General features: G+C 54.4%; 209 protein-coding genes, 1 rRNA gene, 2 pseudogenes and 2 riboswitches. Of the genes and pseudogenes, 188 read left to right on the plus strand and 24 right to left on the minus strand.

Annotation, left to right across the window (positions count from 1 at the left end; all coding sequences use genetic code 11):
* Positions 1–166: 166 nt before the first annotated feature.
* From rrf to DQG13_RS06910, 3 genes are all read left to right on the plus strand, one after another.
* Positions 167–283: ribosomal RNA gene (gene rrf / locus DQG13_RS06900) — 5S ribosomal RNA — on the plus strand.
* Between the two features lie 557 nt (positions 284–840).
* Positions 841–1,140 (plus strand): hypothetical protein, encoded by a 300-nt coding sequence (locus DQG13_RS06905; RefSeq protein ID WP_113019023.1) that lies wholly within the window; start codon positions 841–843, stop codon positions 1,138–1,140.
* Positions 1,062–1,583 (plus strand): alpha-amylase family protein, encoded by a 522-nt coding sequence (locus tag DQG13_RS06910; RefSeq protein WP_146767116.1) that lies wholly within the window; start codon positions 1,062–1,064, stop codon positions 1,581–1,583. Before DQG13_RS06905 ends, DQG13_RS06910 begins: the two co-directional genes overlap by 79 nt.
* Positions 1,584–1,724: 141 nt before the next feature.
* Here DQG13_RS06910 and DQG13_RS06915 read toward each other — a convergent pair whose 3' ends face one another.
* From DQG13_RS06915 to DQG13_RS06935, 4 genes are all read right to left on the minus strand, one after another.
* On the minus strand, positions 1,725–4,109 hold the full coding sequence (locus DQG13_RS06915) for a phosphoketolase family protein (RefSeq protein ID WP_113019025.1): 2,385 nt from the start codon (positions 4,107–4,109) through the stop codon (positions 1,725–1,727).
* Positions 4,110–4,898: 789 nt separating this feature from the next.
* Entirely contained in the window at positions 4,899–5,624 is a 726-nt protein-coding gene (locus DQG13_RS06925; RefSeq protein ID WP_113019027.1) for a GntR family transcriptional regulator, read from the minus strand.
* Positions 5,625–5,745: 121 nt separating this feature from the next.
* Positions 5,746–7,686, minus strand: coding sequence for an NAD(+) synthase (locus DQG13_RS06930; protein ID WP_113019028.1), 1,941 nt, complete (start codon positions 7,684–7,686; stop codon positions 5,746–5,748).
* A 192-nt stretch (positions 7,687–7,878) separates the two neighbouring features.
* A complete protein-coding gene (locus DQG13_RS06935; RefSeq protein ID WP_113019029.1) occupies positions 7,879–9,351 on the minus strand; it encodes a DHA2 family efflux MFS transporter permease subunit in 1,473 nt (490 codons plus the stop codon).
* Positions 9,352–9,551: 200 nt separating this feature from the next.
* On the opposite strand from DQG13_RS06935, the gene DQG13_RS06940 reads away from it, so the two are divergent.
* Positions 9,552–10,217, plus strand: a complete 666-nt coding sequence (locus DQG13_RS06940) for a TetR/AcrR family transcriptional regulator (RefSeq protein ID WP_113019030.1) — start codon at positions 9,552–9,554, stop codon at positions 10,215–10,217.
* Position 10,218: 1 nt separating this feature from the next.
* On the opposite strand, the gene DQG13_RS06945 is transcribed toward DQG13_RS06940, so the two are convergent.
* The gene (locus tag DQG13_RS06945) at positions 10,219–11,460 is read right to left on the minus strand and encodes an MFS transporter (RefSeq protein ID WP_258525501.1); all 1,242 of its coding nucleotides are present in this window, start codon (positions 11,458–11,460) and stop codon (positions 10,219–10,221) included.
* A gap of 597 nt (positions 11,461–12,057) precedes the next feature.
* Here DQG13_RS06945 and DQG13_RS06955 point away from each other — a divergent pair.
* The 15 genes from DQG13_RS06955 to DQG13_RS07025 all read left to right on the plus strand — a co-directional run bounded on the left by DQG13_RS06955 (position 12,058) and on the right by DQG13_RS07025 (position 22,932).
* On the plus strand, positions 12,058–12,408 hold the full coding sequence (locus DQG13_RS06955; RefSeq protein ID WP_220094336.1) for a putative DNA-binding protein: 351 nt from the start codon (positions 12,058–12,060) through the stop codon (positions 12,406–12,408).
* A 213-nt stretch (positions 12,409–12,621) separates the two neighbouring features.
* Positions 12,622–13,989 carry a signal recognition particle protein gene (gene ffh, locus DQG13_RS06960; RefSeq protein WP_113019034.1) on the plus strand — a complete coding sequence of 456 codons (1,368 nt, stop codon included), beginning with the start codon at positions 12,622–12,624 and terminating at the stop codon, positions 13,987–13,989.
* 40 nt (positions 13,990–14,029) lie between these two features.
* Entirely contained in the window at positions 14,030–14,302 is a 273-nt protein-coding gene (rpsP, locus tag DQG13_RS06965; protein WP_113019035.1) for a 30S ribosomal protein S16, read from the plus strand.
* A 23-nt stretch (positions 14,303–14,325) separates the two neighbouring features.
* Complete coding sequence (locus DQG13_RS06970; RefSeq protein WP_113019036.1) at positions 14,326–14,556, plus strand: KH domain-containing protein; 231 nt, start codon at positions 14,326–14,328, stop codon at positions 14,554–14,556.
* A 159-nt stretch (positions 14,557–14,715) separates the two neighbouring features.
* On the plus strand, positions 14,716–15,237 hold the full coding sequence (rimM, locus tag DQG13_RS06975; protein WP_113019231.1) for a ribosome maturation factor RimM: 522 nt from the start codon (positions 14,716–14,718) through the stop codon (positions 15,235–15,237).
* Entirely contained in the window at positions 15,234–16,091 is an 858-nt protein-coding gene (gene trmD / locus DQG13_RS06980; protein WP_113019037.1) for a tRNA (guanosine(37)-N1)-methyltransferase TrmD, read from the plus strand. Before rimM ends, trmD begins: the two co-directional genes overlap by 4 nt.
* A gap of 202 nt (positions 16,092–16,293) precedes the next feature.
* Positions 16,294–16,638: a 50S ribosomal protein L19 gene (gene rplS, locus DQG13_RS06985; protein WP_113019038.1), complete on the plus strand. Its 345-nt coding sequence runs from the start codon at positions 16,294–16,296 to the stop codon at positions 16,636–16,638.
* Positions 16,639–16,716: 78 nt separating this feature from the next.
* Positions 16,717–17,301: a signal peptidase I gene (lepB, locus tag DQG13_RS06990; RefSeq protein ID WP_113019039.1), complete on the plus strand. Its 585-nt coding sequence runs from the start codon at positions 16,717–16,719 to the stop codon at positions 17,299–17,301.
* Between the two features lie 22 nt (positions 17,302–17,323).
* A complete protein-coding gene (gene ylqF / locus DQG13_RS06995) occupies positions 17,324–18,199 on the plus strand; it encodes a ribosome biogenesis GTPase YlqF (protein ID WP_113019040.1) in 876 nt (291 codons plus the stop codon).
* An 8-nt stretch (positions 18,200–18,207) separates the two neighbouring features.
* Positions 18,208–18,687 (plus strand): hypothetical protein, encoded by a 480-nt coding sequence (locus tag DQG13_RS07000; RefSeq protein ID WP_113019041.1) that lies wholly within the window; start codon positions 18,208–18,210, stop codon positions 18,685–18,687.
* 296 nt (positions 18,688–18,983) lie between these two features.
* Positions 18,984–19,592 (plus strand): ribonuclease HII, encoded by a 609-nt coding sequence (locus tag DQG13_RS07005; RefSeq protein ID WP_113019042.1) that lies wholly within the window; start codon positions 18,984–18,986, stop codon positions 19,590–19,592.
* 158 nt (positions 19,593–19,750) lie between these two features.
* A complete protein-coding gene (locus tag DQG13_RS07010) occupies positions 19,751–21,511 on the plus strand; it encodes a hypothetical protein (protein WP_113019043.1) in 1,761 nt (586 codons plus the stop codon).
* On the plus strand, positions 21,508–21,816 hold the full coding sequence (locus tag DQG13_RS07015; RefSeq protein ID WP_113019044.1) for an EscU/YscU/HrcU family type III secretion system export apparatus switch protein: 309 nt from the start codon (positions 21,508–21,510) through the stop codon (positions 21,814–21,816). Before DQG13_RS07010 ends, DQG13_RS07015 begins: the two co-directional genes overlap by 4 nt.
* Positions 21,813–22,238 carry a YraN family protein gene (locus tag DQG13_RS07020; RefSeq protein WP_113019045.1) on the plus strand — a complete coding sequence of 142 codons (426 nt, stop codon included), beginning with the start codon at positions 21,813–21,815 and terminating at the stop codon, positions 22,236–22,238. The genes DQG13_RS07015 and DQG13_RS07020 overlap by 4 nt, the downstream gene beginning before the upstream one ends.
* 103 nt (positions 22,239–22,341) lie before the next feature.
* On the plus strand, positions 22,342–22,932 hold the full coding sequence (locus tag DQG13_RS07025) for an AAA family ATPase (RefSeq protein ID WP_113019046.1): 591 nt from the start codon (positions 22,342–22,344) through the stop codon (positions 22,930–22,932).
* Positions 22,933–23,051: 119 nt separating this feature from the next.
* Here DQG13_RS07025 and DQG13_RS07030 read toward each other — a convergent pair whose 3' ends face one another.
* The 3 genes from DQG13_RS07030 to DQG13_RS07035 form a co-directional block, all read right to left on the minus strand.
* Positions 23,052–24,611 (minus strand): YifB family Mg chelatase-like AAA ATPase, encoded by a 1,560-nt coding sequence (locus tag DQG13_RS07030; protein ID WP_113019047.1) that lies wholly within the window; start codon positions 24,609–24,611, stop codon positions 23,052–23,054.
* Between the two features lie 93 nt (positions 24,612–24,704).
* The gene (locus DQG13_RS30520) at positions 24,705–24,914 is read right to left on the minus strand and encodes a hypothetical protein (RefSeq protein WP_146767117.1); all 210 of its coding nucleotides are present in this window, start codon (positions 24,912–24,914) and stop codon (positions 24,705–24,707) included.
* A gap of 214 nt (positions 24,915–25,128) precedes the next feature.
* Positions 25,129–26,085: an AraC family transcriptional regulator gene (locus tag DQG13_RS07035; protein WP_113019048.1), complete on the minus strand. Its 957-nt coding sequence runs from the start codon at positions 26,083–26,085 to the stop codon at positions 25,129–25,131.
* A gap of 275 nt (positions 26,086–26,360) precedes the next feature.
* Between DQG13_RS07035 and DQG13_RS07040 the strand changes: the two genes are divergently transcribed.
* From DQG13_RS07040 to garR, 3 genes are read left to right on the plus strand one after another with little or no spacing between them, the layout of a single operon-like run.
* Positions 26,361–27,359: a sugar phosphate isomerase/epimerase family protein gene (locus DQG13_RS07040; RefSeq protein WP_181592641.1), complete on the plus strand. Its 999-nt coding sequence runs from the start codon at positions 26,361–26,363 to the stop codon at positions 27,357–27,359.
* 2 nt (positions 27,360–27,361) lie between these two features.
* Complete coding sequence (dapA, locus tag DQG13_RS07045) at positions 27,362–28,264, plus strand: 4-hydroxy-tetrahydrodipicolinate synthase (protein ID WP_113019050.1); 903 nt, start codon at positions 27,362–27,364, stop codon at positions 28,262–28,264.
* Positions 28,265–28,294: 30 nt separating this feature from the next.
* Complete coding sequence (gene garR, locus DQG13_RS07050; RefSeq protein WP_113019051.1) at positions 28,295–29,188, plus strand: 2-hydroxy-3-oxopropionate reductase; 894 nt, start codon at positions 28,295–28,297, stop codon at positions 29,186–29,188.
* 101 nt (positions 29,189–29,289) lie between these two features.
* Here garR and DQG13_RS31435 read toward each other — a convergent pair whose 3' ends face one another.
* The gene (locus tag DQG13_RS31435) at positions 29,290–29,424 is read right to left on the minus strand and encodes a hypothetical protein (RefSeq protein ID WP_258525503.1); all 135 of its coding nucleotides are present in this window, start codon (positions 29,422–29,424) and stop codon (positions 29,290–29,292) included.
* A gap of 231 nt (positions 29,425–29,655) precedes the next feature.
* Positions 29,656–29,742, plus strand: a riboswitch (cyclic di-GMP riboswitch).
* A gap of 69 nt (positions 29,743–29,811) precedes the next feature.
* Between DQG13_RS31435 and DQG13_RS07055 the strand changes: the two genes are divergently transcribed.
* The 3 genes from DQG13_RS07055 to DQG13_RS07065 are packed head-to-tail and all read left to right on the plus strand — an operon-like array spanning position 29,812 to position 36,090.
* A complete protein-coding gene (locus tag DQG13_RS07055) occupies positions 29,812–31,593 on the plus strand; it encodes a methyl-accepting chemotaxis protein (RefSeq protein WP_258525504.1) in 1,782 nt (593 codons plus the stop codon).
* A gap of 25 nt (positions 31,594–31,618) precedes the next feature.
* Positions 31,619–35,383, plus strand: a complete 3,765-nt coding sequence (locus DQG13_RS07060) for a non-ribosomal peptide synthetase family protein (RefSeq protein WP_113019053.1) — start codon at positions 31,619–31,621, stop codon at positions 35,381–35,383.
* The gene (locus DQG13_RS07065) at positions 35,380–36,090 is read left to right on the plus strand and encodes a 4'-phosphopantetheinyl transferase family protein (protein WP_113019054.1); all 711 of its coding nucleotides are present in this window, start codon (positions 35,380–35,382) and stop codon (positions 36,088–36,090) included. The genes DQG13_RS07060 and DQG13_RS07065 overlap by 4 nt, the downstream gene beginning before the upstream one ends.
* Before the next feature lie 30 nt (positions 36,091–36,120).
* On the opposite strand, the gene arsC is transcribed toward DQG13_RS07065, so the two are convergent.
* Genes arsC through DQG13_RS07080 form a run of 3 tightly spaced genes read right to left on the minus strand, consistent with a single transcriptional unit; the run spans position 36,121 to position 37,945 of the window.
* Positions 36,121–36,540: an arsenate reductase (thioredoxin) gene (arsC, locus tag DQG13_RS07070; RefSeq protein ID WP_113019055.1), complete on the minus strand. Its 420-nt coding sequence runs from the start codon at positions 36,538–36,540 to the stop codon at positions 36,121–36,123.
* 30 nt (positions 36,541–36,570) lie between these two features.
* Positions 36,571–37,632 carry an ACR3 family arsenite efflux transporter gene (arsB, locus tag DQG13_RS07075; protein WP_113019056.1) on the minus strand — a complete coding sequence of 354 codons (1,062 nt, stop codon included), beginning with the start codon at positions 37,630–37,632 and terminating at the stop codon, positions 36,571–36,573.
* Positions 37,625–37,945 carry an ArsR/SmtB family transcription factor gene (locus tag DQG13_RS07080; protein WP_113019057.1) on the minus strand — a complete coding sequence of 107 codons (321 nt, stop codon included), beginning with the start codon at positions 37,943–37,945 and terminating at the stop codon, positions 37,625–37,627. Before DQG13_RS07080 ends, arsB begins: the two co-directional genes overlap by 8 nt.
* A 186-nt stretch (positions 37,946–38,131) precedes the next feature.
* Between DQG13_RS07080 and DQG13_RS07085 the strand changes: the two genes are divergently transcribed.
* The 8 genes from DQG13_RS07085 to DQG13_RS07120 all read left to right on the plus strand — a co-directional run bounded on the left by DQG13_RS07085 (position 38,132) and on the right by DQG13_RS07120 (position 53,591).
* A complete protein-coding gene (locus DQG13_RS07085; RefSeq protein ID WP_113019058.1) occupies positions 38,132–40,459 on the plus strand; it encodes a helix-turn-helix domain-containing protein in 2,328 nt (775 codons plus the stop codon).
* A gap of 292 nt (positions 40,460–40,751) precedes the next feature.
* Complete coding sequence (locus DQG13_RS07090; protein ID WP_113019059.1) at positions 40,752–41,723, plus strand: ABC transporter permease; 972 nt, start codon at positions 40,752–40,754, stop codon at positions 41,721–41,723.
* A 2-nt stretch (positions 41,724–41,725) separates the two neighbouring features.
* Positions 41,726–42,613: a carbohydrate ABC transporter permease gene (locus DQG13_RS07095; protein WP_113019060.1), complete on the plus strand. Its 888-nt coding sequence runs from the start codon at positions 41,726–41,728 to the stop codon at positions 42,611–42,613.
* A 68-nt stretch (positions 42,614–42,681) separates the two neighbouring features.
* Entirely contained in the window at positions 42,682–44,274 is a 1,593-nt protein-coding gene (locus DQG13_RS07100; RefSeq protein ID WP_113019061.1) for an extracellular solute-binding protein, read from the plus strand.
* Positions 44,275–44,431: 157 nt separating this feature from the next.
* A complete protein-coding gene (locus tag DQG13_RS07105; RefSeq protein ID WP_181592627.1) occupies positions 44,432–49,624 on the plus strand; it encodes a CBM96 family carbohydrate-binding protein in 5,193 nt (1,730 codons plus the stop codon).
* Between the two features lie 83 nt (positions 49,625–49,707).
* Positions 49,708–50,709, plus strand: coding sequence for an S-layer homology domain-containing protein (locus tag DQG13_RS07110; protein WP_113019063.1), 1,002 nt, complete (start codon positions 49,708–49,710; stop codon positions 50,707–50,709).
* A gap of 279 nt (positions 50,710–50,988) precedes the next feature.
* The gene (locus DQG13_RS07115; protein ID WP_113019064.1) at positions 50,989–52,287 is read left to right on the plus strand and encodes a Gfo/Idh/MocA family protein; all 1,299 of its coding nucleotides are present in this window, start codon (positions 50,989–50,991) and stop codon (positions 52,285–52,287) included.
* Positions 52,284–53,591, plus strand: a complete 1,308-nt coding sequence (locus DQG13_RS07120; RefSeq protein ID WP_113019065.1) for an FAD-dependent oxidoreductase — start codon at positions 52,284–52,286, stop codon at positions 53,589–53,591. The genes DQG13_RS07115 and DQG13_RS07120 overlap by 4 nt, the downstream gene beginning before the upstream one ends.
* A gap of 122 nt (positions 53,592–53,713) precedes the next feature.
* Here the strand turns inward: DQG13_RS07120 and DQG13_RS07125 are convergent, their stop codons facing one another.
* The 4 genes from DQG13_RS07125 to DQG13_RS07140 are packed head-to-tail and all read right to left on the minus strand — an operon-like array spanning position 53,714 to position 57,901.
* The gene (locus DQG13_RS07125) at positions 53,714–53,941 is read right to left on the minus strand and encodes a hypothetical protein (protein ID WP_113019066.1); all 228 of its coding nucleotides are present in this window, start codon (positions 53,939–53,941) and stop codon (positions 53,714–53,716) included.
* Entirely contained in the window at positions 53,938–55,068 is a 1,131-nt protein-coding gene (locus DQG13_RS07130) for a GerAB/ArcD/ProY family transporter (RefSeq protein WP_113019067.1), read from the minus strand. The genes DQG13_RS07125 and DQG13_RS07130 overlap by 4 nt, the downstream gene beginning before the upstream one ends.
* Entirely contained in the window at positions 55,068–56,276 is a 1,209-nt protein-coding gene (locus DQG13_RS07135) for a Ger(x)C family spore germination protein (protein WP_113019068.1), read from the minus strand. Before DQG13_RS07135 ends, DQG13_RS07130 begins: the two co-directional genes overlap by 1 nt.
* Complete coding sequence (locus DQG13_RS07140) at positions 56,273–57,901, minus strand: spore germination protein (protein WP_113019069.1); 1,629 nt, start codon at positions 57,899–57,901, stop codon at positions 56,273–56,275. Before DQG13_RS07140 ends, DQG13_RS07135 begins: the two co-directional genes overlap by 4 nt.
* Positions 57,902–58,129: 228 nt before the next feature.
* On the opposite strand from DQG13_RS07140, the gene DQG13_RS07145 reads away from it, so the two are divergent.
* The 6 genes and pseudogenes from DQG13_RS07145 (at position 58,130) to DQG13_RS07165 (ending at position 63,053) form a co-directional block, all read left to right on the plus strand.
* Positions 58,130–59,401, plus strand: a complete 1,272-nt coding sequence (locus DQG13_RS07145) for a Glu/Leu/Phe/Val family dehydrogenase (RefSeq protein WP_258525506.1) — start codon at positions 58,130–58,132, stop codon at positions 59,399–59,401.
* A gap of 49 nt (positions 59,402–59,450) precedes the next feature.
* Positions 59,451–60,428 (plus strand): diaminopimelate dehydrogenase, encoded by a 978-nt coding sequence (locus tag DQG13_RS07150; protein WP_113019071.1) that lies wholly within the window; start codon positions 59,451–59,453, stop codon positions 60,426–60,428.
* Positions 60,429–60,610: 182 nt separating this feature from the next.
* Positions 60,611–60,811 (plus strand): annotated as a pseudogene (locus tag DQG13_RS31835) (Ada metal-binding domain-containing protein); the annotation flags it as partial.
* A 72-nt stretch (positions 60,812–60,883) separates the two neighbouring features.
* Positions 60,884–62,071: a DNA-3-methyladenine glycosylase 2 gene (locus tag DQG13_RS07155; protein ID WP_258525507.1), complete on the plus strand. Its 1,188-nt coding sequence runs from the start codon at positions 60,884–60,886 to the stop codon at positions 62,069–62,071.
* 11 nt (positions 62,072–62,082) lie between these two features.
* Positions 62,083–62,622, plus strand: a complete 540-nt coding sequence (locus tag DQG13_RS07160; protein ID WP_113019073.1) for a methylated-DNA--[protein]-cysteine S-methyltransferase — start codon at positions 62,083–62,085, stop codon at positions 62,620–62,622.
* A gap of 155 nt (positions 62,623–62,777) precedes the next feature.
* On the plus strand, positions 62,778–63,053 hold the full coding sequence (locus DQG13_RS07165) for a hypothetical protein (protein WP_258525508.1): 276 nt from the start codon (positions 62,778–62,780) through the stop codon (positions 63,051–63,053).
* 170 nt (positions 63,054–63,223) lie between these two features.
* Here the strand turns inward: DQG13_RS07165 and DQG13_RS07170 are convergent, their stop codons facing one another.
* From DQG13_RS07170 to DQG13_RS07185, 4 genes are read right to left on the minus strand one after another with little or no spacing between them, the layout of a single operon-like run.
* Positions 63,224–63,937 carry an ABC transporter permease gene (locus DQG13_RS07170; RefSeq protein ID WP_113019074.1) on the minus strand — a complete coding sequence of 238 codons (714 nt, stop codon included), beginning with the start codon at positions 63,935–63,937 and terminating at the stop codon, positions 63,224–63,226.
* A complete protein-coding gene (locus tag DQG13_RS07175) occupies positions 63,934–64,635 on the minus strand; it encodes an ABC transporter (RefSeq protein ID WP_113019075.1) in 702 nt (233 codons plus the stop codon). Before DQG13_RS07175 ends, DQG13_RS07170 begins: the two co-directional genes overlap by 4 nt.
* The gene (locus DQG13_RS07180; RefSeq protein ID WP_113019076.1) at positions 64,632–65,486 is read right to left on the minus strand and encodes an ABC transporter ATP-binding protein; all 855 of its coding nucleotides are present in this window, start codon (positions 65,484–65,486) and stop codon (positions 64,632–64,634) included. Before DQG13_RS07180 ends, DQG13_RS07175 begins: the two co-directional genes overlap by 4 nt.
* On the minus strand, positions 65,483–66,076 hold the full coding sequence (locus DQG13_RS07185; RefSeq protein ID WP_113019077.1) for a TetR/AcrR family transcriptional regulator: 594 nt from the start codon (positions 66,074–66,076) through the stop codon (positions 65,483–65,485). The genes DQG13_RS07180 and DQG13_RS07185 overlap by 4 nt, the downstream gene beginning before the upstream one ends.
* Before the next feature lie 774 nt (positions 66,077–66,850).
* On the opposite strand from DQG13_RS07185, the gene sucC reads away from it, so the two are divergent.
* The 25 genes and pseudogenes from sucC to DQG13_RS07310 all read left to right on the plus strand — a co-directional run bounded on the left by sucC (position 66,851) and on the right by DQG13_RS07310 (position 96,732).
* Positions 66,851–68,017 carry an ADP-forming succinate--CoA ligase subunit beta gene (gene sucC, locus DQG13_RS07190; RefSeq protein WP_113019078.1) on the plus strand — a complete coding sequence of 389 codons (1,167 nt, stop codon included), beginning with the start codon at positions 66,851–66,853 and terminating at the stop codon, positions 68,015–68,017.
* A 30-nt stretch (positions 68,018–68,047) separates the two neighbouring features.
* Positions 68,048–68,980, plus strand: coding sequence for a succinate--CoA ligase subunit alpha (sucD, locus tag DQG13_RS07195; protein ID WP_113019079.1), 933 nt, complete (start codon positions 68,048–68,050; stop codon positions 68,978–68,980).
* A 94-nt stretch (positions 68,981–69,074) separates the two neighbouring features.
* Positions 69,075–70,181, plus strand: a complete 1,107-nt coding sequence (gene dprA / locus DQG13_RS07200) for a DNA-processing protein DprA (protein ID WP_113019080.1) — start codon at positions 69,075–69,077, stop codon at positions 70,179–70,181.
* Between the two features lie 44 nt (positions 70,182–70,225).
* Positions 70,226–72,331, plus strand: coding sequence for a type I DNA topoisomerase (gene topA / locus DQG13_RS07205; RefSeq protein WP_113019081.1), 2,106 nt, complete (start codon positions 70,226–70,228; stop codon positions 72,329–72,331).
* Positions 72,332–72,475: 144 nt separating this feature from the next.
* On the plus strand, positions 72,476–73,792 hold the full coding sequence (gene trmFO, locus DQG13_RS07210; RefSeq protein WP_113019233.1) for an FADH(2)-oxidizing methylenetetrahydrofolate--tRNA-(uracil(54)-C(5))-methyltransferase TrmFO: 1,317 nt from the start codon (positions 72,476–72,478) through the stop codon (positions 73,790–73,792).
* A gap of 249 nt (positions 73,793–74,041) precedes the next feature.
* Positions 74,042–74,584, plus strand: coding sequence for an ATP-dependent protease subunit HslV (gene hslV / locus DQG13_RS07215; RefSeq protein ID WP_113019082.1), 543 nt, complete (start codon positions 74,042–74,044; stop codon positions 74,582–74,584).
* 28 nt (positions 74,585–74,612) lie between these two features.
* Positions 74,613–76,007, plus strand: coding sequence for an ATP-dependent protease ATPase subunit HslU (gene hslU, locus DQG13_RS07220; RefSeq protein ID WP_113019083.1), 1,395 nt, complete (start codon positions 74,613–74,615; stop codon positions 76,005–76,007).
* 94 nt (positions 76,008–76,101) lie between these two features.
* Entirely contained in the window at positions 76,102–76,881 is a 780-nt protein-coding gene (codY, locus tag DQG13_RS07225) for a GTP-sensing pleiotropic transcriptional regulator CodY (protein WP_113019084.1), read from the plus strand.
* Between the two features lie 1,130 nt (positions 76,882–78,011).
* Entirely contained in the window at positions 78,012–78,587 is a 576-nt protein-coding gene (locus tag DQG13_RS07230; RefSeq protein ID WP_181592628.1) for a LuxR C-terminal-related transcriptional regulator, read from the plus strand.
* A gap of 255 nt (positions 78,588–78,842) precedes the next feature.
* Positions 78,843–79,715, plus strand: a complete 873-nt coding sequence (locus DQG13_RS07235) for a VanW family protein (protein WP_181592629.1) — start codon at positions 78,843–78,845, stop codon at positions 79,713–79,715.
* 47 nt (positions 79,716–79,762) lie between these two features.
* The gene (locus DQG13_RS07240) at positions 79,763–81,487 is read left to right on the plus strand and encodes a GspE/PulE family protein (RefSeq protein WP_113019087.1); all 1,725 of its coding nucleotides are present in this window, start codon (positions 79,763–79,765) and stop codon (positions 81,485–81,487) included.
* A gap of 20 nt (positions 81,488–81,507) precedes the next feature.
* Positions 81,508–82,719: a type II secretion system F family protein gene (locus DQG13_RS07245; RefSeq protein ID WP_181592630.1), complete on the plus strand. Its 1,212-nt coding sequence runs from the start codon at positions 81,508–81,510 to the stop codon at positions 82,717–82,719.
* Between the two features lie 113 nt (positions 82,720–82,832).
* Complete coding sequence (locus DQG13_RS07250; protein ID WP_181592631.1) at positions 82,833–83,348, plus strand: prepilin-type N-terminal cleavage/methylation domain-containing protein; 516 nt, start codon at positions 82,833–82,835, stop codon at positions 83,346–83,348.
* 110 nt (positions 83,349–83,458) lie between these two features.
* Entirely contained in the window at positions 83,459–84,457 is a 999-nt protein-coding gene (gene pilM / locus DQG13_RS07255) for a type IV pilus biogenesis protein PilM (protein ID WP_113019090.1), read from the plus strand.
* Positions 84,458–84,459: 2 nt separating this feature from the next.
* Positions 84,460–85,068 carry a PilN domain-containing protein gene (locus DQG13_RS07260; protein ID WP_113019091.1) on the plus strand — a complete coding sequence of 203 codons (609 nt, stop codon included), beginning with the start codon at positions 84,460–84,462 and terminating at the stop codon, positions 85,066–85,068.
* Between the two features lie 7 nt (positions 85,069–85,075).
* The gene (locus tag DQG13_RS07265; RefSeq protein WP_113019092.1) at positions 85,076–85,747 is read left to right on the plus strand and encodes a hypothetical protein; all 672 of its coding nucleotides are present in this window, start codon (positions 85,076–85,078) and stop codon (positions 85,745–85,747) included.
* Positions 85,748–85,767: 20 nt separating this feature from the next.
* Positions 85,768–86,829: a type IV pilus twitching motility protein PilT gene (locus DQG13_RS07270; RefSeq protein WP_309472223.1), complete on the plus strand. Its 1,062-nt coding sequence runs from the start codon at positions 85,768–85,770 to the stop codon at positions 86,827–86,829.
* A 1-nt stretch (position 86,830) separates the two neighbouring features.
* Positions 86,831–88,051 (plus strand): S-layer homology domain-containing protein, encoded by a 1,221-nt coding sequence (locus DQG13_RS07275; RefSeq protein WP_113019093.1) that lies wholly within the window; start codon positions 86,831–86,833, stop codon positions 88,049–88,051.
* Positions 88,052–88,065: 14 nt separating this feature from the next.
* The gene (locus tag DQG13_RS07280) at positions 88,066–90,579 is read left to right on the plus strand and encodes a vWA domain-containing protein (RefSeq protein WP_113019094.1); all 2,514 of its coding nucleotides are present in this window, start codon (positions 88,066–88,068) and stop codon (positions 90,577–90,579) included.
* A complete protein-coding gene (locus DQG13_RS07285; protein ID WP_113019095.1) occupies positions 90,554–91,102 on the plus strand; it encodes a type IV pilus modification PilV family protein in 549 nt (182 codons plus the stop codon). Before DQG13_RS07280 ends, DQG13_RS07285 begins: the two co-directional genes overlap by 26 nt.
* A 4-nt stretch (positions 91,103–91,106) precedes the next feature.
* Positions 91,107–91,700 (plus strand): prepilin-type N-terminal cleavage/methylation domain-containing protein, encoded by a 594-nt coding sequence (locus DQG13_RS07290; protein ID WP_146767118.1) that lies wholly within the window; start codon positions 91,107–91,109, stop codon positions 91,698–91,700.
* Between the two features lie 18 nt (positions 91,701–91,718).
* Positions 91,719–93,482, plus strand: coding sequence for a hypothetical protein (locus tag DQG13_RS07295; protein WP_113019097.1), 1,764 nt, complete (start codon positions 91,719–91,721; stop codon positions 93,480–93,482).
* A gap of 20 nt (positions 93,483–93,502) precedes the next feature.
* Positions 93,503–93,859: pseudogene (locus DQG13_RS31440) on the plus strand (response regulator); the annotation flags it as partial.
* A 791-nt stretch (positions 93,860–94,650) separates the two neighbouring features.
* Entirely contained in the window at positions 94,651–95,433 is a 783-nt protein-coding gene (locus DQG13_RS07305; protein WP_113019099.1) for a prepilin peptidase, read from the plus strand.
* A 39-nt stretch (positions 95,434–95,472) separates the two neighbouring features.
* Entirely contained in the window at positions 95,473–96,732 is a 1,260-nt protein-coding gene (locus tag DQG13_RS07310; RefSeq protein ID WP_113019100.1) for a methyl-accepting chemotaxis protein, read from the plus strand.
* Here DQG13_RS07310 and DQG13_RS07315 read toward each other — a convergent pair.
* Complete coding sequence (locus DQG13_RS07315; protein WP_113019101.1) at positions 96,727–97,023, minus strand: DUF5658 family protein; 297 nt, start codon at positions 97,021–97,023, stop codon at positions 96,727–96,729. The two genes, DQG13_RS07310 and DQG13_RS07315, sit on opposite strands and share 6 nt — an antisense overlap.
* Before the next feature lie 392 nt (positions 97,024–97,415).
* Here DQG13_RS07315 and flgB point away from each other — a divergent pair, with 392 nt between their 5' ends.
* From flgB to pnp, 58 genes are all read left to right on the plus strand, one after another.
* Complete coding sequence (flgB, locus tag DQG13_RS07320) at positions 97,416–97,817, plus strand: flagellar basal body rod protein FlgB (RefSeq protein WP_113019102.1); 402 nt, start codon at positions 97,416–97,418, stop codon at positions 97,815–97,817.
* A gap of 2 nt (positions 97,818–97,819) precedes the next feature.
* A complete protein-coding gene (gene flgC / locus DQG13_RS07325; RefSeq protein ID WP_113019103.1) occupies positions 97,820–98,278 on the plus strand; it encodes a flagellar basal body rod protein FlgC in 459 nt (152 codons plus the stop codon).
* A gap of 18 nt (positions 98,279–98,296) precedes the next feature.
* A complete protein-coding gene (gene fliE / locus DQG13_RS07330) occupies positions 98,297–98,605 on the plus strand; it encodes a flagellar hook-basal body complex protein FliE (RefSeq protein WP_113019104.1) in 309 nt (102 codons plus the stop codon).
* Positions 98,606–98,627: 22 nt separating this feature from the next.
* Positions 98,628–100,229, plus strand: coding sequence for a flagellar basal-body MS-ring/collar protein FliF (gene fliF, locus DQG13_RS07335; RefSeq protein ID WP_258525514.1), 1,602 nt, complete (start codon positions 98,628–98,630; stop codon positions 100,227–100,229).
* An 11-nt stretch (positions 100,230–100,240) separates the two neighbouring features.
* Positions 100,241–101,269: a flagellar motor switch protein FliG gene (gene fliG, locus DQG13_RS07340; protein WP_113019105.1), complete on the plus strand. Its 1,029-nt coding sequence runs from the start codon at positions 100,241–100,243 to the stop codon at positions 101,267–101,269.
* 148 nt (positions 101,270–101,417) lie between these two features.
* Positions 101,418–102,098, plus strand: coding sequence for a FliH/SctL family protein (locus DQG13_RS07345; protein ID WP_258525516.1), 681 nt, complete (start codon positions 101,418–101,420; stop codon positions 102,096–102,098).
* A complete protein-coding gene (gene fliI / locus DQG13_RS07350) occupies positions 102,095–103,414 on the plus strand; it encodes a flagellar protein export ATPase FliI (protein WP_113019107.1) in 1,320 nt (439 codons plus the stop codon). The genes DQG13_RS07345 and fliI overlap by 4 nt, the downstream gene beginning before the upstream one ends.
* 8 nt (positions 103,415–103,422) lie before the next feature.
* Entirely contained in the window at positions 103,423–103,863 is a 441-nt protein-coding gene (gene fliJ / locus DQG13_RS07355) for a flagellar export protein FliJ (protein WP_113019108.1), read from the plus strand.
* A 37-nt stretch (positions 103,864–103,900) separates the two neighbouring features.
* Positions 103,901–104,845 (plus strand): magnesium transporter MgtE N-terminal domain-containing protein, encoded by a 945-nt coding sequence (locus DQG13_RS07360; protein ID WP_113019109.1) that lies wholly within the window; start codon positions 103,901–103,903, stop codon positions 104,843–104,845.
* A 42-nt stretch (positions 104,846–104,887) separates the two neighbouring features.
* Positions 104,888–106,225, plus strand: coding sequence for a flagellar hook-length control protein FliK (locus DQG13_RS07365; RefSeq protein WP_113019110.1), 1,338 nt, complete (start codon positions 104,888–104,890; stop codon positions 106,223–106,225).
* Positions 106,226–106,260: 35 nt separating this feature from the next.
* Complete coding sequence (gene flgD, locus DQG13_RS07370) at positions 106,261–106,707, plus strand: flagellar hook assembly protein FlgD (RefSeq protein WP_113019111.1); 447 nt, start codon at positions 106,261–106,263, stop codon at positions 106,705–106,707.
* Entirely contained in the window at positions 106,704–107,084 is a 381-nt protein-coding gene (locus tag DQG13_RS07375) for a TIGR02530 family flagellar biosynthesis protein (protein ID WP_113019112.1), read from the plus strand. Before flgD ends, DQG13_RS07375 begins: the two co-directional genes overlap by 4 nt.
* Before the next feature lie 110 nt (positions 107,085–107,194).
* Positions 107,195–108,019 carry a flagellar basal body rod protein FlgG gene (gene flgG, locus DQG13_RS07380; RefSeq protein WP_113019113.1) on the plus strand — a complete coding sequence of 275 codons (825 nt, stop codon included), beginning with the start codon at positions 107,195–107,197 and terminating at the stop codon, positions 108,017–108,019.
* 97 nt (positions 108,020–108,116) lie between these two features.
* The gene (locus DQG13_RS07385; protein ID WP_113019114.1) at positions 108,117–108,347 is read left to right on the plus strand and encodes a flagellar FlbD family protein; all 231 of its coding nucleotides are present in this window, start codon (positions 108,117–108,119) and stop codon (positions 108,345–108,347) included.
* Positions 108,340–108,819: a flagellar basal body-associated FliL family protein gene (locus tag DQG13_RS07390; protein ID WP_258525518.1), complete on the plus strand. Its 480-nt coding sequence runs from the start codon at positions 108,340–108,342 to the stop codon at positions 108,817–108,819. Before DQG13_RS07385 ends, DQG13_RS07390 begins: the two co-directional genes overlap by 8 nt.
* 40 nt (positions 108,820–108,859) lie before the next feature.
* On the plus strand, positions 108,860–109,861 hold the full coding sequence (gene fliM, locus DQG13_RS07395; RefSeq protein WP_113019115.1) for a flagellar motor switch protein FliM: 1,002 nt from the start codon (positions 108,860–108,862) through the stop codon (positions 109,859–109,861).
* Positions 109,851–111,161, plus strand: a complete 1,311-nt coding sequence (fliY, locus tag DQG13_RS07400) for a flagellar motor switch phosphatase FliY (RefSeq protein ID WP_113019116.1) — start codon at positions 109,851–109,853, stop codon at positions 111,159–111,161. Before fliM ends, fliY begins: the two co-directional genes overlap by 11 nt.
* A 24-nt stretch (positions 111,162–111,185) precedes the next feature.
* On the plus strand, positions 111,186–111,548 hold the full coding sequence (locus tag DQG13_RS07405) for a response regulator (protein WP_113019117.1): 363 nt from the start codon (positions 111,186–111,188) through the stop codon (positions 111,546–111,548).
* A 27-nt stretch (positions 111,549–111,575) separates the two neighbouring features.
* Positions 111,576–112,193 (plus strand): flagellar biosynthetic protein FliO, encoded by a 618-nt coding sequence (locus DQG13_RS07410; protein WP_113019118.1) that lies wholly within the window; start codon positions 111,576–111,578, stop codon positions 112,191–112,193.
* A gap of 2 nt (positions 112,194–112,195) precedes the next feature.
* Positions 112,196–112,954 carry a flagellar type III secretion system pore protein FliP gene (fliP, locus tag DQG13_RS07415; RefSeq protein WP_113019119.1) on the plus strand — a complete coding sequence of 253 codons (759 nt, stop codon included), beginning with the start codon at positions 112,196–112,198 and terminating at the stop codon, positions 112,952–112,954.
* Positions 112,955–112,989: 35 nt separating this feature from the next.
* Entirely contained in the window at positions 112,990–113,259 is a 270-nt protein-coding gene (gene fliQ / locus DQG13_RS07420; RefSeq protein ID WP_113019120.1) for a flagellar biosynthesis protein FliQ, read from the plus strand.
* Positions 113,260–113,269: 10 nt separating this feature from the next.
* Complete coding sequence (gene fliR, locus DQG13_RS07425; protein ID WP_113019237.1) at positions 113,270–114,052, plus strand: flagellar biosynthetic protein FliR; 783 nt, start codon at positions 113,270–113,272, stop codon at positions 114,050–114,052.
* A gap of 52 nt (positions 114,053–114,104) precedes the next feature.
* The gene (gene flhB / locus DQG13_RS07430) at positions 114,105–115,205 is read left to right on the plus strand and encodes a flagellar biosynthesis protein FlhB (RefSeq protein WP_258525520.1); all 1,101 of its coding nucleotides are present in this window, start codon (positions 114,105–114,107) and stop codon (positions 115,203–115,205) included.
* Between the two features lie 22 nt (positions 115,206–115,227).
* Positions 115,228–117,261, plus strand: coding sequence for a flagellar biosynthesis protein FlhA (gene flhA / locus DQG13_RS07435; protein WP_258525521.1), 2,034 nt, complete (start codon positions 115,228–115,230; stop codon positions 117,259–117,261).
* Complete coding sequence (gene flhF, locus DQG13_RS07440; protein WP_113019123.1) at positions 117,258–118,649, plus strand: flagellar biosynthesis GTPase FlhF; 1,392 nt, start codon at positions 117,258–117,260, stop codon at positions 118,647–118,649. Before flhA ends, flhF begins: the two co-directional genes overlap by 4 nt.
* A complete protein-coding gene (locus DQG13_RS07445) occupies positions 118,642–119,520 on the plus strand; it encodes a MinD/ParA family protein (protein ID WP_113019124.1) in 879 nt (292 codons plus the stop codon). Before flhF ends, DQG13_RS07445 begins: the two co-directional genes overlap by 8 nt.
* Before the next feature lie 46 nt (positions 119,521–119,566).
* Positions 119,567–120,823: a protein-glutamate methylesterase/protein-glutamine glutaminase gene (locus DQG13_RS07450; RefSeq protein WP_113019125.1), complete on the plus strand. Its 1,257-nt coding sequence runs from the start codon at positions 119,567–119,569 to the stop codon at positions 120,821–120,823.
* An 89-nt stretch (positions 120,824–120,912) separates the two neighbouring features.
* Positions 120,913–122,991 (plus strand): chemotaxis protein CheA, encoded by a 2,079-nt coding sequence (locus tag DQG13_RS07455; protein ID WP_113019126.1) that lies wholly within the window; start codon positions 120,913–120,915, stop codon positions 122,989–122,991.
* Between the two features lie 23 nt (positions 122,992–123,014).
* The gene (locus DQG13_RS07460; RefSeq protein ID WP_113019127.1) at positions 123,015–123,479 is read left to right on the plus strand and encodes a chemotaxis protein CheW; all 465 of its coding nucleotides are present in this window, start codon (positions 123,015–123,017) and stop codon (positions 123,477–123,479) included.
* On the plus strand, positions 123,480–124,100 hold the full coding sequence (locus DQG13_RS07465) for a chemotaxis protein CheC (protein WP_113019128.1): 621 nt from the start codon (positions 123,480–123,482) through the stop codon (positions 124,098–124,100).
* Positions 124,097–124,591, plus strand: coding sequence for a chemotaxis protein CheD (locus tag DQG13_RS07470; protein WP_113019129.1), 495 nt, complete (start codon positions 124,097–124,099; stop codon positions 124,589–124,591). The genes DQG13_RS07465 and DQG13_RS07470 overlap by 4 nt, the downstream gene beginning before the upstream one ends.
* 2 nt (positions 124,592–124,593) lie before the next feature.
* Positions 124,594–125,004: a hypothetical protein gene (locus tag DQG13_RS07475; protein ID WP_113019130.1), complete on the plus strand. Its 411-nt coding sequence runs from the start codon at positions 124,594–124,596 to the stop codon at positions 125,002–125,004.
* A 50-nt stretch (positions 125,005–125,054) separates the two neighbouring features.
* Positions 125,055–125,810, plus strand: a complete 756-nt coding sequence (locus tag DQG13_RS07480; protein ID WP_397333948.1) for a FliA/WhiG family RNA polymerase sigma factor — start codon at positions 125,055–125,057, stop codon at positions 125,808–125,810.
* Between the two features lie 21 nt (positions 125,811–125,831).
* Complete coding sequence (locus tag DQG13_RS07485) at positions 125,832–127,241, plus strand: flagellar assembly protein A (RefSeq protein ID WP_113019239.1); 1,410 nt, start codon at positions 125,832–125,834, stop codon at positions 127,239–127,241.
* Positions 127,242–127,259: 18 nt separating this feature from the next.
* Entirely contained in the window at positions 127,260–127,583 is a 324-nt protein-coding gene (locus DQG13_RS07490; protein WP_113019131.1) for a hypothetical protein, read from the plus strand.
* A 41-nt stretch (positions 127,584–127,624) separates the two neighbouring features.
* The gene (locus tag DQG13_RS07495) at positions 127,625–128,191 is read left to right on the plus strand and encodes a hypothetical protein (protein WP_113019132.1); all 567 of its coding nucleotides are present in this window, start codon (positions 127,625–127,627) and stop codon (positions 128,189–128,191) included.
* Positions 128,178–128,696, plus strand: coding sequence for a hypothetical protein (locus DQG13_RS07500; protein WP_113019133.1), 519 nt, complete (start codon positions 128,178–128,180; stop codon positions 128,694–128,696). Before DQG13_RS07495 ends, DQG13_RS07500 begins: the two co-directional genes overlap by 14 nt.
* 222 nt (positions 128,697–128,918) lie before the next feature.
* Positions 128,919–129,617, plus strand: a complete 699-nt coding sequence (gene rpsB / locus DQG13_RS07505) for a 30S ribosomal protein S2 (protein WP_113019134.1) — start codon at positions 128,919–128,921, stop codon at positions 129,615–129,617.
* Positions 129,618–129,766: 149 nt separating this feature from the next.
* Positions 129,767–130,417, plus strand: coding sequence for a translation elongation factor Ts (gene tsf / locus DQG13_RS07510; protein ID WP_113019135.1), 651 nt, complete (start codon positions 129,767–129,769; stop codon positions 130,415–130,417).
* A gap of 154 nt (positions 130,418–130,571) precedes the next feature.
* Positions 130,572–131,300, plus strand: a complete 729-nt coding sequence (gene pyrH / locus DQG13_RS07515; protein WP_113019136.1) for a UMP kinase — start codon at positions 130,572–130,574, stop codon at positions 131,298–131,300.
* Positions 131,301–131,855: a ribosome recycling factor gene (gene frr / locus DQG13_RS07520; protein WP_113019137.1), complete on the plus strand. Its 555-nt coding sequence runs from the start codon at positions 131,301–131,303 to the stop codon at positions 131,853–131,855.
* A 72-nt stretch (positions 131,856–131,927) separates the two neighbouring features.
* A complete protein-coding gene (locus DQG13_RS07525; RefSeq protein ID WP_113019138.1) occupies positions 131,928–132,701 on the plus strand; it encodes an undecaprenyl pyrophosphate synthase in 774 nt (257 codons plus the stop codon).
* 18 nt (positions 132,702–132,719) lie between these two features.
* On the plus strand, positions 132,720–133,517 hold the full coding sequence (locus DQG13_RS07530) for a phosphatidate cytidylyltransferase (protein ID WP_113019139.1): 798 nt from the start codon (positions 132,720–132,722) through the stop codon (positions 133,515–133,517).
* Positions 133,518–133,537: 20 nt separating this feature from the next.
* Positions 133,538–134,680, plus strand: a complete 1,143-nt coding sequence (locus DQG13_RS07535) for a 1-deoxy-D-xylulose-5-phosphate reductoisomerase (protein WP_113019140.1) — start codon at positions 133,538–133,540, stop codon at positions 134,678–134,680.
* A gap of 156 nt (positions 134,681–134,836) precedes the next feature.
* A complete protein-coding gene (gene rseP / locus DQG13_RS07540) occupies positions 134,837–136,093 on the plus strand; it encodes an RIP metalloprotease RseP (protein ID WP_113019240.1) in 1,257 nt (418 codons plus the stop codon).
* A 20-nt stretch (positions 136,094–136,113) separates the two neighbouring features.
* Positions 136,114–137,562: a proline--tRNA ligase gene (gene proS, locus DQG13_RS07545; protein ID WP_113019141.1), complete on the plus strand. Its 1,449-nt coding sequence runs from the start codon at positions 136,114–136,116 to the stop codon at positions 137,560–137,562.
* A gap of 464 nt (positions 137,563–138,026) precedes the next feature.
* On the plus strand, positions 138,027–142,367 hold the full coding sequence (locus DQG13_RS07550) for a PolC-type DNA polymerase III (RefSeq protein WP_113019142.1): 4,341 nt from the start codon (positions 138,027–138,029) through the stop codon (positions 142,365–142,367).
* Positions 142,368–142,663: 296 nt separating this feature from the next.
* Entirely contained in the window at positions 142,664–143,140 is a 477-nt protein-coding gene (gene rimP / locus DQG13_RS07555; protein WP_113019143.1) for a ribosome maturation factor RimP, read from the plus strand.
* Between the two features lie 48 nt (positions 143,141–143,188).
* Positions 143,189–144,286, plus strand: a complete 1,098-nt coding sequence (gene nusA / locus DQG13_RS07560) for a transcription termination factor NusA (protein WP_113019144.1) — start codon at positions 143,189–143,191, stop codon at positions 144,284–144,286.
* A 52-nt stretch (positions 144,287–144,338) separates the two neighbouring features.
* Positions 144,339–144,650, plus strand: coding sequence for an RNase P modulator RnpM (gene rnpM, locus DQG13_RS07565; RefSeq protein ID WP_113019145.1), 312 nt, complete (start codon positions 144,339–144,341; stop codon positions 144,648–144,650).
* Positions 144,643–144,963 (plus strand): L7Ae/L30e/S12e/Gadd45 family ribosomal protein, encoded by a 321-nt coding sequence (locus DQG13_RS07570; protein WP_113019241.1) that lies wholly within the window; start codon positions 144,643–144,645, stop codon positions 144,961–144,963. The genes rnpM and DQG13_RS07570 overlap by 8 nt, the downstream gene beginning before the upstream one ends.
* A complete protein-coding gene (gene infB, locus DQG13_RS07575) occupies positions 144,960–148,121 on the plus strand; it encodes a translation initiation factor IF-2 (RefSeq protein ID WP_113019146.1) in 3,162 nt (1,053 codons plus the stop codon). The genes DQG13_RS07570 and infB overlap by 4 nt, the downstream gene beginning before the upstream one ends.
* 7 nt (positions 148,122–148,128) lie before the next feature.
* A complete protein-coding gene (rbfA, locus tag DQG13_RS07580; protein ID WP_113019147.1) occupies positions 148,129–148,482 on the plus strand; it encodes a 30S ribosome-binding factor RbfA in 354 nt (117 codons plus the stop codon).
* The gene (locus DQG13_RS07585) at positions 148,479–149,495 is read left to right on the plus strand and encodes a DHH family phosphoesterase (protein ID WP_113019148.1); all 1,017 of its coding nucleotides are present in this window, start codon (positions 148,479–148,481) and stop codon (positions 149,493–149,495) included. The genes rbfA and DQG13_RS07585 overlap by 4 nt, the downstream gene beginning before the upstream one ends.
* Entirely contained in the window at positions 149,492–150,439 is a 948-nt protein-coding gene (truB, locus tag DQG13_RS07590; RefSeq protein ID WP_113019149.1) for a tRNA pseudouridine(55) synthase TruB, read from the plus strand. Before DQG13_RS07585 ends, truB begins: the two co-directional genes overlap by 4 nt.
* 27 nt (positions 150,440–150,466) lie before the next feature.
* Entirely contained in the window at positions 150,467–151,408 is a 942-nt protein-coding gene (locus DQG13_RS07595; protein WP_258525522.1) for a bifunctional riboflavin kinase/FAD synthetase, read from the plus strand.
* Positions 151,409–151,563: 155 nt separating this feature from the next.
* Entirely contained in the window at positions 151,564–151,833 is a 270-nt protein-coding gene (gene rpsO / locus DQG13_RS07600; RefSeq protein WP_113019150.1) for a 30S ribosomal protein S15, read from the plus strand.
* A gap of 435 nt (positions 151,834–152,268) precedes the next feature.
* Positions 152,269–154,350, plus strand: coding sequence for a polyribonucleotide nucleotidyltransferase (pnp, locus tag DQG13_RS07605; protein WP_113019151.1), 2,082 nt, complete (start codon positions 152,269–152,271; stop codon positions 154,348–154,350).
* A 151-nt stretch (positions 154,351–154,501) separates the two neighbouring features.
* Here pnp and DQG13_RS07610 read toward each other — a convergent pair whose 3' ends face one another.
* A complete protein-coding gene (locus DQG13_RS07610; protein ID WP_113019152.1) occupies positions 154,502–155,278 on the minus strand; it encodes an ABC transporter permease in 777 nt (258 codons plus the stop codon).
* Positions 155,262–156,026: an ABC transporter ATP-binding protein gene (locus DQG13_RS07615; RefSeq protein ID WP_113019153.1), complete on the minus strand. Its 765-nt coding sequence runs from the start codon at positions 156,024–156,026 to the stop codon at positions 155,262–155,264. Before DQG13_RS07615 ends, DQG13_RS07610 begins: the two co-directional genes overlap by 17 nt.
* A gap of 240 nt (positions 156,027–156,266) precedes the next feature.
* Here DQG13_RS07615 and DQG13_RS07620 point away from each other — a divergent pair, with 240 nt between their 5' ends.
* From DQG13_RS07620 to sleB, 25 genes are all read left to right on the plus strand, one after another.
* Positions 156,267–157,013, plus strand: coding sequence for a polysaccharide deacetylase family protein (locus DQG13_RS07620; protein WP_113019154.1), 747 nt, complete (start codon positions 156,267–156,269; stop codon positions 157,011–157,013).
* A gap of 12 nt (positions 157,014–157,025) precedes the next feature.
* On the plus strand, positions 157,026–158,021 hold the full coding sequence (locus tag DQG13_RS07625) for an ABC transporter substrate-binding protein (RefSeq protein WP_258525523.1): 996 nt from the start codon (positions 157,026–157,028) through the stop codon (positions 158,019–158,021).
* 97 nt (positions 158,022–158,118) lie between these two features.
* Positions 158,119–159,090, plus strand: a complete 972-nt coding sequence (locus DQG13_RS07630) for a helix-turn-helix transcriptional regulator (protein ID WP_113019156.1) — start codon at positions 158,119–158,121, stop codon at positions 159,088–159,090.
* A 65-nt stretch (positions 159,091–159,155) separates the two neighbouring features.
* Complete coding sequence (locus DQG13_RS07635) at positions 159,156–160,109, plus strand: MerR family transcriptional regulator (protein WP_113019157.1); 954 nt, start codon at positions 159,156–159,158, stop codon at positions 160,107–160,109.
* A 484-nt stretch (positions 160,110–160,593) separates the two neighbouring features.
* Positions 160,594–161,679, plus strand: a complete 1,086-nt coding sequence (locus DQG13_RS07640; protein WP_113019158.1) for a polysaccharide deacetylase family protein — start codon at positions 160,594–160,596, stop codon at positions 161,677–161,679.
* 91 nt (positions 161,680–161,770) lie between these two features.
* The gene (locus DQG13_RS07645) at positions 161,771–163,051 is read left to right on the plus strand and encodes a M16 family metallopeptidase (protein ID WP_113019159.1); all 1,281 of its coding nucleotides are present in this window, start codon (positions 161,771–161,773) and stop codon (positions 163,049–163,051) included.
* Positions 162,981–163,460: a dUTP diphosphatase gene (gene dut / locus DQG13_RS07650; RefSeq protein WP_181592632.1), complete on the plus strand. Its 480-nt coding sequence runs from the start codon at positions 162,981–162,983 to the stop codon at positions 163,458–163,460. The genes DQG13_RS07645 and dut overlap by 71 nt, the downstream gene beginning before the upstream one ends.
* A gap of 343 nt (positions 163,461–163,803) precedes the next feature.
* Entirely contained in the window at positions 163,804–164,703 is a 900-nt protein-coding gene (gene dpsA / locus DQG13_RS07655) for a dipicolinate synthase subunit DpsA (protein ID WP_113019161.1), read from the plus strand.
* Positions 164,700–165,296: a dipicolinate synthase subunit B gene (locus DQG13_RS07660; protein ID WP_113019162.1), complete on the plus strand. Its 597-nt coding sequence runs from the start codon at positions 164,700–164,702 to the stop codon at positions 165,294–165,296. Before dpsA ends, DQG13_RS07660 begins: the two co-directional genes overlap by 4 nt.
* A 21-nt stretch (positions 165,297–165,317) precedes the next feature.
* On the plus strand, positions 165,318–166,532 hold the full coding sequence (dapG, locus tag DQG13_RS07665; RefSeq protein ID WP_113019163.1) for an aspartate kinase: 1,215 nt from the start codon (positions 165,318–165,320) through the stop codon (positions 166,530–166,532).
* Positions 166,533–166,632: 100 nt separating this feature from the next.
* Entirely contained in the window at positions 166,633–167,523 is an 891-nt protein-coding gene (dapA, locus tag DQG13_RS07670) for a 4-hydroxy-tetrahydrodipicolinate synthase (protein WP_113019164.1), read from the plus strand.
* A 321-nt stretch (positions 167,524–167,844) separates the two neighbouring features.
* The gene (locus DQG13_RS07675) at positions 167,845–170,094 is read left to right on the plus strand and encodes a helix-turn-helix domain-containing protein (protein ID WP_113019165.1); all 2,250 of its coding nucleotides are present in this window, start codon (positions 167,845–167,847) and stop codon (positions 170,092–170,094) included.
* Positions 170,095–170,302: 208 nt separating this feature from the next.
* Complete coding sequence (locus DQG13_RS07680; protein ID WP_113019166.1) at positions 170,303–171,232, plus strand: ABC transporter permease; 930 nt, start codon at positions 170,303–170,305, stop codon at positions 171,230–171,232.
* A 12-nt stretch (positions 171,233–171,244) separates the two neighbouring features.
* On the plus strand, positions 171,245–172,120 hold the full coding sequence (locus DQG13_RS07685) for a carbohydrate ABC transporter permease (RefSeq protein WP_113019167.1): 876 nt from the start codon (positions 171,245–171,247) through the stop codon (positions 172,118–172,120).
* Positions 172,121–172,175: 55 nt separating this feature from the next.
* Positions 172,176–173,708, plus strand: coding sequence for an extracellular solute-binding protein (locus tag DQG13_RS07690; protein ID WP_113019168.1), 1,533 nt, complete (start codon positions 172,176–172,178; stop codon positions 173,706–173,708).
* Between the two features lie 19 nt (positions 173,709–173,727).
* Entirely contained in the window at positions 173,728–175,095 is a 1,368-nt protein-coding gene (locus tag DQG13_RS07695) for a glycoside hydrolase family protein (RefSeq protein ID WP_113019169.1), read from the plus strand.
* A gap of 59 nt (positions 175,096–175,154) precedes the next feature.
* Positions 175,155–177,242: a DUF6259 domain-containing protein gene (locus DQG13_RS07700; RefSeq protein WP_113019170.1), complete on the plus strand. Its 2,088-nt coding sequence runs from the start codon at positions 175,155–175,157 to the stop codon at positions 177,240–177,242.
* A gap of 10 nt (positions 177,243–177,252) precedes the next feature.
* The gene (locus tag DQG13_RS30690; RefSeq protein WP_181592633.1) at positions 177,253–177,405 is read left to right on the plus strand and encodes a hypothetical protein; all 153 of its coding nucleotides are present in this window, start codon (positions 177,253–177,255) and stop codon (positions 177,403–177,405) included.
* Between the two features lie 316 nt (positions 177,406–177,721).
* Positions 177,722–177,913 carry a class I SAM-dependent methyltransferase gene (locus DQG13_RS07710; RefSeq protein ID WP_113019171.1) on the plus strand — a complete coding sequence of 64 codons (192 nt, stop codon included), beginning with the start codon at positions 177,722–177,724 and terminating at the stop codon, positions 177,911–177,913.
* 135 nt (positions 177,914–178,048) lie between these two features.
* A complete protein-coding gene (locus tag DQG13_RS07715) occupies positions 178,049–179,725 on the plus strand; it encodes a ribonuclease J (protein WP_113019172.1) in 1,677 nt (558 codons plus the stop codon).
* Positions 179,726–179,879: 154 nt separating this feature from the next.
* Positions 179,880–180,605 carry a ClpP family protease gene (locus tag DQG13_RS07720; protein WP_113019173.1) on the plus strand — a complete coding sequence of 242 codons (726 nt, stop codon included), beginning with the start codon at positions 179,880–179,882 and terminating at the stop codon, positions 180,603–180,605.
* Positions 180,602–180,829, plus strand: a complete 228-nt coding sequence (locus DQG13_RS07725; protein ID WP_113019174.1) for a YlzJ-like family protein — start codon at positions 180,602–180,604, stop codon at positions 180,827–180,829. The genes DQG13_RS07720 and DQG13_RS07725 overlap by 4 nt, the downstream gene beginning before the upstream one ends.
* A gap of 154 nt (positions 180,830–180,983) precedes the next feature.
* Positions 180,984–183,497 (plus strand): FtsK/SpoIIIE family DNA translocase, encoded by a 2,514-nt coding sequence (locus tag DQG13_RS07730; protein WP_113019175.1) that lies wholly within the window; start codon positions 180,984–180,986, stop codon positions 183,495–183,497.
* 442 nt (positions 183,498–183,939) lie between these two features.
* Positions 183,940–184,599, plus strand: coding sequence for a general stress protein (locus tag DQG13_RS07735; protein WP_113019176.1), 660 nt, complete (start codon positions 183,940–183,942; stop codon positions 184,597–184,599).
* A 199-nt stretch (positions 184,600–184,798) separates the two neighbouring features.
* Positions 184,799–185,599 carry a spore cortex-lytic enzyme gene (gene sleB / locus DQG13_RS07740; RefSeq protein ID WP_113019177.1) on the plus strand — a complete coding sequence of 267 codons (801 nt, stop codon included), beginning with the start codon at positions 184,799–184,801 and terminating at the stop codon, positions 185,597–185,599.
* A gap of 57 nt (positions 185,600–185,656) precedes the next feature.
* Here sleB and DQG13_RS07745 read toward each other — a convergent pair whose 3' ends face one another.
* On the minus strand, positions 185,657–186,676 hold the full coding sequence (locus DQG13_RS07745; RefSeq protein WP_113019178.1) for a YeiH family protein: 1,020 nt from the start codon (positions 186,674–186,676) through the stop codon (positions 185,657–185,659).
* Positions 186,677–186,797: 121 nt separating this feature from the next.
* Here DQG13_RS07745 and DQG13_RS07750 point away from each other — a divergent pair, with 121 nt between their 5' ends.
* From DQG13_RS07750 to ytfJ, 41 genes are all read left to right on the plus strand, one after another.
* On the plus strand, positions 186,798–187,697 hold the full coding sequence (locus DQG13_RS07750) for a LysR family transcriptional regulator (RefSeq protein WP_113019179.1): 900 nt from the start codon (positions 186,798–186,800) through the stop codon (positions 187,695–187,697).
* A gap of 116 nt (positions 187,698–187,813) precedes the next feature.
* Entirely contained in the window at positions 187,814–189,085 is a 1,272-nt protein-coding gene (yfmF, locus tag DQG13_RS07755; RefSeq protein WP_397333946.1) for an EF-P 5-aminopentanol modification-associated protein YfmF, read from the plus strand.
* 42 nt (positions 189,086–189,127) lie between these two features.
* Complete coding sequence (gene yfmH, locus DQG13_RS07760) at positions 189,128–190,417, plus strand: EF-P 5-aminopentanol modification-associated protein YfmH (protein ID WP_113019181.1); 1,290 nt, start codon at positions 189,128–189,130, stop codon at positions 190,415–190,417.
* On the plus strand, positions 190,414–191,163 hold the full coding sequence (gene ymfI, locus DQG13_RS07765) for an elongation factor P 5-aminopentanone reductase (protein ID WP_113019182.1): 750 nt from the start codon (positions 190,414–190,416) through the stop codon (positions 191,161–191,163). Before yfmH ends, ymfI begins: the two co-directional genes overlap by 4 nt.
* 77 nt (positions 191,164–191,240) lie before the next feature.
* Positions 191,241–191,501 carry a DUF3243 domain-containing protein gene (locus DQG13_RS07770; RefSeq protein WP_113019183.1) on the plus strand — a complete coding sequence of 87 codons (261 nt, stop codon included), beginning with the start codon at positions 191,241–191,243 and terminating at the stop codon, positions 191,499–191,501.
* 123 nt (positions 191,502–191,624) lie between these two features.
* On the plus strand, positions 191,625–192,488 hold the full coding sequence (locus DQG13_RS07775; protein WP_113019184.1) for a type 1 periplasmic-binding domain-containing protein: 864 nt from the start codon (positions 191,625–191,627) through the stop codon (positions 192,486–192,488).
* A gap of 89 nt (positions 192,489–192,577) precedes the next feature.
* Positions 192,578–193,339 carry a DUF3388 domain-containing protein gene (locus tag DQG13_RS07780; RefSeq protein WP_113019185.1) on the plus strand — a complete coding sequence of 254 codons (762 nt, stop codon included), beginning with the start codon at positions 192,578–192,580 and terminating at the stop codon, positions 193,337–193,339.
* A 67-nt stretch (positions 193,340–193,406) separates the two neighbouring features.
* A complete protein-coding gene (locus DQG13_RS07785) occupies positions 193,407–194,267 on the plus strand; it encodes a helix-turn-helix domain-containing protein (protein WP_113019186.1) in 861 nt (286 codons plus the stop codon).
* Positions 194,268–194,361: 94 nt separating this feature from the next.
* On the plus strand, positions 194,362–194,523 hold the full coding sequence (locus DQG13_RS30695; protein ID WP_181592634.1) for a hypothetical protein: 162 nt from the start codon (positions 194,362–194,364) through the stop codon (positions 194,521–194,523).
* A 138-nt stretch (positions 194,524–194,661) separates the two neighbouring features.
* Positions 194,662–195,153 (plus strand): YajQ family cyclic di-GMP-binding protein, encoded by a 492-nt coding sequence (locus tag DQG13_RS07790; RefSeq protein ID WP_113019187.1) that lies wholly within the window; start codon positions 194,662–194,664, stop codon positions 195,151–195,153.
* 158 nt (positions 195,154–195,311) lie between these two features.
* Positions 195,312–196,640, plus strand: coding sequence for a 30S ribosomal protein S12 methylthiotransferase RimO (gene rimO / locus DQG13_RS07795; protein WP_113019188.1), 1,329 nt, complete (start codon positions 195,312–195,314; stop codon positions 196,638–196,640).
* Positions 196,637–197,215 (plus strand): CDP-diacylglycerol--glycerol-3-phosphate 3-phosphatidyltransferase, encoded by a 579-nt coding sequence (pgsA, locus tag DQG13_RS07800; RefSeq protein WP_113019189.1) that lies wholly within the window; start codon positions 196,637–196,639, stop codon positions 197,213–197,215. The genes rimO and pgsA overlap by 4 nt, the downstream gene beginning before the upstream one ends.
* A gap of 174 nt (positions 197,216–197,389) precedes the next feature.
* A complete protein-coding gene (locus DQG13_RS07805) occupies positions 197,390–198,643 on the plus strand; it encodes a competence/damage-inducible protein A (protein WP_113019190.1) in 1,254 nt (417 codons plus the stop codon).
* A gap of 1,544 nt (positions 198,644–200,187) precedes the next feature.
* On the plus strand, positions 200,188–201,243 hold the full coding sequence (gene recA / locus DQG13_RS07815) for a recombinase RecA (protein ID WP_113019243.1): 1,056 nt from the start codon (positions 200,188–200,190) through the stop codon (positions 201,241–201,243).
* An 84-nt stretch (positions 201,244–201,327) separates the two neighbouring features.
* Complete coding sequence (locus tag DQG13_RS07820) at positions 201,328–201,996, plus strand: RecX family transcriptional regulator (protein WP_113019192.1); 669 nt, start codon at positions 201,328–201,330, stop codon at positions 201,994–201,996.
* A gap of 291 nt (positions 201,997–202,287) precedes the next feature.
* The gene (rny, locus tag DQG13_RS07825) at positions 202,288–203,832 is read left to right on the plus strand and encodes a ribonuclease Y (RefSeq protein WP_113019193.1); all 1,545 of its coding nucleotides are present in this window, start codon (positions 202,288–202,290) and stop codon (positions 203,830–203,832) included.
* Positions 203,833–203,938: 106 nt separating this feature from the next.
* Positions 203,939–204,733 carry a TIGR00282 family metallophosphoesterase gene (locus tag DQG13_RS07830; protein WP_113019244.1) on the plus strand — a complete coding sequence of 265 codons (795 nt, stop codon included), beginning with the start codon at positions 203,939–203,941 and terminating at the stop codon, positions 204,731–204,733.
* A gap of 146 nt (positions 204,734–204,879) precedes the next feature.
* The gene (locus DQG13_RS07835) at positions 204,880–205,140 is read left to right on the plus strand and encodes a stage V sporulation protein S (protein ID WP_113019194.1); all 261 of its coding nucleotides are present in this window, start codon (positions 204,880–204,882) and stop codon (positions 205,138–205,140) included.
* 140 nt (positions 205,141–205,280) lie between these two features.
* Positions 205,281–206,213 carry a dipeptidase gene (locus DQG13_RS07840; protein WP_113019195.1) on the plus strand — a complete coding sequence of 311 codons (933 nt, stop codon included), beginning with the start codon at positions 205,281–205,283 and terminating at the stop codon, positions 206,211–206,213.
* A gap of 702 nt (positions 206,214–206,915) precedes the next feature.
* Positions 206,916–208,661, plus strand: a complete 1,746-nt coding sequence (locus DQG13_RS07845) for a 2-oxoacid:acceptor oxidoreductase subunit alpha (RefSeq protein WP_113019196.1) — start codon at positions 206,916–206,918, stop codon at positions 208,659–208,661.
* Positions 208,649–209,515, plus strand: a complete 867-nt coding sequence (locus DQG13_RS07850) for a 2-oxoacid:ferredoxin oxidoreductase subunit beta (RefSeq protein WP_113019197.1) — start codon at positions 208,649–208,651, stop codon at positions 209,513–209,515. The genes DQG13_RS07845 and DQG13_RS07850 overlap by 13 nt, the downstream gene beginning before the upstream one ends.
* Positions 209,516–209,642: 127 nt before the next feature.
* Positions 209,643–210,212, plus strand: a complete 570-nt coding sequence (gene pduL, locus DQG13_RS07855) for a phosphate propanoyltransferase (RefSeq protein WP_397333947.1) — start codon at positions 209,643–209,645, stop codon at positions 210,210–210,212.
* 224 nt (positions 210,213–210,436) lie between these two features.
* Positions 210,437–212,032, plus strand: coding sequence for a tRNA (N6-isopentenyl adenosine(37)-C2)-methylthiotransferase MiaB (gene miaB / locus DQG13_RS07860; protein ID WP_113019198.1), 1,596 nt, complete (start codon positions 210,437–210,439; stop codon positions 212,030–212,032).
* Positions 212,029–212,478: a YlbF/YmcA family competence regulator gene (locus DQG13_RS07865; RefSeq protein ID WP_113019199.1), complete on the plus strand. Its 450-nt coding sequence runs from the start codon at positions 212,029–212,031 to the stop codon at positions 212,476–212,478. Before miaB ends, DQG13_RS07865 begins: the two co-directional genes overlap by 4 nt.
* 27 nt (positions 212,479–212,505) lie before the next feature.
* Positions 212,506–213,387 (plus strand): sugar phosphate isomerase/epimerase family protein, encoded by an 882-nt coding sequence (locus DQG13_RS07870; protein ID WP_113019246.1) that lies wholly within the window; start codon positions 212,506–212,508, stop codon positions 213,385–213,387.
* A 243-nt stretch (positions 213,388–213,630) separates the two neighbouring features.
* On the plus strand, positions 213,631–214,278 hold the full coding sequence (locus DQG13_RS07875; RefSeq protein ID WP_113019200.1) for a stage V sporulation protein AA: 648 nt from the start codon (positions 213,631–213,633) through the stop codon (positions 214,276–214,278).
* Positions 214,275–214,703: a stage V sporulation protein AB gene (locus tag DQG13_RS07880; RefSeq protein ID WP_113019201.1), complete on the plus strand. Its 429-nt coding sequence runs from the start codon at positions 214,275–214,277 to the stop codon at positions 214,701–214,703. The genes DQG13_RS07875 and DQG13_RS07880 overlap by 4 nt, the downstream gene beginning before the upstream one ends.
* A 55-nt stretch (positions 214,704–214,758) precedes the next feature.
* On the plus strand, positions 214,759–216,621 hold the full coding sequence (locus tag DQG13_RS07885; RefSeq protein ID WP_258525525.1) for a spore germination protein: 1,863 nt from the start codon (positions 214,759–214,761) through the stop codon (positions 216,619–216,621).
* An 86-nt stretch (positions 216,622–216,707) separates the two neighbouring features.
* Positions 216,708–218,039, plus strand: a complete 1,332-nt coding sequence (gene lysA / locus DQG13_RS07890; protein ID WP_113019202.1) for a diaminopimelate decarboxylase — start codon at positions 216,708–216,710, stop codon at positions 218,037–218,039.
* A 159-nt stretch (positions 218,040–218,198) separates the two neighbouring features.
* Positions 218,199–218,633 carry a peptidylprolyl isomerase gene (locus DQG13_RS07895; protein WP_113019203.1) on the plus strand — a complete coding sequence of 145 codons (435 nt, stop codon included), beginning with the start codon at positions 218,199–218,201 and terminating at the stop codon, positions 218,631–218,633.
* Positions 218,634–218,763: 130 nt separating this feature from the next.
* Entirely contained in the window at positions 218,764–220,845 is a 2,082-nt protein-coding gene (locus tag DQG13_RS07900; RefSeq protein WP_181592636.1) for a sensor histidine kinase, read from the plus strand.
* 2 nt (positions 220,846–220,847) lie between these two features.
* A complete protein-coding gene (locus DQG13_RS07905) occupies positions 220,848–221,564 on the plus strand; it encodes a response regulator transcription factor (protein ID WP_113019205.1) in 717 nt (238 codons plus the stop codon).
* Positions 221,565–221,849: 285 nt separating this feature from the next.
* Positions 221,850–223,163, plus strand: a complete 1,314-nt coding sequence (locus DQG13_RS07910; RefSeq protein ID WP_113019206.1) for a hemolysin family protein — start codon at positions 221,850–221,852, stop codon at positions 223,161–223,163.
* A 76-nt stretch (positions 223,164–223,239) separates the two neighbouring features.
* A riboswitch (FMN riboswitch) is annotated at positions 223,240–223,444 on the plus strand.
* Positions 223,445–223,599: 155 nt separating this feature from the next.
* Complete coding sequence (gene ribD, locus DQG13_RS07915; protein WP_113019207.1) at positions 223,600–224,724, plus strand: bifunctional diaminohydroxyphosphoribosylaminopyrimidine deaminase/5-amino-6-(5-phosphoribosylamino)uracil reductase RibD; 1,125 nt, start codon at positions 223,600–223,602, stop codon at positions 224,722–224,724.
* A gap of 46 nt (positions 224,725–224,770) precedes the next feature.
* The gene (ribE, locus tag DQG13_RS07920) at positions 224,771–225,445 is read left to right on the plus strand and encodes a riboflavin synthase (RefSeq protein WP_113019208.1); all 675 of its coding nucleotides are present in this window, start codon (positions 224,771–224,773) and stop codon (positions 225,443–225,445) included.
* Between the two features lie 611 nt (positions 225,446–226,056).
* On the plus strand, positions 226,057–227,307 hold the full coding sequence (locus DQG13_RS07925; protein WP_113019209.1) for a bifunctional 3,4-dihydroxy-2-butanone-4-phosphate synthase/GTP cyclohydrolase II: 1,251 nt from the start codon (positions 226,057–226,059) through the stop codon (positions 227,305–227,307).
* 7 nt (positions 227,308–227,314) lie between these two features.
* Positions 227,315–227,782 (plus strand): 6,7-dimethyl-8-ribityllumazine synthase, encoded by a 468-nt coding sequence (gene ribH, locus DQG13_RS07930; protein WP_113019210.1) that lies wholly within the window; start codon positions 227,315–227,317, stop codon positions 227,780–227,782.
* A 13-nt stretch (positions 227,783–227,795) separates the two neighbouring features.
* Positions 227,796–228,587 carry a segregation and condensation protein A gene (locus tag DQG13_RS07935; RefSeq protein ID WP_113019211.1) on the plus strand — a complete coding sequence of 264 codons (792 nt, stop codon included), beginning with the start codon at positions 227,796–227,798 and terminating at the stop codon, positions 228,585–228,587.
* The gene (gene scpB / locus DQG13_RS07940; protein WP_113019212.1) at positions 228,556–229,158 is read left to right on the plus strand and encodes an SMC-Scp complex subunit ScpB; all 603 of its coding nucleotides are present in this window, start codon (positions 228,556–228,558) and stop codon (positions 229,156–229,158) included. The genes DQG13_RS07935 and scpB overlap by 32 nt, the downstream gene beginning before the upstream one ends.
* Positions 229,159–229,305: 147 nt before the next feature.
* Positions 229,306–229,992 (plus strand): DUF2953 domain-containing protein, encoded by a 687-nt coding sequence (locus tag DQG13_RS07945; RefSeq protein ID WP_181592638.1) that lies wholly within the window; start codon positions 229,306–229,308, stop codon positions 229,990–229,992.
* Between the two features lie 135 nt (positions 229,993–230,127).
* The gene (gene ytfJ, locus DQG13_RS07950; RefSeq protein WP_113019214.1) at positions 230,128–230,619 is read left to right on the plus strand and encodes a GerW family sporulation protein; all 492 of its coding nucleotides are present in this window, start codon (positions 230,128–230,130) and stop codon (positions 230,617–230,619) included.
* Positions 230,620–230,686 lie beyond the last annotated feature (67 nt).

The following is a 230,686-nucleotide window of genomic DNA, read 5'->3' on the forward strand; positions in this document are numbered from 1 at the left end:
TTCCGAATACTTTGGCGGGGCCCGTAAGAGATTCAAGAAGAGGTTTCGGTGACCTCGTTTCGCATCCAGTTTTCAGGGGATAAGTCGGAGACGAATCTGACGAGTGCAGATTCCGGTTCGATGAAACGATACTTGGCGGTATCGTTCCTGAACTTACATAAAGACGTTTGGTGATGATGGCGGAGGGGAACCACGCGTTCCCATCTCGAACACGACCGTTAAGCCCTCCAGCGCCGATGGTACTTGGACCGCAGGGTCCTGGGAGAGTAGGACGTCGCCAAGCACAAATGGGTCCTTTAGCTCACGCTAAGGGGTCTTTTTGTTTCTCTAGTCCGTGAGCTGTGTCCGAACCTTCCCATCGAAGCAAAGGCGAAGAAGCAGGCCCGGCCCAAGCGGAAGGTTCAGACGCCGACCACCCGCGCTTCGCTGGTCGCCTGCGGCGGCGGGATGGGTGCGGAAGGACGTCGCCAAGCACGAAAAAGTCTCTTTGCTGATGCAGAGAGGTTTTTTTGTTTTTTGACGTCCGCGGCAGTGGAAGCTCTAACGAATCTAGGTATCGCTATTTGACTATAGGTGAGCCTGTTTGAAATCTAACGAATCGTGGCATCGCTATTTGTCCGAATTTGCGCCGAAATGCGTTCAAACAGGCGAATAACGCCATACAGATTCGTTAGATTTTTTACCATGCCCGTTTTCGCGAAATAGCGTGATAGAGATTCGTTAGCCAGATTCTGCTTGTCCTCGGACGTATGCTTCCAAAGCTGGTTTTCCTGCAGAAACCCCTTTACCTCCGGGCCCTTTCTGCCGAATATGGATTCACCTTAGAGGTGGAACAAAAAGTTGGATACACGGGATATGGATTACACGGAAAGCCTCCGTTGCGTGCAGGAATGGTGGCAGCAGGAAGCCGGCTATTCCCCCGTAGCTGTGCCCGCCGCGGCCAAGCTGCCCATGTATTCCACCTGGTACAGCTTCCACCAGCAGGTAAGCCCGGAGGAAATTGAACAACAGTGCAGATTGGCCAAGGAGCTGGGCTGCGGCGGTGTCATTGTGGATGACGGTTGGCAGACGAGGACCAGTCCCGGGGATATGCCTACTGCGGCGATTGGGAGGCCAGCAGCGCCAAAATGCCGGACATGACCGCCCACGTGAAACGGGTGCAGGCCATGGGCTTAAGCTATATGCTGTGGTATTCCGTTCCCTTCATCGGCTACCGGAGCGAGGCCTGGCAGCGGCTGCAAAGCAAGCTGCTGTACCGCATGGACAGCATGGGCGCAGGTGTGCTGGACCCCCGTTATCCCGAGGTCAGGGAATACCTCACCGGCATCTATGAAAAAGCGGCTGCCGAATGGGGAGTGGATGGGCTGAAGCTGGATTTTGTGGACAACTTCCGGCTGCCTCCCGGGGACAATCCGGAACCCGGAGGACTGTCTTCGTCGGCCAGCCTGCCCGATGACGATGGCCGGGATACCCCCTCTGTCCAAGAAGGGGGCCACAGGCTCCTGTCCGGTGTTATGGAGCGGCTCCAAAAGCATAAGCCCGGCATGATGATTGAGTTCCGGCAGCCCTATACCGGATTATAATGTAGGCGTTTACTTTTTATCAAACAAGCTTCCCCAGCAACGAAAACTATTCTTGATCAATGATGGTATCCCAAAAACGCCCCCTCCCGCAAGGGGAGAAGGCGCATAAGGATGGTGCAGGATTCCGTGCTGCGGGATTACTTATTTCAGCTCTGTCCACTTCCAGCTTTCCACTTCCGGAAGATCATAACCTTCCTCACGGATAAACCGGCGGTGCTTCTTGATGATGGCATCCATTTCATCGGCGATGGCTGTATATTGGGCTGCTTTGGGCAGACTCAATACTGCTTCCTTCACCAGATCGAACCGGTCCATTTGGTTCAGGACACGCATATCGAAGGGAGTGGTGATGTCACCGTTTTCCCGGTAGCCGTGAACATGCAGGTTATGGTTATGGCGGTCGAAGAACAGGTCCTTGATTAGCCCTTCATAGCCGTGGAAGGCGAAGATCACCGGCTTGCCAACCGTGAAGTAGCTGTCAAATTCCTCGTCGGACAGGCCACGGGGGTCCAGCTTTTGGCTTCTCAGCTTCAGCAGGTCCACGATGTTAATGTAGCGGATCTTCAGCTCCGGCAGCTTCTCATGAAGAATGGAGATGGCTGCCAGGCTTTCCATGGTCGGCTCGGTACCGGCGGAAGCAAACACCAGATCCGGCTCCTGTCCTTTGTCGGTGCTGGCCCAATCGATGATCTTCAAGCCCTTTTCCACCAGCACGGAGGCTTCTTCCGCACTGAACCATTGCGGCCGGGGATGTTTGGAGGAGACGATCAGGTTGATCTTTTGCCGGTCATTGAGCACCTTGTCGAACACAGCCAGCAGCGAGTTGGCATCGGCAGGCAGGTATTCACGGATGAATTCCGGTTTCTTGTCGGCCAAGTGTCCCAGAAGGCCCGGGTCTTGGTGGGTATAGCCGTTATGGTCCTGCTGGAACACGGTGGAGGTGGCCACTACGTTCAGAGAAGGGATATCTGCGCGCCAGCCTTGATCCGTAGCCTTGCGCAGCCACTTGAAGTGCTGGGTGATCATGGAGTCTACAACCCGCAGGAACGCTTCATAGCTGGCAAAAAATCCGTGGCGGCCGGTGAGGACGTAACCCTCCAGCATCCCTTCCGCCTGGTGCTCGGACAGCTGGGAATCGATGACACGGCCATAAGGGGCCAGGAATTCGTCTTGCGGCTCTTGGATGGCATCCATCCATTGGCGCTTGGTGACTTCGAACACGGGTCCCAGACGGTTGGACATGGTTTCGTCCGGACCGAAGATGCGGAAGTTGCGCTGCTCTTCATTCAGCTCAATAACTTCCTTCATATATTTGCCCAGCACCAGCATGTCTTGGGCGGTAACTTTGCCGGGGGTGGAATTGTCCAGGGCGTATTTGGTGAAGTCGGGCAGCTTCAGGTCCTTCACCAGCTTGCCGGCGTCGGTAACCGGGTTTTTGCCCATTCTTCTGTCGCCGGCAGGCAGAATTTCTTCGATTTCCGGCAGCAGACGGCCTTGATCATTAAAGAGCTCCTGCGGGCGGTAGCTGTTCATCCATTCCAGCAGAGCGGGGGCATGCTGCATGTTCTTTTGGTCCACGGGGATCGGAACCTGGTGGGCACGGAAGGAGCCTGTATTGGGAACGCCGTCCCATTCCTTCGGACCGGTCCAGCCCTTGGGGGTGCGGCAGACGATCATCGGCCACAGCGGGCGGGAGGCATTGTTGTTTTCACGGGCATTCTTTTGGATGGCCTTGATTTTCTCGATGACGGTATCCAATACCTTGGCCATTTCCGGATGCATGAAGTCCGGATCGGAGCCTTCCACGTAGTGGGGCTCCCAGCCCATACCGGTGAAGTAAGCGGTCATTTCCTCCCGGGTTTGACGGGAAAGAATGGTAGGATTGCTGATTTTGAAGCCGTTCAGGTGAAGGATGGGCAGCACTGCCCCGTCAGTGATGGGATTGATAAACCGGTTGGAGAACCAGGATGCAGCCAACGGTCCGGTTTCCGCTTCGCCGTCGCCGATCACAACTGCGGAGATCAGGTCCGGATTGTCGAGAATGGCGCCGACGCCGTGAGAGAGGGCATAACCCAGCTCGCCGCCTTCATGGATGGAGCCCGGTGTTTCGGGAGCGGCGTGGGAAGCGACTCCGCCCGGGAAGGAGAACTGCTTGAAGAGCTTGATCAGGCCGGGAATATCCCGAGTGATCTCCGGGTAAATCTCGGTGTAGCTTCCGTCCAAGTAGGAGTTGGATACCATCACTTGGCCGCCGTGGCCGGGGCCTTCGATATAAAACATGTTCAGATCATACTTGGTGATGACCCGGTTCAAGTGGGCATAAATAAAGTTTTGGCCGGGAATGGTGCCCCAGTGGCCGATGGGCTTCACCTTCACGTGGGCATCCTGCAGCGGTTCCTTCAGCAGAGGGTTGCCCTTCAGGTAGAGCTGGCCTACGGAAATGTAGTTGGTTGCCCGCCAATAGGCGTCGAGCTTATCCAGATACGCCTTGGAGGAGCAATCCAGAACTCGGGTAGTCAGTGTCATTTCGTCCACTCCTATCGAAATTTTTGTTTCTGTCTGTTTATCTCCGCAATTTCAAGTTCATAATACCCACTTCATAAATTGAAATCAATCATTTTTGAAAGTAATACGGTCCAATTATGTGAAAAAATGAACTTAGTATGAACATTCTCAAGTGGCGGCGCTTACATCGGTGGTTATCGGGGTGATTGCTTGTTTGATGGGTGGTGTGAAGGAGGGGCGGGGGAACGGAATGTGGGGGCTGGGAGAACAAGGGAAGAGGGCGGGAGGAGTCCGAAGGAACGTGGGAAGAGGATCTGTACGGAGCATAGAAGGAGCAATCGAGTTTATGAAGAGCGATGCAGTGCTGATTCCGGCAGTTGGGGGAGCTAACTTGGGGGCATCTATTCTAACGGCGGTGAGCGCCGCTATTCGCCGCAAATGAACCATCCAAAAAACCTAACGGCGGCTACAGCCGCTATTTGCAGCAAAAGATCATGCGGAGGGGCGGAAAAGCTCAAATAAGGTCTCCCACCGCCGTTAGAATTTCCAAACACCGTTTTTCAGCAAAATAAGGTCTTCTGCTTCCGTTAGAATCCGCAAGGGGCAGACAGTTGCCGCGGCGGGGCTGTAAGCCGGTAATAATCCCCCCAACAAATGAGAAAAACTCCTATCGGAGTATCTCGAAGATGAGCGACCGCGTTTAGCGGAAGTTTTTATCGCCAATCAGAATGTTTGCCTTACGCGCTTTAGTGCTGTAAAGAACTTAAACATTCTGATGTGGTAAAAAAAGACCGGACATTTGTCCGATCTTTATTCCTGCACTGACACAAAGGTATTGAACTTCAGGTACTTGTAGTGGAAGCGCATATGGGAAAACTCCAGCGGGGTGCCGTTGTCGAGAAAGAAGATGCCCTCCATAATCCCTACAGGCTCGTTCTCCGCCAGGCTCAGCAGCTCCCGGTCGCGGGTATCCGACGGTTCGGCATAAATGGAGAGGAAGGACTTGGTCACAGCCAGATTATGGGCTTCCTCCAGATAGTTAAAAATGGAACCCTCGATAATCGTCTGGTTCAGATTCTGGATAATTTTGATGGGAATGTAGCCGGTTTCGATCATGAAGGGGGTCTCGTCGAACAGGCGCAGCCGGACGATTTTGTACACAAAATCATGGGGCTGCAGAAACAGATCCCGCTGAAGCTCCTCCGTGGGAGGGATGACCTCAAAGCTCAGCACCCGGATTTTGGGCTTCACGCCATGCATCTGGAAATTATCCGTTACCCCCAGATTGGAGCCCTCGTAATTGAAAATGGACTCATTCTTTATGTACAGAGGGTTGATAAAGGTGCCGGAGCCCCGCTTCTTAAAAATAATCCCGGCATGCTCCATCTTGGTCAGCGCCCGCTTGATGGAGCTGCGGCTGACCTGATAGGTTTCGCTGAGACTGCGCTCGTCCGGCAGCCGCATGTCGGGGAATTGCCCCGCGAAGATTTTTTTCTTCAGATCATCGATAATTTGCTTATAGACAAATTGTGTCATGTAAACTCCTTCTTCAGGACCCAGTAATGATATGCCCGCAATCCACCGCCGCCGTCACTTCTACTATATCACAAGGGGCCGGAGGAGGTTAAAAAACATCATCCGGCCCTTGGTTCCCGCTCTACAGCGACTCCACCTCTTTTAACCACAGCGCGGCGGAGGCGTCGCTGGGCATACGCCAGTCGCCCCGCGGGGAGAGGCTGACAGTGCCCACCTTGGGGCCGTCGGGCAGGCAGGAGCGCTTGAACTGCTGGGAGAAGAAGCGGCTGTAGAATACCCGCATCCAGGAAACCAGCTGCTCCCGGGTGAACACCCCGGCGAAAGCCTGCTCGGCCAGATACAGAATCTTCGCCGGCGGCGCTCCCGTCCGCAGCATGTAGTACAAATAGAAATCATGGACATCGTACGGTCCAAGGATATTTTCTGTCAGTTGGGCGATCTCGCCGGTTGGAGAGGGGGGCAGCAGCTCGGGACTGATGCCGGTGGCGATAATGTCATGCAGGAAGCCCTTGGCCGCATCGTCGGCTTCATGGTCCGCATACCATTGCACCACAAACTTGATCAGGGTCTTGGGAATACCCCCATTTACGCCGTACATGGACATATGGTCGCCGTTGTAGGTGCACCAGCCCAGCGCCAGCTCCGACAGGTCGCCGGTGCCGATGACGATGCCGCCGTTCTTGTTGGCCAGGTCCATGAGAATTTGGGTCCGCTCCCGGGCCTGGACATTCTCGTAGGTAAGGTCATGAACATCCTTGTCGTGGCCGATATCGGCAAAATGCTGCAGGCAGGCGGCTTTGATATCCACCACCATCATGGAGGCCCCCAGGGCTTTGATCAAACCTACGGCATTGTCGTAGGTCCGGTTGGTGGTGCCGAAGCCGGGCATGGTGACGGCCAATACGTCGCTGGCCGGGCGGCCCAGCCGCTGCATGGCCCGCACGGCAACCAAGAGCGCCAGGGTGGAATCCAAGCCGCCGGAAATGCCGATCACCGCCTGCTTGATGCCGATATGCCGGATGCGCTTCATGAGCCCCGAGGTCTGGATGGACAGAATCTCCTGGCAGCGCTCGTCCCGCAGCAGCGGATTGCCGGGCACAAAGGGATTGGGCGCTACCTGGCGGACCAATTGCCGGGGCTCGGCATCTGCGGCGGCAGGGTGGGCGAAGCCGATAACCCGGTAATCCCCTGCGCCTTTGCCTGCCCGGAAGGTGCCCATGACGCTTCGGGAGTAATGAAGCCGGGGAATGTCGATGTCGGCTACGGTCAGACGGGTTTCATGGGTGAAACGCTCCGATTCGGCCAGAATTTGGCCGTTCTCCGCGATCAGGGAGTGGCCGCCGAACACCACATCGGTGGAGGACTCTCCGGTGTTGGAGCTGGCATATACGTAAGCGGCCACACAGGAGGCGGACTGGGCCGATACCAGCTGGCGGCGGTAATCCGCCTTGCCCACCAGCTCATTGCTGGCGGAGGGGTTGAACAGCAGCACGGCTCCTGCCTGGGCCAAACGGCTGCTGGGGGGAATGGGCACCCACAGATCCTCGCAGATTTCCACGCCGAACAGCAGGTTGGCATCCTCCCGGCAGGCGAACATCAGGTCGCTGCCGATAGGCACGGTCTTACCGTTAATGAGGAGGGTATCCGTCTCCAGCTCCTCCGCCGCGGCAAACCAGCGGGGCTCGTAGAATTCGCTGTAGCCGGGAATGCAGCTTTTGGGAACCAGGCCCAGAAGCTCCCCGTTCTGGACCACGGCTGCACAATTGAACAGCCGTCCGCGGATGTCCAGGGGCAGGCCCAGAATAACGATCATGGAATGCCCGGCGGTGGAGGCGGCAATATGGGAAAGGGAGGTTTTGGCGGCATCCAGCAAGGTTCTTTGCATGAACAAATCCCCGCAGGTATACCCGGTGATGCAAAGCTCGGGCAGCACCAGATATTCCGCTTGCGCCTTGGCGGCGTCCGCAATGGCCTCGATAATCTTGGCGGCGTTAAATGCGCAATCCGCTACCTTCAGCTCGGGGGAGGCGGCGGCTACCCGCGCAAAGCCGTAATGTTGCATGTGATTCACCTGACCTTATGTAAGAGTGGTAAACGCGAACCATCGGTTAAAGAATGCCGCTGATGCTTGGATAGAAGCTTATTTTATCATAAAAAGGCGGTTATAAGTAAATTCTGGCGGATTGTTTAAAAAATAAAGGATGAAAGACGTTGTGGGCGTCTTCCATCCTTATTCCGCAAACAAGCAAAAATGTTAATGGCCAGTCATCATGGATGCCTGGGCCTGGCTTGCGCCCTCTTCGCTTTCCCCGGGCACCGCCTTGGGCTTGCGGAGAATCAGCGCCAGCAGAGCGCCCAACGCCGCGATGCCCGCCGCAACCAGGAAGGTATCGCCGTAGGCGCTGGCGGCGGCTTGGAGAGGATTGCCTCCGGATTCTGCATGCACCTTCATCTGGGAGGTCAGGTAACCGGTGAGTCCCGCTACCGCAAAGGATACCATCACCTGCTGGGCTGCAGTTGTCAGCGGTGTGACCCGACTGACCAGTTGTTTGGGGGCGGATTGAAGCACGTGAGTATTCACGGGCATCATGGTCAGACCCATTCCCGCTCCCATCAGTCCCAGGAAGCCCATAATGTACAGCAGGCTGGTATCCGGCGTCATCCGGGAGAGCATGAACATGCAGAAGGTGATAATGCTGAGGCCGGTGATGGCCAAAGGACGAGCCCCCACCTTGTCGAATAATTTACCGCCGATGGGCATGACCAAACCGGAGGCCAGCGCCTGGGGAAGCATAACCAGGCCGGTTTTCAGCGGCCCGTAGCCTTTCACTGTCTGGTAGAACAGCGGAATGAGCACCATAACGCCGAACAGGGCAATCTGCATCAGCCATGCGATCACAATGCCTCGGGTAAAGTCGGAGGAGCGGAATACCCGCAGCTCCAAAAGAGGCTGTTTTTGCCGGAGCTCAACAATGATGAAGAGCACAAGCGCAACGCCGCCGATGGACAGTCCGGTGAGAGTGGAGGCGGAGGTCCAACTGGTGCCGCCCTCGCTTACGCCGTATGCCAGCATGGAGAAGGCCACCGGCGCCAGGAGAATGCCCAGAATGTCCAGAGACGGTACGGATTTGGTTTCAAAGGCGGGCAAATATTTTATGCTCACCAGAATGGCGATGGCTCCCAGGGGCACATTGATCAGAAAAATCCAGTGCCAGGTGGCATACTCCACCAGCCATCCCGACAGCACCGGGCCGAGGGCCGGGGCCAGCAGCATGGGAATGCCCAGCATGCCCATGATGGAGCCGATTTTGTCACGCGGCGCAAGCCGGAAAACGATGGCCATGCCGATGGGCGCAACCATGCCGCCGCCGATGCCCTGAATAATCCGGTAGAGGATCAGTTGGGCCGGAGATGCGGCCAAAGAACACAGGGCGGAGCCCAATGTGAACAGAATAATGGTAAGCAAAAAGATTCGTTTGGCGCCGAACCGGTCCGTCATCCAGCCGGCCAGGGGAATAACGGCCGACAGCGCCAATGTATATCCGGTAATGGTCCACTGCATGGTTGTTACAGAGGAACTGAAATCCTCCACCAGGCGGGGCAGCGCCACATTGACCACCGTGCTGTCCAGAATAACCATCATCATGCCCAAAATGACGGCCATCAACGGGCCGATCAGCTGCCTGAGGGAAAACTCGCTTCCCTGGACTTGTTTTTTTGTACTCATACCGCTCCATCTCCTATTCAAAATGTCTATATCTCGTTATTCTAATGAACATATGGTATATTAATAAACACAGTGTTCATTAAAGAGCCATATGCCTATTATAGGGAGATTTCCGGCAATTGCAATAATCATTATTATGTAATCTGTCCGATAATCGCCATTAAGGACGCGTATGTCAATTAAGTTGGGGTGGAAAAGAAATGTCAACGGAAGAATTCACTATTGACCGGCGCATTGTGCGGACCAGACGGATGCTTCGGGATGCGCTGATCGATCTGATTGAAGAGCGGGGGCTGGAAGGGCTGACCGTCCGGGACTTGACCCAGCGGGCCGGATTGAATCGAGGCACGTTCTATTTGCATTACAAGGATATTCAGGACTTGCTGGAGCAAAGCAAGGAGGAGGTGCTGAAGGGGCTGACGGAGTCGGTGACGAGAGCCGCGGAACGGAATTGCGGAGATGGAAAAGCGGGCAAAACGGACAATATGGGCGGCAGCGCGCCGCCTCAAATTGCACATTCCAATACATTGGGAGCGTTCGAATATTTTGCCCGGCATTCCCGTTTCTTTGCCGTTATGATGGGTCCCAAGGGAGATCCGTGTTTTTTTCTGGAGTGGAAAAAGGCCATGATGGAGGATATGACGAAAAAATCAATGAAGCACCAGCCGGATGACAGCCGGCTGCCCATTCCCAGGGACTATCTGGTGGCCTACATTGTGTCCGCCCATCTGGGACTTATCCAGCATTGGCTGGAATCGGGGATGAAGCTTACTCCGCAGGAGATGGCGGCTCTCATGACCAGGCTGAACGTGCTTGGACCCAAACGGATCTTCCAATCGTCCAGCTTTGCCGAGCCGCCGGAATAATCTAAACGCCGGTTGCTTCTTCCTGCGTCGGCGCCGCGGATTTGCGGAGGCGGAAATAAAGGATGATGCAGACAATCGGAATAATGGCGAGAATGCCGCTTAGAATAAACGCTCCGTCAGGACCCAGCTTCTCGGCCGCCGACCCGGCGAAAAGGTTGCCCAGCGGGGTGGTGCCGGTGAATACCAGGGAATAGATACTCATCACCCTGGCTCTGTATTCATCCTTGGAATGGATCTGCAGGGTGGAGTTGCAGCTGGTGCTGAACAAAATATTGCAGACGCCCAGCAAAGCCAGCGCCAAGCCTGTCAGATACAAGTTGCGGGTAAAGCCGATGACGGACAAAAATACCGAAATCAGCACACTGCAGGTGAGGATCAGCCTCATGCGCGGCCCGCCCTTGCTGCGGATGGACATGGTCAGGGCGCCGAGCAGCGAACCTGCGCCGATACAGGACATGAGAAAGCCGTAGGTCCCTTCCTCCATATGGAGCACGCTTTGGGTGAAGGAGGGAATCAGCACATTGAAGTTGAAGCCCAGCACACCGATGACCACCAAGAGCAGCAGGGTTTGCGACAGAACCCGGTCCTTGGCGATATAAACGAAGCCGTCCTTGATTTCGCTAAAGACGCCGGAACCGGGCTTTTTGGGACGCACATACGGCGTTGCCTGGATGCGGGTCAAACTGAACAGAACGGCGAAGAAGCTGAGTCCGTTAAGCAGGAAGCACCAGCCTGCCCCCAGAAAGGCCATCATGGAAGCGCCAATGGCAGGGCCGATAATCCGGGCCAGATTGAAGGTGGCGGAATTGAGGGCGATGGCATTCATCAGATCGTCTTTGCCCACAATTTCGATGGTAAAGGATTGCCGGGTCGGCATGTCAAAATTATTGCTCATCCCCAAAATGAAGGCCAATACCAGAATGTAACCGTATTCCACTTTATCGGTAAATACAAGGGCGGACAAAATAAAAGCCAGCAGCATGGAAACCGTCTGGGTCACCATGAGAATGGCCTTTTTGGGAAAACGGTCAATCACCAGGCCGGCAAACAGGGAAAAGAAGGTTACCGGCATAAATTGGATGGTCCCCACCAGCCCCAGGAGAAACGGGGAGCCGGTCAGCTTCAGCACCAGCCAGGATTGGCCGATGTTCTGCATCCATGTGCCGATCAGGGAAACACATTGCCCAAACCAGTAATACCGGAAATTCCGGTGGGTTAATGCATGAAAATGATTGTTGACCAAACGGGAAATAGGACCTCCTGCAATTCTTGGCTGTTCCGTTTTAAAAACCTCCGCTTCACAAGGATTCATATTGCTTTTGGCTTCCGTGCCCTTTCGACTTTTACCAGTATAGCATATCCCATATGTTTGAAGACAGCGTTATCATAATGAAATACAGAGCTAATCGCATGCGAAAAAGCATTCAATCGCAAATCGTATATGAAATTTCATATATAAAACCTGGAGATGGCATCAAAATGGCAAGTTGTATATGAAATATCGAATACAATTCCTTGAAATCATGGAGCTGGGGCCGTTTGTATATGAATTTTCGAGTACAGCTTCCCTGGGATGTGGCACCCGGCGGGATCGTGGGCTTATAATACGTTACCGCCTCCGCAGCTTTATCCGCCTCTGGCTTGGACCAAAGTATGAAAGGGGGAGTGACAAGGTAATATGCTTGACATTAACGGATGGATCGGCTAATATAGTCAATGTTCGGTGTAAAGGAATGGGCCTTGACACCTGTGGCGAGATTGCCGCGGTTGTCCTGCGTCCACTTCCGGATGCAGGGCGCATCCGGATCGGGAGGGTCGCCTGAAGATGGAAGATGACACGCTGCTGGAACGGACGAACCGGGTGAACACCCTGTTCGACTTCTACGGGGCGCTGCTGACGGACAAGCAGCAATCCATCCTGTCCCTGTATTACCAGGATAATTTCTCCCTGGGCGAAATCGCCGCAGAATTCGAGGTCAGCCGGCAGGCGGTGTATGAGCACCTGAAGCGGGCCGAGCAGGCGTTGGAGGACTATGAGGGCAAGCTGGGTTTGGCGGGGCAATTTGCACGCCGAAGGTCAGCGGCAAACGAGCTGGAAGCATTGATAAAACGACGGCAGGGAGAAGACAGTAGGCGGATGCTGGAGCTGCTCTCCCGGCTTTTGACCATAGAAGTGAAGGAAGAGTCCTAGGGCGTGTCTGATAACTCCGAGGGGAGCAGATTTTGCAGAATTTTCGTTCCAGGCAAGGAACTTTCGTGAAGGCGTACCGGGGGTACGTCAAGCGGAAGTGACGAAGCATGGGGCGAAAAGGCGGTGAAAGATGCCCTCAAGCGGGTTGTCAGACACGACCTAAGTGACTTGTTCCGCATGAAGCAATATTTAGGACGACGGGAGGCGGGGCGCATGGCATTTGAAGGATTGGCCAGCAGGCTGCAGAATGTGTTCGGAAAGCTGAAGTCCCGGGGCAAGCTGACGGAGGATGATGTCAACGAAGCCTTAAGAGAGGTGCGTTTGGCTCTTCTGGAGGCGGATGTGAACTTCAAGGTCGTCAAGGATTTCATCGCCAGGATCAAGGAACGCGCCATCGGCCAGGAAGTGATGAAGAGCTTCACCCCCGGCATGGTGGTGGTGGATATCGTCAACAAGGAGCTGACCGCTCTGATGGGCGGCACCCAAGCCAAGCTGGCCCGGTCCAACCGTCCGCCTACGATTATCCTGATGGCCGGTCTGCAGGGCGCGGGCAAAACCACCTCCACAGGCAAGCTGGCCAAATATTTGCAAAAGCAGAATCACAAGCCGCTGATGGTGGCCGCGGATATCTACCGGCCTGCCGCCATTAAGCAGCTGCAGGTTTTGGGCGAGCAGCTGAAGGTGCCGGTGTACGCTCCCGGAGCGGATGTGAATCCTGTGGACATTGCCAAACAAGGCATTGACCACGCCAAGGAGCATGGGCATGATTATGTGCTCATCGATACCGCAGGCCGTCTCCACATCGACGAGGCGCTGATGGAGGAGCTGAGCCGGATCAAGGAAGCCGTCCAGCCGGACGAGATTCTGTTTGTGGTGGACGCCATGACCGGCCAGGAGGCCGTGAATGTGGCGAACAGCTTCCATAAGCAGCTGGGCCTGACCGGCGTTATCATTACCAAGCTGGATAATGATACCCGCGGCGGCGCGGCCATCTCCGTCAAGGCGGTTACAGGCTGTCCCATCAAGTTCGCCGCCACCGGCGAGAAGATGGATGCCCTGGAGCCTTTCCATCCCGAGCGGATGGCTTCCCGGATTCTTGGCATGGGGGATATGCTGACCCTGATCGAGAAGGCCCAGGCCAACATCGATGCGGACAAAGCCAAGGAAATGGAGCGCAAGCTGCGCAAGGCGGAGTTCACCTTCGATGATTTCCTGGAGCAGATGGAGCAGGTCAAGAAGATGGGCCCCTTGGACCAGATCCTGGACATGATGCCGGGTATGGGCAAGATGAAGGACCAGATGAAGAATGTCAAGATCGACGAGAAGCAAATGGCCCGCACGGCCGCCATCGTCAAATCCATGACCAAGGAAGAGCGCGCCAAGCCGGAGCTTCTGAGTCCGACCCGCCGCAAGCGGATTGCCTTGGGCAGCGGCAACACGGTGGTGGAGGTCAACCGCTTCATCAAGCAGTTCGAGGATATGCGGAAGATGATGAAGCAATTCTCCGGCATGATGGGCAACGGCAAGAAGAAGGGCGGCATGTTCGGCAAGATGGGCAAGGGCGGCCGGTTCCCTTTTTAGAAAATATAGGCTTTGATTTTGTTAAGGAGGTGAAACAACAATGGCAGTTCGCATTCGTCTGAAGCGTATGGGTTCCCACAAGGCTCCCGTTTATCGCGTGGTGGTATCTGATTCCCGGTCTCCCCGTGACGGACGTTTTATCGAGGAAATCGGTACTTATAACCCGCTGACCGCCCCTGCTACCGTCGCAATCGACGAGGAGAAGGCGCTTAAGTGGCTGGGCGACGGCGCGCAAGCGTCCGACACCGTCCGCAACCTGTTCAGCAAAGCCGGCATTATGAAAAAGTTCCACGAGTCCAAATTGCAGAAGTAATTTGGCTTAACGGAGGGCGGCATATGAAAGATCTGATAACCGTAATCGCTAAGGCGTTGGTGGATCATCCGGAAGATGTCAGCGTAAATGCCGTGGAGCGCAGTCAGGAAATCGTGTACGAGCTTACCGTGAACCCCAGCGATATCGGCAAGGTGATCGGCAAGCAGGGACGCATCGCCAAAGCTTTGCGGACAGTGGTCACATCGGCCGCTGTCAAAGAGAACAAGCGAGTGAGCGTTGAAATCGTATCATGAGACGTAGAAGGGGTGAGGGCAACCTTGCCCCTTTTTGCATCGTCAAACAGAATTTGAAGAGGGTTTTCTTCTTGCCGGACAGAGGGAAGAAAACCGGCTTGAAATGCTGTAAAGCCCAGAATGGACCGCACTCTACTGGAAAGGGAAGTGTATATCGGCATGAGCGACAAGCTATATAATGTAGGAAAAATAGTCAACACCCACGGCATCCGCGGCGAATTGAAAATTTTGTCCCAGACGGATTTTCCCGAGCTGCGTTTTGTCAAGGGAAGCAAGCTGATCCTGGTGGAGCCGGAAAGCGGCAAACAAGTGATTGCCCAGGTGGAGCAGGCCCGTGAGCACAAGGGGATGTTTATAACCCGTTTTAAGGAATGGGATAACATCAACCAGGTGGAGCAGTACAAGGGCTGGCTTTTGAAAGTGGGTGAGGAGAATCTGGCCGACCTGGACGAGGATGAATACTATTACCACGAAATCCTGGGATGCTCGGTTGTGACGGCCGGGGGGGAGAAGCTGGGACAGATCACGGAAATCCTCACTCCCGGAGCCAACCATGTCTGGGTGGTCAAACGTCCCAAGGGCCGTGATCTGCTCCTGCCCGTCATCGATGATGTGGTGCTCGAGGTGGATGTGGAGAACAAGCAGGTCACGGTAGAGCTTATGGAAGGGCTGCTGGAATGAATATCGATGTTTTGACCTTGTTTCCGGAAATGTTCGAGGGGGTATTCGGCGCGAGCATCCTGGGGAAGGCCCGCCAGAAGGGGCTGGTGTCCCTGTCGACCCTGAATTTCCGGGACTATGCCAACAATAAGCATAATACGGTGGACGATTATCCCTTCGGCGGAGGGGGAGGCATGGTGCTGAAGCCGGGGCCGATCTTCGCTGCGGTGGAGGATTTGATGGAGCGGCGTTATCCCGGAGGGAATGGCGGGAACGGTGCCGCCGCCGATCTGGCGGAGTTGCCGGAGGGTCAGCCATGCCCACCGGAAGGACCGGCAAACCCGAAGTACCAACCACCGCGGGTGATTCTCATGTGTCCCCAGGGGGAGCCCTTCACCCAGCGGAAGGCGGAAGAGCTGGCCCGGGAGGAGCATCTGATCTTCATCTGCGGCCATTATGAAGGTTATGACGAGCGCATCCGGCAGCATCTGGTCACCGACGAGCTGTCCATCGGGGATTATGTGCTGACGGGCGGCGAGCTGCCGGCCATGGTGGTGATCGACAGCGTGGTGCGGCTTCTGCCCGGCGTTCTGGGCAATCAGCAGTCCGCTGTAACGGATTCCTTCAGCACGGGGCTGCTGGAATATCCCCATTACACCCGTCCGGCCAAATTCCGGGACTGGGAGGTGCCGGAGGTGCTGTTGTCCGGCCATCACGAGAATATTGAGCTGTGGCGGCGCAGACAGTCCCTGAAGCGGACCTGGAGACGGCGTCCGGAGCTATTGCGGGAGCTGGAGCTGTCCAAGAAGGACAAGGAATGGCTGGCGGAGCTGGAGCGGCGGCAGGAGGCCTCTGTGGAAGCGGAGGAGGAGTAGAATTAAATCCCCCTCTCGATCTGCGGATCACGCGCAATTTTCGCGAAAAGTTGTAAGACAAACATTGCTATGTGCCCGCAGATATGGTAGTATATTTAATGTTGTGATTTGATAACGGTGGTCCTCTACGCGGTTGCGGCTCATCAATAGGGATGAATGCCGATGGAGCGGAATGAACACCTGTGTGGAAGGAGGAAGTCAAATGAACTTGTTGGTTCAAGAAATTACGAAGGAACAGCTTCGCAAGGATATCCCCAGCTTTCGTCCAGGCGACACCCTGAAGGTGTACGTAAAGGTTATCGAGGGCTCCCGCGAGCGGGTTCAGCTGTTTGAAGGCGTTGTAATCAAGCGTCGCGGCGGAGGCATCAGCGAAACGTTTACCGTTCGCAAAATCTCCTACGGGGTTGGCGTGGAAAGAACATTCCCGCTGCATTCTCCGAAGCTTGATAAAATCGAAGTAGCCCGTCGCGGTAAGGTTCGCCGCGCCAAGCTGTACTACCTGCGCGCACTGCGCGGCAAGGCAGCAAGAATCACCGAAATCCGATAAGATTGAACAGGGGGCTTGGGCACAGCACAAGCCTCCTTTCGGTTTTTTGAGGAGTTTTAAGGATGGAGGCTCACGAGGATGGAACAGGAGCAACAACTGCCCGAACAACCGGCACAGGCTGTTTCAATTAAGAGCGAGGCGTGGGAATGGACCAAGGCGTTGTTTATTGCCGCTGTTCTCGTTATTATTATCCGCTGGTTTATTTTTGCGCCGTTCATTGTGGACGGGCCCTCCATGGAACCGAATTTCCATACCAGAGAGCGGCTTATCGTGAACAAGATCATCTATCATATCCGCACTCCCGAACGCGGCGAGGTTGTTGTGTTCCATGCGCCGGCGGGTGTGGATTATATCAAGCGGGTGATTGCTCTGCCCGGCGAGAAGGTCAAGATTCAGAACAATAAAGTGTACATCAACGGGGAAGAATTAGAGGAGCCCTATTTGCAGGAAGCCATTGACGATTACAAGGCCCGGACCAACATCAACTACAACGGGGATTTTTCGGAAATTACGGTTGAGGAGGGCAAGGTCTTCGTCATGGGCGACAATCGGGTCAACAGCCAAGACAGCCGGGCTATCGGAGCGGTTGAGTTGGACGAGATTGTAGGCCGTGCGGATATCCGCTTCTGGCCGCTGGCCAAATTGGGCTTCATCAAGCATTGACCGGTGAGGGGAGATAAGGAAGATGTCAACCATTCAGTGGTTTCCCGGCCACATGACCAGGGCGAGAAGGCAGATTGAGGAAAAGCTGAAGCTGATCGACGTGGCTATCGAGCTGATCGATGCCCGTGTGCCCCTGTCCAGCCGCAATCCGATGGTCGATACCATCCTGCAGCATAAGCCCCGCCTGATCCTCTTGAACAAGCTTGATCTGGCCGATCCGGCCGCTACTGCGGACTGGGTCGCTTTTTTTCAGGAGAAGGGACTGGATGCCCTGCCCATTGACGCGGTAAGCGGAACCGGCACCCGGGAAATTGTGGCCCGGTGCAGGAAGCTGATGGCCGAGAAGATGGAGGCCCGCCAGCGCAAAGGCATGAACCCGCGGGCCATCCGGGCGCTGATTGTGGGGATTCCCAACGTGGGCAAATCCACGCTGATCAACAAGCTGGCCGGACGCAAGGTGGCGGCTACAGGCGACAAGCCGGGGGTAACCAAGGGCCAGCAATGGATCAAGATGGCGGGAGGAGAGCTGGAGCTGCTGGATACTCCGGGTATCCTGTGGCCCAAGTTCGAGGACCAGCAGGTGGGTTACCGGCTGGCAGCCATCGGCTCCATTAAGGAAGAGATTCTGGCGGCGGATGATGTGGCGTTTTATGCGGTCCGCTACTTGGCTGAGGCTTATCCCGGCGTGTTGGCCGAGCGGTACGGAATTGAGACGGTGCCTGCGGATTTGTCGGAAGGCGAGGCTGTCATTGAGGTTATGGAAACTATCGGCCGCAAGCGGGGCTGCGTCGCCTCCGGAGGCCGCGTGGACCTGGGCAAGGCGTCCACCCTGATCCTCCGCGAGCTGCGGGCGGGCAAGCTGGGCCGCATCAGCCTGGAACGGCCGGATATGGCCTGACCGGCTGCATGGATGGAACGGCACGTTTCGGCAGCGAAGGAAAATGGCAGAGTGTAAGAGACGAAAAACGGGAAAAGTCGGATAAACACCAAAGCTGGACAAGCGTCAAGTGGAATAGAGCATACGGATTGTGGAAGGAACCGTTCCCGGTGGGAGCGGTTTTTTTGCGTTATCGTCTTGCGAAGGTAAAAACAGGGAAGCTGTTGGATTTCTTGACGAATGGCTGGATGGAAGTGAAAAAAGGCAGGTATGGAGGATGGTGGGGCGAACGGGGACCCTTTGCGACACTATCCCTTCTGCTCAGGGAAGAGGTTGCTGGGGAAAGTGTGCTTGCTGAACTGGTGAACCTCCTTTTTGGACATGGGGCTATTTCTGCCGGACCGTGGTTCCGTTATTTGAGACAAAACGGGCATTTTCTTGACCAGACGGACTGTGGTTCCGCTAAAGGCCCGAAAATGGCGCAATATGGGGAGGCGGAGGTGAAATAGCATACCCTGTGTCCGTGAAATTCGGGGAAAGGGCCATTTTGGAAAAATAGCGGCTTCTGTGTCCGCACAGGAATGATCCGCCTTCATCCCGAAGAATAAGTGCCTAGTCGGGGCGTTGACAGGGCAGGTATAATAATAAGGAAGGAAACAAAATGAAACGCTGCGCCCTGTGCGCTTTTATGGGTTTTTTTCAAAGCTTCAGATAAGTATAAACGGGGAAGCGGCCCAGCTTTTTGACAAACGCAGGTTGCTAAAGGAGCCGCTGGCGTTTTTCCTCGGGACAGGAGTCATACGGAATGCTGGATTATGAAAAAGAAGTATGGGCCAATGGCTACAGCCTCATCGCCGGAGTGGACGAGGTGGGGCGGGGCTGCCTCTTCGGGGATGTGGTGGCGGCGGCGGTTATTTTGCCCCAGGGACTGGTTATTGAAGGGGTCAACGATTCAAAGAAGCTGTCGGAGAAACGCCGGGAGGCTTTGTACGATATCATCTGCGAGCAGGCAATCGCCATCGGTGTCGGATATGCGGACGCGGAAACGATAGACCGGATTAACATCAAGCAGGCGGCCCGCCTGGCAATGAAACGGGCGTTGGACAAGCTGGAGACGAAGCCGGATTATCTGTTGGTGGATGCGGAAAAGGTGGATGCGCCGCTGCCGCAGCTGGCGATTATCCATGGGGATGCGTTGAGCCAATCCATTGCCGCCGCTTCGATTATTGCCAAGGTGACCCGGGACCGGATGTGTCTCCACTGGGGCTTGGACTATCCGGAATACGGCATTGCCATACATAAGGGATATGCAACTAAACAGCATCGTGAGGCTTTGGAGGCGCATGGCCCCTCTCCCTTGCATAGAAGAAGCTTTTTGGGCAAAATTTTGGCCAAGCAGCAGGAATTGTTCTGACCGCTGCCGTTGCAGCCCGGCTCACGAAAAATTGGATTTTTGCCGATATACGAGTCAGTGGCATAGAAGATTTGCCGGCGGCGTCCCTGGACAGTCGGCTGAACATAACAGCAATCGCATCCATCCTGGATGAACACTCGGAGTAGGAGGGGAAAATCTTGAATATCGGCCAGTTGCTCCGCAGTGTGATTGGAGACATGCAGGTGTCCGACGCCAAAACCTTGGAGCTTAAGGTTGGGCAGGTGGTGCGGGGAGTGGTGCTTCAGATGCTGTCCGAGCAGGACGCGCTGATGAATATCGGCGGGGCTCAGGTTCGGGCTCATTTGGAGGCTCCCCTGGCCAAGGGGCAGTCGGCGCTGCTTCAGGTCCAGCCTGAATCCATGGCCGGGCAGGTAGTGCTTAAGCCGATGGAGGTTTCCCAGGTGCAAATACCGGAGCCCTCTTTGGCAGAGCTGCTGAAGAGTTTTGACATGAAGGACACGGCGGGCAACCGCAGGGCGTTGCAGGAGCTGCATCAGGCCAAGGTGCCCCTTACCCGGGAAAATGTTCAGGGTTATGTGGATATGGCCGCCCGCCGGCCGGAAGGCGCGGCGGATGGGGAATGGCGGCAATCGGCGCTGCTGGCGATGAAGCGGGGTTTGCCCTTGACACAGGAGACGGTGGGGTCTTTGCACCGGACGATTTTTGGCGGTGGTGTGAGCCGGACGATTGAAAGCTTAAGCGCCCAACTGGCAGGCTTTGTGGGAAATGACACCCCGGATGCGGCTGTCAGCCCGGCAACCCGGAACCTGATGGCGCAGGTGAAGCTGGCGCTGGAGGCGCTGCCCGGTATGCCGCAGACTGCGGATGCGGACGGCGCCGCCTCTGCGGCGGAACCGCGGGCAGCGGGAGAGGCCGCCCAGGCGGCGCGGCCGGAAGCAGCCGGGGCGCGGCCCGCCCCAGCCGGCGAAGCGGCGGCGCAGCCGAAGGCGGCTCCGCCTGCCGCAGAGCAGGCGGCCACCGCCGCCCGCCCTGGCGGCGCCGATGCGGCGGCCGGCCCGGTGCCGCCACCCCGCGGCGAAGCCGCTGCCGCAGGCGCGCACAGCGCGCGGGCCGCCGCCGGCGGCCAAACGACCGGCGGGGAGGGCGAAGCCCCCGCCGCCATAACCCGGCAGGAGCCTGCCCCATGGGTGGGCAGGCTCCTGAAGGCGCTGGGCGTGCAGCATGAGCTGCAGCTGGCACGCCCCCATGAGGGCGGCGCTCAGGCGCTGCCGCCCCATGCTCGCGCCGGCGAAGCCGCTGCGCCGCCGGCAGGCTCTACCCCGCCGCCGGCTGCGGATGATGCGGCGGCGGACACGGCTACGCTGAAGGGCCTGCTGCTGCAGCTGTCCGGGGCGGAGGACGCGCCGCCCGCAGTCCGCGAGCAGGCCCAGCAGCTGGTGCAGCAGGTCACCGGCCAGCAGTTGCTCCTGACGCCGGACCGGACGGCCATGTTTACGCATATGACCCTGATGCTGCCCATTCTGAACCAGAACGGCAGCCAGACGGCGGCGGTTCACATCCAGTCCCGCAAAGGCGCCAACGGCCAGTTGGACGCCCGGAACTGCCACCTGGTCTTCGATCTGGACATGCGCACCCTTGGAACCACATTGGTGGATGTGCAGGTGACGGATAGAATTGTGGCGCTGCGGGTTCACAATGACTTTCCCGAAATTGGGACGCTTCTGGAGGAGCATCGGGAGGAGATCAGGGAAGGTCTGGAAAAGATCGGCTACCAGCTTTTGTCCGTGAAGGTGCTGCCGTATCCGGAGCCATTGGCAGGTGGGGCTGCCTTGGGAGCGGACGGCGTATCGGGAGACGGCAATTCTGCCGCTTCGGCATCTTGGGCCGCCAGCCGCTACCACACCGCCCCCTACAAAGGGGTTGACGTGCGCATATGACACAACCGGAACAACCCGCCAGCCCCGCCATCAAAAAGGCAGTAGCGCTCAAATATTCCCCCTCCGCCAACAAAGCCCCCGTGGTGGTAGCCAAGGGGAAGGGGCATGTAGCCGATGCGATCCTGAACAAGGCCAAGGAGGCGGGCGTCCCTGTTCAGGAGGACTCCTCCTTGGTAGAAGTGCTGTCCAAGCTGGATATCGAGCAGGAGATTCCCGGCGAGCTGTACCAGCTGGTGGCGGAGATTTTATCCTTCGTGTACCGGTCGGACAAGAAGGCGCGGGAATGGAGGGAGAACGGCGGATGACCTGGGAGCAAAAGCGTCAGCCCCACCACGGCAATGATATCCGCCCCTCCGCACGCCCAACCGACTCCCGCAAACTGCTTGGGCAATGGGGGGAGGAGCAGGCTGCGGCCCATTTGTCCCAAGGGGGGATGCGGATATTGGCGCGGAACTGGAGGGCCAGAAGCGGGGAGATTGACATTATCGGCGAAGCGGACGGACGTTTGGTGTTTGTGGAGGTTCGGACCCGGCGTTCCTCCGGCCGCTTCGGTACTGCGCTTGAATCCGTAGATGCCCGCAAGCAGAGGCAGGTGCGGGCAACCGCTCTTGTGTATCTCCATGCCACCCGCCAGACGGAGCGCCCCTGCCGGTTCGATGTAGTAGCCGTCACTGCGGAAGGCGCAGATGGCAGAGCGGATATCGTGCACATCCCCAATGCCTTTTAGAATCCTTAGCCGGTAAGGCATATAGGAATTGACCAGCGGCAGTGTTTCCCGGAGGGGACGCTGCCTTCTTCATTCATCCGACGAGGAAGGAGCGAAAAACAGCATGATTCTATGGATAAACGGAGCGTTCGGCTCCGGCAAAACCACCAGCGCTTATGAATTGCACCGGAGATTGCCCCAATCCTTCGTATACGATCCGGAGAATATCGGCTACTTCCTGTTTAAAAACATGCCGACCCGGCTCCGCTTGAACGATTTTCAGGATTACCCCCAGTGGCGCCTGTTCAATTATGAGATGCTGAAGGAGTTGGCCGCCGGGCATGAAGGGGTGATCCTTGCGCCCATGACGGTGACCAATCCCCAATATTTCGATGAAATCATCGGCAGACTGCGGAGGGAGGGCATCGAGGTCAAGCACTATATCCTGTATGCGGAGCGGGCGACGCTGGAGAAGCGTCTGAACAAACGGCTCCAAAGGGGCGAAACCTGGGCTAAGGCGCAGATTGACCGGTGTCTGCACGCCTTCAACCATGATATTCCCGATGAAAAAATCATCACCGATCATCTAAGCATCGATGCGGTGGTCCAGGAAATTGCCGCAAGAAGCGGATTGACCCTGACTCCGGACAACCGAAGCGCCCTGAAAAAATGGACTGACCGAATCCGCACCCTCATCCGCCATATCCGCAGATAAGCAGCCCTCTTTCGGCTGATCGGGGAGGAATAGGCATTTTGCTGAATCGGCCCAAACGCCAACCCGGTACCGCAGCGGTTTGAAGTCCGCTCCCAAGTTGGCTGGCAAGCGAGTGAGCATCAGCCTTTCTTGTCCAGCTTCCGGTACTGGAGCGCTTCCGCCAGGTGTTTCAGCAGAATCTCGTCGGAGGCTTCCAAATCGGCAATGGTTCTGGCCAGCTTGAGGACACGGTCATGGGCGCGCACACTTAGGCCCATCACCTGGAAGGCGGATGCCAACAGTGCCTCAGCCTCTCCAGTCGGGCGGCAATATTGCCGCAGCGCCCGGCCGCTCAACTCGCCGTTATACCGGTAAGGCGATCCCTTATAGCGGCGTTCCTGGATGCGCCGGGCTTCCATAACCTGGGCCTTCATCTCTTGTGAGGATAAATGCCGGTCGGTATCCGAGAAAGCCAGATCCTCGTAACGGGTCCGCGGCACCTCCACATGAAGATCAATCCGGTCCAGCAGAGGCCCGGATATCCGGGAACGGTACTGCGCAATCTTGAGCGGCGAGCAGGTGCAAACCTCAGTGGCCGACTCTACTCCGAAAAAACCGCAAGGACATGGATTCATGGAGGCCGTCAGCAAAAAATGGGCGGGATACGTATAAGTCGCCCGAGCGCGCCCAATGGTGACCTTCCGGTCCTCCAGGGGTTGGCGCATGGCCTCCAGGGACAAACGGCTGAACTCCGGCAGCTCATCGAGAAACAGTACGCCGTGATGGGCCAGGCTGATCTCCCCCGGCTTGGGGATGGAGCCTCCGCCGGCCAGGCCGCTGGGAGAGACCGTATGGTGCGGGGAGCGGAAGGGCCGCAGCCGCAAGAGCTGGCCCCGGTCTGTCAGCTTGCCTGCCACACTGTAGATTTTGGTGACCTCCAGCGCCTCCTCGTCATCCATCTCCGGCAGGATAGTGGGAAGCCGCCGCATCAGCATGGTTTTGCCCGTGCCCGGCGGCCCGATAAACAGCAGATTATGCTTCCCGGAGGCGGCAATGACCAACGCCCGTTTGGCCTGGTGCTGGCCGCATACATCGGCGTAGTCCTCTCCCGCATGCATTGCGCTGCCGCAGTCTGCCGATCCGCCCGCCGCCGAAGGCTCGTCTGCTTCTTCCATATCTCTCCAGGAGCGGGTCAACACAAGGGGATCGGCCAGCTCCCGCAGCTCCTTCACGGTCACTACCTCCAATTGCCCCACCAGATTAGCCTCCCTTGCATTTTCCAAAGGCAGCACCACCCGCTTCAATCCCTGACGGGCAGCCTGATGCACCATGGACAGCACGCCGGAAACCGGCCGCAGGGTGCCGTCCAACGCCAGTTCCCCGATCCATAGTGTATGGGCCGCATCCTCAAGCCGGATTTGCCCGCTGGCCTCCAGAATCCCCGCTGCAATGGCCAAGTCAAAGGCCGACCCCTCCTTGCGCACATCCGCCGGGGCCAAATTAACGGTAATCCGCTCCATCGGATAAGTAAACCCGCTGTTGCGGATGGCCGCCCGCACCCGTTCCGTAGACTCCCGGATAGCGCTGTCAGGCAGCCCCACCACCTGAAAAAAGGGCAACCCATTGGCAATATCCGTTTCCACTTCCACCAACACACCGTCAATCCCGGCCACACAAGCGCTCATTAATTTTCCGTACACGCAAAAAACACCTCCCGGACTTTACCGCATTGCGCCTTGTAGCGCAGCTGCATGAAGTCGGCAAGAGGTGCTTCCATCATTGACCGTTTGGCCTTATCTTACCGCAGCCGCCGCGGAATGTAAATATAGCCCAGTTGTTTTTTTCTTACTGCATTCGGGCCGGGCTATCCTGCAAAAGTGCATCTGTTTTTCGCTGAAACCACCAAACGGATGAAATTCTCCGGAAATAAATGCACTTTTTGCATTTTGACTCCCTATCCAGGAAGTTAAGCTGCAAAATAAATGTACTTTTGCATTTGCCATTCGCTTTTCCCTCCCAAAACATGGGCAGCATGTTCACATCAAGCTGGTTTTGGCCGCTGTGAAGGCTGGGGAGACAGCCCCGGCCATTTTCCTCTCAGTCGCCTGGAGCGGAAACTCATGGAGATTCCAAGACACTTGCCCTGTGGCTCGGCCGAAGCTCTTGGCTGCAGAAGGGCAGAGCCGCAACCCCATCCACGGGCGTCTGCTGCGCCGCCTACTGCTTGTGGTGGCGGGTGGCTACCCGGTGGAGATACTGGTGGATGTGGCGGTCCACACTTTCATGGTTTACGCATTCCTTGCGGAATTGGCTGGGGGGCAGCCCCATCTCCTGATTGAACACCCGGGTTAAATACTGCACGCTCTCAAAGCCGGTTTCCTCCGCGATCTGCTTCAGCGGCACATCCGTACAGCCCAGCAGGTAGGCCACCCGCTTCACCCGCTCCGTCCGCACCACAGAGGGGAAGGACTGTCCCAGCTCATCGGCCAGCAGCCGGGAGAGCTGCCGTTCGGACAGGTGGATGCTGCGGGCGGCGTCCTGCAGTTTTATTTTCCAGGATAAATGGGAATGGATATATTCCATGATCTGCTTCAGGGTCCCCTGACAATCAGGGGAAAGGTCCGCTGGAGCGCTTGCGCTGCCGGATAGACAATGCTGGTGAAAGTAAGACACGCAGCCCACCAGCAGGGAATAGGCCAGCAAGCCCACAGACTCGGCGTCCCAGGTTTCATAATCGGCTGCCTGAAGGAGCAGAGCTTGCCAGAGGAGCGCCGGCGGACTCATCTCCGCATGGGGCAGGAACAGATGAGGGTACAGACAAAGCTTGGCAAACTGCCGGTTAAAGGCCTCGCTGCAGGCCGCCTGGTCATGCTCCAGCGCCACAAACAAGAGCTGCATCCCTTCGTCGCTGCGGATAAAGTGGCGGCTCCCCGGCTTGGAGCAATATAAGGTTCCCGCCTCCAGAGGATAGGTGATCCCGTCATGGAAATAGGTGCCCTTTCCTTGAAGCACATAGCAAAACTCGAAGAATGAATGGCTGTGGGGGGAATTTCCTTTATGCTCCGGCTTGGCTCCCCAGTAGTGGACATAAAAAGAAGCGGAGGCTCCCTTCAGATGTGTCAGATGCCGGTTTAGAAGCAGATTGCTCTTGCTGAAGATGTTGGGATTCCACATGGCGTTCCTCCACTCCTCCACTGCGGCGCCTGTTTTGGGACCTGCCGGACTGCCCGGTTAGCCGTTCCTGCAGACAATCGCCGCATATCGGGCCGCTTCATTTTACTTTACCTGTGCTCCCCGCCTGTTGTAAAGGGCCCCTTCCCCTCGGGGATGCCGGAAAAATATAAAGAAGCGGCAGGTTTTTGCAAAGACGAAGCGGCAGACCTCCTTTACAATCAAAGGGAAGGCAAAATGCGTGTACATATTTATAAGAATCGGAGGAATGCAACGTGATGAAGGTATCGATTGCGGTTGGCAGCTGTGATTTGGCCGATAACGATCTGAAGCAGCTAAGCCAGTTGGGCGTGGATTGCGTGGATTTGAAGCATGGCAACGCCCTGCCCGGCGTAAAGGAGCAGGGGTATCCGGATTTGGACGGCTTGCTGCGGCTGAAGCGGAGAATCCGTTCCTACGGGATGGAGATCAACCGGGTGACCCTTCCGGATCTGTCCAAGGACTTTATGTCCGGCCAGCCGGGTTCGGAGGCGGAGCTGGAAAATGCGGTTCAAGCCATGCGGGTGTTTGGGGAAGCGGGCCTTACCTTGGCGCGCCAGCGGCTGTCGGGGGATGTATTTCCGTATATGTCCCAATGCTATATGGCCCAGCATAGGGGAGGGGCCGGCGCCCGCGGGGAGGCCTTGGTTTGCAGCCCCGCCGAGTTCCCGCCTGCGGCGGAGCAGATGGAGGAGTGGTGGGAGCGGTTTATACTGGCCTTCGGCAGGCTGGTGCCGGTGGCGGAGGAGTATAATATGAATCTGGCGGTGCATCCGTCGGACACGCCGCATTTTCATACTCCCTTTGCCGGGCCGGGGCTTCACCGGGTGATCGACGCCTTTCCCAGCCGCAATGTGGGCTATGTCTATTGTGTGGGAACCCGCGGCGAAGCCGGCGGCACTCCGCTGGTGCTGGATGAAATACATGAATACGGCCGGAAGAACCGGATTTTTCTGGTTCATCTGCGCAATGTGAGAGGCAGTCTGGCAACTGCGGGAGCCTTTGAGGAATCCCTGCTGGATGACGGACACATGAATCTGCCCAAAATTCTGCTGGCTCTCCACAAGGTTGGCTACAACGGCTGCATCAATCCTGACCATATCACCAATCTGCAGATGGATCGGGTTTACCGCCAGGGCGGACATGAGGGACTGGAGTGGGTAGCCTGGTCCTATTCCATCGGATATGTGAAGGCATTGCTGGCATCCCTGGCAGAATTCTGCGGAGAGCGGTGGTAAAGATGGATACGGCATTTATCCGCGGAGTGATTCCTCCGATTGTGACGCCGATTGATGATGAGGAACGGGTGGAGGAGGCCGGGCTGCGCCGGATAGTGGATTATGTCATCCGCGGGGGAGTTCACGGCATTCTGGCCATGGGAAGCAACGGGGAATTTTTCGGACTGGAATTTGAGGAGCAAGAGCGGGCCTTGTCCATCATTCTGGATCAGGCGGCCGGGCGGGTTCCGGTTTATATGGGCATCGGGGCGATTGCAACCCGGGCCTGCGTGAAGACTGCGCAGATGGCCGAGCGGGCGGGGGCGCAAGCCATTACCATTCTGCCTCCCATGTTTCTGACGCCCAACGAGGAGGAGCTGTTCCTGCACTTCAAGACGGTAGCGGAAAGCGTCCGGCTTCCCGTTCTGCTGTACAATAATCCCGACAAGGTAAAAAACAATATCTCTGTCAAGCTGCTCCTGCGCCTGGCCGAAATTCCCAATATTGTGGGCATGAAGGACAGCAGCGGGGATATGACCCTGATGGCGGAGTACCTGCGGCTGACCCGGGACAAGGATTTTAAGATTTTTGCCGGGCGGGACGTCATGATTCTCGGTTCCATGGCCTACGGCGCCGTGGGCTGCGTCGCATCCACGGCCAATGTGGTTCCGGAGCTGGTGGTGGAGATATACGACAAATGGATGGCGGGCGATCTGGAAGGCGCCAGGGAGGCCCAGTTTAAGCTCAATCCCTTCCGGATGGCGTTTAACCTGGCCAGCTTCCCCGTGGCCACCAAGGATGCCTGCAATCTCATCGGCTTGGCCGCCGGCTCCTCCATCAAGCCGAACCTGCGCAGCTCCGATGCGGTGCTGGAGCAGATGAAAACCATCCTGACGGAGCTGGGGTACATTAAGAATGGCTGTTGACCGGGAATCTCTCAAGGAGGTCATAGGACAATGAAGAAGCTTGGATTTATCGGACTGGGCATTATGGGCAGGCCCATGTGCCTGAATTTGCTGAAGGCGGGTTACGAGGTAGTGGTGCTTAACCGCAATCACGCCGCATTGGAGGAAGCCAAGGCGGCCGGGGCATCCGTGGGCGCCACGCCCAAGGCCATTGCGGAGCAGGTGGACGCCGTTATCACCATGCTCCCCAACTCTCCCCATGTGAAGGAAGTGGTGCTGGGACCGGACGGCGTAATCGAAGGCGCCGCACCGGGCCTGACGGTGATTGACATGAGCTCCATCTCGCCCTTGGTGAGCCGGGAAATTTCCGGAGAGCTTGCCCATAAGGGTGTGCACATGCTGGACGCGCCTGTCAGCGGAGGCGAGCCCAAGGCCATCGACGGTACGCTGTCCGTGATGGCCGGCGGCGAACGGGCCGTATTCGACGAGTGGTACGGTACGATGAAGGCCATGGCAAGCTCCGTGGTGTACACCGGCGGAATCGGCGCGGGGAATATTACCAAGCTTGCCAATCAGGTCATCGTGGCCTTGAACATCGCAGCCATGTCGGAAGCCCTGACCCTTGCCACCAAGGCGGGTGTGGAGCCGGAGCTGGTCTACCAGGCCATTCGCGGCGGGCTGGCGGGAAGCGCCGTGCTGGACGCCAAGGCCCCGCTGGTCATGGACCGCAGGTTCAATCCCGGCTTCCGCATCAATCTGCACATCAAGGATTTGACCAATGCCTTGGATACAGCTCATGAAATCGGCGTGTCTCTGCCCCTGACTGCCTCGGTAATGGAAATGATGCAGGCGCTCTCGGCGGACGGCTTGGGGGAGTCGGACCATTCCGCCCTGATCCGGCATTATGAGCAGTTGTCCCAGGTAGAGGTCACCCGGCGGCAATAAGCGGTCAACCGCCGATGCAGCCTGGCGTCAGCCGAAAAACTAAACCGTTTCCCGGACAAATGGGAGTGGCCCTCCACTCTCCATTTCCGGCAGGAACGGTTTTATTTATGAGCTGCCCTTTGCTGTTTTTTGTTCAGAAAGGTGCGCATTTCCTCCAGCAGGTCGGTTAACTCCTTTTGCAGGGAATGAAGCTCCGTGTAGTCTGCCGCTTCCGTACGCTCCAGTTGTTCGATCATATTTGACACCACGCTTCCTTAGTTTTTATGATTTTAGCATTTCATTATTAAAAGAGATGGTGTATTATGTCATTTATATGTTAAATTGTTGCATCCCTTCATTTACTTGCAAGGCATAGGACTAGCAGATGAGGCGTTGTGACCAAAATGTTTCTATAATACATATTTTAAGTAAAAATATTGCGTTAATTGTCGAGTGGTGGTAAGTTATTGTAGTAGGAATGAAATTAAACTATATAATGGCAAAACTGCTGAAAAGTAGTGACGCAAAGCTATAGGGGCTTATCCCGGAACAGGGAATGCCAGCCAGTTGCAAAAAATTGGTGATCTATGGTTTTTTTGCGCATAGATCACCTTTTTTTGAAGACCAGCAAAGGAGAGAGAACAGTGGAAGCTAACGAGAAAGGAATCAGTTGGAGTTTTTTCGGCAAGCTGCGCCCCAGGAGCATCATGACCCGGAATATGATGCTCACCAGTCTGTACATCATCTTGACAGGGGCAGTGTTGATTGCGTACAGCTATTACATTCAAGGGGATGTGCTGGTGAAGCAGCTGCACTCGGAGTCCGGGAAAATTATGGAAAAGTGGGCGGGCGATCTGCCTCTGGAGGAGGTGGCTGCCGCCAAAGGAAGCATCGACCCCACGTCCGATATCCAGAAGAAAATTACCCAATTCTTCGATGATTTGTCCAGCACGCATCCCAATATTGCCCAGGGGTATATCTTCGGTCCCGAATTGGTGGACGACAACAAAACCAGCATGATCGCTTTCCCTACGGCTGTTCTGCAGATGTTCGAAGAAGCGGGCCTGAAGCTGGGGGATTATTACGAGCAGCCGGACATTCATGTAGCGGGTGTAAAAAAGATGCTGGAGACCAAGGAGTTAACCTTCACCTCCTCCTACAAGGATGATTACGGAACCTGGGTTACGGTGCTTCACCCTTATCTGGATGCCAGCGGAAACGTAATTGCTTATATGGGAATGGATGTGGACGCCTCTCTGGTTATGCAAGGCAAAAGCGAATTGCTGAAGAATACGCTGCTTGCCCTTCTTATTACTCTGCTTGTGGTGCTTTCCTTGCAATACATAACCAACCGAAAAACATTCGCTCCGGTGAAAGAACTGATGAACGCACTGGAGAAGCTGAGCAGGGGGGATTTTAACGTCCAGTTGAAGGAAGGCGGAGACGAGCTGGGTCAGGTCAACGCCAAATTTAATACCACCATCGTGACCATTAACAATCTGATCTCAACCATGAAGGCTGTTTCGTCAGCGTCGGCAGATGAATCCAAGGTACTGTTCTCCACTGTTGAGCTGAACAATGCCGATACGGCAGTCATCACCAAAAGCATGGAGGAGCTGTCGGAGAGAACGGTTGTGCAGAATACCACCATCTCGGAAAGTGTCACCTCCCTGGAGGAAATCACCAGCGGCGTCAATGCAATTGCCGACAATGCCTCGGAGCTGGCGGAAACCTCCCTCCAGATGAAGCTTCAATCGGAGCAGGGCAATACCAATATGGAGCAGGTCGTCAGCCAAATGAACTCCATCAACACGTCAGTCAAGGATTCCGTGCGGATTATTGAGAAGCTGCAAATCCGCTCCGATGAAATTGAGCAGATTGTCCAGCTGATTACCCAGATCGCCACGCAAACCAATCTGTTGTCCCTCAATGCCAGCATCGAGGCGGCCCGTGCAGGCGAGAATGGCCGTGGCTTTGCAGTAGTAGCCAACGAAGTGAAGAAGCTTGCGGAGCAATCCAAACAATCCGCCGACCAGATTGCCATGCTGATCCGCACCATCCAGGAGGAAACCTCCCAGGCTGTTTCGGCAATTTCATTGGGCGAGCAGAATGTGGAGAAGGGAATCGAGATTGTTAAGGAGACAGGAATGCTGTTCAACAACATCTACATTGCCACAGATTCTGTCACCAGCCAAATTCAGGAGGTATCTGCGGCTACGGAGGAGATGGTGGCCGTTTCGGAGCAGATAACCGCCTCCTTCAAACAGCTTGCGGCAATGTCCGAACAGAACTCCGAGGTTACGGAGGCGATCAAGCTGAAGGCCCAGGCCCAGCAGGCCTCCTTCTCCAGAATTGTGCAATCTGCGGAGCAATTAAATGAAGTATCCTCACAGCTGGAGAATCTTGTTGTTGACTTGGTTGTATAAATCATAGACAAGTGGGAGCTAAGCGATGAGTACTGTACTGGATATAGAGAAGCAAAAAGAGTATTGGAGAGAAGAACTGAGAGGCGTTTCCCAGGAGCTCCCCTTAAGCCCGGATGCCGTATTGCCCTCCGGCATGGACAGAGAGCTTGCCGTTTGCTCATGCCCGCTTGAGGTGGACCTGCGCCAGGCCCGGCGGGTTGGCCTGAGCTATAATTTGGATGCTGTTTTTCTGGCTTGTTACCTGGGTTTCCTTCACCGGATGGGGAATGAAACGGATCTGTTGGTCGGCTGCGCGTCCGGGGAGGGCCGTCTGCTGCCCCTGCGGATCGAATGCTCCAGCGGGGACAGCATTGCCCAACTGATCGGCAGAATCAGCAGCAAGCTGACAGGGGCGCTGGACAATCTGCCGGATGCGGCTCTTATCCGGGAGATATTGGACAATCCTTTGGCGCTTCCCTGCACGTATGGACAGCCGTCCCAGTCGGCAGAGAGCCTGCTCCACTGGTCGGTATACCAGAATGGGGAAGGGTGGCAGCTCCAGGCGGCTTATGACCGCCGCAGCTTCCGCAAGGAAACGGTGCTGCGCTTCATGGACTGCTATCAGGCGGTAGTGGACGCTGCTGTCCAAGATATTCATGCGGCTGTGGGCAGCATCCCCATTACCAACGCTCAGGATTCGCTGGCCTATGAGGCTCTGAACCGCACCTATTGCCCCCTGCCGCAGGAGCTTACTGTGGTTGACCGCTTCGCTGCCATCGCACAGACGCATTCCGGGCATACCGCCCTTTCCTCCGATGGGGAGCTTGTCTCCTATGAGGAGCTTGATTGCAGATCCAATCAGCTGGCCAGGCTGCTGCTGGCCAACGGATTGAAGCGGGGCGGCTTTGTCTGCATCTTCATGGAGCGCAGCATAGAAACCATTATTAGTATGCTGGGAGTGCTCAAGGCGGGAGGAGCTTATATTCCTCTGGACCCTGAGCATCCCCAGGACCGCAACGGCTACATTATCGCAGATACCGCCTCCCGGTTCATTCTGACTAAATCGGGATTGCTCCCGAAGGTGCAGGCGCTGCTTGCCGGAGCCGCCGCCTCGGCTGAAGCGTTCAGCCAGCCGGCTATCCTGCAGGTGGATCAGGAACTGAACGCTTATGGGCGGGAGCCGCTCCCTTCCGTTGCGGAACCGGATGATCTGGCCTATGTGATCTATACCTCGGGCTCAACCGGCAAACCCAAGGGGGCGCTTATTGCCCATAAGGGAGTTGTGAATCTGGCTATGGCCATCAAGCAGGATCTTGGCCTTACCGGCGAAGATATTTTGCTGCAATACTCCACCTTCAGCTTTGATGCTTCCGTATACGATATTTTCGGTTCCCTGCTGAACGGGTGCCGGCTCCACCTGCTTGGCAGCGAGCAGCGCCTGTCCATTGATGCCTTTACAGAGGCGGTGGAAAACACGGGGGCAACCCGGATTTCCATTCTGCCTACCGTGTTCTTCAATCAGCTGGCCGCTTATGTGTCCGCCGAAGCGGCTCCCAAGTACCGCCGGATCAAGAGCCTGGTTGTAGGCGGAGAAGCGCTGGCGGGGGAAATCGTGCGCCAATTCCAGCATAAGCTGGGCTGTGACATTCGCATCGTCAACGCATACGGCCCCACGGAATGCACAGTGGCGGCCACCACCTATACCATTACCCGGCCTGTGCCGGAGCAGGTGGCCACCATCTGCATCGGCAGACCGCTGGCCAACTATGAAGTCTACATTGTGAATCCCGGCAATCTTTTGTGCCCGGTGGGCGTAACAGGGGAGCTGTTGATCAGCTCCGTGGGAGTGGGCAAGGGATATCTGAACCAGCCGGATAAAACCGCCGAGGCCTTCATTCCCGATCCGGTCTCTCCGGAATCCGGGAAAACCTTCTACCGGTCCGGGGATTTGGCCAGATTGACCAAGGACGGCTTCCTGGAATATATGGGCAGGAAGGATTCCCAGGTCAAGATCAGGGGCTACCGCATTGAAATTGGCGAGATTGAGGACAATCTGGCCAAGCATGGGGCACTGAAGGATGCGGCTGTGATTGTGGCAGCCGATGCCGCCGGCGGGAAAAGCCTGGCTGCGTTTTATACCACCACCTCCGGGGCTGCAGTTCCCAAAGCAGAGCTGGTCCGCTTCCTGGGGAGCAAGGTGCCGGCGTATATGGTGCCGGAGCATTTCCAATGGCTGGAGCGGATGCCGGTGATGCCGTCAGGCAAAATAGACCGCAAAGCGCTGGCTGCCCTGGCCATCCAGCCGGATGCGGAGCCCCGGGAGGGTTATGCTCCCCCGGAAAGTCCGCTGGAGCGGGAGGTATGCGCTGCCTGGGAGAAGGCGCTGCACCGCTCCAACATCGGAATTGCGGACAATTTCTTCGAGCTTGGCGGCCATTCCCTGAAGGTGCTGGAAATTCTGGCCATCCTCAAGCCCGGCTATCCCAAGCTGAGGATCAATGACTTCTTCCAATATCCTACAGTGGAGCAATTGGCGTCCAGAATCGGCTATTTGCAGGCAGAGGAGACGGCCTGTGCCGGGACCGAATGGACAAGCCCGCAGACGGTCAGGGAATTGGCCGAGCATCCCGCACAATTTCAGGGTCCCATCGACCGGAGCAGGGTTTATCCCCAGGAGCATATCCTGCTGACGGGGGCAACCGGATTTTTGGGGTCCCATCTCCTGTATGAGCTGCTCCACCGTTCCAAAGCGGTTATTTATTGCCTCATCCGCCCCCATGCCCATTATCCTGATCCCATGACCCGGCTTACGGAGGTTATGGCCCGGTATTACGGCAGCGGAATCGGCGCCCTTCTAAAGGACAGGGCGGTGATAATTGAAGGGGACCTGGAGCAAGAGGACCTGGGCCTGCGGCCCGCCGACCGGCGTTTGCTGGAGGAGCAGGTGGACTGCATCATGCACTGCGCAGCCGAAGTCAAGCATTTCGGGGATGCGGAATATTTTTCCAGAGTCAATACCGCCAGCACGGAGCGTCTATTGGAGCTGGCCCGGCGCAATCCGCAGATCCGCTTTCATTATATCTCCACCCTGGGCATTCCCGAGGAGCTGGCGTTGAGCGGGCAGTGGGAGGCTTTTACGGACAGCGCCGCCTATCCCGCGGAAGCATATGTGGAGAATGTGTATACCCAGAGCAAGCTGGAGGCGGAGCGGAGTGTCATACTGGCCTGTGAGAAGCATGGGATGCCGGTGACAGTATACCGGGTAGGCAATCTGTGCTGCCGCTCGGACAACGGCTTGTTCCAGTCCAATATTGACAATAATGCCTTTTACCGGATGCTGAAGGCCATGATTCTTCTGGGAGTCGCCCCCCGGGCGCACTGCCATGTGGATATTACCCCGGTGGATTACGCGGGCAGCGCCATAGCGGCGCTGGCGCAACGGCAGGGCAGCCTGGGCGGGATGTTCCATATTTGCAATCCCGTCCAGCTGTCTTATGAGGAGCTGGTCGGTTATTTTCAGGCTTACGGTTATAAGATCCGCTTTATGGAGCTTGATGAATACGAGGGGTGGCTGCTGGATGCGGGGGCGCCCAAGGATGAGGAGGGCCTGAAGCTGGCTATGGCCCAGCTGGAAGGAGATGGGGCCAAACACTCCAACTGGAGATTCTCCTGCGCCCGCACCTCCCCGTATCTGGAGGAAGCCCGGATATTCTGCAGGAAGCCGGACAGTGAATTGTTGGAAAAGCTGATCAAATATGCGGTAAGCATCGGCTATTTCCGCCGGCCGGTGGAGGCGGGCAGCCGCGGGTGAGCAGAGGCTGGCTGTATGTGATCCGCACCCGCGGAGAGATCGACGAGGAGTTTTTCCGTTCCATTCTGCCGCGGCAGGAATGGGCGGGAGTGTGGAGGTACAAGAACCGGCAGGACCGTCTGAACAGTCTTGCCGGTCTTCTTGCGGCCAAGGTGATGCTGGCCCCGTACTGCCGTCCTTTGCCGGCCATACAGCGGACGGCATTCGGCAGACCTTATGTGGAGGCTCCGGGGTGGAGCGGCGATTTCAGTCTGGCCCATTCGGACGGCTTGGCGGTCTGCGCCCTGCTTCCTGCGGGCAGGGTCGGGGTCGATGTGGAGAGAATCCGCCCCATTGACCCTGAGACGGCGCGTTATTGCCTGGCCGATGCCGAATGGAGATTATGGAAGGAAGAGCAGGACTCCCGCCTGCGGCAGGAGCTGTTCCACCGGTATTGGACGCTGAAGGAGGCCTGCATCAAGCTGCAGGGAACGGGAATGGGACAAATTGCGCCGGACAGTCTCCGGTTTGAGCTTCATGATGACGGCTCGGCAGCTCTTCATCCGCCTGCGCCGCTTTGGTTCCGCAGCTGGAGGATTGAAGACGAATATGCGCTGTCCGTTTGCGCAACAGGCGGGCTGCCCGGCCAGCCGTATGTAATTATGGATATGGAGGAGCTTATCGGGGAGTTTCCGGAGTTATATCCCCGTTCCGCGAAAGGGAAATAAAGCAACAGCCTCGCCCCGTTTGGCTGGAGCTCATTTTCCTTCTTGCACAAAAATTTCTATACGGGCCTTAATGGCATTGCGGACCTCACGAAACACAGCCATGATCTCTTCTTCGGAGCCTGCGGCTTTTGCAGGATCATCAAAGCCCCAATGCCATTTCGTCACCCTATTATTGGCAATGACGGGGCAATGCTCATCTGCATGACCGCAGAGGGTAATGACATACTCGGACCGGTTCAGAATTTCCGGATCAATGACATCGGAAGTGTGGCTGCTGATGTCAATACCAACCTCATTCATAGCTTTGACAGCCCGGGGATTCAAGCCGTGGGCTTCTAAGCCTGCGCTCTTTACCTCGTACTTATCGCCTCCCATCGCCTTTAGAAAACCGTCTGCAATTTGGCTTCTGCAGGAATTGCCGGTACAGAGAAAATACACGAGTTGTTTCATAGTATGAACTGCTCCTCTATATAAGATTTTTTAGCGTGGGGTTGCTTCCTTTGCCGTAAAATACTTGCGTTGGAATCGGAGGGCCACATTTACCAAGGCGATCATAACGGGTACCTCTACCAAAGGACCAATAACGGCTGCAAACGCTGCACCTGAGTGAATGCCAAACACACCAACGGCCACAGCGATGGCCAGTTCAAAATTATTGCTTGCGGCCGTAAAGGCGAGGGTGGAGGTGACAGGGTAATTTGCACCGAACTTCCTGCCCATGAAGAACGAAATTAGAAACATCACAACAAAATAAATCAACAGTGGGATCGCAATACGTACTGCATCCAACGGAAGCTCCAGTATCATGTCTCCTTTCAGGGAGAACATGACGACAATCGTAAACAGGAGCGCAATCAAGGTCAAGGGGCTTATTTTGGGAACGAAGGTTTTTTCATACCAGGTTTTGCTTTTCATTCTTGTCAATGTAAACCGGGTCAGTATCCCGGCGATAAAGGGGATGCCCAAATAGATAAGCACACTTTTGGCCACTTCCCACATGGTTATATGGACGACCGTTCCTTGAAGACCAAACCAATTGGGCAATAGTGTAATGAACATATAGGCATATACCGAGTAGAACAACACCTGGAAGATGGAATTGAAGGCGACAAGCCCCGCGGCGTATTCGGAATCGCCCCGGCACAGGTCATTCCAGACAATGACCATGGCAATACAACGGGCCAGGCCGATCATGATCAGCCCCACCATATATTGCGGATAGTCTCTCAAGAAAATAAGAGCCAGGGCAAACATAAGCACTGGGCCAATCACCCAATTTTGGACCAAGGATAAGGTTAATACGCGCCCATTTCTAAAAACATGCCCCAGTTCTTCATACCGGACCTTGGCCAGCGGGGGATACATCATGATAATTAGCCCGACTGCGAGAGGGATAGATGTAGTTCCAATTTGCAATACATGTAAACCTTCAACTAAAGAGGGGAAGAGGCTTCCCAGCAGGATACCTGCTGTCATAGCCATGAAAATCCAGAGGGTCAGGTATCTGTCCAGAAAGGACAACCTCCTGTTGCTTTCACTCACTGCATTTCACTCCTTTGCAGGCTAGCTCCAGTTTATCCTTTTGAGAAGGGAGAGCCGCCAATAATTCCATTAAGTAGGGTTTCTCGGCCAAATCTAAGGAATAATAAATCCATTGCCCTCTCCTGGATTCCTTAACCAGCTTCCCATCCTTCAGTTTGCGCATATGCTGGCTGACATTGGGCTGGCTGGTTTGCAACAATTCCGCAAGCTCGCAGACACAGCATTCCCGCTCCTTTAAGATGGAGAGGATTGTAAGCCGTGTTTTATCCCCGGCTAATTTCAGTTCATCCGCCAACTGCTCAATGGAAGGCATATTGAAATCTCCTTTCAGTGTGAATGAAATGCCCTTGCATGACAAATTATATTCGTCAATCATTATATAAGCAATTAATTATATTTACAAGCATGTTGATTTGTTCGTTGCAAAATCGTTCCGTCTTCTCTATATTTAAGGCAGTATAAGCAGACAGGTTGTGGCATGCCAATGGAGGGGTGATTTATGAGAATTAGTGTGACAGGAAGAATTATGATTATTTATGGGGGGGTGCTGCTGCTCATTATATCCTTAAGTTTTTTTCTGTCCTATAAGGGGACAGTGGGGGGCTTGGAACGGCAGCTGCAGAAAACCAATATGGCGCTGCTGAAGCAAATTGACCAGAAGATTGGGACGGAATTTCAGCAGATGGAGAAAAATTTGCTGCAGCTGACCAATGAACTGGAATTTGTTTATTTCATGAACGACAGCTACAAGGATAACGGGCAAAAAAACACCAATTTCTATGCCCTGAGCTCCAAACTCACCACATTTATGAACAACAATCTGCAGTTTTCCACTATCTTTGTGTACTCTGATGTGAGCGGCAATATTTTAACGGAAAAACTGTATACCAGTAAGGAAACGTCGGAGAATCAGTGGCTAACGGAATATTTGGACATGCCCGTCTATTTCCAATGGCTGCCTACCCATAAGATTTGGGATGGCCAGGTCAACCGCGATGTGGTTACGCTGATTCGCTCCTATCCTGCGCTTAGCGCTCCCGGATACAGAAAAGGCCTGGTAGCCGCCAATATTGATGAGGATGTTCTTTATCAGATGATTCATGGGATCTATGAGGAGGATTTCCAAGGGCATACCTTTATTGTGGATAAGAATGGGGAAGTCGTCACTCATGATGATAAAACCAAACTCTACAGCAGGATGAAAGAGCTGCCTTATATTCAAAAGGTGCTTTCCGGAGATAAAAGCGGCTCCTTCGTTGCGGACATTGATGATGTGAAGCAAACAATCTCTTACCAAACCTCCGGCTATACCGGATGGAAAATTGTCAGCATTGTACCGGAAAGCCAGATGTACAAGCCGTTAATCGTCACCAGGAATTTGATGATCGCCGTTGCGGCGGGAATGTTCTTGATGGCATTCATTATTGTTTTCTTTATCAACAGAAGGACGTTTAGGCCTATTGACCGCTTGATCGGCAAGCTCTCCGGCGCTTACAGGCCGGTAACGGATACAGTCCGCGGCTCCAAGCTGCAAGCCCAAGGAGTCTCCTATCTGGAAAGTATCTTTGATCAAATGTTTATGGACCGGGAGCAGTTGGAAAAGCAACTGCGGGATTCGAAGCCGATGCTGAAATGGCGGACAGTGATGGATATTCTGATCGGCTACCGGTCCGAATATGCCTTGGTGCAGCCTCATCTGGAATTTGTCGGACTGCGCCTGTTCCCGAGGCGGTATGTCGTATGCACCGCGGAGATCAGTAAGGAGGGCGGGATCGACCCGAAGGATGAAGTGCTTTACACCTATGCCCTGTGCAATGTGGCAGAGGAGATTATCAATATGGAAAATGCGGGGGTGGCCATTGATTTGGGCTCCGGAAGGGCTGCTATTCTATTCAGCTTTCCGGAAGGGGATGAGGAGCAGAATCATCTGCGGGCGGCAGCGCTGCTGGAGCAAATTCTCGATGTGATGCGCAAGCAGATCGGCTTGACTGTTGCGGCGGGGCTTGGGGGAGGATATAGGGAGCTGAAGGATGTGCCCCTTTCCTATGCGGAATCCCAGCAGGCGCTTCAATACAAGATGGTTGCCGGAGGGGACTCCGTCATTTCCATAATGGATGTCCGGTCGCCGGATAATCAGGATTATTACCGCATTGTGCAGAGGTTTGACAGCATTGTGGATTCATTGAAGCAAGCGGATTCCGGCAGAGTGGACAGCTTGCTGAAGGAAATCTACGCGGAGGCGGTAAAAAGGAATCTGTCTCCCGATCTGCTGCGGCAATTTTCTTTTGAATTGGTTATGCGCTCCATGCAGGCTGTTGAATCCATCGGAATCAATACGGGGGAGACATTAATTGAAATCGGAAATCTGTATGAAAGAATCAACCGTTGTGAGAATTGGCGGGAAGCCGAACAGGTGGTAGGCTCCGTGCTTCAAAAGCTGGTGGAGAAGATCGAGATCAGGAAGAGCCAGCGGGGAAAAAACGACAACATCGATAAGATTCTTCACTTTATCCAAGAAAATTACCGGGACAGCGGACTTTCTCTGGATAGCCTCGCCGACGAATTCCATCTGAGCCGAACCTATATCAGCAGATTGTTTAAGGAGCATGTGGAGGACAATTTTATCGATTACCTGATCAACATCAGGATAGAAGCCGCCAAGCAGCTGCTTAAGGACAAGTCCATCAAGATTAACGACATTTCCGATGCCGTCGGTTACACCTATAGCAGGAGCTTTACCCGAACCTTCAAAAAATATACGGGGCTCACCCCGACGGAATACCGGGATCAAGCAACGGATGCGGAAGAACCGGAATCCCCCTCATAAAATGATTTTTGCCTAAACGGTTTCTTTGCTGCAAAGGAGCCGTTTTTTCGTGCGCTTGGCGGTTAAAACGGTTGCCGAGTTTGGCAAGCCGCGGCAAAACCCATCCGGAAGTGTCCCAATCCCGGGATTTAGGCAGTCTTAGGGCAAAAAAATAACCCTAGTATAAAAAATGTGAAGGGTCCCAGGGTAATAAATGTGTTTCAGTGAACAATGAGTGTGTATCCAATTTTAGCCCTATCCGCTATGATCTAGCTATCAACGCAGAATGAAATGGTGGGAAAGGGTGAAGGGTATGAAAGAGAAACTGGCGGTTTCGGAAGGCAATCTGCCAGCAGGAGAGACAATCGCTGTACAACCGTCAAAAAAGATTTGGAACAGGCTGAAACGGGATAAGTCCTTATATCTGATGCTTATTCCCGTAGTTGCTTTTTACTTGCTTTTCAAATACTCGCCTATGGTTGGGGAAATCATTGCCTTCAAGAATTACCGGTTTATCGACGGCATCTTCGGCAGTGATTGGGTGGGGCTGAAGCATTTCAGAATGCTTTTCCAAAGCACGGATTTTTGGAGGGTACTGAGGAATACGCTTCTTCTGAATGTATATAGCCTTGCATTCGGGTTTCCGGTGCCGATTCTTCTGGCGCTCCTGCTAAATGAAGTGCGGGTGGAGGGCTACAAGCGCCTGGTGCAAAATTTGCTCTATATCCCCCATTTTATTTCGTGGGCGGTGCTGGGAGGGATTCTGATCGCCCTGCTGTCCCCGAGTACAGGGGTGGTAAACCTGCTGATGAAAAATATCGGGCTGGAGCCGATTTATTTCATGGCCAAATCCGCCTGGTGGCCGGTGGTCTACACCGTCTCCTCCATCTGGAGGGAAGCAGGCTGGGGCACCATTCTTTATCTCGCGGCCATGGCCTCCATTGATCCGCAGTTATATGAAGCGGCCAGAATTGACGGCGCCAACAAGCTGCGCCAGATCTGGCATATCACCCTTCCCGGCATTCGCAGCACCATTGCCATTCTGCTGATCTTAAGAATGGGCAGCATGATGGATGTTGGGCTTGAGCAGACATTGTCTCTTCAAAATAACTCTGTGCTGGATGTAGCGGATGTGATCAGCACCTATGTATACCGTGTGGGGCTGCAGAACATGAATTACAGCTATACCACGGCGCTGGGGTTGTTCCAATCGGTCATTAGCCTGATTCTGGTGGTTAGCGTCAACCGAATTATCCGTCTGTTTGGCGAGAGGGGGTTATGGTAACTATGAAATATGATTTGTCCAAAACTTCACCAGGAGCCGTGATTGGACAGTCTGTCAATTATGTGGTGTTGGGCCTGTTGTCCTTGGCAACACTGTATCCTTTCTGGTATGAAATTGCCGCATCCTTTAGCAGCAGCAGGGCCATTACCTCCGGAGAGGTTTATATCTGGCCTGTTGAGTTCAATCTCGAATCATATAAGAGGCTGTTCCAAGACGGCCAGCTTATCCATGCCATGGGCAATACCGTTATCGTTACCCTGGTGGGCACCCTTCTGAATATTGTGATGACCGTTATGGCCGCTTATCCCTTGTCCCGCAAGCGGCTTTACGGCAGAGGCCCGCTCCTGATGTTCATCACCTTTACCATGGTTTTTGTCAGCGGACTCATTCCCAACTTTATTCTGATCAAGTCATTGGGATTAATGGATTCGTATTTGGCTCTGTGGCTGCCGGGGCTGGTCAGCACCTACAATATGTTCGTGATGAAGAGCTTCATGGAAGGACTGCCGGAGGAGATTGAAGAATCCGCCTCCATTGACGGAGCCGGAAACTGGAGAATCCTGATTCAGATCATGATTCCTTTGTGCAAGCCCATTCTGGCTGCATTGTCCCTATTCTACGCCGTAGGCTGGTGGAATTCCTACTTCAATGTGATGCTTTATATCACCAGCTCCAAGCTTCAGACACTCATGCTCAAGCTCTACCAGATGATCAAGCAGGTCGATCCCAGCCTTCTGGAGAGCGGCAGCGATACCTCTGCTGTGATGCTGACACCGGAGGGAATTAAAGCGGCGGCGGTGGTTATCGCCATTACACCGATTCTGTGCGTGTATCCGTTCCTGCAGAAGCATTTTGTCAAAGGTGTACTGATTGGCTCTGTGAAGGGTTGATATCATAGTGGATCATTGAATCCGCTCTTGATATAGTAAGAAGACTATTATTATAAGGGGATGAAGCAATGTTAAAGCTAGGCAAGGTTACAGCATCAGTCGTTGCCGTAAGTCTGTCCCTCTCCGTTCTGGCCGCCTGCGGCTCGGATAAGGAACAGGCAAGCCCTTCCGTTGCGCCTGGAAGCTCTTCCAGTGCAACCGCAGGACCCAAAAAAGAGATCAGCATTTCTGTCTATGACCGTGGCGAGGTGTCAGGGGAGGAGGGCAGCTATGAGAACAACCGGTGGGCCAAGTGGATCAATGAGAATGCGCCTGCCACAGTGAAATGGGTGCCGGTTCCCCGGAACGAGGCCCAGACCAAGTTGAACACGCTGATCGCTTCGGGAAGCGCGCCGGATCTGATCTGGGAATATGAGCGGCCTTATATTGCCCAACTGGCCAACCAAGGAGCCATTCAGCCTCTTGACCAGTACATCGAGAAGTACAGCACCTCCTACAAAAAATATTTGAACGAAAATCCTGAACTGAAGCCTTATCTGACAGTCAACGGGAAAATATACGCTGTTGCCAGCAAACGCGGAGTAGAATCGGTGGCAAACGCGGGAATGTGGATCAGACAGGACTGGCTGGATAAGCTTGGATTGAAAGCGCCGACAACCGTTGAAGAGTTTATTAAAGTAGCGAAGGCATTCAAGGATGGGGACCCTGACGGAAACGGCAAGGCGGATACAGTGCCCATCGTATTTAATACAAACGGCGGTGTTGTCCTGCGCAATCTGTTCACCGCTCATGCAGGCGGCCAATGGTATTTGGAAGGAGATAAGCTGCAATTAGGCAGAGTCGGCGACCGCTACATGGCAAGCCTGGATTTCCAAAAGCAGCTGTATGACCAGGGCCTCCTGGATCAGGAATACATTACGGACAAAAACGGCCAAAGAGCTACCCAGCTTTGGACCACCGGCAAATCCGGCATTTTCCTGGGGAACTGGGACATGGAAAATATGTTCAAGGATTTGAAGAAAAATGATCCCAACGCAAAGATGACAGCGCTTGAACCTTTTGCTACCCAATACGGAAAAACCGGCCTGCTCCAATCGGCGATTCCCAGCATTATGGTAGGCTTTAACAGCAGCATGAAGGAAGACAAGATTGAAGCCGCTATCAAGTTCCTGGACTGGATGATTGAAACAGGCTGGAAGCCGCTGAAATTCGGGGAAGAAAACGTCCATCATAAATTAGTCAACGGTGTGCCGCAAATCATTGATGCAGAGAAGTTCCGCAAGGAAGTGAACTATGCAAGGGAGTATGCAGTCATCAATCAATATGAATTGAAGCCCGAGTGGTTCCCGATTATGGCGGCCTCGGACCCTGTCTCCCAGGAATATGCCAAGGAAAAGGCCAATTCGCTGCAGGTGGCCATGAAGAACAAATTCCGCCGGGACATTCCCTACACCCCGGATCTACCCGAATTAAGCCAATTGACCGCTACCTTCAATCCGATTGCGGATCAAATTGAGGCCAAAATTGTAACCAGCGGGGCATCCATGACGGCTCAGCAGGGGATGGAGGAAATCCGCAAGGAATGGAAGCGTCTGGGTGGAGACAACGTGGATAAGCTGGTTAACGAATGGTACCAGAAGAACAAGCAGGATTTAAAGTAAGGCAGGCTTCGCAGCCGCTTCATCATTAAGGAAAATCCGGACCAGATCAACAAAAACTTATTCCAGTGTTGCTTATGGTGGAGCATTCGCTATTAAGCCTATGCTCCATCAAAGTAAAATCTGTTGCCAACCTTTTAATGAAAAGGGAGTTGAGCGAATGTTTGGAAAAAATCAGAAGCGCCAGCTGTCTCTCTGGAGCCGTTTATTTTCATTGGCAATTGCAATTATGCTATTGTTTGGAATGCTGCCCCTCGTGGAGAAACAGGCCTTGGCCGCCGGCTTGCTCACATTGGAACCAACAGACGACGCTTACGTTCGGGGCGGGGCATATGCGTCCGATAATTTCGGGGCGCTTCCCGAGCTTTTTGTCAAAAACAATGCAAGCAGCGATATGGTTCGGAAATCGTATTTGCGCTTCGACCTCAGTCAGCTTGACCTTTCACAGATTACTTCGGTGAAGTTTCATATAAACGGCGCCATTACCGAAGGGACTCACCAGGAAACGGAAATTTGGGTATTCGGGACGGATGAGCAGGGATGGAATGAGTCCGCTGTTACATGGAGTACGCAGCCGGAGGAAATTTACGAGCTTGGCAGTATCTTAGTAAACCGCACATGGAAATGGCATGAATTGGACGTGACTGATTATGTGCGAAGCCGGATGCAGGGCGAGGGAATTTCCACATTTGTATTGGTGCAGAAGGAGGAGCCGGGATTTACCGCTCATTTCCGAAGTAAAGAGCACAGCCAGAAGCCATATTTGACAGTTGAAACAACGCCAGTTGTGGAAGCGCTTTATTCAGAGGATGATGCATACGTCCGGGGAGGAGCAAGCGCAGATCTGAATTACGGGTCTGAAACCAATCTGATCGTAAAGAAAAATACAGCCGATTTAACCCGTGAGGGACTCTTGAAATTCGATATTTCCGGTTATGAACCTGCGCAAATCGGATCAGCCAAGCTGCATCTGTTTGGCGCAATTACGGAGGGAAGCGGTGATTTGCAAAAAAACATCGTGTACTTGTCCGAGGATGACGACTGGAATGAGTCAACTGTAACCTGGAATGATAAACCGGCGCCTGTACATCGCATTGGAGAGGTAAATACATCCCGAACCTGGGGCTGGCATGAAATTGATGTGACGGCACAGCTTCGCAAGGAGGCGGCCGGGGACGGGAAAGCAACCTTCGCGATTTTGCAGGAGCAGTCCGGTGTTTCCGTATTCTTTCGAAGCAAGGAAAACAGCAATAATAAGCCGTATGTAGAAATAAAATCGAATTTGTCCGACTCGGATGCTCCAATATGGAAAGCCTCCTCCCAACTGCAAGTTGTTAACGAGGGAAAGGATTCCGTTTCACTCTCCTGGCCGCTGGCGATGCACGGGAAGGGTGTGGCCGCCTATCGCATCTATAAGCAGGGAGAATTATTGCAGGAGGTGTCCGGCAACGTAACTGTGTATACGGCGAATGGCCTCGTTCGAGGCGAGCCCTATACATTCCAGATTCAAGCTGCCGATGCGCTTGGCCATTGGACAACGGATGGGCCTTACATAACAGTCAACTTGTCCAAAGGGGAAATCATTCAGACGAAACCGGGGAATATTTTTGTCCAGCCCGAACCGGCTCAATTTATTCTGCGTACGGAAAAGCCCTCTGTTCAATGGTATGCGGAAAATTACTGGGGCAAGCGGGTGGCGGAAGGAACGGCGGTTGCCACAAACGGGGAAGCGGTGATTCAGGCGGCAATCCAGGAGAAGGGATATTTTACCCTGAATATCCTTGAGGGGCAGGCGGAGATCAGTACACCGTTTGCGATTCTGTCTCCATTTGATCAAGCTTTAATAGCCGATTCTCCATTTGGCTTTTCGACGCATCTCAACCGGACACCCCATGATTGGGAGGATATACTGGAGCTTTTTGTGCTCTCGGGAGCCAAGACGCTGCGGGAAGGATCCTCCTGGGCAAACGTTGAAAAGCAGAAGGGTGAATATACATTCACTCCCTTTCCGAACAATTACTTGCCCATGTTGGAAAGCAAGGGAGTGAAGGACTTATTCGTAGCCGGACTTACAAACCCGTTTTACGATGAGAACGGCACGCCTTACACGGAAGAGGGCATGGAAGGATTTTCCAATTATGCTGCAGCTTATATGAAGCAGTATGAGGACATCATCGATTGGGTGGAGGTGTACAACGAGTTTAATTTGCCCCAATTCGGTGACCGGGGAAACAGCTTGGCCGACTCCAAGCCTGAATATTATGCGGAGATGCTAAAAACAACGTATTCGGCTATTAAGGCTGTAAGACCGGATGCAACGGTGATCGGCATGGTTACTTCAGGGATGCCTCTGGATTGGTGGGAAACGGTGTTCCAGCAGGGCGGCATGCAAGCGTTGGATGCGGTATCCTTCCACCGCTATCCCCCCACTCCCGAAGGGTTGGACGATTTAACCGCAGTACAGTCGCTTATGAAACAATATAATGATGGCCAGACGAAGCCGATCTGGTTGTCCGAATTCGGTTGGCCTACACATACAAGTGTGGTGACGGAGGATATACAGGCCAAATATGTGCTGCGAAGCCATGCGGTTGCATTGGCGTCCGGGTTGGAAAAGGCGATCTGGTATGATCTGATGGATGACGGGCTGGACCCGGCCGACAAAGAGCATCATTTCGGTCTTGTGCATAATGTTGCCGATCCCAGAGGCAGGCTGACGCCAAAGCCGGGTTTTCCGGTATACGCGGCCATGACGCGGGAATTGAGCGGGGCCGAATATATTGCCCGCGACGCGCTGGATGAGGGATTGTACAGCTATAAGTTCGCGAAGAACGGCCAGGATGTAAGAGTGATGTGGTCTCTTGCTCCGCAGACGATTGCTGTTGACGCGGACCAGCCTGTAGAAATAGTTGACATGATGGGCAACAGCTCATTCTACACTCCGTTGGGAGGCAAGGTGTATCTTACCTTAACCAGCGATCCAATCTATCTGAAAGGAACTCTATCTGCAATCGGGAAGGATGCAAGCTTTTTGGTTTCGGCAGTCGATACTGTAGTAGGAGAAGCTGTCCATGCAGAGCTGCAGGTGAATAATCCAACCTTGCAGGCTGAAACGTTTGTGTTTGAATCCGGCGATGCATCGCGCGCTATTCAAGCCGGCCCGTCGGAAACTGCAAGCGCTTCCGTCAATATCTCCGGTATCTTAAAAGAAGGAACCTGCCAATTGAGCGGGACATGGAGCGTGAATGGGACAGCTTTTGGGTTCAGCATATTCGATGTCCATGTTTTGCCCTCGCATAAGGTTGAGGTTTTGCCATGGATGGAGCAGCCCGGGATCAATGAAGGGCAACTGAATATTCGCATCTTTAATCATGCCTCCTCCACGCTGCTGGGAGTTGAAGCAATTGAGTGGCAGCTGGGCAGCTCCTCAGGAAGGGAAGCCGTAGAAGCAACTGTGGCTCCGCAATCCAATCTGCCGGTTCCACTGGAGGTTGGCGCAATTGCGTTGGCGAAATCGTATCCCTACAGGGTAAAGGTTTTCTTTGCTGACAACAGTGAGACCGTGCTGGAAGGGAATATTGAATTCAACCCGTTGTATCAATTGCCAATCCTGACAGACGGAACAATGGATAAGGGCTTGCCGGGAGCAATGGTTGATTTGGCAACGGGCGTGAACAAAATTACGGGCTACGGCGGTTCCGGGGATTTAAGCGGCCAGGCTTGGGTTACCTGGGATGAAGACAACTTGTACTTATCGGCAAGCATTATTGACGATGTTTTTGCGCATCCCAGTGCGGGCAGCGAAATTTGGAAAAATGACAGCCTGCAGTTTGCTGTTGCGCAAGGAATGCCGGGAACTGAAAATAAGTGGTATGAATTTACTTTGTCGCAAACCTCCGACGGCCCCCTGCTGTATCGTTCCCGCGCTCCGGAAGGCAGCGGGGGCAAGCCGATCACCAATCGTCAGCTTGCCATAGTCCGTGATGAGGCCAACGCTGTGACCGCATATGAACTGGCGATCCCTTGGTCGGAACTGGCGCCGATAATACCAAGGATCGAATCGGTGTTCAGCTTTTCTTTCCTGGTGAACGACAACGATGGAGCTGGACGCAAGGGCTTTATTGAATGGGGAGCCGGGATCGGAGGCAGCAAGGACCCGGGTCTGTTCCGGCCAGTTTTTTGGATGCCGCCTGCGCCCGCGCCGATGCCGGTGACCGGCACCCTGGCCGCCAGCGCGGCGGAGCTGCAGCCGGGACAGCCGCTGGAGCTGACGGTGGGCGTGGACCATGCCAGCCGCTTCACCGCCGCAGATGTTACGGTGCATTATGATCCGGATGTGCTGGAATTCGCTACTGACCAGGTGGACGGCGTCCAGGTGCTGAAGGATGAGGCCATCCAGTCTCAGCAGGAAGGGTATCAGGTGTCGGCTGCGGTTTATGGCCAACCCGGAAAGCTGCGGGCGCTGCTGTTCACTGCGGGTCCTGACCGGTCGCTTGCGGGAACAGAGCCCTTGTTCAAGCTGCGGGCAGCGGTGAAGGAGAGCGCGGAGCTTGGCGTCACCGCGGCCGTATACCTGTCCGGCTTCGAGCTTTCCTTTGAAGGAGAAGAGGCGGTTGTGCCGGAAACGGCGGGAGCCAGGGTGTCCCTTCTGATCACGGCGCAGCCGCAGGAAGCAGACATTACGGCCTTGAATGCCGCTATTGCCTATGCGCAAACCGTATTGGACAACGCGGTGGTGGGACCGTATCCCGGCCAATATCCGCAGGCCGCTTATGATGCGCTGGCAGGTGCTATTGGGCTTGCCCAGGCGGTACGAGATCAGGCCGGGGCAACGCAGGCGGCTGTGGATCAGGCTGCGGCAGCGCTGCAAACGGCGGTGCAGCAATTCTTCAACGCGGTGAATCCCGCTTCACCGGGCCAGTCTGCCGACTTCACGGCGCTGAATGCCGCCATTGCCAAGGGGCAAAAGATGCATGATGAAGGACCTTACGGCGACAAAATCGGGAAGTATCCGGAATCGGCCAAAACGGCGCTGAAGTCGGCGCTGGATGTAGCCAAGGCCGTTCGCGGCAACAGCTCCGCCAGCCAGGAGGCGGTCAATGCGGCGGTGACGGCGCTGAACGGAGCCATTCAAACCTTCGAACAATCGCTGATCACGCTGGTCGGAGGCGGGGCGACGAAGGTAGGCATTCGCGATCTGTCCCTGGTGGCCAAATACTATGGCATCACCCATACGCATCCGGACTGGAGCAAGGTGGCGGCAGCCGATATCCAGGGCGGGAATGAAATCACCATTGAGGTGCTTGCGGCCGTGGCGAGAATGATCTTGACCGATTGGGCGGTTGGCGAATAACCCGCCGGAAGCGCAGAGAACCGGGATACGGGACGGAGCGGAGGCTCTTGTCCCGTCCTCCCGCAGCGAAGGGAGCTTCACAGATGAAAATCAAAGTCGCCGTGCTGATGTGCTGTCTGTTCCTGATGGGGATGTCCGGCGTTTTCGGCGCAGCCGCCAACCAAGCCGCCACCTTCGGGATGACAGGCGGGGAGAGCGGGCTGGAGGTGGTAATCACGGCCCAGGCAACAAGCGATGTTTATGCGTATGAGCTGAATCTGACGTTTGACGAGGGGAGATTGGAGCTGGAGAAGGCCGAGGCGCCGCATAACGGCTTTCTGGTGAATCCGCTTGTGGAAGGAGAGCGGATTCGCATCGCGCATACGCTGATCGGACCCAAGCAGGGACTGAAGGGGGATATCCAACTGGCCGTCTTGCGGTTCAAGCGTCTGGCCCCCGGCCCCGCGGAGGTGGTGCTGAAGGAGGTGAAGCTGGTGGATGCTTCCATCGAAAGCGCCGTGTTTACGCCGTTGCTGAAGACGGAGCTGACGGCTGAGGCGCCGGGGCTGGCGGATATTGAAGGCCATTGGGCGGAGCAGCCCATTCGGGAGGCCGTGAGGCGGGGGATCGTCACAGGATATGAGGACGGCACCTTCCGTCCGGAGCGTCCGGTGACCCGGGCCGAGTTCGCCGTTTTGTTGGTTCGGGCGCTGGGTCTGGAGGGAGATAGCTCCCCACAGCCGGCCTTTGCGGACGCAGGGGACATCCCGGCCTGGGCTGCGCCGTCGGTAGCCGCCATAGCGGAAGCCGGACTGATTCAGGGCTATGAGGATGGCACATTCGGCCCCGGGCGGCAGATCAGCCGGACAGAGATGACGGTGATGCTGGTCCGGGCGCTGGGGTTGGAACCGGATCAAGCTCTGGAACTGCAGCCGTTCGCCGACAAGGAGCAAATTCCGGGTTGGGCCTGGTCGTCCATTGCCGCGGCTGTGGAGGCGGGGATTATTCAAGGCACCACAGGCAACCGGTTCGCGCCGGAGGAGACGGCCACGCGCGCCGAGGCGGTTGCTGCTATTATGAATTTGGTTGACCGGACAGAGAGGTAAGGCTTAGCAAAAGGAGTATGCCTCCCGAAATGCGGGGACATGCTCCCTTTTGGCATAACGGTCTTTCAAGACATCTTCGATGAGGCCGTACTCCGGGTTTTTGGCCCCTCACCATAAAAAAATAACCCTACTGTACAAAATGTGAAGTGTTCCATGCTAATAAATGTGTTTGTTTATATAAAGGGTGAGTATCCTTTTTTGGCCCCCTTCGCTATGATCTAGCTACCAGCAGAAATGCTGAGCCAATTATTATAAATTTTGTGGGAGGAATCGAAACGAATGGGAAAGAAAAGATACGTTCAAGTGGGCATTGGAGGAAGAGCATCCTTTTTTTACGGGGCTATTGCCCAAACTTACCGGGAGACATCCGAGCTTGTCGCCTTTTGCGATGTGAACCAAACGCGGATGGATTATGCCAACAAACTGCTCACTGAAACGTATGGCCATCCGCCGGTTCATACGTACAAGGCAGAACAATTTGATGAAATGATTATGAAGGAAAAACCGGACATTGTGATTGTAACCAGTGTTGACCGCACGCACCACAAATATATTATCCGCGCTATGGAGTTGGGATGCGACGTTATCACCGAGAAGCCCATGACGGTGGATGTAGAGAAGAGCAAGGAAATATTTGATGCCGTTGAGCGTACAAAGCGCAATATCCGCGTCTCCTTCAATTACCGCTATGCGCCTCATCATACCAAAGCCCGCGAGTTAATCGCAAGCGGGGTCATCGGCGAGGTATACTCCATTCACTTCGAATGGCTGCTGAACACTCAGCATGGCGCGGATTATTTCAGACGCTGGCACCGGGATAAGCGCAACAGCGGAGGATTGTTGGTGCATAAATCCACCCACCACTTTGATCTGGTCAATTTCTGGATCAATTCCGAGCCTGAGACTGTATTTGCCTTCGGGGACTTAATGTATTATGGCCGTGAGAATGCGGAAAATCGGGGGGTTACTTCCTTTTACCAACGGTCTACAGGCAATGCGGCAGCCAAGGAGGACCCCTTCGGACTGCAGTTGGACAGCAGTGAGGGTCTGAAGGGCATGTATCTGAATGCAGAGCACGAGGATGGTTATCTGCGGGATCAAAGCGTATTTGGAGACGGAATTAACATTGAAGATACGATGGGCGTTATTGTGCGCTATAAGAATAAAGCCATTCTCACTTACTCTCTCAATGCTTACATGCCTTGGGAAGGCTACCGGATTGCATTCAACGGCTCCAAGGGCAGAATTGAGATGAACGTTGTCGAGATGTCCTATGTCAACTCGGGCGGAGACAAGGCGCTGGAAGGCGCTGTGAAAGGCAGGAATATTACCGTATTCCCTATGTTTGAAGCTCCGTACTCTGTTGAAGTGGAGGAAGGTGTGGGAGGACACGGCGGCGGCGACCCCGTCTTGTTAAACGATCTGTTTGGAACGCCGGCTGAGGACATCTACAACCGGGCAGCCAACCATATCGACGGTGCCATGTCCATTATGACCGGAATTGCCGCAAACCAGTCCATCCGCACAGGCGAGTCTGTAAAAGTCGCCGATTTGATGAAGGATGTGAACAGGCGGTGATCGGCTATTCCTGTACGATTCCGGTAAAGTATGACGTCGATGTGTTTGTGGCCGGAGGGGGACCTGCAGGCGTGGCCGCTGCAGTGGCCGCTGCCCGAAACGGATGCTCGGTTTACCTCGCCGAAGGGCAGGGCTGCCTGGGGGGAATGGGAACGGCCGCAATGGTCCCGGTATTTATGCAGTTTAGTGACGGCATTAACATGGTTGCAGCAGGGATTGGCGAGGAAATCCTAACCAGGCTTCGCGCAGCCGGCGGCACCGGATATGATAACCCCTATTCCATTAAACTCGAAGTTCTGAAACGGGTCTACGACGAATTGTTAGTTGACGCAGATGTGGCCTTCACCTTCCAAACCCATCTGATTGCAGTAATTCAGGAAGAAGGAGAGGTCACGGAAGCAGTCCTGTACGCAAAAAGCGGCTTGTTTGCCGTAAAAGCCAAAATGTTCATCGATTGCACAGGGGACGGTGATTTGGCCGCATGGGCAGGGGCTCCTTACGAGAAGGGCGACCAGGACGGCAATCTGATGCCGGGCACCTTGTGCAGCCTATGGGCCGGAGTCAACTGGGACGAAGCGGAGCGGGACCCGACGCACAAAAGAATGCTGGAGCAGGCATTTCGTGATAAAGTCTTCACGGTGGAGGACCCGAGCCTTCCCGGAATGTGGCGGATCGGGCGGACCACCGGGGGCGGCAATATTGGCCATGCCTTCGGGGTGGATGGAACGGATGAGGTGTCTTTGACCCAAGCCTTTATTGAACAGAGGAAGAGGCTTGTGGAATATGAGCATTATTATAAGAAATATCTGAACGGCTTTGCGGATATGGAGCTGGCCGCTACAGGAAGTATGATGGGCATCCGTGAAACCAGACGAATACTCGGCGACTACGTTCTGAATTTGCGGGATTTCGAGAGCAGAGCGGTATTTCCGGATGAGATTGGAAGGTACTGCTACCCTGTTGATATCCATGCTTACAGGCCGGATAAGGAGCTTCATCAGAAGATGAAGGAGTCCTTCGAGACGCGGCTGCGGTATAAGCAAGGGGAAAGCTACGGAATTCCCTACCGGACGCTGACACCCCAAGGACTGAAAAATGTTCTGGTAGCGGGAAGATGCATCAGCACCGATAAGTATATTCAAGGCTCCGTCAGAGTCATGCCGGGCTGCTTCATCACCGGCCAGGCAGCAGGTGCGGCAGCGTCCATAGCCATTGGGGAGGGTACCGACATCAGAGGCTTCGACATCGGGAAGCTGCAAGGCCTGTTAAGGAAAATGGGCGCATATTTGCCGGAGGGAATTTAACATTGCAGCAGGTATCCAACTGCAAAGGAGCCCCCACATAAAAAAGATGGAGGGAAAGCACTACGTTTTCCCCCCATCCTTTTTATATCTCTGCTTGTGCAGGGAAGCAGCAAGCCGGAGACCTAAGAAATTTTGAAGCTCAGTCCCAAGATATCCCTATAAAATGCCTGAATCGCTTTGATTGGGCTTGGCACGTTGATATCCAAAGCCACGGCTACCCCAAGTGCCAGCACCAAGAGAAAGAGAATCGAATAGATGGCGAGGTCGCGCCACCGTTTGCGTTTGACCATATTGGGCAGGTCAAGCATGGCGATACCGGAAAATGATATTATGATCATGATTAGCTTCATGCCTTCACCTCCTGAACTTTTCCAATCTTGCTCAAGAAAGCTACCAACAGGGATACAGCCGGCAGCAGAAGCTCAAAAGTCAGCGAAAAGAAAGGCGCAGTGGTCGCCCCCCAATCCCTATTTTCCATTATGGATTCAAAAACGATAAGCGAATAGAAGAATACAAGTGCTGCAGACAGAAGCGTGAGCGGCGGATAACTTTTCTGACTTAGGGGCCGCTCTCTATTTTTTCGACCCAGCATATGAGTTAATCCCAGTACAAAGGCATACAGCAGAATGCAAATCTTAAATAAAAATAGAAGTACCAGCACCACAGCATAAATGCTTTCCATCCGAGTAAGGGTGTCCCCAAGACTCACATAGCGTAAGGATTCAAAGGATGGCAGTGTAACGATAAAAACAAGAGGACCAAGGGTTACGGTATCACGCACCATGGCAAATGCCATGGAAATGGCCGAAAGGAGCAAGCCGAGGAGAAGAGGCTTTGCCGTTTTTTTCGGCTTTTCAAGCATGGGAGTAATCATTGTGAAGGCTAAAATCTCGCCCATCGGGAGCGCTGACACAGAAACTGTTCCCTGCACGTATTTCATGAGCTCCAATTGAAAAAAAGGCTTTAGAAATCCGGGCTGTATGTCCTTGAGAACCAGAATGGAATGGATAACCACTGCTCCCACGGCAATGATGCCTAAGAAAGTGGATAGATGCATGAGATTTTCCATTCCCTGACGAATTGCGTAGACACATCCAAGCAGGGAAAGGAGAATAACCGCTGCGATGGGAGTCTCCGGCATTAAGTACTGCACTACAAAACCCCCGAGATCACGGACATTGAGGGCAGCAAGCGATAGAAAGAAGAACAAATATAAAGCAGATACAACCTTTCCCACAATCGGGCCGAATACCATATCGTCAATCTCGATCAGATTTTTTCCGGGAAATTCCCGCAGCAGTGCAGCGTAGATAGCCACAATCGGAATCGTAAACAAAAAACCGGTAGCGGCCATGGCCCAGGAATCCTGACGGGTTACACTGATAATGTAGCCGGAACGCAGTACAGTAGCCTGCATGAAGCAAAACACTGCAAACATCAGAGCTTTTGAGGATATGCTTCCCATTGCAGTTCTCATTATGCACCTCCCGGAATTATCGGCTGTGCCAAACCGCCTGAGAAGCGCAGTTTGACATCCACCCGGATATCAAGTTCAATTTGGGGAAACATGGTATCCCAGTTTTTCTTCATCGCTTCCCAATCCTTGGGATAATCGCGGCGAATTGCCTCGCCAAATCCGAACACATCAGCGGACAGCGTTCTTGCTTGCGCCAGTACGTTTTGAATGTCCGACTGGATAGCTTCCTTCATGAGTTCCTTCAGCATTTCAACATTCTCTATGCGAGACATATTCTGGGTGGTTTCGTTGCTTTCAATTGCTCCATCCTCATGGACGGTAAGCTCCATCCGGATCGTTCCGTCTTCAGCTTTTACAGGTTTCAAGATGCTGTTGGCGTGAAGAAACTCCAGAATAACCTGTCCCCAATCTGTATTTACGGTTAGTGCCCCGCTTTGGGCCTTATTCGTCACCCAAAGCAGTCCCCTTGTCTGTGCTACGTCAAGCTCCCCGATCATCTTTCCCTGTTTGAAAACTGCCGTACCATCAAGCTTGACCTTATTCTTTCCCTCCTCGGATTTATATAGCTTGATTATCGGGGCCACTGGGGATCTGGAATCACTCATCGTGGCGATAACAAAATCGCGCAGGGTTATAACCACTGTCTCAGAATTTAATTTCTGGTTTTCCATCATGGCGTAAAGATGAAGCGCCGGCACTTTTTCCAGATCAGCCTCCTCCTCCAATATCTTGGAAGCCTTGCCTCTCGAAATCAGGAGTTGGACATCCATACGCCCTTCATAATCGCGTGTGAATGCGTCCAACCCTTCTGCCATGTCCAGCTTTGCTAAATCGCTGCTGAAAATAAGCACCTTATTGTGCGAAAAATACAATCTTCGGTTCTGCATATGTGTGACTCCCCGTACAGCAGAGAGTACGCTTTGGTCGGCATAACTGATGTTCACATACGCTTTTTCACTGGTCCTGCTGCCTTGGGAGCTTGCGCTGGATCCCATCTCTGACGCTTTCACCACTTGTGCCGTCAGCTTCAGGGAGTCCGGCTGATTGCTTGTATCCAGACCAGTGCCGACAACGATGGCTATGTTGCTAAGCTCCCGCTGGCTCCAGCAGCCGGTCAGGCATGAGATCAGCAATATGCAGTTCAAAAGAACAGCGGCACAGCTCCGTTTCCTCCAAATTTTTAAGCAAGATGTAAACGTTTTTGTCATGATTCTTCACTCCGATTGCCTTTATTGCCAGTGGACGGATCATATGAAGCTGGGATTTCTTGCCGTTTCAAATCCTGTGGATTTATCGCACGGGGACGAGTATGCATAGCCCAGAGCGGGGCACGCACAGCGGTATCCTTCAGATCGTTTGGTTGAAACGGCGCCAATGGCGCCAGATAATGGGCGCCGAAAGATCTTAGCGAAGTAAGGTGGATGAGCAAAACAAACAGACCTATGGTGATGCCAAAGCTTCCCATGGTAGAGGCCAGGATCAGCAGGAACCATCTCAAAAGCGAAACAGCATCCGAGATAAAAGGAATTGCAAAGCTGGACACAGCGGTGATTGCGACGACAATAACAACCGGTGCGCCCACTATTCCGGCCTGTACAGCCGCTTCTCCCATTACCAGGGCGCCTACGATGCTGATGGTCTGGCCCATGGACCGTGGCATGCGGATTCCGGCTTCCCGCAGGATTTCAAAAATAAGCATCATGATGCCCATCTCCACAGCCGCGGGAAAAGGAGTGCCTTCACTGGATGCTGCCATCGTAAATAACAATGTAGTCGGGATCAGCTCCTGGTGATAGGTAGTGAATGCTATATACAGGGCGGGAGTAAGGAGGCTGATAACAAACGCGATCAACCGCAGCAAGCGCATCCAGGTAGCGTAATGGCTGCGCGTAATGTAATCCTCTGCGTTTTGGAAATTTTCGATAAACAGCATCGGCACTGTCATCACAAAAGGTGTACCGTCCACGGCCACGGCAACTCGGCCCTCCAGCAGCTTCCCCGCAACGGCGTCCGGCTTTTCGCTGCACCAAATAGTGGGAAAAACGGTGAACGGCGAGTCTTCGATATACTGCTCCACGTAGCCTGTGGCCAGTATTGCGTCTACATCGATTTTCTTTAAGCGGCGTTGGACTTCATTTACCAGACCCGGATCTGCGATTCCATCTATATAGAGGATGTTTATCAGCGTATGCGTGCGCTTTCCGAGCACCGTGGAACGGATTTTGAGTGCCGGGTCTTTTATCTTCCGGCGAATCATGGCCGTATTTGTACGCAGATTCTCCGTAAAGCCCTCCCGCGGACCCCGGACGGCCGTTTCACTGTTAGGTTCTGCAACAGCTCTTTTTTCCCAGCCTTTTGCTCCTATGTCCAGCGCCTTGCAAAAACCATCTGCAAGAAACACTGCATTTCCTGATAGGCAGGCTTCCACTACTTCGTTATGGGTGTAGACGGTTCTTACTTCTCCCACGGCCAGAAGCCTGTCCCGAATTTGATCCATACTCGTAATATCGGACGTTTCCTCTTCGTGGAAAGGATGGCTATTGTGCATAAGCGGCTTTATGATGCTTTCGTTTATCGTTGAAAGGCTAACCAGCCCATCCAAAAAAATCAGCGCGGACTTCACCTCTCCGACCTTATCCATTCCGAAGGAAAATTCGCGGATGATAAGATCGGAGCTGTCCTCAAATATGGCTTTAAGAGTGTGGAGATTCTTTTTGAGACCTCGCGAAAGGAGTTGCGGTCTTTCTTTATTGCTATGGCTAACCTCTTCCGTTTTTCTCTTTTTCTTATGCTGTTCCTTAAAAACCCTAATTAGCTTGATAATATACCGCATTTGGCATTAATCCCTCGATAGTATTCAATATTGATCCAGTACGTTAGCTTTAGTTTGGGGCATTTCTGGTAATTTTATACTGTATCTGAAGCTGTGGAAGGGCACCAAGATTCTGAAAGCGCAGTCATAATATTTTCTCTAAAAAAGACTTTTATAAAGCTCACCTATGATGTAAGATATACTTTAATGCGGTAAACCGTAAATCTGATGGATAGAGGGATGAAGCATATGTCTGGCACACCGACCACAGCACCGGCACAAGAGCATTTAAACCCGTTTGAAATTGTGCAAAAGCAAATTGATGAGGCGGCTGGCCGTTTGCAGCTTCCGCAGCATGTTATCGATATTTTGAAAAAACCCAAGCGCGTCCTGTCTGTCAGCTTCCCTGTGAAAATGGATGATGGCAGCGTCCAGGTATTTGAGGGCTACCGCTCCCAGCATAATGACGCCATCGGTCCGGGGAAAGGCGGCATCCGCTTCCATCCCGATGTTACCCTCGATGAGGTCAAAGCATTGTCCATGTGGATGTCCTTCAAATGCGGCGTAGTGGGCTTGCCTTACGGAGGAGGCAAGGGCGGAGTCATCTGCGATCCGCGCAAGCTGAGCAAAGGCGAGCTGGAGCGCGTCAGCCGCGGCTTCATGGAAGCCATCGCCGATTTTATCGGGCCAGACAAAGACATTCCTGCTCCGGATGTCTACACAACACCGGAAATCATGGGCTGGATGATGGACACCTATAGCCGTCTGAAGGGCGTCAACACGCCGGGCATCATTACCGGCAAGCCCCTCATCCTTGGCGGCTCCAAAGGACGCAACGAGGCCACGGCTCAGGGCTGCGTCTATACGGTGTTGGCTGCCCTGAAGGAACTGGAAATCTCTCCGGTAGGCGCGACAGTCGCGGTGCAAGGCTTCGGCAACGCCGGGCGGATTGCGGCAAGGCTGCTGGCGGAGCAGGGCTGCCGGATTGTGGCTGTCAGCGATTCCAAGGGCGGGCTGTACCAGGCGGAAGGCTTGGACTTGCCCAAGGTATTTGCGTTAAAGGATCATTCCAAGCTGGCCGACTACGGTGCGCCATACGTCATCACGAACGCGGAGCTGTTGGAGCTGGAGGTGGATATCCTCATTCCGGCCGCCCTGGAAAATGTCATTACCGGCGCCAATGCAGGCAATGTCCGGGCCAAAATCATCGCCGAAGCGGCCAATGGCCCCACCACTCCGGAAGCGGATAAAATTTTGCAGGAAATGGGCGTGCTGGTGATCCCCGATATTCTGGCGAATGCGGGCGGTGTAACCGTATCGTATTTTGAATGGGTGCAAAATCTGGCCCAATTTTACTGGACGGAAGAAGAGGTGCGGGAGCGGCTGTCACAGCGGATGCACGCCTCCTATGATGCGGTGCGCGCGTTGTCCCGCGAGCATCGCACCGATCTGCGCACGGCCGCCTTTATGATCTCCATCAAACGCATCAGCGAAGCGATGAGCGCCAGAGGCTGGATCTGATCAAGGCTGGATTTGATCCCGAATAATCGAAGCGGAGGTAATTGCAGCAATGACAAAGCAAATTTCGATAGGCATCGTGGGTTACGGCAATCTGGGACGGGGTGTGGAGGCGGCCATCCGGCAAAATCCCGACTTGAGGCTTGAGGCGATCTTCACGCGCCGCAACCCGGGCAGTGTCCGTGCGGAGTCGCCCATGGTATCCATTGCCGATATTCAATCTTATCAAGGAAAAATCGATGTGCTGATCCTGTGCGGCGGCTCCGCCACCGATCTGCCGGAGCAAGGCCCGGCGCTGGCGAAGCTGTTCAACACGGTGGACAGCTTCGATACCCATGCGCGGATTCCGGAGTATTATGCGGAAGTGGATGCAAGCGCCCGCGCGACGGGTACGGTCAGCGTCATTTCCACCGGCTGGGACCCGGGGCTGTTTTCCCTTAACCGGCTGCTGGCCGAAGCCGTGCTGCCCCAGGGAAATGAATACACCTTCTGGGGCAAAGGCGTAAGCCAGGGCCATTCCGATGCCATCCGCCGTGTCAAGGGCGTCAAGAACGGCATCCAATACACCATTCCCCGCGAAGAAGCGGTGGAGCGGGTGCGCAGCGGTGAATATCCGGTGCTGGCTACCCGGGACAAGCATCTCCGGGAGTGCTTCGTGGTGGCGGAGGAAGGGGCGGATACGGAGGCGATTGCCGAGGAGATTCGCACTATGCCCAACTATTTTGCCGATTATGATACGGTGGTGCATTTCGTAAGCGAGGAGACGCTGGCTGCAGAACACGGTTCCATGCCCCATGGCGGAAATGTGATCCGCAGCGGGCGGACCGGCGCCGGGAATACCCAGATTGTCGAGTTCAGCCTGAAGCTGGACAGCAATCCCGAATTTACCGCCAGCGTGCTGGTTGCCTATGCACGTGCGGCCTATCGCCTGGCGCAAAAGCAACAATCCGGCGCATTTACCGTCTTCGATATTCCGTTTGGCCTGCTTTCGCCGAAATCGCCGGAGCAGCTGCGCAAGGAGCTGCTGTAGAGCCTATTTTGAAATGCCCGGGAGCGGGAGCTTGTGCTTACCATTATAATGTGATGCGGTGTCTGAATCCTTTTGTGGATTCAGGCACTTTTTTTTGTCTTGAAAAACCATGTCCGAAAATGGCCGGACATTTTGGGGAGGCGTGATATAATAAAACCACCTCAGGAAAGGGGGGCGAAAGGATGACAGATCACAAAAATGCTCTGTATGCGGCGTTTAAGGCGAAGGACGCCCGTTTTGACGGACGTTTCTTTGTAGGCATATCGTCCACGGGGATATACTGTCGTCCGGTGTGCCGGGCCAAGCAGCCCAAGCCGGAAAACTGCACTTTTTATCATACGGCAGCGGAAGCGGAGCAAGCGGGATACCGCCCTTGCTTGTTGTGCAGGCCGGAGCTTGCACCCGGCAGCTCCATCACCGACGCCACCGCCAATCTGGTTTATCGGGCGGCGAGGATGCTGGAGGAAAACTGCGGCAGCGGGCTAAGTTTGGACGAGCTTGCCGCACGGCTTGGTTGTACGGACCGGCATCTGCGGCGCGTGTTCGCAGCGGAATATCAGGTGTCGCCGGTTCAGTATCTCCAAACCTGCAGACTGCTCCTTGCCAAAAACCTGCTTACAGACACAGAGCTGCCGGTTCTGGAGGTTGCCATGGCAGCGGGTTTTGGCAGCTTGCGCCGGTTTAACGATCTTTTCAAAAAGCAATATCAGCTTTCGCCGACGGTTCTACGAAAACGGGCTTCGGAGAAAAAAAGGCATAATGGCGGAGTGACTTTAGCTTTAGGCTACCGCCCGCCCTATCCTTGGGAAGACATGCTGAACTTCCTTGCCGGGCGTACCATTGCGGGAATTGATAAGGTACAGAACGGCGAATATATGCGCACCGTGCGTTTAGCAACCGCAGAGAAAAAGGATGTGTACGGTTGGGTGCGGGTAGGGCACCTGCCTAAAAAAAACGCCCTGACCGTCACCCTCAGTGAAGCCTTATTGCCCGTATTGCCGCAGGTTTTGGCGCGGGTGCGGCATTTATTTGACTTGTATTGCGACCCGAATGCGGTATATGAGACCCTCCAGGGAATGAACGACATCCGCCCGGGGCTTTGTGTATTGGGCACCCGCTTGCCGGGATGCTTCGACGCCTTTGAAATGGCGGTGCGGGCCGTGCTTGGACAGCAAATTACGGTGAAAGCCGCAAGCACATTGGCCGCAAGGATGGTTGATGCCTATGGCACGCCGATCCAAACCGGGATTGAGGGATTGACCCATATTTTTCCCTCACCCGAAGATATCCTTGCGTTGAGCGGGCCAATTGAGCATGAGCTTGGCCGGTTAGGTGTAATTGCAGCGCGGGCAAAAACCATTGATGAGCTGGCGCGGGCAATCGCCCAGGGGGAAATTGATGTTAACCTCCCGGCCCGGCCGGAGGAAGAAATGAAGAAGCTGATGACAATCCGCGGCATTGGAAGCTGGACGGCACAGTATATCGCAATGCGGGCGATGGAATGGCCGGATGCTTTCCTTGAAACGGATGCCGGCGTGAAAAAAGCATTGCAGCCCCACACTTCAAAAGAATTGTTGAAAATGGCGGAAGCGTGGCGGCCGTGGCGCAGCTATGCCACCGTCAGCCTTTGGAACTCATTATAAGGAGGCGGCTCATGTATTATAGGACAACATATTCGTCACCCGTAGGAACCATGACCCTTGCATGCGACGGAGATCATCTTGTTGGCTTGTGGTTGGACGGACAAAAGTATTACGGCGGCACCATCTCCGGGGAGATGATGGAGAAAAGCTGCATACCGGTGTTCAAGGCTGCGCACAATTGGCTGGACAGCTATTTTGCCGGTGAAAGGCCCGCCATTTCCCAATTGCCGTTAGCCCCGATTGGCGGAGAGTTTCGCCGGGAAGTATGGGGCATCTTATGTGAGATTCCATATGGCGAGGTAATCACCTACGGCGACATTGCAAAAAGGATGGCCGCGAAGCTGGGAAAGGATCGTATGTCAAGTCAGGCGGTGGGAGGGGCCGTTGGGCACAACCCGATCTCCATCATTATTCCCTGTCACCGGGTTGTAGGCTCAAACGGCAGCTTGACAGGTTATGCAGGCGGTGTTCAAACAAAAGTGAAGCTGCTTGAGCTGGAGGGCGCCGATATGTCCAACCTGTTTGTGCCCAAAAGAGGCACCGCTCTTTAGGGTTCAGCACCCGGGGCTGCTGTTCAGATTTAGGGTTATTTCTCGGGCAATCGCAGATTTAGACAAAATAGTGTCCGATGTTTGCCGATCACCGGATGCTGCCCAAGAATAGAATAACCGGCGGCTGGGGAATACTGGAGATAGAGGTGAGCATAATGACAGATAGCCAAATGCAGGATAAACCCTATTTTTGCCCCAATTGCCGCTCCAACCGGGTGAAGTTCAATGTAGTGACCACTTACAGCCAAAGCTTCATGAAGGATGCCATTAGCGGTTCCGTCACTGTTCAGGAGGAGCCGACGCCCATTGCGGAGGCGGAGCCGAATATCCAATGCCGGGTATGCGGCTTTACCGGCAATGAGCTTCGCTTTGTCAAGCAGGCGGAGAGGGAGCCGCGGCATAACACCTATCCCGGACAAGGGATGCAATGATACGGAAAAGACAAAACACCGCGCTCTGGGGAGCCGGTGTTTTTTTACCACATCAGAATGTTTAAGTTCTTTATAGCGCTAAAGCGCGTAAGGCAAACATTCTGATTGGCGATAAAAACTTCCGCTAAACGCGGTCGCTCATCTTCGAGATACTCCGATAGGAGTTTTTCTCATTTGTATATCCGCTTCTGAAACTTTCTCGTAAAAATGACAATCCAAAGTAAACAAAAGAGTAATCCCATAATAATCGAGAATAGGCTTATGTCCTTCATCATCATTTTTCCAATCCAAAACGACGGAAGAAATGCAGCTAACAGCGCATAGGGGGCGGGAATAAACCACACGGTCACAAGCCCCAACAGGCTAACGCCTGCCAATTTTGATATGGCAAGCCCCTCCACACGATTTCCGGCGATAGATACAATCATCATTGCCAATGCGCTCCCCATTAGTGTACTAATGAAAGAGCTGCACACTATCGCGCCTATGGACAAACCCGATATGTTAAAAACCGCCGCCGCAAAACCCGTTACAAGCAAGGAATAGACCATAGGAAAGCCGATACGCGCCATTAGATAGGCATAGCCCTCTGTCGGCGTAATTTGATAAAACGCGCCGATACCCTCGTCCCGTTCTTCAAGCAATAGGAACGCTGACACCATGGCCATTAGCATAGGCGTTAGGCAAATGAGCAAGCCATCCACAAGTCCGTACCACGGTATCAGTGAAAAAGATAACATATCCTCCAATATTTGGTTTGCAAAGGGAATAGCCAACTTGAAAATCAGCCCAATCAAAAACGGCGCGGGTAACAGCACAAGTAACATTCCATCTCTTGTAATCTGCCTTATTCCAATTTGAAACAATTTAACGGTTTGCCTCATGATCTCTCACCACCCTCTGTTTGCATAGCGACAGGTATTCTTTTCGTCGTCAAAAGAAGTGCAACCCCGAGCCAGAGTATAAGAATAATATATAGCCAAATTGTTTCGCCGCCGTTCATGCCGATGGAATGGCCGATGATACGCCACAGCGCAACGCCGGGCAGCACATCAAAAATCGGAAGCGACAGACCAAAGACCGCCAATATCGGGGGAAGTGAAACAAATATTTCAAGCGGCGTGACAAGTATCATGTAGTGGTTGACGCTTCGCGCGTATGACGCAACAAACAGCCCAAAACTCGTGAAAACCATTGAACCCACAAAAACGCTAATGCTTAATGTGAAAAAATCAGCCTGTTCTTTTAACCCGATCAATACAAGAAGGCAACTGGCCAATGTGGAAATAACGGACAGCGATACCGCTTTGGATAAGATATATTCCACTGGGCGCAAGGGGGAAATGCCCCAATAGTCATGTAGTCCCTCACCTTTTTCCAAAAGCCATATCCCGCCGATGAAAAATGTGCCGAGCATGACCGGGTCGGTCAAAATAATGATGGACGCAACCGTTTTTTTGTATTCTCCCGGGACGACAAACAATATCGCTATGTAAATAGCCGTGATAAAAGCATAGAGAAAATAAAAACCGTATTTCACTTGATACCGAACATCATTCGCGAAAGCGGAAAAAAATCTCATTGTAAACACCTGCCCGTCAGCGCGATAAACACATCTTCAAGTGTTTGCTCTTTTGAGTGAATACTTTTCAAGACTCCCGCTTTTAAGGCTGTTTCAAACTCCGCAGATTTTCCAAGTTCCGCAAGCAGACAGCTTTTTTCTATCTCTTGCCTGCCTTGCATAAAACTGAACGCCACTTTTGTATCCGCTCCGCTCTGCCTTAGAGCATGGGGGGTGTTAAGGGCTTTGATTTTTCCGTCAACGATAAAGGCCACACGGTCACAAAGCTCCTCTGCGTCGTGCATATTGTGGGTTGTTAAGATAATTGTTTTACCCGTCGCCTTTTGCTCCAAAATCATATCTTTGAGCGTTCTAGCGTTCGCGGGGTCAAGCCCGCTTGTAGGTTCGTCCAAAAAAAGCAGTTCGGGGCGGTGCATTAGACAACGGACAAAGCCGAGCCGCATTTTCATCCCTTTAGAAAAATCCCCAACCTTTTTATTTGCGTCGTTTTGAAGCCCGACCTTTTCAAGCAATTCCATTGGAGCAATAGCCTTTGCATTATATAAAGAAGCAAAGTAATTCAAGTTTTCGAGCGCGGTAAACTTGCTATAAAAGTTGGGAAACTCAAAGTCGACGCCAATTTTTTCATAATAATCGCTTGTTCGGTTTTTCACTTCATTGTCAAACACGCGCACAGTTCCGCGATAGTCGCGGAGTACGCCGGTGAGTATCTTTTGCATGGTGCTTTTCCCCGCGCCGGACGGGCCGAGAAAACCAAAGATTTCCCCTTGTTTTACCGCAAAGCTGATACCCTGTATCGTATCTGCTTTGGTGCCAGGATATTTGAGAAAGACATTTTGAACACTAATCATTTATTTTCCCTCACAATCTCTTTCAGAATGCCATCCAACATGATATTGATAATTTCCGTGCGTATTTTTTCTTCCTCTTGCGACAGATTGAAAAAGTTAACGGCCAACATTTGCAATATTTTCGTCACAACAGAAATATCGCAAGTAAAATGAACGCCGTATTGTTCCAGCTTCAAAAGCTCTGCGCTATCATCTTTTGTATGCGCTTCAATCACTTCTTTGGGCAATTTGCGAAACAAGTAATCGGTTGTATCACCATCAATGCTCTGAATAAGGGGATATCGGCTAAATTGTCCAAGCATAAACATAACCGTTTGCTTTACGAGTTCGCGGGGTGATAAGTCGGAATGTTCTTGTAAAAAGGCAACCATTTCTGACCACATTTTCTCTTGCTGGCTCACCGCAATATCCATAAAAAGATGTTCTTTGCTTGGATAGAAAGCATAAAACGAGCCTTTGGCAATGCCAGTCGCCGCAATAATTTCATCAATAGAAACTTTCTTGAGGCCGAACGTGGTAAATAACCGCTCTCCTTCCGTTAGTAGCCGTTGCCGTATGACCTCTTTTTCGTTATCACTAAATCGTGGCATAAGCGCTCCTCCAATTAATATGACTAAAACAAATTTTATAGTCATATTGATTATATCATTGCTTTTATGCGTGTCAATGACTAACGAAAGAGACTATATTTTGCCTTTCCGCTAACTGGCAAGCAGGGCAACTGTGGCCACAGTTGCACATTTTTTGTAGTTTTCCCTGCGGTCAAACCACAAAAAATTGCTTGTTGGGGCCAGCCCGTGAGAGTCCCGCGGTTGGCAGATATTCCATGCGCCTTCTTAGGCGCGTGCTAGTACCATGCCCTTATAGGGCTGATGGAAGCCATCGGCTAAGCCGGTGGTTATGAGTTTGCCGGGTTTGTCCGGGCGGAGGGAATATCCATGGTGCTGCGGGGGCAGGGGCGGTGGTGCAGATATCCGTGAGGGGCCAGAATATCTGCTGGTCGCGGACAGACGAGCCGCTTCCAGAGGTGCCGGTCGGAGGGGCGGAAGCACAGAGCCCCCCTGAGATGCCCGTTAAGGGACTACGCAGTAGAGGGGAACCGGGAAGTGGCAAAGAGCATATGGGAGCACCTTTCTAAAAATATAATAATTCGCATATAAAAATAAAGGCAAAATTTTCGCGGGCATGATACAATATGAAAAGGTTTTCTAAATTGTCATAATTGACGATTGTGTGAAGGATTATTTACCCAGTTAAGCGAATACAACTATTACCTGCATCCGTGAGTAACAGCAGCCGCAGCAAAGGGCAGCTCCGTCCGCTATGGGGCGGTGTTGCATAATGAATGAGGGAGGACTCGGGCCATGAATATCCATGAGTATCAGGGCAAGGCTGTATTGAAGCAATACGGAGTCGCGGTTCCCGATGGCATCGTTGCGTTTTCAGCGGAGGAAGCAGTGGAAGCGGCCGAGGCTTTAGGAACGAGCGTGGTGGTGGTGAAGGCGCAGATTCATGCCGGAGGCCGCGGCAAGGCGGGAGGCGTAAAGGTGGCCCGCAATCTGGAGGAAGTCCGGAGCTTTGCGGAGCAGATTCTCGGCAAGGTGCTGGTGACCCATCAGACCGGTCCGGAGGGCAAGGTGGTGAAGCGGCTTTTGATTGAACAGGGCTGCGACATTCAGAAGGAATATTACCTCGGCGTAGTGGTGGACCGGGCAACTGGCCGAGTGGTGATGATGGCGTCGGAGGAAGGGGGCACCGAGATTGAAGAGGTGGCGGCCCGTACCCCCGAGAAAATCTTTAAGGAAGTGATCGATCCGGCCGTAGGGCTGCAGGCTTTCCAAGCCCGGAAGCTTGCCTTTGCCATCCGCATCCCGGATAAGCTGGTGTCGAAGGCTGTCGCATTTATGACAGCGCTTTACAATGCTTTTGTGGATAAGGATTGTTCCATTGCGGAGATCAATCCCCTTGTGGTAACCGGCGACGGCCAGGTGATGGCCTTGGATGCCAAGCTGAACTTCGATTCCAACGCGTTGTACCGGCACCCGGATATTCAGGCGCTGCGGGATTTGGACGAGGAGGACGAGAAGGAAATTGAAGCCTCCAAGTTTGGCCTCTCCTACATTGCCTTGGACGGCAATATCGGCTGTATGGTCAACGGCGCGGGTCTGGCTATGGCGACGATGGATATTATCAAATATTACGGCGGGGAGCCGGCCAATTTCCTGGATGTTGGCGGAGGCGCTACCGCCGAAAAGGTGACGGAGGCCTTCAAGATTATATTGAAGGATGAGCAGGTAAAAGGGATTTTCGTCAATATTTTCGGCGGGATCATGCGTTGCGATGTGATTGCCGGAGGCGTTATCGAGGCGGCTAAGCAGGTGGGGCTGGACCGGCCCTTGGTGGTCCGGCTGGAGGGCACCAATGTGGAGCAGGGCAAGCGGCTCTTGGGGGAATCGGGCCTGAATATTATTGCGGCGGATTCCATGGCCGACGGGGCGCAGAAGATTGTGGCACAGGTGGGCAGGGTCTAATCCATATCCTTCCGGGGAGGAGCGGTAGATATGAGCATTCTGGTAAACAAACACACCAAGGTGATTACGCAGAATATGACAGGAGCCACAGGCATGTTCCATACCAAAGGCGGCCTGGAGTACGGCACTCAGATGGTGGCCGGGGCGGTTCCCGGCAAGGGCGGGCTTAAAGTGGATTTTTCTTTGGAAAACGGGACAACAGTCCAGCTTCCGGTGTATAATACGGTAAGCGAAGCCAAGGAGGCCACAGGCGCCAACGCTTCGGTGATTTATGTTCCCCCGGCCTTCGCGGCGGATGCCATCATGGAGGCGGTGGATGCCGATCTGGATTTGTGCATCTGCATAACGGAGGGAATTCCCGTATTGGATATGGTCCGTGTGAAGCGGTTCATGGAAGGGAAGCGCACCCGGCTGATCGGCCCCAACTGTCCCGGCGTCATCACGCCCGGGGAATGCAAAATCGGGATTATGCCCGGGTATATCCATATGCCCGGCCACGTAGGCGTGGTTTCCCGCAGCGGCACCCTCACCTATGAGGCGGTTCATCAGCTGACCACCCGCGGCATCGGCCAGTCCAGCGCCGTCGGCATTGGCGGCGATCCGGTGAAGGGCTCCGAATTTATCGATATCCTCAAGCTGTTTAATGAAGATCCGGATACCCATGCCGTGATTATGATCGGCGAGATCGGCGGCACCGCCGAGGAGGAAGCGGCGGAATGGGTGGCGGCCAACATGACCAAGCCGGTAGTGGGTTTTATCGGCGGCCAGACGGCTCCCGCAGGCAAGCGCATGGGCCATGCCGGCGCCATTATTTCCGGCGGCAAGGGCACCGCGGCAGAGAAGGTGGCGGTGATGGAGCGCTGCGGCATCCGGGTTGCGCCCACCCCTGCAGAGATGGGGGCCACCCTTGTTTCCGTTCTGGAAGACAAGGGCATTCTCCAGCATTGCGTTACCAGCTCATAATCCATACGGATAGGCAAGCAGCCTTCCGATTATTCGCGTCAAACGCGGAGATCGGAGGGCTTTTTATTTTATGACTAAAGGAGACTGAAAACTCATGAATCATCATCATGTATTAGTGGCTTTGCATGAAATGGAAGGCATCGGCTGGAAGACCATCCGGCAGCTTGCGGACTATTTTCCCGACCTGGCAGAATTGGCCGGTCTTTCACCGGGGCAATTGGCCAGGCTGCACCTGGCCCCCGGCAAGGCGGAGCTTTTGTCCAGGGGTCTGTCCCGGGACTATCTGCAGCGGGTCGAGGAGGCATATGCCCGATCCCCGATTGTCCCTATTGCCAGGGGAGACGAGGACTATCCCCCTTTCCTGAATGAGACGGCGGCTCCTCCGTGGGTGATCTATACCATCGGAAGGAGGGAGCTGCTCCGGAGGTATGCCATCGCCATGGTAGGTACCCGCACCCCCACCGTATACGGCAAAAGAGTCGCCTCCCGGATGGCGGAGGAGCTGTCCCAGTCGGATGTGTGTGTCGTCAGCGGCATGGCCAGAGGCATTGACGGGGAAGCCCATGAGGGTGCGCTGAAGGGAACGGGGAGCACCATCGCGGTGCTGGGCTGCGGGATCGATGTGATTTATCCCCGGGAGCATACGCTTTTGTACCGGAAAATCGCCGAGCAGGGTTTGGTTATGTCGGAGTATCCGCCCGGCACACCGGTGGCTCAGGGATTGTTCCCCCAGCGCAACCGGATTATCGCCGGATTGTCCCTGGGTACGGTGGTGGTGGAGGCGGCGGCCAGAAGCGGCTCCCTGATTACCGCCACATATGCGGAAAGCGAGTCCCGGGACGTATTTGCCGTTCCCGGCCAGATTACCTCGCCCAAAAGCAGGGGCGCCCATGATCTGATCCGCGATAACAAGGCCAAGCTTGTTGCGTCGGCCGGAGATATTTTATCCGAATACGGGCACCTGCCGGGCTTTGGCCGGAATAGCCTGGAGGCGATGGCGTACACTAGAGAATACATTCCTGCATTAACCGCGGAAGAGGAGCGGGTGGCGGCGGTTTTGGCGGATGGTCCCGCCTCCATCGACGAGCTGATAGAGCGCTTGCAAACAAATTTTGGACATTTGCATTCAATTCTGTTATCTTTACAGTTGAAGAAGAGGATCGAGCAACTTCCGGGCTCGTTATATATGCTTCTATCATAAAGATCAGCAGGAACCATTCAAATATCCAGGGGGGAGGAAGGCAAATGGCAGACTCGCTAGTTATTGTGGAATCGCCCGCCAAAGCCAAAACCATCGGGAAATACCTGGGCAGCAAATATATCGTGAAGGCTTCCATGGGCCATATCCGTGACCTTCCGAAGAGCCAAATGGGCGTCGAGGTCGACAACAATTTTGAACCCAAATATATTACCATCCGCGGCAAGGGGGACATTCTCAAGGAATTGAAGGATGCCCGCAAAAAAGTGAAAAAGGTTTATCTGGCGGCTGACCCTGACCGCGAAGGGGAAGCGATTGCCTGGCATCTGGCCCATTATCTGGACCTGGATGATACGGAAGAATGCCGGGTGGTGTTTAATGAGATTACCAAGCAGGCGGTGAAGGATGCCTTCAAAACGCCCCGGCCCATCAACAAGGATCTGGTCAACGCCCAGCAGGCAAGACGGATTCTGGACCGGCTGGTGGGTTATAAGATCAGCCCGCTTCTGTGGAAGAAGGTCAAGAAGGGCCTGTCCGCAGGCCGCGTGCAGTCCGTTGCCGTGAAGCTGATCAATGACCGGGAGAATGAGATCAAGGCGTTTATCCCGGAGGAGTATTGGAGCATTACCGTGCAGCTCAAGTCCGGTGCCAACGGCTTCGAGGCCAAGTATTACGGCACAGGCGGGCAAAAGCAGGAGCTTCATAAGGAAGCGGAGGTTCAGGCCATTCTCCAGGGTCTGGAGGGCGCCGATTTCATCGTATCCGAGGTAAGGGAGAAGGAGCGGACCCGCAACCCTTCAGCCCCCTTTATTACCAGTACGATGCAGCAGGAAGCGGCCAGAAAGCTGAATTTCCGCGCCTCCAAAACCATGTCGGTGGCCCAGCAGCTGTACGAGGGCATCGATTTGGGCAAAGAGGGGATTGTAGGTCTTATCACCTACATGCGTACGGATTCCACCCGGATTTCACCGGTGGCCCAGGAGGAAGCCAAGGGCTTCATTCTGGAGAAGTACGGCGAAGCCTATTATCCGGAGACCCCCAGGCAATATGTGAAAAAAGCCGCCAACGCCCAGGACGCTCATGAAGGCATCCGGCCCAGCTCGGTGCTGCGGACTCCCGAGGAGGTTAAGGAATTCCTTAGCCGCGACCAATTCCGGCTGTATAAGCTGGTCTGGGAACGTTTCGTCGCCAGCCAGATGTCCTCCGCCGTAATGGATACCATGACCGTGGATATTCTTGCCGGGGACTCCATGTTCCGGGCGGTTGGCTCCAAGGTGAAATTCCCCGGCTTTATGAAGGTATATGTGGAAAGCAGCGACGAGGAGACCCCTTCCGGCGATGAAGAGAAGTTCCTGCCCCCCCTGGCCAAGGATGATGTGCTGAAGCGGGAGGCTGTGGAGCCCAAGCAGCATTTCACCCAGCCGCCTCCCCGGTATTCCGAAGCCCGACTCGTGCGTGCGCTGGAGGAGATGGGCATCGGCAGACCCAGCACCTATGCGCCGATTCTGGAAACCATCCAGAAGCGCGGCTATGTGGCTTTGGAGGAAAAGCGGTTTATTCCCACGGAGCTTGGGGAGCTGGTGATCGAGCTGATGGAGGAGTTTTTTCCGGAAATTCTCGACGTGGATTTTACCGCCCAGATGGAGGAGGAGCTTGACCATGTGGAGGAAGGCCGCGAAAACTGGGTGAAGGTATTAAGCGGGTTCTATGAATCCTTCGAGAAGCGCCTTGAGGTTGCGGAAGAGGAAATGAAGGAAATCGAAATCCAGGATGAGGTTTCCGACGAGCTTTGCGAGAAATGCGGCCGCCATATGGTCTACAAAATGGGCCGCTTCGGCAAATTCCTGGCCTGCTCGGGCTTCCCCGATTGCCGCAACACCAAGCCGATTATTAAGGGCACCGGCGTGGTGTGCCCCTCCTGCAACAAGGGAACCATCGTGGAGCGCCGCAGCAAGAAGGGAAGAGTATTCTTCGGCTGCGACCGCTATCCGGAGTGCGACTTCGTCTCCTGGGACCGCCCGGTGGGACGGAACTGCCCGGAATGCGGCCAGATGCTCATTACCAAAACCAACCGCAACGGCACGGTAATCCAGTGCTCCAAATGCGATTATAAAGAGGAACCGGCTGAGGAAGCCGCGGACTTCGAGGATTAAGTCTCTAACCGGTCAGATGGCGCGCTTCTATTCATGATGGGATGCTTAAACGGCAGACAGCGAATATGCGGTCTGCCGGCCTTTGTTTTGTGACAAAACTTGAAGCTTAGAATGCAATTTCAAATAATGGGGGAAAGATTCATTGTGACTCAACAACAGCCTGTTACTGTGATCGGAGCCGGACTGGCGGGCAGCGAAGCCGCCTGGCAGCTGGTCAGCCGCGGCGTGCCGGTGATCCTCTACGAAATGAGACCGGCAGCCAAAACGCCGGCCCATATTACGGATCAATTCGCGGAGCTGGTCTGCAGCAACTCCCTGCGGGCCAACGGCCTGACCAATGCGGTAGGCTTATTGAAGGAAGAAATGCGCCTTCTCGGCTCTCTTATTATGCGCGAGGCGGACAAGCACGCCGTTCCTGCCGGGGGCGCCTTGGCGGTTGACCGGGAGGGCTTCTCCGGCGGCGTCACCCAGGCGCTCCGCAACCATCCGCTGGTGGAGGTGCGGAACGAGGAAATCCGCGAGCTTCCTGCGGAGGGAATCGTGGTGGTCGCTTCCGGGCCGCTGACCTCCCCCGCGCTGTCGGAAAGCTTAAAGGCGCTGACCGGGGAGGAATACCTCTACTTCTATGACGCGGCAGCCCCGATTGTGGAGAAGGAATCTGTGGACATGAGCAAGGTATACCTGGCCTCCCGGTATGACAAGGGGGAAGCGGCTTACCTGAATTGCCCGATGACGGAGGAGGAGTTCAACCGCTTCTACGATGAGCTGATTCAAGCGGAAGCCGCTCCCGTGAAAGCTTTTGAGAAGGAAGTTTATTTCGAGGGCTGCATGCCTATTGAAGTGATGGCCAAGCGGGGGCGCCAAACGGTGCTGTTCGGACCGATGAAGCCGGTTGGGCTGATCAATCCCCACACGGGCAAACTGCCCCATGCCGTGGTGCAGCTGCGCCAGGACAATGCGGCGGGAACGCTGTTCAATCTGGTTGGTTTCCAGACTCATCTGAAGTGGGGCGAGCAAAAGCGGGTTTTCTCCCTGATTCCCGGGCTGGAGCAGGCGGAGTTTGTCCGTTATGGCGTCATGCACCGCAATACCTTCATTAATTCGCCCAAGCTGCTTTCGCCGACGTATCAGTTCAGATCGCGGCCGAACCTGTTTTTTGCCGGCCAAATGACAGGTGTGGAAGGGTATGTGGAATCTGCCGCTTCCGGTCTGGCTGCCGGTCTCAACGCAGCCCGGCTGTGGCATGGCCAAGATCCGCTGGTGCTGCCTGCGGACACTGCAATCGGCAGTATGGCCCATTATATTGTCTCCACGGAGTCCGGCCACTTCCAGCCGATGAATGCCAATTTCGGGCTGCTGCCGCCTCCGGAGGAGCGGATTAGGAATAAGAAGCTGAGATATGAAAAGCTGGCGGAACGGGCTCTTCGGACAATTCAGAATTTTGTGGGCAATTTAAAGTGATGTCCCTTGTATGCCGTTCGCAAGCTGTGTTACTATATTCATATTGCGCTTAACTCGAACACCCCGCGGATGGCTTCAGCTTGCAGGCCCCTCCCGGGGTTTTGCGCGCCGGAAGGGCTGTGGCTTCCGTCAGATCCGATTTCAGCACAGTTTATGCTTACGAAGTAGGCTTTACTGCGTAAAGCTCAGCGGATGCTTACGAAGTTGGCTTTGCTCATGCAAAGCCCAGCTATCTCAGGAGGGATTTTCATGGGAGATTTTCACGCTACCACGATTTTTGCGATCCGTCACAACAATAAAGGCGCTATCGCCGGGGACGGCCAAGTTACCTTCGGCAACAGCATGGTGATGAAGAACACAGCGAAGAAGGTGCGCCGCCTGTACCGGGGCCAAGTGGCTGCGGGGTTTGCCGGATCGGTGGCGGATGCCATCACGCTGTTCGAGAAGTTCGAGGGGAAGCTGGAGGAGCATCAGGGCAATCTGCAGCGCGCGGCGGTGGAGCTGGCCAAGGATTGGCGCTCCGACAGGGTGCTGCGCCGCCTGGAGGCCATGATGATCGTCATGGACAAAAAGGATCTGCTGCTGATTTCCGGCAACGGCGAAATCATCGAGCCCGACGACGGCATTCTGGCCATCGGCTCCGGCGGGAACTTCGCCTTGGCTGCGGGAAGAGCCTTGAAGGCCCACGCCGGCCATCTGGAGGCCCGGGACATTGCCAAGGCTTCCTTGGAGATTGCCGCCGATATCTGCGTGTTCACCAACCGTAATATTATTGTGGAAGAAGTATTGTAGCCACACAAATCGGATGGAGGGATGGATTATGAAAGGCTCCGCGCTTACCCCAAGAGAGATTGTTTCCGAATTGGATAGATATATCGTCGGCCAGAAGCAGGCCAAAAAATCCGTCGCCGTGGCCCTTCGCAACCGCTACAGGAGAACCCTGCTCCAGGACGTGATGCGCGATGAGATCATTCCGAAGAATATTCTGATGATCGGCCCCACCGGCGTGGGCAAGACGGAAATCGCCCGCAGGCTGGCGAAGCTGGTGAATGCGCCCTTCGTGAAGGTGGAAGCCACCAAGTTTACCGAGGTGGGCTATGTGGGCCGGGATGTGGAATCCATGGTCCGGGACCTGGTGGAAACCGCCATCCGGATGGTCAAGGCCGAAAAGACCGAGGCCCTGAAGGACCGGGCAGGCAAGCTGGCCGAGGAGCGGATCATCCAATTCCTGGTTCCCGGGGCCAACAGGAACAAATCCGGCCGCAACCCGCTGGAGATGCTTTTCGGCGGCCAGAAGGAGCCGGAGCCGGAGCGGGAGGAGCCGGATTCGGGAGTGGCCGCAGGCCGCGCCGCCGTCAGGGAGAAGCTGGCCCGCGGGGAGCTGGAGAACGAGCAGATCGAGATCGAGGTGGAGGATCACACGCCTTCCATGATGGACATTCTGGGCGGCCAGGGCAATGACCAGATGGGCATGAATATGCAGGAGATGTTCAGCAGCCTGATGCCCAAGAAAACCAAGAAGCGCCGCCTTCCGGTTAGGGAAGCGCGCAAGGTGCTGATCCAGCAGGAAGCCCAGAAGCTGATGGATATGGACGAGGTTATCTCCGAATCCGTGCAGCGGGCGGAGCAGTCGGGCATTATTTTTATCGACGAGATCGACAAGGTGGCCAGCACCGGCAAGGGCAGCGGTCCCGATGTGTCCCGGGAAGGGGTGCAGCGCGACATTCTGCCCATTGTCGAAGGCTCGACAGTCATGACCAAATACGGGCCGGTCAAGACCGATTATGTCCTGTTTATTGCCGCGGGGGCCTTCCACATTGCCAAGCCGTCGGACCTGATCCCTGAGCTTCAGGGACGCTTTCCCATCCGGGTGGAGCTGGGCAGTCTGAACCATGAGGATTTTGTGCGCATCCTGAAGGAGCCGCAGAATGCCTTGACCAAGCAATATACAGCCCTTCTGGAAACAGAAGGCATTACCATCACCTTCACCGACCAGGCCATTGACGAACTGGCCCAGATCGCCGTGGACGTGAACCAGCATACGGAGAATATCGGCGCCAGGAGGCTGCACACCATTCTGGAGAAGCTGCTGGAGGACTTGTCGTTTGAAGCGCCGGATCTTCAGCTGGAGGCTTTCCAGGTGACCCCGGAATATGTCCGGGAGAAGCTGTCGGATATTGCCCGGAACCGCGATTTGAGCCAATACATTCTGTAGCGGCGGGGCTTCCCGCAAAGTTATGGAAATCCGCTTCTTGAGACCTGCTTCGCTTTGCGGGAAATTGTTGAATGATAATAGGGGGATTTGGGAAATGCAATTGCTTTCGAAGACAAGACGGCTGAACCGGCTCTTGCAAAGGGCGGCCGGCAAAGCTTTGTCGTTTATGGAAATGACCGAGGTTCTGCGGGATGCCATGGCAGCCAGTGTGTACGTGATTAGCCGCAAGGGCAAAATTCTCGGCTGCGCAGCCGCCGGGGTATTGGCTTCGCCGGAGACCAACCGGGTTCTGTTTCAGGACAAAAGACTTACCCCGGAGCAGAACCAGCTCCTGCTGAGGGTGGAGGAGACCGTTTCCAACCTCGACCCGGAAAATCCGTATGTCCAGGTGACCAATCAGCTGCAAAGCCTGTTTGAGCAGCATTATTTGACCATTATCCCGATTATGGGGGGCGGGGACCGCTTGGGCTCCCTGGTTTTGGCCAGGACGGAAGACCCGTTCGGCGAGGATGATCTGATTCTGGCTGAGTACGGAGCCACTGTTGTGGGCATGGAAATTCTGCGCGAGCGCGCAGAGGAAAGCGAGATTGAAGCCCGGCGCAAAACCATTGTCCAGGTAGCGGTCGGCTCCCTTTCGTATAGTGAACTGGAGGCCGTTGAGCATATTTTCGACGAGCTGAAAAGCAAGGAAGGGCTTCTGGTAGCCAGCAAAATTGCCGACCGCGTGGGCATTACCCGTTCCGTGATCGTCAACGCGCTGCGGAAGCTGGAAAGCGCCGGCGTCATCGAAACCCGGTCTCTGGGCATGAAGGGAACCTACATTAAAATCCTCAATGACCAGTTGGTTCAAGAACTGGAAAAGCGCCAGGCCTAATTGTGCATTCTCCATCCATGAAAATAGAGCAGAAGACGAAAAAGCCGAGGAATTGATCCCCGGCTTTTTATTTTTTACACGTAAAGATTATAAGCTTCGGCCATGCCGAAAGTGAAATTCTTGGAGGGCGGGAAGCGGCTCGGCTTTCTTGAAACGCAGGTTGTCAGGATGATAGCGGAACCACAGTCCGTCAAACTCAAACGTCTTGATCAACGCGCAGCTCCAAAGGACGCCGCGGGCGTTTTTCTCACCGCTTAACGCGGCCGCTCATTCTCGAAATACTCCGATAGGAGTTTTTCTCATGGAACCAATAAAAAAATCAATATCTGCACAATTGTGGATAATTAATTTTGATCATATATTCGGTGAAGTTTACGCAGGTCTTTAACCAAGCTTTGTATAATCATTAATATACAAGATTTTTACAATATCTTAACAATGAGGAAAATCCTTATCGGAGTCTTTGCGGAGAAGCGGGGTCGTCCTTAAAGGCCATTTTTAAAATATGAAGCGCTGTCAATAAACGCTGTTGTGTTCTGCCGCGGCACAGCATGATTCTCTGTTTGGGGAATTTATGCAGATCAATCGACAAAAATCGAGGAATTTTCAAGACTCCAGGAGTTCATCAATCGACAAAAGATGGCCTCCGGTAGGAGATTGCACAGACCGTTGCAGCATGCCTCATGGATATTCACTTGTGTGAGCATCTCTTATTACTTTCTGAAAAAAAAGAAAATTCTAAAAATTAAAAAATCTTGCTTTATGACTTGGTATAATGCACGTGCATTATTGTCATCATGTAGAATTAATGTGTTATTTATAAAGTAGAGTCGAATATTGGATAAAGGGGGATGAGAATAATGGGCGTATTTGCAGACAAGATTAAAGGCGATTTTTTTTCAAATGCGATCGGAGTTTCTTCTGAAGAAATGGAGCGGTTTGAGCAAAAGTCTATCCATAACGGGGTACAGAAGGATACTATGCGTGTCCGCTTCCGGTTATCGGGGAAGATGCTGGAGCGCCTGCTTACAAAATGCCAAACCTTGATGGATATCATCAGGAAGGAAGATTTATTGGGAGCCCAAGCTTTTTATTTTCCATGCATCTTAATGGTAACGGATACAAATGGAGTGATTATCTACATTACCGGGGACGAGGTGTCGATTTCCAATGCGGAGCAGATGAATAATATTGGAGTAGGCACCTCCTTATCCTTTTCCAGCGCAGGAACCAATGCCGTATCGGCGGCCATTGAGCTGCAAAGAGCTGTAGTGATCTGCGGGGAGCAGCATTATCTGACAACCATGAGAGATTGGATTACCCTGTCCATCCCGATACGGAATTCGGAGAATCATATTGCCGCTTACCTGGCCTTCTCTTCGTTTCATAATATTCCCGGACCGATTATTTATCCTTGTCTGGAGTCCATCAGCGCCAGATTGGAGTATCAGCTCAAAAAAGCGGAAGCGCAGGGAAAGGTCTGGTTTGTCGAGGAGATATTGGAGGAGCGGCTGAGACATCTTCCGCTTACTCCAAGAGAGAAGGAGGTAGCCATGTATTGGATTTTGGACTATGACTACAAGCAAATCAGCAAGGTAGTGGGCATCAGTGAAAATACAGTCCGCGTTTATGTGACGCGCATTAATAACAAGCTTAGGGTAAATTCCAAGGCTTCTCTCATTCTCCGGGTACTGGGCGCAATATGATACTTTTGGCCCCTTCGCATAGGCTACGGACTCAAGTAACGCATCTGCAGTACATATGGTGCATTAGGAAAAAAGACATAATGTATGTGTACTATTTTCCAAAAATGCTTCTTCCGGTTATGCTGTTGGAAGAAACAGGATTTCGTCGATCGGTAGTCGGCTTCTAAGGGATTTTGCTGAAAAGTGGAAAGGACGAATGGAATGAGACAAAAGCGCAGAAGTGGAATCTTACGGTATATGGGATGGGCGCTTAGCTTGGCGGCCGGATGCGGATTGGTTGTTGCAGGATTGTGGCAGCTTGGAATTATCGAGATTGCCGAACCGGCGGGCTTGCCGTCATGGCTGTCCAAAGAAACTGCATCCCCGAAGCCTACAGATGCGGCCAACGCCAGCATACAGCCATCGCCTGCTCCTACAAAGGACGCCCAAGCACAGCCCGCTGCTCCAACTGCCGCTCCCGATACGGGGAAAAGCGCAACCGGCGACCAATTGCTGGTTCAATCCACTAACACTGCAACAGCAAGTGATGGAGCGAAAGCCTGGCTGGATGAGCTGGCCAAAGTGACACTCAAGCCGAATGAATTGTTTTCACTGGATGCATGGGTCAAAAACACAGTTGCTTCAGCCAAGCTGGAGCTGAAGCAGGATGAGATTTCTCAAATTGCAGGATTGTTGTACGAAACAGCGTTAAGGGCGGGTTTAACAATTGGCGAGCGGCATATCCATCAGGAGCTGCCGGCATATGCAACGGCGGGTTATGATGTGGCCTATCAGGATGGCAAGGATCTGACCCTGTTTAATCCCAACAAGTTTGCGATGCAGGTTGGAGTCACCTTATCCGGAAGCTACCCCATTGTGTATCTCAAAGGAAATCCGGACACAAAGTGGACTCCCGTCAATCTGGAGGTTGTTCAGGAGCCTTTTCAGGCCGAAAAGGTGGAATTGGTTGACTTTAATCTGGGTGCCGGAAAAGGAGAAGCAACACAGCAGGAAGGGAAACCGGGATTGCTGGTTCAGGTCAAAGCCAAGGAAGGCGATATTGTTCACGTCGTGGCGAAAGATTATTATGCTCCTCTTCCCAAAGTTGTGGCACGCGGGCCAACTGCCGAGGAAATGAAGGCCCGCTAATGGGGATGAGAACGGATATTCTCTTGATGAAAGGAGAGAGGTTCTGAATGAGAATTGGTGAATTGCTGGTTATGAACGGGCTAATCACCGAGGAGCAGTTGGAGCAGGGCTTGAAGCAGCAGGTCCACACCAAAAAGAAGTTCGGAGAAATCCTGATTGAACAAAACCTCATCTCCGAGCGCCAACTGGTTGAGGCGTTGGAATTCCAACTTGGATTCCCTGTTGTCAATATATTTGAAACACCGCTTGATATTACCGCTGTGCAAATGATTTCCGAGGCGTTGGCCCGCAAGCACTGTGTCATTCCAATCGAGAAAAGAAACGGGAAAATCAAGGTTGCCATGAGTGATCCCCTCAATTATGACGCCATTGAGGAAATCCGGATGGCCACGGGAATGAGCGTTCAACCCTTGATCGCAGTCCGCTCCGAGGTGGAGCAGGCCATCACCCGAAATTACGGGATGAAGGAATCCGTAGATGAGCTGATGGAGGATTTAACCAAGCTGGAGGGCAAGGATGAGGAGCAGGAGGCCCAGGATCAGGGTTCGCCCATCGTTAAGCTGGTCAATCAAATTATTCAATCGGCCGTTCAGCAGAAAGCCAGCGATATTCATATTGACCCCCAGGAAAAACAGATCATTGTAAAGTACCGGATAGACGGTGTGCTCAGAACGGAGAAGGCCTTGGCCAAGAGCATGCAGGGTGTGCTTACGGCAAGAATGAAGATTATCGCCAAGCTGAATATTGCCGAGAGAAGATTGCCCCAGGACGGACGGATTCAGATGCAGGTTGACAACCGCAGAATCGATATACGGATGTCCACCCTGCCTACGGTGCATGGCGAAAGCATTGTGCTCCGGATACTGGATCAATCGGCAGGGCTGAAGAAGGTTTCGGAATTGGGCTTAAGCGAGTCCAACCAGAAGGTATTTGAACGGATGGTCCGGAAGCCTAACGGGATTGTGTTGATCACAGGCCCTACGGGAAGCGGTAAAACCTCCACATTGTACTCTGCACTCAGCGAACTCAACACCGACAGTGTGAAAATAGTCACGACCGAAGACCCCGTGGAGTACCGGATGCCGGGGATTACTCAGGTGCAGGTCAACAGCCAAATCGGACTTACCTTTGCGGCCAGTCTCCGGTCCATTCTCCGCCAAGACCCCAATATCGTCATGGTGGGCGAAATCCGGGATTCGGAAACGGCGGAAATTGCGGTGCGCGCCTCCCTTACGGGGCATATGGTTTTGAGCACCATTCACACCAACAGCGCTGTCAGCACCATAAGCCGGTTAATCGATATGGGGATTGATCCTTATCTAATTGCTTCTTCGTTATCCTGCATTGTCGCCCAGCGCCTGGTGCGCCGGGTATGCCGGGAGTGCAGTGAAAGCGTTCCCGCCAGAGAGGACGAACGGAAGCTGCTGCAAACCTACGGTTTGATCGGCACAGATAATCAAAAGCTGGCAGAGGCTGTGGGAGTGGGCTTCTTCCGCAGAGAGCCGACTGAGCCGCCGCCTGTTATGCTGACCCGGGGCCGGGGATGTGGAGCCTGCAACAAAACCGGCTATAGCGGACGGCTGGCTGTTCATGAGGTGCTGGCAGTAGATGAGCCTCTCCGCAGATTAATTGCCCAGAACAGGCCTGTTAATGAGATAGAGGCCCATTTGGCGGAAACCGGCTACAAAACCATGATGTATGATGGCCTCTGGAAGGTAAAAAATGGACAAACCACGACGGAAGAGGTACTGAAGGCTGTATCTGATGAATAAGAACGGGAGGAATGCCGGCAATGCCTAATTTTGCATATGAGGCCGTGAATGACTCCGGAAAAAAAGTAAAAGGCATCGTTCGTGCTCTAAATAAGCAGACAGCCATTACAGAACTGCGGAGCAAGGGTTTGATCATCCGCAGTGTCCAGGAGAAAGCAGCCACCATCATGGATGCCGAAATCAATATAGGCAAATCGGTAAAATTAGAGGACTTTGTCATCTTTTGCCGCCAATTTGCCACACTGATCCGCTCTGGCATTCAAATTGACCAGGCTTTGGGCATATTGGAAAACCAATCTACCGCCAAACGGCTGAAGCTGGCTATAGGCGATGTATCGGATCAAATCCGCAACGGACATAACCTGTCCAAGGCGATGGGCGATCATCCAAAGATTTTCCCCAGCATGTTCGTAAATATGGTTGCCTCCGGCGAAACCGGCGGTAATCTGGACGAAGTGCTGGACCGGATGGCGGATCATTATGAGAAGGAGCATAAGACGGTACAGAAGGTTAAATCGGCCATGACGTATCCGATTGTTGTGCTCATCATTGCCATCATCGTTGTCATTTTCCTTCTGATCAAGATTGTGCCCACATTCGCCGGTATGTTTGCCGATCAAGGGGCGACTTTGCCCTGGATTACCCGCTTCGTTATGGGAGCAAGCAATGCGGTTGTAGATTACTGGTGGGTATTCCTGATTCTGATTGTGGGCGCCGTATTCATTATTAGGAGCGTTCTGGCAACTGAAGAGGGCAAAATGCTCAGGGACAAGCTGAAATTCAAAATTCCCATCTTCGGTAGCATTCTGAAAAAGTCGGCCATTGCACGAATTGCCAGAACCATGTCCTCCCTGTTTATGGGCGCTGTCCCCATTCTCCAGATTCTGGAGGTTACGGAGCAGGTCGTAGGCAACAAGGTACTGGGAGTGGTGCTGAAGGAAGCCAGAGGCAGCCTGCAGCAAGGGAAGCTGCTGTCCGAACCTTTTACCCGCAGCGGATTATTCCCTCCCATGGTGACGCAGATGCTTATCATTGGTGAGGAAACCGGGCAGGTAGATAAAATGCTGTCGAAGGTTGCGGATTTTTATGAAACGGATGTGGATCAAAGCGTTGATCGGCTAAAATCCGTCATTGAGCCGCTGATGCTGCTTATTGTCGGAGCTATTGTAGGAATCATTGTCGCGGCGATTATGTCGCCGATGTTCAAGATGTATGACAATATGTTGAATTAAGTCGAAGAATAGCTTGCCGCGAAGGGGGGTGAAACAAAAAAATGCATGGTCTTAGCTGTTTAATGCAATCCGAAGGCTCACAACAAATAATGAATGGGAGTGTGGAAGTAGAAATGACAGGAGTTCAGAGGCTGGTTAGAGGGTTTCAGTTGCCGCAATTTTCCTTAAAGAAGCTGCACAAGAATGAAAAGGGGTTGACCTTGATTGAGTTATTGGCGGTTATCGTCATTCTGGCAATTATCGCTGCCATTGCCGTGCCGTCCATCACAGGTATCATCGGCAAAACCAAGAAGGAATCCCACCGTGCCAATGCTCAATTGATTATTGATGGAGCCCGCTACAAGATTACCGTGGAGGATTTTAAAGCCAACGAAGGTGATGATCAAAAAATTACTCTGAAAGATATTGTGGATGACGGATTCTTGGAGAAGAACCCTGTAGATCCCCAAGGTAACGGTACTGATAAGTATGATGAAACAAATTCATTCGTTCTTGTTAAGAAAAATGCCACAAACGCCAACAAACTTGATTACTATATCACACTGAAGAGTAATGGCGGCGCAAAAACCTATTTTGACGGAGTTAAAGAAGATACTATAAAGACCGCTCCAATTGGACCAACACCATAACCATCACCATCAACACCGTAACTTTTATCCTAACAAGGCATCCCGCAGCCTACCACCCCTGGCTGCGGGCTTGCCTCCTGATATATACGACACAGAGAGGAGCCGGCTGCATGTTCGGACTCAAACGCAAAAAAGCCGCATACGGCATGCATATTACAGATCTCCAAATCAAGCTGGTCGAAATCGAAAGCAGTTCCCAGCAGCTCGACGTGCTGCAGCGGCATATCATCGCACTTGACGAGGGGAGCATACGGAATGGAAAACTATTGGACGAGGAGTCCGTTATTCATAAATTAACCCATCTTGTGAAGGCTCATGGGCTTCATGGCATGCCGGTTCATCTTACCATTCCCACATCGAATGTTATATTGCGAAAATCCGTGTTTCCGACTCTGAAGGACCAGGAGCTGCGCAATATGATTGATGTGGAGCTGAACGGAGGGTCCCAAATCCCGTTCAAGAACCCGGTATTTGACTTCATGCGCCTTGGCCAGGCGCCGACAGAAGCGGCGGCAGCCCAAGAGGGTGAAGGAAAAAAAGGCAAAGCGGCGAAGCAGGAGTCTGTACTCGTATTCGCGACTCCCCTGGATGTGGTGCAGGGGTATTCCTCCCTTGTGCAGAAATCCGGCTTTAATCCTGTCTCCGTAGATATTGCCCCCTTGGCCATACTTCGCATTCTTGTTAAGCAGCAGCAATTGACGGGGAATTTCCTGCCGAAGACATTCATGTTTCTGCAAGTGGAGCCCGACTATGCGGATGTCAGTATTTTTGTTCAGGGAGTTCCGGTTTTCATGCGTACCATTCAGATGAATATCGGCTATCTCATGGATTCCGGCAGTGAAAAGATCGATGCTTACGGCAGAAACCTGTCCATGGAGCTTGGGCGGATTCTGAGCTATTTCAAATATAGTGTTTCTTCGGAGCAGGAGGAAGTGGACCGCATCTACCTGATCGGTGATGCAGAATGGACGGCGGCATTGCCTGGCCTGCTGGAGAGCTCCTTCTCCGGCGAACTTGCTGTATTTCCGTTGGAGCGGGTGCTGCGAGCCAATGACTTGGCCTTTCACGCCTATACCGTGCCGCTGGGACTTGCTATGAAAGGGGTGTAGTCATGAATCTGCCGATTGAGAAGCTTCAGCCCATTGAAATTAATCTCCTCCAAAAGACGGAAGCCTATGAAAAAAGGAGAGAACACCTTTTTCCCGCTCTGATGCTGGCGGTTGTACTGGCAGGTGGCGGATTAACCGCCTGGTTGTGGATGGATGCCAGAGGCGGTCTGGCGGATGCCAAGGAGGAGCTTGCAGCGGTGAATAAGCAAATCGAAGCGGCCAACGCAAAGCTGAAGAGCTCGCCTAACATGGCAAGCCTTGCTGATTTCCTGCCCTTGTCCGACCAGATCAGAAGCGCCCGTCCCTACTCCGCCGACATTCTGGATAAGCTGGGCAAGCTGGTTCCGAATGACAGCAATCTAAACGCTGTATCCTTTGATGACAAGCAAGCAGTCAAGGTAACCGGATTGTTCAGCACAACGGAAAGCGTCATTTCCTTCATGCAGGCCTTGAAGTCGGACCCTGCGTTTACCTATGTAGGGATGAGCGGAATCACCAAGGTGCAGCCGGAGAAAAAGGATGCGGCCGACGAAGCAGAGCTGCCCTTGGCTGCGGTTCAAGCTACCTTTGATTTGAAATACAATGGCAATCTGCCGCAGAAGAAAGGGTGAATGCAGCATGAGTTTAACATCCAAATCCAAGGGGCAGTGGTTCCTGCTGCTGCTCATCCCGCTTGTGCTGGCGGCTGTCTATATGTATGCGGTCAAATCCGTCAAAGAGGAGCGCACCGCAGTTCAGCAGGACCTTCAAAGCAAACAAAAGGAACTGAAGGCGCTGCAAACCAAGCTGGAAGGGAACAGCTCATTTGGCGGCAAGGACAGAGTGGTGCTGGATCAGGTCCGCAGCAGTGTGCCGGAGGCTCCTTATGTGGAGGAATTGATCCGGGATTTCCGCATGCTGGAGGTCACAAGCGGTTTGAAGATGGATAACTACAATATCCAGATAGTCAATACAGCTGCAGCCGCTGCGGCCGGTGCAGAACAGACGCAAGCGTCTGCATGGTCTGCGCTGGCTCTTCCCATTAAGATGACTGCAACAATGAAGGGAAGCTATCCGCAAATCTACAGGCTGTTAAGCGAGTTGAAGACAGCCAAGCGGATTATCCAGGTGGAGAACATCAACTTTACAATGCAGACTGCTTTTCCTGTAAAGCTGAATGCCCCCAAGCAGGAAATCACCACCACCATTTCCTTCGTCGCCTATTATGCGCCCGGGCTTAGCCAGTTCTATAAACAGGCCGTACCGACGGATTATGCACAGCCGGCAGGCCGAACCAATCCAATCTATTAAGAATTGGGGTGAACATACATATGGAGCAATCCACCGTGAAGGAGTTGACCATGAAGAACCTGCTGGAGTGGTCTTATTCATCCAAGGCGTCGGACTTGCATATTAACGCAGGCACAGAGCCCTTAATGCGCCTGAACGGCACTCTGGTTAAAGTAGTGGATAATGTGCTTGGCCCGGCAGATACACTCCGGATGGCCAAAGAGGTCATGAGCAATGAACAGCTGGAGCAGCTGAACAAGAAGGGGGAGGTGGACTTTTCCTTCGCTCTTCCCGGGCTGTGCCGCTACCGGGTGAACGTGTTCCGGCAGAAGCGGAATATTAATATGGCCTTCCGCGTTCTGTCCACCCAGGTTCCCAATATTGACAGCCTCAGTCTCCCCCATCTGGTCCGGGATCTGGCGGTTAAGCAGCAGGGACTGATTCTGGTAACGGGGCCAACGGGCAGCGGCAAATCCACTACGTTGGCCGCGATTATCGACTATATTAATGAAACCCAGCAGAAGCATATTATTACGCTGGAGGACCCTATCGAGTATGTGCATCAGAGCAAGCGGTGTCTGGTGGCCCAGCGGGAGATCGGTATAGATACCCAATCCTTCTCCAATGGCTTGCGCGCCGCTTTGCGCCAGGACCCGGATGTCATTCTGGTGGGCGAAATGCGGGACCTGGAAACCATCCGTACGGCCATCACCGCAGCGGAAACGGGCCACTTGGTTCTGGGCACCCTTCATACCCCCGATGCACCCCAGACGGTTGACCGGATCATTGATGTTTTCCCTACGGAGCAGCAGCGCCAAATCCGGATTCAATTGGCTTCGGTGCTCATAGGGGTGTTCTCCCAGAGGCTGATTCCCCGGGTGGATAACAACGGGCGGGTTATGGCATTGGAGGTATTGTTGAATACCCCGGCTGTAGCCAACCTGATCCGGCAGGAGAAGATCTACCAGATCAAATCCATTATCCAGACCAACCGGCAGTTGGGCATGCAAACCATGACCTCCAGCCTGCAGCAATTGGTTGCGGAGGGGTACATACATCCTTATGTGTTAAAAGAATATGATTCCAGTATAGGAGCTGACTAGCATGACCAGGCGCATTTTGATTAAAAAATCCGACTATTTTTCCATCTGTTTTTTAATTGCAGCTACCCTGCTTTTGGTTTTTTCTTCATCTGTTCCTGTCTATAGTCGGGAAGCGGCAGGCGCGGAAGCAGAGCTGCAGAAGGCCATGGGGCAGGATTATAATCTCCGGCCTGAGACGTACAAAAAGCTGTCCTTCTCGCCTGAGGCATGGAAGGTAGGGGATATTATTTCCGCCAAACCCTATGCAGTGGTAACGCAGAAATCGGATCAGGACGAGACGGCGATCCGGGTCTGGACCGGCCTGTTCTTCCGGGACAAGGATGATCTGACTGTAATCTGGGATGAAATGTGGGTGGACGCCAACGGCGCCGTAACCAATGCCCATGCGGAGATTGATGAATATCTGCCGGGTTATTTCCTGGCTGCCTCCCATAAGCTCTATCTCGTCCGGGAATTTTCAGGCAAAATGCCCTGGGTCATGATTCCTACGGATGCCGAGGCCAAGGCCGGCGGCTGGCAGCCTGTTCCCGGAGAGGGTCTTGTGAACTGCTATCATATCCAGTTTACGGAGTGGGAGCCCCAGGTTGCCGACAGCTCGCAAACCCGGATTGAAGAAACACAGGCAATGCCGGCTGCAGTTCCTCTTATCCAACCCTTTGCAAAGAATGAAGCTGTCCTTATTCCGGGTGATGTCGCCGGGCATTGGGCGGAGGAGTATATGGTGGACCTGCTGCAAAAAGAGATTGTGAACGGATATGAGGATCACACCATCCGGCCCCAGCTTAGCGTCAGTCGCGCTGAATTTGTAACGCTGCTGGTACGGGGAGTAGGCAAGGGGAATCTGCAGACAGCAGCCAAGGGCTATCAGGATGTGGAAAACCATTGGTCCGGCGCCTGGATCGGAGCGGCTCAGGCTGCGGGATTCCTGGACACCAAGCCCCAGGCCCCTTCCTTTCGGCCAGACGTTCCCATTACCCGGATGGAGATGGTGGAACTTATTTCCAGGGCCTGCGACAAGTTTCATCTTCAGTCCACGCAGGAGGCATTGACGTTTACAGATACAGCCGAATTGTCCGCATCCAGGCAGACGAGCTTGACAAAAGCAGTTGGTGCGGGACTGATTGGAGGGTATCCCGATGGCACCTTCCGTTCTGAAGGCACACTGACGCGGGCTGAGGCATTCAAGGTATTATCCGGGTTGATTTCGCTATTGCAGCAATAAGGAGGAGAAAGCAAATGAATGGACGCTTCAAAAAAATCCGTACATGGGCGGTACTGGCGCTGGCTGTTTTGCTGGTTGTACAGGTACTGGCGATTGCCCCGCCCGCAAGTGCCGCGGCGGCGGCGGACTGCCTGACCATGAGTGGGGTAGGTTCTGTTCCGGTGACGGATGTGGATATCGACCAGGAGTTTGAAATTGAATACACCTTGACTCCGAGCGGGGACTACTCAGTGGTGGAGCAGCGGGAGGCGGTGGATATTGCGCTGGTGCTGGACGTATCCGGAAGTATGCTCTACGGTCTTGACGGAAAGACCAATGCCAAAGCCCCCAACCGCCGCGTTGACGCCCTTCGGACGGCAACGAATGGGCTGATCGCGAAATTCAAGGAAACGAACCTGGACAACGTGGGGCTGATCCAATTTTCCACGAAAGCCAGCAAGGTGACTCTGCAAGGTGCGGATACCCGGGGGTTAACGAAGAATTATACGGATTTGCAAAACAAAATCAATGCGCTGAACCCCAGCGGCTCCACTAATATCGACGATGCGCTGCGCAAGGCAAAGGATATGCTGACAGGGAGTACGCGGAAGAAATATGTGATCCTCCTTACGGACGGCGCCGCCAACATGTATGGCACCAACGGCACCAGCGCCCCCAACAGCAGCCTTAATCCTACATCCAAGGCCAGAACCGAAGCGTTAGCAAGAGCCAATGAATTAAAGACGCAGAATATTACCGCCTATACCATTGGTTTGATGACCCCCGATGCCATCGCCAATATCAATAATCCCGATGCAGCCAACAAAGGCGAAATGGATGTTTACCTGATGGATCAGATTGCCTCCAGAACGGGAGGAGCGTTCTATACTGCATCAAACTCCGCAAGTCTGGCAGAGGTATTCAAATCCATCGTCAATGTCATTACGAATACAACATTAAGGAACATTACGCTTAAGCAGCCTTTGCCGGCGGGGTTCGATTTGGCGGATTCCGAATTAACCAATCCCAATGTGAAAAAAGAGGAGGGTTATCTGATCCTGAACTTTGAGGATATCCCGTATCCTTTTACCCAAAGCACTTACGCCAAGAAGGTCAAGCTCAAAGCCACATCGGCTGTGGATGGGGAGACACATCCCCTGTCTGATGCGACCGTTTCGTATGTCAATGCCTGCAGCAACAAGGAAAGCTTCTCCATCAATCTGGATTCCACCATCCGTATTCTGGGTGTTACCGCGATTGATATGTACGGCAACAAATATTACGGGAACTACCGTGGAGAGCTGACCCGCAAGCGGGCTGACAACAGCAGCCTGCAATGGACGTACACAGATCCCACGAACCGGAGAATTGCCGCTATCGATTTTGTCAAGCCGGATGGAACGCCGGATAACGGGGCAGACAAGAATCATGCCCGAGTTAAACTGACATTCGAGTCAGGAGAACCGACGATACTGGATTTGGCGCCTGCCGCTCCAGGTATTCAGATGGTAGATATTAATGGCAATACGTTAACCGAGGCCGCATGGGCCACAGATACTATTCGCTTAAAGGTGGATGCCGCCTCCGTCTCTGGGCTTAGCGCGGTCAAAGGCCGCATTGTTTATACCGATGAAGGCAAAGCGGATTTCGAGACCGGGTTTATCAAGGAGTATCAGTATACCCTGGATGACGGAAAAACGTGGCAGCCTATGCCTTACAGTAACGGAGAGTACAGTGTAGCCTTGTCCGCTGAGGGGGTATATACGGCAAAGGTTCGCGCAGTAAATGAGACCATCAGCCTGAATTTTAACTTGCCCGTCTATTCCAAAGAAGCAATCGCCTCAGCAAAAATGGACAACACGAAGCCGACGGGGGAGGGTACAGTCAAGATCGTTATTAATGACGACGGGGTTCAGAATGACGCCAAGATCGCGATTGTCGGTTCTGACAGCTTAAGCAAGGTAACCAAGATTGAAGTTTGGCTGGATGATCGCAGTTCCGTAGCGAAAGAAGTGGAGGGAGATTCCGTTGAGTTCCTGCTCAGCTCAATCGATGGCTACGGAGAAGCGAGCTCCAGATATGGCTGGCACCAAATAAAAGTAAGAATTGCGAATGAAGCCGGTCTGTCCGAAACCTATGACTTCGGCCAGTTAATTCCGGACTTCAAGATCAATCCGGGTCCCCAAGTTGCCATCGGGTTAGTGGATCAAAAGGGCGAGACTTATATTTCCACAATCAAAAAAGAGGATGGCGATATTCCGAATTGGGCAGACAAACCCATTAAGGTGACAGTTTCAGTTGACGCTCCTGTAAAGGCCCGATACGGGAATCCGGCTGTTACGATAGCGGAATCCGAGTATGCCATTAGTCTCGTGAATGAGGACACCTATGCCTGGAAAAAGCTTAGCTCCGGCTCCTTCTATGTTACTCCGGGAGGCACTGAGAAGGGAACCTTCAAGGTACACTTCAGGTTTAAGGATACAGACGGTGTCGAAGTGCAGCCTTCGTCTGATGAGGTGAACATTGATTACAACCAAAACCGCTATTAGCCGGAATCCACAACGCCGGAAATGGCTTGGTGATGAGCGCGGGATTTCCCTGGTGGAAATCCTCGCTGCCGTTACCATCATGTCCATCATCAGTGTAACCCTGATTGGATATTTTGTTTCGGCGATGAACAAGTCAAGTGAGCAGAACAAACGCATTATCGCGGCCAATCTGGCCCGGCAGAAGGCAGCTGAGATCCGGGAGGAATACAGGATGGACAGCGTCAAATACCAATTGCTTCAGGATTCTTTTACACCGTTAACCCACATGCTGGAGTTTAATCAAACCAACGACGATCAGTTGGTGGATCTTGAGGGAATGGAAATTAACGGGACCCGCTACCATTTCGAGGTGCAGGTGGATAATGATAATTCCAGAAGATCCGAAATGGCCAGTGTGACTGCTGCGGCAGATCGTGTGGACACATATGTGCTGAATATGCGTATCTCTGTATATTGGGGGACTGATGCTTCCAATGAAGCCCAAAAAACGAGCATGGAGTCCTATATCGTCAGAGGGTGGTAAGCCGGTGAGGAGCAAATCTATACGGCCGGTGCATCACCTCCGGAAGAAGCTGGCGGACCAGAAAGGGCTATCGCTTCTGGAGTTGCTGACGGCCTTGTTAATTACAACGATGGTATCCACCATTTTGTATTGTTTTTTGCTCATGGGAGTATCCATGTACAAGCGGATCATGGTGGAGACCCAGATGAGAAATCAGGGGGATGCGCTGTACCGTCAAATCATAACCGAATTAAAGGATGCCGTGTATGTGGAGCAACGCTCTGCAGGCGGCGCGGTGCCCGCAGACACTTCAATCCGGTACGTGAAACGTGCCCAGTCCGCTGAGGACTATATCGACGACTATGTTATGACTCTGGAAGCAGGGGAGGAAGACGGCGCGATTCGCGTCTATGAAAGCAAGGATCTGCATAAACCGATCAAGGAGTTAAAAATGACTCCCGATTTTACCATCAGCGAAGGAAGCCTGGCTGCCATCGGCAAAAACCGCGTGGCGGTAAACTTAACCTATACGCGGAGCGGGAATGAGGCTGGCTATGTGAAAGCGGATCGAACGAAATTGAATATTAATTCACAGATTACCCTGTTCAGGTTCAATTAAGGGCAAGGAGGACATGCATTGAAAGAACAAGCTGGGGCAAGCCGGAAGGTGTTGGCCTCGGAGAGAGGCGCGGCCTTGCTGATCTCCCTCCTGGCGGTGGTGATGATGACCATTTTGGGATTGGTTCTTCTGGAGGTTCTGAGAGGGGGATTAACTCAGGCAGCTTCATCCGAAGCAAGAATTCAGGCGGAGGCGCTGGCCCAGAAAGGGCTGGACGATTCTCTTGCGCTCATCCGGCACGCTGTGGATCAAGGAAACCTGTTCTCTCCTGATTACCGAAGCAAAATTAATGCCGTTCACAATGCTTTGGGAGAGTATTTGCCCTCTCCTGCTCCCTCTCCCGGAACGGGCACGGTGATGGGATTTTTGGAGGATAGCGAGACCAAGGCAGCAAGGGGAAGCTATTCCATCCGTGTAATTGAAGCAGAGAACAAAGTGGTGCTCCCCCTTGCAGGGGTCATAACCTCTCCGGATTCGCCTTACGTATACAAAATGGTCATCGAATCCACAGGAAATTCAGGGACTCAGCAGAATGTTTCCGCTGTGAAGAAAATGACCGTTTACGTCAGCACCATCAATCCCGTTTTCCGTTACCCGGTTTCATCATCAGGCAATATGGAGTTGAATGGAGCGCCTGCCATTGTAGGAGATGTATTCGTCAACGCAGGACTGAGCGTCTCTTCAACGGCGAATTACAAGACCAATAGAGACCGGAAAACAGCTTCTGATTATCCTTCATTAAAAGGATTTGTGAAGGTAATCGGCGGTTCATTTAAGTATATGATGGACGGCATCGCCAAAACTGAGTTTGAGAATGGCTTTTTTTCCAGGCATATTCCGTTTGAGGATCTGTCCTTGCAGCCTGCCGTGGAGGTGGATGTACAGCATATTGTCGAAGCCAAAACCTCTGCCGACTCCGGCAGCGCCTTCTCTGTGCGGGGAGCCATGCCTTTTGGGCAGCCGGTTTCCGCTTCCGGAATGGAGGATTATCAGCTAAAGAACCACACTGTCGACAAGAGTCTGAAGATGGAGGACCGCTGGGCAACACTTAACGAAAAATTTGAGCTGGCTCCAAGCGATTCCGACCTTGGCGGTATCTGGATTCATAATGGCGGGCTTTATCTGGAAAAAAATGCGGAGTTGGTGATCAAAAAGGGCTCCCTGTACATCGCCAATGATGATCCCTACATGGTTGCCGCCCATCTTGGGGGAAAGCTTGAGCTGGAAGCAGGGGAATATGCCGCCATCCGGGGCAACGTTACGTTATACGACGACTTCAAGCTGATTCGAGGGGTGATGTATATTGACGGGGATTTGAGGATTATCGGCAATGTCAGTCTGAACGGAACCCTCTATGTAAACGGCAATGTGGAGATGAAGGAAATGACCTCGGTCAACAGCACGGGAGCGCTGATTGTTGCTGCACAGGGGAAGATCATCATGGGGGATAATACTTCCGACCAGGAAATACGCAGCTTTCTGTATTCGAATAGTGATATGGAATTATATGGAGTAAAATCCAAATTAGACATACGCGGCGGCATACATGGCAATGCAGTTAAATTGAATGCGGTCCGGGGGGAAGTGAAAACAGCGGCAATCGAGCCGGGGGAGCCTCCGGAATTTACATTCCAGCCGGAGGCAGAGCAGAAGGCTCTGGACCCTTCCGCATCCAGGCTCCGCATTGAGTATGACAGCTTGCTCTATGATGATCCTCCTCCAGGCATTCCCACTGTTCATAATGTGAATGTGTACGTAAGCCAAATCCAGAATGTGAACTGATGACAAAGGAGGGAATCGAGATGTCTCACACAATACTGGTTGTTGACGATACCAAATTCATGCGGAAGATGCTGACGGATATGCTGAAGCAATTTGGTTATCAGGTCGTGGGGGAGGCGGATAACGGCAGGCAGGCGGTCCAGAAGTTCAAAGAGCTGAGGCCTGATGTGGTCATGATGGATATCACCATGCCGGAGATGGATGGAATCGAGGCCATGCGGGAAATCCGGCGGATTGATCCCGCTTCGATTGTTCTGATTTGCTCGGCCATGAGCCAGCAGGATCTGATTTCAGATGCCTTGAAGGCCGGAGCCAACGGCTACGTGATGAAACCCTTCAAGCCCAACCGGGTTAACGAGGTGATCCGCAAGAATGTAACTCCGAAGATTCAAGTGGTCAAGCCCGCTGCTGTAGCAGAAGCAGTGATAAGAGAACCGGAGCAGGCTCCGGAGGAGGAAGCAGAACAGCCCGGGGAGCAGGCTTTGCAGGAGCCGGAAATCATGGCAGAGGAAATTCCCGTCGAAGCGGCAGAACCGCCTGAGGAACCGCCTGAGGAACAGCCTGCAGAACAGCCTGCAGAACAGCTTGCAGAGCAGTCTGCAGAGCAACCTGCGGAGGAGCCTCTGGCTGCTTTGGCTGATGCCGGGCCGCCGGCAGAGGAGGAAACGCCTTTAGAGGAAAGCGAAATGGAGGAAGTCATTCTCCCGGCAGCAGCAGAACCGGCTCCCGATGAAGAGGTGTGGAGCCTGGACGATCTCAATGAGCTTAGTCTGATTATGGACGATCTGGAAGAGAGTGAAATCAGCAGCTTATCTGAATTTGTCAACACGGGCGCGCCTGCCGGGATCAAGGAGTCCAAGCAAGAAGATATGTCGCATAAAATTATTCCGATCATCAGAGGAGGAACAAACGTGAAAAAATTTACCAGCAGCTATATGTGCAATTGGTCAGAGGATATAAATGGAGGGGTCCTGTCCTATTTGGTTATATGCACGGAGAGTGAAAACCGTGTCTGCCTGGAGGTTACGAATGAAAACCAAGAGAAGCAAAAAGTAGAGGTTTCTCTGGAAGGCTTCAAACAACTGATGTCCTGGATGGAGGACAAGCTGTCCACAGGCTCCAATGTGCGGGATTTGTCGAGAAAGTCCGAGATGTAAAGGGGTGTGTCATGATTGACGTGGTTCAATTGTCGCATATTGTCTTATTATTTTTTGCCGGAACATTGATCGGATCATTCTGCAATGTAGTCGGAATCCGGATTCCTGCGGGCAAATCCATTGTAATGCCGCGGTCCTCCTGCATGAGCTGCGGCACCCAGCTTCATTATACAGAGCTCATTCCGGTGCTGGGATGGCTTTTGAACAGAGGAAGATGCCGCTACTGCAAGCAGCCTGTCTCCGGAATCTATCTGTTCGGCGAATTGGCCGGGGGTTTTTTGTTTGCGCTTCTGCCTTACCTGATAGCTGAACCAAGAGAGCTGATTCTGGCATACCCTATGGCCGCGCTGCTGATTGCATTAACGGTTGCGGATTTGAAGCACAGGCTGATCCCCAACAAGCTCATGTATCCGGCGCTGATTTTCTTTTTTCTGCTGCGGCTCTTGATCCATCCGCTGCCTTACTATTCTTATGGGTTGGGTTTTGTGCTGGGGGGCGGGAGCCTGCTTGCGGTTTCATGGTTCTTTGCCCTCCGCGGCAAGGACGGAATGGGGGGAGGGGATATCAAGCTCATGGCTCTGATGGGGATGATTATGGGCGCGAAGCTTGTGTTCATTTGCCTCCTTGTATCCGCATTGCTGGGCTCTGTGACGGGAAGTCTGCTTATTCTGGCCGGAAAGCTGGAGAAGGAGAATGCTTATCTGCCCTATGGCCCTTTCATCGCCGCAGGCGGACTATGCGCCTTATTCTTTGGAGACCCGCTGGCCTCTTGGTATATGGGCTTGTTTCATTAAACAAAAAACAAAGGGCTTATTACGCTTCGGGAGGAACTTATGAACAGCTTTCGTTCTCTTTCATTCAAGTCCAAGCTCCAGCTTGGCTACTACTGCATTATTATCGTCTATACGATTGTAATCTTCATTCTGATGATTACCACAGGCGCCGCCGTATGGCTTGGTTTGGTTTGTTCGCTGGTCCTCATGGCAATCAGTCTTCCGTTTGTCAACTGGATGGAAAAGATGCTCACGGAGCCGGTTCAGGAGTTGTCGCGGATTGCCCTCAATATTGCCAAGGGAGATTTCACGCAAAAAATGGAGGTTTCGTCAGATGACGCTTTCGGCGAATTGGGCAAATGCTTCAACAGCATGATTGACCGGTTGAAGGAGCTGCTGAACGAAACCAAGCATATGTCTGTCCATGTTTCCGAATCGGGGCGGGATATCTTTGCCAAGAACGAGGAAATTAACCGCCTTTTGCTGGACGTCTCCAGCGCCATGGCGGATCTGGCAGCCGGAGCGGGCCAAATATCGGAGGGGGTGTCCCGCAGCTTCTCCACATTGAAGGACATTGAGAGCAAGGTTTCCGGCTATACCAGCTCCGCAAGACGGATGAACAAAGCCTCACAGGAAACTCTGCTGCTTGTCAAAAAAGGGAATGAGGCCGTGGAGACGCAAACGGAGGGCATACGTCATAATGTGATTGCCACGGATAACGTGTCGTCCACCATATCCGAGCTGGTAAAGGAAGCTGCCGGAATAACCAAAATTGCCGGAACCATTTCGGAGATTGCCAATCAGACCAACCTGCTTTCCCTCAACGCCTCCATTGAAGCCGCCCGGGCGGGGGAGCATGGTTTGGGCTTTTCCGTTGTTGCCCTTGAGGTGCGCAAGCTGGCGGAGCAGTCGGCCAAATCCGCCAGGGAGGTGTTTGATCTGGTTCGCAATATCGAGCAAGGGGTACACCAGGCGCTGCAAAATATTAAAGTGAATGAAAGCATTGTGAAGCGCCAGGTATCCGCCATTGAGGATACGAAAAAGGTATTCGGGGACATGGTGGAAAGCATCATGTTCGTAAGCGAGCAAATGAACCATTTTGAGGAGGAAAGCGAGAAGATGCTGGATTCTGCCCGGCAGATGTCCGCGGTTATGGAAAATATCGCCTCCATTACCCAGGAGTCCGCCGCGGCCACTGAGCAAGTATCCGCCTCCATGGCCGTTAATACCGGTTCAGTCACCGAGGTGGTCAGCTTGACGGAGCAGATGATACACAGCGTGATACAGCTCCATCGGAGCATTCAGGTGTTCCGGTTATAAGAGGCTGTTCCACATCCAGAAGGAATGAAGCAGCATCACCCCTGTATAGACAATAAAAGCAACGCCGATCAGGGCTTTATGATAGTTTTGGGGAGCGGTTTTCTCGGAGATTAGAAGCAGCAGCAGCGGAAGGGCCAGCTTCACTCCATAAAACAGCGGGTAAGCCTGTTCATACAGAATCCTCATGAAAGGATTCGCTTCCGTAATAACCTGAAGCCGCAGCCCGATGTCAGTAAGCATGGCATCGGCCAAGCCGGCCAGGACGAGAAAGATGATGGATTTGCGGTACATATTGACATACTCCTTTTTGCTGAAGGGTCTCTCCTAAACTATACCCGATCCGGATATACTCCGCCAGCTGCGGCGGACAAGGGACTAATGGGCTATTATTACCAGTCTTTACTGCCGCAGGAAATCCTGCTTATATAGGCCCTCCAATCAGAGTCACGGAATTTATATAAACTTTAGATTATAAAGTCCTATAATTACAAAGATAGGGCTTTTTTCATATTGTATATTTTGCCATTTTTTTGCATGATTTATGATGTCGAATCTACTCTATGCTCCATGATGTGACAGCGTTGGCGAAAACTTAATATAATTTATTGTCGAAAAAAAGAGGAGAATGAAAGAAAGCTGTTGAATAAGTAACGGTAATCTGTGGCCGGAGGTTGAAGCTCATAATGAATATCCTGCAATCAGCAAGTTTTAACCGGTTGGAACGCACCTTGGATGCGGCCGTCCTGAGGCAGACTGTATCTGCCAACAATGTTGCCAATGTGGATACGCCCAATTTTAAACGTTCGGATGTGGTGTTTGAGGAGCTGCTTAGCCAGCAGATGAATTCCAAAACCCTCACAGGCAGACGGACACATCCCAAGCATATTCCCATTGGAAGCGGATCGTCCCCGGTAGAGTCGAAAATTGTTGTAGACAATAGCTCGGTGATGAACAACAATTTAAATAATGTAGATATCGATGCCGAGATGTCCCTCATCGCCAAGAACCAGCTCCGCTATAATGTGGTGGCCCAGCAAGTGACCCACGATATCCGCAATATCCGCACCGCGATTGGAGGGAAATAGCAATGAAGCTGACCAACGGGTTTGATATCAGCAGCTCGGCGCTTACCGCCCAGCGGCTCAGAATGGACGTAATTGCCTCCAATATGGCCAACGCGGATACAACGCGGGGCAAGCTGGTAGACGGCAAATGGGTGCCTTACACCCGGAAGATTGTCTCCATGGAGCAAAAGCAAGGCGCCTCCTTTTCCCAGGTGCTGTCCGGCGCAATGGGAACCGCTAACGCCTCATCCGGCGGCGGAGTCAAGATAAGCAAAATTTCCGAGGATTCCGCTCCCTTCAAGCAAGTGTACAACCCCACCCATCCCGATGCGGATGAGAAGGGGTTTGTACTTATGCCCAATGTGGACCCGCTGAAGGAAATGGTGGACATGATGTCCGCCACCCGGTCCTATGAAGCCAATGTTACGGCGCTGAACGCCGCCAAGGCAATGATTACGAAAGCTCTTGAAATCGGCAAATAATATAGGGGGTAACCGTACATGATCGAGAAAATAGGAATCCAGCCATCCTCCTTGTTGAAGCCGTTGCAGACGGATGCCAAAGCATCGGCAGGAGCGGCGGACCTTGGAAAATCCTTTGGGGATATGCTGAATCAAGCCATCGGCCAGCTGTCGGCCCAGGAGAAAAACGTAGAAATGCTGAATGATCAATTTATCCGCGGCGAAGGGGTAGATGCCCATCAGCTGACGATCAATGCGGAAAGGCTGTCCTTGGGACTGGAGCTTACTGTCCAGGTCCGCAATAAGGTGATAGAAGCTTATCAGGACATCATGAGAACGCAAATTTGATCCTAGCGTATGAGCGACATACGTGCTGGCGGATGAGGTGAAATATGTGAACGAAAGACTGCTCCAATATTGGACGAATGTGAAGCAATATTGGAACCGATTCAACAAAACTTCCAAGCTGATGATTGTCGGCATCTTTATTGCGATGCTTCTGACTATTATCCTCTTTGTTTACAACAACTCCAAAATTGAATATGCAACAGCCTTTACGGATTTGCAGCCCAACGACGCAGCTTCCATTACCAAGTATCTCACCGACGGGGGAATCCCCTATAAGATCAGCGAGGACGGCAAAAGCATTGGAGTTCCCCGCAAGATGGTGTCCCAGGTGAAGGTGGATGTGGTCGGACAAGGCTTAACCAAAAGCGGCTCCATCGGCTGGGGCGTATTCCGCGAAAACAGCATCTTCGGCAAAACCGATGCCCAGACCCGGATCATGGAGCTGGAGGCTCTGCAAGGGGAGCTGGAGCAGCTGATCAACACCAACGTGGCCATTTCAGGCTCCAAGGTGTTGGTAACCCGCCAGGATGACGGCGTCTTTCTCCGGCAGAACCAGCCTCCCACCGCCTCCATTATGGTGAATACGAAGCCCGGTTATGTCCTCGATCAGCAAAAAATCGATACGATGTATTTGTTGGTGTCGAAAAGCGTCCCGAATCTGACGGTAGAGAATATTACCATCTCCGACCAGAACGGGGACTTGCTTCCCTACTCCAAATCGTCCGCAGGCCAGCTTGGCGCCACCAGCGCGGCGGCGCAGCAGTTTCAGATCAAGAAGGATTTTGAGCAGGACCTGCGCAAAGAGATTACCCGGCAGCTTGGTTCCATTGCGGGGGCCAATAATGTCATGCCCATGGTTGTGGCCACCTTCAATTACGACAAGAAGACGCAGAACAGCGATCTGGTCACTCCGGTCAATGGGGAAAACGGCATTGTGGTCAGCTCCAATGTGAATGAAAAATCTTCCACCGGAGTCTCCGACGGCGGTGTAGCGGGGACAGGCGAAACCGATGTTCCTACATATCCGTCAGGAGCCAACGGCGGCGGCACGTCGGAGGAATCCTCCAGAACCTACAATTATGAATTCAACCGCATTAAAGAGGTCATTGAATCACAGCCGTTTTTTGTCAACGATTTGATGATCAGCGTCGGCATCAACCGCAACGCCAACCTGACAGACGCTACCAAAACAGCCATTCAGCGGATGCTGACCAGTCTGGTGGCCACTTCTCTGGCCAACAACGGCCGGACCTATACCGCCGAGGAACTGGCAGCCAAGGTAACCGTGTTTGATGAGACCTTTGCGGAGGCCGCGCCCGGTACGGGAACAGCCGCCGGAACCAATTGGCTTCTGTACGGCGGAATCGGCGCAGCTGCGGCAGCGTTGGCGGCAGTGGGCGGATTCGCTATCGCCTCGCGGAGACGGAAAGCCAGAGAGCTGGAGGCCATGGAGGAAGAAGCGGCGATTATGGTTCAAAATGCCAATACCCAGGCCGAGTTCCCCAGCATTGATCTTGACAATCTTACTAATGACAATCAGGCCAGGAAGCAGCTTGAGCAGTTGGCGAAGAAAAAACCGGAAGAGTTCGTCAATCTTCTTCGCACCTGGCTTGTAGATGAATAGAGGGGTGCGCAATGGCAGCAGCAAAAGGGGCGTTTCAGGCTCCAATTCTTACCGGCCGGCAAAAGGCTGCTATTCTGCTGATCAGTCTGGGGCCGGAGGTTTCCGCGCAAATTTTCAAGCATCTGCGGGATGACGAAATTGAACAGCTGACCTTGGAAATCGCCAATGTCCGCAAGGTGGACTCGGCGGAGAAGGATGCGATCCTGGCGGAATTCCACCAAATCTGCATGGCCCAGGAATTCATCTCCCAGGGCGGTATTGCTTATGCCAAGGAAATTCTGGAGAAGGCTCTGGGCAACCAGAAGGCCATCGATATAATCAACAAGCTGACGGCAACCCTGCAGGTTCGTCCCTTCGACTTTGCCCGGAAGGCGGACCCGTCGCAGATTCTCAACTTTATCCAGAACGAGAATACCCAGACCATCGCCCTGGTACTGTCCTATTTGCAGGCCCAGCAGGCATCCATGATTTTGTCCGCCCTTCCCGAGGACAAGCAGGCGGATGTGGCCAAACGGATTGCGCTTATGGACAGCACCTCTCCGGAGGTGGTGGCCCAGGTGGAGCGTGTGCTGGAGCAGAAGCTCTCCGCTACCGTTACCCAGGACTACACCTCTGCCGGCGGCATCGAATCCATTGTGCAAATCCTTAACGGTGTTGACCGGGGCACAGAGCGGACGATTCTGGATGCTCTGGAAATCCAAGACCCTGAGCTGGCCGAGGAAATCAAGAAGCGGATGTTTGTTTTCGAGGATATCGTCAATATCGACAACCGCTCCATCCAGCGCATTATCCGGGATTTGGAGAATGCCGACCTTCAATTGGCCCTCAAGGTGGCCAGCGAGGAGGTGCGGGAATCCATTTTCCGCAATATGTCCAAACGGATGGCGGAGACCTTCAAGGAAGAAATGGAATACATGGGGCCTGTCCGGCTGCGTGATGTGGAAGAGGCCCAAAGCCGTATCGTATCGACCATTCGCCGTCTTGAGGAATCCGGCGAGGTTATTATCGCCCGCGGCGGGGGAGATGATGTGATTGTCTAGAGTCATCAAACCGCAATTTTATATCACCTTAGACGACCGAAAGGAAATAAATGTTGCATCTTATTCATTACCCCATCCTGCACAGCATGAAACGCCGCTTCAGCCGGTTTCCGATGAGGAAGAGGCCGAACTGAGGGAGCTGCTCCGGATGAAGGACCGCATCCTGCAGGATGCGGAAAATGTGGCCGAAGAGCAAATCCGCCAAGCCTTGGAAGAAGCAGCCGGGCTCCGGGCCGCCGCGCAGCAAGAGATTGAAGGCTGGTGGGAGGAGCGCCGCAGCCAGGACCGGGAGGCGGCGGAGGAAGCGCGGCAAAGCGGCTTCCAGCAAGGCTTCCAAGCCGGGCAGGAGCAGGCGGAGGTCAAGGTGCTGGAGCAGTATGACCAGCTTCTGGGCGATGCCAGGACCGTGCTGGAGCAGGCTTATGACCTGAAGCGGCAGATTATTCAGGAATCCGAGCCTTTCCTGGTGGAGCTGGCAACAGCCATTGCAGGAAAGATTATCCAGCGGGAGCTGAGCTCCAATCCCCAGTGGGTAATTGAGATGACCAAAGGGGTGCTGGCCCGGAAACGGGAAAAAGGAACGGTCACCCTATGCGTCAGCCCCAAGCAGTTTGCCTATATCCGGGATGCCCGGGATGAGCTGAAGCTTTCGGTGGATTCCCAGGCCGAGCTGGAGATTCTTCCCGATTCCACGATTGACGATTTCGGCTGTGTGGTCCGCACCGCCTTCGGAAGCATTGATGCCCGTGTGGACACGCAACTGAAGGAAATCAAGCTTGCGCTGCAGCAATTGTCCATGGAAACGGCGGAGGGAGAAGAGGAAGCATGAATGTGCCCCAGGCTTCGCGCTATATCGAGCATCTCCGCCATATTGATCCTGTGCTGGTGAACGGCAAGGTGACCCAGGTGATCGGGCTTACGGTTGAATCCGAGGGACCCGACGCCAGTGTAGGCGATGTCTGTTATATCTATCCGTATAAATCCACCAAGCCGTTAAAGGCCGAGGTGGTGGGCTTCCGGGACAACAAGGTCATTTTGATGCCCCTTGGCGATTTGCAATCCGTCGGTCCCGGCTGTGAAGTGGTGGGAACCGGAAAGCCTTTGTCCGTACAGGTTGGCTACGAGCTTCTGGGCAAGGTTCTCGACGGTCTTGGCCAGCCCCTGGACGGGAGCTTTCTGCCAAGCCGCATGACCCATTATTCCACCCACAATGCGCCCAGCAATCCGTTGAAGCGGCCCCGGGTGCTGGAGCCCATCAGTGTGGGCATCCGGGCCATTGACGGACTGCTTACCGTGGGCAACGGGCAGCGGGTCGGTATTTTTGCCGGCTCCGGCGTGGGCAAAAGCACCTTGCTGGGCATGATCGCCCGGAACACTGCCGCCGATGTGAACGTCATCGCCCTTATCGGCGAACGGGGCCGGGAGGTGCTGGACTTTATTGAACGTGATTTGGGGCCGGAAGGCCTTGCGCGTTCGGTGGTGGTGGTTGCCACCTCCGACCAGCCTGCGCTGATCCGGATCAAGGGGGCGCTGATTGCCACCAGCATCGCCGAGTTTTTCCGGGACCGCGGCTTAAACGTTATGCTGATGATGGATTCCGTTACACGCTTTGCCATGGCCCAGCGGGAAGTCGGGCTGGCCGTCGGCGAGCCGCCTGCCACAAGAGGATACACGCCTTCCGTATTTGCCATGCTGCCCAAGCTTCTGGAGCGTTCGGGGACCAGCCCCAAAGGCTCCATCACCGCCTTTTATACGGTGCTGGTGGATGGCGACGACATGAACGAACCCATTGCCGATGCAGTCCGAGGCATCCTTGACGGACACATCGTGCTCAACCGGAATCTTGCCAATAAAGGACATTTCCCGGCCATTGACATTCTGGCCAGCGTCAGCCGCGTCATGAAGGAAATCGTGCCTCCCGAACATCAGGAGGCCGCCCAATTTCTGAATCAGGTGCTCTCTGTTTATAAGGATTCGGAGGATCTGATCAATATTGGGGCATACCAGCGCGGGTCAAATCCGGAAATTGACATGTCCTTGAAATATATACAGGCCATCAACGAGTTCACCAGGCAAAAAGTAGATGAAAAAGTGACATTCACCCAGGTTCAGGAGCGTTTATTATCTGAATTTAGCGGAGGTTGAGTCAGAGGATGCGGTTTAAGTACACCTTTCAGAAGATTGTGGACCTCAAATCCAATGAGAAAACTCAGGCGGAATGGGTTTTGTCCGGCGCTATCGGCCATCTCCGGGAAGAGGAGGAGAACCTTTCAACCTTGTTTTCCGAAAAAAGCAGCGTTGAAACGGAGCTTGTCTCCGCCGCCCGGCACACCACTGCTTCGGAGCTTATGAGCTACCAGTATTATCTGGATCATCTGAACAACAGAATCCGGAGCAAAACGGCGGATGTCCGGCTGGCAGAGAAGAATGTGGTGGAGAAGCGGGGAATTCTCTCCTCCAAAATGGTGGAGGAGAAGGTTTGGGATCAGGCCCGCAACAAGGCGTATCTGCTTCATCAGGCCATGGAGCTGAAGAAGGAGCAGGAGGTTCTGGACGAAATGGCGACCATGCGGCATAAGGCCAATCATGGATGAAGACGGCTTAATCTTGTGGACAAAAGGAAGTGCATAAATGATGGAGATGGAGGCGGAAAAGCCGACATTTAGCGCGTTTGAACGGTTCCTGTACTGGTTTTTTATCCCCATTGTGTTCACGATGGTGCTGATCGGCGCACTCCTGTCCTTGTTTGACTACAATGTCAAGGATGAGCTCTTGAAGATCGGCAATAAAGTGCCGGGACTATCCGCTGTTCTTCCCGACCCCAAAACCGACGTAAAGACCGATGCCAAGGCGGTGCAGCCTGCTGACGCTGCAACAAGCGGGGAAAGCACGCCGGAAGCAGTGGCAGCCGAGGCTACCGCCCAGTTGGCGGCCCTGCAGAAGCAGCTGGAGGCGCAGACCGCCGAATTGGCAGGCAGCGCCCAAACGCTGAAGGATAAGGATCAAACCATTAAGGACCTGCAGGCCAAAATCGCCGCATTGGAGGCGCAGAAGGTAAGCCAGGCCAAGAGCGACGAGGAATATCAGGCCCTGATCGCCGAAACGGCTTCCATGTACGCCAAGATGTCTCCCAGCAAAGCTGCTCCAATCATGCAGAACTTGACCCTGAAGGAGCAGGTGCTGCTGCTGTCTGAAATGAAAACCGATGACCGGGTTCGCATTTTGGAAAAAATGGATCCGAAAAAAGCGGCGGAAGCATCTATTTACCTGAAGGATGCCGTTCCTGCCAAGGATAAGCAAATCGCTGCCCTGCAGGAGCGTCTCGACCTGAACAAAACAACGGCAAGCGCCACCCAGCAAAGCGGCATAACCAAGCAGGAGCTGGGACAAACCTTTGCCAACATGACCCCCAAAAGCGCAGCCGAGCTTCTTGTGGAAATGAACAAAACCGATTCCGGCAAGGTGATCGAAATCCTGAACAGCATGGATGTGGCGGCGCGGTCCAAGGTGATGACCTACTTGTCCGACAACTTCAAGGAAGTGGCGCCGGTTATTGCCTCCAAGCTTGCCCCTTAAGCCCAATCGGAACCAGTTATTGAAAGGAGGTGAAACACGAATATGACAACTATTAACCCATTGGTTATGACTATGCCCGGCAGCTCCACGGCGGTCCAAGGAAATACGGCTGGCGCCGCTGCTGCAGGAGGGAATGCGTTCGGCCAGATGCTGGTCCAGGTCATCGGCGGTACGGGCGCGCAGCCGCAGCAGACAAGCTCCCTTCCCAACCTGGCCTCATTGCTGGCCGGACTGCTGGCGGGCATGAGCTCCGAGGAATCCGCCGCTATGCTGGAGGGCTCTGGATCGGAGGTCTTGGTTAAGCTGCTGGAGCAGCTGGCCGATCATCCGGAATTGCTGGAACAGCATCTGGGAGACGAGGATATGCAGGCTTGGCTGGCCCAGGCGGCGCTGCTTCTGCAGGGCATGCAGCTTTTGCCCGCAGCGGTTCTGAATCCCCAGGAGGAGGCAGCTGCCGCCAATCAGGCGACAGGCGAGGAATCCGCAGCCGTTCCGGCCATGAATGTCCAGCAGGCCCAGACGGTTCTGAAGCAGTTTGTTCAGGCCCTGAACCAGCACCCTGACGAGATTTTCCTGAATCAGCTTCAGGACAAGCTGGCTGCCATCCTGACCAAGCGCAATCAGCCTGAATCGGCATTGCCTGCCCAAACCGGCGAGAATGGCACAACGGCCGCCAATAAGTCTGCCGAAGTGACGTTCACTGTACTGCCCTCCACAGCCGCAACGCGACTGGAGATGCTGGCGGCGCGGCATACCCCGATTCAACTGGCCGAAAGCGGCAAGGCTGCAGCACAGACTTTGCCCCAGGAGAATTCCGAAGCCGGCCAGCAATCCGGCGACAGCCGGGAGGAATTGTTTGGCACGACAGTCGTCAACGGGCGGCATACAGTTGAAAGAGGGCCCGCTCCTGCCGAATCCTTTCCCGTACGGGCAGGACAGCTGGCGGAGGATATCAGCAAATTTATGCTTGGCAAGCTTCGCGTCCAGACCGGCAGCGGGATAACCGAAGCCAGGCTTTCCCTGACTCCTGAGGCGTTGGGACATGTGGATGTGAGACTTACGCTACATAACGGCCAACTGGTCGCCCAATTTGCCGCACAAACCGCGATGGGCAAGGACGCGCTGGAATCCCAGCTGGCCCAGCTCCGCAATATGCTGCAGGCCCAAGGGATTCAGGTGGAAAAAATTGAGGTAGCCCAAAGCCCGTCCCTGCAGTCCAGCATGTTCCAGGACCCGCGCGGACAACAGCAGCCCCGCCAATCCGGCTCCCGCGGCAAAGAGCAGTCCCGGGACGGCAATGAGGAATACGCGGTGGAAGCCGCCGCCATTCTGCGCAGAGAGGCTTCCGGGGATGAGGATGGCTTTGACGTTATTGCCTAAACGGCCGCGCCACGTGTGAAAAGGAGGTGTAAACAATGGCGGATTCCCCTATATCCACCCAAAATGTATGGCCTTATTATTCCTCCTCCAATGTCAGCAAAGCGGCGAAAACCGACGGAAGCGAGTTGGGCAAGGATCAATTCCTTAAAATTCTGATCGCCCAATTGAAGAACCAGGACCCGATGCAGCCTTTGCAGGATAAGGAATTTATTGCCCAGATGGCACAGTTCTCCTCTGTGGAGCAGCTGACCAACATGGCTACGGAAATCAAGGCTCTGCGCGAGTCTTTGGGGATGGCTTCGGGATTGATCGGCAAATCCATTACTTGGACAAGCCAGGATTCCGGCGGTTATGAAACCGAAGAAAGCGGCATTGTCCAGGCGATCACCTTTAGGAACGGCACCCAGTATGCCAATGTGGACGGTATGGAAGTTTCCCTGGATAAAATCACCAAAATCGAGAACGCGGAGACCTCATCATGACAGACCCTATGAAAATCGGTCAGCTGTATCCCGCCACTCTCCCTCCCGGCAATGTCAGAATCGGTTCAAAAGCCGTTGCCGGCTCCTCCGACAAAAGCTTCCAGCAGGTGCTTCAGGAGGAAACCCTGAAATTCAGCCATCATGCCGAACTCCGGCTGAAGCAGCGGGGGATTCAATTGGAGCCGGAGCAATTAAGGAAAATCGGCTCCGCGCTGGATAAAGCCGCCGCCAAGGGGGCCAAGGATTCCTTGTTGATCATGAATGATCTTGCCCTTATTGCCAATGTGCGCAACAGGACCATCGTTACCGCCATGGACGGCGAAAGCTTAAGAGACAATGTTTTTACTCATATTGACAGTGCCGTGGTTGTATCTTGACAGGAAAGGGCCGGCCCGAACAGGAAGCCTGATTTGCGGATCGAAGGAAGCAAACAGCCTGTCACATATCAACAACCGCCAAACGAAGCACTCGGGGAGGATAAGAGTTTATGCTTAGATCTTTGTATTCCGGCGTTTCCGGTATGCGCGGCTTTCAAACCAAGCTGGACGTCATCGGTAACAATATTGCCAATGTCAATACCGTAGGCTTTAAAGGCAGCCGCGTCATGTTCAAGGATATTTTGAGCCAGACGGTTTCCGGCGTAACGGCTCCGGATGGGAACGATTCCGGCGGCGTCAATGCCAAGCAGATCGGCTTGGGCGTAGCCTTGAGCTCCATTGATACCGTTCATACCCCGGGCAGCGCCATGACCACCAACGTGCCTACTGATCTGCGGATCGACGGCGACGGCTTTTTCGTAGTAAGCGGCGGGGAGGAAACCTTTTATTTGACCCGCGCAGGCAACTTCTCCGTGGACACCAACCGGAATCTGGTCAATGCGGATGGACTCCAGGTTCTCGATTCCGAAGGTGGGGCTATCATCATTCCGGAAGAGGTTACCGCCTTCTCCATTGCCAATGACGGCAATATCATTGCGGTGCAAGCAGACGGCACTTCCGCTCCTATCGGCATTCAGATTGCTGTAGCCAAGGTAGCCAACCCAGGCGGCCTGGAGAAAATTGGTGGGAACCTGTACCGGATAACGCCCAATGCCAATCCGGACGGCGTGTTGGAGTTCGGCGATACTACCATACCCAATAATGCCGAGGCGGGAACCGGAGCCATCGTGTCCGGCCAGCTGGAAATGTCCAATGTGGACCTGACTGCGGAATTCACCGAAATGATCGTCGCCCAGCGCGGCTTTCAGGCGAACTCGCGGATTATTACCACCTCGGATGAAATTCTTCAGGAAGTGGTAAACCTCAAGCGCTAATCGCTTGAATGATTAAAGGTGTCCGGGGGGCGCAGAGCCCTCCGGCATATCCTTTGCAAGTCCAATGCTTACATTGCAAGCCCCCAGGAGGGATGGCATGATCACCGTTAGACGGTTAAACGGAAAGCCTATTACCATAAACGCTCTATTGATCGAGACAATTGAGGACACTCCGGATACAGTCATTACCTTGACGACAGGAAAGAAATTTATGGTTCTCGACGAGGTTCCAGATGTGATACGCTTGGTGCAGAACTTTTTGTCGGCTATTGGCGGAGTGCGGGGGACGATCATGAGCTCGGAGTTGGAGGGGTCTGAAGGTGTTTAAAAACAAGCTGTTTATGATCATTATCGCCATGCTCATTGTCATTACCCTGATTTTGGTGGCATTCTTCACCTTGTGGACCGTAATGGACAAGAATAGCCAGCCATCGAATCCCCAGGAGGCGGCCAAAGCCTCGGTAAGCCAAGTGGAAGGCAAACGGCTGACTCCGGCCCAGGTCAAAGCGCAGACCGTTTTTATCGAAAATGTGCTGACCAATCTGGCTGAAAAAGGCCGTGTGGTAAAAGCCAGCTTTGCCTTTACCCTCGACAACAAAAAAAGCAAGGAAGAATTTGAAACCATTGTATTCCAGGTAAAAAGCATCGTCATTCAGACCCTGGCGGACATGAAGGCCGAACAGATTCAGGGCAGCAAGGGCCAGGAGTTCCTGATCTCCACCCTGATGAACAAAATCAATGAATTGCTTGTGGAAGGCAAAGTGGTTTCCATTTCCCTTACGGATTATTATGTGGAGTAGCCCATGTACATAGACAGCAAGTACCCAAGGAGGTGACGATATGGTAGACGTACTTTCGCAAAATGAGATCGACGCCCTGCTGGCGGCATTGTCTTCCGGCGAGATGGACGCGGAGGAACTGAAGAAGGAAGAGACCCAGAAAAAGGTGCGGGCGTACGATTTTAAGCGCGCCACGCGGTTTTCCAAGGATCATCTGCGAAGCCTCACCCGGATTCATGAAAACTTCGCCAGGCTGTTGACCACTTATTTTTCCACACAGCTGCGCACGTTTGTGCAAATCAATGTAGTGCAGGTGGAACAGCTGCCTTACGATGAATTCATCCGCTCCATTCCGAAAATGACTATTTTGAACATTTTCGAGGCGGAGCCGTTGGAAGGCCGTATGGTTTTGGAGGTACATCCCAACGTCGCTTTTGCCATGCTTGACCGCCTGTTGGGTGGGACAGGCATCTCCCCTTCGAAAATCAATGCCTTGACTGAAATCGAAACCATTATAATGGAACGGATTTTCAGCCGCGCATTAGATACATTGCAGGAGGCGTGGAAAACGGTGACGGATTTGTACCCGCGGCTGGAGGCTCTGGAGACAAATCCGCAGTTTATGCAAATCGCTTCCGCAAATGACACCATTGCCCTGATCTCCCTCAGCACCAAAATCGGGGATACAACCGGCATGATCAATCTGTGTATTCCGCATGTGGTGATCGAGCCTGTTATGCCAAGGCTGTCCGTGCACCATATGTTTGTAACCCATAAGAAATCCAAGTCAACGGACGAAACGGACGCCCTGAAGCAGCGGGTATCCAAGGCCAAGCTCCCCATCATCGCCGAACTGGGCCATTCGGAAATTTCCGTGAAGGAATTTCTCAATCTCTCCGTTGGGGATGTGATCCCGCTTACCAAGCCTGTGGAGGAGGGACTTCAGATTCTGGTAGGAGAAAAATTAAAGTTTATCGGCAATCCCGGAACGCTGAAAGGCAAGGTGGCTGTTCAAATTTCGGAGATTGTAGAAGAAGGAGCCGAGGAACAAAATGGCGAATAATAAGGATTATTTGTCCCAGGAGGAAATTGATGCCTTGCTTCGGCAATCCTCCGATGACGCAGGCGCACTGAGTGCGCCGGAGGAGCCTGCCGTACAGGATTATCTGTCTGCCATCGAACAGGACGCTCTGGGGGAAATCGGGAATATTACCTTCGGCAGCGCGGCTACCGCACTTTCCACCCTTCTGGGCAAAAAAGTGGACATTACCACGCCGAAGGTGGATGTGATCTTCCGGAGTCAGCTTCATAATGAATTTCCCAAGCCGCATGTGGCTGTGCATGTCAACTACGTGGACGGCTTCCACGGCATCAACCTTCTGGTGATCAAAACCCGGGATGCCCAGATCATTGCCGACCTGATGATGGGCGGGGACGGCACCAATCCTGCCGGCGAGCTGAATGAAATCCATATCAGCGCCGTACAGGAAGCAATGAACCAAATGATGGGCTCATCTGCCACCTCCATGTCCACCATCTTCAACCGGTTTGTCAATATCTCGCCTCCGGGCATCGATATTATGGATCTGGCCAACGGCGGTATGGAAACTCTTCCCGATGAGGAAGTGTTCATCAAGGTTTCCTTCCGGATGGTCATCGGAGAACTGATCGACTCCACCATCATGCAGCTGTTGCCGGTGAAATTCGCCAGCGATATGGTCAAGACGCTGATGGGCGAGACCAGTCCCGAGCCTGCAGCCCCGGCGGCTCCCGCACCGCAGAAGCAAGCTGCGGCGCCTGCTCCATCCGCGGCTGCCGCGGCAGCGCCTGCGCCACAGCCGCAGCAGCCGCCGCAACAACCGGCCGCAGCGTATCCGCAGCCGCCTGCTTACCCGGACCCGGCCGCATACCAGCAACCGCCCTACGGATACCCGCAGCCCGGTTACGGTCAGCCCGGCTATCCGCAGCCGCCCATGATGCCGCCTTATCCCGGGCACCAGCAAGCTGCGGCGGCGGCAGCGTATTCCGCGCCCAACCGGAATGTGAACGTGCAGCCGGTACAATTCGCAAACTTCAATCATCCGAATAATTTGATCCCGGATGATTCCAATTTAAATCTTTTACTGGACATTCCCCTCCGAGTCACGGTAGAGTTGGGTAGGACACAAAAAGTGATCAAGGATATTCTGGATCTGTCGCAAGGCTCCATCATCGAGCTGGACAAGCTTGCTGGCGAACCGGTGGATATTCTGGTGAACAACAAGCTGATCGCCAAGGGGGAAGTGGTGGTCATTGACGAGAATTTCGGCGTTCGCGTCACCGACATCATCAACCAATGGGATCGTATCCAAAAACTTCAATAATTACTCTCAAGGAGGATATTACTAATGGCAAACCGTATTTTGATTGTGGACGACGCAGCATTTATGAGAATGATGATCCGGGATATTCTGACGAAGAACGGATACGAGGTATGCGGCGAAGCCAATGACGGGGCCCAGGCAATTGAACGCTACAAGGAGCTTCACCCGGATCTGATTACCATGGATATTACCATGCCGGAAATGGACGGCATTAACGCATTGAAGGAAATCAAGAAGATTGACGCCAACGCCAAGGTGATCATGTGTTCGGCTATGGGCCAGCAGGCCATGGTAATCGATGCCATTCAAGCCGGCGCCAAGGATTTCATTGTAAAGCCGTTCCAGGCTGACCGCGTTATCGAAGCCATCAAGAAAACGCTTGGCTAATTTCCCAGGCGGGAAGGCAGGCATTGCATGAAGAGGGTATGTAAGGGGCTTTTGGCAGCGGGGGCATGCGTGCTGCATGCTTCCATGACGGCAGGAATCAGCTATGCACAGGAGGGCGACGGGCTGCCAGAACTGCAAAATGGCAGCTCCCTATCCGTCTTTTGGATGATTCTCAAAGTCATTCTCTTTCTCGTTGTCATTATCGGCATTTTTCTTGTGATAATGAAGACCGTTTCACAAAAAGGCAGATTATTCCGGGCCGAGCGTTCCTTGCGGACCATCGGCGGCATCGGCTTGGGGCAGAACAAGTCCGTTCAGCTGGTGCAAATCGGCAGAACCTTGTATGTCCTGGGGGTCGGGGAGGAAGTGGGGCTGGTGGACAAGATTGAGGATGAGGAGGAGATCCAATTCATCCTGGACAATCTTCACTCCGGCTCCGCGGCCAATACAGGCGCCGCTTCCACGGTGGGCAGTTGGCTGCGAAGGTTCGGCAGAAACGCGCCAAGCTCCGAGGAATTGGATGTCACTCCTTCATTCCAGGCCGTCTTCCAGGAGAAAATGCTGAACATGGCCAACCGGCAGAAGAAGGTTGAGGAGCTTATTACCGAAGACCGCCAAAACCCACATGATCGGCTGGATGACTAATCATGAATAAGAAACTTCTGGCTTTATTCGTTTTGCTTTTTGTCGCAGGTCTGGCTTTTTCGTCCATCGCCTTTGCCGCGGACCCGATTCCCGAAATCAATTTAAGCATCGGCAATACAAACGGCGAGGCCGGCGGGGGCTCCAGCACCATTTCCATCATTCTGCTTTTGACCGTGCTGAGCCTGGCACCCTCCATCCTGGTGCTGATGACCAGCTTCACCCGGATTGTCATCGTGCTGGGGTTTGTCCGGACCTCCCTGGGTACGCAGCAGATGCCTCCCAACCAGGTGCTCATCGGACTTTCCTTGTTTTTGACGCTTTTTGTGATGGCGCCCACCATCGGTGAAATCAACCAAACGGCGTATCAGCCTTATGCCAGAGGCGAGATTACCCAGATGCAGGCGTTGGAGCAGGCCGCCGTGCCGTTGAAGCATTTTATGGGCCAGCATGTGCATGAGAAGGACCTGAAGCTGTTCCTGGACTTTTCCAAGGCCGAAAGGCCCGAGGGAATTGACGATACGCCATTGACCGCATTGATCCCGGCTTATGTCATCAGCGAGCTGAAAACGGCATTTACCATGGGCTTTATCATTTTCATTCCGTTTCTGGTCATTGACATGGTCATTTCCAGCACCTTGATGGCAATGGGAATGATGATGCTTCCTCCCGTCATGATCTCGCTGCCCTTTAAGATCCTGCTGTTCATCCTGGTGGACGGCTGGTACCTGGTTGTCAAAGGGCTATTGCTCAGCTATGGTTAACGCTCCGGCGTTACGGTTAAGGAGAGGATCGAGCCTTGAGTCCAGAATATATTATGAAGCTGGCCGGAGAAGCCATGTATGCAGTTCTGAAGGCCAGCGCCCCCATGATGCTGATTGCATTGGCAGTCGGGTTGACCGTCAGCATTTTTCAGGCCACCACTCAGATCCAGGAGCAAACCCTGGCGTTCGTTCCGAAAATCCTGGCCGTTCTGATTTCCGTGCTGATTTTTGGCCCATGGATTATGACCACTCTGGTAGAATTCGCCTACAATTTGTTGAATAATCTTCACCAATTTGCGGGATAGGCAGATGAACATGGAACTGATTCTGCAATCCTTCTCTGGCTTCATGCTTGTTTTTTGTCGGATTACAGCCTTTTTTGTCACTGCGCCTATCTTTTCTTCCCGAAATGTCCCGGCGTCCTTTAAAATCGGGTTCTCCGTTTTTATCGCTTTCCTGACCTTTTCGGGTTTGGGCCTGCAGCCCGTACCGATGGATGCGCTGTATGTGCTCGCCATCTTCAAGGAAATTTTGGTGGGGCTGCTGCTGGGTTTTATCGGCTACATGTTTTTTACGGTGATCCAGATCGCCGGTTCGTTTATCGACATGCAGATGGGGTTGTCCATGGCCAACATTCTCGACCCTCTGACGGGAACCTCGTCACCGCTCATCGGCAACCTGAAATTCATGCTGGCCATGCTTTTGTTTCTTTCCTTCAATGGGCATCATCTGCTGTTGACGGCCATCCATGACAGCTACAGCTGGATTCCGCTGCAGAACGATGTGTTCGCCCGGATGTACAGCGATCAAATGGTGGATTTTATGCTTCGCACCTTCACGGATTCCTTCGGCCTGGCCTTCAAAATGGCGGCTCCGCTGGTGGTAGCCCTGTTTCTGACGGATGTGGGACTGGGCATTCTGGCCAAAACCGCCCCCCAGTTCAACATTTTCGTGATCGGGGTTCCGCTGAAGATTTTCCTGGGGCTCATTCTTCTGGTATTTTTGCTTCCGGGAATGCTGTCCGTTTTCCAAATGATTTTTGAAGCACTGTTTACCGCTATGGAAAAGCTTATGGCCCTTATGACCGGAGCATCCTAACATCGCTGCCTCAAGGTATGCACAAACGCTTAGAAGCAAGGAGGGACAGGGCGTGGCAACATCTCCATTGCGCTACAAACTGAACCTGCAGCTGTTTGCCGGTGAAAAAACCGAACCAGCCACCCCGAAAAAGCGGGCGGATGCCCGCAAGAAGGGTCAGGTGGCCAAAAGCGCCGAGCTTCCGGGAGCGCTGATCCTGCTGTTCTGTTTTATGACCCTGCTTATGTTCGGCGGTTACATGAAAGACAGGATGTTCCTGCTGATGCAGGGAACCCTGAAGGATTATCTGACCAACGATATTACCGTGGCCAATGTCATGCCTCTGATGACCGATTTGCTGGCCCAAGTCCTCTTGCTGCTGGCTCCCATATTTGCCGTCACCGTTCTTGTGGGAATCCTCGCCAATTACATGCAGATCGGTTTTTTGCTGACCGGCGAAGCCTTCAAAATCAAATTCAGCAAGATCAACCCCATCGAAGGGGCGAAGCGGATCTTCAGCCTCAAATCCCTGGTGGATTTTGCCAAGACCCTGCTGAAGCTGACTCTGATCGGGTATCTGGTTTATTCCTCCCTATGGGGGGAAAAGGAAAACCTGGTCAATCTGGCGCACTTGCCGCTGGCCGACGTGCTGGCTTATGTGGCCCGCCTCACCGTCATGATGGGCATCAAAATCGGTGTTGCCCTTGTGATCTTAAGCATCTTCGACTACATGTACCAAAAATATGAATACGAAAAAAATCTCCGCATGTCCAAACAGGACATTAAGGATGAATATAAAAAATCCGAGGGCGATCCGCAGATTAAAGGCAAAATCAAGGAAAAGCAGCGGCGGATGGCCTTGGCCCGGATGATGCAGGACGTGCCCAAGGCGGATGTGGTCATTACCAACCCCACCCACTTCGCCGTTGCCATCCAGTATGACAACGGCAAGATGGACGCCCCCCGGGTTGTAGCCAAGGGAACGGACTTCGTGGCATTGAAGATCAAGGAGGTTGCCAAGGAAAACGGAGTCATCACCATGGAAAACAGGCCTTTGGCCAGAGCCTTGTACGATCAGGTCGAGATTGGCCAGACCATTCCGGCCGAGCTGTTCCAGGCTGTGGCGGAAGTGCTGGCATATGTGTACCGCTTGAAGGGAAGAAAAGCAAAATAAACGGGAAGGGAGGATGTTCATCATGCGTGTGAAGGATCTAACCGTGCTTTTGGGCGTAATTGGAATTGTACTGATGATGGTGGTTCCCGTCAGTGTGCATGTAGTGGACGTTCTGCTCATCATTAATATATCTCTTGCACTGATGATTCTTCTGGTTGCGATGAATACCCAGGAAGCGCTGGACTTCTCCATTTTCCCGTCGCTTTTGCTGATTACCACCCTTTTCCGACTGGCCTTGAACGTATCCACTACCCGGAATATTCTGAGCCATGCCAACGGCGGTAAGGTGGTTGAAACCTTCGGCGGTTTTGTGGCCCAGGGCAACCTGGTGGTGGGTTTTGTTGTCTTCCTGATTCTGGTTGTGGTGCAGTTTATCGTCATTACCAAAGGCTCCGAGCGGGTGGCCGAGGTTGCAGCCCGCTTTACCCTGGACGCCATGCCCGGCAAGCAGATGAGCATCGACGCCGACCTCAACGCCGGCATGATCAATGAGACCCAGGCCCGGGAGAGAAGGCGGAAGATCGAGCGCGAAGCCGACTTCTACGGAGCCATGGACGGCGCCAGCAAGTTCGTCAAGGGCGATGCCATCGCCAGTATTATCATTTTGATCATCAACCTGGTAGGCGGCCTGATTATCGGCATGATCTACCACAATATGGGCATCTCGGAGGCGGCCAGCCTGTTTACCCAAATGTCCATCGGCGACGGTCTGGTCAGCCAGATTCCGGCGCTGATGATCTCCACCGCTTCCGGTCTGATTGTGACCCGGGCCAACTCGGAGGGCAATCTGGCTTCCGACCTTACCGGCCAGCTGCTCCAGAACCCCAAGCTTCTGTTTGTGGTGGCCGGCACAATCGCCGTGCTGGGCATCGCCACTCCCATCGGCATCCTCATTACTTTTCCCGTGGCAGCGATCATTGTGTTTGGCGCCTTCCGCCTGCAGAAGAATCTTAACCAGAAGCAGGTGGAGGACGAAAAAGCGGAGGAGCAGCAGCAAATCGAAGAGGTGCGGAGTCCGGAAAGTGTCATCAGCCTACTGCAGGTGGACCCCATCGAATTTGAATTCGGCTATGGCCTGATTCCCTTGGCGGACACCCAGCAGGGCGGGGATTTGCTGGACCGGATTATCCTGATTCGCCGACAATGTGCGCTGGAATTAGGCATTGTTGTGCCTGTTATCCGAATTCGCGACAATATTCAATTAAAACCGAATGAATATGTCATCAAAATTAAAGGAAATTCGGTAGCCCGCGGTGAATTACTACTTAATCACTACTTGGCCATGAGTCCCGGCTTTGACGATGAGTCCATCTCGGGAATCGAAACCATGGAGCCGGCCTTTGGCCTCCCGGCCCTGTGGATCGATGACGCGACGAAGGAACGGGCCGAAATGTCCGGCTACACCGTGGTGGACCCGCCTTCCGTGGTGGCGACCCACCTGACTGAGATTATTAAACGCCATGCCCATGAGCTCATCGGCCGTCAGGAAACCAAGGCGCTGGTGGACAATATCAGAGAAAGCTACCCGGCGCTGGTGGACGAGCTTATCCCCAATATTGTGACGGTGGGCGATCTGCAGAAGGTTCTGTCCAAGCTGCTGAAGGAGAAAATCTCTGTCCGCGATTTGGTCACGATTCTGGAGACTCTGGCCGATTACGGCGGCTACACCAAGGATCACGACATCTTGACCGAGTATGTAAGGCAAGCCTTGTCCCGCCAGATTACCCAGCAATATGCCAACGGCGGCGATGCGCTGAAGGTGATTACCGTAGGACCGTCGTTGGAAAAGAAGATTGCGGAGTCGGTGCAGCAGACGGATCAGGGCTCGTATCTGGCGCTTGATCCCTCGTCCTCGCAGACCATCTTCCACAAGCTCAATGAGCAGGTGACCAGGGCTGTGCAAGGAGGGCTTCAGCCCGTAATCCTGACATCGCCGACCATTCGCATGTATCTGCGCCAGCTCCTTGAGCGCACGCTGCAGGATATTCCGGTATTGTCCTACAGCGAGCTTGAGCCGAATGTTGAAATTCAAAGCATGGGAGTTGTGAATCTATGAGAGTAAAACGATATGTAGTAGATTCCATGCCGGACGCTCTTGCGCAAATTCGGACGGATTTAGGCAAGGATGCCGTAATCCTGAATACCAAAGAAATCCGCTCAGGCGGGTTTTTAGGGTTATTCAGCAAGAAAAAAATTGAAGTGATTGCAGCGACGGATTCCCTTGCCAAGGCGGATTCCCGACCGAAAACCGGACCAATCCAACGCGCCGGGGCCACGCAACCTGCGGCCCCTGTCGCTGTTTTGGAGCAGCCGAAGGCGGCCAAGGCGGACCGGACGGCGGATCTATTGGAATCTATCGAGCGGCTGGCCAACAAGCAGCCTGCACCGGCAGAGCCGGAGCCTGCGCCCAGGCCGGTGGTGCCGCTCCAGCTTGGCGCGGCCGCTTACGGCAGCAAGGCGTCCACGGCTCCTGTTGCCGCTGCCCCCGCTCCAGCTCCCGCGGCGGAACCGGCTGCCGCCCTCAGGCCGGCGGAGCCCCGCAAAAAGCCGGAGGAGCCGCTTGCGGAGGACCCGGTATTAAGCGAGCTGCGGGCCATGAGGCAGATGATGAAGAATCTGGCGCAAGCCGGCTCCGCCCAACCCGCTCCCCATCCGCTTCTGGCCGCTCTTGAGGCGAGACTGCTGGAGCAGGAGGTTCTCCCCGAGCTGGCCCAAGAGGTGATCGGCGCCATCGAAGAAAAGCTGGCGGAAGAGGAAGTCGACCTGACCCCGGCGCGGGCAAACGCAATGGCCGCGGAGAAGCTTAGGCAGATCATGGGGAATCCCCCCCGGATGCCGCTTCAGCCGGAAACCCGGATCGCCCATTTTGTGGGTCCTACCGGCGTAGGCAAAACCACCACCATCGCCAAGCTGGCTGCGGAGCAGGTATTAAGGCACCGCCGGAAGGTAGGCTTTATTACCTCCGACACGTACCGGATTGCGGCTGTGGAGCAGCTGAAGACCTATGCCACCATTTTGGGGGTCCCGCTGGAGGTGGTCTTTTCTCCCCATGACTTGAAGAAGGCCTTCGACAATCTGCAGGATTGCGACATTGTGTTTATGGACACCGCCGGACGCAACTTCCGCAATGAAATGTATGTATCCGAATTAAACGCCCTGCTGCAAGGCGGCCCCAGAAGCGAGACCTTCCTGGTGCTGAGCCTGACCATGAAATACAAAGACATGAAGGCTGTTGCCGAAAACTTCTCGCGGTTTAGGCTGGATAAGGTGCTTCTCACCAAGAAGGACGAAACGGAGACCTTCGGTCCGATCCTCAATCTGCTCCACGAATATCCGCTGGCGTTGTCGTACATCACGACAGGGCAAAATGTCCCCGACGATTTTAATGTGGCAGGCGAGGATGAACTGATTGCCTTGATACTGGGGGAACAGGCCAATGAATGACCAGGCACAGATGCTTCGGGATTTGGTCCAACAGCGGGAGCTGGCCCGGAATGCCGGCAGAAAAACCCGCATTATCACCGTCACCAGCGGAAAAGGCGGTGTGGGCAAATCCAATTTTACGCTGAATTTCGCTCTGGCGCTTCAGTCCAAGGGTTTGAAGGTGCTGGTGTTCGATGCGGACATCGGCTTGGCCAATATTGATGTGCTGATGGGGGTCACCCCCAAATACAATTTGTACCATCTGCTCAAGAAGGAAAAGACCATCTGGGAGATCATCCATACCGGTTATGACGGTCTTGAGTTTATCGGGGGCGGCTCGGGCTTCAATGATCTCCTTGACCTGAAGGAAGAGGAGCTGGATTACTTTGTGGAGCAGGTCGGCCAGCTAAATGGCCACTGCGATGTGATCCTGTTCGATACCGGCGCCGGACTGTCCAAGGAAACGCTGAAGTTTATCCTGGCGGCGGAGGAAACCATTGTGGTGACCACCCCGGAGCCTACCTCCATTACAGATGCGTATGCAATTATCAAAATGGTTAATAACCTGCAGTCCGGCGTCAATTTCCGCCTTGTCATCAACAGGGTAACCGAGCCGAAGGAAGGCAAGCAGACTGCGGATAAAATAACGCTGGTGGCGAAAAAGTTCCTGCAGATGGATATTCCCACCATGGGTTTTGTCACAGACGACAGCTACATTTCCAAAGCAGTGAAGCGCCAGATTCCGTTTACCGTCGCTTATCCCCATTCGCCGGCCTCCAGAAATCTGCTGGAGATTGCCGACCAATACGTGCAGGGCAGGTCTTCGGAGATGACGGTGGCAGCCCCGGGCGTGAAGGGATTTCTGTCCAGAATGCTGAAGCTCATGAAGTAAGCTCCAATCACAGATATCATTGCTAACCAGAGGAGGGAGGACCGGGATGTCGAAAAAGCGGGTTTTAGTGGTTGACGATTCCGTTTTTATGAGAAGAATTGTCTCGGATCTCGTTGGAGAACACCCGGATTTCCAAGTGATCGCCACCGCCAAAAATGGCGTGGAGGCGGTGCAGCTGGCAAAGGAGCTGCAGCCGGACTGCATTACCATGGACGTGGAAATGCCGGAGATGAACGGCCTTGAAGCCCTGAAGCGCATTATGGAGGAAAATCCCCTTCCGGTCATTATGCTCAGCTCCCTGACCAAGGAAGGGGCAATGGTAACCATCCAGGCGCTGGAGGCCGGAGCCATCGACTTCGTGCAGAAGCCTTCGGGCTCCATTTCCCTGGACTTGTTCAAGGTCAAGGAGATGCTCCATGAGCGGCTGGAGATTGCAGTCAAGTCCAATATCAAGCGGTTGAAACCGGCGTTCCCGGCAGCTCCGCCTCCGGCCAATCCGGCTCCGCCCAGAATGCCGCCGGTGAAGGACCCGCCGCCTGCTCCCAGAGCCCGCACCGTGATGCCGTCGGCGCCGGCGGCGGAACCGGCCAGGCCGTTGCGGCCGCCGCCTGTGCAGCCGGAGCGCAAGCCCGAGCGTTCGGCGCTGCGGCCCCAGATCAAGCCGGTTGCGCCGCCTGCCGCCCCGCCGGTTAAGCCTCCGGCGGCGCCCATTGCCAGAGGCCCCTTGCAGCATCTGGTGGCGCTGGGAACCTCCACCGGGGGGCCCCGGGCTCTCCAGCAGGTGCTGGGCGGTTTGCCGGAGGATTTTGCCGCTCCCATCGTCATCGTCCAGCATATGCCGCCGAATTTTACCAACTCCCTGGCGGTCAGACTGAACAGCAATTGCCGCATACAGGTTGTGGAAGGCCAGGATGGCATGGTCTTGCAGCCGGGAACGGCATACATAGCTCCCGGCGGCTTCCAGATGCGGGTCGTCTCCGAGAGCAGCGGCACCTACCGGCTAAGCGTAACGGCCGAACCGCCGCGGAGCGGACATAAGCCCTCCGTGGACACGCTGTTTGAATCGGTTGTCCCCTTGCAGGAGCTGAAGCGCCATATTGTCATCATGACCGGCATGGGAAGCGACGGAGCAAGGACGATGCTGGAGCTGAAGAACCGGGGAGCGGCAACCACCATTGCCGAATCCGAGGAAACCTGCGTTGTCTATGGCATGCCCCGTGCCGCAGTAGAGCTGGGCTGCGTGGATCACGTGCTGCCGGTGCATGAAATCCCCAACCAATTGATACGCGCATTAATGAAGTGATCCTTAAGCGCTTGAAGAGCAGGGCCCTTGTCCCGCCGGCGAGCAAAAGCGGGAACAATGCGGTATAACCAGTCGGAGGTGCATAGAATTTGGAACTGAATCAGTATCTGTCGATGTTTATTGATGAATCAAAGGATCATCTTCAGGCGATCAATGAAAACTTGCTCGCCCTGGAGCAAAGCCCAGAGGACATCGGCATTGTCCAGGTGATCTTCCGGTCGGCCCATACATTGAAGGGCATGTCCGCTACCATGGGCTTTGAGGATCTGGCCAAGCTGACCCACGAGATGGAGAATGTGCTGGATCTGGTGCGAAATGACAAGCTCTCCATGAATCCCTTCATTTTTGATTGCCTCTTCAAAAGTACCGATGCTCTGGAGACCATGGTCAACGACATTATCGAAGGCGGCACCGGCCAGGCGGATGTGTCCGACATTGTGAAGTCCCTGAAATCCATTGTCACCGGAGACTATGAAAAACAGCCCGCGGCTTCCGCAGCGCCGGCCCCGGCGGCCGCGGGAGGCGGCTCGTCGGCCATGCAGATCGACGAGTTCCAATACTCCGTGCTGGTGCAATCCGTCTCCACGGGACATAACGCCTATTTCATCGAGGTGGGCGTGAGGGAGGATTGCGTGCTGAAAGCGGCGCGGGCTTATATGGTGTTCGATCTGTTCGAGCAGAACGGCGAGGTGATCAAATCCGTTCCCTCCATTCAGGATATCGAACAGGAGAAATTCGACAGAGTCTTTTCCGTATTCTATGTGACCCGATTGCCTCAAGCCGAACTGGAAACCATGATCGGAAATGTGTCGGAAATCGATTCCGTCAAGTCTATCCCCTTCGATCTGGAAAGCCTCAAGGAATTAAAGGAACAGAAGCAGGAGAAGCCGGCCGCAGCTCCGGCCGCCTCCGAAAAACCAGCCGCACCGGCGGCTGCGCAATCCGGCCCGGAGGCGCATCCGGCGCCTCCGGCCCAGACTCAGGCTCAGGCGGCCAAAACCGGACATCTGCCGGTGGCCAACCGGACCATCCGGGTAGATATCGACCGTTTGGACCTGCTGATGAACCTGTTCAGCGAAATGCTCATCGACCGGGTGAGGCTGGAGCAGCTGGCCAGTGAAATCCGCCGCCAGGATCTTACCGAAACCGTGGAGCATATGGCCCGGGTCAGCAGCGATCTGCAAAACATTGTGCTGAAGCTGCGGATGGTGCCGGTGGATACGGTCTTCAACAGATTTCCGCGGATGGTGCGGGACGTGGCCAAATCCCTGAACAAAAAGGTGGATCTGGTGATCACCGGCGCCGATACGGAGCTTGACCGGACCGTCGTGGATGAAATCGGCGATCCGCTGGTGCATCTGCTGCGCAACTCCATCGACCACGGCGTGGAGCCTATCGATGACCGTTTGGCAGCAGGCAAAGCCGAGACCGGCACGGTGTGGCTGCGGGCCTTCCACAGCGGCAACCATGTGTTCATCGAGATTGAGGATGACGGGCGGGGCATCAACCGCCAGAAGGTTCTGCAAACCGCCATCAAGAAGAATATCGTCCGCGAGGATCAGGCGGAACGGATGACGGATGACGAAGTGGCGGCTCTCTTGTTCGCCTCCGGCTTCAGCACCGCGGACAAAATCTCCGACATTTCCGGCCGCGGCGTCGGGCTTGATGTGGTGAAGACCAAGATTGAATCCTTGGGCGGCGTGGTTACGGTAGAATCCAAACCCGGCAAGGGCACCAAGTTCTCCGTACAGCTTCCGCTGACCCTGTCCATTATCTCGGCCATGCTGATCCGGGTGAATGACGAGAAATACGCGATTCCGCTGTCTTCTATCGTGGAAACGGCGGCTATCCGCAAGGAAGCCATCCGTAATCTCCAGGGCGCGCCTTTCCTGGATTACCGGAATGCGGTAATTCCGCTGGTTTCCCTGGAGCAGATTTACCAGGTGCCGAACAACGGGCAGCGGTCCCAGGACGAGACGGAAATTGTCATCATCAAAAAAGGCGACAAGATGGCGGCGTTAAGTGTTTCCGAGCTTATTGGCCAGCAGGAGATTGTGCTTAAAAATCTGGGCAAATACCTGAGCAACGTGTTTGCCATATCGGGCGCCACGATTTTGGGAGACGGGCAGGTTGCCCTCATTCTGGATACCAATGCACTTATCAAATAGGGGTACAATTAGGAGGAAGAGGCATGGGAGCTGAATTGAAGGTTATTGTGTTTGCGCTGGCCGACGAGGAATACGGCGTAGAAGTGGAGAAGGTCAAAACCATCGAACGCATGATGCCCATGACGCGGGTGCCCAAAACCTATACATTCGTCAAAGGAGTCATCAATCTCCGCGGCGTAGTTGTGCCGGTCATCGATCTCCGCGGCCGCTTCGGGCTTCCGGAACGGGAATATACCGATAATTCCCGGATTGTCATCATTGCCGTCAACGACATGGAGGTAGGACTGATTGTCGACTCCGCCAATGATGTTATTGATCTGGACAGCGATGCCATCCAGGACCCGCCGGAGATTGTGGGAGGCGTCAGAGCCAAGTATTTGCAGGGAGTAGCCAAGCTTGGCGAACGTCTTCTGGTCCTTCTGAACCTGCAGGAGGTTCTCAACAAGAGCGAAATCATCAAGTTGGAAGAATTGGAGGGGGCGGAATAAGTGGGTGATTTCAGGCCTTTTGCCGATTTGCAGCTGGATGTTCTGAGGGAAGTTGGAAATATCGGTGCAGGCCATGCAGCTACCGCCCTCGCCAAATTGCTGGACAAGCCTGTGGACATGATGGTTCCCAAGGTGCGGATTGTGCCCTTTGAGGAAATTGCCGAAAGCGTCGGCGGTATCGAACAGGTGGTTGTAGCCATTTTCTTGCGGATTGACGGGGAAACCCCCGGCAACATGTTTTTCATCCTGACGCAGGAGTCCGCCAAGCGGCTCCTGCGGAAGATCGTTGGCATAGATGTGGACAACGAGGAATTTTATTCGGAAATGGAGCTTTCCGCACTTAATGAAATCGGCAATATTCTGGCAGGGTCTTATCTTTCTTCTCTTGCGGATTTTACCAATCTCAATATGCAGCCGACAGTGCCTTCCCTGGCCATTGATATGGCCGGCGCGATCCTCACCTACGGACTTTTGCAGTACGGGGAAATGGGAGACCATGCATTGTTGATCGATACGGCATTCCTGGAGGGCAAAGATGAAGTGGAGGGACATTTTTTCCTGATTCCCGATCCCGAGTCCTTTGACAGAATTTTTGCAGCGTTGGGAGTGCCTCACGAATGACCCAAGACGGAATAATCAAGGTTGGAATGGCAGACTTGAACGTGGCCGTTTTGACAGGCATTCTGAAGACGACGGGCCTCGGCTCCTGTGTCGGCGTCACCCTGTACGATGCGAAAACCAAAATCGCCGGCATGGCCCATGTGATGCTGCCGTCTTCGGATATCGCCAAGGAAGGAAACCTGAACATTGCCAAATATGCGGATACGGCGCTTCCCGACATGATTGCCCGGATGGAAAAGCTGGGAGCCGCCCTCAGCCGGATGGAAGCAAAAATGGCCGGCGGCGCGCAAATGTTCGCCTTCTCCAACAACAGCGATACCATGCGGATCGGCCCGCGGAATGTGGAATCCTGCAAAGAAATGCTGACCCGGTACCGGATTCCGCTGCTGGCGGAGGATACCGGCGGCAACTACGGCCGGACGATTGAATTTAATTGCACAACCGGAGGCCTGATGATCCGGAGTGTACAACACGGAGTAAAGGAAATATAGCCATGGCCGGAAATGTGAAATGGAACCTTGTGACAGGATTGATCGGCTTTGCGGGCACCCTGGCCCTATCCATGCCGCATAATATCTTGAAGACGGCGTTCATTCAGAGCCTGTACAGCTTTATCTTTCTTTTTCTGATTACGTTTCTGGCGCGCTGGCTGCTGGGGCTCGTCGCGCAGTCCGCCCAGACCCCGGATTCGGCGGCGGAAGCCGTTTCCCGGGAGCTGGCGCGGGAGGAAGACATAAGAGGCACAATGATTGACCTGGCCACGCCGGATGATGCGCCTGTTTTGTCCCAGACAGAAGCGGATACCGGATTTGCGCCGCTTAATCCGCCCAAGCTGTCCACCGATCTGGGGGAACGGCAGGTAGCGGATGCTGTAAAGGCATTGCGCCAAATGACTGATAAATGAGGTGGTGAACCTTGACCTTGATGGAGCATAAAACATCCAAAATTTCCCATATGGAGCTGTGGCGCCTGTGGAAGGAAGAAGGCAAGGTTGAAGCCAAAAAGGAACTGATTGAGCTCTTCCTGCCGCTGGTGGAATTCGTCAGCAACCGGTTAGCCATCGGGCTTCCCCGGAATGTGTCCAAGGAAGATTTGAACAGCTACGGCATTCTCGGTCTCATCGATGCCGTGGAGAAGTTCGATTACCTGCGGGGATTGCAGTTTGAGACCTATGCCTCCTGGCGAATCCGCGGCGCTGTTATCGATGGCTTGCGGCAGGGGGATTGGGTTCCCCGCTCTGTGCGGGAGAAAGCCAAAAGGATAGAAGACGCATACCAAAAGCTGGAGCAGCAATATTTGCGTTCTGTTTCCGATGAGGAAATGAGCGCGCATCTTCAGATTTCCATTCCCGAATTCCAGCAGATGCTTCAGGACATTGCCGTCACCACCATCGGCTCCTTCGATGATCCCATCCGGGATGAGGAAGCGGAGACCCGCCTTTCCTTGCTGATTGACGAGCGGGCCGCGAAGCCGGAGGATACCGTCAATGAGGTGTTCCTCAAGGAAATGCTGGCCAAATCCATTGAACGTCTGACGGAAAAAGAACGGACAGTGGTTTCCCTCTTTTACTTCGAAGATCTGTCCCTAAGCGAAATCGCTGAGGTCATGTCTCTTTCGCCTTCCCGCATTTCCCAGCTTCATTCCAAAGCAATTCTCCGGTTGCGGGGTGCCTTAAGCCGGTACAAGGAACAATTAATGCAGAATTCATGAGTGTTGGAAGAAGGTGCGATGATGGATGAGCAGGTCCTGCCTTTGGAATATTACGTCAACCTGACGGTGTCCAATGATAAGCTGAAAGCGTTTGTTCATTTTACAAACGTGGAGCAGGGATTTTCGTGTACGCTGTCCCAGTTGGAAGATCTTCTGAAAAACAACCATATTGTTTACGGCATCGATCAGGCTGTACTGGAGCAGATCGCAAAGGATGCTGCCCCCTTCATCGGGCAGAAAACAGTGGTTGCCGAGGGCGATTTGCCGGTGGACGGCAAGGACGGTTATATGGATTGGGTCTTCGATCTGGATGCGAAAACAAAAAGACCCATGGAACGTGAGGATGGGACTGTTAATTATAAAGAGGTTACATCCATTAACAATATTCAAAAAGGCCAGATTATCGCCAGGCGCATTCCCGCGGAAGAGGGCAGAAACGGCAGGGCTGTAACCGGGGAGCCGCTGTATGCCCGCACCGGCAAGGAGATCCGCTTCAAGCTGGGGAAAAACGTCATTACCGATGCCGAGCAGAGCGGCATTTACGCGGCCATTGACGGCGTTGTGGTCAAGACGGACCGGGACAAAATCAATGTATTCCCCATCTATGAAGTGAACGGGGATGTGGACTTCAATGTTGGCAATATTAATTTTATCGGCTCTGTGGTGATCCGCGGGAATGTGCAGCCCGGCTTTAAGATCCGCGCCGCGGGAGACATCCGGGTAAGCGGCGGCGTGGAGGCGGCGGAGCTGGAGGCGGAGGGGGCCATTGAAATTAGCGGCGGAATTCTCGGCCAGAACAAGGGCAGCGTCAAAGCCGGAAAAACCATCAAAAGCTCGTTTATCCAGGATGGCATTGTGGAGGCGGGGGAGGACGTCATCGTTTCCCAAAGCATCATGCACTCCTCCGTGCGCGCCGGCCGCTCCGTGGTTTGCCAAGGCACCAAAGGGCTTATTGTGGGGGGCACCATTCAGGCCGGTGAAAAGGTAGTGGCCCGGACTGTGGGCAATTCCATGTCTACTGTAACCGCTATCGAAGTCGGGGTGGCTCCGGAGCTGCGGAACAAGCTGATGCAGCTGCGCCAAAGCTTGCGGGAGCATATGGAGAATATGGACAAGACGGTAAAGGCTCTGGTGCTCCTGGACCAAATGGCTGCCAACGGGCAGCTGAATCCCGAGCGTCTCGCCATGCGGATCAAGCTGGTCCATACCCGCAAGCAGCTGGTGGAGGCCATGTCCGTCATTAAGGACGAAATTCTGGTGATTGAAAAATCCTTGGAGGATACGGATAAGGCAGCAGTGATGGTCACTTCGACCATTTACGGCGGAGCGAAGGTGGTCATCGGGCGGTTTACCCGGTTCATCAAGGACCCCGCCTCGCATGTATGCTTCAAAATGGAAAGCGGGGATATTGTAACAACAAGCAACTTTTAGCGCGGAAGGGGGAGAATAATGAGCTTCAAAGCTGTAGATATGTCATTCGCCGTACATAAGAATGCCGATGCGGGCCAGCTTCAACGGGAAATTCAGCAGAAGCCCCAGGTGGATCAAATGGCGTTGGCGGCAGTGCAGCAGCGGTTGACGGAGGGCTCCCGGAAGCGGGCCGAGGGGTTGAAGGAAACGGACAAATCGGAAATCCGCGACAGGCGGGAGGAGAAAAAGCGGCAGCAGGCCGCTGCCTCCCAGACGGCTCATGGAGCCTCTGACTCCCCCGGCCAGCCTCCGGCCCTGCCGGAGCATCCCTACAAGGGCCATCATGTGGATGTGTCCCTGTGAAATCCCGGCGTACGGGCCGGAAGAATCGGAAGTGATGGTTGATGAATGAGCCCTACATATATGTTGTTCTGATCGGATTATGCATACTCGTGTTCTCCTTTGTGTTTGCCAAACCGAAGAAGCAAGCCTCTTCCGAAGCCCCGCAGATCATGCAGGAGGTGGAGGAAACCATGGAGGGTTTCCTGGCGGAGCTGGAGGAAGACAACAAGAAGCTGCTGGACACCATTGCCCATATGAAGGAGAACCACAATCTTTCCCTGCAAAAAATGACCGAGCGGATGGAACGGCTGGAGCAGGAGTTTCACCAGGAGCGCCAGGACTGGAAGCGTCTTGTCCTGATGACGGCGGAAAACGCGGGGCAAGCTCAGGCAAGAGCGGCAGCCCCTGCGCCGCCGCCGCAGCCCCTCCAGCCCGAGCCTGCTCCGGTTCCGGAGGAGCCGCCGAAGCCGATTGCGGGAATCCGCGGCCGGTATGAGGAAGTGCTGCGGCTGCACGATGAAGGGAAATCGGTGGATTATATTGCCCGCAAGTGCGGTCTCAATAAGGGAGAGGTCAATCTGATCATCCAGTTGGCCCTACAGGAGGAAGAGGCAATTGCGAAAAAATAGGCCGTTCCAATATGGACTGGGCACCGGCATAATCGCGGGCGCACTGCTTCTGCAGCTGATGATTTCGGCCAAAGGAACGGTTGCGCCGCCGCTTCAGGACATCGGCACGCCTTCGCCGTCGCCGCAGCTGACCGCCCAGCTGGTGCGGGAGAAGGCGGATACCCTGAACCTCCAGGTCTATGACAAAGGCGTCAAGCTCTACAAGCAAAATGAGCTGGACGATGCGGTGGCCAAGGCCGTGGCCGCTGCCAGGGCGGAGGAGGCAGCAAAAGTCCAGGCTGCGCCGGCCAAGGAGATTGCCGTATTGATTACGGAAGGCATGTCCGCCTCCATGGTGTCCGACTACCTGTTCCGCAGCGGTGTCATTACGGACAGACAGGCCTTTGATGAAGCCTTGCGCGCCAGCCAGCTGAATACCAAAATCCGCTCCGGGCTGTACAGCTTTACGGCGGGCCACAATATCCAGGATGTGGTGGACCGTTTGACAACGATTCCTCCCGCCTGACACACCCCGCTGTCTCTTTCGGAGGCAAGCGGGGTTTTTTGTACATTTTGGGGCCACTATTCGACAGTTGCATCCATTGTCAGGTTGTGCTATATTTATTAGCGGTGTTAAAAAACACACGCTGGCGAATCCCGGGAACGGTGCTCTTTAAACAGAGCTTTTCCGTGGAGATGAAGCTGGCGGAGGGACACTAAAAACCAAATTGTGAGGAGGTGTGTGAGGATGGCAGTTATCTCCATGAAACAGCTTCTGGAAGCTGGGGTACACTTCGGTCACCAAACCCGTCGTTGGAACCCGAAAATGGATAAATACATCTTCACCGAAAGAAACGGCATTTACATTATCGACCTGCAAAAGACAGTCAAGAAGGTCGAGGAAGCTTACAACTTCGTTAAGTCTGTCGCAGCAGAAGGCGGCACTTTCCTGTTCGTAGGCACCAAGAAGCAAGCTCAGGATTCCGTTAAGGAAGAAGCTGAGCGCAGCGGCATGTACTACATCAACCAACGCTGGTTGGGCGGTACCCTCACCAACTTCTCCACCATCCAAAAGCGGATCGACCGCCTGCATGAGCTGGAGCGTTGGGAGCAGGACGGCACCTTCGACGTGCTGCCGAAGAAGGAAGTTATCATCCTTCGCAAGGAAATGGAGCGCCTGGAGAAATTCCTGGGCGGCATCAAGAACATGAAGGGTCTGCCGAGCGCACTGTTCGTAATCGACCCCCGCAAGGAACGCATTGCCGTAGCCGAAGCGCGCAAGCTGGGTATCCCGATCGTTGGCATCGTGGACACCAACTGCGATCCGGACGAAATCGACTATGTGATTCCCGGCAACGACGACGCCATCCGCGCAGTCAAGCTGCTGACAGCCAAGATTGCCGATGCCGTTATCGAAGCTCATCAAGGCGAACAAACAACTGCGTAAGCAGTGATATAACCAAACGGCAACATAACCAGGGGTGGGTTGAAGGTGTAATAACCTATCACCACCCCTTTTTTTCGGGAAAGTTACCAAAAGCACAACATCAATTCGACTCCCGGTTCAGGGACGAATACTTTCAGGAGGTCAACTATATGGCAGTTTCTGCTTCCGCAGTAAAAGAATTGCGCGAAAAAACAGGCGCGGGTATGCTGGATTGCAAAAAAGCGCTGGACGAAGCCGAAGGCAACATTGAAAGAGCGGCTGAGCTTCTCCGCGAGAAGGGCCTTGCCGCTGCCGCCAAGAAGGGCGGCCGTGTAGCCACTGAGGGCGTAGTTGAAGCTTACATCCATGCAGGCGGCCGGATCGGCGTGCTGGTTGAAATCAACTGCGAAACCGACTTCGTCGGCAAAACCGAGCAATTCCGCGAGTTTGCCCGCGACATCGCCATGCAAATCGCCGCTGCCAGCCCGCGGTATGTGCGCCGTGAAGAGGTGTCTACCGAAGAACTGGAGAAGGAAAAGGAAATTCTCCGCGCTCAAGCCCTCAACGAAGGCAAGCCGGAGAAAATCGTTGACCGCATGGTGGAAGGCCGCATCAACAAGTATTATGAAGAGTTCTGCCTGATGGAGCAATCCTTCATCAAGGACCCGGACAAGACCATCGACACTCTTCTGAAGGAAAAGATCGCCGCCATCGGCGAAAACATCTCCATCCGCCGTTTTGTCCGTTATGAGCTGGGCGAAGGCCTGGAGAAGAAGCAAGACAACTTCGTAGAAGAAGTTATGGCGCAAGTGAAGCAATAAGACTGCGGCGGATAACCTGCAAAAAAGACGGAACACGATTGGTGTTCCTTCTTTTTTGCAAGTTTCAGAAATGAAAAATGGGAACAGCTGCGGCTTTTCCCCTTTTTTTGCACAAGTGAATTGGAAAGAATCGGGTATATGGAGGTTGACAGGATTGGAAGAGCCAGTATTCAAAAGAATCGTATTGAAGCTTAGCGGAGAAGCGCTGTCTGGTCAAGCGGGATATGGGATCGATTCCCAAACCATCGTGTCCATTGCGGAGCAGGTGAAGGCTGTTCATGTGCTGGGCGTTGAGGTTGCCATCGTGGTTGGCGGCGGCAATATCTGGCGCGGCATTGCAGGCAGTGCAAGGGGCATCGACAGAGCCACCGCCGATTACATGGGGATGTTGGCTACGGTCATGAACGCGCTGGCTTTGCAGGACGCTCTGGAGAATGCCGGCGTGCCGACGCGTGTGCAATCTTCCATCACCATGCAGCAGGTGGCAGAACCTTATATCAGACGGAGAGCCATCCGTCATTTGGAAAAAGGCCGGGTGGTGATCTTTGCCGCAGGAACAGGCAATCCGTATTTCTCCACCGATACCACCGCAGCCTTGCGCGCGGCGGAGATTGAGGCCGAGGTGATCCTGATGGCCAAGAACAAGGTGGACGGGGTTTATTCCGCCGATCCGTTCAAGGATGCCACTGCAGTGAAGTATGAGACCCTGACTTATCTGGATGTACTGAACAAAAACCTGGGAGTAATGGATTCCACCGCTTCCTCTCTTTGCAAAGACAATAACATTCCATTGATTGTTTTCTCGATTACGGAAAACGGCAATATCAAACGCGTGGTGCTCGGTGAGAAAATCGGCACCATAGTAAAAGGGAGTGTAGAATAGATGGCGCAATCCATTAAGAAAAACGCCGAAGAACGTATGGAAAAGGCAGTATCATCCCTGAAGAAGGAGCTGGCTTCCCTGCGTGCCGGGCGTGCCACCACCAGCCTTCTGGACCGGATTCAAGTGGAGTATTACGGGGCCATGACGCCAGTCAACCAATTGGGCAACATTACCCTGCCGGACTCCCGGACCCTGATGATTCAGCCCTGGGACAAATCGGTCATGAGCGCCATTGAAAAGGCCATCATGAAATCGGATCTGGGCCTGACGCCCTCCAACGACGGAAACAGCATCCGCCTGGTCATTCCCGCTTTGACTGAGGAGCGCCGCCAGGAGCTGGTGAAGCTGATCAAAAAATATGGGGAAGAGGCCAAGGTTGCCATCCGCAACATCCGCCGCGACGCCAATGACGATATCAAGAAGCTGGAGAAAACGGGAATGCCGGAAGACGAGTCCCGCCGCCACCAGGAGGATATCCAGAAGCAAACCGACAAGTACGTGGCTGAAATCGAGAAGGTTTTGGCAGCCAAGGAAAAGGAAATCATGGAAGTGTAACACAACAGCCCCTTTTACCTAAAGGGGCTGTTCGGCCAAATCGGCCAAAACATGTGTGCCGGGGGAGATGACATGTTTCATTTGTTCAGAAAGGGAAAAACCGAGGAGGCGGCTCACGGAGAGATCACAAGAGAAGCGCTTCTCCAGGGCCAGGTCCCCCGGCATGTTGCAGTCATCATGGACGGCAACGGGCGGTGGGCCAAGCAGCGCGGACTTCCCCGCATCGCCGGACACCATAGCGGCATGAAGGCGGTTAAACGGGCTACCATTGCCGCGGACGACCTTGGCGTCAAAGTATTGACCATGTATGCCTTCTCGACGGAAAACTGGACCAGACCCCAGGAGGAAGTGGACTTTCTGATGAAGCTTCCCCAGGAGTTTCTGTCCATTGAGCTAGACGAGCTGGTGGAGAAGAATGTGCAGGTCCGCATGACCGGAATCCGGGAGGGTTTGCCTGCTCATACACTGGCCGCGCTGGAGGAAGCGGAAACCCGCACGCGGAACAATTCGGGTCTGATTCTCAATTTTGCCCTTAACTACGGCGGACGCAGTGAAATGCTGATCGCTGTCAGAGAAGTGGCGGAGCGGGTCAGGAGTGGCGCTCTTCCGGTGGAGGAGATTCAGGAGGACACCATCCAATCCTGCCTGCTGACCTCCGATCTGCCGGACCCGGATCTTCTGATCCGTACCAGCGGGGAGCTGCGCCTCTCCAATTTTATGCTGTGGCAGATGGCCTATACGGAGCTGTATTTCTCGCCCTTGTACTGGCCGGATTTTGGGGAGAAGCAGTTCTTCGAGGCGGTGCATGAGTTTCAGAGAAGGTCAAGACGTTATGGCGGCCTGTGACCCAATGGAGGTATCGGCTTGAAACAGCGGATAATCACCGGCGTATTGGCCGGGGGAGCTTTTGTTGCCATGCTGGCGCTGGGCGGTTATTGGTTTTTGGGACTGGTGCTGCTTATGGCCATCATCGGCTTTGATGAATTTATCCGGATGAACGGGCTGCAGAAGCAGCACTTCACCCGGTTTTTCGGTATGGCGGCTACGATTTGCCTGGTTATTCCCTGGGAGACGGACCGGATCGGCTTCGGCTTGCCTGCGGAATCCTTTGTATGGCTGATCCTGTTTGTGCTGCTGGCGGTTACGGTGGTCTCCAAAAACAAGGTGACCATTGACCACGCCGCGGTTGTATTCGTGGGCATCATCTATATCGGCTTCGGATTTCATTATATGGTGTCATCCCGCTGGATCGAGACAGATGGCCTGTTCTGGACGCTCTTGACCTTTTTGTGCATCTGGGCTTCGGATGCGGGTGCTTATTTCGCCGGTGTGGCCTTCGGCAAAACGCCCATGTGGCCCACCATCAGCCCCAAGAAGACCATCGAGGGGGCTGTTGGCGGATTGCTGCTTGCCGTAGCGGTGGCGCTGGCCTTCCATTTCTTTGCTCCGGCTACACTTGGCTTGGGCAGAGCGGCAGGGATCGGCATTCTGGCTGCAGCCGTTGGCCAAATGGGGGATTTGATCCAGTCCGCCTACAAGCGGGTGAAGGGCATCAAGGATACGGGCACCATCCTGCCGGGACACGGCGGCATTCTGGACCGGGTGGACAGCTGGCTGATTGTGTTCCCGTTCCTCTGCCTGATTTCCCTTATTCCGCAATAAGAAGCAAAGGACGTGCAGCCATGAGAAAACGCATCGCGGTGCTGGGCTCTACCGGCTCCATTGGCACACAGACATTGGATGTGATCGCCCATGATCCCGACTCCTATCAGGTGGAGGCGCTGGCGGCCGGAAGCAATCTGACTTTGCTGCTTAAGCAGATCCACGCCTTCAAGCCCAAGCTGGTTTGTGTATCCAGCCGCCAGCTGGCGGAGGAAGTGGAAGCCGCGGCAGGCCCCGGCGTCAAGGTGGTTTACGGCGATGAAGGGCTGGTGGAGGCGGCGGCAGGGACGGAGGCCGAATTGGTGGTGACGGCAGTTGTGGGCAGCGTTGGGCTGAAGCCCACCTTGGCCGCCATCGATGCGGGCAAGAGCATCGGCTTGGCCAATAAAGAGACCCTTGTGTCCGCGGGGCATCTGGTTTGCGAGCTGGCCCGCAAGCGGGGCGTGTCCCTGCTGCCTATCGACAGCGAACATTCCGCCATCTTCCAATGTCTGAACGGGGAATCCCCTCGGGATATACATAAGCTGATCATTACCGCCTCCGGCGGCTCCTTCCGGGACCGTACCCGGGCCGAGCTGGCAGGGGTCACGGTGGAGGAAGCCTTGCGCCACCCTAACTGGTCCATGGGCGCCAAGATCACCATCGACTCGGCCACCATGGTCAATAAGGGGCTGGAGGTTATTGAAGCCCATTGGCTGTTCGGCATGGACTATGACCGGATTGAAGTGATCCTCCATCCGGAGAGCGTCATCCATTCCATGGTGGAGTTCCGGGACAGAAGCGTGATGGCGCAGCTGGGAAATCCGGATATGCGGGTGCCCATTCAATATGCCCTCACGTATCCCCAGCGGAAGCCGACGCCGGCCGAGCCCTTGCGGCTCGCGGAAATCGGCAGGCTGAATTTCCGCGCCATGGATATGGAGCGGTATCCTTGCCTGGCTATGGCGTATGAATGCGGAAGAGCCGGGGGTACGGCCCCCACTGTGTTCAGCGCCGCCAATGAAGCGGCGGTGGCTCTGTTTTTGCAGGGCAGGATTGAATTCCTGGAGATTGAGGACCGGATTGCCATGGCGCTGGACGCCCACCGGACCGTGTCCCATCCGGAGCTGGAAGAGATTCTGCTGGCTGACAGGCAAGCGAGACAAATTGCTTCGGGCATCTGATTCATCCAAGTGAATAAGCCTCCCCCGAAACGGCATATGCTTAGGTATCAAAAGCGGGCTACCGGACCGGAAGGGCAGTCGGCTTGTATTGCCCTCGGTCTTAATGGTACTCTTTATTTAAGGAGCTTGCTTTTACCAACTAAGGGGGAATCGATGTTGTCCAATATACAAATCGGTCTTCAGATCGTGCTGATGTTCTTCGTGCTGGTTACCCTGCATGAGTGGGGGCATTTTTACTTCGCCAAACGGGCGGGGATTCTGGTCCGGGAATTTGCCATCGGCTTCGGGCCCAAGCTGTTTTCGTACAAAAAAGGCGAAACCACCTATACGCTGCGGATTCTGCCCATTGGCGGCTACGTCCGTATGGCCGGGGAAGACCCGGAGATTGTACAGGCCAATCCCGGCCAAACCATCGGGGTGCGGCTGAAGGACGAGGTGGTCACCCATCTGTTCCTGGATCAGCTGGACCAGCGCTCCAACGTAATCCAGGGGGAAATTGAAAGCATTGACCTGGAGCGGGAGCTGTTTGTCCGGCTGCTCGTGGAAGGAGAGCCGGTGCGCTTCGCCGTTGCCGAGGATGCCGTGATGGTAGCCCGGGGCAAGGAAACCCAGATTGCGCCCTGGAACCGCCAGTTCGGCGGCAAAAGCGTGGGCAAACGGGCTTTGTCCATTTTTGCCGGTCCGGCCATGAACTTTATTCTGGCCTTTGTGCTGTTTCTGATTGTGATGGTGATGAACGGCATGCCGACCAATGTGAAGCTGGGCAAAATTGAACCGGGCAAACCTGCGGCGGCAGCCGGTCTGATGCAGGGAGATATTGTGCTGGAGGTCAACCATACGCCCATCGGCAAGGATCAGAACCAGCTGTCCCAGCTGATCAAGAGCTCCAAGGATCAGCCCATGCTCTGGATTATTGAGCGCAACAAGGAGCAGATGCAGAAAACCGTCACTCCGGTGGACATCGACGGAACTGTCCGGGTGGGCGTGGAGCTTGGGTTTGACAAGCGCAATGTCAACCCTGTGGAGGCCATAACCGGCGCCTGGGACAATACGGTATTTATGACCAAGAATATTCTCTTGGGCTTCAAGCAAATGATTTTCGGCCAGTTCAAAATGGATGATCTGGGCGGACCTGTGCGGATCGTGCAAATTTCCAGCGATTTCGCCCAGGCGGGCTTAAGCTCGATGATTTCGCTGACCGCCTTCCTGAGCATTAACCTGGGGATCTTCAACCTGCTGCCCATCCCCGCATTGGACGGCAGCCGCCTCTTGTTCTTAGGTATTGAGGCCGTCCGGGGCCGCCCGGTGGACCCCAGCCGGGAGAGCATGGTCCATTTTATCGGCTTCGCCATGCTGATGCTGCTGATGATTGCCGTGACGTACAACGATATTGTACGATTGATACAGGGATAAAATTGGAGGGTTTTTAGCACATGTCCAAGGAAAAGCAGTTTGTCAAGGAGATCACTCCCCAAAGCGAGGATTTCTCCCGCTGGTATATCGATGTGATCAAAAAGGCCGATCTCATGAGCTATGCGCCGGTTCGGGGCTGCATTGTGTTCAAGCCGGAGAGCTATGAAATCTGGGAGAACATTCAGAAGGAGATGGACAGCCGCTTTAAGGAAACCGGCCACCGCAACGCCTATTTCCCGCTGTTTATCCCGGAGAGCTTCTTCCAGAAGGAGAAGGAGCATGTGGAGGGCTTCAATCCGGAGCTGCCCTGGGTGACGGAAGCGGCGGGGGAGAAGCTGGAGGAGCGTCTCGCCGTCCGGCCCACCTCCGAAACCATGTTCGGCCATATGTACTCGGAATGGATCAATTCCTACCGCGATCTGCCGCTGCTTATCAACCAATGGGCCAATGTGGTCCGTTGGGAGAAGCGGACCCAGCCGTTCCTGCGCACCAGCGAATTCCTGTGGCAGGAGGGCCACACCGCCCACGAGGACGAGGCGGATGCCCGCCGCGAAACCATGCAGATGCTGGAAATTTACCGCGACTTCGCCGAAAATTTCCTGGCCATGCCGGTAATCACCGGACAGAAAACGCCTTCGGAGAAGTTTGCCGGAGCAGTGGACACCTACTCCATCGAAGCCATGATGAAGGACGGCAAAGCGGTGCAGGCGGGAACCTCCCACTATCTGGGCACCAACTTCGCCGTTGCCTTCGACATCAAGTATCTGGACCGGGAAAACCAGCATCAATTCTGCCACACCACCTCCTGGGGCACAAGCACCCGTCTCATCGGCGCGCTGATTATGGTCCACGGCGATGACAGAGGCTTGGTGCTGCCCCCCAAGGTGGCCCCGACTCAGGTCATCATGATTCCCATCGGGCCGCCCAAAACCAGAGAGCCTGTTATCGCCAAGGTCAACGAGCTGTATGCGGAGCTGAAGAAGGCCGGCGTGCGGGTGAAGGTGGATGACCGCGAGGGTCAAAGCCCCGGCTGGAAGTTCAACGAATATGAAATGCGCGGCGTGCCTATCCGCGTGGAGCTGGGCCCCCGTGATCTGGAAGCCGGCCAAATGGTGCTGGTATCCCGGGTCAGCGGCGAGAAGAAGGTGATCCGCCAGGAGGACTTCGTATCGGAGGTACAAGCCATGCTGGAGGAGATTCACACCTCCATGCTGGAGAAGGCCCGCCAGTTCCGGGACGAGCATATGACCGATGTGGACACCATGGATGAGTTTAAGGCCTTCCTGGACGAGAAGCGCGGCTTTGCCTATGCGGGCTGGTGCGGATCGGCCGACTGCGAGGCCAAGGTGAAGGAAGAGACCGGCGCAACCAGCCGGAATATTCCGTTCCAGCCGCCCGTCACCAAAACCACCTGCATCTGCTGCGGCAAGGAGGCCAAGCATACGGTGGTCTTCGGCCGGGCGTATTAAAATGAAGCCGGCCGTTTAGGCGGTCCGGCTGGAATGAAGGGCGTTTACGGGAGGTTTTCCTGCTAAACGCCCTTTTTTGCTGTCCGGCATGGATGATGCCGGGAGGCGTGCAGGTTCGGAGAGCTAAGCGGACACAGAATCCGTTATTAGGCGGAAAAACGGCGTTTTTTCATTTGAGCGGACACAGAATCCGCTATGTGCTGAAAAAGAGCAGGATTGGGAGGTTTGCAGAGAAATAGCGTATCGTCTGTCCGCGAAATCATCAGAAGCCCGTTTTTCAGCAAAATAACGGATTCTCAGTCCGGATAGCCGGATAGCCGGATAGTCTGATGGCTGGATGGCAACAGCGCAATTGCTTCCAAAAGGTCTTGACGAACCTTGTCCCTTCCCCCCACAATAGAAGGTGCGGCATTTATGTCTGTGACCGGCAAGAACGGAAGATTGAAAGATACGGAGGTGTCCCCATGAGTAACCCTGCGGAGAAGAGGAAACGGTTTGAGCTGCTGCTTGGGCAGGCTCAGGTTCCCGCAGACGTGGCGGAAGCATATTTTTCGGATGGGTACATCGATATGGTGGAAGTCAGCCGCTCCAACCGGGAGTGGCATTTTCATCTGGTGAATGCGGTTTTGGTGCCGCGGGATATTTACCGGAGCTTCGTCAAATTAATCCGGGACCAGTTCCGCCATATTGCAGAGATCAAGCTGACCTTCCACTATACAAATGCGGTAACGCCGGAAGCGTTGGCGGAGGAATACTGGAGCCTGTTTGTGGAGTGGGCCCAGCGGGAATCGGCCTCCATCAACGGCTGGCTGGCCAAGGCCAGGATGGAAGCCAGCGGTACGGTGCTGACCGTGACCCTTCTGGACCAAATCGGGCTGGAGCTGGCCAAAAAGAAGCAGGTAGACGCTCTGGTCCGCCAGTTCTATGAGCGGTATTTCTCCGGAACCTATCAGGTGAAGCTGAAGGTGACCGAATCCCGGCAGGAAAAAGAGGAAATCTACGACCAGTTCGCCCGCCAGGTATCCGAGGAAGGCAAAAGCGTCACCCAGGAGATTCTTACCTCCATTGTCCGGGAGGAAGAGGCTTCCAAGGGCTCGGATGCGGATCTCAAGCTGATGGTAGGCTACGATATCCGCGAGGACGCCGTTCCCCTGCAGCAGATTACCGAGGAGGAGAAGAAGGTCGCTATCCAGGGCATGGTCTTCGGTCTGGAGTCCAAGGAATTAAAAACGGGCACGGTGCTGTTCTCCTTCAATATCACCGACTTTACCAGCTCCTTGTCCATCAAGGCCTTCGCCAAAACCAAGGAAGACGTGAAGATTTACAGCCTCATCGCCAACGGCAAATGGCTGAAGCTGCGGGGCAAGGTGGAATATGACCGGTTCCAGAATCCCCCCGAGCTGATGATGGTGCCCCAGGATGTCAATGAGGTGGTGCCTCCGGCGGAGCGCAAGGACAATGCCCCCGAGAAGCGGGTGGAATTCCATCTTCATTCCAATATGAGCGCCATGGACGGCCTGACTCCTGTGGATGAATATATCAAGACGGCTGCCAAATGGGGCCACAAGGCTATTGCCATTACCGACCACAGCGTGGTCCAATCCTATCCCGATGCCAATAAAGCGGCCAAAAAGCACGGCATCAAGGTGCTGTACGGCATGGAAGCCAATGTGGTCAACGACAGTGTGGCCATTGTGCTGAATCCGGAGGAGCGCCCGCTGAAGGAAGCGGAGTATGTGGTCTTCGATATCGAGACCACGGGCTTGTCCGTTATCAATAACAAGATTATCGAGCTGGCCGGGGTCAAAATGCGGGATGAAAAGGTCATCGACCGGTTTGCCACCTTTGTGAATCCCCATGAGCGCATCCCCTACAATATCCAGCAGCTGACCAATATCAACGACGATATGGTCCGGGATGCTCCTGAGCTGGTTGATGTATTGCCCAAATTCCGGGAGTTTGTGGGAGATGCCGTATTGGTAGCCCATAACGCCCGGTTCGATATCGGCTTTATCCAGGCTAACCTGAAATCCCTGGGCCAGCCGCCTATGGACAATCCGGTGCTGGATACTCTGGAAATGGCCCGGCTGCTTCTGCCCAACCTGAAGAACCACCGGCTGAATACCCTGTCCGACCGGTTCAAGGTTTCCTTGGAGAACCATCACCGCGCCGTGGACGATGCCGAGGCTCTGGGATATGTGCTGTTCCATCTGATCAAGGAAGCGGAGAACCGGCGCATAACTGGTTTGGCCGAGCTGAATGATTATGTAGGCAAGGATTTGTCCAATCAGCGTCCGTTTCATTGCTGCATCTATGCCAAAACCCAAGCGGGAAAGAAGAATCTGTACAAGCTGGTTTCCCTCTCCCACACGAAATACTACAACCGGGTGCCCTGCATCCCCAAAAGTGTGCTGACGGAATACAGAGAAGGGCTTCTGGTGATTTCCGGCTGCGAGAAGGGCGAGTTTTTCGAGACGGTGCTGAATAAGTCGGTGGAGGAAGCCGAGAACGTCGCCATGTTTTATGATGTCTTGGAAATTCAACCGCCCGAGGTGAATATGCATCTGGTGGAAAAAGGGCTCGTCGGCAGCCGCGAGGATCTGGAGTCGGCGGTCCGGCGGATTGTGGAGATCGGGCGCAAGCTGGGCAAGCCGGTGATCGCCACCGGCAATGTCCATTACCTCCATCCCCGGGACAAAATCTGCCGGGATATCACCATCCACGGCATTACCGGGTTCAGTCCGCTGAAGGATCAGCGCAAGCCGGATGTGCATCTGCGCACCACTGAGGAGATGCTGCGGGAATTCGCCTTTTTGGGCGAGGAAACGGCCCATAAGGTGGTAGTGGAGAATACCTCCGCATTGGCGGACGAGTTTGAGGAAATCAAGCTGTTCCCCAAAAGCGGCGGCCCTACGGACAACGGTCTGTTTTCCCCTATCATCGAAGGGTCGGAGGAGGAAATCCGCACCAAGTGTTATGACACCGCCAAGAACATGTACGGCGAGCCGGTTCCGGAGATTGTCACCGCCCGGCTGGAGAAGGAATTGAAGCCGATTATCGGCTACGGCTTCTCCGCCAACTATCTGATATCCGAGCGCCTGGTGAAAAAATCCAACTCGGACGGCTATCTGGTAGGCTCCCGGGGCTCCGTAGGCTCCTCCTTCGTGGCTACGGCGCTGGGCATCTCCGAGGTTAATCCGCTGCCGCCCCATTATATGTGCCCGGCCTGCAAATACAGCGAGTGGTTTACGGACGGCAGCATACCGTCGGGCTTCGACCTGCCCAACAAGGATTGTCCCCAATGCGGCGGTCCGCTGAAGGGCGAGGGCCAGGACATTCCCTTTGAAACCTTCCTGGGCTTCAAGGGGGACAAGGTTCCCGATATTGACTTGAACTTCTCCGGCGATTACCAGCCGGTGGCCCATAACTACACCAAGGTGCTGTTCGGCGAGAAAAATGTATTCCGCGCCGGCACCATCGGCACGGTTGCCGAAAAAACCGCCTTCGGCTTCGTCAAAAAGTACGAGGAGGAGAAGGGCAACACCTGGCGGCTGGCGGAAATCAACCGTCTGGCGGCTGGCTGCACCGGCGTCAAACGAAGCACTGGCCAGCATCCCGGCGGCATCGTGGTTGTGCCCGACTATATTGATGTGGAGGATGTTACGCCGGTGCAGTACCCGGCGGATGACACCAGCGCCGATTGGCAAACCACCCACTTCGATTACCACGCCTTTGAGGAAAACCTCCTCAAGCTGGATATTCTGGGACACGATGATCCGACCATGATGCGGATGCTCCAGGATTTGACGGGAATTGATCCCACCACCATTCCCATGAACGACCCCAAGGTTATGAGCATGTTCAACTCGGTGGAGGCGTTGGGGGTTACTCCGGCGCAAATCCGCTCCACAGTGGCCACCTATGGCGTACCCGAAATGGGCACCAAGTTCGTGCGCCAGATGCTGGAGGAGTCGCAGCCGTCCACCTTTGCCGACTTGCTGCAGATTTCCGGTCTGTCCCACGGAACAGGGGTTTGGCTGGGCAATGCCCAGGAATTGATCAAAAACGGCACCTGCACCATCAAAACGGTTATCGGCTGCCGGGACGACATTATGCTCTATCTCATTTATAAAGCGGGCATGGATGCCGGGCTGGCCTTTAAAATCACCGAAAGCGTACGGAAGGGCCGGGGCTTAAGCGACGAGTGGAAGGAAGAAATGAAGAAGTGCAATGTGCCTGCCTGGTACATAGACTCCTGCGAGAAAATCCAGTACATGTTCCCGAAGGCGCATGCCTCGGCGTATGTTATTTCCGCGGTGCGGACGGCCTATTTCAAGCTGTATCATCCCATTGAATTTTATGCCACCTACTTTACGGTCCGGGCGGAATCCTTCGAGGTGGAGCTGTTCTGCCAAGGCTATGATGCTATCTTAAGCAAGCTCCTGGAGATCGAGGGCAAGGGCTTCCAGGCCACCCCCAAGGAAAAGGCGATGATTTCCATCCTGGAAATGGCCCTGGAAATGACAGCCCGCGGCTTCGGCTTCAAGCCGGTGGATCTTTACCGCTCCCACGCTACCAAGTTCCTGGTGGACGGGGACAAGCTGCTGTTCCCCTTCTCCGCGGTGGACGGCATCGGCGAGAATGCCGCCAAGCAGATTGCCGCGGCCAAGGAAGAGGGAGGGGAGTTCCTCTCCATCGAGGACTTCCAGCAGCGCAGCCGCGCCACCAAGACGATTGTGGAGCTGATGCGGACCATGGGCTGCTTCCGGGGGCTGCCGGATTCCAACCAGCTTTCCCTGTTTTAAAATGAAGTCAGGGCTGCTTGGAGAGGAATCTTTCATTAAAGCCAAATAATCCGGGGGCTGCCCCGCTCCTTGGCCCGCAGTTCCATGGTTTCTATTGTAAATAATGCAACATCTGTGCTATACTTCTATAGGTGATGTTGGATACTGCACGACGGTCGAGAGTGGGGAAACCCACTCTTTGCTCTTTGAATAGGGGCTTTTCCGTGAAAAAACAGGCTTTTACGCCCTTTTTCAGCGGGAATTGTTAGCTCCGGGAGCAGGGATTGCAGAGGAACAATAAGCAGAAATAACCGCGTATGAGGGGGCATTGTGTTTTGAGCTTGCAGATAAAATCGGCAGTTGAGAGCATGGTCAAGCCGTTTCTCGACGAAAACGGTTTTGAACTGGTCGACATTGAATACGTGAAGGAGGGAAGCAACTGGTTCCTCCGGGTTTACGTGGACAAGGACGGGGGCATCGACATCGACGATTGCGGCAGGGTCAGCGAATACTTAAGCGAGAAGCTGGATGAGAATGATCCCATTCCCGGCGCCTATTTCCTGGAGGTTTCCTCTCCCGGCGCGGAGCGGCCGCTGAAGAAGCCGGCGGATTTCGTGAAGGCGGTGGGCAAGCATGTTTTTGTCACCACCTATGAGCCGGTGGACGGACTGAAGGAATTTGAAGGAATGCTGGAAGCCTATGACGAGACGGGCCTGAAGATCAGAATGGGCAAGAAGAGCCATGAAATTCCTTCCGCAAAGTTGGCCAGCGCGCGTTTGGCCATCGTGTTTTAACAGATAAACCTTGAACGGTTGCACATTGAAAGGAGGAATTCCATTCCCATGAACGCTGATTTTATTGAAGCCCTGTCGGAATTGGAGAGAGAAAAAGGAATTGGCAAGGACATTTTGCTGGAAGCCATTGAAGCGGCGCTGATCTCGGGATATAAGCGCAATTTCAATACAGCCCAGAACGTCCGGGTGGACATCAACAAAATGACCGGCATCATCAAGGTATATGCCCGCAAGACGGTAGTGGAGAATGTGCAGGACCCGCGGATGGAGATTTCCGTGGAAGCGGCGCGCCAGGTCAGCCCCAGCTACACGCTGGAGGATATTGTGGAGATTGAGGTTACGCCCAAGGACTTCGGACGGATTGCCGCCCAGACGGCCAAGCAGGTGGTGACCCAGCGTATCCGCGAGGCGGAGCGCGGCTTGATCTACAATGCCTACATTGACAAGGAAGAAGACATTGTGACGGGCATCGTGCAGCGCCAGGACATGCGCAATCTGTACGTGGATCTGGGCAAGGTGGAGGCGGTGCTTCCCGTTGGCGAGATGATGCAGGGCGACAAGTTCACCCACGGCGACCGGGTTAAGGCGTATATCACCAAGGTGGAGAATACCACCAAGGGTCCCCAGATCATCCTCTCCCGAACCCATCCCGGCCTGCTCAAGCGTCTGTTCGAGCTGGAGGTGCCGGAAATTTACGACGGTGTGGTGGAAATCCGCTCCGTCGCCCGGGAAGCGGGCTTCCGCTCCAAGATTGCCGTCCATTCCCGCAATCCCGAGGTTGAACCGGTAGGCTCCTGCGTCGGCCCCAAGGGTATCCGGGTGCAAACCATCGTCACTGAACTGAAGGGTGAAAAAATCGATATTGTGCGCTGGTCCGAAAATGTGGACGAATATGTGGCCAATGCCCTGTCCCCTTCCAAGGTGGTGGAGGTCAATGTGTTCGAAAGCGAAAAAATGTGCCGGGTCATCGTGCCGGACTACCAGCTCTCCTTGGCCATCGGCATCAAGGGACAGAACGCCAGACTGGCAGCCAAGCTGACCGGCTGGAAGATCGATATCAAGAGCGAGACGCAAGCCGAGCAGGAATACGGCCGGCCCAAAACCTCGTCCGAGCTGATGCACCAGGATTCGGTGAGCATCGACTAGCCGTACGGCTGGAGCACGGAGCCAAATCTTGCGGCAAACGGGTGGTGGAACAGTGAAACCTAGAAAAATTCCTCTCCGGAAGTGCGTAGCCTGCCAGGAGATGAAGGCCAAGAAGGAACTGATTCGCGTCGTCCGCACCCCGGACGAGCAAATTCTCATAGATTTAACCGGTAAAAAGTCCGGCCGGGGCGCATACTTATGCGGCAAGGCTTCCTGCTTCAAGCTGGCGAAGAAAAGCAAAGCGCTGGACAGAGCCCTGAAGCAGGCGGTGAGCCCGGATATTTATGACCAGTTGGAGCAGGATTTCATTCGGGTGGAGGATGAATTCCACGCCCTGAAGGAATTGGAGTCTGATGATGAATAAATCATTGTCTACATTGGGGCTTGCCATGCGGGCCGGACGGGTGCTGGCAGGCGATGATACGGTGTTGAAGGCGGTGCGCTCAGGCGAAGCCAAGCTGGTGATTCTGGCTGTGGATGCCGCCGCCAATGCGCAGAAAAAGTATAGGGATAAATGCTCACATTACCAAATTCCGCTAGTGGAGTATGGCACCCGTCTTGAGCTTGGGGCGGCGGTGGGCAAGGTAAACCGGGTGGTCCTGGCCGTGACGGATGACGGATTCGCCGGCAGAATCGCCCAGGGCTTGGCAAAACCTGCGGAGGTGGAAGAACATTGACAAAACAGGACAAACAGGATAACAAAGACAAGCTGAGAGTCTACGAATACGCCAAAACCTTAAATATGAGCAGCAAGGAGATTATTACTATTTTAAAAAGACAGGGAATTACCGTAAACAATCACATGAGTGTGCTGGAGCCCAACATGGTTGGCTCTGTGGAACAATTTTTTCGTGACGTTAAAGCCAATGCGGCCGCCAAGCGTGTAGCGGAGAGCTCCGGCAACGTAGCCGCCTCCACGCCGCCTGCGTCGGAGAAGAAGCAGGCTTCCATGGTGCAGGCGCAGCCTGCCAAGACAGAAGCGCCTGCGGCAAACGCAGAAGCGGCCGCCAAGCCGCAGCAGTCCGTGGAGAGTGCTGCACCCGCGCCGCGGGCGCCGGAAGCGTCTGCTGCACCGGCAGAGCGCCGCGAAGGCCAAGGCAGCGGCGGCCAAGGCGGCTATCAGCGCCGCGAAGGTCAAGGCAGCGGCGGTCAAGGCGGCTATCAGCGCCGCGAAGGCCAAGGCAGTGGCGGCCAAGGCGGCTACCAGCGCCGCGAGGGTCAAGGCAGCGGCGGTCAAGGCGGGTACCAACGCCGCGAGGGTCAAGGCAGCGGCAGCCAAGGCGGCTACCAGCGCCGTGAAGGCCAAGGCAGCGGCGGCCAAGGCGGCCAGGGCGGCTACCAACGCCGCGAAGGCCAAGGCAGCGGCGGTCAGGGAGGCCAAGGCGGCTACCAGCGCCGCGAAGGCCAAGGCAGCGGCGGTCAGGGAGGCCAAGGCGGCTACCAGCGCCGTGAGGGCCAAGGCGGCGGCGGTCAAGGGGGCCAAGGCGGCTACCAGCGCCGTGACGGTCAAGGCAGCGGCAGTCAAGGCGGCCAAGGCGGCTACCAACGCCGTGAAGGTCAAGGCGGTCAAGGAGGCCAAGGCGGTTACCAGCGCCGTGAAGGTCAAGGTGGTCAGGGAGGCCAAGGCGGTTACCAGCGCCGCGACGGTCAAAGCGGCGGCCAAGGCGGCTATCAGCGCCAAGGCAGTCAAGGGGGCCAAGGAGGCCAAGGCGGCTTCCAGCGCCGGGATGACCGCGGACCCGGACTGGGCGCCATGGCATCGGCTCTGCAGTCCGCAGGCGCGCCTGTCAGCAGCTCGCCCACACGCAGAAACAACGACCGGGATAAGAACCGCGGCGAACATGGCCGCAACGACTATCAAGCCAGGAAGCCCGTACAGGATAAGCCGATCCGCGTACCTACCAATGTATCGGCGGATGACGATATTGTGCTGGATCTTCCCGCAGCAGGCGCAGCCAAGGTAGGCGGCGGCAAACGCAGCAGCAAACCGGCTCCCAAACGTTCCGACGACCGGGGCGGCAACCGATTCGGCAGAGGCCGGAACCAGCAGCAAACTCCTGTCAGGAAAGAAAAGATCGACAATACCCCCAAGAAGGTTATTGTCCGCGGCACCATGACAGTGGGCGAATTCGCCAAGCTGCTGCATAAGGATGTATCCGAGCTGATCAAAAAGCTTCTGTTCCTGGGCGTGATGGCCACCATCAACCAGGAGCTGGATTTGGATACCATCCAGCTTCTCGCCAACGATTACGGCGTAGAAGTGGAACTGAAGATTCCCGTTGATGAAACCAATATCGAGGCTACGGAAGAGAATGACGATCCCGCCGATCTTCTGGAGCGTCCTCCGGTTGTCACCATCATGGGTCATGTCGACCACGGTAAAACCACCCTGCTGGATGCGATTCGCCATACCAATGTGTCGGAAGGCGAAGCAGGCGGCATTACCCAGCATATCGGCGCTTACCAAGTGGAAATCAACGGCCGCAAGATTACCTTCCTGGATACCCCGGGCCACGAAGCCTTTACCTCCATGCGTGCCCGCGGCGCACAGGTGACGGATATCACCATTCTGGTTGTGGCTGCCGACGACGGCGTTATGCCTCAAACCAAGGAAGCCATTGCCCATGCCAAGGCGGCCAAGGTGCCGATTATCGTGGCTGTCAACAAGATCGATAAGCCCGATTCCAACCCGGACCGCATCAAGCAAGAGCTGATGGAGTTCGAATTGGTGGCTGAGGAGTGGGGCGGCGACACCATTTTCGCCAATATTTCCGCCAAGCAGCGCATGGGTCTGGAAAACCTGCTGGAAATGATCCTTCTGGTGGCGGATGTTCAAGAGCTTAAGGCCAACCCCAACAAACGGGCCAGAGGTACGGTTATCGAAGCCGAGCTGGATAAGGGCAAGGGTCCGGTTGCACGGGTGCTCGTGCAGAACGGTACCCTCAAGGTGGGCGATTCCTTTATCGCCGGCAATACCTTCGGCCGTGTTCGGGCCATGGTCAATGACAAGGGCAAGCGCCTGAAGGAAGCCGGACCGTCCACGCCGGTGGAAATTACCGGGCTTACGGAAGTGCCGCAAGCCGGCGACATGTTCCTTGCCTTCGAAGACGAGCGCAAGGCGCGGGAAATTGCTGACAAGCGGACTATCCAGCAGCGTCAGGCCGATATGGGGGCCAATACCCGGGTTACCCTGGACGATCTGTTCAAGCAGATCAAGGAAGGGGAAATCAAGGATCTCAACGTGATCATCAAGGGCGACGTGCAAGGCTCCGTGGAAGCTCTCCGCGGCTCCCTGGAAAAAATCGAAGTGGAAGGCGCGCGGGTTAAGATTCTGCATGCCGGCGTAGGTGCCATCACCGAGTCCGACATCATTCTGGCCTCTGCCTCCAATGCGATTATTATCGGCTTCAACGTCCGCCCGGAGCCGGCTGCATTGGCTACCGCCGAGCAGGAGAAGGTGGATATCCGCCTGCACCGCGTCATTTACAAGGTGATCGAAGAGATCGAATCCGCCATGAAGGGCCTTCTGGACCCGGTGTTCAAGGAAAGTGTCATCGGCCAGGCGGAGGTCCGCAATACCTTCAAGATTTCCAAGGTGGGCACCATCGCCGGCTGTATGGTTATCAGCGGCAAGATTACCCGCTCCGCCGAGGCCCGTATCATCCGCCAAGGCATCGTGGTGTACGAAGGCAAGATCGATTCCCTCAAGCGCTTCAAGGATGACGCCAAGGAAGTGGCGCAGGGTTATGAATGCGGCATTACCCTTGACCGGTTTAACGACTTGAAGGAAGGGGATATTATAGAAGCATTTATCATGGAGAGCGTAGAGAGGTGAGACAGCCATGGCCAAAATTCGCACCGGCCGGGTAGGGGAACAAATTAAGAAGGAGCTCAGCCTTATTTTGCAAACCGAGTTTAAGGACCCGCGGATGGGCTTCACCACCATAACCGGTGTAGAGGTTACCAATGATTTTTCCCAGGCCAAGGTATACCTGAGCGTTCTTGGCTCCGACCAGGAGCGTCAGGATACGCTGAAGGCGTTGGAGCGCGGCAAGGGCTTCATCCGCTCGGAATTGTCCAAACGGGTAAGGCTTCGCATTGTTCCCGAGCTGATTTTCCTCATCGATAATTCGGTTGCTTACGGCAGCCGCATCGAGGAGCTTATTCACCGGATTCATGAGGATGGCGAATCATGAGCGCACCCCATTCGTCTTCGCTTGCTGACGCGTACCGGAAGCAGCTGGATGAAGCCAAGGCGTTTATTCAGGCGCATGACCGCTTTTTGGTGGTGTCTCACGTGAATCCGGACGGGGACGCCATCGGCTCCACCTTGGCTGTAGGGCAGATGCTTCAATTTCTGGGTAAATCTTTTGTGCTGGTAAACGAAGGGGAAGTCCCCTTCAAGTTTGCCATGCTGCCCCGGTCAGACGAGATTCTGAACTATTCCCGGCAGGGAAGCGGCTCGCCGCCCCCGGCTTTCGACTGCGTCATTGCGGTGGATTGCGCCGATTACCAGCGGATCGGATTGGTGAAGGAATGGTTTCATGCCGCTGCGCCGATTCTCAATATTGATCACCACCCCACCAATGACGGCTTTGGCCGGGTCAACCTGATCCGCGCCGATGCCGCCGCTACGGCGGAGGTGCTTTACGATTTGGCGACGCTTCTTTCCATCCGTTGGACCAAACCTTTGGCGGACTGCATTTACACCGGGCTTTTGACGGATACGGGCGGCTTTCGTTACTCCAACACAACCCCCCGTGTGCTGCAGATTGCTTCGGAAATGCTGGAATACGGCGTGGACGGCAATGATCTGGCGGACCAGCTGCTGGAGAAGCTGACCTTATCCCATGTGATGGTGCTGCAAAAGGCGTTGGCCGCCCTTGACTTTTCGGAGGACAAGCGGATTGCCTGGGTGAGTGTTATGCTGCAGGATGTGGCGGATTCCCACGCGCAGAATGCCGACTTGGAGGGGCTTGTGAATTATCCCCGCAATATTGAAGGCGTTGAGGTAGGGCTATTGTTCAAGCAGATTGACGAAGAAAAGTGGAAGGTCAGCTTCCGCTCCGCCGGGCTGGCGGATGTGGCCGCGGTTGCCCAGCATTTTGGCGGCGGGGGGCATATCCGGGCGGCAGGCTGCACCGTAAAGGGGACGCTTGGCCAGGTGGTGGAGCAGGTGCTTCAGGAAGTCAAAAGGGGGCTGCCATGAGTTTGGAAGGCGTTTTGCCCATCTGGAAGCCTGTTCAGTTTACTTCCCATGATGTGGTGGCCAAGGCCCGGGGCATTCTTAAAATGAAGCGGATTGGACATACGGGCACCTTGGACCCCATGGTAACCGGTGTCCTTCCCTTATGCCTGGGCAGGGCGACCCGTCTGGTGGAATATATTCAGGAAATGCCCAAGGAATATGAGGCCAGGCTGGTGATCGGGCTGGCCACGGATACGGAGGATCTGACCGGCAGCGTGATTGAGCGCGCCGACGAGGTTACGGTCAGCGAGCAGCAGATCCATGAGGTGATGAAGCAGTTCACCGGCGTGATCCAGCAGATTCCTCCCATGTATTCGGCAGTGAAGGTGGATGGAAAAAGGCTGTATGAGCTTGCCCGCGGCGGTGAGGTAGTGGAGCGCCAGCCTCGGCAGGTGTCCATCCACAGCATACATATCCTATCGGTGAAGCTGGATGTGCCGTCGCCGGAGATTGTGTTCCGGGTCCGCTGCTCCAAGGGAACCTACATCCGCACCTTGTGCTCCGATATCGGACGGGCCCTCGGCTATCCGGCTGTAATGGCCGAGCTGGTCAGAACGGGAACCGGCGGGATGACCCGAACGCAATGCGCAACGCTGGAGGAGCTGGCGGAGGCGAAGCGTCAGGGGGACGGGGCATTGGCCCAATGGATTATTCCTGCGGACCAGGCCATCTCTTTTTTTCCTGCCGTGGAGGTAGGGACGGAGGAAGCGGTACATGCCCGCCAAGGCAAAAAAATCCGATTGGCTGTTGGAGCCGCGGCTGCTCAGCCGGCCTTGGAGCTGCCTGAAGAGATGCGTGTGCTGAAGCGGGTGTACGGGCCCGGAGCGGATTTTCTCGGCCTGTTCAGGCTGGAGGAAGACGGCCGGACGCTGGCGGCAGAGAAGGTGTTTTTGCCGGAGGTTTGATCGGTTTCTATAGGTAGGTGGAGAGAGTTGGAGATATTTCGTATACAGGCAACACCGGATGCGATTGCTTCCGTTATTGAATCCGGTCCGTCCCAGGTGATGGCCATCGGGGATTTTGACGGCGTTCACGCCGGGCACCACAAGGTTCTCCGGGCTGCTGTGGAGGAAGCCGAACGCAAGGCTTTGACGCCAGCGGTGATGACCTTTCACCCCCATCCCCGGGAGGTGCTGGGCCATCCCCAATACCGGGATTCGCTGACGCCGATTCAGGATAAGCTGCAGCTGTTTGAAGCCCTTGGTTTGCAGCGGGTGTATCTGGTGGGATTTGATGAGACTTTTGCCCAGCTGCCGCCGGAGCAGTTTGTGGAGGATATTCTGGTTGCCGGCAAGCTGGCAGCTGTTGTGGTCGGGTTTGACTTTACCTTCGGCCATAAGGGGGCAGGCACTCCGCAGCGTCTCATGGAGCTGGCCCGGGGCCGGTTTGGTGTGGAAGTGGTCAGCCCTTACCATCTTAATGGGGAAAAAGTCAGCAGCACGCTGATCCGGGAATGTCTGGCCAACGGCCAGGTGGAAAAGGCGGCGCGGCTTCTGGAGCGCCCATATTCCATAACGGGCAAGGTGGTCACCGGCGAGGGCAGAGGCAGCACCATCGGCATGCCTACTGCCAATGTGGAAACGGCGGCCGGGTATGTTATCCCCGGGAGGGGCGTGTATGCGGTGCAATTCCTGCATGACGGTCAGTGGCACCGCGGAGTGATGAACATCGGCTGGAAGCCTACCTTTGCCAAGGCAGAGGGGGCGATGACCCTGGAAACCCATTTATTCGATTTCAATCAGAATATATACGGCGCGGAAGTAACCATCCGGTTTATCGGCTTTATCCGGCATGAGCGGAAGTTCGGCTCGGCGGAGGAACTGGTGGCCCAGATAACCCGGGATATGATTTTGGCAAAAGAAATGCTAAGCTGACATTTACTTGACGCAGGGCTTGTGCTATACTGTTTCATGTCGCCTGAAAACGAAGCTTTCCGGCGGCATTCAAGAACCTTGGCTTGGTCTCCCGCTGCTCCGGCGGTTACTGGGCTAACGGGGATGCAATTTACTATAATAAGGAGGTGAACAGGATGGCATTGACTCAAGAACGCAAGAATCAACTGATTCTGGACCATAAGACTCATGAATCCGATACCGGATCTCCCGAGGTTCAGATTGCTATCCTTACGGAAAACATCACGAACCTGACTAACCACTTGCGCGTGCACAAGAAGGATCATCACTCCCGCCGCGGCCTTTTGAAGATGGTCGGTCACCGCCGTAGTCTTTTGGCATACTTGAAGAACAAGGATGTTAGACGCTACAGCGCTCTTATCGAGAAACTGGGTCTTCGTAGATAAGGTTAGAGGCCTATGACGCCAGTCATACGCTGTTAGCTTAAACTGCGGGTGCCGCAGCGTCCGTCTAACGGTCCCAAGGCTGCGGTGCAGATCATGGGAAAGCAACCAATGATTGCCGTGCTGTTACCGACGCATGGATCAGAATTGGTTGCTTTTTCTGTATTTTCACCAGATTAGGCATGAAAAAGAAGGAAATACTAAACAACATGTTGAATTTATCAGACATTGCCGTCCGTTTTAGTCCTAACGCTCTTCATACGGGGGCTCTCCCAAAAGTACCCGGACTTCGCTATGGAGCATCTTGTCACTTTTGGGGGATGGTGTTTATGGGACAGGCAGGGCGTTACATACCGTGGAAACAGACAGCTTAAGATGCCTGAAGGCAAGCGAATGATGCCAGCTTTCACTGGCGCAAAATTGATCAGGAGGCAAGGTATGGAGCAGATGAAATTGGAAATCGGCGGCCGCACGCTTGTTCTGGAAACCGGCAAGCTGGCCAAGCAAGCCAACGGAGCCGTTATGGCCCGTTATGGAGATACCGCCGTATTATGTACGGTTACTGCATCGAAGGACCCGAAGGACCTGGATTTCTTTCCGCTGACCGTAAACTATGAAGAACGTTTGTATGCAGTCGGCAAGATTCCCGGTGGTTATATCAAGCGCGAAGGACGTCCGTCCCAGAAGGCGATTCTCTCCAGCCGGTTGACGGATCGTCCCATTCGTCCGCTTTTCCCGGAAGGCTTCCGCAATGATGTGCAAATCGTGAACCTGGTTATGAGTGTGGATCAGGATAATTCTCCTGAAATCACCGCCATGATCGGCACCTCCTGTTCCTTGGCCATCTCCGATGTTCCCTTCAACGGACCTATCGGGGGCGTGATTGTTGCCCGGGTAAACGGCGAGTTTGTGATTAACCCGACGGTGGAGCAAGCTGCTGTCAGTGAGATGTATCTAGTTGTTTCCGGCACCAAGGACGCCATTATGATGGTGGAAGCCGAAGCCCATGAGCTCCCGGAAGATGTGATGCTGGAAGCCATCATGTTCGGTCATGAGGAAATTAAGAAGATTTGCAACGCCATCGAGGAGTTTGTCCAGCGTGTAGGCAAGCCCAAGATGGAGGTTGTGCTCCATGCTGTAGATGGAACTGTGAACAGCGATGTACGCGCCTTTGCCCAGGAGAAGCTGGTGGAAGCGGTGCGCATCGCCGAGAAGCATGCCCGTACAGAAGCCATCGAAGCGGTGAATGCGGAGACGGTGGAGCATTTCAAAGCGGTCTACGAGGAAGATTCCGCCAAGATTGCCGATGTGAAGGAAGTTCTTTATGATATCGTCAAGGAAGAAGTGCGCCGCCTGATCACCCATGACAAGGTGCGTCCCGACGGCCGGGCTTTGGACGAAATCCGTCCCATTGCCTGCGAAACCTCTCTCCTGGCCCGCACCCACGGCTCTGCCTTGTTCACCCGCGGCCAAACCCAGGCTCTGTCGATTGCCACTCTGGGCTCCATCGGCGACGAGCAGATGCTGGACGGCATCGACCTGGAAGAGCGCAAGCGGTTTATGCACCACTATAATTTCCCGCCCTTCAGCGTAGGCGAAGCCCGTCCGCTCCGTCCACCGGGACGCCGGGAAATCGGACACGGCGCCTTGGGCGAACGTGCGCTGGAGATGGTGCTGCCGGATGAGAAGGAATTCCCGTACACCATCCGCGTGGTATCCGAGGTTCTGGAATCCAACGGCTCCACCTCCCAGGCTTCCATTTGCGCCAGCACCATGGCTCTGATGGATGCAGGTGTGCCGATCAAGGCTCCTGTTGCCGGTGTGGCCATGGGTCTGATCAAGGATGGCGACCATGTTTCCATTCTGACCGATATCCAAGGGATGGAAGACCACCTGGGCGATATGGACTTCAAGGTGGCCGGTACCGCCAAGGGTGTGACCGCCATTCAGATGGACATCAAAATCGACGGCATCGACCGCAACATCCTGAAGGAAGCTCTCCAGCAGGCCTATAAGGGCCGGATGTTCATCATGGAGAAGATGCTGGCCACTATCGACAAGCCCCGTAAGGAGCTGTCGCAGTATGCGCCCAAGATCATCACCATGTCCATCCACCCGGACAAGATCCGCGAGGTTATCGGTGCCGGCGGCAAGGTGATCAACAAGATCATCGAGGAAACCGGCGTCAAAATCGATATCGAGCAGGACGGCAGCATCTTCATTGCCTCCAGCAACCAGGCCGCCAACGAGCGCGCCCGGGAGATTATCGAGAGCATCGTCCGCGAGGTTGTGGTGGGCGAAACTTACCTGGGCACCGTCAAGCGTGTGGAGAAGTTCGGCGCATTCGTTGAGGTGCTGCCGGGCAAGGAAGGTCTTGTCCATATTTCCCAGCTGTCCACCGAGCGCGTAGCCAAGGTGGAAGACGTGGTAAATATCGGCGACAAGATCACCGTGAAGGTCACCGAGATCGACAATCAAGGCCGCGTAAATCTGTCGCGGAAGGCAACTATGGTGCAGTGAGCGCTTATACAGCCCGGAGAATACGCGTAATCCGCGTCTTTCTCCGGGCTGTTCGCTTTTGGCGGGGGTTCTTCCGGTACGTGGTGCCTGTGGGGGAGCGGAGTTTGCCTTGCCGACAAGCCATTCTGTATGGAGGGGCCGACATCAATCGTCACGCCTTCTCCGCGGCCGGCTTCGTCCATGGTGCACACCATGCCTGCAGAACGTCCAGCGACTTGAACAGCAAGAGACCGACCAAGCCCATTACCACAATGCCGCAGAACATCTCTGCGTAATTCATGCGGGCCCACGCGCTCATGATAAGGTAGCCGATGCCGTAGTCAGTAGCGTAATTTTCGGCAAAAAACAGCGATGCCAGCGATATGCCGATGCTGATCCGCAAGCCGGAGAAAATATGCGGCAGGATGGCCGGCAGCACAAGATACCGCCACACCTGCCCCCGGGAAGCGCCAAAGCCATTCATGACGCGGAAATAAGGCTCGGGCACTTGCGCAACGCCGTCCCGTACAGATAACATAATCTGGAATACGATGATCCAGATGATCAGCATAATTTTCGATGTATTCCCAAGGCCAAAAAGCAGCATAAATACGGGAAGGAACGCCACCTTCGGAATGGGATATACAAAATAAACAAACGGCGACAGCAGACGCCCAAACCACTTGCCAGTTCCCAATAAAATGCCGGCCGGCACGGCAATCAGCAAAGCAATCGCAACGGCCACGAGCACGCGCGCAATGCTGGCAAGGGCGTGCAGGAGCAGCGGCTGCTTCAGCAAGTATGGGAACGACGAAAGCGGCGGCGGAATCGTATGGGTATCGAGCAGGGAGTGGAGGAGCTGCCACAAAAGCACAAAGCTGAGGAAACCGGCGAGCTGAGTCCAAATCGTCCGTTGCACCCGTTTGATCGCCTCAATCCGCCGCCGCATATTCACTCCGTTCCGCATTCATCCATTGCCGGATGCTAATGCAGGTCTCATAGAACCCCAGCTGTTCCCGGGGATTGGCGCATCCGTAAAACGGATTGCTTCTGCTCTCGATCTTTCCCTGTTCCCTTAACAGCAAAATATGTTCGCCCATCATAACCGCCTCTTCAATATCATGCGTCACCATAAGCAAAGTCGTTTGCCGCCGCTGCAGCTGCGCCAGCATCAGATCCTGCATCGCATGTTTGGTGACGGAATCAAGCGAGGAGGTGGGCTCGTCCATCAGCAGGAAATCGGGGTCGTCGACAAGCGTGCGGGCCAAGGCTGCGCGCTGCCGCTGCCCGCCGCTCAGCTCATGCGGATATTTGTCACAATGGGTGTCCAACTCCATCTCCCGCAGCAGCTGCATCACCTTGTTTCTCTGCACCTCACCAGTGTCTTGTTTCCCGCTCAGCCGAAGCGGCATATGGACAGCTTCATAAACGGTTTGCCAGGGGAAAAGACCAAGCTCCTGCATCAGAAAAGCGGTGCCCCGGCGTGGCCGCAGTACCTCCGCGCCATCCACCATAACGCTCCCTTCGGACGGTTGGATAAACCCGGCAATGACGTTTAGCAGCGTGCTTTTGCCGACTCCCGATTTCCCGATTAACGCATAGGACACTCCTTTTTTCAACTCCAGCCGCAGCCGGTGAAAAATCGTTTGGCCGCCAAGCCGTACGGTCAAATCGGCCAATTCCACAAAAGGTTGCATTCTTTGTGCGCCTCTCTTCCCGACTGTCTCGCTGCTATCCGGCGATAGACGACACAGCAGCAGACAGCGGTATTTTGTGCCAAAATCATACCACAAGCGCCGGAAACGGACAATTCATTATCACTTGCTCCGGACGAATCATACCTGCTGTTGCTGCGTCAAATGTGACATCTGTCACCAGAGCGAACCCAGCTGGCATGTTAAGCTTGGATTTATCAAGTACCGGGAGGAAATAGCACCATGACGTATTCCGTTCTGATGTACCATGAATTGCGGGAGGCGCGGGACTTTGATCCGGAGCGTCCGTCCCCCATCGATGTGAAGCAGTCATATAACGATGTGTTGCCCGCGCCGCTGTTCGTCACCGTGGAGCAATTCGCCGAACAAATGGCTTATTTGCACGAACAAAACTATTATGCGCTGTCGCTTGAGGAAATCCGGCAGCATTACGCAACCGGGAAGCCGCTTCCCGAACGTTCCGTGTTGCTGACCTTCGACGATTGCTTTCAGTCGGTTCGGACTTATGCCTTGCCCGTGCTGCGGCAGTACGGTTTGCGTGCCGTCGCGTTTGTCGTTACGGGCTGGCTGCATGATCAGGCTCGCCCCTTCGATCCGGACAAGTCGGTCTGCATGGCTTCCAGCGAGTTGGCGGATATGACCGATGTATTCGAATTTGCCAATCATACAGACTGTATGCACCGGCGTTACGGCCCGGAAGCAAGCGATTTGCTTCGGTCCGACGATGCGGCGTTGGCCGCCGATCTGGAGCAATGCAACGCTCATCCTGTCATCCAGGCGCGTGATGTCTTCGCTTACCCGTTCGGGTTGTATGATGCGCGCAATGTGGACTTGCTGCGACAAGCAGGCTTCAAGCTGGCGTTTACCACTGAGCCGGGGCGAAACGGCCTGGACAGCGATCCCTTGCAGCTTCGGCGCAATGTTGTGCCATATTTGATGGATATGGAGCGGTTCAAACATATTTTATAACAGGATGTGGGAATGATGAGGAAACTAACAGGATTTGCATTATGGACAGCCATGCTGCTGATGATAATAACGGCTTGCAGCGGGAAAGCCGCGGCGCCGGAACCGGGGACGGGAATGCCGGCGGAATCGGCGTCGGGATTGGGAGTGGGCGCCCCCTCGGGAAAAAAGTTTGTTGTTGGTATTTTGCCGGCTGAAGCGGCTATTCCGATTATTCTGGCTCAGGAGAAGGGGTTCCTGAAGGAAGAAGGGGCTGTGATCGAGATCAAGGCGTTCTCGTCGCCGGGCGACAGGAATATCGCCGTGCAGGCGAAGGGACTGGACGCCGTCATTGCGGATGTGATGACCGCGGCGGCCTTCCGGCATAACGGCATTGCAATGACCGTCACGTCCGACATTAGCGAGGATTTTAAAATCTTGTCTTCGCCTGCCTCCGGCATAACGGCCATGAACAAGCTAAACGGGAAAAAAGTGTCGCTGGTACCCAATTTTATTCTGGAATACATAATGGATCAATTCGCACAGCAGGACGGCTTCAGCTACAGCATCGTCGAGATTCCGTCGTTTGCCGGCCGTGCGGAAGCGCTGCTGTCGGATCAGATCGACGGCGTTGTATTCACCGAGCCGCAGGCTGGCATGCTGGTCAAGCAGGGCGCCCATCTGCTCGGCAGCTCCAGAGAGGCGGGCATCAAAGGCGGCACGCTTCTGTTCACGGACGAAATGATCAAGCGTTATCCCGGCGATATCGCCGCTTTCTATAAGGCCTACAACCGCGCTATCGACTATATGAACGACACCGATCCGTCCCAATATGTGGACATTCTGATCCGCTATCAGTTCCCCGAGCAAATTGGCGCTTATTTGACTGGTCTGACCAGCGGTTTCGAACATGCCGGTACCATCGAACGGGAGCGTTTCGACGATATTGTACAGTGGACGCAAACCAAAGGTTTGATTGACAAGGCGTATAGCTATGAGGAGCTGACTGATTTCTCGTTTGTTGCGCCATAAGAAATAGTTCTTCTTTTTCCGCAAGTAAAATCAAGTCACTGCAATTTCCATTACTCTATAATGATGATAGAGTGGTTGAAACGAGGTGAACGGACCTATGTACGAGTGGCACAAGCAGATCCAAATCATCGTTGATGAAATTGACGAATGTATTAAACATCATAACGGTGAAGCCATCACGCTACGGTTCCTTTCTCGCAAGTTGGGTTATTCCGAATTTCATACTACGAGAAAGTTTAAGGAAATATCCGGTATGCAGTTCAGGGAGTATCTGCGGCTTAGAAAGTTAGCCTTTGCGCTGAAGGAGGTGCGGGATAGCGAAAAAAGCATTTTGGACATCGCTTTTGATTATGGTTTTTCATCACATGAGGCCTTTACACGGGCTTTCAAGGCGACCTATGGTGTTGCTCCCGGTGATTACCGTAAACATTCGATGCCTGTGATCCTCCGTACAAAAATCAACCCTTTCGACCGCTACTTTTTTGGATTGGGAGAGATTGGTATGGTGAAATCTGCCGATGAGGTTAAGGTTTATTTTGTGACCATTCCCGCACACAAATTTTTGCACATTAAAAACTATGAGAGCAATGGGTATTGGGATTTTTGGCAAAAGCAAAGCCATATTCCGGGACAGGACTGCGAAACCATTTGCGGCTTACTCGATAGTATCAAGGGCAAATTGGATGACGATGGCGGGAGCGAATCCAACAGCGGCAGCGGTCAGATTATGGCGTACATTCATGACCCGGACGGCAGACTCTGCGATTGGGGTATTCCACGTACAGAGTGTTATGGCGTCCGTCTTCCTTTTGATTATGAGGGAGAGGTGCCTCCACAAATGCTTATGATTGATGTTCCCGAAGCCGAGTATCTTGTTTTTGAACACGGGCCATTCGATTATGAGCAGCAAAACCGCAGTGTGGAGGAAAAGATAGAAAAGGCAATGGCAACCTTTGAATTTGCAGGCACCGGTTACTGCTTTGATGCCTCCCCCGGCAGAATCATTTACATGTATCATGATCCGGAGCGGTTTTTTAAGTATATCAGACCAGTGCGGAAGCTCCCTTGACTTTGACGCTGGGGAAGGGAGTATGCTGAGGGTATGGAACTTAGGCTCAGCATAGGAGGAGAGGCATGGAAGAGCTGGTGAAGATCAGGGAAGTAGCCTTGAAGTATGATATTACGGCCCGCACGCTTCGGTATTACGAGGATATGGGGTTGATTGAAAGTGTCCGCAGCGAAGATTACGCCTACCGGATGTATGATGAGAAGGCTTTAAAAAGGCTGGAGCAGATTCTGGTGCTGCGGAAGCTGAATATTAGTGTGAAGGATATTTGCCGGATATTCAGCTCTCCCAGCACGGAGGTGGTGTTGGAGGTGCTGGAACGGAAGGTGGCGGGCATCGACGGGGAGATGGCGCTTTTGCAGGAGCTGAAGGAGATTGTGCTGGAGTTTATCCGGCTTATTGAAGCCCCCCATTTTCCTGATGCCGGGGATGTCCGTCTTCTGTTTGAAAAGGCCAAGGGGGTGGAGCGCCAGCTTGCTGCTGCTTCCGGCCGGGAGACTGGACCGGAAACGGAAGCGGTCAACCGGATGCTGGAGGTGACGGAAAAGCTGGAGAAGCTGCCCGATATCCGTGTTATCGAGATCCCTCCGGTTCTGATGGCCCGTTCAGGAGAAGCGGATTTGGACGCATTTGATCATTGGTTCAGCAGCGTGGATACCCGCCACTATCTGGCTCCCCGGGATTTTCTGTGGTTTAATGCCCGCACCAACCGGTTTGAGTGGCTGTTTGCGTTAACGCATGGCATGGAGGATACCGGCGGATTTGAGGTGTTTTCATTTCCCGGCGGCTTGTACGCTGTTGCATCTGCCATTGACGGAGACGAGATTCCCAAGGTGAATGCCATGATTCGCAAGTGGGTGGAGCAAAATGAGTATTTTGAGGTGTCGACTCCTGCCAATGATCCTCATGAGCGTTACGACATGGGGCATATATTTACGCCGAAGGTATTTAAAGAACAGACGGGATACCATTTGATGGATTTGTTTGTGCCCATTGTGCTTCGGAAGTCGTCCCGCTCCTGACCTCCAACAAACTAACCAAAACAATGATAGCGAGCATCAAATGTACGCTATTCACCCAAATCACGGTTTTTTTGCGAAATAGCATACCTAAAATGTTTGCTATTTCGCAAAAAGGCTCGTTAAACGGGGCATTTCAGCCTGTTAGCAAACATTTTATGTACGCTAAATGGGTGTTTCAGAGGCAAAGGGGCAAATAGCAAACATTTGTTGCCGCTTACACCCACCATCCTCTCCTTATTCCCACTCTCCATCCCTCTTTTACCCGCCACGACCTCCCATTCTGCAGCATCCCTCTTTTACTCGCCACGACCTTCCATCCGCTCCATCCCTCTTTTACCCGCCATAACCTCCCTTTCCGAGGCCACTCTCCCTTTACCCGGCATGAACTTCCATGCTCGCGGCTATTTTTCACATTTCCGCTTCACATAACCTTGTCCAATTAGGCATACTATGAGAAAAAGCATATGTCGAGGTGCTGGAGTAGATGAATGCCAAAGATCCGCGAATAAAGGCGCTGACGTTTTTGTCGGCTGCATTGCTGGTATGGGGAATCAGCCGCACGCCTGCGGTGGTGGAGTATATAGCTGGTGTTCAAAGCGGCGGGGGAAACCGGCTGGTTCAGACGGCGGCCGAAGGAGAGGGAGGATGGTCTCCCGCGGGGGGAGCCTCTCCATCCGCCGAGCCTCTTGCGGTGGCGGTGTGGAGCCGCGCGGCGGAGAACTCCGATCCGGAGCTGCTGAAGCGAATTCAGGATGAGGCGGAGAAAACCCGCATCCCTCCCCAGAACGCCCGGCTGGACAGGATCTGGAAAGCCATTCCCGGGCTGAACGGCCGGGAAATTGACGTGGACAAAACCTACCGGCTGGCGCTTCCCCTGCCGTCGGGCAGTCCGCTTCCTTATGTATACAAGGAGGTTGCGCCGACCGCCAATCTGGATGACCTGGGGGCGCAGCCTATTTACCGGGGCAATCCGGACAAGCCGATGGTGTCGATGATGATCAATGTGGCATGGGGGGATGAGTACCTGCCGTCCATGCTGGAAACCCTGCGCAAGGAAAATGTCCATGCCACCTTCTTTTTTGATGGCACCTGGCTTTCCAAAAATCTGGAGAAGGCCAAGGAGATCGGGGCCGAAGGACATGAATTGTCCAATCATGCCTACTCCCACAAAAATATGAGCCAGCTGTCCCGGGCCAAGGCGGAGGAGGAAATCCGCAAAACCCAGGAGCTGTTGGAGAAAATCGGGGTGAAGAATACCCTGTTTGCTCCGCCCTCGGGAGACTATGACCAGGAGACGGTGGAAATTGCATACAGCATGAAGCTGCGGACCATTCTATGGACCATCGATACGGTGGATTGGCAGAAGCCGCGGCCGGAGGATGTGGTCGCCAAGATAACGTCCAAGCTGGAGCCGGGGGCGATGATTCTCATGCATCCCACCGCTTCCGCCTCCCAGGCGCTGCCCGGCATGATCAAGGCTGCGAAGAAAAAAGGACTGGCCCTGGGCACAGTCAGCGAATTAATTTCTCCCGAACGGGTGCCTGAACTGGAAACCAGTCTGGGCAAGTGATAAACTTAAGGTTGCGCGGCACGAGGGATGACCGGCGGATGCTTGCGAAGCCAGTTTTCGCCTACGCGAAAACCCTTAAGGAGGAACACACTTGAATCATTATACATTGCCTAACGGATTGAGAGTTGTGCTGGAGCATATCCCCACTTGCCGGTCCGTTTCCTTTGGCATATGGGCCAAAACGGGCTCGCGGAACGAGGGCCGTGCCCAAAACGGGATTTCCCATTTTATCGAGCACATGCTGTTTAAAGGTACGGACCGCCATTCCGCCAAGGATATTGCGGAGATTTTCGATGGCATCGGCGGCAACATAAATGCGTTTACCACCAAGGAATATACCTGCTATTACGTAAAAGTGCTGGATGAGCATCTGCCGTTGGCCATGGAGGTCCTGGCGGATATGTTCTTCCACTCCCGGTTTGATCCGGCGGAGCTGGAGAAGGAGCGCAATGTCATCCTGGAGGAAATCTCCATGTACGAGGATACCCCGGATGATCTGGTCCATGATCTGATGGCCAAAGCCGCCTTCGGCGAACATGCCCTGGGCCAGACGATCCTGGGTCTGGAGGAGAATCTGCACCGCTTCCAATCCGAGGATCTGCGGATGTACATGCAGGAATTTTACGGCATCGGCAATATTGTGGTGAGCATGGCGGGCAATTTCAACGACGATGTGATGAAGCTGGTGGAGCAGCACTTCGGCGCTTACGCCAACTCCGGCAAGGATATTGCCCTGGAGAAGCCGGTATTCCATTCCGATTCTCTGTACCATCACAAAGCCACAGAACAAAATCATATCTGCCTGTCCCTGCCGGGCTGCTCCATGAAGGATGAACGGCAGTACGCTATGATCCTTTTGAACAACGCCATCGGCGGCGGCATGAGCTCCCGGCTGTTCCAGGAGATCCGCGAAAAAAGAGGGCTTGCCTATTCGGTTTATTCCTATCATACGGCGTACCTGGATTCGGGTCTGTTTACCATCTATACGGGCACAGCGCCCAAGCAGACGGAAGAGGTGCTGAAGGTGTCCATGGAGATTATCGGGGACATTATTCAGAACGGGATGACCGAGGCCGAGCTCCGCAAGGGCAAGGAGCAGCTGAAGGGCAGCCTGATCCTAAGCCTTGAAAGCACCAGCAGCCGGATGAACCGCCTGGGCAAAAACGAGCTGATGCTGGGCCGGCATTACAGTCTGGATGAGATTATCGAGCGGATCGAAAGGGTGCAGCTGGACCAGGTGCGGGAGCTGACCAAGGAAATTTTCAACCGTCCGTTTGCATTGGCCATGGTGGGCCAGTCGGATGAGGCCATCAAGGGATTCAGGAGGGATACCTTTGTTTCAGGTGCAACTGAAAAAACTGCCGGGCAATGAGGATGTGCTGCTCCCCCGGAGGATGTCGGAGCTGGCCAGCGGGTTTGATCTTCATGCCGCGGTAACGGAGCCGGTGATTCTGCATCCGGGAGAGCGGCGGCTCATTCCCACAGGCTTCGCCATGAGCATGGAGCGCGGCCTGGAGGCCCAGGTCCGTCCGCGCAGCGGGCTGGCGCTGAAGCACGGCATTACCTGCCTGAACTCGCCGGGCACCATCGACGCCGACTACCGGGGCGAGGTGAAGGTTTTGCTCATTAATCTGGGGCAGGAGCCGTTTACCATCACCCGCAACGAGCGGATCGCCCAGATGGTGATCCAGGTTGTGCCCGAGGTGGAGCTGGTGGAGGTGGAGGAGCTGACGGATACCCAACGGGGGGCTGGCGGCTTCGGCCATACCGGAACCAAATAAGCATACACAGCGCGGCCATTCCGCCTGTCAAGAAGCGCCGGGTCTCCCCAGGGGGATGCCGGCGTTTTTGCGTAATATATTGAGCGTAAGGATGGAACGGCATGGAGAAATGTCGCTATTGTCTGACGAACAAGGGAATTGATCACGATTGGATGGGGGTAGAGCGTTTCCCGGTGAGCTGGCCAGCAAGTAGAAGCATGAGATATCCTGATCTGAGCATTCCTTCCGGCACACCCGGGGGGAGTGCTTTTTTTGTTGGGAAACGGCCTTTTCCCGGACAGTAACCCAGCGCTTCTTTTGTGCATACCATGGGATATTGAAGGACGGAAAGGGGTGTGTATGGGTGCTCACCGAAACGCAGGTGGTATTGATCGGCGGGGATGCCCGCCAGCTGGAGGTGATCCAGAAGCTTTTGGAACTGGATGCGGGAGTACAATTGATCGGCTTCGATAATTTGCAGATGCCTATAAATGGAGCGTCACGGGCAAGGCTTACGGCAGAGGTGCTGGAAAAGGCGGATGTGCTCATTCTTCCTGCCGTGGGAACGGATGATGCGGGCAGGGTGGAATCGGTATTTGCCACCGAGGAGCTGGTGCTGACCCGGGAGCTGGTGGCGGCGCTGCCCAAACATGCAAAGATTTTCACAGGCATGGCCAAAAGCTATCTCCGGGAGCTGTGCAAGGAAGAGGGAATCCGGCTCGTCGAAATGTTTGACCGGGACGATGTGGCGATCTTCAATTCCATTCCTACCGCGGAAGGCGCCATTATGATGGCGATTCAGCATACTGATTTTACGATACACGGATCGGTTAGTATGGTGCTTGGCATCGGGCGGACGGGGCTGACTCTGGCCCGTACCCTGAAGGGATTGGGCGCCAAGGTCAAGGCCGGCGTCCGCAAGCAGGAGGATTATGCCAGAGCCTGGGAAATGGGCTTCCAGCCCTTCTATACCCGGGATCTCATCGCCCAGGTGCAGGATGTGGATTTTCTGTTCAATACTGTTCCGGCCCCTATTGTGACCGCCCAGGTAATTGCGCATATTCCGCACCGCGCTTTGATTATTGATTTGGCCTCCAAGCCGGGGGGCACGGACTTCCGGTTTGCCGAGAAGCGGGGCGTCAAGGCTATGCTGGCTCCGGGGCTTCCGGGGATTGTGGCGCCGAAAACGGCGGGGAAGATTATCGCCAAGACGGTTGCGGATATTCTGATGGAGGATATTGTGAAGGGAGGGAATGCCCCATGAGCTTTTGGAGCGGAAAAACGGTGGGTTTTGCCCTGACGGGCTCGCATTGCACCTTTGCCGAAACCATGCCCCAAATCCAGCGTTTTGTAGATGCCGGAGCCAATGTAATTCCCATTGCTTCCTACAGTGTGCTCAGCACGGACACACGGTTCGGGAAGTCGGAAGATTGGCAAAAGGGGTTGAAAGATATAACCGGGAATGATATTATTTCTACAATTGTAGATGCAGAACCGCTGGGACCTTCGAAGCTCCTGGACGTGCTGGCGATTGCTCCCTGCACCGGCAACACCACCGCCAAATTGGCCAATGCCATAACGGAAAGTCCCGTTCTGATGGCGGCCAAGGCTCAAATGCGAAACCAGCGCCCTCTGGTGCTGGCCATCTCCACCAACGACGGGCTTGGCTTGAATGCAGCCAATATTGCCAAGTTGCTGGTGGCCAAGAATGTCTATTTTGTGCCGTATGGGCAAGATGCGCCCACCGCCAAGCCCAATTCCCTTGTGGCGCGGATGGAGCTGCTGCTGGAAACCTGCGAGGCGGCGCTTCAGGGCAAGCAGCTTCAGCCGATGGTGATCGAACGGTTCAAATATTGAGGCGCTGGAGGACGAGAAGCGATGCGGATCTTAGTACAGAAGTTCGGGGGAACGTCCCTGTCTACTCCCGAAGCGCGTCAGCATGTTATCCGTCATATCCGCAAGGCATTGTCGCTGGGGTATAAGCTGGTGGTTGTGGTTTCGGCTATGGGCAGAAAAGGAGATCCATATGCCACGGATACGCTGTTGGAGCTGGTCCGCCAAAACGGGGACAGTCTTCCCGCCCGGGAGCGGGATTTGCTCTTGTGCTGCGGCGAGACCATTTCTGCCGCCACCTTATGCAGCAGCCTGAATGCGGAAGGGATTCCTTCCACTGTGCTTACGGGAGGGCAGGCCGGTATTCTGACCAGCGACAATTTCGGCAATGCGCATATTCTCACCATTCACCCTGCTCGCATTCATGATATTCTGGAGCAGGGCAAGGTTGCCATTGTCACCGGCTTTCAAGGGAAAACGGCCAATGACGATGCCACCACCCTGGGCAGAGGAGGAAGCGATACCTCGGCTACGGCGCTGGGCGTTGCGTTGAAGGCGGAAATTGTCGATATTTTTACCGATGTAGGCGGTATCCTTACCGCTGACCCCAGACTGGTGGAGAACGCCCGGCTTCTCCCGCAGGTCAGCTTCTCCGAAATTGTCAACATGGCCCACAACGGGGCCAAAGTGATCCATCCCCGGGCTGTGGAGGTGGCCATGCAGGCCAATCTCCCCATTCGCGTCCGGTCCACCTTCGCGGAGGACGAGGGCACGCTGGTAGCCAATTTCGACGCCCTGAAGCAGGAGAGAAATGAAGTGCGGGACCGCTTCGTAACCGGCATTGCCCACGTGCCCAATGTGACCCAGATTGCAGTGCCCAACCCGAATGCGGGCTTTGACATGCAGGTGAGAGTATTTAAAGCTATGGCGGAGCGGCAGATCAGTGTGGATTTCATCAATGTAAATCCGTCGGGCGTGATGTACACGGTTTTTGATCACGAAGGGGAGCGCGCAGAGGCCGCTTTGCAGGAAATGGGCTTCGAGCCCCGGCTGACTCCCGGCTGCGCCAAGGTATCCGTGATCGGCGGGGGCATTCACGGGGTTCCCGGCATTATGGCGCATATTGTGGAAGCCTTGACCGATGAAGATATCAGCATCCTGCAGTCGGCCGATTCCAACGCCACCATCTGGGTGCTGGTTCAGGGGACGGATCTGGTCAAGTCCGTCAAGGCGCTGCACCGGGCATTTTTGTCCGAGTAGGCGCTGGTGGCCGATTTGTGGATTTGTCGGAGTTACCCGAAACGCGAGAGTTGTTGCTGTCATAAGAATTTGAAATTATTGTTCAGGGAGGTTTTGGGCGGTGACCGATTTTGGCAGACTTGTTACAGCAATGGTTACCCCGTTTGACGAACGTCTAGAGGTCAATTGGGAGCAGCTGCCGGCGCTGGTGGATTATCTGATCGAGGTGCAGAAGAGTGAGACCTTGGTCGTATGCGGCACCACGGGAGAGTCTCCCACCTTGACGGATGAGGAACGCAAGCGGATGGTGGAGAGTGTGGTCCGGCTGGCCAAGGGACGCGCCAAGGTAATTGCCGGCGCCAGCAACAATGATACCCTTCACAGTGTGCAGCTGACTCTGGAGGCGGAGGCGGCAGGGGCCGACGGCGTGCTGATTGTCGCCCCTTATTATAACCGGCCGTCCCAAACCGGCATTTATGAGCATTACAAGGCGATTGCCCAGGCAACCAAGCTTCCGATCATGATGTACAATATTCCTTCCCGCTGCGGCATTGATGTGGAAGTGGATACTACCCTCCGGCTGGCCAATGAGTTCGAGAACATTGTGGCCTCCAAGGAAGCCCACGGAGACCTGGACCATATTACAGCGCTTGTGGGCAAGGCACCTTCCCATCTGAAGATTTATTGCGGGGATGATTCCCTTACGTTGCCTTATCTTTCTGTGGGGGCCTACGGGGTAGTCAGCGTAGCCAGCCATGTTATCGGCGGACAAATCCGCAGCATGGTCAACGCTTATGCGGACGGCGATCCGGTGAAGGCCAGGAAGCTGCACCATGAGCTGTTCCCGCTGTTCCGCGGCATGTTCAACTGTCCGCACCGGGTGCCCAATCCTGCGCCTGTGAAGCATGCGCTGAATTTGAAGGGCATTCAGGTAGGCGGCTTGCGTCTGCCGATGCTTCCGGTTAATGAGGCGGAAGGGCAGTTTATTGAGGAATTGCTTGCCAAGCTGTAGCCCATTATAACGAAGACGGCGGTCCTTGTGATAAGGTTACTGCCAAGGCGTATGAAAGCCCTGCTCACTCACCGGAGCGGGGCTTCTTTGCACGCCAGAAAAAAGAAAATCCCAAAAAAGAAAATGTCAAAAAATACCATTATTTAGCAATAAACATTCTTTTGTATAAGAATTGGCTTGATGAAAAGCACTGATTGCCTCCATCGTTGAGATTTAACATCCGTTTAACCTCCCTCTAACATTACAAGAATGGTTGGCCATCATAATTAATTTTAATACCTGGACTCGGAAGAACAACCAAGAGCCAAGGGAGCCTGTGAGATGAATAAACAGAGGTATTATCAGCAATTGCTAGTTTCCTACCTGCCGATTGTGTTCTGTGTGTTTACCATTCTTGTTTTGCTGACTCTTGCAGGCTCCGCATACTTGTCCCACGAAACCATGAAGAAGGAAAGTCTGGTCATGGCGAAGTTTGTCAACTCCGCAATCGACAGGGAGGTTCGCTTGAGCGAGCAGGTGGTGTTTAGCGAGCTGCTGGATAAAACTCAATTTAATCAACAGGTACAGTTAAGTCCGGCCTACGCCCCGTATTACAAAACATACGAGCTCTCGGTTATGCTAAGGGAGATCACTTTGACGTATCCGCTGATTCATTCGATGTATGTTTATCGGTTCTCGGATCAGTCTGTGCAATCCATCAATGCCATCACTTCGCTTGATCAATTCGGTGACCGGGATTTTATCAAGGAGGCTGTCCGCTTAACTGAGGCGGACCGGGCTGCCTGGAGCGGCGTAAGAAATTATAAAGAATTTGATGTTCAGACCCCGGATCAGGTCATCACCTTGACGCGTTCCATACCGATCTTTCGGGAAGCGGGCGGACTTATCGTGATGAATATCAGTGTGAGCGGTCTAACGGAGCTTGTCCGCCATCTGACCGATCCAAGCAGCACCTTTGTGGAAGTGACGGATGCGGAAGGCAAGCCCATCGTCAGATCAGGTCCCAGACATATAAATGAGACAGCCGTCGATTCTTCAAGCTTCACAGGGTATACGATTCGCCTCGGCTATTCCGAAGGCGTCCTGAACGGCATTCTGAAGACGGTTGCCATTTTGTATGCCGCTGTGGGCTTTATTGTCATTTGTCTCGGTTTGCTGTGGACGGTGTACACCACCAGAAGGAATTATAAGCCGATTCATGCGATTATGTCCAAGGTAGATCAGCTTGTATCCAATGTTAAGCTGCCCTTCGAGAAAAAACAGCGTCATGACGAGTTTGGGTTTTTGGAGCTTGTGCTGGAAAGAATGATAGAGGAGTCGACGAAATTTGAACAGCAGCATATGGAACATGCAGCAATCAAAAAGAGAATCCTGTTTGCCGAGCTAAGGGAAGGAGGTTTTTCGGGAACGGCGGCGGAGGCGAGGCAACGATTGTCGGCGCATAATTGGAGTCCTGACTTCGAAGGCTTTGTCTTGGCGGTTGTGGAAATTGACGACTACAATGTGATCAGCTCAAGGTTCAACGAGCGCGATATGTCTGCGTTGAAGTTCGCCATGTACAGCGCATTGGTAGAAATGGATCATGAAGCGGGCCGGCCGTATCCATGGGCGGAGTGGGTCTCGTCGGATCAGATTGCTTTGATGTATCCCATTCAAAGGAGCGATCCCACCCGGCAGGAGGCGATTATCTCCGCCTTGCAGCAAGCTCTGGCCTGGATCAGCGGCCATTTGCATATCAAGATCAGCATCGGTCTTGGCAGCCCGGTTTGGGAAACGAAACATATTGCTGCTTCTTACGGGGAAGCCCGTCAAATGCTGAAGTACAAGCTGTCCTTAGGGAAGAATCGGTTGATCGGGAATTGGGATATTGACGGTATGGACCGTTTCAGTTATCTGGGGATGCTCTCCGCTTCACGCGACCTTGCCGTTTCGTATCGATTGGCTGTTCCCGATTGGCAGGATCGATTGAATGAGTGGGTGGGTCAGGTGAAGACATTGCTTGTTCCCAAGGAAGATATCGACATGCTTGTTCAGGGTCTGGTCTACCACATTCGCAGGGAAATGTCCGAGATGTCCAACGAACTGCTGGAGGTATGGAACACAGAATTTGACCTGGAGCTGGAACGCGCGATGAAGGGACAGACCTCAGTGGAGGAAATCGTCTACGGGATTCGTGAGATTTTGGTGACTGCTGGCATTCGTTTGGATGCCATCCGCAACAAGAACAGACATGCCGAAGCCTTGTGCAAAGTCAGGGAATATATCGATCGGCATTATGCCGACCCGAATTTGTCACTCTCCTTTCTTAGCGGCGAGTTCGATATCAACAGCAAGACACTGAGCAGATTGTTTAAGGAGCAGTTTGGCGAGAATTTCGTGGATTATTTAATGCAAACCAGGATTGAGCATGCGAAGCGAATGCTTTTGGAAACAGAGATCCCTATTCAACAAATTTCCCAGGAAGTCGGTTATCTTAACGCTTTATCATTCACCCGAGCATTCAAGAAGATGGAGGGAATTACGCCATTAGAGCTCCGGAGGGTTTGTGAATTGGAAAGAAAGGCAACATGAGAATACTGCGTGCTTTGAGAAAATGGTAGGGATAAACGGTCAGCGGATTAGTCCGGGGTTCTGCGGAAATGCACGAATGGTGCTGCAGCAGCAAACCCCGGGCTTTTTTTGATTTTGAGAATATTGCAGGCCGAGGGAATCTTGGAGGTTGGTTTGATCCGGGAAGCATGCGTATAGTAATGGGGAAAAGAAAGGATGGGACGAAGACATGCAAACCGGTCGGTTGACCAAAACCTTCGATCTGCTGCGAAAAGATAAATGGCTTTATCTGATGGCATTGCCGGGACTGCTTTATTTCCTTGTTTTTGAATACGGCCCCATGTACGGAATTGTTATAGCATTTAAGGACTACAGCATCTATCAGGGGATTGCAGGCAGTGATTGGGTCGGATTTGATAATTTCAGAAGACTGTTCGAGATGTCCGGATTTCTGCGGGCGTTAAGAAATACACTTCTCATTAGCCTCTATCAACTCGTATTTGTGTTCCCTGCGCCGATCATTTTGGCGCTGCTCATCAACGAGGCGAAACATGCGGCGTTCAAGAAATTTGTGCAAACCAGCGTCTATCTGCCACACTTTGTATCCTGGGTTGTGATTGGCGGCATTTTATATGCGATTCTATCGCCTACTACCGGCATCGTGAAAGAAATGGCAGGCTGGCTCGGGCATGAGGGTGCGTTTATCAATATAATGGGCAGCCGGGAAACCTTTCGCGGTCTGCTGATCGGGTCGAGCATCTGGAAGGAAGCAGGGTTTGGCAGCGTATTATATTTGGCCACCATTGCCACGATTGATCCGCATTTGTATGAAGCGGCCAAGGTGGATGGCGCAAAAAAATGGCGGCAAATATGGCACATTACGCTTCCGGGTCTCCGAACCACCATCGTCATTATGCTGATCATAAAGGTTGGAAGCTTCTTGAATGCGGGGTTGGAGCAGGTATTTGCGCTCTATAGTCCATTGGTGTATGAGGTCAGCGAAATTCTTGATACGTATGTATACAAGCTGGCGTTCAATGAGGCCAAATATGATCTTTCCACCGCCTCCGGTTTGTTTAAATCCGCCGTGGGGTTAATTCTGGTGTTGGTTACAAACTTTATTGCCAAAAAAATTGACAAAGAAAGCGGGCTAATCTAGATGAGGAAGGGAATGAGGGCAATCCGGCAAGAAGATTCCGGCCAATGGGTATTGAACGCTTTCTTGCTAGTTACTGCAATTGTGACCCTTTATCCGTTCTGGCATGTACTGATGTATTCATTAAGCGATCCCAAGCTGGCCTTGGGAGGGGGGTTATTCCTTCTTCCGCGGGGATTTTCGTTCAACTCGTATGGGATGCTGTTTCAAAATTCGGGAATCGGACAGGCTTATTCCAATTCGCTGTTCCGGCTGTTTGCCGGCACTTTGATCAATGTCGTTTTTACAGCGACGCTTGCTTATCCCTTATCAATCCGACGTTTCCTATGGCGGACGCCGCTCACACTTATGATCTTCTTCACCATGCTGTTCAGCGGCGGCATGATTCCAACTTATTTGCTGGTAAACAGCTTGGGCCTCGTCGATACTTTATGGGCGCTGATTGTCCCTTCGGCGATCAGCGCGTGGAACTTCTTCATCATGAAAAATTACTTTCAGGGCATTCCGCCGGAGCTGGAGGAGTCGGCAAGCATGGACGGCGCAACGCCATTGCGCACATTATTCTCGATCATTCTTCCGGTATCGATGCCGGTAATTGCGGCGATTGCGTTATTCTACGGTGTCTCCCATTGGAATGCTTACTTCGATGCCGTTCTTTACATCCATTCTGAAGAAAAGGAGGTGTTGCCGGTATTTCTGCGAAGCATGCTGAATTACAGCGCGATGGAATCGGCAAGAGAGTTTGACGACAGTGCAGTGATGGCGAATGTGTCCGAGGAAACCTTGAAGATGGCAGCAATCGTAGCCTCGATCCTGCCGATGCTGATCATCTATCCGTTTTTGCAGAAATATTTTGTCAAGGGTGTCATGATCGGCTCTGTGAAGGCTTGATTGAATCGCCAGTGTTTCGTCATGGACGGCTATTACCTATACGAGGAGGATTATTGTGAACAAGAAAGCGTCTTTGAAAAGGATAAACCTGTTCTTTCTTCTGATCCTGTTATTTGTATCGGCATGCAGCAACTCCAATGCAGGCAATGAGGCGAATTCGGGTGAAGCATCCGCATCCCAGCCCTCGCCCTCTGCAGAGCCTCCAACGGTCAGAATCCTGATGAAGAAGGCTACAGAGTTCCCCGAAAATAACCCGGTCATTCAGGAAATTCGGAAACGGACAGGAGTCAATGTGCAAGTGGAGTCCGTCGTCACTGCCGATTACGGCAACCGATTGAATACCATGATCGTAAGCGGGAATGCGCCGGATATTTTCGAGGTTTCCAAAGCTAGTCTGAAGGAGATGGCAGAGAACGGCGTGATTATGCCGTTGAATGATTTATTGGCGTCCAATGGAGCGAATCTGATGGAGAATAAAGGCAAGTACATGAAGGGGCCGGCAACCATCGACGGAAAAATCTACGGAATTCCCTACGGCTGGTTCCCGGGCAGCGCACTTGCCATCCGCAAGGATTGGCTGGATCATCTCGGGCTGGAAGTGCCGGAGACGCTGGAGGAATACGAAAAGGTTCTGCGCGCCTTCGTGAAGGAGGATCCGGATGGGAACGGGCTGAACGATACGATTGGGCTCGGCTTGACCTTCGGAGCGAATCAAAACTGGACGCATCTCTTCGCGGCCTTCGGCGTTCCGATAACCCGGCAGGTGCTGCTCGACGACAAGGTGGTTCCATGGATGCTGGCTCCCGGGTACCTGGACGCCATCAAGTATTTGAACAAGCTGCACAAAGAGGGCTTGATCGATCCGGAGTTCGCAACGGTGCCGGCACAGCAATCCTACGAGAAGGTGTGGAACGGGAAAGTCGGAGCGTATAATTTTAATGCGGATGGAATTACCCAGAACTGGCTTTCCCGCTATGTGGAAAATCCCAAGCCTGAATTTGTCTACACCGTCATTAAGGGACCGAACGGACAAGGCGGCTATCTGAAGCCGGTGTTTGAGGACAGCGCCCCGTATACCGTCATTTCCAGCAAGGCGAAGCATCCGGAGGCGGCAACGAAGGTATTGGATTTCCTGGTCAGTGAAGAGGGCTACAGGTTAACATGGGCCGGGCTTGAAGGTGTGCATCACAAATGGAATGACAAAGGCGAATTCGAATGGATTCCTCCTTATGACGATGCCGTGCAGCTGCGGAATGCGGGCGGATATATGTATTCGGCCATAATGTACAGGATGGGCGGGTTGAAGGATCAATTGTTCAATAAGGTTACGATTGAGGCGCGCAAGCTGGCTTTGGAAAATACGATAGAAGATGTCTATATCTATGACCTGCCGGAGATTCAGAAGGACGTCGGAACGATATTGAGCGATATGGAGGTTGAATTCCGGATGGTTGCCATTACCTCGAACGGGGATCTCGACGCCATGTATGAGAGCTTCAAGAAGAAGTATCTGGCGGAGGGCGGCGATAAATGGATCAAGCAGGCTACGGAAATTTACAAGGCCCAGAAGCAGGCGGAAAATCGGTAAGCTTTTGAGGAGGAGAACCATGAGGGCAAGGATAAGCATCGATGCTTCTAAGGCGGCAAGAACATGGCCGCGCGTGGAGCGTTACCAGAACTCGACGCTGCGGTTTGCGCCGCCGGCCGATTTTCCGGCATTCTGGGCGGAAAAGCACGGCCGGCCCAAAATCATGCGCTGCTGGGTTACTCTCGACGAAGTTTGGGATTATCGAACGGACGAATATTTCTGGAACTATCGAATCGGGGTCAACCGGTACGAGGACGATCCCCATCATCATGAATACGACTGGGGATGGACTGTCCCATCCGAGGTGCATATTCAAACCTACCTTGCCGCCCACAGCGAGCATTGCGACGAAATACTGCTGAACCTCCGCAGGTATGAGAAGGAAACGGAGCAGGGAGTCATCTCTCTCGATAAATACGAAGAGGTTGTGGAACGGGTCATCGAGCACTACAAAAATCTGTACCCTAACATCCGTTATATCGAGCCCTGCAACGAGAGCGACTATCTGAGGTTCGGCGGCATCGGCACTGGACATTACTACAAGCTATATACTCGGGCATACCGGGCTGTAAGAAAATTGAACGAGCGCTACCGGTATGAAACTCCGCTGGAAATCGGCGGTTCCGCAATCAACGCGGTGATGGACCGCCCGCACTTATGGCGCGAGTTTTTGCAGCATCTGGCCAACGACAAGGATGAGCGGCGAAAAATTGACTATTATTCCATGCACGATTACAACGGCCATCCCAACCGGATGAAGGTCTTTTACGACATGCATCATGCCTGGATCAAAGAACTGAGCCTGCCCGATCTCCCGATTTTTGTGGATGAATACGGTTTTACCCGGACGACGGGAATCTGGACCGATAGCTTGAGGAACGCTTCGGGCGTTTTGTCGGCGATGATTCTGTCCACTCGGCTGGAGGGAATGCATCTTTTTCCTTGGTGCACGTTCCATAACCCGTCCAGTCAAATGTCATTCACCCAGTACCTGCTGCTGGAGGACGGGCAATATGCCTCTACGCCCAACGGAAATGCCATGCGCATGCTGTACATGCTCAAGACCGACGAGCTGGAGATGCTGGGAGAGCATCATCATCGGGTTATCGCCACCGGAGATGCTACGGGATACGCCGTCCTGGCTACGAATCCGGGCAATGAGCCGATGGCAGTCGATCTGGCGCTGCACAGCATACCGTATGACAAAGCTGCAATTACGGAATACCGGGTGGACTCCCTGCATAACAACCGCTTGACTGGCCCCGCCAGCATGGAGCTGGGTTTGACCAACCGGTGGATTGAGCGGGTGACGGGACCGGAGAAGGGCATTGACCTGACGGCTGTGCTGGAGCCGTACGGATTTACTCTTTGGCTGGTGGAGCCATAGAAGATGCCTTTTCATCCGCCTGCCTGAAGCATAACCGTACTTCCAAGGAGGCGATCTACATGGTGTACGAACTGACCAACGATGATTTGACTGCGAAATTCGATAATCAGGGAAGATTGATTTGGCTTTCCAATCGGAAAGACGCTTTGGACAATGTGATTTGCTCCCCATCTGACGGCAGCTTCAAGCTGGTTTTTAAAAAAGGAGAAGATTGGGAGAATCCCGTTGATGCCAATGATCAGTCCTATAGGGTTGTACAAAGGGGCGACAGCCTTGAATTCGCAGCCGACAAGCTGAAGGTTCGCGGTGTTGCCGCCTGTATTGGAATCAGGCTGATGGTGTCTTTGCAAGGGGACGCTCTGATATTCGGAGCGGAAATTGACAACCGCGATGATGTTCTGATCACCGACTTCGAATATCCGAATATTGGCGTTATTCACTCGCTGGCCGGCGGGAAGCCCGCATTGCTGTGGCCGCAGCAATGCGGGCAGAAAATAACGAATGTTGGCAAATACTTGTCGAACATGACGGAAACCCGGAATAAGCATTCCAACACGTTGCATTTGAATTACCCCGGCGGTCATCCGCATGGCGGAAGCATGCAATGGATGGCGCTGATCGACGGCGATCAAACCCTGTACTTCGCGGGCCATGACTCCGAGTTCTATACGTCCGAGCTTCTCGTCAGAGGGAGCCGGCATCATCCCGGTGCAATTACGCTTACGTTGGAGAAAATGCCGTTCGTGAAGCGGAATGAAATCTGGACGGCGCCCCATTCCATTCTGAAGCTCTACACCGGCAGTTGGCACCAAGGAGCCCGGGAATATGCGGCATGGTCCGAAAATTGGCGCTATCAAACCGAAAAGCCGCAGTGGATCAAGGATATGAAAGGATTCTTTCTGGTGATTCACAAGCAGCAATTCGGGACTGAAATGTGGAATTACGGCGAATTGCCCGTCTTGTACGAAATCGCCCGGGCGCACGGCTGCGATACTCTCGGATTGTTCGGATGGTACGATAGCGGCCATGACAACCAATATCCGCATGTTCATGCAAGCAACTCGCTGGGGGGCGCCGAGGCGCTCAAGTCGAACATCAAGGCCGTGCAAGACGCGGGCGGCAAGGTCATATTGTACCAGCAAGGTCATCTGATCGATATCTCATCCGATTTTTACAAGAACGGGGGGGACCGGCTCGAGTCCAAAAGCCGTTGGAATGAGCCGTACTTTGAATTTTACAACAAGTCGCATCAAAGTTCTTTCCTGGCAAACTATACGAGCAAATCCTTCTCCGTGTCATGCCCTTCTTGTCCGGAGTGGCAGGAATTAATGAGGGATAAGGTGGACTTTATTGCCGCTTTCGGTGCCGATGGCGTATTGTTCGACCAGATTGGCGGCATGCCGGCTTATCCTTGCTTTGACAATCGGCATCCGCATGCGCAAGGCAAGCCTTCGCTGTCCATGTCACAAGGAAGAATGCAATTGCTTGAAGGCATTCAAGCCCGCACCAAAGAAATCAACCGTGAATATGCGTTCTTCACGGAGCATGTGACGGATTTGTATTCCGGCTATGCGGATTGTCTTCACGCCATGTTTGCGGGTCCGTCCAGAGAGGCCAATCGTCTGGATACGGAAACGAACGGCGAGATTCCCGAGCTTGTCAATTATCCGGAATTGTTCCGGTACTGCTTCCCGGAGACGGTCGTGACCATCCGCAACCCGAATCCATTCATAGCACCACGCGCAGCGAATTATGCGTTCGTATTCGGACTGCGGTACGAACTGGAAATCCGCTATGAGAAGGACCGGAACGAGCTGCTGGCGGACAAGTATGCAGACTATTGCCAATATGCGAAGCAAGCGGCGGAGCTTCGCGCCAAGTACTGGCATGTGCTTGGCCGCGGCAGGTTCCGGGACATGGATGGCATCGTCAATCGAAATCCGGCGATTATTGCCAAAGCTTATCATAAGGAGAACCTGCTCGCGGTTGCGCTTTGGAATGATACCTCTCATGCTGCGGATGTTCTGATCGCTGCCGCAGGATACCGATTGATTGAGGTATCCACAATTGGGGAAACGTTCCCTTCCATGCCCCATTCGTTGGAACCGCAGCAAATTGCTGCAGCGCTATACGAAAAGGAGGGATGACAAAAAGCTTTTGAAGGCCGGAACACTGCACCATGAGCTGTTCCCGCTGTTCCGCGGCATGTTCAACTGCCTGGAGCGGGTGCCCAATCCCGCCTGTGAAGCATGCGCTGAATTTGAAGGGCATTCAGGTGGGCGGCTTGCGCCTTCCCATGCTTCCGGTTAATGAGGCGGAAGGGCAGTTAATTGAGGATTTGCTAAGCCATTTATAAGCTTAGAGAATGCGGCGAAATAAAGTACCGCTAATTTGCTGACAAAACTCCCAAAACCGTGGAGATTTTGTCACCAAAAGCGGATACTAATTTCCTCGCAGCTCCTTATGGGATGGGGCGGAGGCCCTGTCTTTTTTGTTTGCGGAGGAAGACATGTATGGGGATGGGGGAGACCAAGCGGACACAGGTTCCGTTATTGCTAGAGCAGCTGCCGGTGGAGGCCCCTAGGCTTGCTTTTGCCGGAAGGATTATCGGCGCACGAGGAGGAGCTTGGATGCGCTCCTGGAGGAGCATATGTGGGAGAATATGACCTTTGAAGAGGGAAAAGAAGCCGCGCGGAACTGTTTTGCTTTTTTGAAGCCGGGGGCTATATCCGCTGTGCCGAAGCGGGAGATTTCCATTATTCTGGATGCCAAAAAGCCGCTGATGATTCCTTGCAGTCCCGAAAAACGGCGCGGATGAAGCGGCGTGAAACAGGCAATAATGACTTTAACTTGTATTTCCTCTCGTCATTCCTGTATAATGTTGTCAAGTGACTGGTGCGGTTTCTTACATGCTTGATAAGATCGTCGCAATTTAATCCAAGGAGGTATACTCTTGTCAAAAAAGAATAACGACAGACTATTGGTCTTCGCTCTTGGCGGCGTGGGCGAGATCGGCAAGAACATGTATGTGGTGCAATATGCGAATGATATTGTAGTAATTGATTCGGGTCTGAAATTTCCCGAGGAGGACATGCTCGGCATTGATATTGTCATTCCCGATATCAGTTATTTAATTGATAACAAGGACAAGGTCCGGGGCATTCTGTTGACGCACGGCCATGAGGATCATATCGGCGGCCTGCCGTATGTACTCAAACAACTGAATGTTCCGGTGTACGGCACGAAGCTCACCCTGGGCCTGGTGGAGGCGAAGCTGAAGGAAGCGGGGCTTCTCGGGGAAACCAAGCGCATTCTCATCAATGCGGATTCGGAGCTTCAATTGGGCGGATTGAAGGCCACCTTCTTCCGGACCAACCACAGTATCCCCGACTCCGTGGGCGTCTGCGTAGAGACGCCGGAGGGCCGGGTAGTGCATACCGGCGACTTCAAGTTCGACCAGACGCCGGTGAACGAACAGCATGCGGATTTGCACCGGATGGCAGATCTGGGCAACCGCGGAGTGACGCTGCTCCTGTCGGACAGCACCAACGCTGAACGGCCGGGTTATACAGGCTCCGAGCGCAACGTGGGTACGGAGCTGGAAGAGGTGTTCCGTAAAGCCAAGCAGCGTGTGGTAGTGGCTACCTTCGCTTCCAACGTTCACCGTCTGCAGCAGGTATTCGACGCGGCGGAAGCTACAGGACGGAAGGTAACGGTAATCGGGCGCAGCATGGTGAATGTGGTGAACATTTCCCAGGAGCTGGGTTATATCCGGATTTCCGACGGCATGCTGATCGAGCCGGAGGAAGTGAACAAGATGGCTGCAGACCGTGTAGTCATTCTGTCCACCGGCAGCCAGGGGGAGCCCATGTCGGCGCTGACCCGGATGGCGCGCAACACCCACCGCAAGGTGGATATCCTTCCCGGCGATACGGTAGTCATTTCCGCAACGCCCATCCCCGGCAACGAAAAGTACGTGGGACGCATTGTGGATGACCTGTTCCGGCTGGGGGCCAACGTGATTTACGGCCCGGGCTCCGTATCCGGAGTGCACGTATCCGGGCACGGCAGCCAGGAAGAGCTGAAGCTGATGCTTAACCTGATGAGACCCAAATACTTTATGCCCATCCACGGTGAATACCGGATGCTGCGTATGCACGGTCAATTGGCCGAGAATGTGGGTGTGGAGAAGGAGAATATTTTCATTTGCGATATCGGCGAAACCCTGGAGATTCAGAATGGGACCGCCCGCAAGGCAGGCAAGGTATCCTGCGGCAATATTCTCATTGACGGCTTGGGCGTAGGCGATGTGGGCAATATTGTGCTCCGCGACCGGAAGCTGCTTTCCCAGGACGGCATTCTCGTTGTGGTCGTTACCCTCTCCAAGCAGGACGGGAAGATCATGTCGGGTCCGGATATTATCTCCCGCGGCTTCGTCTATGTGCGGGAATCCGAAGGCCTTCTGGAAGAAGCCAACAAAATTGTTTCCAACACCCTAACCAAGCTGATGAGCGAAAATGTAAATGAATGGGCTTCCCTGAAAACCAATGTCAAGGAAGCATTAGGACGATTCTTATACGAGCAAACAAGAAGAAGGCCGATGATTCTTCCCATTATTATGGAGGTTTAGATCATCCTTCGCACACCAAGTCGCTTAAAGATCCCCGGGATTCGCACCCCCGGGGCTTTTTTGCATTTTAAGGGGCTCCTTGCATGAAAGAAAGTGGCGCACTCCATACTATGACAGAGTATGGCAGTAAGTAAGCGAGAGGAGGCTAAAGCGGATGGCGAACAAAGCGGAACAGCCGGCTCCGGCAGAGCCCATGGAGGAGAAAAAAACGGTAGAGGCCATCACCCAGCTGGGGCAGGTGCAAACTGCCGGACCGGGGGAAAGCAATATTTTTACCATGACCATCATCGGGCAGATCGAGGGACATATTGTGCTGCCGCCCCAGAACAAGGCCACCAAGTATGAGCATCTTATTCCCCAGCTGGTGGCGGCGGAGCAAAATAACAAGATTGAGGGCATTCTGGTTATCCTGAACACCGTCGGGGGAGATGTGGAGGCGGGGCTGGCTATAGCCGAAATGATTGCCACCTTGTCCAAACCCACGGTGACGCTGGTGCTGGGAGGCGGACACAGCATCGGCGTCCCCATTGCCGTGTCGGCGGATTGTTCGATTATCGCGGAGACGGCCACCATGACCATTCACCCCATCCGGTTGAACGGGTTGGTCATCGGCGTGCCGCAAACCTTTGAATATTTGGACAAAATGCAGGAGCGGGTGATCCGTTTTGTCACCAAGCATTCTGCGGTTACAGAGGAGAAATTTAAGGAGCTGATGTTTACTACAGGGGAGCTGACCCGGGATATCGGCACCACGGTTATCGGAGCGGATGCAGTGAAATTCGGACTTATCGACCGGATCGGCGGCATTGGGGAAGCAATTGCCGAATTGAACCGGCGCATTGAAGAGCGGAAAAAGCAGGGGGGAGGACTGCTGCAATGACCCTGTATACCATCATGCCGGATGAAGTGGTGTGGGCCGGACAGGAGAATTTTGAGCCGGAATATATGGATGTGGAGATCGACGGAATCAGCATGCAGGTGGAACGGCTGAACGCCGCCCAGGCCCGGATTGTGCGTTTGTACAGCGGCAATGTCCAGGATTATCTGAATCCTGCTTATGCGCCCGGCTCCATGCTGGAATTCCAGCCGTTTTTCCGCAAGTAAGCCGTCTACTGTAATGCTTTGCGTATTGCCGGAAGCGGGTGGCGGTTCGGGGACTTAAGCGAACGGTCATTCGCTTTTTTTGGCTGAACGGGGCCTTCCCCTAGTGTATCTGGCCCTCCAATATGGTATAATTTGTAGCGTTGGGGGTGGCGGAGTGGCCAAGAGGAAAACGCGCAAGCGCTCAAAAAGAGGTTCCAAAGCGGTTAAAGAGGTACTGAAGTATGAGCTGTACGGGATTATCATCATTGCGTTGTCTGTGATTTCATTGTCCCGGGAGGGCTCTGTATCCCGCGCTTTGACGTATATGTTCCGGTTCCTGGTGGGCGAGATGGATTTCGTTATTCCGGTGGGAGCCGTCTATGTGGGGCTGTATTGCATGGTCAAGCGGGCCTGGCCCAATGACTGGACGGCGCGCAAAACCGGCATTCTCTGCCTGCTGCTGGGGTTTGTGCTGATGAACCATATGTCCATGTTTGAAGCTCTCGATCCCAATGAGGACTTCCGGATGCCCTCGTACATTCTGGGGGAGACCTGGCGGACCATGACTGAAGGGTTAAGCCTGTCCCACAACGGGACAAGCATCCTTCAGAATAATATTGGCGGCGGCATTACGGGAGCGCTTCTGTATGCCCTGCTTTATTTTTTGTTCGGCAACCTGGGTTCGTCCCTTCTGGTTTGGACTTTATTCGGCATCGGGATATTGCTGGTCACCGGCGTCTCCGCGGTAGATGTGCTGGGCAGACTGAGAGGCGGCGCTTCCTCCGTCAACAAGGGCTTCCGCCACAGGCTGGCGGAGCTGTTCGGAGGCAAACGGGCCAAGCCGGCCCGGGCGGCCGCCAAATCCAGGGTTTACGTTCCCGAAGACGACTCCGATCTGGAGGAGGGGTACATGTCCATGCCCCGGCAGCCGCGGAAAAAGCCCGCATTCTTCCAACTGCTGCAATCCCACAAGCAGGCGGATGATGAAGAGGACGGGGAGCCGGAGGTGCTGGTTTCCCCTGTTGGCGGGACCGGCGCTCCCGGAGCGGCTGAGGAGGCGTTTGGCTACAGTGCGACCGCAGATGAGGATGCGGCTATACCGGTGGTGCGCGATTTTCAGGATCATATTGATCCCTTGCCTGAAGAGCCGGCTGCGCAGCAGGCGAAGGGAGCCGCTTCGGCACCGAAGCCGGAGAACGAGCATGGCGATCCGGGGGACATGGCCTTGTCCCTGGAGGCCAAAAAACCGGAGCGGCCTTATGTGCTGCCTTCGCTCAGCCTGTTGTCCCGGCCGGCCGGCAACTCCAAGGCATCGGACGCTCTTGATTTTAAGGCCAACGCCCGCAAGCTGGAGGCGACCATGGAGAGCTTCGGGGTCCGGGCCAAGGTGCTGGAGGTGGTCCGGGGACCGGCTGTTACCCGGTACGAAATCCAGCCCGATGTGGGTGTCAAGGTCAGCCGGATTGTCGGTTTGACCGATGACATTGCCTTGGCCCTGGCGGCCAAGGATATCCGGATGGAGGCCCCGATTCCCGGCAAGTCCGCCATCGGCATTGAAGTGCCCAATACGGAGGTTTCGGTGGTTACGCTGCGTGAGGTGATGGAGAACGGAGCCTTCCAGGATTCTCCCTCCAAGCTGACCATTACCCTGGGGCGGGATATTTCCGGCCAGCCCATTGTGGCCAATCTGGCCAAAATGCCCCACTTGCTGGTGGCGGGGGCAACGGGCTCGGGCAAATCCGTTTGCATCAACGGGATTATTACCAGCATTCTGTATAAAGCCAAACCCGATGAAGTCAAGCTGCTGATGGTGGACCCCAAAATGGTGGAATTGAATGTGTACAACGGCATCCCCCATTTGCTGGCTCCGGTGGTTACCGACCCGCGGCGGGCGTCCCTGGCTTTGAAGAAGATTGTGGTGGAGATGGAGAAGCGCTATGAGCTGTTCTCCAAAAGCGGCACCCGGAATATGGAAGGCTACAACGCCATGGTGACCGATCCCTCCAACCCCAATCCGCAGGAGCCGCTGCCGTACATTGTGGTCATTGTGGATGAGCTGGCGGACCTGATGATGGTGGCGGCGGGCGATGTGGAGGATGCCATCTGCCGTTTGGCGCAAATGGCCCGGGCGGCGGGCATCCATCTGATTATCGCTACCCAGCGGCCTTCCGTGGACGTTATTACCGGCGTGATCAAGGCCAATATCCCTTCACGGATCGCCTTCGGCGTATCCTCCCAGGTGGACTCCCGCACCATTCTGGACATGGTGGGGGCGGAGAAGCTTCTGGGCCGCGGCGACATGCTGTTCCTGCCTGTAGGCGCGTCCAAGCCCATCCGGGTGCAAGGCGCGTTCCTGTCGGACCAGGAAGTGGAGCATGTGGTCAATTATTGCCGGAACCAAGGCCAGGCGGAGTACAAGGAGGATCTGGTGCCCGAGCTGGATGAGCAGGAGGATGAAGCGGAGAACGATCTGGATGAGCTGTACGATCAGGCTGTGCAGATTGTGGTGGAGGCCAAGCAGGCGTCTGTTTCCCTTTTGCAGCGGCGGATGCGGGTGGGCTACACCCGGGCGGCGCGGCTGATCGACACCATGGAAGCTAAGGGTGTGGTAGGCCCCTACGAAGGCAGCAAACCCCGGGAGGTGCTGATCTCTCAGGAAATGTATTTCGGGCAGAACCGGAGCGGATAAAGCGCCGTTCTGTATAAGCGCTACAGCGAGGCTGCGGAACAGCAGGAAGAGCCTTCGGCTTCATCCCCAACGGGGGTGGAGGAAGGCTCTTTTTTATTTTGAGCTGAAGCTGCTCATTAAGGTATCCGGGCTCTGATTGCGGAACTGAGCGCCCCTTATCGGGCGAAATGGGCTAAATTCCGGCTGTAGCGGAACTGAAAGACCCTTAAACGGAGATTTGGACTCCACTTGGGGCTCTTTTTCCTCTGTAAGCGCCGCTGAGTTCCGCAACAAAATCCAACAGCCGGATTTCCCGTAATAAAGGACGCTTAGTTCCGCTGCAAAGGGGAGGTTAGGGGAAGCAGAGAATAAAAATGAGATTCACTCCGCCCCGGTTGGTTTAAGTAAAGCTTGTAGCATCTCTTGACCAAGATCCCAATTCGATTTGAGGAGGCGGTAACAAATGAGACATGATCAAACCATTCATGGAAGTCGCCATATTGTAGGTGTTTTTGAGACGGAGCGGGCTGCAATTGCGGCTATTGAAGATTTGAAAGCCTTGGGTTATGCCCCGGACGATATCTCGGTTATCAGCCGCAAAAAGGATGATGCGGATTTTATCGAGGAGGCTACGCAGACGAAGGCGCCGGAGGGTGTAGCCGCAGGAGCGGCCGCAGGCGGCGTTCTGGGCGGTGTTACCGGGCTTTTGGCCGGATTGGGCGCCTTAGCCATACCGGGCATTGGGCCGCTTCTGGCAGCGGGACCGATTGCGGCCACTCTGGCGGGAGCCGCCATCGGCGCCAGCGCCGGCGGTGTAGTTGGCGGACTCGTCGGGCTGGGCATTCCGGAGGATCAGGCCCAATTGTACAATGATTATATTGAAGACAATAAATTCCTCGTCATTGTAGAGAGCGATCCGGCCCAAAGCTATCGGGTATTTGAAATTTTCCGCAGCTACGGCTCTTTGAACTCCGATTCGTATACCGGGTTGAATTCAGACAGGAGCAATCTGGTGGATGAGTCCGCTTATGAGGCGCTGGAGTATGGCGGGGCGGACACGGATACGGTTGAGGCTGCCCGCAGGGACAGAGACGACCTGGAACGGTCGGGTCGGAGATTGTGATCATTCCCAAATGCAGCGTGATAATGGGGAGCCGGGACGGTCTTTCCGCGAAGCGGATTTCGCGGGAAGGCCGTCTTTTTGGTGCGGAAAAAAGCCGTCGGGCGCTAATCTGTGGTTCGGAAGTATAAAGCCAACCTGCCTTTCAAATAATATCCCTATCACAAACACAGTATCCGAAGGGAAAGGGTTGGTCCGCTCAATGAACAAGCGACTGATTGCATTTACTGTGCTGCTGTTGGTATCGCTGTTTGCAGGCATGCAGCTTAAATCTCATGATAAGCCCCAGGCAGCGGAGGATGTCTTCAGCAAACAGACCATCCGGTACGGCGCTTCCGGCGACGATGTATACGAGCTCCAAGGACGTCTGAAATTTCTCGGGTATTACAACGGCAATATCGACGGTGCGTTTGGCTACCAAACCCTTCGCGGGGTGAAGGACTTCCAGTACAAATTCGGCATGAAGGTGGATGGCATAGTCGGTCCCAAAACCAAGCTGAAGCTTTGGGAGGCCACCAAAACATGGGCGCCTACTGAACCAAGGCAAACAGCCGGCGGTGGCGGAGGAGGCTCCGGCGGCGGGGATCAGGTAACGGAAACGGCTACCGGCAACCCTGTCAATCTCGCTCCGTCCAATAACGGAGGGATGTCGGAGAATGATATCCGGATTATGGCCAATGCGGTGTACGGTGAAGCCAGAGGCGAACCGTATGAAGGGCAAGTGGCGGTGGCGGCTGTCATTTTGAACCGGGTCCGCTCCCCTTCTTTTCCGAATACAGCCTCCGGCGTTATCTTCCAGCCGGGTGCTTTTACAGCAGTTGCGGATGGCCAAATTTGGCTCACCCCCAACGAAAATGCCAAACGGGCCGTCAAGGACGCAATAGGCGGCTGGGACCCGTCAGGGGGCTGCCTCTATTACTTCAATCCGTCGACAGCCACCTCCAAATGGATTTGGACACGTCCGCAAGTGAAAACCATCGGCAAGCATATTTTCTGCAAATAAAACAGGAAAGCAATCTGCTGGTATGATGCAGATTGCTTTTCAACTTTTCCCGGCCCCTCACAAGGTTATGAAACCGAAAGCGGATAATAAGACGGATGTGATGGTCATTGCTAACAGCGGGCGCAAGGCTTTTGTCCGCAGCTTCTTCAGATGGACATTCAGACCCAAACCCGCCATGGCCATGGTGAGCAGAAAGGAAGTGAGGGTGGACACATGCTCCATAACCGGGGCAGGGACAGCAATAAATCGGCCCAGCACATAGCTGTTGAGAATGCTCATGCCGATAAAGCCGGCCAAAAACCAGGGGAACTTAATCTTGGCATTGCTGTCGGCTGTTCCGGCCGCTTCCTGTCCCTTGCGGAACCGCTTTTGGATGGCCAACAGAATAAAAGACAAGGGCATCAGCAGAAGCACCCGGCCCAGCTTTGCCAAGAAAGCCGCGGCCAATGCGGAATTGCCCGCAGGAGCTGCGGCAAGGGCCACATGGGCAATTTCGTGCAGAGTGCATCCCGCCCAAATTCCATACGCCTCGGGAGCCAGCGGCAGATAAGGCAGCGCCAGGGTGTACCCGATGGCGAATATGGTGCCAACCAAAGCGATCATGCCTACAGCCATAGCTGTATCCTCCTCTTTGGTTTTGAGGATGGGGGAAACAGCGGCAACGGCCGCAGCGCCGCATACGCCTGTGCCAATGGCCAGGAGCAGGGACAAGGATGGATCGGCGCGGAATAGCCGGGCCAGCAGAAGAGTCGCCGCCAAGGCAAACAGAATAACGGCGGCATCGCGGATCAACAGACCGGGGCCTTGCTCAAGCACCATGGCGATATTCAGCTTCAGCCCGAACAGGATAATGGCCAGCCGCAACAGGACGGTAGAGGAAAATTGAATGCCGGGGCGAAGCTGGACCGGATAGCCGCGGACTTGCCTGTAGAGCACAGCCAAAAGGATGGCCCAGGCCATTGGGCCCAAATGCCCCAGTCCCGGTATTTTTCCCAGGATATATCCTGCAAGGGCAATTATGAACGTGAAAAGGATTCCCTTCAACAGACGGAAACCCTGTTCCGAAGCCTTGATCATAAAACAAACCTCCAGTTGCGCAAAGAATGTGATGCTTAAAGCGTAAAGCTGTTTCAATAATAAGTAAAATAATTTATTATAATAGTTATAATAAATGAAAGCTTATTATGGAGGCGGATTTATGGATCAGGCGCTGCAGGTTTTTTTAACCGCCGCGGAGCAGCGAAATTTTACAAGAGCAGCTGAACTTCTGCACATGACACAGCCTGCTGTAAGCAGCTACATTCGGGGGCTGGAGCAAACTCTGGACTGCAAGCTCCTGGAGCGGACCAATAAATATGTGCGTTTGACCCAAGCGGGGGAAGTGGTATACGCCCATGCCAAAGAAATCCTTGGCCTCTATACGAGAATGGGCAATGTGCTGGATGATCTGAAGCATACGGCCCATGGGCCGCTGTCCATTGGCGCAAGCTATACCTTCGGCGAATATATTCTTCCATCTGTTGTGGCAGAGCTGGTCCGGAAGTATCCGTCTGTTCAACCTGTGATTACCATTGCAAATTCCAGTGAAATCACGGAGCTGGTCAGCCGCCGTCAGTTGGATGCGGGTATTGTTGAAGGAGAGGACGGGGAAACCGATGGGGTAAGGACGATTCCGTTTGCCGAGGACCGGATGGTGGTTGCCGTTTCTGCCCGGCATCCCCTGGCTCACCGTCATCCGGTTGAAGGGGGGGATTTGGCCGAGGCTTCCTGGATTATGAGGGAGAAAGGCTCAGGGACCCGGGAGCTGCAGGAGAAGGCGCTGGCGCAGCTGGGCATTCATCCAAAAAGCAGAATGATTTTTGGCAGCACCCAGGCCATTAAGGAGTATATTGAGGCGGGGATGGGAGTTGCGCTGCTTTCCCAGTGGACTATCAGGAAAGAAATACAGATGGGCGCTTTGAAGGCTCTTGAGCTTCCAGGCTTCCCCCTCCGGCGCCATTTTTCATTGGTAATGCCGAACATGGGCTTTCAAACCAAGGCCTCCAAGGTTTTTACCGGCTTTCTGATAGAAAATCATGGTTTTCCCGAGCTTCTGTAATGCATTCATTTTCCGCAAAGAGAAATAATACCTAGGGTCCCTAAAAACACTTTTGCTTCCGAGTGTCCGATAGGCATATAATGGAACCATTCCAACCTGGAAGGAGCATGAAACTATTGGATAAACCAGCCTTCATACGCGATTGCGTTGACCGGATAAGACTCCATGTCTGGCCGACCGACCGGTTCAAAACCTACGCCATTTCGGCCTACATAGGGGCGCCTTTGACAGAGGATCAGGTTACACCCACGGCCCTTGCTCCCTTTGTTCTGCGCAGAGGCACCCGGAGCCTTCCCGAAACCAAGAGCTTCCGGGAAAAGCTGGACGATCTGTACGGAGCCGGCTTCGGCTTCGATATCTTCAAACGCGGCGATTACCAAATTGTCCAGTTCCGCATGGATATTATCGACGACCGGTATGTGTCGGGAGCCAATGGCCTGCTCGCCGAAGGTCTGACCTTTCTCGGAGATGCCCTGACCCGCCCCTTGGTGGAAAACGGCGCCTTTTCCGGCAAATACGTGGATTCCGAAAAGCTGACCCTACAAAAACGGCTGGAAGCCATTATTAACGATAAGATCCGGTATGCCGCGGAGCGCTGTATCGAGGAAATGTGCAAGGAGGAGCCCTACCGCTTCCATCCCTTGGGGCGGCTGGAGGCCATCGGGGCGATTACCCCCTCCAGTCTGTACGAAAGCTACCGCAAATGGCTGGCCGAATCCCCCATCGATCTGTATGTGGTGGGCAATACCACCATGGAAGAAGTGAAGGCTCTGGCCATCCAGGCCTTCGATTTGAAGGGAACGGGAACAGCCGCCTACAAGATGCAGGCGCCCCGAAGTACGGTTGCCGAGGAGACGCGAGTGGTGGAAAAGCTGGAGGTTAGCCAGGGCAAGCTCAACATGGGCCTGCGCACAGGCGTCACCTATGCCGACAGCCGTTATGCCGCCGCGCTTGTCTATAATGGAATCCTGGGAGGCTACCCCCATTCCAAGCTGTTTGCCAATGTCCGGGAAAAAGCAAGCCTGGCTTATTACGCCTCGTCCCGGCTGGACGGACACAAGGGGATTCTCACCATTCAATCCGGCATTGAAATCGCCAATTATGAAAAAGCGGTGGAGATCATCCGGCAGCAGCTGGAAGCCATGAAGCAAGGGCAGGTGGAGGAGCTGGAATACAGCCAAACCTTGGCCATGATCAAGAACCAGCTGAAGGAGATGGAGGATTCCGCTTTTGAGATGATCTCCTTTGATTTTAATACCATTCTGTCGGGTCATGAACGGACTGTCGCCGAGCTTATTGCCCAGGTGGAGGCGGTGGATGTGGCGGCGATCCGCGGCGTGGCGGAGCAGGTGAAGCTGGATACGATTTATTTCCTGACCAGCAAATAAGAAGCAAGCTTTCCTGACGGAAAGCTTTGAGGAGGGGATCAGATGGAAGCCATCAAGGCGGAACGCCTGAATGAAACGCTGTATACAGAAACGTTGCCCAACGGGCTTACGGTTTATATCCTTCCCAAGCCGGGTTACCGGAAGACCTACGCCACCTTTTCCACCAAATACGGCTCTGTGGACAATCATTTCCAGGTTGCCGGCAAGGAAGAGGTGCAGGTTCCCGACGGCATTGCCCACTTTCTGGAGCACAAGATGTTTGAGGAGCCGGAAGGGGATGTGTTCGCCAAATTCGCCTCCAACGGGGCGTCGGCCAATGCTTTTACCAGCTTTGACCGGACGGTGTACCTTTTTTCGGCCACGGAAAACCTGAAGGAAAACCTCAACACTCTTCTGGATTTTGTGCAGAATCCCTATTTTACCGATGCCAATGTGGAGAAGGAAAAGGGGATTATCGGCCAGGAAATTAAAATGTACCAGGACAATCCGGATTGGCGGGTGTACTTCGGCCTGATCGAGGCGCTGTACCAGAAGCATCCGGTCCATATTGACATTGCCGGAACCATTGAATCCATCTCCCGGATCACCAAGGAGACCCTGTACACCTGCTACCATACCTTTTACCATCCGGAAAATATGGTGTTTTTCGTGGTGGGGGGAGTCGATCCGGCGGAGATTATGGAGCTGGTCCGCGCCAACCAGGCGGCCAAAACCTTCCCTCCCCAAGGGGAGATTCTCCGCTACTTTGAACCCGAGCCCGCGGCGGTGCGGCAAACCGAGAGAATCGTGCATCTGCCGGTTTCCCTGCCCAAGTGCTACGTTGGCTTCAAGGAGCCGCCTGCCAAGCTGACCGGCCGGGAAGCGCTGAAGCGTGAGCTGGCCACCAAGGTGATGCTCGATGCCCTGTTTGGTCCCAGCTCCGACCTCTACCAGCGGCTGTATGACGACAACCTGATCTCCGACAGCTTCGGCACCGAATACAATCTGGCGGAGGGGTATGCCTTTGCGGTCATCGGCGGGGAAACCCGGGACCCGGAGGAGCTCTTGGCCCGCCTTAAGGCGGAAATTGCCGCGTTGGACAAAACCGGCGTTCCCCGGGATGCCTTCGAGCGCAGCCGGAAGAAGAAGCTGGGAGGCTTCCTGCGGATGATGAATTCGCCGGAATCCCTGGCCAACGAGTTTACCCGTTACGCCTTCAGAGGCGCCAATTTGTTTGATATTTTGCCGGTCTATGAGGAGCTGACCCTGGAGAACGCCAATGCGCGGCTGCGGGAGCTCTTCGACTGGGAGTCCATGTCGGTCTCGGTTGTAAAGAGCGGTGGAGCGTCTTGACCATCGCCTTGAACAGGCAAACGGCTCTGATTACCGGCGCCAGCCGCGGAATCGGAGCCGCCATTGCCGAACGCTTCGCTACCTTGGGCATGAATATCATCATCCATTATTCCGAATCCCATGAATCGGCCAACCGGGTAGCCCGCCGCTGTATTTCCCTGGGAGCCAATGCCATTACCTTATCCGCGGATATCCGCAGCGCCGAGCAGGTGGAGCGGATGAAGGAGAAGCTGGAGTCCCGCGGGCTTGTCCCCAATATTCTGGTGAACAACGCCGGTGTATCCCATTTCGGACTGCTGTCGGAGATGAGCGAGGAAGAGTGGGACCAGGTGATGAACGTCAATCTGAAAGGGGCCTTCCTGTGCACCAAAGCCTTTATGCCGGCCATGGTGTCCGCCAGGTACGGCAGAATCATCAACATTTCCTCCGTATGGGGAATCTCCGGCGCTTCCTGTGAAGCGGCCTATTCCGCCTCCAAGGGAGGGCTGAACGCGCTCACCAAGGCTCTGGCCAAGGAGCTGGCCCCCTCGGGAGTTACCGTCAACGCGGTGGCTCCTGGAGCGGTGGAAACGGATATGATGGCCACCTTCAACAAGGATGAGATCGCGGCGCTCCAGGAGGAAATCCCCGCCGGCAGATTGGCCCAGCCGGACGAGATCGCTTCGCTGGTCTATTTTTTGGCGCTGCCGGAGTCGGGGTACATTACCGGCCAGGTGATCAGCCCCAACGGCGGTTGGGTTACCTGAATGGCAAGGGTATAGCCATCCGTCTCTCTGCTCATACTACTCATGCAGTATGAATTCAATCCAGGGAGGCAAACAGCATGGCGAATACTGTACTCACTTCTTTTGATACATGGAAGCAATTCCTGCATGACCGTGTTCAGGCTGCCGAAAGCATCGGCATTTCCGAAGAGCAAGTCTCCAAGCTGGCCTACAAAATCGGCGATTTTCTGGCTGCCAACATCGATCCGGAGAATGTGCAGGACAGACTGCTGAAGGACCTGTGGTCCGTCGCCGACACCAGCGAGCAGAAGACTCTGGCCAAGCTGATGGTCAAATTGGTTTCCGACGGCAAAAAATAAACGGATGCGGCAAATATCTTGGAAGCCTCCGATTCATGGAGGCTTTCTGTTTTTGCCATGGTATACTTAAATCCATCCCCATGCTTTTTAACGACCTGTATCAAAAAAGGAGTATATTGCCACATGCATGCAAAAGCACGAACAAAACGAACACTGCTGATTGCCGCCATGCTGCTTCTTGCCACAGCCGGAAGCGGGTGCGGGCGGACGTTGCCTGTAATCGACGCGGCTACTCTGGAGGCGCGCAAAGCGGCGCTGGTGCTGGCCGGCTCCTCCCTTGCGCCGGAGGAAACGGAAGAAATCCGCAAGGCAGCCGGAATAAAAGCGGCGGCCGACAAAATTGCGTTGGAATTTGTCGCAAATTCGTCAACCAATCCGGACGAATTGGCGTCTATTATAGGAAAGGGCAAGTTTGACAGCGTTATCGGTGCCGGGAGCGAACTGGCCGCGCCTCTGTCCCAATTGGCCGCCGGCGATCCCGAAAGCCGGTTTGTTGTGCTGGGTAATGGGATCGACACGGCTGTTCCGGAGAGTATGCCTGCCAATATGCTGCTCAAAAAATTGGATGACGCCCAAAAAACCGAGCTATGGGACAATTGGGTGAACCTGCAAAAGGCCTCTGGACTGACGGTGCTGTGGATTCAGACAACCGGTTCCCCCGTTCCGGCGGAATGGTCGCCCTCGGAGGAGGCGGACAAGGTGCTGTCCCTGGATATCTACCCGGGGGATACCTGGTTTCCGCAGCTGACCTACCAGGTGTCGGCAGTCCGGCCCAGCATGATTGCCCTATATACCACGGTGGACAACGCCGTTTTGACCAAGATTAAAACGCTGAAGCTGCCGGTGGTGGACACGGTGGGAGGCCTTTCGGCCCGGTACCAATGGAGCAGGATTGTACCCGATGCCATGGCCGCTTCCCTTGCCTCCGAGACCAGAAGCGGGACGGAGCTGTATACCGCCGAAGAGACGGAATTAAGCCGCAAATAATTCCTGGTGACAGGTGAAGGATAATAGGGAACCCTGTAGAATAATCTTTATGGTAGACGGAATTTACAGAACGGATGTGTACATACGCGATGACAATGAACCAATGGTATATGGAATACAGAATCCATAAGAACCGCCCCGGTCTGTTGGGCGACCTGGCTTCGATTATGGGGATGCTGGAAATCAATATTATTACCATCAACGGGGTGGAGGACCGCACCCGCGGGCTTCTGCTGCAGACGGATGATGATGAGAAAATAGAAATTTTGGGTAAAATGTTAAGAAAGGTGGATAATATAACCGTTACCGCCTTGCGCGCGCCCAAGCTGGTGGATGTGTTGGCCATCCGGCACGGCCGCTATATCGAACGGGATTCCGATGACCGCAAAACATTCCGCTTTACCCGGGATGAGCTGGGACTTTTGGTGGACTTTCTTGGGGAAATTTTCAAGAAGGACGGCAATCAGGTGGTGGGCCTGCGGGGGATGCCCCGGGTAGGCAAGACGGAATCCATTATTGCGGGAAGCGTGTGCGCCAACAAGCGCTGGACCTTCGTTTCCTCCACGCTGCTGCGGCAGACGGTGCGCAGCCAGCTGTCCGAGGACGAGATGAACCCGCATAATCTCTTCATTATAGACGGAATTGTTTCCACCATTCGCTCCAATGAAAAGCATCATAGTCTGCTTCAGGAAATCATGAGTGCTCCGTCCACCAAGGTGATTGAGCATCCTGACATATTTGTGCGGGAATCGGAATACGACTACAGCACCTTCGATTACATTATCGAGCTTCGCAATACGCCCGATGAGGAGATTGTCATTGATATTCCATCATCCTACGATGGTTATTAAGAAGCGGACTAACGCCCATGCCGCTGGAACCAGCAGGGCACTTAAAAAGATACGGAGGTGAAATTGTTTGTCCGAGTTGGGTCAGTTGTTAAAAAAGGCCAGACTGGAGCAGGGCATCACCCTGGAGCAGCTCCAGGAAACCACCAAAATCCGAAAGCGTTATCTGGAAGCCATTGAGGAAGGGGATTACAAATCGCTACCGGGTAATTTCTATGTTCGGGCATTTATCAAAAGCTACGCGGAGGCCGTAGGATTGGACCCCTCCGAGGTGCTGTCCATGTACCGCAATGTATTCCCGGACCCCAATGTCGGAACGGTCACGGAGAGCCTGTCGCCCAAACGCACCATCACCAAGCGTTCGGACAAATGGAGCCGGTTTGCTACGGGAGTGATGCTGGCTTCGTTCTTTTTGCTCATTGTGGGGCTGATTTATTACTTTGCCTACCGCAACCACGATGGGGTCAACCAGTCTGTCAACGGCGGCAGCTCCGCTCCCTTGACGGATAAGGTTGCCACCCAAAATCCCAATGGTTCGCCGGCCGGGGGAACGCTGGAGGCCAAGACCGTCGCCACGCCCTCTCCTACTCCCGTGCAGCCGGAGCTGAAGCTGGTCAAAAGCGAAGGGAACATGGATTATTACCAGCTGACCAACGCCGCCACGCTTAGTGTGGAAATGACGCTTACCGGCACGGATTGCTGGTTCCAGATTGACAAATTGACGCCCAACGGGAACAGCTTCGACCATGACATGATCGAGCAGGGCAATCTGGCCAAGCTGGGCTCCCCGCGGAAATGGGAGTCCGACCAGCCGGTTTTTATGAACATCGGTTTGCCCAAGGCCATTGAGCTGAAGGTGAATGGGGTCGTCCTTCCGCTGGGCGAAATCTCCAATCCCAAACGGCTGCAAATCCAGGCTGCAGGCTTGTAAGGCCGCAAGGAGCTTCAGCCATGCATAGAATTGGATATTCAGGGCATTCTACTCACTGGTGACACATTTCACTCAAAGTGAGGCATGGTGTGCAATGACAGTGAGCTGGATTGTAACCGGACTGGGCATTGTGGTAAGTCTGTTGGGCTGGTACCTGACGCCTGACGCTTGGGGTTACGGCATTTTCGGGTTTGGCCTCGCCCATATTGTACTGGGGATTCTGGATATGTTTCGGGAGCCGGCCAGGAACAAATAGAAGGACCGCCGCTCTAATGAAGGCATTTCCGCCAACGGGGATGCCTTTTCTTTGTCTCCAATTATTGCTATACTTAACTACTGGATAAATATCTCACCGCAACACATTTTCCAATGAAAGAAGGGACGTGTTTTACTTATGGCGGCAGACAACTCATTCGATATTGTGTCCAAGGTGGACATGCAGGAAGTAAACAACGCCATCAACCAGGCGCAGAAGGAAATCGACACCCGGTTTGATTTTAAGAACAGCAAGTCCAGCATCGCTTTGGAAAAAGAAGAGATCGCCCTTGTTTCCGACGATGAATTCAAAATGCAGAATGTGGTGGATATTCTCCAGTCGAAGCTGACCAAACGGGGCATCTCCATCAAGAATCTGGAATACGGCAAGGTGGAACCGGCCTCAGGCGCTACCGTCCGCCAGAAGATCAAGCTCAAGCAGGGGATTTCCCAGGAGATTTCCAAGAAGATCAATACCATCATCAAGGATTCCAAGCTGAAGGTGCAAACCCAGATCCAAGGGGACCAAATCCGCGTTTCCGGAAAAAGCCGCGACGATCTCCAGCGGGTGATTCATCTGCTGAAGGAAGCGGAGCTTCCCATCGAGCTGCAGTTCCTCAATTTCCGGTAGGCGTTGCGCCCACCCCCCGGCTCCACGTTGTGGGGCTGTTTGCATTTTTGACACCCGGTTTTCGTTGTATTATACTTTTTGAGGACAGGCGCTTGCACCAACACGTGGAGGCGGCGCGGACCAAGCTATTTCTAGTTAACTATTGGGGGATTGCAGGAATGTCTGAGAAAATCAAGGTTGTTACCCTTGGATGTGACAAGAATCTCGTAGATTCGGAGATTATGTCAGGGTTGATTCATGAACGCGGGTACACCCTTGTGGAGGATCGTGAAGAGGCAACGGTCATTATTGTGAATACATGCGGTTTTATCGATGCGGCCAAGGAAGAATCGGTAAACACCATCCTCGATCTGGCGGAGCTGAAGGAAACCGCCTCTCTGAAGGCGCTGATTGTTTCCGGCTGTCTGACCCAGCGCTACAAGGATGAGCTGATGCAGGAAATGCCCGAGATTGACGGCATTGTCGGCACCGGGGATTTTGACAAGATTACCGATATTATCGATGAGGCGTTGGCCGGCGCGAAACCCAGCTATGTGGGGAACCCGGTTTTTAACTATGACGCGGTGCTGCCCCGGAAGGCGGCGGGCCCCCGTTATTCGGCCCATATCAAAATCGCCGAGGGCTGCGACAATGCGTGCACCTTCTGCAGCATTCCCATCATGCGCGGCAAGTTTCGCAGCCGTTCCATGGAATCCATTGTGGCTGAAGCCGGGACCCTTGCTGCCCAGGGTGTCCGGGAGATCAGCCTGATTGCCCAGGATTCCACCAATTACGGCATGGATATGTACGGACGCTTCGCTTTGCCGGAGCTGATGGAGAAGCTGACTCAGGTGCCCGGCGTGGATTGGGTCCGGCTGCATTATGCGTACCCGGGCTTTTTTACTGACGAGCTCATTGAAGTTATTGCCAATAATCCTAAGATATGCAAGTATGTAGATATGCCCCTGCAGCACAGTGAGGATTCCATCCTGAAGCGGATGCGCCGTCCGGGCAGAGGCCGGGATGCGCGGGAGCTTCTCCGGAAGATCCGCAGCCGGATTCCCGGGGTGGCCCTCCGCACCTCCCTGATTGTCGGATTTCCCGGGGAAACGGAAGAAGACTTCGAGAATTTGAAGCGGTTTGTGGAGGAAATTCAGTTCGACAAGCTAGGGGTATTCACCTATTCCCAGGAGCAGGATACGCCGGCTGCCCGGCTGCCTGACCAAATCCCGGAGGACGTGAAGGAAGCCCGGGCCAACGAGCTGATGGAGCTGCAGCGCCGGATTTCCAACAGCAGAAACGGCGGGCGGGTCGGCGAGGAGCTGGAGGTGCTGCTGGAGCGTTACGACGGCCGCAACGATGTGTATGTGGGCCGCTCGCAGTATGATGCGCCGGAAATCGACGGCGAGGTGTTCGTCTCCGGCTATAAAGGAAACATCGGCGATATTGTGAAGGTGAAAGTGACCCATTCCTTTGAGTTCGACCTTGCCGGGGAGGCGATCGCATGAATTTGGCCAACCGCATCACCATGGCCCGTATTTTCCTGGTCCCTTTGATCATGTTTTTTTTGTTGGTGAAGATGCCTTTGCCTAATTTGGCCTTTGGCAATTTCACTATTTCCTACAACCAGGTGATCGCGGCGCTGATCTTCATTATTGCCGCCAGCACGGACAGTCTGGACGGCTACATTGCCAGGAAGCGGAAGCTTGTCACGAATCTGGGCAAGCTTCTTGATCCCCTGGCCGATAAGCTGCTGGTGACGGCGGTGCTGGTTTCGCTGGTAGAAATGGACAAGGTGGGCGCGTTTATTGTCATCGTGATTATCAGCCGGGAATTTGCCGTTACGGGCCTCCGCCAGATTGCCCTGCTCGAGGGCATTGTTTTGGCCGCCAGCAAATGGGGTAAATGGAAAACAGCCACCCAAATCACGGCGATTATTGCGCTCTTGCTGAACAATTTCCCGTTCCACTTCCTGAATTTCGATTTTGATTATTGGGCCAGCTGGGTGGCGGCGCTGATCACCATCTACTCGGGTGTGGATTATTTCATCAAGAACAAGCACGTCATTAACGTTCATACATAACTGCCCGGTATTAGAGGGGCTTGTGAAGAGAGGCTTTCCTTATAGGGGAAGGCCTTTCGCGTATGAGGGTGCCGAAAGCCGAGGGGCCGGAGGCATCGGCCGCGCCGGTGGCATGATGGCGGTCCCCGGCAGGGGTCGGACAGACTCTGGCTTCAATCCAAGGAGGTGTCTTCTATGAAAGCGGAAATTATAGCGGTAGGCACAGAGCTTTTGCTGGGGCAGATTGTCAATACCAATGCCCAGTTTTTGGCGGCGGAATGCGCCTCCATCGGAATCGACACATACTTCCAGACGGTTGTGGGAGACAATGAGGAGCGGCTGATTCAAGCGCTGGATATCGCCTCGAAGCGGGCGGATCTGGTGATCTGCACAGGCGGTCTGGGGCCCACCCAGGATGACCTGACCAAGGATGTGCTGGGGCGGTATCTGGACAAGCCGTTGGTTCAGCATGAACCGGCCATGGAGCGCATCCGCCGCTTTTTTGAAGCCCGGGGCGTCCATATGGTGGAAAGCAATGCCCGCCAGGCGCTGATCCTGGAGGGCTGCGATCCCCTTCCCAATGACACCGGGCACGCCGTAGGGGTTGCTTTGGCCGCAGGGGGCTGCCGCTACATGCTGCTTCCCGGGCCTCCCAAGGAGATGAAGCCCATGTTCACGGGCTACGGCAAACCCTGGCTGCTGCGGATGATGGGCGAGGAGCGGCCCCTGTATTCCCGCATGCTGAAGTTTGCCGGCATCGGGGAATCCACGCTGGAGCATGAGCTTCTCGACCTCATCGAGAGCCAGCAGGACCCCACCATCGCCCCCTACGCCAAAGAGGGCGAGGTGACCATCCGGCTGGCTACCAAGGCCTCCAGCCGGGAGGAGGCGGACCGGAAGCTGCAGCCTGTGGAGGACGCCATCTGCAAGCGGGTGGGGCAGTATCTCTACGCCCGGGAGGATATCGGCATTGAGGCGGTGGTGCTCCGCCTTCTGAAGGAGCGGAGCGAGTCGCTGGTGACGGCGGAGAGCTGCACCGGCGGGCTGCTGTCCGACCTGCTGACCGGGCTGCCGGGAAGCTCCGCGGCCTTCAAGGGCGGGATTGTCAGCTATTCCAACGGGCTGAAGCACAGGCTGCTGGAGATTCCCATGGAGGTGCTGGAGGGCGAGGGGGCGCCGGGAGCAGTCAGCGCCCGGACGGCCGAGCTGATGGCCGCCAATCTGCGCCGTTCGCTGGACGCGGACTACGCCTTGTCGGTGACGGGGGTGGCCGGCCCCGATTCCTCGGAGGGCAAGCCCCCCGGGCTGGTCTACATCGGCCTGGCCACGCGGGATGGCGCGGTGGAGGTAACGGAGAACCGGCTGGGCGGCAGCCGGGAGATCGTGAAGCTGCGCGCCGCCAAGCAGGCGCTGTACATGCTGTGGCGGCAGCTGGTGAGCCGCGGCTAGGGGCGGCTGGGCGGCGCGGGAGCGGGGCCGCGGAGAGCCTCAGTGCGACGATGCCTCGGTGCGGAGGGCGAAGAAGAGCCGCGGCATCGCTGGCAGCAGGCGATGCGGGAGGCGGGGTGTGAGCCGGGGGCGGAGGACGAGTATACTCCGTTACACTTGTCACTTAACTCCACTCCCACCCTGCGGACACCTTTACCGCCTTACACAAACCCCTTGACGCTACCGACGACGACTGTCAAAAAGGCCCGATTGTATGCGAAAAAATGTAACTGCTCAGCTATTGCGGAAACGAGTATCCTTTTGGATGCCAACAAACTCCTCGGTTAGCTGATGCCTGCGATCCAGGCTTTCCTTCAGAATGCCCTGAGGGGGTTGTCAGCATCTTGAATCCGTTGCTCGTCTTGACGAAGCGCAGTCCCAGGAACAGATGGATGGGTGGATGGATGGAAGGATATGGTATGCCCCATGATGCAAAAGTGCACTTCTTTCATGGGTCAGCTGCTGAAACGGAGGGTCATCATGCAAAAGTGCAGTTAAATCACGCGGATTTCAGCTTTTGGGGCGGTTTCAAGCGAAAATTAGTGCACTTTTGCATTATGAGAGCGAAAAAGAGGGCTCGCGGCTAAAAATAACTGCACTTTTTTGCATGATAGAATTGCTAGGGCGTGTTTGCAAACTCCGAATGGAGCAGCTAATGCCCAAATTTTCGTTCATGGCAAGGCACTTTCGCGAAGGCGTACCGGGGGTACGTCAAGCGGAAGTAACGCCGCAAGGGACGAAAAGGCAGTGAAAGATGCCCTCAAGCAGGTTTGCAACACGGCCTAGGATATGGATCACTCTCGAGGAGGGGTTACCCCTTCTACTACGGAACTCAGTGACTTTTGCTGTCAAATACATAGCTGAGTTATTACAAAAAATCAAATGCAAGTAACCTCCAAGTGGGCAAAAAGCCGAATGTACTTTTTAGTATAAGCTCAGGCGGGGTGGTTAAACGGGCAGAACGGACAGGGGAGCCGTTATTTCGCTCCTTTTCCCTCTTTCGCGAATTTCACGGCCACACGATTCGCTATTTCCCCATTTGGACAGCCACAAGCACCGATTTTCGCCTCATAACGGACCCATAGTCCGACTGGTTGGGAAAATACCAATTTTTCGCCAATTAACGGATTCTATGTCCGTTTGTCGTTTGCGCCGGTCCACCAGTATAGCCCAAGCTGTTGGATGCTGGCGGTCTTTGCGGCGAACGCCGGCAAAGCAAAGCTGGCTGCAGGTGCGGCTCCCGTCCAAGACTGGACGGTTGTTCGCACGGTGAAGGCGGCTGCCATTTTGACAGGCAGGCCTCAGGCACTTTTCATTTGCAATCGGACAGGGCTGCAGGTATAATATAGGTATATGTTTGCGGAAGAACCGTAACAGGGAGGACCTCTTGGTTGCGGTTTTTTGTTTCCCAAGCATACGAATGTATGTTCGAAAAAAACCTTGGCAAAACGGTAAAAAGCAGTTATTATAGTATTATCATCCTAATCAAAAGGGAAGTGAGTCTCTTGGCAGATCGTCGCGCAGCACTGGAAGCGGCACTTCGCAATATTGAAAAGCAATTCGGCAAAGGCTCCATTATGAAGCTGGGAGAATCCACCCATATGCAGGTGGAGACCATTCCCAGCGGCTCTCTCGCACTGGATATTGCCCTTGGCGTCGGCGGCTTGCCCCGCGGCCGGATTATTGAGATATATGGACCGGAGTCCTCCGGTAAGACCACCGTCGCATTGCATGCTATTGCAGAGGTGCAGAAGACAGGCGGACAAGCCGCATTCATCGATGCGGAGCATGCCTTGGACCCGCTGTATGCCAGCAAGCTTGGCATCAACATTGACGAGCTTCTTCTGTCCCAGCCGGATACCGGCGAACAGGCGCTTGAGATTGCCGAAGCCCTGGTGCGCAGCGGCGCCGTGGATATCATTGTTGTGGACTCCGTAGCGGCCCTTGTGCCGAAGGCGGAAATTGAAGGCGAGATGGGAGATTCCCATGTGGGCCTGCAGGCCCGGCTGATGTCCCAGGCTCTGCGGAAGCTGTCCGGCGCCATCAACAAGTCCAAGGTTATTGCCATTTTCATCAACCAGCTGCGTGAGAAGGTAGGCGTGATGTTCGGCAATCCGGAAACAACCCCCGGCGGCCGCGCGCTGAAATTTTACTCCACCATCCGTCTGGATATCCGCCGCATCGAGTCCGTGAAGCAGGGCAACGATATTGTGGGCAACCGCACCCGGATTAAAGTGGTGAAGAACAAGGTGGCTCCGCCGTTTAAGCAATGCGAGATTGACATTATGTACGGCGAGGGTGTGTCCAGGGAAGGCAGCATTGTGGATATCGGCACCGAAATGGACATCGTCCAGAAGAGCGGCGCATGGTTCTCCTACAATGGCGACCGCCTGGGCCAAGGCCGTGAGAATGCCAAGCAATTCCTGAAGGAAAATCCGTCGGTGCGCGACGCCATTGAGAGGAAAATCCGCGAAAACAGCAACCTGATTACCAGCATTCCGCCTGCTTCCAATGAGGAAGAGGATGAAGAAGAGCCGGAGGATTTTGAAGACGCGGAATAAGGCAGCAGCAACACCTTACACAAACCGGCAAGGGCACCCTGGACAAGCAGGGTGCCCTTCTTGCAGAAAGGAACGTAGAAGGATATGTCGAACGGCGAAGCAGCGGCGGGATGGATCACTTCGGTAGAACGGCAAAAAGGCAACAAGAAGCGGTACAATCTGTTTATTGACGGTGTGTACGCCTTTTCGGTGCATGAGGATATCATGATCCGCCACCGGCTCCTGAAGGGGGAGGCGGTGGATGCAGCATCCATCGCCGGGATTGTGATGGATGATGAACGCCATCAGGCGTATCTGGAGGCCATCCGGTACATCGGCAGACGGCCCCGCTCACAGCAGGAGGTCCGGCTCCATTTGAAGGAGAAGGAATACGAGCCGGAGCGGATCAATGAGGTTGTGGAGCGCCTTTCGGGGGAAGGATATCTTAATGATGAGGCCTTTGCCAAGCTGTGGACGGAGAACCGGATCAGGAGCCAGAAGAAGGGCAGAAAATGGGTGGAGATGGAGCTCTCCCAGAAGGGTGTGGATGACGCGGATATTTCCTCCGCCCTGGGCAGCATCGATCCCGAAGAGGAATATGCGGCCGCTCTGGATTCGGCCGTGAAGAAATGGCGGCTCACCGGGGGGGAACCCTTTGAACGGAAGCAGAAGGCTATGACCTATCTTCTGCGCAGGGGATACTCCCATGAATTGGTGAAGCGGGTGGTCCGGGAGGTTTCTGACCAAGCTCCGGATGAGGATGCGGATTTTTGACAACGGTGGGTAAGATAAGGGCGGAGCATCCTATCCTTACACGGCAGGGGAGAAATGTGTTGGGTTTGATTGACAATAGCTTGACAATGTTCTTCGACAAAAGCTAAAATGTTCATGTATATTTTATTTTGATTTAAATATGCAGGAGCTTTCGCCAATTCATTAATTCCGCCGTAAGACCCGAAAAAACCGAAAACGATTGAGCATGCGTGAAGCAGACTGAAACCCACGGATTAAAAACCGAATACCCCCCAAGCTACACCTTGGAGAAACGACGAGGAGGTGACGTAGATGCAGCAAGTCATCATCACCATCGCAATCTCGCTCGTGACTGCTCTGATTGGCGCTTGGATCGGTTTTCTTATCCGCAAATCGATTGCTGAAGCGAAAATTTCCAGTGCAGAGCAGGCAGCCGAGCAGATTATCGAAGGTGCCAAGAAAGAAGCCGATGCACTGAAGAAAGAAACGGTTGTGGAAGCGAAGGACGAGGTTCACCGCCTCCGCACCGAAGCTGAAAAAGACATTCGTGAGCGTCGTAACGAAATTCAACGACAAGAACGGCGACTGTTGCAAAAAGAGGAAACGCTGGATAAAAAGATTGATTCCCTGGAGCGCAAGGAAGAGCAAGTTGCGAATAAAGAGAAGCGCATTGAAGAAACCCAGGCTCAAATTGACCAGCTTTACAAGGATCAGGTATCCGAGCTGGAGCGGATTTCCGCACTGACCATGGAAGAGGCCAGAACCATTATCCTCACCAATGTGGAGCAGGAAGTGCGTCACGAGACCGCCCAGATGATCAAGGAGATCGAATCCCAAGCCAGAGAGGAAGCAGACAAGAAGGCAAGAGAGATCATTACTCTCGCCATTCAGCGTTGTGCTGCCGACCATGTAGCGGAAACGACTGTATCTGTCGTCTCCCTGCCCAACGAGGAAATGAAGGGCCGGATTATCGGCCGTGAAGGACGCAATATTCGTGCGCTGGAAACCCTGACAGGCATCGACCTGATCATCGATGACACACCGGAAGCGGTGATTCTGTCCGGTTTTGACCCCATCCGCCGGGAGATTGCCCGGACCTCGCTGGAGAAGCTGGTGGCGGACGGCCGGATTCACCCGGCCCGCATTGAAGAAATGGTAGAAAAATCGCGCAAGGAAGTGGATGAACGCATCCGTGAATACGGAGAGCAAGCCACCTTCGAGGTGGGCGTTCACGGTCTGCACCCGGATCTCATCAAGATTCTGGGACGTTTACGGTTTCGTACGAGCTACGGCCAGAATGTGCTTAAGCATTCCATGGAAGTGGCCTACCTGGCCGGACTTATGGCGGGAGAACTGGGAGAAGACGTTACATTGGCGAAACGTGCCGGCCTTCTTCACGATATCGGCAAAGCGCTGGATCATGAAGTGGAAGGCTCCCATGTTGAAATTGGCGTAGAAATTGGCAAAAAGTATAAAGAACATCCCGTAGTGATCAACAGCATTGCATCCCATCACGGGGATTGCGAAGCCACCTCCGTCACCGCCATGCTGGTAGGCGCGGCAGACGCCTTGTCTGCGGCACGGCCGGGCGCCCGGAGAGAGACGCTGGAAACCTATATCAAGCGTCTGGAGAAGCTGGAGGATATCTGCGAATCGTTCGAGGGCGTGGAGAAGTCGTACGCTATCCAAGCCGGCCGGGAAATCCGGGTTATGGTCCAGCCCGACAAGGTGGACGATACCGAATCCTTCCGTTTGGCCAGAGACATTACCAAGAAAATCGAAAGCGAGCTGGATTATCCGGGCCACATTAAGGTAACGGTGATCCGGGAAACCCGCGCTGTGGAGTACGCTAAGTAATCAGCTCATAGGAACATGGGGGAGAGTGGCTGCTAAAGCCACTTTCCTTTTCTTTGCAGGGCTTATTCGCCCGGCAAGCGTGAAGAAGGCAATTGGAGGGATTCCCATTAAACTGTTATTTATTGGCGATATCGTTGGTTCTGTAGGCCGCAAGGCGCTCCGGAATGTGCTTCCCGGACTGAAGTCCAAATACCGTCCGGACGTGATCCTGGTCAATGGCGAAAATGCCGCCCATGGGCGGGGAATCAACCAGGCGATTGCAAGAGAATTTTTCGACCAAGGTGTTCACGGCATCACCATGGGCAACCATACCTGGGATAACCGGGAGATTTTCGACTTTATCGACGATGAGCCGCGCTTGATCCGCCCGGCAAACTTCCCATATGGAACGCCGGGGAACGGCTATATGTCCCTGAAGGCGGCCGGCAAGGACCTGCTGGTGATCAATCTGCAGGGAAGAACCTTTTTGCCGCCGCTGGATTGCCCGTTTCAAACAGTGGATGCCATTCTGGAGCGGGAGGGCAGCCGGCATAAATATATATTTGTGGATTTCCACGCCGAAGCCACCTCGGAGAAAATCGCCATGGGCTGGTACCTGAACGGCCGCGTATCCGCCGTGGTAGGGACGCATACTCATGTGCAGAGCAACGACAACCGGGTTCTCCCGGGAGGCACGGCATACCTCACGGATGTGGGTATGGTCGGCCCCCGTGACGGGATATTGGGCATGGAGCAGGAAGGCGTTATGCACCGGTTTTTGACCCAACTGCCGTCGCGCTTTGTTGTGGATGAAGGCAAATGGCATTTTCACGCGGCTGTTATCGAGCTGGACGACCAGACGGGGCTGGCCAAGAGCATTCAGCAGATCCGGACCGACGAGGATAATTACATCAGCGAGTAGTTAGGCCTGCCGGCAAAAAAGCCAAGAAGAAGCTGTCCTTAAACGGGCGGTTTCTTTTTTTTGTAAAAGGCGATGGCATGTATTGAAAATCTTGTGAATATGATGGGTACTGGAATCCATCACCTATCCCCTGGGAGGTACCTTTCATGGAAGTATTAAAGGTTTCAGCTAAATCCAACCCAAACTCCGTAGCAGGTGCGCTGGCTGGCGTGTTGAGGGAAAGGGGAGCGGCAGAACTTCAGGCGATTGGAGCAGGCGCACTGAACCAGGCTGTGAAGGCCGTGGCCATTGCCCGCGGCTTCGTAGCTCCCGGCGGAGTGGATCTGATTTGCATACCGGCTTTTACGGATATTGTCATAGACGGAGAAGACAGAACGGCGATTAAGCTCATCGTCGAACCCCGCTAGGGGCTGTCTTACAGTCCCTAAGCCGCCTCGCCTCCTTAGAGCGGGATATATGCAGCACTGCCTGTTTACGGGATGCAGTAGACAGGTTTTTTTGTGTTCGCGCATATAGTTATTTCAAAGATAACCAGGGAGGGAAACCCATGAAAATTTTTGATGCCCATTGTGATTTGCTGGACAAAATGAATCTGCATGCCGAGCTGAGCTTTAAGCAGGACAGCATCTATGCGGATGTTTCGTTCCCCCGCCTGAACAAAGCGGGGGTTGCGGTGCAATGCTTTGCGGTATTTGTGTCCAACCGGCCGTATGTGTCCTTTGCCCAGCTGCTGGAGAGCTTCGATACCTTTCATAGCCGGATTGCCAGCCATGAAGGGGTCAGGCATATCCGCACCAGGGCGGACCTGGCGGATGCCGAAACGGACGGGAAGCTGGGGGCCATCCTGACCCTGGAGGGGGCGGACGGGCTGGAGGGCAGTCTGGTGAATCTGCGCACTGCTTTTGCCATGGGCGTACGGCTGCTGGGGCTGACCTGGAATTACGCCAACTGGGCGGCGGATGGGGTGCTGGAGCCGCGGAACGGGGGCTTCACGCTGAAGGGGAAGAAGCTGATTGAGGAATGCGGCAGGCTGGGGCTGATTCTGGATGTTTCCCATCTAAGCGACAAAGGGTTTTGGGAGCTGGCAGAGCACGCGTCCAAGCCCTTCTGCGCCAGCCATTCCAATGTGAGGAGGCTTTGCCCCCACCCCCGGAATTTAACCGACGAGATGATTGGAGTGCTGATTGCCCGGAAAGGCATGATGGGTCTTACCTTTGTCCCCTGGTTTATCAAGGCGTCGGAGCCTGCCATTAAGGATATTTTGACCCATCTGGACCATGTGGCGGCGTTGGGCGGCAAGGGGAGTGTGGGCTTTGGTTCGGATTTTGACGGGGTGGACTATCATATTCCGGGACTGGAGCATGCGGGGAATTATGACCGCCTGGCCAACGAATTGTACCGCAGGTATTCCGCGGCGGAGGCGGACGGATTTCTCTACGGCAATTGGCGGCGTTTTATGGCGGAGAATTTGCCGGAGTAAGCAGAAGCGCAAACCGGCCTCCTCCCGGGACGGAACTGAGAGGCTCTTATAGATGCAAAATCGGCTGGCTCCCATTGTTACGGAACTGAAAGGCCCTTGTGCGGGTGAAAAAGCGACTAAAGGGGGATTCTTGCCACTTTCTCTCCCATAAGAGCTTCTCAGTTCCGCTGGCATGACCGAGCAGCCGAATTTGCCGCTGTAAGAGTCAAAAAGTTCCGTTAGCGCGGGAATGGGGGGAAGCGGACGAGGAACAGGCGAGATGAACGCAACGAGAGCCGAATACCGGTACAGGCGAGATGAACGCAACGAGAGTCGATGAGCGGTACAAGCGGGAGCTGGGATGACGATTTGTTTTTTTGGGACTTACGAGCTATAAAGCGGGACGGCGTCAACAGGCTCTGATAGGCGTTCTATCCTTGCCTCGTGGTGAAGTGATTAATATAACTATTTATCTATAATAAATATTATTATCAGCGAAAAGAGTTATGTAACAAAATTGTCAAATTTGCTTGCAAATCTAACATGGAGCGCATAGAATCTTGGTGAGGGATAAATAAATGCTTACAGCGGCACTAAAGATTGCGTTTACATTCTGGAAGTAAAATGGAAGATTACTATCATCCGGGGTCCCTGCAAATCGTGAGTGAGGAAGTGTCAGACAGCCTGTATGCGGGGAATGTCACCAGCTAAGGAGTGGGCGTCATGATCAGTCAACTGTCATGGAAGATCGGAGGCCAGCAAGGGGAAGGCGTGGAAAGCACCGACCGGATTTTCTCCACTGCATTGAACCGGCTGGGGTATTACTTGTATGGGTACCGGCATTTTTCGTCCAGGATTAAAGGCGGGCATACCAACAACAAGATCCGGATCAGCACCAAGCCTATCCGTGCCATATCCGACAGTTTGGACATCCTGGTCGCCTTTGATCAGGAGAGCATCGATGTAAACGCATACGAGCTTCGTGAAAACGGCGTGGTTGTGGCCGACGCCAAATTCGGCCCGGTGCTGCCGGAAGGCCTGAAGGCCAGGCTGTTTGCGGTTCCCATCACCCAGATTGCCGAGGAGCTGGGAACCTCGCTGATGAAAAATATGGTGGCTTCCGGCGCCTCCTGGGCTCTGTTGGGGTTGCCCCTCTCCGTCTTCAACAAGGCGGTGGAGGAGGAATTCGGACGCAAGGGCCCGGCGGTAGTGGAGAAAAATGTGGAGGCGGTCAAAAAGGGCGCCGAGTTTATTCTGAACCAGGCAGGCGGGCCGCTGGAGGAATTCAGGCTGGAGCCTGCAGACGGCAAGGAAAAGCTCTTTATGATCGGCAATGATGCCATTGCCTTGGGCGCTTTGGCCGCAGGCTGCCGGTTTATGCCCGCCTATCCCATTACTCCCGCGTCGGAAATCATGGAATATTTAATTAAGGCCCTCCCGAAATTCGGCGGAACGGTCATTCAGACGGAGGATGAAATCGCGGCAGTCACCATGGCCATCGGCGCCAACTACGGAGGCGCCAGAGCCATGACTGCATCTGCCGGACCCGGCCTGTCGCTGATGATGGAGGCCATCGGCCTGGCAGGGATGACGGAGACGCCGGTGGTGGTGGTGGATACCCAACGCGGCGGTCCTTCCACAGGCTTGCCCACCAAACAGGAGCAAAGCGACGTGTTCGCCATGATCTACGGCACCCACGGGGAAATTCCCAAGATCGTGCTGGCGCCCAGCACCATAGAGGAATGCTTCTATGATACCATCGAAGCCTTCAATCTGGCCGAGGAATACCAATGCCCGGTAATCCTGCTGACCGATCTCCAGCTTTCCTTGGGCAAGCAGTCATCCGATATTTTCGATTATAAAAAAATTGCCATCCGGAGAGGCAAGCTTACAGACCAGCTACCCGAGCTGGGGGAGAATGAGCTGTTTAAGCGTTATGCGGCAAGTCCCGACGGAGTGTCCCCGCGAGTGCTGCCCGGCACCAAACACGGCCTGCACCATGTGACGGGAGTGGAGCATGATGAGGCGGGCCGCCCTTCGGAATCTCCGCTGAACCGCAAGAGGATGATGGACAAACGGCTGGCGAAGCTCAAGTTTATTCATGTAAAGGATGCCATCAAGGTGCATAAGGGCCACGCGGAGCCGGATATGCTGATTATCGGCATGGGCTCCACCCTGGGAACCATCGATGAAGGCAGGGAGCGGCTGGAGGCCGAAGGCATCAAAACCGCTCATATTACTATCCGGCAGCTGCATCCCTTCCCGGCGGAGGAGCTGGCGCCCCATATCAACCGCGCCAGAAAGGTAGTTGTGGTGGAAAACAACGCCACCGGCCAGCTGGCCAACCTTGTGAAGCTCCATTTGGGCCAAGGGGAAAAGATCCACAGTGTCCTGAAGTACGACGGCAATCCGTTCCTGCCGGCGGAAATTCATAAAGCATGCAGGGGGCTGATCGCATGGCAACGATGAAGGACTTCCGCAATAATGTCAAACCCAACTGGTGTCCCGGCTGCGGGGATTTCTCCATCCAGGCGGCCATTCAGCGGGCTGCGGCCAATGTGGGGCTGACCCCGGAAAGCCTGGCCGTGGTTTCGGGCATCGGATGCTCCGGCCGGATCTCCGGCTATATCAATGCGTACGGCTTTCACGGCATCCACGGCCGCTCCCTGCCCATTGCCCAGGGACTCAAGATGGCCAACCGGGAGTTGACCGTCATTGCCGCCGGGGGCGACGGAGACGGCTTCGCCATCGGCATGGGGCATACAGTGCATGCTATCCGCCGCAACATCGACATCACCTACATCGTGATGGATAACCAGATTTACGGGCTGACCAAGGGCCAGACCTCTCCCCGCAGCGCTTTTGGCTTCAAAACCAAAAGCACGCCTGGAGGCTCCATTGAGTCTTCCCTGTCTCCTCTGGAGGTCGCCCTGTCTGCGGGAGCCACCTTCGTGGCCCAATCCTTCTCCAGCGAGCTGAAACAGCTGACCGCCTTGATTGAAGCAGGCATCCGGCATAAGGGCTTTTCCCTGATCAATGTGTACAGTCCTTGCGTCACCTTCAACAAGGTAAACACGTATGACTGGTTCAAGGAAAATCTGGTGAACCTGGACCAGGAGGAGGGGTATGACCCGGGCAACCGGATTCAGGCCATGACCCGGCTCATGGAAACCGGCGGCTTGCTCACCGGCTTGATTTATCAGAATACCGCCAAACCCTCCTACGAGGAACAGGTTACGGGTTTTAGACAGGAAGGGATTTCCAAGCAGAATATCCAGATTTCGGAGGATGAATTTGAACGTTTGGTGGCAGAATTTAAATAATGATTCAAAAAAATCTCGGCATATGTCAAAAACATATGCCATTTTTGCGCCGTCTTGTTATAATAGAAAACGAGTATAACAGTTCATCAAAAATATGAATACAGTTGGAAGGCAGGAGACCTTAATCATGAAACTGGTTCCCGTAGGCGTATCCGCCCGGCACATTCATTTGTCCCGCGAGCACATCGACATTCTGTTCGGTGCAGGCTATCAATTGAAGAACATGAAGGATCTTTCCCAACCTGGCCAATATGCCGCAGAAGAAACTGTAGCGGTAATCGGCGCCAAGGGCAAGTTCGATAAAGTCCGTATTCTTGGTCCGGAACGCCCCAAAACACAACTTGAAATTTCCAAAACAGATTCCTTTGCTTTGGGTGTTGCCGCTCCTGTCCGGGAATCCGGCAAAACCGAAGGCACTCCCGGCATCAAAATTGTCGGCCCTGCCGGCGAAGTGGTGACCGAGGACGGCGTTATCGTAGCTGCCCGCCACATCCATTTCCACACCTCCGATGCCGAGAAGTGGGGCATCAAGGACAAGCAGCTGCTGTCCGTTAAGGTGAAGAGTGAACGTCCGGTTATTTTTGAGGATGTGATTGCCCGCGTCAGCGATTCCTTTGCCCTGGATATGCATATTGACACAGACGAGGCCAATGCCGCCGCCGTGAAGAACGGCGATCAGGCTGAGGTGCTGCTGTAAGTGATCCTTGCCGGTCCGCTTTTGCCGCGGCCGGCCTTTTCATACCCTTCCATACAGTGTCCTGCTGCGTGTATAACACCGGTGGGGCATTGTTTTTTTGTGCAGAGGCTCCCATATGACTTCCTCTTCCCACCTATGCTATAATCTACTTTGATTGCCTTAAAAAATCCCCGTATGAACATACCAGATTGGAACACATTTTCACAAAAAAAGGTGGAATGACGATGAAGAAGGAGAACCAGCAACCAGCGGACTTAAAATCCGCCCCGGTCAAGGATTACTCCGCCTATTTTGATTTTTCCGGCGCCAAGGTGCTGGAGGAAAAGGACGGCAAAACCACATACCGGATCAAGGGCAGAACGGTGCAAATCAACAGCCAGCCCGATTACAAGGAGGGCAAACGCCGCGGCCGGGAGGAGATTCTGGTGCAGTACGAATCCTCCATTCCCGAGGACTTGAAGGGACTGGGCAAGGGCAAGTATTACACCATCTATACCTTCGGCTGCCAGATGAACGAGAATGATACGGAAACCATGAAGGGCATTCTGGAGGAACTGGGCTATCAGGAGACCCGGGACCGGAAGCAGACGGACCTGATTCTCTTCAACACCTGTGCCGTCCGGGAAAATGCGGAGGACAAGGTGTTCGGCGAGCTGGGCCACATGAAGGTGCTGAAGCAGGAGAAGCCCGATCTGATTCTAGGCGTCTGCGGTTGCATGTCCCAGGAAGAGACGGTGGTCAACCGGATTTTGAAGAAGCATCCCTTCGTGGACCTGATCTTCGGCACCCACAACATCCACCGGCTGCCCGTTCTGCTGCAGGAGGCGTATTACGATAAGGAAATGGTTGTGGAGGTGTGGTCCCGGGAGGGGAATATTATTGAGAATCTCCCCAAGAAGAGGGAGGGCATCAAGGCTTCGGTGAACATTATGTACGGCTGCGACAAGTTCTGCACTTATTGCATTGTGCCGTACACCCGGGGCAAGGAACGCAGCCGCAGGCCGGAGGATGTGATTGCCGAGGTCAGAGAGCTGGCCCGCCAGGGTTTTCGGGAAGTGATGCTGCTGGGGCAGAATGTGAATGCCTACGGCAAGGATTTTACGGACCGGACCTACAGCTTCGCCGACCTCATGGACGAAATGCACAAAATCGGCATTCCGCGGATTCGCTTCACCACCTCCCATCCCCGGGATTTTGACGACCATCTGATTGAAGTGCTGGCCCAAAAGGGCAATCTGATGGAGCATATCCATCTGCCGGTGCAATCCGGAAGCTCTGCGGTGCTCAAGGCCATGACCCGGAAGTATACCCGTGAGCAATATCTGGAGCTGGTGCGGAAAATCCGCGCGGCCATCCCCGATGTGGTGCTGACCACGGATATTATCGTGGGTTTCCCCGGCGAAACGGAGGAGCAGTTTGAGGAAACCATGTCCCTGGTTCGGGAGGTAGGCTATGATGCGGCCTTCACCTTCCTGTATTCGCCGCGGGAGGGAACGCCTGCCGCCAAGATGAAGGATGATGTGCCGGAGCAGGTGAAGAAGGAGCGGCTTTACCGGCTGAATGAGCTGATGACGGAGCTGAGCAAGGCCAGCAACGACAAGCTCAAGGGCCAGGTGATGGAGGTGCTGGTGGAGGGCGAAAGCAAAACCAATTCCAGCGTGCTGGCCGCCAGAACCCGGACGCTGAAGCTGGTCCATTTTGAAGGGCCCAAGGAGCTGATTGGACAGCTGGTGCAGGTGCGGATCACCGAGCCCCAATCCTGGCTCTTGCGGGGCGAGCTGGTCCATGCGGAAGCGGGAAAGGCGGGGATGCCGGCATGAGTCACAATGGAGAAAACGGCAAGGCTGACCCAAACCCGTCCTTTGCAGGAACGGATGGGATTGGGCGGGAGAAGATTATGGCCAAAGCCCGGGAATTGGCGGAGCTGTTCGCCGGCTCGGCCGAGGTGGACACCTATCGGAGGGCAGAGGCGCAGATTGCGGCGAATCCCCATGTGCAGGGCCTGATCAGCACCATCAAGAAGAAGCAGAAGGAAGCGGTGGCCTTCGAGCAGACCTTCAAGAACAAGGAGATGGCCCAGACAATCGACGCGGAAATTGAAACACTGCAAAGCGAGCTGGATGCCATCCCCATTGTAACGGAATTTCAAGAAACGCAAAGCGACCTGAACTATCTGCTGCAGCTGGTGATGGGAGCGGTGCGGGATACGGTCTCGGCGGAAATTCAGGTGGAAGAGGGCCGGGTGGAAGTAAGCCGGTGTGACTAAACGCAAAGTGAGCTGATCCATATGAATATGAAGCGGAAGTTGCAAAACCCGATTGGTGTGATTGTCGACAGCTTCGGCGTCGGTGTCCGGGAAGGCCTGAGGAAGGCCAAGGAAGTGGGAGCCGACGGAGTGCAGATTTATGCGGTGAGAGGGGAAATGGACCCCGATGCGCTTTCGGCTGCGGACCGCAGGGAGCTGAAAAGCTTTATCAGCGGGCTGGGGCTGGAGATTTCCGCCCTGGTGGGCGACTTGGGCGGACATGGCTTCCAGGATGCGGCGGCCAATCCGGCCAAAATCGCCAAGTCCAAGCGGATTCTGGACCTGGCGCTGGAGCTGGGGACAACCATTGTCACAACCCATATCGGGATTGTGCCGGAAGATACGGCAAGCCCGGTTTACGCCGCCATGCAGGAAGCCTGTGAGGAGCTGGCCGGGTACGCCCACCGGAACGGCGCGTTTTTCGCCATTGAGACAGGACCGGAGCGGGCGGCCCATCTTAAGAGCTTCCTGGATACCCTGTCCACCAAAGGGGTATCCGTGAATTTTGACCCGGCCAACATGGTTATGGTGACGGGGGATGATCCGGCGCAGGGAGTCCACACCCTGCGGGATTACATCGTGCACACCCATGTGAAGGACGGGCTGCAGCTTCAGGCCACAGACCCCCGCAACATCTACGGATCGTTGGGGTATGCGCCCATGGAGCATGAAACCATCGCCCGTATGGTGCGGGACGGGGCATTCTTCCGGGAGGTTCCGCTGGGCGAGGGCAAGGTGGATTTTGACGCTTATTTTGCCGCGCTTCAGGATATCGGATACACAGGTTACTTGACCATCGAGCGCGAGGTGGGAGACCAGCCTGAGGTTGATATCCGGCGGGCGGTGGAATTTATCCGGCGGTACAAGTAACGGCGGCTTCCGGTGCAGGAAGTCAGAATCTGGGTTTCATCAGGATAGGGTAGCGGAGTTTCTCCGCTATCCTTTTTTGTTTGCCCGCGAAACCGCTCCGCTGAAGATTTTGGCAATTGGGGGAGGGGGCGCGCGACGGTTAGAGATTATGGAAAGATTGCATACTATTCTCACCCGGGGATGAAGTCTTGGACTTGATTCCCCTTGCGAGTTGACGTTTCCGGCAAAAGGGAGGGGAGTTGAATGTCTGCACCGGATTTTCCTGCGGCGCCCAGCCTGTATCTCCGCTTCCGCAAAAACATCACGGTCAAGAAGGGCGAGGCGGTCACCTTAGGGCGGGCGGCCGATCTGCATACGGAACCCGGGCTGCTGCCCCAGATTTCCGCTTTGGTGCTTTTTCGGCCGGAGGAGAAGGACGGCAACCGGCTTCTGGTGGATATGATGCTGGTCACCAGGCGGGTGAAGGAGCTTGTGCCGCAGATGCACCTTGTGCACTTCGGCGAGCCCCATGCCCTGGTTCAGGTGATGGAGGCCGAGCGCAAATGCCATCCGCTTTTGTTCGCGGCGGTATGGCTGCTCCTGTTTATTGGCTCGGGGCTGGCGATTATGAATTTTCACGAGGATGTGAGCATGCCGGCGGTGCATGGGCGGATATACGAGCTCCTGACGGGAGAGCGTCCGGAGCATCCCTACTGGCTGCAAATTCCGTATTCGCTGGGGATCGGCGTGGGCATGGTGCTGTTTTTCAACCATGTGTTCAAGAAGAAGTTTAATGAGGAGCCCAGTCCTCTTGAAGTGGAGATGTACCTGTACCAGCAAAATATGAATCAGTATGTGGTGGCGGAGGAATATGGGAAAGCAAGCCCCGAAAAGGGGGGGACGCCCCCATGAGCGGGATCGCGGCTAATGCCCTGATCGCCTTCGTCGGTCTGGCCGGCGGTCTTGCCGTAGGCAGCGGCATGGTGGCCTTTCTGCTGGTGCTGGATATCGTGCCCCGTCTGGCCCAGCTAACCTGCTCCTCGGACCGGATTCATGGCTATGAAACGGCTGTGGTGGCCGGGTCAGTCTTCTGGACCGTGGCCGATTTTATGGATTGGCGGTTCTCCGGAACGGTGCTGTCTCCTGCGGTGATGGGGCTGTTGGGGGGAATATTCATTGGGATGCTGGCGGCGGCGCTGACGGAGGTTATCAATGTGCTGCCCATTCTGGCCAAGCGGCTGGGCATGTCTAAATATATTCTGTCTCTTCTGATGGCGATGATATTGGGAAAAGTGGCCGGGTCCCTGTTTGAATGGCTGATCTATCACGGAAAATAGCTCTCCGCAGAAGGCGGTCTATCCATATAACGACAATAAAGCGAGGTGGCTTCACATGGGTCCTGATGAAATGAATCCGGAAGAGCTTCAAGATTACTCCGGCCATATGCCGGCGCCCCCCAGGCTGGAGGAGGATGAAGAGGAGCACGGCCCTACTTCCCCGCGGCGGAAAACACTGCTCCGCAAGCCCATTGAAATTGGCGCTTTCCGCAGGCATGAGGAGGAGGGGCCGGAGGGGGAGCGGCAGGCATCGGCAAGAGAGGACAAGGAGGCTCCGGCTCCGCGTAAAGAGGACGGGAGGGAGGGCGGGAAGGACAGGGAGCGTTCCCATTCCCCCCGCCAAGAGAAGGCGGCCAAGAAAGCCGAAGACCAGACTGACGGCCGCAACCTGAAGAAGGAGCAAAGCGGCACCCAAAGCAGAATGACCGAGGAAGAAAACCGGCTGAAAAATTTGAAGGAAATTCCCGACACCATCGACGGCATCAAGCGTGCTCTGGAGGAAAAAATCGGCCTTGGCATCAGCTTTGACGTCACTTTCCGGGAGATGGTTTTCGGCGGCGTGCGCTGCGGCTTCCTTTATATGAACGGCTTTGCCAAGGACACGGCGCTGATTGAGGTGATCAAGCGGCTGACCTATGCCGATGAGGCGGAGATGACTGACCGCCCCCTGGAGGAGCTGAAGGACAAGCTGGTGGCCCATATCCAGGTGGAAAGCCTGGAGAAGTTTGATGAGGTGATCGACAAGACCCTGGCCGGGATGACGGCTCTTTTTGTAGAGGGAGCCCGCGCGGCGCTGGTTATCGACGCCAAGAGCTTCCCGACCCGTTCCACCTCGGAGCCGGATTTGGAGCGGGTGGTGCGCGGAGCCCGGGACGGCTTTGTGGAAACGCTGATGACCAATGTGACCCTGATCCGGCGGAGACTGCGGGACCCGCGGCTTAAGTTTGAGGTGGTGCAGGTGGGGGAGCGGACCAAAACCGACGTGTGCATCGCCTATATCCAGGACGTGGCGGCGCCGGAACTTATCGATACTTTCCGGAATAAAGTGGAGAAGGTTGTTATTGACGGGATTCCCCTGGGCGAAAAGCAGCTGGAGGAGATTCTGGTCAGCAAGGGCGGTTGGAATCCCTATCCGCTGGTGCGGTATTCGGAGCGCCCCGATGTAGTGGCGGCCCATCTGCTGGAGGGCCATGTTGTGCTTCTGGCGGATACCTCCCCCAGCGCCATGATCCTGCCCTGCACCATATTCCAATTGATGCAGCATGCGGAGGAATACCGGCAAACCCCTGCCGTCGGCACCTATTTCCGCTGGGTCCGCTATTTCGGGATTATCGCTTCCCTGTTCCTGCTGCCCATCTGGTACCTGATGGTGGTTCATCCGGAGCTTAAACCCGTAAACATGGAATGGCTGGGACCGGAAAAAACGGCGCGGCTGCCGGTCATCGTGCAGTTTCTCATCGCCGAGCTGGGCGTTGATCTGATGCGGATGGCTGCGGTCCATACGCCAACTCCGCTGGCTACCGCAATGGGCTTGATTGCCGCCATTCTCATCGGCCAGATCGCCGTGGAAACCGGCATGTTCGTCAACGAAGTCATCATGTACATGGCGGTTGCCACCATCGGAACCTTTGCCACGCCCAGCTATGAATTGGGGATGGCAAACCGGATCACCCGGATCATATTGCTCCTGGCCGCCGCCTTTTTGGGGGTGCCCGGGCTGGTGGCCGCAACCACCATCTGGCTCATCACGCTTACCGTGCAGCGCTCGTACAACTCTCCTTACATGTGGCCGTTTATACCGTTTAATGCAAAGGCGCTGTATACCGTTTTGGTCCGCAGACCCTTTGGAACCAGCCGCCACCGGATCAGTCTGACGGATACCACGGACAATACCAGGCAGCCGGTCTCCGACGGATAGTACAAATCAATCGGCCGTTTGTATATGGCACAGACGGCCGTTATATGTTATTTTGTTGGTAGACCAATCGACAAGGAGAAATGGCAATGTATCTGCATGGGACAAGTCGAATCAATGACCGCGGCCATCTGGAAATCGGCGGCGTGGACGCCGTTCAGCTTAGAGAGCAATTTGGAACCCCCCTGTATGTTGTGGATGAGGAGCTGATCAGAAGACGCTGCCGGGAATTTATCGGCGCCTTCAGAACCTCCGGACTCCAGTTTCAGGTGGCGTATGCCTCCAAGGCCTTCTGCACCATGGCCATGTGCCGGATCGCCGATGAAGAGGGGCTTTCCCTGGATGTGGTTTCCGACGGCGAGCTGTACACCGCCCTCCAAGCCGGATTTCCGCCGGAGCGGATTCATTTTCACGGGAACAACAAAACCCCCCAGGAAATCAACATGGCGCTGGATGCGGAAATCGGCTGCTTTGTGGTAGACAATTTCGTGGAGCTGGAGCTGCTGAACGCCATGGCCGGAGAGCGCGGCCGCAAGGTGAACATCCTCCTGCGGGTGACGCCGGGCGTATCCGCCCATACCCACGAGTATATTTCCACCGGCCAGCAGGATTCCAAGTTCGGCTTCGATTTGGGCAACGGCGCCGCATTCCGTGCTGTTGAGGAAGCGTCCCGCCAGCCCAATCTGGTGCTGTTGGGCCTGCACTCCCATATCGGCTCGCAAATTTTCGAGGTGGAAGGTTTCAAGATGGCGGTGGAGAAGGTAATGGGCTTTGCCGTGAAGGTCCGCAGCGAGCTGAACGTGCTGTTCAAGGTGGTCAACCTGGGCGGCGGCTTCGGCATCCGCTATGTGGAGGGAGACCGTCCTTTGCCCATCGCGGAATATGTCCACGCCATTGTGGACAGCGTTCATACCTCCTTTGCCGGCCAGGATTATCCCGTTCCGGAAATCTGGATCGAGCCGGGCCGCAGCATCGTAGGCGATGCGGGCACCACTCTCTATACCGTCGGCACTTATAAGGAAATTCCCGGCGTCCGCAAGTATGTGGCCGTGGACGGGGGCATGACGGATAATCCCCGTCCCGCCCTGTATGAATCCCAATACGAGGCTATGCTGGCCAACCGCGCCACCGCAGCTCCCGAGGAGCTTGTCTCCATCGCCGGCAAATGCTGCGAAAGCGGAGACATGCTGATTTGGGATGTATCCCTGCCCAAGGTCAACAGCGGCGATTTGCTGGCGGTTGCCTGCACAGGCGCCTACAATTATTCCATGGCCAGCAACTACAACCGGATTCCCCGTCCGGCCGTTGTCTTCGTCAAGGACGGCAGCGCCGATCTGGCGGTAAAACGCGAATCCTACGACAACATTGTCGGCAATGATCTGATTCCCGAGCGGATGAAGAAGGCTGCCGCACGGGCATAATCTTCATAGTCTCCTGCCCCCGCGATTTTCCGTGGTGGGCAGGTTTTTTGCTGCCCGCGGAACTGCGGCTTTGTCCGCCGCCGGTTGAAAGATTTGTATTTCCCCGCGCAATCCGATACAATGATTCCGATTGATTCCAATTTACAAAGGAGACTCATCATGAAAAAAGGTACCATCACCTTGGAGAACGGCGGCAAAATCAATCTGGAGTTTTTTGCCGAGCATGCCCCCAACACTGTTGCCAATTTCGAAAAACTGGCCAATGAAGGCTTTTATAACGGACTGACCTTTCACCGCATCGTGCCCGGCTTTGTCGCTCAGGGCGGCTGCCCCCGCGGCGACGGTACCGGCGGCCCCGGGTACACCATCAAGTGCGAAACCGCCGGCAACCCCAACAAGCATGTCCGCGGCGTTATCGCCATGGCCCATGCCGGCAAGGACACCGGCGGCAGCCAGTTCTACATTACCTATGATTCCTTTCCGCATCTGGACGGCGTACATACCGTATTCGGCAAGGTGACGGAAGGTATGGAGCATGTGGATGCCCTGAAGCAAGGCTCCCGCATGTCGGAAGTAAAGGTATGGGAGGAATAAGCCTCCCGGCATAACTCTGCCTGATCGCCCCCAAAAGGCCAGCCCCGCAAAATCAGGGCCGGCCTTTTGCCATTTTCGTTATTCTGTTATGATGAATACTAGAATGCATAAGGGGCGAAGTGAATGCGACATGACAATCAGACATAAAGAAGCGACCCGCCTGATCTGGGGATTCACTGTTCTGCTGGTATTCATAGCCGGGGGGGCGGCGCTTGCGCTGTTTGGCAGCCGCCAGCCGGAGCCCCAGGCAAGGAACGGCATTTTGGATCTGACGAGTTGGGATTTTGAGAGCAAGGGAGTGCTCCTGCTGACCAACGGATGGGAGCTGTACCGGAACCGCCTTATAGAGCCGGAGGAGTTCGCCTTAACCGCTCCTAAGCCGGATGAAGCTGTCAGGCTCCCCCATGCGTGGAGCCGGGGGCAGGACTCGAGGGAAGAGGCGGCCACCTACCGGCTTCTGGTCCGGCTTGGGCCGGAGCAAGCGGCCGCGCGCAAGGCGCTGGGAATTCGGGACATCCAATCGGGATACCGGATTTATGTCAACGGGCAGCTGTACGGAGCGGGAGGCATACTGGGAGATTCCCCGGGTCCGCCGGAGGCGGCCATTTATCCTTCGATCATTGCGTTTCCCGTTGCGGAAGGCAATAATGAAATTATCGTCCAGGTTTCCAACTCTACCTACCAGCGGGGCGGGCTGCTTTCTTCCTTTTCCTTCGGCAAGCCCCTGGATATCTATCATTACAGAGAGACAGGCCTGGTCTGGCGAATATCGATTATGGCCGCCCTTGCCACACTGGGCATCTACCATCTGGCTCTGTTCTGGATGCGGAAGAAAGACTATATGAGCCTGGTGACAAGCATCACCTGCTTGTTGATGTCCGTGCGGATCATGGTCCTCAATGAGGGTATTCTGACCTTCCTGGCGCCTTCCATGGCTCCATTGTGGTCCAGGCTGGCGTATTTTACTTTATATGCCGGCATCCCGTTTATGTTGGCTACCATCCAGCTTCTGTATCCCAGAGAGATGAGCAGGCGGGTGACGGTCGCCGTGTGGTTCTTCTGCGGAGTGTTGGCACTGTCGGTGCTGGTTCTGCCTGTCCGGCTGTATACCTGCACCTTCATTCCGTTCCTGGTGTTTCTCCTGCTGGTCCTGGGCTACTGCCTGATTGTGCTGGCTTTCGCCGTGGCGCGGAGCCGGACAGGAGCATGGATCAACACCTTGTGCGTATTCGTCATGTTTGCAGCGGTGACCAATGACATTCTTTTCGAGCAGGGATGGATTCAAAGCGTCAATTTGACGCCCATCAGCGTCTTCCTGTTTGCCTTCGCGGAAACCCTCGTCATTGCCCACCGGTATTCCAAGGCGTATGTGGATGTGGAGAAGGTTTCCGGCGAGCTTACCCAGCTCAATCAGCAGCTGGAGGGGAAAATCAGGGAGCGGACGGAAGCGCTGGAAATCACCAACGCCCATTTGGTTTATGCCAATGAGCATCTCCATCAGATGGAAATTTCCCGGCGGGAGCTGATCGCCAATGTCACCCATGAGCTGGGGACGCCTATGACCTCCGTACAGGGGTATATGAAGGCGCTGCTGGACGGGGTGATCCAACCGGAGAAGCAATATATCCAGCTCCTTTACGACAAGATCCAGATGGCGGACCGGCTGGTGCAGGATCTGTTTGATCTGACCAAGCTGGAGGAGGGACAAACCACCTTTCACATGATGGATATCATTGTCGATGATTTGTTCGACGAGTATTTCTCCAGCTTCCAATGGGATGTGGAGAGCCAGGGAATCCATTTCCTGCTGCAAAAGCCGGAAGCGGCCCATGACAGGGTTCCTATCGCCCGGATCGATCCCATCCGCATCCACCAGGTCATTACAAACCTGGTGCATAATGCGCTCCATTATACGGAAGAAGGGGGCACCATCGCCATCCGCGGCGAATACGGCCGGGACCGGCTGATGATTCAGGTGGCGGATACCGGCAAGGGCATTGATCCGCAGCTGCTGCCTCATATTTTTGACCGATTTGTGAAGGGAAACAGCCCAAAGAGGAGCGCCAAGGACGGATCGGGCCTCGGTTTGGCCATTGCCAGGCAAATCGTCATGCATCACGGAGGAATTTTGACCGTTCACAGTGAATACGGTAAAGGCAGCACTTTTCAATTTGATATCCCAATTGAATTTATTCCAATGGTGGTGGACTAAACGTGACTTCGGAGAAGTTGCTGGTAGCAGAGGATGACCAGGAAATCAGAAATTTAATTACGCTGTATCTGGAAAAGCACGGGTTTCATGTGATTGTGGCGGAAAATGGTCTGGAAGCGTTGAGAATGTTTGAAAAAGAGCTTCCGGAGCTGGTTCTGCTGGATATAAATCTGCCGATGATCGACGGGTTCGGCGTCTGCCGGGAAATCCGCAAAATATCCAATGTGCCGGTAATCTTCATCAGTTGCAGGAATGATTCGGAGGATGTGGTGAACGGGCTGGAAATCGGCGGCGACGACTATATTGTGAAGCCCTTCGATCCGGCGGTGGTGCTGGCCCGGGTGCAAGCGAATCTGCGGCGGGCGCCCATTTTCAACCGTTTTCTGATTCAGCCGACGGTGAAGGAAACGGCGGATGTGCTCCATTTCGGCGAATTGACCATCGATCTCAAGAATTATGCGGTTCAACTGGACCACACTCCCGTGCCGCTGTCGGCGAAGGAAATTCAACTGCTGTTTTTTATGGCGCAGAACCCCAACCAGGTGTTTACCACAGAGCAATTGTACCACCGGGTATGGGGAGCCGAAAGCAATTCCGACACCCGGACGGTTTTGGTTCATATCAGCAGCCTCCGCAAGAAAATAGAGCCTACGCCATCGTCTCCCAAATTCATTCATAACATCCGGGGGATCGGCTACAAATTCAGCCCGTCGGTCTGAACGGGGGCATGGGCAATTTGATTTATCAGATTTTTTTATGGAATTCCCCCGAAATTCCCCGGGATTGGGGAAAAGACGCCTTTAGAGCGCTTTTTGTGAAACAATCAGCCATTTCTCAGCCTGTGGCAAGGAGATGGCAGGGATCATAGGAATTTTCATCATTTGACGATGGATGCAAAAAACGTATATAGTTTTATTATGTATACATTTTGAACTATAAAGGAGGTGTATCCTAGCCGGTCCCCTGGACGGTTAGGAGCTAAATTGGGCATAGACCCTTTACCTATGTGGGTGAAATTGGTTTTAATATTGGTGTTTGTTTTGCTGAACGGATTGTTCGTGGCAGCGGAGTTTGCGTATGTGAAGGTGCGGGGCAGCCGGATTGAGGCGCTGGCCCTGGAGGGGAACTTCCGGGCGAAGATTTCCAGCAAGATCCTTCATAACCTGAATGCTTATCTGTCGGCGTGCCAGTTGGGCATCACCCTGACCTCCCTGATTCTTGGCTGGCTGGGCGAACCGACCATCTCACGGCTCCTGGAGCCCCTGTTTGATATGATGGGACTGCCTGCGGCTGCGGCGCATACGATTTCGTTCATCATTGCATTTGCTATTGTTACTTCCTTTCATATCACATTGGGTGAGCAATTCCCGAAGCTGTACGCAATCCAGCAATCCGAAGCCGTTACGCTGTGGACAGCCGTCCCCGTGTACGTCTTCAACAAAATGATGTATCCGTTTATCTGGTCTCTGAACAGCGCGTCCAATTGGCTGCTGAAGAAATCCGGCATTGAGCCGGGCAACGGCCATGAAACCGCCCATTCCGAGGAAGAAATCCGTCTCCTGATGCAGGAGAGCCATAAGAGCGGCCTCATCGACCAGGCCGAAATGACTCTGATGGACAATATCTTTGAATTCAGTGAAACCACAGCCAGAGAAATCATGATCCCGCGGACGGAAATGGTGTGTTTGTACGCCAACCTGCCCATCGAGGACAACATCGAGATCGCAATTCAGGAAATGCGGACCCGCTACCCTGTTTGTGACCCTGACAAGGATAATATTATCGGGTACATTCATATTAAGGATTTGTTCAATCCGCGGGACCGCATCCGGGACATCCGCAGTGTGCTCCGGCCCTTGGCCACTGTTCCGGAGAGCATGTCCATCAGCACGCTGCTGGCCAACCTGCAGCGCAAGAAGCATCAGATGGCCCTCTTGATTGATGAATACGGCGGAACGGCGGGTCTCGTCACCGTCGAAGACATTCTCGAAGAAATTGTCGGAGAAATTCAGGACGAATTCGATGAAGAGCGTCCCAGCATCGAGGCCCGGGACAATCAGATTTATTCGGTTGACGGACTTCTGCTTATTTCCGAGTTTAATGATTTCTTCGGAACGGACATCAGTACGGAGGAGTATGATACCATCGGTGGCTGGGTGTATTCCCAGGTGGAAATTCCGCCGCGGAAGAATGACAAAATCCTTTATGAGAATGTGGAATTTATAATAGAGGAAACGGACAATCTGCGCATTGCGCGGCTTCTGGTCCACAAGGTATGCACCGGGAATGAGGAGCAGGTAGAGGAAATCGGCGCTTGACGGTTCCTCACACCCTTGCAAAATCAGCAGCGGGATGATACACTTCATGGCAAGCAGCGTTATAATTTCATAGCGAAGTTACTTTCGGGGCAGGGTGAAATTCCCTACCGGCGGTGATCCGTAAGGCTTGAGGAGGGCGGCAGCTACAACCTCGGCCTGCCGGTCAGTCCGTGACCCGGTGAAGCTGGCAGGCACTGCCCGGCGCGTTCCTTGCGCCGTTCACCGGAGGACTTGGTGCAACTCCAAGACCGACAGTATAGTCTGGATGGGAGAAAGTGATTTTCGTACCGATCATTTTATTCGCACAGGAAAGTTCCTTTTTTCACATGGAAAAGGGAGACCGTTGTTTTCGTTGTGCGCCGGTACGAACCTTTGACCTAACCCCTTTCCAATTTGTGGAGAAGGGTTTTTCATGTTTCGGGAAAGGAGGGGGAGCATGATCCCCAATGAGATCATAAATGATGAGTGGTACATGCGGCTGGCGCTGCAGCTGGCCGCCGGCGCAACGGGACAAACGGGCGTTAACCCGGTGGTGGGCTGCGTCATCGTCAAGGGCGGCCGCATTCTCGGAATGGGCGCCCATCTGCGCCGGGGCGGCGAACATGCCGAAATCCACGCCCTGCGGATGGCGGGGGAGGAAGCGGCAGGCGCTACCGTTTATGTAACTCTGGAGCCGTGCAGCCACTACGGCAAAACGCCTCCCTGCGCCAATAAGCTGATAGAGGCGGGAGTTGCCCGGGTGGTAGCGGCGGCCAAGGACCCGAATCCGCTGGTGTCCGGAAGAGGCTTGGCTCTGCTGCGGGAGGCCGGCATTGAGGCGGAAGCGGGATGCCTGGAGGCGGAGGCAACGGAGCTTAATGAGGTGTTCAACCATTACATTGTCCACCGCACTCCCTTCATTACGTTGAAAACCGCCAGTACTCTGGACGGGCGGATCGCAAGCCGTACCGGAGACAGCAAGTGGGTGACAGGGGAGGAGGCCAGGGCTTATGTCCATACCCTGCGCCACCGTTATCAGGGGATTATGGTAGGGATCAACACGGTGATTGCCGATGATCCTTCCCTGACCACCAGGCTTGATGTTCCCGGCCTTGATCCGGTTCCCATCATTGTGGATTCAAGCCTGCGCATCCCCGAGGATGCAAGGGTGCTGGAGCGCCCCGGCGCCATAGTGCTTACTACATACCAATCGGCCACCGATAAGATCAAACGTCTGGAGGCCAGAGGCCACCGGGTGCTGCTCACCGGCTTCGGGCCGCATGTGGAGCTGGAGGAGGCCATGCGGCTATTGGGCGAGAGGGAGATTGCGTCTGTGCTGCTGGAGGGCGGCGGCAAGCTCAACGGCTCCATGCTGGAAGCGCGGCTGATCCACAAATGCGTGCTGTTTTTCTCCCCGAAAATCATCGGCGGAGCAGGCGCGCCGGGAAGCTTCGATTTTGCCGGGTATGAAAAAATGGGGGAAGCAGTGGTTCTGGAGCGGATGAAGGCGGAACAGGTTGGTCCGGACCTGTGCATTACCGGTTATCCCCGTTACGGGCCTGCCAGCGGGAGTTCCGCCTAGGGGCTGGGCTGTCTTAAACGGCTTGACCAAGAAAGGATGGAGCGCCATGTTTACAGGAATTATAGAAGAAATGGGACGGATGCGGCGGGTATACCGCCAGGGACAGGCCATGATGCTGACAGTGGAGGCCTCCCGGGTGCTGGAGGATGTCTCCGTCGGCGACAGCATTGCCGTCAACGGGGTATGTCTGACGGTGGTGGCCTTCGACAGGGACTCCTTCACCGCGGATGTGATGCCGGAAACCTACCGCCAGACCAATCTGGGGGAGCTGCGGCCGGGGAATCCGGTAAATCTGGAGCGGGCCATGGGAGCGCAGAAGCGGTTTGGCGGACATATTGTCCAGGGCCATGTGGATACCTCGGGGCGGATTGTCAGCCGGATGCCTGAGGAGAACGCCGTGGTGTTCACTCTGGAGCCGGATGACAAGGCCATGCTCCGTTATGTGCTGCCCCGCGGCTCCATTGCCATCGACGGCATCAGCCTGACTGTTATTCGTGCAGACAATGAAACCTTCGCTGTGTCCATTATTCCGCATACTCTGGCGGAGACGGTGCTGGCCTTTAAGGAGCCGGGGGACCGGGTCAACCTGGAGGCGGACATTCTGGGCAAATATGTGGAGCGGCTACTGGCGTTTCAAGGTCCGGAGCAGGCGGGCGGCGGTGGGCGGGGACGCAAAAGCGGCTTGACCGAAGCCTTTTTGGCGGAAAATGGGTACCTATAAGTCCCCCAAAAGTGAAGCGAAGCTCTGTAGCGTATACCGATTACTTTTGGGGGAGCCCCCGGATAAATAACCCCCAAAAGTGAAGCGAAGCTTTGTAGCGTATACCGATTACTTTTGGGGGAGCTCCCGATAAATAACTCCCAAAAGTGAAGCGAAGCTCTGTAGCATATTCCGATTACTTTTGGGGGAGTTTCTGCCGCGGCTCCAGCACCTACCATGTTATCATGCAAAAGTGCAGTTATTTTTGGCCGGATCCCACTTTTTCGCTCCGATAATGCAAAAGTACAGTTATTTTCTTTTAAAACCGCCAAAAAGCTAAAATCCGTATAAAATAGATGCACTTTTGCATGATGACCCTCCGTTCCAGCAGCTGACTGATGAAATAAATGTACTTTTACATTATGGATATTCTATATTATTCCATATTCCCAACATCCTCACCACCATCTACTATGCATCGGAGAGATGTTGTCACTAAAAGCAGTTAACAGCAGCGGAATGGTGCCCGCGGCAGACAATAAGGACTCCTAAGTCCCTTTAAAACACAATTTTTCCAAACAGACAGCTGAGTAGCTACAAACATTTTTACAACATATTAGGGAGTGATGGAGATGGAAGAGAACAAAGGGCTGGATGCCATTGAAGAGGCGATCTACGACCTGATGCTGGGCAAGCCGATTCTGGTGGTAGACGATGAAGACCGGGAAAATGAAGGGGATCTGATCGTTCTGGCGGACAAGGCGACGCCGGAGGTGATCAATTTTATGATCCGCGAGGCCAGGGGGCTGGTCTGTGTGCCCATTACCGAGGAGCGGGCCCATGAGCTGCAGCTGGATCTGATGGTCCACCACAATACGGATTACCACGGCACCGCCTTTACCATTTCGGTGGACCATACGGATACCACCACCGGCATTTCCGCTTTTGAGCGGGCCAGAACGGTGAAGGGGCTTATTGATCCGTCCTCCCGGCCGCAAAACTTCCGCCGTCCCGGCCATATCTTCCCGCTTATCGCCAAGAAGGGCGGTGTCCTGCGCCGCGCCGGCCATACCGAGGCGGCCGTCGATCTGGCCCGGATGTGCGGCTCCTATCCGGCAGCCGTCATCTGCGAGGTGGTGAAGGAGGACGGCACCATGGCCCGGCTTCCCGATCTGCGGATTTTTGCCCAGAAGCATCAGTTGAAGCTGATCTCCATCGAGGATCTGATCCACTACCGCAACGAAAAGGAAAAGCTGGTCAAACGCGAGGTGGAGGTGCGGCTGCCCACGGATTTTGGCGAATTCACCGCCATTGCCTACACCAATGAGGTGGACCAGAAGGAGCATGTGGCGCTGGTGAAAGGAACCATCAATCCGGAGGAGCCGATTCTGGTGCGGGTCCATTCCGAATGTCTGACCGGCGATGTGTTCCACTCCCACCGCTGCGACTGCGGACCCCAGCTGGCATCCGCCATGAAGCAGATTGACGAGCACGGCTCGGGAGTTCTCCTGTACATGCGCCAGGAGGGCCGGGGCATCGGCCTGATCAATAAGCTGCGGGCCTACAAGCTCCAGGAGCAGGGCATGGATACGGTGGAAGCCAATCTGCAGCTGGGCTTTGGGGCGGATCTGCGGGATTACGGCATCGGAGCGCAGATTCTGAAGGACCTGGGTGTCGAAAAAATCCGCTTGCTGACGAATAATCCAAGAAAAATTAAAGGACTGGAAGGATACGGGCTGCAGGTTGTCGAAAGAGTAGCGTTGCAGATGATGGAGAACATCGACAACACCCGCTACCTGCACACCAAGCGGGAGAAGCTTGGGCACCTGCTCTCGTTCCATGATGATTTAACAACCGCTGCTGCGACGAAACCGAAAGGATGAGATGAATATGGGACACATGTATGAAGGACATTTAGTATCGGAAGGCCTGCGTTATGGAGTTGTCATCGGCCGGTTCAACGAATTTATTACCAACAAGCTGCTGGGCGGGGCGCTGGACGCGCTGAAGCGCCATGGCGCCAAGGATGAGGAAGTGGAAGTTGCCTGGGTTCCCGGAGCCTTCGAGATTCCCCTTGCGGCCCAACGGATGGCCCAAAGCGGCAAGTACGACGCCGTGATTACCCTGGGCGCGGTGATCCGCGGCTCCACACCGCATTTTGACTATGTTTGCGCCGAGGTGTCCAAGGGAGTAGCCGCCGTCAATATGAAAACGGGCGTACCCACCATTTTTGGCGTATTGACCACCGACTCCATCGAGCAGGCTGTGGAGCGCGCAGGCACCAAAGCCGGCAATAAAGGCTGGGACGCTGCGGTAACGGCCATTGAAATGGCCAACCTGCTGAAGCAGCTGCCGTAAGGAGCGAATGACCATGAAGGTGACCTTCAAGCTCGAAACCTTCGAAGGCCCGCTGGACCTCCTGCTGCACCTCATCGATAAGGCCGAGGTGGATATTTACAATATCCCGATCAAGGAAATTACCGACCAGTATCTGGAGGTTTTGGACGGCATGCAGGAATTGGAGCTGGAGGTCACCAGCGAGTTTCTGGTGATGGCCGCGACACTTCTGGCAATTAAAAGCAAGATGCTTCTTCCCAAGCCGCCGGTGGAGCTTATGCCGGACGATATGGACTGGCTGGACGGGGAGGACGGCTTCGACCCGCGGGACGAGCTGGTGCAGAAGCTGATCGAATACCGCAAGTATAAGGACATCGCCGACCATCTCCGGGAAAAGGAAGCCGAGCGAAGTCTCATCTACACCCGTGAGGCGGTGGATCTGACCCCTTATGTCCATCAGGCGCCGTCCAACCCTGTTGAGGGGCTGGACCTGGCGGATTTGCTGCTGGCTTTCCGCAAGGCGCTGAAGAAGCAGATCAGCCGCAACCGGGTGGCCATGATCCAGCGGGACGAAATCTCCGTGAAGGACAGGATCACTCAGGTGGTGGAGATTCTCCAGGAGGCGGGAGGCAAGCTGTTGTTCTCGCGGCTCTTGTCTCCGGAGAATACCAGGGAGGAGATTGTAGTGACCTTTCTGGCGCTCCTGGAGCTGATGAAGATGAAAACCGTTGTTTGCTATCAGCATAAATTATTCGAGGATATTGTGATTCAGGCAAGAGAGGAAGGGTGCTGGGATGCAGTTGCCCAAATTGAAGTCGATTATTGAGGGGCTGCTGTTCGCCGCCGGGGATGAAGGTCTGGAGGTGAAGCAGCTGGCCGAGGTGCTGGAGCTGGATGTGAAGTACACCGCTTCGTTGGTGGAAGAGCTGAAGGCGGAGCTGAAGAAGAAGGGCAGAGGCATCCAGATTGTGGAGATTGCCGGCGCCCTGCAGCTGACCACACTTCCGGCCCATGCCCCCTATCTGGAGCGGCTGGCTGCGTCGCCTACCCGTGCAGCCCTGTCCCAGGCCGCTCTGGAAACCTTGTCCATTGTGGCCTACAAGCAGCCCATTACCCGGGTGGAGATTGAGGAAATCCGGGGGGTCAAATGCGACCGGGCCTTGCAGACGCTGGTAGCCAAGGATCTGATTGAGGAAAAAGGACGGGCCGATGCGGTGGGCAGACCCATTTTATATGGCACGACCAAGTCCTTCCTGGACTATTTTGCGTTGAAGGGGCTCCAGGATTTGCCGGATTCCTCCCAATTTGAGCATGAGGTGGATTTGGAGGAGGAAACCCAGCTCTTGTTCGGGAAGCTTGCGGCCAAGCAGATGACCATGGATGAATTGGAGCCTTAAGCAGGCGAATGCCCTTGGGCCCATCAGGATACAATAAGTTCCGATTGACGGTTTTCATGCCAATTGCGGCATGGAAGCCCGGTCGGGACTTTTTTCACTTTTGGGGGATGAATTGTCTTCGGCATGGGCAAAAAGGGGGCCTTGTGCATGACATGGTGGGGGTGGACGCTTGCTGTTGGCGCTGCTGTGGCAATTGCGCTTTTGGCAAGCAAGGTATCCTTTGAGTTGTTTTATTCCCGGGTCAAGGACAACGACCGGCTGTATATCTATTGCAAGGCTGTCTACGGCCTGGTCCAGTACCGTTTGGAGGTGCCGGTTATTGCTTTTAAGGGGCTGGGCAAAGGGATTACTTTTAAGGAAGAGCATGTGAATGAGCGGGGAGACCGGCTTATGGCGGAAGGAACCCAGGAAGTCAACAAGGACAAGGTGATCCAGTATTTCAAGAAAGCCAAAATTTTTGTAGAGGCGACCTACCACATGCGGGATTGGCTGTACGACACCATGTCCAAGGTTACCTGCACCCAATTGCACTGGACCACCCGGATCGGGCTGGGGGATGCGCCGGAGACGGCTATCACCACGGGGATTGTCTGGACTCTGAAATCCTCGCTCCTGACCTTTCTGTTTACTCATATCAAGCGCTGCGGCAATCCGAAGATCCAGGTGATCCCGGATTACGGGCAGGCGGTGTTTACTACGGAGCTGAAGTGGAAGGGCCAGATGCGGTTTGACCAGGCCTGCGCTTCTCTCGTGCTGTTTATGGTGCGGGCCTTGAAAAACAAGGGAAGCTTCAAGGCCTGGCAGAAGATTTTGTCCAAACCGCCTGAAGTCTGACGGGCTTAGAGACTGCGACGAAAAGCGTATGCTTTCGGAAAGCGCAGCTCCTTACATACAACCCGCGGCGTTCGGAAATGCTATTGCTGATGGATTGCCAATCATGCGTTTACGAACGAGAAGGAGGAAGACCGCATGGCCGAACATCCGATTCAGGGGTTAATGAAAGTAGCCATGGAAAATATCAAGGAAATGGTTGACGTCAATACGATTGTGGGGGACCCGGTGGAGACCCCCGACGGCAGTGTGATTATGCCAATAAGCCGCGTCGGATTTGGCTTCGCGGCAGGCGGCAGCGAATTCTATGGGGGCATGGAGGAATCGTCAGGCAGCGATGGCCAGCAAAACGGCAATGATGCCAACAATGCCACAGTGATGCTGCCTTTTGGCGGCGGCAGCGGCGGCGGTGTGTCCATCACCCCAATTGCCTTCCTGGTGGTGAACAAGCTGGGTGTAAAGGTAGTGCCGCTGGACAACCAAACCCATATTTATGAACGTCTGATCGATTCCGCTCCCCAAGTGGTGGAGAAAATCCAAAGTATGCTGAGAGGAACCAGAGTTGGGGCGGCGGACCATGATCCGAATGATTCCTCCCGCCTGCCGGGAGCCCATGACTCCAGCATCTGACCCGTAATCCATTTTATCTGTCCATATATGGCTGCATCCCACAGGCGCGTGCCTGGAGCCGGGTGCA

Origin of the sequence: Paenibacillus sp. YN15 (genome assembly GCF_003285005.1) — a bacterium.
Lineage (GTDB): Bacteria > Bacillota > Bacilli > Paenibacillales > NBRC-103111 > Paenibacillus_AR.

Excerpts from the sequence above, each read along its gene's own strand:
- DQG13_RS06915 (WP_113019025.1), bottom strand. The coding sequence starts at position 4,109 with ATGACACTGACTACCCGAGTTCTGGATTGCTCCTCCAAGGCGTATCTG.
- DQG13_RS06925 (WP_113019027.1), bottom strand. The coding sequence starts at position 5,624 with ATGACACAATTTGTCTATAAGCAAATTATCGATGATCTGAAGAAAAAA.
- DQG13_RS06930 (WP_113019028.1), bottom strand. The coding sequence starts at position 7,686 with ATGCAACATTACGGCTTTGCGCGGGTAGCCGCCGCCTCCCCCGAGCTG.
- DQG13_RS06935 (WP_113019029.1), bottom strand. The coding sequence starts at position 9,351 with ATGAGTACAAAAAAACAAGTCCAGGGAAGCGAGTTTTCCCTCAGGCAG.
- DQG13_RS06940 (WP_113019030.1), top strand. The coding sequence starts at position 9,552 with ATGTCAACGGAAGAATTCACTATTGACCGGCGCATTGTGCGGACCAGA.
- ffh (WP_113019034.1), top strand. The coding sequence starts at position 12,622 with ATGGCATTTGAAGGATTGGCCAGCAGGCTGCAGAATGTGTTCGGAAAG.
- rpsP (WP_113019035.1), top strand. The coding sequence starts at position 14,030 with ATGGCAGTTCGCATTCGTCTGAAGCGTATGGGTTCCCACAAGGCTCCC.
- DQG13_RS06970 (WP_113019036.1), top strand. The coding sequence starts at position 14,326 with ATGAAAGATCTGATAACCGTAATCGCTAAGGCGTTGGTGGATCATCCG.
- rimM (WP_113019231.1), top strand. The coding sequence starts at position 14,716 with ATGAGCGACAAGCTATATAATGTAGGAAAAATAGTCAACACCCACGGC.
- trmD (WP_113019037.1), top strand. The coding sequence starts at position 15,234 with ATGAATATCGATGTTTTGACCTTGTTTCCGGAAATGTTCGAGGGGGTA.
- rplS (WP_113019038.1), top strand. The coding sequence starts at position 16,294 with ATGAACTTGTTGGTTCAAGAAATTACGAAGGAACAGCTTCGCAAGGAT.
- lepB (WP_113019039.1), top strand. The coding sequence starts at position 16,717 with ATGGAACAGGAGCAACAACTGCCCGAACAACCGGCACAGGCTGTTTCA.
- ylqF (WP_113019040.1), top strand. The coding sequence starts at position 17,324 with ATGTCAACCATTCAGTGGTTTCCCGGCCACATGACCAGGGCGAGAAGG.
- DQG13_RS07000 (WP_113019041.1), top strand. The coding sequence starts at position 18,208 with ATGGATGGAACGGCACGTTTCGGCAGCGAAGGAAAATGGCAGAGTGTA.
- DQG13_RS07005 (WP_113019042.1), top strand. The coding sequence starts at position 18,984 with ATGCTGGATTATGAAAAAGAAGTATGGGCCAATGGCTACAGCCTCATC.
- DQG13_RS07015 (WP_113019044.1), top strand. The coding sequence starts at position 21,508 with ATGACACAACCGGAACAACCCGCCAGCCCCGCCATCAAAAAGGCAGTA.
- DQG13_RS07020 (WP_113019045.1), top strand. The coding sequence starts at position 21,813 with ATGACCTGGGAGCAAAAGCGTCAGCCCCACCACGGCAATGATATCCGC.
- DQG13_RS07025 (WP_113019046.1), top strand. The coding sequence starts at position 22,342 with ATGATTCTATGGATAAACGGAGCGTTCGGCTCCGGCAAAACCACCAGC.
- DQG13_RS30520 (WP_146767117.1), bottom strand. The coding sequence starts at position 24,914 with ATGGCAAATGCAAAAGTACATTTATTTTGCAGCTTAACTTCCTGGATA.
- DQG13_RS07035 (WP_113019048.1), bottom strand. The coding sequence starts at position 26,085 with ATGTGGAATCCCAACATCTTCAGCAAGAGCAATCTGCTTCTAAACCGG.
- DQG13_RS07040 (WP_181592641.1), top strand. The coding sequence starts at position 26,361 with ATGAAGGTATCGATTGCGGTTGGCAGCTGTGATTTGGCCGATAACGAT.
- dapA (WP_113019050.1), top strand. The coding sequence starts at position 27,362 with ATGGATACGGCATTTATCCGCGGAGTGATTCCTCCGATTGTGACGCCG.
- garR (WP_113019051.1), top strand. The coding sequence starts at position 28,295 with ATGAAGAAGCTTGGATTTATCGGACTGGGCATTATGGGCAGGCCCATG.
- DQG13_RS31435 (WP_258525503.1), bottom strand. The coding sequence starts at position 29,424 with ATGATCGAACAACTGGAGCGTACGGAAGCGGCAGACTACACGGAGCTT.
- DQG13_RS07060 (WP_113019053.1), top strand. The coding sequence starts at position 31,619 with ATGAGTACTGTACTGGATATAGAGAAGCAAAAAGAGTATTGGAGAGAA.
- arsC (WP_113019055.1), bottom strand. The coding sequence starts at position 36,540 with ATGAAACAACTCGTGTATTTTCTCTGTACCGGCAATTCCTGCAGAAGC.
- DQG13_RS07080 (WP_113019057.1), bottom strand. The coding sequence starts at position 37,945 with ATGCCTTCCATTGAGCAGTTGGCGGATGAACTGAAATTAGCCGGGGAT.
- DQG13_RS07085 (WP_113019058.1), top strand. The coding sequence starts at position 38,132 with ATGAGAATTAGTGTGACAGGAAGAATTATGATTATTTATGGGGGGGTG.
- DQG13_RS07090 (WP_113019059.1), top strand. The coding sequence starts at position 40,752 with ATGAAAGAGAAACTGGCGGTTTCGGAAGGCAATCTGCCAGCAGGAGAG.
- DQG13_RS07095 (WP_113019060.1), top strand. The coding sequence starts at position 41,726 with ATGAAATATGATTTGTCCAAAACTTCACCAGGAGCCGTGATTGGACAG.
- DQG13_RS07100 (WP_113019061.1), top strand. The coding sequence starts at position 42,682 with ATGTTAAAGCTAGGCAAGGTTACAGCATCAGTCGTTGCCGTAAGTCTG.
- DQG13_RS07105 (WP_181592627.1), top strand. The coding sequence starts at position 44,432 with ATGTTTGGAAAAAATCAGAAGCGCCAGCTGTCTCTCTGGAGCCGTTTA.
- DQG13_RS07110 (WP_113019063.1), top strand. The coding sequence starts at position 49,708 with ATGAAAATCAAAGTCGCCGTGCTGATGTGCTGTCTGTTCCTGATGGGG.
- DQG13_RS07115 (WP_113019064.1), top strand. The coding sequence starts at position 50,989 with ATGGGAAAGAAAAGATACGTTCAAGTGGGCATTGGAGGAAGAGCATCC.
- DQG13_RS07125 (WP_113019066.1), bottom strand. The coding sequence starts at position 53,941 with ATGAAGCTAATCATGATCATAATATCATTTTCCGGTATCGCCATGCTT.
- DQG13_RS07130 (WP_113019067.1), bottom strand. The coding sequence starts at position 55,068 with ATGAGAACTGCAATGGGAAGCATATCCTCAAAAGCTCTGATGTTTGCA.
- DQG13_RS07135 (WP_113019068.1), bottom strand. The coding sequence starts at position 56,276 with ATGACAAAAACGTTTACATCTTGCTTAAAAATTTGGAGGAAACGGAGC.
- DQG13_RS07140 (WP_113019069.1), bottom strand. The coding sequence starts at position 57,901 with ATGCGGTATATTATCAAGCTAATTAGGGTTTTTAAGGAACAGCATAAG.
- DQG13_RS07145 (WP_258525506.1), top strand. The coding sequence starts at position 58,130 with ATGTCTGGCACACCGACCACAGCACCGGCACAAGAGCATTTAAACCCG.
- DQG13_RS07150 (WP_113019071.1), top strand. The coding sequence starts at position 59,451 with ATGACAAAGCAAATTTCGATAGGCATCGTGGGTTACGGCAATCTGGGA.
- DQG13_RS07155 (WP_258525507.1), top strand. The coding sequence starts at position 60,884 with ATGCTGGAGGAAAACTGCGGCAGCGGGCTAAGTTTGGACGAGCTTGCC.
- DQG13_RS07160 (WP_113019073.1), top strand. The coding sequence starts at position 62,083 with ATGTATTATAGGACAACATATTCGTCACCCGTAGGAACCATGACCCTT.
- DQG13_RS07165 (WP_258525508.1), top strand. The coding sequence starts at position 62,778 with ATGACAGATAGCCAAATGCAGGATAAACCCTATTTTTGCCCCAATTGC.
- DQG13_RS07170 (WP_113019074.1), bottom strand. The coding sequence starts at position 63,937 with ATGAGGCAAACCGTTAAATTGTTTCAAATTGGAATAAGGCAGATTACA.
- DQG13_RS07175 (WP_113019075.1), bottom strand. The coding sequence starts at position 64,635 with ATGAGATTTTTTTCCGCTTTCGCGAATGATGTTCGGTATCAAGTGAAA.
- DQG13_RS07180 (WP_113019076.1), bottom strand. The coding sequence starts at position 65,486 with ATGATTAGTGTTCAAAATGTCTTTCTCAAATATCCTGGCACCAAAGCA.
- DQG13_RS07185 (WP_113019077.1), bottom strand. The coding sequence starts at position 66,076 with ATGCCACGATTTAGTGATAACGAAAAAGAGGTCATACGGCAACGGCTA.
- sucC (WP_113019078.1), top strand. The coding sequence starts at position 66,851 with ATGAATATCCATGAGTATCAGGGCAAGGCTGTATTGAAGCAATACGGA.
- sucD (WP_113019079.1), top strand. The coding sequence starts at position 68,048 with ATGAGCATTCTGGTAAACAAACACACCAAGGTGATTACGCAGAATATG.
- dprA (WP_113019080.1), top strand. The coding sequence starts at position 69,075 with ATGAATCATCATCATGTATTAGTGGCTTTGCATGAAATGGAAGGCATC.
- topA (WP_113019081.1), top strand. The coding sequence starts at position 70,226 with ATGGCAGACTCGCTAGTTATTGTGGAATCGCCCGCCAAAGCCAAAACC.
- hslV (WP_113019082.1), top strand. The coding sequence starts at position 74,042 with ATGGGAGATTTTCACGCTACCACGATTTTTGCGATCCGTCACAACAAT.
- hslU (WP_113019083.1), top strand. The coding sequence starts at position 74,613 with ATGAAAGGCTCCGCGCTTACCCCAAGAGAGATTGTTTCCGAATTGGAT.
- codY (WP_113019084.1), top strand. The coding sequence starts at position 76,102 with ATGCAATTGCTTTCGAAGACAAGACGGCTGAACCGGCTCTTGCAAAGG.
- DQG13_RS07240 (WP_113019087.1), top strand. The coding sequence starts at position 79,763 with ATGAGAATTGGTGAATTGCTGGTTATGAACGGGCTAATCACCGAGGAG.
- DQG13_RS07245 (WP_181592630.1), top strand. The coding sequence starts at position 81,508 with ATGCCTAATTTTGCATATGAGGCCGTGAATGACTCCGGAAAAAAAGTA.
- DQG13_RS07250 (WP_181592631.1), top strand. The coding sequence starts at position 82,833 with ATGACAGGAGTTCAGAGGCTGGTTAGAGGGTTTCAGTTGCCGCAATTT.
- pilM (WP_113019090.1), top strand. The coding sequence starts at position 83,459 with ATGTTCGGACTCAAACGCAAAAAAGCCGCATACGGCATGCATATTACA.
- DQG13_RS07260 (WP_113019091.1), top strand. The coding sequence starts at position 84,460 with ATGAATCTGCCGATTGAGAAGCTTCAGCCCATTGAAATTAATCTCCTC.
- DQG13_RS07265 (WP_113019092.1), top strand. The coding sequence starts at position 85,076 with ATGAGTTTAACATCCAAATCCAAGGGGCAGTGGTTCCTGCTGCTGCTC.
- DQG13_RS07270 (WP_309472223.1), top strand. The coding sequence starts at position 85,768 with ATGGAGCAATCCACCGTGAAGGAGTTGACCATGAAGAACCTGCTGGAG.
- DQG13_RS07275 (WP_113019093.1), top strand. The coding sequence starts at position 86,831 with ATGACCAGGCGCATTTTGATTAAAAAATCCGACTATTTTTCCATCTGT.
- DQG13_RS07280 (WP_113019094.1), top strand. The coding sequence starts at position 88,066 with ATGAATGGACGCTTCAAAAAAATCCGTACATGGGCGGTACTGGCGCTG.
- DQG13_RS07305 (WP_113019099.1), top strand. The coding sequence starts at position 94,651 with ATGATTGACGTGGTTCAATTGTCGCATATTGTCTTATTATTTTTTGCC.
- DQG13_RS07310 (WP_113019100.1), top strand. The coding sequence starts at position 95,473 with ATGAACAGCTTTCGTTCTCTTTCATTCAAGTCCAAGCTCCAGCTTGGC.
- DQG13_RS07315 (WP_113019101.1), bottom strand. The coding sequence starts at position 97,023 with ATGTACCGCAAATCCATCATCTTTCTCGTCCTGGCCGGCTTGGCCGAT.
- flgB (WP_113019102.1), top strand. The coding sequence starts at position 97,416 with ATGAATATCCTGCAATCAGCAAGTTTTAACCGGTTGGAACGCACCTTG.
- flgC (WP_113019103.1), top strand. The coding sequence starts at position 97,820 with ATGAAGCTGACCAACGGGTTTGATATCAGCAGCTCGGCGCTTACCGCC.
- fliE (WP_113019104.1), top strand. The coding sequence starts at position 98,297 with ATGATCGAGAAAATAGGAATCCAGCCATCCTCCTTGTTGAAGCCGTTG.
- fliG (WP_113019105.1), top strand. The coding sequence starts at position 100,241 with ATGGCAGCAGCAAAAGGGGCGTTTCAGGCTCCAATTCTTACCGGCCGG.
- DQG13_RS07345 (WP_258525516.1), top strand. The coding sequence starts at position 101,418 with ATGAAGGACCGCATCCTGCAGGATGCGGAAAATGTGGCCGAAGAGCAA.
- fliI (WP_113019107.1), top strand. The coding sequence starts at position 102,095 with ATGAATGTGCCCCAGGCTTCGCGCTATATCGAGCATCTCCGCCATATT.
- fliJ (WP_113019108.1), top strand. The coding sequence starts at position 103,423 with ATGCGGTTTAAGTACACCTTTCAGAAGATTGTGGACCTCAAATCCAAT.
- DQG13_RS07360 (WP_113019109.1), top strand. The coding sequence starts at position 103,901 with ATGATGGAGATGGAGGCGGAAAAGCCGACATTTAGCGCGTTTGAACGG.
- DQG13_RS07365 (WP_113019110.1), top strand. The coding sequence starts at position 104,888 with ATGACAACTATTAACCCATTGGTTATGACTATGCCCGGCAGCTCCACG.
- flgD (WP_113019111.1), top strand. The coding sequence starts at position 106,261 with ATGGCGGATTCCCCTATATCCACCCAAAATGTATGGCCTTATTATTCC.
- DQG13_RS07375 (WP_113019112.1), top strand. The coding sequence starts at position 106,704 with ATGACAGACCCTATGAAAATCGGTCAGCTGTATCCCGCCACTCTCCCT.
- flgG (WP_113019113.1), top strand. The coding sequence starts at position 107,195 with ATGCTTAGATCTTTGTATTCCGGCGTTTCCGGTATGCGCGGCTTTCAA.
- DQG13_RS07385 (WP_113019114.1), top strand. The coding sequence starts at position 108,117 with ATGATCACCGTTAGACGGTTAAACGGAAAGCCTATTACCATAAACGCT.
- fliM (WP_113019115.1), top strand. The coding sequence starts at position 108,860 with ATGGTAGACGTACTTTCGCAAAATGAGATCGACGCCCTGCTGGCGGCA.
- fliY (WP_113019116.1), top strand. The coding sequence starts at position 109,851 with ATGGCGAATAATAAGGATTATTTGTCCCAGGAGGAAATTGATGCCTTG.
- DQG13_RS07405 (WP_113019117.1), top strand. The coding sequence starts at position 111,186 with ATGGCAAACCGTATTTTGATTGTGGACGACGCAGCATTTATGAGAATG.
- DQG13_RS07410 (WP_113019118.1), top strand. The coding sequence starts at position 111,576 with ATGAAGAGGGTATGTAAGGGGCTTTTGGCAGCGGGGGCATGCGTGCTG.
- fliP (WP_113019119.1), top strand. The coding sequence starts at position 112,196 with ATGAATAAGAAACTTCTGGCTTTATTCGTTTTGCTTTTTGTCGCAGGT.
- fliR (WP_113019237.1), top strand. The coding sequence starts at position 113,270 with ATGGAACTGATTCTGCAATCCTTCTCTGGCTTCATGCTTGTTTTTTGT.
- flhA (WP_258525521.1), top strand. The coding sequence starts at position 115,228 with ATGCGTGTGAAGGATCTAACCGTGCTTTTGGGCGTAATTGGAATTGTA.
- flhF (WP_113019123.1), top strand. The coding sequence starts at position 117,258 with ATGAGAGTAAAACGATATGTAGTAGATTCCATGCCGGACGCTCTTGCG.
- DQG13_RS07445 (WP_113019124.1), top strand. The coding sequence starts at position 118,642 with ATGAATGACCAGGCACAGATGCTTCGGGATTTGGTCCAACAGCGGGAG.
- DQG13_RS07450 (WP_113019125.1), top strand. The coding sequence starts at position 119,567 with ATGTCGAAAAAGCGGGTTTTAGTGGTTGACGATTCCGTTTTTATGAGA.
- DQG13_RS07460 (WP_113019127.1), top strand. The coding sequence starts at position 123,015 with ATGGGAGCTGAATTGAAGGTTATTGTGTTTGCGCTGGCCGACGAGGAA.
- DQG13_RS07470 (WP_113019129.1), top strand. The coding sequence starts at position 124,097 with ATGACCCAAGACGGAATAATCAAGGTTGGAATGGCAGACTTGAACGTG.
- DQG13_RS07475 (WP_113019130.1), top strand. The coding sequence starts at position 124,594 with ATGGCCGGAAATGTGAAATGGAACCTTGTGACAGGATTGATCGGCTTT.
- DQG13_RS07480 (WP_397333948.1), top strand. The coding sequence starts at position 125,055 with ATGGAGCTGTGGCGCCTGTGGAAGGAAGAAGGCAAGGTTGAAGCCAAA.
- DQG13_RS07485 (WP_113019239.1), top strand. The coding sequence starts at position 125,832 with ATGGATGAGCAGGTCCTGCCTTTGGAATATTACGTCAACCTGACGGTG.
- DQG13_RS07490 (WP_113019131.1), top strand. The coding sequence starts at position 127,260 with ATGAGCTTCAAAGCTGTAGATATGTCATTCGCCGTACATAAGAATGCC.
- DQG13_RS07495 (WP_113019132.1), top strand. The coding sequence starts at position 127,625 with ATGAATGAGCCCTACATATATGTTGTTCTGATCGGATTATGCATACTC.
- rpsB (WP_113019134.1), top strand. The coding sequence starts at position 128,919 with ATGGCAGTTATCTCCATGAAACAGCTTCTGGAAGCTGGGGTACACTTC.
- tsf (WP_113019135.1), top strand. The coding sequence starts at position 129,767 with ATGGCAGTTTCTGCTTCCGCAGTAAAAGAATTGCGCGAAAAAACAGGC.
- frr (WP_113019137.1), top strand. The coding sequence starts at position 131,301 with ATGGCGCAATCCATTAAGAAAAACGCCGAAGAACGTATGGAAAAGGCA.
- DQG13_RS07525 (WP_113019138.1), top strand. The coding sequence starts at position 131,928 with ATGTTTCATTTGTTCAGAAAGGGAAAAACCGAGGAGGCGGCTCACGGA.
- DQG13_RS07535 (WP_113019140.1), top strand. The coding sequence starts at position 133,538 with ATGAGAAAACGCATCGCGGTGCTGGGCTCTACCGGCTCCATTGGCACA.
- proS (WP_113019141.1), top strand. The coding sequence starts at position 136,114 with ATGTCCAAGGAAAAGCAGTTTGTCAAGGAGATCACTCCCCAAAGCGAG.
- DQG13_RS07550 (WP_113019142.1), top strand. The coding sequence starts at position 138,027 with ATGAGTAACCCTGCGGAGAAGAGGAAACGGTTTGAGCTGCTGCTTGGG.
- rimP (WP_113019143.1), top strand. The coding sequence starts at position 142,664 with ATGAGGGGGCATTGTGTTTTGAGCTTGCAGATAAAATCGGCAGTTGAG.
- nusA (WP_113019144.1), top strand. The coding sequence starts at position 143,189 with ATGAACGCTGATTTTATTGAAGCCCTGTCGGAATTGGAGAGAGAAAAA.
- DQG13_RS07570 (WP_113019241.1), top strand. The coding sequence starts at position 144,643 with ATGAATAAATCATTGTCTACATTGGGGCTTGCCATGCGGGCCGGACGG.
- rbfA (WP_113019147.1), top strand. The coding sequence starts at position 148,129 with ATGGCCAAAATTCGCACCGGCCGGGTAGGGGAACAAATTAAGAAGGAG.
- DQG13_RS07585 (WP_113019148.1), top strand. The coding sequence starts at position 148,479 with ATGAGCGCACCCCATTCGTCTTCGCTTGCTGACGCGTACCGGAAGCAG.
- truB (WP_113019149.1), top strand. The coding sequence starts at position 149,492 with ATGAGTTTGGAAGGCGTTTTGCCCATCTGGAAGCCTGTTCAGTTTACT.
- rpsO (WP_113019150.1), top strand. The coding sequence starts at position 151,564 with ATGGCATTGACTCAAGAACGCAAGAATCAACTGATTCTGGACCATAAG.
- pnp (WP_113019151.1), top strand. The coding sequence starts at position 152,269 with ATGGAGCAGATGAAATTGGAAATCGGCGGCCGCACGCTTGTTCTGGAA.
- DQG13_RS07610 (WP_113019152.1), bottom strand. The coding sequence starts at position 155,278 with ATGCGGCGGCGGATTGAGGCGATCAAACGGGTGCAACGGACGATTTGG.
- DQG13_RS07615 (WP_113019153.1), bottom strand. The coding sequence starts at position 156,026 with ATGCAACCTTTTGTGGAATTGGCCGATTTGACCGTACGGCTTGGCGGC.
- DQG13_RS07620 (WP_113019154.1), top strand. The coding sequence starts at position 156,267 with ATGACGTATTCCGTTCTGATGTACCATGAATTGCGGGAGGCGCGGGAC.
- DQG13_RS07625 (WP_258525523.1), top strand. The coding sequence starts at position 157,026 with ATGATGAGGAAACTAACAGGATTTGCATTATGGACAGCCATGCTGCTG.
- DQG13_RS07630 (WP_113019156.1), top strand. The coding sequence starts at position 158,119 with ATGTACGAGTGGCACAAGCAGATCCAAATCATCGTTGATGAAATTGAC.
- DQG13_RS07635 (WP_113019157.1), top strand. The coding sequence starts at position 159,156 with ATGGAAGAGCTGGTGAAGATCAGGGAAGTAGCCTTGAAGTATGATATT.
- DQG13_RS07640 (WP_113019158.1), top strand. The coding sequence starts at position 160,594 with ATGAATGCCAAAGATCCGCGAATAAAGGCGCTGACGTTTTTGTCGGCT.
- dut (WP_181592632.1), top strand. The coding sequence starts at position 162,981 with ATGAGGCCATCAAGGGATTCAGGAGGGATACCTTTGTTTCAGGTGCAA.
- DQG13_RS07660 (WP_113019162.1), top strand. The coding sequence starts at position 164,700 with ATGAGCTTTTGGAGCGGAAAAACGGTGGGTTTTGCCCTGACGGGCTCG.
- dapG (WP_113019163.1), top strand. The coding sequence starts at position 165,318 with ATGCGGATCTTAGTACAGAAGTTCGGGGGAACGTCCCTGTCTACTCCC.
- DQG13_RS07675 (WP_113019165.1), top strand. The coding sequence starts at position 167,845 with ATGAATAAACAGAGGTATTATCAGCAATTGCTAGTTTCCTACCTGCCG.
- DQG13_RS07680 (WP_113019166.1), top strand. The coding sequence starts at position 170,303 with ATGCAAACCGGTCGGTTGACCAAAACCTTCGATCTGCTGCGAAAAGAT.
- DQG13_RS07685 (WP_113019167.1), top strand. The coding sequence starts at position 171,245 with ATGAGGGCAATCCGGCAAGAAGATTCCGGCCAATGGGTATTGAACGCT.
- DQG13_RS07695 (WP_113019169.1), top strand. The coding sequence starts at position 173,728 with ATGAGGGCAAGGATAAGCATCGATGCTTCTAAGGCGGCAAGAACATGG.
- DQG13_RS07700 (WP_113019170.1), top strand. The coding sequence starts at position 175,155 with ATGGTGTACGAACTGACCAACGATGATTTGACTGCGAAATTCGATAAT.
- DQG13_RS07720 (WP_113019173.1), top strand. The coding sequence starts at position 179,880 with ATGGCGAACAAAGCGGAACAGCCGGCTCCGGCAGAGCCCATGGAGGAG.
- DQG13_RS07725 (WP_113019174.1), top strand. The coding sequence starts at position 180,602 with ATGACCCTGTATACCATCATGCCGGATGAAGTGGTGTGGGCCGGACAG.
- DQG13_RS07735 (WP_113019176.1), top strand. The coding sequence starts at position 183,940 with ATGAGACATGATCAAACCATTCATGGAAGTCGCCATATTGTAGGTGTT.
- sleB (WP_113019177.1), top strand. The coding sequence starts at position 184,799 with ATGAACAAGCGACTGATTGCATTTACTGTGCTGCTGTTGGTATCGCTG.
- DQG13_RS07745 (WP_113019178.1), bottom strand. The coding sequence starts at position 186,676 with ATGATCAAGGCTTCGGAACAGGGTTTCCGTCTGTTGAAGGGAATCCTT.
- DQG13_RS07750 (WP_113019179.1), top strand. The coding sequence starts at position 186,798 with ATGGATCAGGCGCTGCAGGTTTTTTTAACCGCCGCGGAGCAGCGAAAT.
- yfmH (WP_113019181.1), top strand. The coding sequence starts at position 189,128 with ATGGAAGCCATCAAGGCGGAACGCCTGAATGAAACGCTGTATACAGAA.
- DQG13_RS07770 (WP_113019183.1), top strand. The coding sequence starts at position 191,241 with ATGGCGAATACTGTACTCACTTCTTTTGATACATGGAAGCAATTCCTG.
- DQG13_RS07775 (WP_113019184.1), top strand. The coding sequence starts at position 191,625 with ATGCATGCAAAAGCACGAACAAAACGAACACTGCTGATTGCCGCCATG.
- DQG13_RS07780 (WP_113019185.1), top strand. The coding sequence starts at position 192,578 with ATGACAATGAACCAATGGTATATGGAATACAGAATCCATAAGAACCGC.
- DQG13_RS30695 (WP_181592634.1), top strand. The coding sequence starts at position 194,362 with ATGACAGTGAGCTGGATTGTAACCGGACTGGGCATTGTGGTAAGTCTG.
- DQG13_RS07790 (WP_113019187.1), top strand. The coding sequence starts at position 194,662 with ATGGCGGCAGACAACTCATTCGATATTGTGTCCAAGGTGGACATGCAG.
- rimO (WP_113019188.1), top strand. The coding sequence starts at position 195,312 with ATGTCTGAGAAAATCAAGGTTGTTACCCTTGGATGTGACAAGAATCTC.
- pgsA (WP_113019189.1), top strand. The coding sequence starts at position 196,637 with ATGAATTTGGCCAACCGCATCACCATGGCCCGTATTTTCCTGGTCCCT.
- DQG13_RS07805 (WP_113019190.1), top strand. The coding sequence starts at position 197,390 with ATGAAAGCGGAAATTATAGCGGTAGGCACAGAGCTTTTGCTGGGGCAG.
- DQG13_RS07820 (WP_113019192.1), top strand. The coding sequence starts at position 201,328 with ATGTCGAACGGCGAAGCAGCGGCGGGATGGATCACTTCGGTAGAACGG.
- rny (WP_113019193.1), top strand. The coding sequence starts at position 202,288 with ATGCAGCAAGTCATCATCACCATCGCAATCTCGCTCGTGACTGCTCTG.
- DQG13_RS07835 (WP_113019194.1), top strand. The coding sequence starts at position 204,880 with ATGGAAGTATTAAAGGTTTCAGCTAAATCCAACCCAAACTCCGTAGCA.
- DQG13_RS07840 (WP_113019195.1), top strand. The coding sequence starts at position 205,281 with ATGAAAATTTTTGATGCCCATTGTGATTTGCTGGACAAAATGAATCTG.
- DQG13_RS07845 (WP_113019196.1), top strand. The coding sequence starts at position 206,916 with ATGATCAGTCAACTGTCATGGAAGATCGGAGGCCAGCAAGGGGAAGGC.
- DQG13_RS07850 (WP_113019197.1), top strand. The coding sequence starts at position 208,649 with ATGGCAACGATGAAGGACTTCCGCAATAATGTCAAACCCAACTGGTGT.
- pduL (WP_397333947.1), top strand. The coding sequence starts at position 209,643 with ATGAAACTGGTTCCCGTAGGCGTATCCGCCCGGCACATTCATTTGTCC.
- miaB (WP_113019198.1), top strand. The coding sequence starts at position 210,437 with ATGAAGAAGGAGAACCAGCAACCAGCGGACTTAAAATCCGCCCCGGTC.
- DQG13_RS07865 (WP_113019199.1), top strand. The coding sequence starts at position 212,029 with ATGAGTCACAATGGAGAAAACGGCAAGGCTGACCCAAACCCGTCCTTT.
- DQG13_RS07870 (WP_113019246.1), top strand. The coding sequence starts at position 212,506 with ATGAAGCGGAAGTTGCAAAACCCGATTGGTGTGATTGTCGACAGCTTC.
- DQG13_RS07875 (WP_113019200.1), top strand. The coding sequence starts at position 213,631 with ATGTCTGCACCGGATTTTCCTGCGGCGCCCAGCCTGTATCTCCGCTTC.
- DQG13_RS07880 (WP_113019201.1), top strand. The coding sequence starts at position 214,275 with ATGAGCGGGATCGCGGCTAATGCCCTGATCGCCTTCGTCGGTCTGGCC.
- DQG13_RS07885 (WP_258525525.1), top strand. The coding sequence starts at position 214,759 with ATGGGTCCTGATGAAATGAATCCGGAAGAGCTTCAAGATTACTCCGGC.
- lysA (WP_113019202.1), top strand. The coding sequence starts at position 216,708 with ATGTATCTGCATGGGACAAGTCGAATCAATGACCGCGGCCATCTGGAA.
- DQG13_RS07895 (WP_113019203.1), top strand. The coding sequence starts at position 218,199 with ATGAAAAAAGGTACCATCACCTTGGAGAACGGCGGCAAAATCAATCTG.
- DQG13_RS07900 (WP_181592636.1), top strand. The coding sequence starts at position 218,764 with ATGACAATCAGACATAAAGAAGCGACCCGCCTGATCTGGGGATTCACT.
- DQG13_RS07910 (WP_113019206.1), top strand. The coding sequence starts at position 221,850 with ATGTGGGTGAAATTGGTTTTAATATTGGTGTTTGTTTTGCTGAACGGA.
- ribD (WP_113019207.1), top strand. The coding sequence starts at position 223,600 with ATGATCCCCAATGAGATCATAAATGATGAGTGGTACATGCGGCTGGCG.
- ribE (WP_113019208.1), top strand. The coding sequence starts at position 224,771 with ATGTTTACAGGAATTATAGAAGAAATGGGACGGATGCGGCGGGTATAC.
- DQG13_RS07925 (WP_113019209.1), top strand. The coding sequence starts at position 226,057 with ATGGAAGAGAACAAAGGGCTGGATGCCATTGAAGAGGCGATCTACGAC.
- ribH (WP_113019210.1), top strand. The coding sequence starts at position 227,315 with ATGGGACACATGTATGAAGGACATTTAGTATCGGAAGGCCTGCGTTAT.
- DQG13_RS07935 (WP_113019211.1), top strand. The coding sequence starts at position 227,796 with ATGAAGGTGACCTTCAAGCTCGAAACCTTCGAAGGCCCGCTGGACCTC.
- scpB (WP_113019212.1), top strand. The coding sequence starts at position 228,556 with ATGCAGTTGCCCAAATTGAAGTCGATTATTGAGGGGCTGCTGTTCGCC.
- DQG13_RS07945 (WP_181592638.1), top strand. The coding sequence starts at position 229,306 with ATGACATGGTGGGGGTGGACGCTTGCTGTTGGCGCTGCTGTGGCAATT.
- ytfJ (WP_113019214.1), top strand. The coding sequence starts at position 230,128 with ATGGCCGAACATCCGATTCAGGGGTTAATGAAAGTAGCCATGGAAAAT.